Origin of the sequence: Parapedobacter indicus, assembly GCF_900113765.1 — a bacterium.
In the GTDB taxonomy this organism is placed as follows: Bacteria; Bacteroidota; Bacteroidia; order Sphingobacteriales; family Sphingobacteriaceae; genus Parapedobacter; species Parapedobacter indicus.
This window is the reverse complement of sequence record NZ_FOQO01000002.1, coordinates 115,343-346,028: the sequence shown is the minus strand read 5'-3', so window position 1 is coordinate 346,028 and position 230,686 is coordinate 115,343. Positions and strand designations below refer to the sequence as shown.

Annotated in this window: 169 protein-coding genes and 2 tRNA genes (2 of these 171 cut by a window edge); 106 read left to right on the top strand and 65 right to left on the bottom strand. The window is 48.6% G+C overall.

Annotated elements, in window-relative coordinates; all coding sequences use genetic code 11:
- The 5 genes from BMZ56_RS05110 to BMZ56_RS05090 all read left to right on the top strand — a co-directional run.
- On the top strand, positions 1–884 hold the 3' portion of the coding sequence (locus tag BMZ56_RS05110; RefSeq protein ID WP_090625021.1) for a FecR family protein. 307 nt of this gene lie to the left of the window's left edge; only the last 884 of its 1,191 coding nucleotides appear in the window; its start codon lies beyond the left edge, outside the window; its stop codon occupies positions 882–884.
- 233 nt (positions 885–1,117) lie between these two features.
- Entirely contained in the window at positions 1,118–4,396 is a 3,279-nt protein-coding gene (locus BMZ56_RS05105; RefSeq protein WP_090625018.1) for a SusC/RagA family TonB-linked outer membrane protein, read from the top strand.
- Between the two features lie 92 nt (positions 4,397–4,488).
- Positions 4,489–5,970: a RagB/SusD family nutrient uptake outer membrane protein gene (locus tag BMZ56_RS05100; protein WP_090625015.1), complete on the top strand. Its 1,482-nt coding sequence runs from the start codon at positions 4,489–4,491 to the stop codon at positions 5,968–5,970.
- Positions 5,971–6,015: 45 nt separating this feature from the next.
- Entirely contained in the window at positions 6,016–7,926 is a 1,911-nt protein-coding gene (locus tag BMZ56_RS05095) for an FAD-dependent oxidoreductase (protein WP_090625012.1), read from the top strand.
- Positions 7,923–8,984 carry a hypothetical protein gene (locus BMZ56_RS05090; protein WP_104443693.1) on the top strand — a complete coding sequence of 354 codons (1,062 nt, stop codon included), beginning with the start codon at positions 7,923–7,925 and terminating at the stop codon, positions 8,982–8,984. Before BMZ56_RS05095 ends, BMZ56_RS05090 begins: the two co-directional genes overlap by 4 nt.
- 4 nt (positions 8,985–8,988) lie before the next feature.
- On the opposite strand, the gene BMZ56_RS05085 is transcribed toward BMZ56_RS05090, so the two are convergent.
- A complete protein-coding gene (locus BMZ56_RS05085; protein ID WP_090625006.1) occupies positions 8,989–9,567 on the bottom strand; it encodes a DUF937 domain-containing protein in 579 nt (192 codons plus the stop codon).
- Positions 9,568–9,797: 230 nt separating this feature from the next.
- On the opposite strand from BMZ56_RS05085, the gene BMZ56_RS05080 reads away from it, so the two are divergent.
- The 26 genes from BMZ56_RS05080 (at position 9,798) to BMZ56_RS04955 (ending at position 52,486) form a co-directional block, all read left to right on the top strand.
- On the top strand, positions 9,798–10,697 hold the full coding sequence (locus BMZ56_RS05080) for a DnaJ C-terminal domain-containing protein (RefSeq protein WP_090625003.1): 900 nt from the start codon (positions 9,798–9,800) through the stop codon (positions 10,695–10,697).
- Between the two features lie 14 nt (positions 10,698–10,711).
- The gene (locus BMZ56_RS05075; RefSeq protein WP_090625001.1) at positions 10,712–10,996 is read left to right on the top strand and encodes a chaperone modulator CbpM; all 285 of its coding nucleotides are present in this window, start codon (positions 10,712–10,714) and stop codon (positions 10,994–10,996) included.
- A 104-nt stretch (positions 10,997–11,100) separates the two neighbouring features.
- Positions 11,101–11,619 (top strand): RNA polymerase sigma-70 factor, encoded by a 519-nt coding sequence (locus BMZ56_RS05070; RefSeq protein WP_090624998.1) that lies wholly within the window; start codon positions 11,101–11,103, stop codon positions 11,617–11,619.
- A 60-nt stretch (positions 11,620–11,679) separates the two neighbouring features.
- Complete coding sequence (locus tag BMZ56_RS05065) at positions 11,680–12,801, top strand: FecR family protein (RefSeq protein WP_090624996.1); 1,122 nt, start codon at positions 11,680–11,682, stop codon at positions 12,799–12,801.
- A 41-nt stretch (positions 12,802–12,842) separates the two neighbouring features.
- Positions 12,843–16,166 carry a TonB-dependent receptor gene (locus BMZ56_RS05060; RefSeq protein WP_245893084.1) on the top strand — a complete coding sequence of 1,108 codons (3,324 nt, stop codon included), beginning with the start codon at positions 12,843–12,845 and terminating at the stop codon, positions 16,164–16,166.
- Between the two features lie 26 nt (positions 16,167–16,192).
- Positions 16,193–17,884, top strand: coding sequence for a RagB/SusD family nutrient uptake outer membrane protein (locus BMZ56_RS05055; RefSeq protein WP_090625782.1), 1,692 nt, complete (start codon positions 16,193–16,195; stop codon positions 17,882–17,884).
- Between the two features lie 23 nt (positions 17,885–17,907).
- Entirely contained in the window at positions 17,908–20,379 is a 2,472-nt protein-coding gene (locus tag BMZ56_RS05050; RefSeq protein WP_090624990.1) for a hypothetical protein, read from the top strand.
- Positions 20,372–21,325, top strand: coding sequence for a hypothetical protein (locus tag BMZ56_RS05045; protein WP_090624986.1), 954 nt, complete (start codon positions 20,372–20,374; stop codon positions 21,323–21,325). The genes BMZ56_RS05050 and BMZ56_RS05045 overlap by 8 nt, the downstream gene beginning before the upstream one ends.
- Entirely contained in the window at positions 21,322–23,115 is a 1,794-nt protein-coding gene (locus BMZ56_RS05040; RefSeq protein ID WP_090624983.1) for an FAD-dependent oxidoreductase, read from the top strand. Before BMZ56_RS05045 ends, BMZ56_RS05040 begins: the two co-directional genes overlap by 4 nt.
- Before the next feature lie 180 nt (positions 23,116–23,295).
- Positions 23,296–23,877, top strand: a complete 582-nt coding sequence (locus tag BMZ56_RS05035; protein WP_090624981.1) for an RNA polymerase sigma factor — start codon at positions 23,296–23,298, stop codon at positions 23,875–23,877.
- A 102-nt stretch (positions 23,878–23,979) separates the two neighbouring features.
- Entirely contained in the window at positions 23,980–26,199 is a 2,220-nt protein-coding gene (locus BMZ56_RS05030; protein WP_090624978.1) for a beta-galactosidase, read from the top strand.
- 92 nt (positions 26,200–26,291) lie between these two features.
- Positions 26,292–27,479 (top strand): FecR family protein, encoded by a 1,188-nt coding sequence (locus BMZ56_RS05025; RefSeq protein WP_090624975.1) that lies wholly within the window; start codon positions 26,292–26,294, stop codon positions 27,477–27,479.
- Between the two features lie 121 nt (positions 27,480–27,600).
- Positions 27,601–31,218 carry a TonB-dependent receptor gene (locus tag BMZ56_RS05020; protein WP_090624972.1) on the top strand — a complete coding sequence of 1,206 codons (3,618 nt, stop codon included), beginning with the start codon at positions 27,601–27,603 and terminating at the stop codon, positions 31,216–31,218.
- A 41-nt stretch (positions 31,219–31,259) separates the two neighbouring features.
- Positions 31,260–32,834 (top strand): RagB/SusD family nutrient uptake outer membrane protein, encoded by a 1,575-nt coding sequence (locus BMZ56_RS05015; RefSeq protein ID WP_090624969.1) that lies wholly within the window; start codon positions 31,260–31,262, stop codon positions 32,832–32,834.
- 14 nt (positions 32,835–32,848) lie between these two features.
- Positions 32,849–34,183: a DUF1593 domain-containing protein gene (locus BMZ56_RS05010; RefSeq protein WP_090624966.1), complete on the top strand. Its 1,335-nt coding sequence runs from the start codon at positions 32,849–32,851 to the stop codon at positions 34,181–34,183.
- Positions 34,184–34,190: 7 nt separating this feature from the next.
- Positions 34,191–35,786 carry a ChbG/HpnK family deacetylase gene (locus BMZ56_RS05005; protein WP_177195034.1) on the top strand — a complete coding sequence of 532 codons (1,596 nt, stop codon included), beginning with the start codon at positions 34,191–34,193 and terminating at the stop codon, positions 35,784–35,786.
- Between the two features lie 85 nt (positions 35,787–35,871).
- Entirely contained in the window at positions 35,872–38,679 is a 2,808-nt protein-coding gene (locus BMZ56_RS05000) for a family 78 glycoside hydrolase catalytic domain (RefSeq protein WP_245893083.1), read from the top strand.
- A gap of 178 nt (positions 38,680–38,857) precedes the next feature.
- Positions 38,858–39,421 (top strand): RNA polymerase sigma factor, encoded by a 564-nt coding sequence (locus BMZ56_RS04995; RefSeq protein WP_090624960.1) that lies wholly within the window; start codon positions 38,858–38,860, stop codon positions 39,419–39,421.
- Positions 39,422–39,481: 60 nt separating this feature from the next.
- Positions 39,482–40,708: a FecR family protein gene (locus BMZ56_RS04990; protein WP_090624957.1), complete on the top strand. Its 1,227-nt coding sequence runs from the start codon at positions 39,482–39,484 to the stop codon at positions 40,706–40,708.
- A gap of 189 nt (positions 40,709–40,897) precedes the next feature.
- Entirely contained in the window at positions 40,898–44,233 is a 3,336-nt protein-coding gene (locus tag BMZ56_RS04985; protein ID WP_177195033.1) for a TonB-dependent receptor, read from the top strand.
- A gap of 26 nt (positions 44,234–44,259) precedes the next feature.
- Positions 44,260–45,744, top strand: a complete 1,485-nt coding sequence (locus BMZ56_RS04980; RefSeq protein ID WP_090624949.1) for a RagB/SusD family nutrient uptake outer membrane protein — start codon at positions 44,260–44,262, stop codon at positions 45,742–45,744.
- Between the two features lie 25 nt (positions 45,745–45,769).
- Complete coding sequence (locus BMZ56_RS04975; RefSeq protein WP_143072853.1) at positions 45,770–46,336, top strand: hypothetical protein; 567 nt, start codon at positions 45,770–45,772, stop codon at positions 46,334–46,336.
- Positions 46,337–46,696: 360 nt separating this feature from the next.
- Positions 46,697–49,378 carry a c-type cytochrome gene (locus tag BMZ56_RS04970; protein ID WP_245893081.1) on the top strand — a complete coding sequence of 894 codons (2,682 nt, stop codon included), beginning with the start codon at positions 46,697–46,699 and terminating at the stop codon, positions 49,376–49,378.
- A 9-nt stretch (positions 49,379–49,387) separates the two neighbouring features.
- Complete coding sequence (locus BMZ56_RS04965) at positions 49,388–50,452, top strand: aldose 1-epimerase family protein (protein WP_090624938.1); 1,065 nt, start codon at positions 49,388–49,390, stop codon at positions 50,450–50,452.
- Between the two features lie 120 nt (positions 50,453–50,572).
- Positions 50,573–51,610: a ThuA domain-containing protein gene (locus tag BMZ56_RS04960; protein ID WP_090624936.1), complete on the top strand. Its 1,038-nt coding sequence runs from the start codon at positions 50,573–50,575 to the stop codon at positions 51,608–51,610.
- 24 nt (positions 51,611–51,634) lie between these two features.
- Complete coding sequence (locus BMZ56_RS04955; protein ID WP_090624933.1) at positions 51,635–52,486, top strand: sugar phosphate isomerase/epimerase family protein; 852 nt, start codon at positions 51,635–51,637, stop codon at positions 52,484–52,486.
- A 71-nt stretch (positions 52,487–52,557) separates the two neighbouring features.
- On the opposite strand, the gene BMZ56_RS04950 is transcribed toward BMZ56_RS04955, so the two are convergent.
- Positions 52,558–55,743 (bottom strand): PVC-type heme-binding CxxCH protein, encoded by a 3,186-nt coding sequence (locus BMZ56_RS04950; protein ID WP_090624930.1) that lies wholly within the window; start codon positions 55,741–55,743, stop codon positions 52,558–52,560.
- A gap of 419 nt (positions 55,744–56,162) precedes the next feature.
- On the opposite strand from BMZ56_RS04950, the gene BMZ56_RS04945 reads away from it, so the two are divergent.
- The 17 genes from BMZ56_RS04945 (at position 56,163) to BMZ56_RS04865 (ending at position 79,281) form a co-directional block, all read left to right on the top strand.
- Positions 56,163–57,422, top strand: coding sequence for an MFS transporter (locus tag BMZ56_RS04945; RefSeq protein ID WP_090624928.1), 1,260 nt, complete (start codon positions 56,163–56,165; stop codon positions 57,420–57,422).
- Between the two features lie 190 nt (positions 57,423–57,612).
- Entirely contained in the window at positions 57,613–60,762 is a 3,150-nt protein-coding gene (locus BMZ56_RS04940) for a SusC/RagA family TonB-linked outer membrane protein (RefSeq protein WP_090624926.1), read from the top strand.
- Between the two features lie 31 nt (positions 60,763–60,793).
- Positions 60,794–62,296: a RagB/SusD family nutrient uptake outer membrane protein gene (locus BMZ56_RS04935; RefSeq protein WP_090624923.1), complete on the top strand. Its 1,503-nt coding sequence runs from the start codon at positions 60,794–60,796 to the stop codon at positions 62,294–62,296.
- 66 nt (positions 62,297–62,362) lie between these two features.
- Positions 62,363–63,580, top strand: coding sequence for a cupin domain-containing protein (locus BMZ56_RS04930; RefSeq protein WP_090624921.1), 1,218 nt, complete (start codon positions 62,363–62,365; stop codon positions 63,578–63,580).
- 31 nt (positions 63,581–63,611) lie between these two features.
- Positions 63,612–64,646 (top strand): sugar phosphate isomerase/epimerase family protein, encoded by a 1,035-nt coding sequence (locus BMZ56_RS04925; RefSeq protein ID WP_090624918.1) that lies wholly within the window; start codon positions 63,612–63,614, stop codon positions 64,644–64,646.
- 47 nt (positions 64,647–64,693) lie between these two features.
- Positions 64,694–65,848 carry a Gfo/Idh/MocA family protein gene (locus BMZ56_RS04920; protein WP_090624915.1) on the top strand — a complete coding sequence of 385 codons (1,155 nt, stop codon included), beginning with the start codon at positions 64,694–64,696 and terminating at the stop codon, positions 65,846–65,848.
- Between the two features lie 29 nt (positions 65,849–65,877).
- A complete protein-coding gene (locus BMZ56_RS04915) occupies positions 65,878–66,672 on the top strand; it encodes a 3-keto-disaccharide hydrolase (RefSeq protein ID WP_090624912.1) in 795 nt (264 codons plus the stop codon).
- Positions 66,673–66,686: 14 nt separating this feature from the next.
- On the top strand, positions 66,687–67,595 hold the full coding sequence (locus BMZ56_RS04910; RefSeq protein ID WP_090624909.1) for an EboA domain-containing protein: 909 nt from the start codon (positions 66,687–66,689) through the stop codon (positions 67,593–67,595).
- Between the two features lie 3 nt (positions 67,596–67,598).
- Entirely contained in the window at positions 67,599–68,579 is a 981-nt protein-coding gene (locus tag BMZ56_RS04905; RefSeq protein WP_090624905.1) for a TatD family hydrolase, read from the top strand.
- 6 nt (positions 68,580–68,585) lie between these two features.
- Positions 68,586–69,473 carry a UbiA-like protein EboC gene (gene eboC, locus BMZ56_RS04900; protein WP_090624903.1) on the top strand — a complete coding sequence of 296 codons (888 nt, stop codon included), beginning with the start codon at positions 68,586–68,588 and terminating at the stop codon, positions 69,471–69,473.
- 8 nt (positions 69,474–69,481) lie between these two features.
- Positions 69,482–70,642 carry a 3-dehydroquinate synthase gene (locus tag BMZ56_RS04895; protein WP_090624901.1) on the top strand — a complete coding sequence of 387 codons (1,161 nt, stop codon included), beginning with the start codon at positions 69,482–69,484 and terminating at the stop codon, positions 70,640–70,642.
- 1 nt (position 70,643) lies between these two features.
- A complete protein-coding gene (eboE, locus tag BMZ56_RS04890) occupies positions 70,644–71,864 on the top strand; it encodes a metabolite traffic protein EboE (protein WP_090624899.1) in 1,221 nt (406 codons plus the stop codon).
- A complete protein-coding gene (locus BMZ56_RS04885; protein WP_090624897.1) occupies positions 71,861–73,213 on the top strand; it encodes an alkaline phosphatase family protein in 1,353 nt (450 codons plus the stop codon). The genes eboE and BMZ56_RS04885 overlap by 4 nt, the downstream gene beginning before the upstream one ends.
- A gap of 53 nt (positions 73,214–73,266) precedes the next feature.
- A complete protein-coding gene (locus BMZ56_RS04880) occupies positions 73,267–74,121 on the top strand; it encodes an alpha/beta hydrolase (RefSeq protein WP_218146465.1) in 855 nt (284 codons plus the stop codon).
- A 14-nt stretch (positions 74,122–74,135) separates the two neighbouring features.
- Entirely contained in the window at positions 74,136–75,560 is a 1,425-nt protein-coding gene (locus tag BMZ56_RS04875; RefSeq protein WP_218146464.1) for a sulfatase, read from the top strand.
- A 7-nt stretch (positions 75,561–75,567) separates the two neighbouring features.
- Positions 75,568–77,193 carry a sulfatase gene (locus BMZ56_RS04870; RefSeq protein WP_090624893.1) on the top strand — a complete coding sequence of 542 codons (1,626 nt, stop codon included), beginning with the start codon at positions 75,568–75,570 and terminating at the stop codon, positions 77,191–77,193.
- Entirely contained in the window at positions 77,194–79,281 is a 2,088-nt protein-coding gene (locus BMZ56_RS04865; RefSeq protein WP_090624891.1) for a sulfatase-like hydrolase/transferase, read from the top strand.
- Here BMZ56_RS04865 and BMZ56_RS04860 read toward each other — a convergent pair.
- The 3 genes from BMZ56_RS04860 to BMZ56_RS04850 all read right to left on the bottom strand — a co-directional run bounded on the left by BMZ56_RS04860 (position 79,256) and on the right by BMZ56_RS04850 (position 80,842).
- On the bottom strand, positions 79,256–79,624 hold the full coding sequence (locus BMZ56_RS04860; RefSeq protein ID WP_090624889.1) for a type II toxin-antitoxin system VapC family toxin: 369 nt from the start codon (positions 79,622–79,624) through the stop codon (positions 79,256–79,258). The genes BMZ56_RS04865 and BMZ56_RS04860 overlap by 26 nt on opposite strands.
- A 3-nt stretch (positions 79,625–79,627) precedes the next feature.
- The gene (locus BMZ56_RS04855) at positions 79,628–79,870 is read right to left on the bottom strand and encodes a hypothetical protein (RefSeq protein WP_090624887.1); all 243 of its coding nucleotides are present in this window, start codon (positions 79,868–79,870) and stop codon (positions 79,628–79,630) included.
- 96 nt (positions 79,871–79,966) lie between these two features.
- Positions 79,967–80,842 carry a helix-turn-helix transcriptional regulator gene (locus BMZ56_RS04850; RefSeq protein WP_090624885.1) on the bottom strand — a complete coding sequence of 292 codons (876 nt, stop codon included), beginning with the start codon at positions 80,840–80,842 and terminating at the stop codon, positions 79,967–79,969.
- A gap of 282 nt (positions 80,843–81,124) precedes the next feature.
- Here BMZ56_RS04850 and BMZ56_RS04845 point away from each other — a divergent pair, with 282 nt between their 5' ends.
- From BMZ56_RS04845 to BMZ56_RS04810, 8 genes are all read left to right on the top strand, one after another.
- Positions 81,125–81,940 carry a phytanoyl-CoA dioxygenase family protein gene (locus BMZ56_RS04845; RefSeq protein ID WP_090624882.1) on the top strand — a complete coding sequence of 272 codons (816 nt, stop codon included), beginning with the start codon at positions 81,125–81,127 and terminating at the stop codon, positions 81,938–81,940.
- Positions 81,940–82,782 (top strand): hypothetical protein, encoded by an 843-nt coding sequence (locus BMZ56_RS04840; RefSeq protein ID WP_090624879.1) that lies wholly within the window; start codon positions 81,940–81,942, stop codon positions 82,780–82,782. The genes BMZ56_RS04845 and BMZ56_RS04840 overlap by 1 nt, the downstream gene beginning before the upstream one ends.
- Before the next feature lie 187 nt (positions 82,783–82,969).
- Positions 82,970–86,131 (top strand): SusC/RagA family TonB-linked outer membrane protein, encoded by a 3,162-nt coding sequence (locus BMZ56_RS04835; RefSeq protein ID WP_090624877.1) that lies wholly within the window; start codon positions 82,970–82,972, stop codon positions 86,129–86,131.
- Positions 86,132–86,150: 19 nt separating this feature from the next.
- A complete protein-coding gene (locus BMZ56_RS04830) occupies positions 86,151–87,878 on the top strand; it encodes a RagB/SusD family nutrient uptake outer membrane protein (protein WP_090624875.1) in 1,728 nt (575 codons plus the stop codon).
- 36 nt (positions 87,879–87,914) lie between these two features.
- Positions 87,915–90,206 (top strand): alpha-L-rhamnosidase-related protein, encoded by a 2,292-nt coding sequence (locus BMZ56_RS04825; RefSeq protein WP_090624872.1) that lies wholly within the window; start codon positions 87,915–87,917, stop codon positions 90,204–90,206.
- A gap of 62 nt (positions 90,207–90,268) precedes the next feature.
- Positions 90,269–91,987 carry an alpha-L-rhamnosidase-related protein gene (locus BMZ56_RS04820; protein ID WP_090624870.1) on the top strand — a complete coding sequence of 573 codons (1,719 nt, stop codon included), beginning with the start codon at positions 90,269–90,271 and terminating at the stop codon, positions 91,985–91,987.
- Positions 91,988–91,991: 4 nt separating this feature from the next.
- Positions 91,992–92,312, top strand: coding sequence for an L-rhamnose mutarotase (rhaM, locus tag BMZ56_RS04815; RefSeq protein WP_245893079.1), 321 nt, complete (start codon positions 91,992–91,994; stop codon positions 92,310–92,312).
- A gap of 47 nt (positions 92,313–92,359) precedes the next feature.
- Positions 92,360–93,391: a GntR family transcriptional regulator gene (locus BMZ56_RS04810; RefSeq protein ID WP_090624866.1), complete on the top strand. Its 1,032-nt coding sequence runs from the start codon at positions 92,360–92,362 to the stop codon at positions 93,389–93,391.
- Here the strand turns inward: BMZ56_RS04810 and BMZ56_RS04805 are convergent.
- Positions 93,384–93,962, bottom strand: a complete 579-nt coding sequence (locus tag BMZ56_RS04805) for a DUF4136 domain-containing protein (protein ID WP_090624864.1) — start codon at positions 93,960–93,962, stop codon at positions 93,384–93,386. The two genes, BMZ56_RS04810 and BMZ56_RS04805, sit on opposite strands and share 8 nt — an antisense overlap.
- Before the next feature lie 122 nt (positions 93,963–94,084).
- On the opposite strand from BMZ56_RS04805, the gene BMZ56_RS04800 reads away from it, so the two are divergent.
- Entirely contained in the window at positions 94,085–94,285 is a 201-nt protein-coding gene (locus BMZ56_RS04800) for a hypothetical protein (RefSeq protein WP_090624862.1), read from the top strand.
- A 54-nt stretch (positions 94,286–94,339) separates the two neighbouring features.
- The gene (locus BMZ56_RS26130) at positions 94,340–94,585 is read left to right on the top strand and encodes a type II toxin-antitoxin system YafQ family toxin (RefSeq protein WP_090624860.1); all 246 of its coding nucleotides are present in this window, start codon (positions 94,340–94,342) and stop codon (positions 94,583–94,585) included.
- Between the two features lie 5 nt (positions 94,586–94,590).
- Here the strand turns inward: BMZ56_RS26130 and BMZ56_RS04790 are convergent, their stop codons facing one another.
- A complete protein-coding gene (locus BMZ56_RS04790; protein ID WP_090624855.1) occupies positions 94,591–96,237 on the bottom strand; it encodes an NAD+ synthase in 1,647 nt (548 codons plus the stop codon).
- A 25-nt stretch (positions 96,238–96,262) separates the two neighbouring features.
- Positions 96,263–97,060 (bottom strand): outer membrane beta-barrel protein, encoded by a 798-nt coding sequence (locus BMZ56_RS04785; RefSeq protein WP_143072852.1) that lies wholly within the window; start codon positions 97,058–97,060, stop codon positions 96,263–96,265.
- Here BMZ56_RS04785 and gldB point away from each other — a divergent pair.
- Positions 97,050–98,084, top strand: coding sequence for a gliding motility lipoprotein GldB (gldB, locus tag BMZ56_RS04780; protein ID WP_317048178.1), 1,035 nt, complete (start codon positions 97,050–97,052; stop codon positions 98,082–98,084). The genes BMZ56_RS04785 and gldB overlap by 11 nt on opposite strands.
- Before the next feature lie 56 nt (positions 98,085–98,140).
- Here gldB and BMZ56_RS04775 read toward each other — a convergent pair whose 3' ends face one another.
- From BMZ56_RS04775 to panC, 8 genes are all read right to left on the bottom strand, one after another.
- Positions 98,141–99,067 carry an FKBP-type peptidyl-prolyl cis-trans isomerase gene (locus BMZ56_RS04775; RefSeq protein WP_090624849.1) on the bottom strand — a complete coding sequence of 309 codons (927 nt, stop codon included), beginning with the start codon at positions 99,065–99,067 and terminating at the stop codon, positions 98,141–98,143.
- Between the two features lie 15 nt (positions 99,068–99,082).
- The gene (locus tag BMZ56_RS04770; RefSeq protein ID WP_090624847.1) at positions 99,083–99,697 is read right to left on the bottom strand and encodes an FKBP-type peptidyl-prolyl cis-trans isomerase; all 615 of its coding nucleotides are present in this window, start codon (positions 99,695–99,697) and stop codon (positions 99,083–99,085) included.
- Positions 99,698–99,821: 124 nt separating this feature from the next.
- Complete coding sequence (locus BMZ56_RS04765; RefSeq protein WP_090624845.1) at positions 99,822–100,400, bottom strand: CAP domain-containing protein; 579 nt, start codon at positions 100,398–100,400, stop codon at positions 99,822–99,824.
- Between the two features lie 85 nt (positions 100,401–100,485).
- The gene (locus BMZ56_RS04760) at positions 100,486–100,974 is read right to left on the bottom strand and encodes a thioredoxin family protein (protein WP_090624843.1); all 489 of its coding nucleotides are present in this window, start codon (positions 100,972–100,974) and stop codon (positions 100,486–100,488) included.
- 14 nt (positions 100,975–100,988) lie between these two features.
- Positions 100,989–103,292, bottom strand: a complete 2,304-nt coding sequence (locus BMZ56_RS04755) for a TonB-dependent receptor (RefSeq protein WP_090624841.1) — start codon at positions 103,290–103,292, stop codon at positions 100,989–100,991.
- A gap of 117 nt (positions 103,293–103,409) precedes the next feature.
- The gene (locus BMZ56_RS04750; protein WP_090624840.1) at positions 103,410–103,772 is read right to left on the bottom strand and encodes a DUF8478 family putative metalloprotein; all 363 of its coding nucleotides are present in this window, start codon (positions 103,770–103,772) and stop codon (positions 103,410–103,412) included.
- A gap of 108 nt (positions 103,773–103,880) precedes the next feature.
- The gene (gene panD, locus BMZ56_RS04745) at positions 103,881–104,228 is read right to left on the bottom strand and encodes an aspartate 1-decarboxylase (protein WP_090624839.1); all 348 of its coding nucleotides are present in this window, start codon (positions 104,226–104,228) and stop codon (positions 103,881–103,883) included.
- A gap of 517 nt (positions 104,229–104,745) precedes the next feature.
- Positions 104,746–105,588: a pantoate--beta-alanine ligase gene (gene panC, locus BMZ56_RS04740; RefSeq protein ID WP_090624837.1), complete on the bottom strand. Its 843-nt coding sequence runs from the start codon at positions 105,586–105,588 to the stop codon at positions 104,746–104,748.
- A 152-nt stretch (positions 105,589–105,740) separates the two neighbouring features.
- On the opposite strand from panC, the gene BMZ56_RS04735 reads away from it, so the two are divergent.
- Both BMZ56_RS04735 and BMZ56_RS04730 read left to right on the top strand, forming a co-directional pair.
- Positions 105,741–106,571, top strand: coding sequence for a glycogen/starch synthase (locus BMZ56_RS04735; RefSeq protein WP_090624835.1), 831 nt, complete (start codon positions 105,741–105,743; stop codon positions 106,569–106,571).
- A 25-nt stretch (positions 106,572–106,596) separates the two neighbouring features.
- Positions 106,597–108,075 (top strand): DUF4270 family protein, encoded by a 1,479-nt coding sequence (locus tag BMZ56_RS04730; RefSeq protein ID WP_090624833.1) that lies wholly within the window; start codon positions 106,597–106,599, stop codon positions 108,073–108,075.
- A gap of 140 nt (positions 108,076–108,215) precedes the next feature.
- Here the strand turns inward: BMZ56_RS04730 and BMZ56_RS04725 are convergent, their stop codons facing one another.
- Positions 108,216–109,772, bottom strand: coding sequence for an SUMF1/EgtB/PvdO family nonheme iron enzyme (locus BMZ56_RS04725; RefSeq protein WP_090625779.1), 1,557 nt, complete (start codon positions 109,770–109,772; stop codon positions 108,216–108,218).
- A gap of 200 nt (positions 109,773–109,972) precedes the next feature.
- Between BMZ56_RS04725 and ispF the strand changes: the two genes are divergently transcribed.
- Positions 109,973–110,452, top strand: a complete 480-nt coding sequence (gene ispF, locus BMZ56_RS04720) for a 2-C-methyl-D-erythritol 2,4-cyclodiphosphate synthase (RefSeq protein ID WP_090624831.1) — start codon at positions 109,973–109,975, stop codon at positions 110,450–110,452.
- Positions 110,453–110,462: 10 nt separating this feature from the next.
- Here the strand turns inward: ispF and BMZ56_RS04715 are convergent, their stop codons facing one another.
- From BMZ56_RS04715 to BMZ56_RS04685, 7 genes are all read right to left on the bottom strand, one after another.
- Positions 110,463–111,479 (bottom strand): endonuclease/exonuclease/phosphatase family protein, encoded by a 1,017-nt coding sequence (locus BMZ56_RS04715; protein ID WP_143072851.1) that lies wholly within the window; start codon positions 111,477–111,479, stop codon positions 110,463–110,465.
- A gap of 95 nt (positions 111,480–111,574) precedes the next feature.
- Complete coding sequence (locus BMZ56_RS04710) at positions 111,575–113,326, bottom strand: RagB/SusD family nutrient uptake outer membrane protein (RefSeq protein ID WP_090624827.1); 1,752 nt, start codon at positions 113,324–113,326, stop codon at positions 111,575–111,577.
- 21 nt (positions 113,327–113,347) lie between these two features.
- The gene (locus BMZ56_RS04705) at positions 113,348–116,878 is read right to left on the bottom strand and encodes a TonB-dependent receptor (protein WP_177195032.1); all 3,531 of its coding nucleotides are present in this window, start codon (positions 116,876–116,878) and stop codon (positions 113,348–113,350) included.
- Between the two features lie 232 nt (positions 116,879–117,110).
- Complete coding sequence (locus BMZ56_RS04700; RefSeq protein ID WP_090624823.1) at positions 117,111–118,268, bottom strand: FecR family protein; 1,158 nt, start codon at positions 118,266–118,268, stop codon at positions 117,111–117,113.
- A gap of 79 nt (positions 118,269–118,347) precedes the next feature.
- A complete protein-coding gene (locus BMZ56_RS04695) occupies positions 118,348–118,902 on the bottom strand; it encodes an RNA polymerase sigma factor (protein WP_177195031.1) in 555 nt (184 codons plus the stop codon).
- 238 nt (positions 118,903–119,140) lie between these two features.
- Positions 119,141–120,355 carry a porin family protein gene (locus BMZ56_RS04690; RefSeq protein WP_090624819.1) on the bottom strand — a complete coding sequence of 405 codons (1,215 nt, stop codon included), beginning with the start codon at positions 120,353–120,355 and terminating at the stop codon, positions 119,141–119,143.
- Between the two features lie 2 nt (positions 120,356–120,357).
- Positions 120,358–120,936 carry an RNA polymerase sigma factor gene (locus BMZ56_RS04685; RefSeq protein WP_218146463.1) on the bottom strand — a complete coding sequence of 193 codons (579 nt, stop codon included), beginning with the start codon at positions 120,934–120,936 and terminating at the stop codon, positions 120,358–120,360.
- Between the two features lie 152 nt (positions 120,937–121,088).
- Between BMZ56_RS04685 and BMZ56_RS04680 the strand changes: the two genes are divergently transcribed.
- The 4 genes from BMZ56_RS04680 to BMZ56_RS04665 are packed head-to-tail and all read left to right on the top strand — an operon-like array spanning position 121,089 to position 123,852.
- On the top strand, positions 121,089–121,943 hold the full coding sequence (locus BMZ56_RS04680; RefSeq protein ID WP_245893078.1) for a hypothetical protein: 855 nt from the start codon (positions 121,089–121,091) through the stop codon (positions 121,941–121,943).
- Between the two features lie 33 nt (positions 121,944–121,976).
- Entirely contained in the window at positions 121,977–122,339 is a 363-nt protein-coding gene (locus tag BMZ56_RS04675; RefSeq protein ID WP_090624815.1) for a hypothetical protein, read from the top strand.
- Entirely contained in the window at positions 122,336–122,878 is a 543-nt protein-coding gene (locus tag BMZ56_RS04670) for a YceI family protein (RefSeq protein ID WP_090624812.1), read from the top strand. Before BMZ56_RS04675 ends, BMZ56_RS04670 begins: the two co-directional genes overlap by 4 nt.
- Positions 122,879–122,889: 11 nt before the next feature.
- On the top strand, positions 122,890–123,852 hold the full coding sequence (locus BMZ56_RS04665) for a DUF5777 family beta-barrel protein (RefSeq protein ID WP_219822835.1): 963 nt from the start codon (positions 122,890–122,892) through the stop codon (positions 123,850–123,852).
- 3 nt (positions 123,853–123,855) lie between these two features.
- Here BMZ56_RS04665 and BMZ56_RS04660 read toward each other — a convergent pair whose 3' ends face one another.
- The 3 genes from BMZ56_RS04660 to BMZ56_RS04650 are packed head-to-tail and all read right to left on the bottom strand — an operon-like array spanning position 123,856 to position 125,403.
- Positions 123,856–124,080, bottom strand: a complete 225-nt coding sequence (locus tag BMZ56_RS04660; RefSeq protein WP_090624810.1) for an AtpZ/AtpI family protein — start codon at positions 124,078–124,080, stop codon at positions 123,856–123,858.
- A complete protein-coding gene (locus BMZ56_RS04655; RefSeq protein WP_090624808.1) occupies positions 124,052–124,483 on the bottom strand; it encodes a bactofilin family protein in 432 nt (143 codons plus the stop codon). Before BMZ56_RS04655 ends, BMZ56_RS04660 begins: the two co-directional genes overlap by 29 nt.
- Before the next feature lie 35 nt (positions 124,484–124,518).
- Positions 124,519–125,403, bottom strand: a complete 885-nt coding sequence (locus tag BMZ56_RS04650) for a M23 family metallopeptidase (RefSeq protein WP_090624806.1) — start codon at positions 125,401–125,403, stop codon at positions 124,519–124,521.
- A 140-nt stretch (positions 125,404–125,543) separates the two neighbouring features.
- On the opposite strand from BMZ56_RS04650, the gene porW reads away from it, so the two are divergent.
- From porW to uvrC, 3 genes are read left to right on the top strand one after another with little or no spacing between them, the layout of a single operon-like run.
- A complete protein-coding gene (gene porW / locus BMZ56_RS04645) occupies positions 125,544–128,402 on the top strand; it encodes a type IX secretion system periplasmic lipoprotein PorW/SprE (protein ID WP_143072849.1) in 2,859 nt (952 codons plus the stop codon).
- Positions 128,403–128,425: 23 nt separating this feature from the next.
- Entirely contained in the window at positions 128,426–130,669 is a 2,244-nt protein-coding gene (locus BMZ56_RS04640; protein WP_090624802.1) for a transglycosylase domain-containing protein, read from the top strand.
- A gap of 24 nt (positions 130,670–130,693) precedes the next feature.
- Positions 130,694–132,499, top strand: a complete 1,806-nt coding sequence (gene uvrC, locus BMZ56_RS04635; RefSeq protein WP_090624800.1) for an excinuclease ABC subunit UvrC — start codon at positions 130,694–130,696, stop codon at positions 132,497–132,499.
- Here the strand turns inward: uvrC and BMZ56_RS04630 are convergent.
- The 9 genes from BMZ56_RS04630 to BMZ56_RS04590 form a co-directional block, all read right to left on the bottom strand.
- The gene (locus BMZ56_RS04630) at positions 132,488–134,260 is read right to left on the bottom strand and encodes a DUF4091 domain-containing protein (RefSeq protein WP_090624798.1); all 1,773 of its coding nucleotides are present in this window, start codon (positions 134,258–134,260) and stop codon (positions 132,488–132,490) included. The genes uvrC and BMZ56_RS04630 overlap by 12 nt on opposite strands.
- A gap of 88 nt (positions 134,261–134,348) precedes the next feature.
- Entirely contained in the window at positions 134,349–137,177 is a 2,829-nt protein-coding gene (locus BMZ56_RS04625; protein ID WP_090624796.1) for a hypothetical protein, read from the bottom strand.
- 21 nt (positions 137,178–137,198) lie between these two features.
- On the bottom strand, positions 137,199–139,358 hold the full coding sequence (locus BMZ56_RS04620) for a glycoside hydrolase family 31 protein (protein ID WP_090624794.1): 2,160 nt from the start codon (positions 139,356–139,358) through the stop codon (positions 137,199–137,201).
- An 8-nt stretch (positions 139,359–139,366) separates the two neighbouring features.
- Positions 139,367–141,808 carry a hypothetical protein gene (locus tag BMZ56_RS04615; RefSeq protein WP_090624792.1) on the bottom strand — a complete coding sequence of 814 codons (2,442 nt, stop codon included), beginning with the start codon at positions 141,806–141,808 and terminating at the stop codon, positions 139,367–139,369.
- 76 nt (positions 141,809–141,884) lie between these two features.
- A complete protein-coding gene (locus BMZ56_RS04610) occupies positions 141,885–143,540 on the bottom strand; it encodes a RagB/SusD family nutrient uptake outer membrane protein (protein WP_218146462.1) in 1,656 nt (551 codons plus the stop codon).
- Between the two features lie 118 nt (positions 143,541–143,658).
- Positions 143,659–147,120 carry a SusC/RagA family TonB-linked outer membrane protein gene (locus BMZ56_RS04605; protein WP_090624787.1) on the bottom strand — a complete coding sequence of 1,154 codons (3,462 nt, stop codon included), beginning with the start codon at positions 147,118–147,120 and terminating at the stop codon, positions 143,659–143,661.
- A gap of 167 nt (positions 147,121–147,287) precedes the next feature.
- On the bottom strand, positions 147,288–148,376 hold the full coding sequence (locus tag BMZ56_RS04600) for a FecR family protein (RefSeq protein ID WP_090624785.1): 1,089 nt from the start codon (positions 148,374–148,376) through the stop codon (positions 147,288–147,290).
- Between the two features lie 114 nt (positions 148,377–148,490).
- Entirely contained in the window at positions 148,491–149,087 is a 597-nt protein-coding gene (locus BMZ56_RS04595) for an RNA polymerase sigma factor (RefSeq protein WP_090624782.1), read from the bottom strand.
- Between the two features lie 143 nt (positions 149,088–149,230).
- Positions 149,231–149,590 (bottom strand): DUF4260 domain-containing protein, encoded by a 360-nt coding sequence (locus BMZ56_RS04590; protein ID WP_090624780.1) that lies wholly within the window; start codon positions 149,588–149,590, stop codon positions 149,231–149,233.
- 180 nt (positions 149,591–149,770) lie between these two features.
- Between BMZ56_RS04590 and BMZ56_RS04585 the strand changes: the two genes are divergently transcribed.
- Positions 149,771–151,201, top strand: a complete 1,431-nt coding sequence (locus tag BMZ56_RS04585) for a Gfo/Idh/MocA family protein (protein ID WP_177195030.1) — start codon at positions 149,771–149,773, stop codon at positions 151,199–151,201.
- 65 nt (positions 151,202–151,266) lie between these two features.
- Here BMZ56_RS04585 and BMZ56_RS04580 read toward each other — a convergent pair whose 3' ends face one another.
- The 5 genes from BMZ56_RS04580 to BMZ56_RS04560 form a co-directional block, all read right to left on the bottom strand.
- Positions 151,267–152,817 carry a RagB/SusD family nutrient uptake outer membrane protein gene (locus BMZ56_RS04580; protein ID WP_090624776.1) on the bottom strand — a complete coding sequence of 517 codons (1,551 nt, stop codon included), beginning with the start codon at positions 152,815–152,817 and terminating at the stop codon, positions 151,267–151,269.
- 11 nt (positions 152,818–152,828) lie between these two features.
- On the bottom strand, positions 152,829–156,152 hold the full coding sequence (locus tag BMZ56_RS04575) for a SusC/RagA family TonB-linked outer membrane protein (RefSeq protein ID WP_256213787.1): 3,324 nt from the start codon (positions 156,150–156,152) through the stop codon (positions 152,829–152,831).
- A 193-nt stretch (positions 156,153–156,345) separates the two neighbouring features.
- Positions 156,346–157,521 (bottom strand): FecR family protein, encoded by a 1,176-nt coding sequence (locus tag BMZ56_RS04570; protein WP_090624774.1) that lies wholly within the window; start codon positions 157,519–157,521, stop codon positions 156,346–156,348.
- Between the two features lie 113 nt (positions 157,522–157,634).
- A complete protein-coding gene (locus tag BMZ56_RS04565; RefSeq protein ID WP_090624772.1) occupies positions 157,635–158,231 on the bottom strand; it encodes an RNA polymerase sigma factor in 597 nt (198 codons plus the stop codon).
- Positions 158,232–158,444: 213 nt separating this feature from the next.
- Positions 158,445–159,938 carry an NAD(P)H-hydrate dehydratase gene (locus BMZ56_RS04560; RefSeq protein ID WP_090624770.1) on the bottom strand — a complete coding sequence of 498 codons (1,494 nt, stop codon included), beginning with the start codon at positions 159,936–159,938 and terminating at the stop codon, positions 158,445–158,447.
- Between the two features lie 259 nt (positions 159,939–160,197).
- Between BMZ56_RS04560 and BMZ56_RS04555 the strand changes: the two genes are divergently transcribed.
- The gene (locus tag BMZ56_RS04555) at positions 160,198–160,518 is read left to right on the top strand and encodes an iron-sulfur cluster assembly protein (protein ID WP_177195029.1); all 321 of its coding nucleotides are present in this window, start codon (positions 160,198–160,200) and stop codon (positions 160,516–160,518) included.
- 11 nt (positions 160,519–160,529) lie between these two features.
- Here BMZ56_RS04555 and BMZ56_RS04550 read toward each other — a convergent pair whose 3' ends face one another.
- Together BMZ56_RS04550 and BMZ56_RS04545 are read right to left on the bottom strand one after the other, a co-directional pair.
- On the bottom strand, positions 160,530–161,771 hold the full coding sequence (locus tag BMZ56_RS04550) for a cation:proton antiporter (RefSeq protein WP_090624766.1): 1,242 nt from the start codon (positions 161,769–161,771) through the stop codon (positions 160,530–160,532).
- A 24-nt stretch (positions 161,772–161,795) separates the two neighbouring features.
- Complete coding sequence (locus BMZ56_RS04545; protein WP_090624764.1) at positions 161,796–162,272, bottom strand: cation:proton antiporter regulatory subunit; 477 nt, start codon at positions 162,270–162,272, stop codon at positions 161,796–161,798.
- 193 nt (positions 162,273–162,465) lie between these two features.
- On the opposite strand from BMZ56_RS04545, the gene BMZ56_RS25560 reads away from it, so the two are divergent.
- Entirely contained in the window at positions 162,466–162,642 is a 177-nt protein-coding gene (locus tag BMZ56_RS25560; RefSeq protein ID WP_177195028.1) for a DUF6496 domain-containing protein, read from the top strand.
- Between the two features lie 16 nt (positions 162,643–162,658).
- Here the strand turns inward: BMZ56_RS25560 and BMZ56_RS04540 are convergent, their stop codons facing one another.
- From BMZ56_RS04540 to BMZ56_RS04520, 5 genes are all read right to left on the bottom strand, one after another.
- A complete protein-coding gene (locus BMZ56_RS04540; RefSeq protein ID WP_090624762.1) occupies positions 162,659–164,497 on the bottom strand; it encodes a carbon starvation CstA family protein in 1,839 nt (612 codons plus the stop codon).
- A 209-nt stretch (positions 164,498–164,706) separates the two neighbouring features.
- A complete protein-coding gene (locus tag BMZ56_RS04535) occupies positions 164,707–165,957 on the bottom strand; it encodes an RNA polymerase sigma factor (protein ID WP_090624760.1) in 1,251 nt (416 codons plus the stop codon).
- Positions 165,957–166,307, bottom strand: coding sequence for a YciI family protein (locus tag BMZ56_RS04530; RefSeq protein WP_090624757.1), 351 nt, complete (start codon positions 166,305–166,307; stop codon positions 165,957–165,959). The genes BMZ56_RS04535 and BMZ56_RS04530 overlap by 1 nt, the downstream gene beginning before the upstream one ends.
- Positions 166,308–166,319: 12 nt before the next feature.
- Positions 166,320–166,790 carry a carboxymuconolactone decarboxylase family protein gene (locus BMZ56_RS04525; protein WP_090624754.1) on the bottom strand — a complete coding sequence of 157 codons (471 nt, stop codon included), beginning with the start codon at positions 166,788–166,790 and terminating at the stop codon, positions 166,320–166,322.
- A gap of 83 nt (positions 166,791–166,873) precedes the next feature.
- Positions 166,874–167,653 carry an MBL fold metallo-hydrolase gene (locus tag BMZ56_RS04520; protein ID WP_090624752.1) on the bottom strand — a complete coding sequence of 260 codons (780 nt, stop codon included), beginning with the start codon at positions 167,651–167,653 and terminating at the stop codon, positions 166,874–166,876.
- Positions 167,654–167,688: 35 nt separating this feature from the next.
- Here BMZ56_RS04520 and recJ point away from each other — a divergent pair, with 35 nt between their 5' ends.
- From recJ to BMZ56_RS04445, 15 genes are all read left to right on the top strand, one after another.
- Positions 167,689–169,389 (top strand): single-stranded-DNA-specific exonuclease RecJ, encoded by a 1,701-nt coding sequence (gene recJ / locus BMZ56_RS04515; RefSeq protein WP_090624750.1) that lies wholly within the window; start codon positions 167,689–167,691, stop codon positions 169,387–169,389.
- 76 nt (positions 169,390–169,465) lie between these two features.
- A complete protein-coding gene (lptB, locus tag BMZ56_RS04510) occupies positions 169,466–170,200 on the top strand; it encodes an LPS export ABC transporter ATP-binding protein (RefSeq protein ID WP_090624748.1) in 735 nt (244 codons plus the stop codon).
- An 86-nt stretch (positions 170,201–170,286) separates the two neighbouring features.
- Complete coding sequence (locus tag BMZ56_RS04505) at positions 170,287–171,798, top strand: GH3 auxin-responsive promoter family protein (RefSeq protein WP_090624746.1); 1,512 nt, start codon at positions 170,287–170,289, stop codon at positions 171,796–171,798.
- Positions 171,799–171,927: 129 nt separating this feature from the next.
- Positions 171,928–172,476, top strand: a complete 549-nt coding sequence (locus BMZ56_RS04500) for an RNA polymerase sigma factor (protein ID WP_090624744.1) — start codon at positions 171,928–171,930, stop codon at positions 172,474–172,476.
- Between the two features lie 117 nt (positions 172,477–172,593).
- Positions 172,594–173,661, top strand: a complete 1,068-nt coding sequence (locus tag BMZ56_RS04495) for a FecR family protein (protein ID WP_090624742.1) — start codon at positions 172,594–172,596, stop codon at positions 173,659–173,661.
- A 232-nt stretch (positions 173,662–173,893) separates the two neighbouring features.
- Positions 173,894–177,325, top strand: a complete 3,432-nt coding sequence (locus BMZ56_RS04490; protein WP_177195027.1) for a SusC/RagA family TonB-linked outer membrane protein — start codon at positions 173,894–173,896, stop codon at positions 177,323–177,325.
- Between the two features lie 36 nt (positions 177,326–177,361).
- On the top strand, positions 177,362–179,143 hold the full coding sequence (locus tag BMZ56_RS04485) for a RagB/SusD family nutrient uptake outer membrane protein (RefSeq protein WP_218146461.1): 1,782 nt from the start codon (positions 177,362–177,364) through the stop codon (positions 179,141–179,143).
- Positions 179,144–179,182: 39 nt separating this feature from the next.
- Complete coding sequence (locus BMZ56_RS04480; RefSeq protein WP_218146460.1) at positions 179,183–180,616, top strand: arylsulfatase; 1,434 nt, start codon at positions 179,183–179,185, stop codon at positions 180,614–180,616.
- A gap of 121 nt (positions 180,617–180,737) precedes the next feature.
- On the top strand, positions 180,738–181,349 hold the full coding sequence (locus BMZ56_RS04475; RefSeq protein WP_090624735.1) for an RNA polymerase sigma factor: 612 nt from the start codon (positions 180,738–180,740) through the stop codon (positions 181,347–181,349).
- Positions 181,350–181,412: 63 nt separating this feature from the next.
- Complete coding sequence (locus BMZ56_RS04470; RefSeq protein ID WP_090624733.1) at positions 181,413–182,627, top strand: FecR family protein; 1,215 nt, start codon at positions 181,413–181,415, stop codon at positions 182,625–182,627.
- Between the two features lie 217 nt (positions 182,628–182,844).
- Entirely contained in the window at positions 182,845–186,333 is a 3,489-nt protein-coding gene (locus BMZ56_RS04465; protein WP_177195026.1) for a TonB-dependent receptor, read from the top strand.
- 21 nt (positions 186,334–186,354) lie between these two features.
- Entirely contained in the window at positions 186,355–188,070 is a 1,716-nt protein-coding gene (locus BMZ56_RS04460) for a RagB/SusD family nutrient uptake outer membrane protein (RefSeq protein ID WP_090624729.1), read from the top strand.
- A gap of 21 nt (positions 188,071–188,091) precedes the next feature.
- Entirely contained in the window at positions 188,092–189,771 is a 1,680-nt protein-coding gene (locus BMZ56_RS04455; RefSeq protein WP_177195025.1) for an FAD-dependent oxidoreductase, read from the top strand.
- Between the two features lie 107 nt (positions 189,772–189,878).
- Positions 189,879–191,255, top strand: coding sequence for a sulfatase (locus BMZ56_RS04450; protein WP_218146459.1), 1,377 nt, complete (start codon positions 189,879–189,881; stop codon positions 191,253–191,255).
- Entirely contained in the window at positions 191,252–192,823 is a 1,572-nt protein-coding gene (locus tag BMZ56_RS04445; protein WP_090624724.1) for a sulfatase family protein, read from the top strand. Before BMZ56_RS04450 ends, BMZ56_RS04445 begins: the two co-directional genes overlap by 4 nt.
- Here the strand turns inward: BMZ56_RS04445 and BMZ56_RS04440 are convergent.
- A complete protein-coding gene (locus BMZ56_RS04440) occupies positions 192,817–195,492 on the bottom strand; it encodes a PQQ-binding-like beta-propeller repeat protein (protein WP_090624723.1) in 2,676 nt (891 codons plus the stop codon). The two genes, BMZ56_RS04445 and BMZ56_RS04440, sit on opposite strands and share 7 nt — an antisense overlap.
- 789 nt (positions 195,493–196,281) lie before the next feature.
- Between BMZ56_RS04440 and mgtE the strand changes: the two genes are divergently transcribed.
- The 6 genes from mgtE (at position 196,282) to BMZ56_RS04410 (ending at position 200,945) form a co-directional block, all read left to right on the top strand.
- Positions 196,282–197,658 (top strand): magnesium transporter, encoded by a 1,377-nt coding sequence (gene mgtE / locus BMZ56_RS04435; RefSeq protein WP_090624720.1) that lies wholly within the window; start codon positions 196,282–196,284, stop codon positions 197,656–197,658.
- Positions 197,655–198,299 carry a hypothetical protein gene (locus BMZ56_RS04430; RefSeq protein WP_090624718.1) on the top strand — a complete coding sequence of 215 codons (645 nt, stop codon included), beginning with the start codon at positions 197,655–197,657 and terminating at the stop codon, positions 198,297–198,299. The genes mgtE and BMZ56_RS04430 overlap by 4 nt, the downstream gene beginning before the upstream one ends.
- Complete coding sequence (locus BMZ56_RS04425) at positions 198,296–199,384, top strand: WD40/YVTN/BNR-like repeat-containing protein (protein WP_090624716.1); 1,089 nt, start codon at positions 198,296–198,298, stop codon at positions 199,382–199,384. The genes BMZ56_RS04430 and BMZ56_RS04425 overlap by 4 nt, the downstream gene beginning before the upstream one ends.
- Before the next feature lie 126 nt (positions 199,385–199,510).
- Positions 199,511–199,584 (top strand) — tRNA-Asn (locus BMZ56_RS04420).
- Positions 199,585–199,714: 130 nt separating this feature from the next.
- On the top strand, positions 199,715–200,611 hold the full coding sequence (locus BMZ56_RS04415) for an NAD(P)-dependent alcohol dehydrogenase (RefSeq protein ID WP_090624713.1): 897 nt from the start codon (positions 199,715–199,717) through the stop codon (positions 200,609–200,611).
- Positions 200,612–200,696: 85 nt separating this feature from the next.
- Positions 200,697–200,945 (top strand): TFIIB-type zinc ribbon-containing protein, encoded by a 249-nt coding sequence (locus BMZ56_RS04410; protein WP_245893073.1) that lies wholly within the window; start codon positions 200,697–200,699, stop codon positions 200,943–200,945.
- A gap of 1 nt (position 200,946) precedes the next feature.
- Here the strand turns inward: BMZ56_RS04410 and BMZ56_RS04405 are convergent, their stop codons facing one another.
- From BMZ56_RS04405 to BMZ56_RS04375, 7 genes are all read right to left on the bottom strand, one after another.
- A complete protein-coding gene (locus BMZ56_RS04405; protein WP_090624707.1) occupies positions 200,947–201,573 on the bottom strand; it encodes a response regulator transcription factor in 627 nt (208 codons plus the stop codon).
- Positions 201,574–203,595, bottom strand: coding sequence for a tetratricopeptide repeat-containing sensor histidine kinase (locus BMZ56_RS04400; RefSeq protein WP_090624705.1), 2,022 nt, complete (start codon positions 203,593–203,595; stop codon positions 201,574–201,576).
- A 41-nt stretch (positions 203,596–203,636) separates the two neighbouring features.
- Positions 203,637–204,635, bottom strand: a complete 999-nt coding sequence (locus BMZ56_RS04395) for a PD40 domain-containing protein (RefSeq protein ID WP_090624703.1) — start codon at positions 204,633–204,635, stop codon at positions 203,637–203,639.
- A 24-nt stretch (positions 204,636–204,659) separates the two neighbouring features.
- On the bottom strand, positions 204,660–205,607 hold the full coding sequence (locus BMZ56_RS04390; RefSeq protein WP_090624701.1) for a TolB family protein: 948 nt from the start codon (positions 205,605–205,607) through the stop codon (positions 204,660–204,662).
- A gap of 103 nt (positions 205,608–205,710) precedes the next feature.
- Positions 205,711–207,033 carry a sialidase family protein gene (locus BMZ56_RS04385; RefSeq protein WP_090624699.1) on the bottom strand — a complete coding sequence of 441 codons (1,323 nt, stop codon included), beginning with the start codon at positions 207,031–207,033 and terminating at the stop codon, positions 205,711–205,713.
- A gap of 10 nt (positions 207,034–207,043) precedes the next feature.
- Positions 207,044–209,350 carry a TonB-dependent receptor gene (locus BMZ56_RS04380; RefSeq protein WP_090624697.1) on the bottom strand — a complete coding sequence of 769 codons (2,307 nt, stop codon included), beginning with the start codon at positions 209,348–209,350 and terminating at the stop codon, positions 207,044–207,046.
- Positions 209,351–209,456: 106 nt separating this feature from the next.
- Complete coding sequence (locus tag BMZ56_RS04375) at positions 209,457–209,825, bottom strand: hypothetical protein (protein ID WP_090624695.1); 369 nt, start codon at positions 209,823–209,825, stop codon at positions 209,457–209,459.
- Positions 209,826–209,911: 86 nt separating this feature from the next.
- On the opposite strand from BMZ56_RS04375, the gene BMZ56_RS04370 reads away from it, so the two are divergent.
- Positions 209,912–210,832, top strand: a complete 921-nt coding sequence (locus tag BMZ56_RS04370) for a PfkB family carbohydrate kinase (RefSeq protein WP_090625773.1) — start codon at positions 209,912–209,914, stop codon at positions 210,830–210,832.
- A gap of 7 nt (positions 210,833–210,839) precedes the next feature.
- Here BMZ56_RS04370 and BMZ56_RS04365 read toward each other — a convergent pair whose 3' ends face one another.
- The 3 genes from BMZ56_RS04365 to murB form a co-directional block, all read right to left on the bottom strand.
- On the bottom strand, positions 210,840–211,106 hold the full coding sequence (locus tag BMZ56_RS04365; protein WP_090624693.1) for a cytochrome b5 domain-containing protein: 267 nt from the start codon (positions 211,104–211,106) through the stop codon (positions 210,840–210,842).
- Entirely contained in the window at positions 211,093–211,608 is a 516-nt protein-coding gene (locus tag BMZ56_RS04360) for an RNA polymerase sigma factor (protein ID WP_090624690.1), read from the bottom strand. The genes BMZ56_RS04365 and BMZ56_RS04360 overlap by 14 nt, the downstream gene beginning before the upstream one ends.
- A gap of 205 nt (positions 211,609–211,813) precedes the next feature.
- Complete coding sequence (gene murB, locus BMZ56_RS04355) at positions 211,814–212,842, bottom strand: UDP-N-acetylmuramate dehydrogenase (RefSeq protein ID WP_090624687.1); 1,029 nt, start codon at positions 212,840–212,842, stop codon at positions 211,814–211,816.
- Positions 212,843–212,955: 113 nt separating this feature from the next.
- Here murB and BMZ56_RS04350 point away from each other — a divergent pair, with 113 nt between their 5' ends.
- Positions 212,956–213,570, top strand: a complete 615-nt coding sequence (locus BMZ56_RS04350; protein ID WP_090624685.1) for a TetR/AcrR family transcriptional regulator — start codon at positions 212,956–212,958, stop codon at positions 213,568–213,570.
- Here BMZ56_RS04350 and BMZ56_RS04345 read toward each other — a convergent pair.
- Together BMZ56_RS04345 and BMZ56_RS04340 are read right to left on the bottom strand one after the other, a co-directional pair.
- Positions 213,567–214,556, bottom strand: coding sequence for a YpdA family putative bacillithiol disulfide reductase (locus BMZ56_RS04345; protein WP_090624683.1), 990 nt, complete (start codon positions 214,554–214,556; stop codon positions 213,567–213,569). The two genes, BMZ56_RS04350 and BMZ56_RS04345, sit on opposite strands and share 4 nt — an antisense overlap.
- Positions 214,557–214,596: 40 nt before the next feature.
- Positions 214,597–216,759: an FUSC family protein gene (locus tag BMZ56_RS04340; protein ID WP_090624681.1), complete on the bottom strand. Its 2,163-nt coding sequence runs from the start codon at positions 216,757–216,759 to the stop codon at positions 214,597–214,599.
- A gap of 122 nt (positions 216,760–216,881) precedes the next feature.
- On the opposite strand from BMZ56_RS04340, the gene BMZ56_RS04335 reads away from it, so the two are divergent.
- The 11 genes from BMZ56_RS04335 to BMZ56_RS04285 all read left to right on the top strand — a co-directional run bounded on the left by BMZ56_RS04335 (position 216,882) and on the right by BMZ56_RS04285 (position 227,767).
- Positions 216,882–217,565 (top strand): hypothetical protein, encoded by a 684-nt coding sequence (locus tag BMZ56_RS04335; RefSeq protein WP_090624678.1) that lies wholly within the window; start codon positions 216,882–216,884, stop codon positions 217,563–217,565.
- 32 nt (positions 217,566–217,597) lie between these two features.
- The gene (locus BMZ56_RS04330; protein WP_090624675.1) at positions 217,598–218,305 is read left to right on the top strand and encodes a hypothetical protein; all 708 of its coding nucleotides are present in this window, start codon (positions 217,598–217,600) and stop codon (positions 218,303–218,305) included.
- 23 nt (positions 218,306–218,328) lie between these two features.
- Positions 218,329–218,511, top strand: coding sequence for a hypothetical protein (locus BMZ56_RS04325; protein WP_090624673.1), 183 nt, complete (start codon positions 218,329–218,331; stop codon positions 218,509–218,511).
- A gap of 152 nt (positions 218,512–218,663) precedes the next feature.
- A complete protein-coding gene (locus tag BMZ56_RS04320) occupies positions 218,664–219,470 on the top strand; it encodes a hypothetical protein (RefSeq protein ID WP_090624671.1) in 807 nt (268 codons plus the stop codon).
- A 317-nt stretch (positions 219,471–219,787) separates the two neighbouring features.
- Complete coding sequence (locus tag BMZ56_RS04315) at positions 219,788–222,364, top strand: phosphoenolpyruvate carboxylase (protein ID WP_090624668.1); 2,577 nt, start codon at positions 219,788–219,790, stop codon at positions 222,362–222,364.
- Between the two features lie 71 nt (positions 222,365–222,435).
- Positions 222,436–222,990 (top strand): hypothetical protein, encoded by a 555-nt coding sequence (locus BMZ56_RS04310; protein ID WP_143072848.1) that lies wholly within the window; start codon positions 222,436–222,438, stop codon positions 222,988–222,990.
- Positions 222,991–223,007: 17 nt separating this feature from the next.
- Complete coding sequence (locus BMZ56_RS04305; protein ID WP_090624664.1) at positions 223,008–224,042, top strand: Gfo/Idh/MocA family oxidoreductase; 1,035 nt, start codon at positions 223,008–223,010, stop codon at positions 224,040–224,042.
- 105 nt (positions 224,043–224,147) lie between these two features.
- Positions 224,148–226,214 carry a polyphosphate kinase 1 gene (ppk1, locus tag BMZ56_RS04300; RefSeq protein WP_177195024.1) on the top strand — a complete coding sequence of 689 codons (2,067 nt, stop codon included), beginning with the start codon at positions 224,148–224,150 and terminating at the stop codon, positions 226,212–226,214.
- A 6-nt stretch (positions 226,215–226,220) separates the two neighbouring features.
- Positions 226,221–227,114: a Ppx/GppA phosphatase family protein gene (locus tag BMZ56_RS04295; protein WP_090624662.1), complete on the top strand. Its 894-nt coding sequence runs from the start codon at positions 226,221–226,223 to the stop codon at positions 227,112–227,114.
- Positions 227,115–227,291: 177 nt separating this feature from the next.
- A tRNA-Leu gene (locus tag BMZ56_RS04290) sits at positions 227,292–227,374 on the top strand.
- Between the two features lie 93 nt (positions 227,375–227,467).
- Positions 227,468–227,767, top strand: a complete 300-nt coding sequence (locus tag BMZ56_RS04285) for a hypothetical protein (RefSeq protein WP_143072847.1) — start codon at positions 227,468–227,470, stop codon at positions 227,765–227,767.
- An 8-nt stretch (positions 227,768–227,775) separates the two neighbouring features.
- Here BMZ56_RS04285 and BMZ56_RS04280 read toward each other — a convergent pair whose 3' ends face one another.
- The 4 genes from BMZ56_RS04280 to BMZ56_RS04265 all read right to left on the bottom strand — a co-directional run.
- Positions 227,776–228,324 (bottom strand): CinA family protein, encoded by a 549-nt coding sequence (locus tag BMZ56_RS04280; RefSeq protein WP_245893071.1) that lies wholly within the window; start codon positions 228,322–228,324, stop codon positions 227,776–227,778.
- 18 nt (positions 228,325–228,342) lie between these two features.
- Complete coding sequence (locus tag BMZ56_RS04275) at positions 228,343–228,867, bottom strand: ferritin-like domain-containing protein (RefSeq protein ID WP_090624658.1); 525 nt, start codon at positions 228,865–228,867, stop codon at positions 228,343–228,345.
- 119 nt (positions 228,868–228,986) lie between these two features.
- Positions 228,987–230,474: an acyl-CoA dehydrogenase family protein gene (locus BMZ56_RS04270; RefSeq protein ID WP_245893070.1), complete on the bottom strand. Its 1,488-nt coding sequence runs from the start codon at positions 230,472–230,474 to the stop codon at positions 228,987–228,989.
- Between the two features lie 132 nt (positions 230,475–230,606).
- Positions 230,607–230,686: the 3' portion of a cold shock domain-containing protein gene (locus BMZ56_RS04265; RefSeq protein ID WP_090624653.1), read on the bottom strand. 370 nt of this gene lie beyond the right edge of the window; 80 of the gene's 450 nt are visible here — the last part of the coding sequence; its start codon lies off the right edge, out of view; the stop codon is at positions 230,607–230,609.

Genomic DNA, 230,686 nt, shown 5'->3' with positions numbered 1-230,686 from the left:
CGGGTTGGTGGTTCTGGCGCCAAGTGTCAATACCTACTAAGGAAGAAGCCAATCTTGCACAGCAGGTGATCACACCTGGTGGCAATAAAGCGACCCTTGTACTTTCCGATGGCCGGTCCGTTGACCTCAGCACCGCAAAGGACGGCATTGTCATGGGGCTTACCGGGCAGGTAGCTTATGGGGATGGCAGCCTGGTGTCTTTAAATGAGCAACCGTCTGCAAAGGACCAAGCCGTCATCAACCACTATACATTGTCGGTACCAAAAGGAGGCCAATACCAACTTACGTTATCGGATGGAACGCGGGTATGGCTCAACTCGGCTTCAACGCTCCGTTATCCGCCAAAATTTAACGACAATTTTCGTGAGGTTGAGCTTGAAGGAGAGGCCTATTTTGAGGTCAGCCATAGCCATAACCAGCCTTTCGTGGTGAAATCCGCCCACCAGTCGACAACGGTATTGGGCACTACTTTCAATATCATGGCATATGCCGATGAGTTGGAAATGACGACTACACTCGTTTCGGGCGCCGTCAGGGTTGATTATATAGGTGAAGCGGCTAACACGGTGACCTCCGCTGTCTTAGCTCCGGGTGAAGCAACCCTGCTCGTTCCGGATGGAACATTACGGAAACAACGAGTGGATATAGCGGCAGCTACCGCATGGAAAGATGGAAAATTCTATTTTAGAAAAACTCCTTTCGCCCAAATGATGAGGCAATTGGCACGGTGGTATGATATTGAAGTTGCTTATCGCGGTGCTATTCCCAACGAAACGTTCAGCGGCGAACTGAACAGAGACATGCCGCTGGAGACGGTATTGGACTTTCTGATCGGATCGGATATCCGCTTCGCTACGCAGGGTCGTACCCTCGTATTTAACTAATTAACTGATTATATAACAACGAAACGAACTGCTTATGAAAACATAACTTACAGTAAACCAAAAACAGAAACAGGGATTGCTGCAAACAATCCCTGCCATGTTCGGACGTATTCACCACCGGGGTCAGAACCGGATTTTTACACATATCCAAACAGACAAAAGTAATGAAAAAATGCGAATCGGGCTGCTACGCATCCTACAGGCAGCCATTTATAGATCAATTATACTTAATTATGAGGATAACAACCCTGCTGTTATTGGTTGGGAGCCTGCATCTCAGTGCCTCCTCTTTATCGCAGACCGTAAGCCTCCAGGCTTATAGGAAGCCACTACGGGACGTATTGGACGAGGTGAAAAAGCAAACCGGTTACTCGGTTGTATACAACGACCGGCTGGTTGAGCGGGCAGAACGCATTACTATACAAGCCGATCATATGCCGCTGAATGAGTTCCTCAATAGCGTACTAACCCCAAGCTCGCTCATCTACCAGCTCAATGCCCAAACCATCTTAATTAAGATAGACCCCACATCACGGGGCAACAACGTGACTACAGAAGAAATCCCTCCCCAGCAACCGGTAAGCGGCATCGTTACCGATGCGGACGGACAACCACTTGCTGGTGTCAGTGTAAAGCTCGCAGGAACAAACACAGGTACGGTAACTGACGCCGATGGCCGGTATCAACTGGAAGTTCCGGGTGGCAAAGGAACGTTGGTATTCACGTACATCGGTTTCGTTCCACGAAAAGTATCGGTAGATGGTTCCGGCAAAACCGTCTCCATCAGCATGCAGGAGGAACAGTCGTCGCTTAACGAGGTCGTCATCGTCGGATACGGTACCCAGCGTAAGATCGAGACAACCGGATCCATTGCCTCCGTAAGTAGCAGCGAGATCAACCAAACTCCGGTCGCTAACCTGGCACAGGGTATGCAGGCGCGTGTCCCCGGTGTGCAGATCACCCAAAATTCAGGTGCTCCAGGTGGGAATATCAGCGTTCGGATACGGGGCACTAACTCCATACAGGGGACATCAGAACCTCTCTATATCGTGGATGGCGTGCAGATTTCTAACGGTGGAGGTATCAAGGCTGTCAGTCCTTTATCCACCATTAACCCGGGCGATATCGAGTCAATAGAGGTATTAAAAGACGCCTCCTCTACAGCTATTTATGGAGCGCGGGCAGCGAACGGAGTGGTCTTGATTACTACCAAGCGCGGGAAGTCAGGTCCCACCCGTGTCGTATTTGACAGTTATTACGGCTCGCAGCGAGTCACTAAGATGCTCCCTGTACTGAACGCGCAGCAATTTGCCGAACTGGAAAACGAAACGTTTAAAAATAACTTTTATCCCGATCCCGCCTCCTTAGGCGAAGGTGTGAACTGGCAGCGTCTGATCTTTCGGGATGCACCCATACAAAATCACCAGCTGTCCATTAGCGGTGGCTCTGAAAAGACCCTTTTTGCACTTTCTGCCAACTATTTCGATCAGGATGGCATCATCATCAAATCCAATTTCAAACGCTATGCTGTCCGCCTTAATCTGGACCACACCATCAATCCGTCGATTAAGATCGGTGCCAACATTTTGGCCAGCAACAACATCAATCGCGGTATTCAAACCGGCGGTACTACGGAATCGGTGACTGCCAATATCCTCGGAGCGGCTATCAGTGCTCCGCCGACAATGGAACCCTACCGCGAAGATGGCACGCTTTACCCGTTTGGCGAGCAGGCGCAGGGCCGGTACCGGGAAGTCTTTAACCCACTTGGCTTGGCTGAGATCCTGGAGCGTAACACCATCAACCGGACGCTTGGCAACTTTTACGGCGAAGCAACGATTTTGGAAGGTCTGACGTACAAAGCCTCTTTCATTGTAGACATTGGCCATGATTTACGCGACTACTATTCACCGCTTTCTATCATCAGTATCGCCGACCGGGATGACCGCTCGGGATCCGGTGAAAAAACCAATGTGCATAATACGACGTTGCTGCATGAAAGTGTTGTCACTTATAACACGTCTTTCGCCGACCAGCATCGACTGAAATTTACCGGCCTTTATGCCGCCCAAGTAGAAATGATGAATAGGGCTTTCAGTAAAGGCTTTGGTTTTCCTAATGATGCCACGCTGAACGAGGCCCTGCAACTCGCGCAGAACTTTGATGCTAGCAGCGATCGCTCCAAAGCGCAACTTGTTTCGTATATGGGCCGGATCAATTACGGTTACGGCGACCGCTTTTTTCTGGATGTCACGGCGCGTATCGATGGTTCGAGCAAGTTCGGTAAGAACAACAAATATGGATTCTTTCCTGCGGTATCGGGTGCATGGCGGTTAATTGAGGAGGATTTTTTAAAGAACAGTACCGTTTTTTCCGACCTTAAGCTGCGTGCAAGTTACGGCGTCACCGGTAACGCGGGAGCCATTGGTGCATACCAGTCGCTTAATACCGTCGCAGCAGGGGGAGGGTATGTAATCACCCATATTTTCAACAACGGGATCAAGCCGTCGGGTATCGCTAATCCTGATCTCCGCTGGGAACGATCCACCCAAAGCAACATCGGCATGGACATCGGCCTGGGCCAAGGACGTTATAACTTTACCTTCGATGTGTATCACAAACGAACCGATGACCTGTTGTACGTTAAAGCCCTGCCGCTTTCGTCGGGTTATCCCAACATTACCGGTAATTTTGCGTCGCTTGAGAACAAGGGAATTGAATTGGCCGGGAATGCCATTCTCTTCGACGGTGATTTCAAATGGGATATGTCGGCCAACCTCTCCATTAACAAGAACAAGGTGCTGAGTCTGGATGGAGGAATTACCACCGAACGTTTTGTAAATACCTATAGCATCTTAAAAGAAGGGGAGCCACTGGGATCTTTTAAAACGTACGTATTTGACGGTATCAATCAGCCGGGTGACGAGATTTTGCCGGGCTATGACGGCCGCGTAGGTGGACACAAGATACGCGATATGAATCAGGATGGTCAGATCAATTCCGCCGATCAGGTAATTACCGGGAATCCGAATCCGAAATTCATCTTCGGATTCTCAACCAACCTGTCGTACAAGCATTTCGACTTCAGTGCTTTCCTATCCGGTGTCCAGGGGAATGACCTCTTTAACTTCAGTCGGTATCGTTTTGAAAATCCCTTTGGCCTGCAGAACTTGCTAAAAGTGATGGAAGACCGGTGGACACCCACCAACCCGTCCAATCAATATGCCAGTGCGCTTCAGGGTGGGCGTCTTCCCGTCAGCGACACATTTATTGAAGATGGATCATTTATCCGCTGCAAGAACGTTACGCTGGGATATACGCTTACTGAACTAGGTAAAATCAGTAGCCTACGTGTTTATCTTAGTGCCAATAACCTGTTTACCATCACCGGATACAGTGGATACGATCCCGAAGTCAATTCGTATGCCGGAGACAATAGGATTATCGGCGTTGACAATACAGTATATCCGCAGGCACGTTCGTTCCTCGCCGGAATTCAGTTGTCTTTTTAATCAGCATTCATTGATACCGAGAGACATTCATTGATACCGAGAGACATTCATTGATACCGAAAAAAATAGACAAAAAATTAATAATTATTCAAATGAAGAAACTAATTATTACCCTGACCCTATCCGTCCTGATGGCTTCCTGCCAGAAAATGGATGAAACCGTCTATTCGTCCATATATACGGAAAACTTTTATCAAAACGCATCCGATGCGGAAAAAGCACTGTTTGCGGCATATGCATCGGTTGCTGACCTAAGCGGCGTACCCGTTATGCTGCTCGTTCCGGAATCAAGCGCCGATCAGCTTTATCCCCGGGCGGTAGTTGGACGTAATACCCTTACCCAGTTTTCCTATGACGCGAACTATACGGCGTTAAAAACCGCTGGCCGTGTAACCGAGTCGCCGCAGTCGATTTGGGAATTCTGCTATAAGGGCATTGAAAGCTGTAATTGGGTGATCGAAAAAGTGCCGGGTGCCACCATGGAGGAGGTACGGAAAGGCCAGATCATCGGTGAAGCGCGCTTCTTGCGCGCCTTTTATCACTGGATGCTGACAAAAAATTTCGGCGATATTCCGGTAAAGACCAAGCCCAGTATTACCGAGCAGGATGCTATTGTTGGCAATAGTCCCAAAGCCGATGTTTACCAGCAAATTTACCAGGATCTGGAGGAAGCCGCCAAGGCGGGATTCCCGTCTTTTCCGCAGGTAGAGGCAGGGCGGCCTTCACGCGAAGCGGTCGATGCGCTCTATGCAAAAGCCGCACTGTATAATGAAGATTGGCAGGTAGCTCTTGCCAAAGCCGAAGCGGTTATACAATCGGGGGCTTACGCACTCATGCCCGACGTAACCAAGGTCTTTACCATCGCAGATGAGGAAGCAGCCCGGATTGAAAACATCTGGGCCTTTGAAGGCGATTACCTGGCTCCCGGACGTGCCACAAGCTTTCCGAGTTTACTCGGTCCTCCCGGCAGTTCCGCACCTGAATATGCCAAAACCACCTTCGGATCCGTCTTTGCCTATCAGGCTTTTTTTGATTCCTTCGATGCTAGGGATAACCGGCGGAAATTGCTCGATACCAATTACGTCGACAAAGAAGGAAAAGTGGTTGCTCAAAAAAACATCACACCCGTTACTCCGAAGGCCGTTTTAGTTAAAAAATATCAAGACCCCTTGCAAAACGGTCCAAGTTGCAACATTCCCATCCTGCGGCTAGCCGACATTTATCTGATTGCAGCCGAAGCCGCCTTTCGATTGGAAAATACATCGAAAGCGTTGCAATACCTCAATGTGGTTCGTAGACGTGCATTTGGTGTAGCCCTAGATGTACCATCGGCTTTCGATCTGGCCGTTGTGGATGAAGACATCATTCTTCGGGAGCGGTCCTGGGAGTTGTACGGAGAAGGAGATCGTTGGTATGATCTTACTCGTACCGGTAAATTCATGTCTGTAATCCCCGGTGCCGTGAATGACGTGTACCCGTCCCGCCCCGTCGAACAGAAGCACCAATACTTTCCGATTCCGCAGGACGAGATCAATGCCAATCCATTGATTACCCAGAATCCTTTGTGGGATTAACCGGATACAATTATTTTTGAATAAATCGTTAATAAAAATAGACAGATGAAGAACAACAGGCGTAAATTTCTTAAGCATGTAGGACTGGGATCAGGGTTGCTGGTTACGAATCCCGGTTTTGCCTTTACCTCCGGAGAGGTCGATCTCCAGGATATTAAACGCAATGCAGATGTATTTGCAAAGCGTTTATTAAAAACCGATATCCTTATTGCTGGCGGAGGAATGTCCGGCGTATGTGCAGCCCTCGCGGCTGCAAGGAATGGAGCAAAAGTGATTCTCATACAAAACCGCTCACGTCTTGGCGGCAATGCCAGTAGCGAGATCCGGATGCACATTTCCGGTGCAAGTACACTGCAACAGGTTTGGCGTGAAACGGGCATCCTTGAAGAACTGGTGCTCACCGAGGCCGTCACTAATCCGCAGGTTTGCTACGAAATGTTTGACTATGTTCTGTACGATAAAGTACATTCCGAAAAAAACATCACCTTGCTGCTAGATACGATGCTGTTTGATGTGGAGAGCCAGGATGACCAAATCCAGTTGATCAGGGCGTACTGCTCGCAAACGGAAGAATTGTATGAGATCTCAGCCAGCTATTTTGCTGACTGCACCGGCGATGCAACACTGGCTGCCTTGGCTGGTGCAGAATTCATGCGTGGGCGGGAAGCTAAATCGCAGTGGAACGAATCACTTGGGCAGGATCAAGCCGATGAGGTCAATATGGGCAGCAGTTTGATGTTTCAGGCCCGTAAGCACGATCGCCCTATGCCATTCGTTGCGCCCTCATGGGCGAGGAAATACACATTCAAAGATTTCATGCATCGTCGCATCGATGCCTACGATTATGGATATTGGTGGCTAGAGCTGGGTGGCAAAGTGGATATTGTTAAAGATATTCTGAACGATGGTCAGCGTCTTCGTGACGAACTGATGGCCGTCATGTTCGGCGTATGGGATTATATCAAGAACTCAGGCGACCACCCCGATTCGGCCAATTGGTCTCTTTCTTGGTTTGGTATGATACCCGGGAAACGAGAAAGCCGGCGGATCGTAGGCGACTACATCATGATCCAGCGGGACATCCAGTCGCCCCAGCCGTTTGAAGACCGTGTCGCATACGGTGGATGGCCGCTTGATGACCACCTGCCCGACGGCATGGACGACACTTCCAAAAAACCCAATACAGCGATCCGGCTGAAGGGGCCGTATTCCATCCCGCTTCGTTCACTGCATAGCAAGAGTTTTTCCAACCTGTTTATGGCCGGTCGCAACGTCAGCGTTTCTCACGTCGCGTTATCATCCACCCGCGTGATGGCTACCTGTGCCACCATGGGCCAGGCAATTGGTACAGCCATGGCCTACTGTATTTCCGCAGGCATCGGCCCTGCATCCCTCAGTGGAGACAAAAGCCACATGCAGCGCCTTCAGCAACAACTGCTGCGGCAGGACCAAGCGATACTGGACGTCGTCAATACCGACGAAAAGGATCTGGCGCGGAAAGCTTCTGTGCGCGCCTCTGCAGAAACAGCAGAGGGAAAAGCGGCCTACGTCATCGATGGGTATAATCGGCTGGTGGCCGACGGAAAAACCCATCATTGGCAGGCAGAAATGACCGGTGAGCCTTGGATTGAGCTTCATTGGGATACCGAGCAAACCCTCGGTACCATCGAATGTACCTTTGATACTGGCTTACATCGGTATCTGCGCATTTCGCCATCGCAAGCTGTATTGGATATGAACCAGGTACGTGGGCCGCAGCCGGAGACCGTTTCAGGCTATACCATTACAGTACAACGGGACGGACAAACCGTACATGAGGAATACATCGACGGCAACTATCTCCGCAAAAGAGTCCATACGTTTTCACCTGTTACGTGCGACACCGTGCGTATCAGCGTCCGGCAGACACATGGAGATCAATTGGCACGTATCTTTGAAATCAGATGCTATTCATGAAAACCAGCTGCTTTTTAGGCTTTTTGCTGCTAGGATACCTGTTTGTCCCGGTATCGTATGGTCAGGAGCCAGCCGTAGACGCTAATTTCTTATACAAAGCGAACGATTCGACCGTAGTGACCGTACACCTGCTGAAGGATACAGCAGGTGTACCGGCTTGTTATGCGGCACACCTGATCACCGGCGTATGTGCAGATGGATTATGTAGGCCGGTTGATATCCATATTTATTGGGATCTGCTTGGTCAATTTCAGGATTATAAAATGTCACGGGGTCATCCGATCACCAAATTTGATCATCAGCCGCTAACAACGGATGACCACATAAAGCTGCGTCGCCTTTTGGCTGACACCAGTTCGCTGCTTCGGGACTATGCCGTGGCTGACATGATCGACACCACCCTAAAGGTACGATCGGGTGTGTTGGATGCGGTAACGGGAGCAACCAATCCTACATTTGCATCCATCACGGTCGAAGGGGCGATGTACACGGTATATACGCTGTGGCATTTCGTAAATGGTACGGTTCGTCAGCAGATTCGCCGGTACACGGAAGCACGGTTGACCGATGCACTGATTATAGCAATGCTTCGATCTGATCGGCTGGATTATCAGCAATTCGTCTACGAACGCCTCACCAATGAGCAACACCGGCAATTTGCTCCCATCATACTCACCTTGATCGGTAGTAACGACCCTTATATTCCACACTTTGCCATCGATCAATTGACTCCGGAACTCTTGGCTGACTCTGTCCTGCAAATGCGTGCCGTCGGGTTTATCGAAACCGCCGCAACGCCTGTTCAGAATTCGCTGTTATCCAAGTTTAGAAACCTGCCGCTCCACGACAAAAGTATGGAGTTACTGCTGAAAGCGGTTCCATCTTTTTCTGCCGGCCAATTGACCAACGTTTTTGCTGTTTTGGAAGGCAACATCCCATCCATTAAGGGACGGGCACTGCATACATTAATTGAACTGTCCCAACACAAGGGAAAACCGTATAGCCAATATATGGCAAAGTTGATTCAGCGGATTCCGAAAGTTAACAGCGTAAATTAACCAGTCATTTTTTTCCGAAAAAGCCGCCCAGCAAACCGCCGACATCATCCATGCCTAGTTTTCCGTCGCCATTTTGATCCAAAAGACCGCCTAATACGTTACTGCCGGATTGTCCGCCGAGCAGACCTCCCAATAAATCATTCAACCCATTTCCGTCACTTACGTTATTGCTGCGGCTTTGCTTTCCTAAGTATCCCATTACGATAGGAGCCAACATAGCTAATATCTTGGATACTGTACCGGAAGATACTCCGGTTTTTTTGGCTATGCCCAGCTCCAACGCGCCTTGCTTATTACCCAATACGTGTTTTAATATCCCGTTCCCATCCGACGTGTCGTTACTCCCCAAAAAGCCGGAAATATTTTCCAGGATACTTCCGTCATGTTTGGAGCCGATGGCCTGCAAGATACCTTGGGCGCCCTGGCTGTTGCTTGCATTGTTTTGCAACGCACCCAATAGCGCAGGCAAGGCCGTTGATACCACCGACTGGGTTTCCGCTTCGGAAGCCCCGGTTTGTTTGGAAATCCCAGCCGTAAGCTGTTGGCCAAGATTGCCATTTAAAAGACTCAATAGTTGTTCCATGATGATCTGTTTATAATAGACTAAGGTAGCAACTCTGATTGAAGATCCATGCCAATTGCCGAACTTTTATGGATTGATGATCGTCTCTCGGAGCGAATATATACGTTATAAAGGTACATAAAGGGTACGGAATAGGTGTATATACCGTGCGGAAGGGGTGCAGAAAAGGGGGATCTGTCTTGTCGATATAAGCAGAATTAGCTAAGTTTGAATGATTACTGTAAAGACTTATGGCATTTGTTGACTACTATAACGTATTGGGGGTGGATAAAAAAGCCAGCACCGATGACATTAAGAAGGCATACCGCAAATTGGCGCGGAAATACCATCCGGATGTAAACCCGAACGATGAACAGGCGAAACAGCGCTTTCAGGAAGTCAATGAAGCGAACGAGGTATTGTCTGATCCCGAAAAACGCAAGAAATATGACCAATATGGAGAACATTGGCAACATGGTGAACAGTTTGAGCAAGCCCAAAGACAACAGGGACGTACGCGCAGCCGAAATGCATCAGGTGGACAATCCCAATATGAGTATACCGGAAATTTTGATGAAGGCGAATTTTCGGATTTCTTCGAATCCCTTTTCGGTACACGCGCCGGCGGGGGCAGACGTACTGTATTCAAGGGGCAGGACTATCATGCAGAACTGGAATTGTCTCTGGAAGAGGCCTACTATACACACCAGCGGACATTTACGGTAAATGGCAAAAATGTACGGATTACGGTTCAGGCCGGTATTGCCGACGGGCAGACCATTAAATTGGCTGGATGGGGTAGTCCCGGTATGAATGGAGGGCCTAATGGTGATCTGTATATTAAATTCAATATTGCACCCGATCCGGTATGGAAACGGCAGGGAAATGATTTATATCGCACCATGGACATCGATTTATACACAGCTATATTGGGAGGCGAGCTTCAGATCGATACAATGGCAGGCCCTGTTAAAATGAAAATCAAGCCGGAAACCCAAAATGGCACAAAGGTACGATTGAAAGGCAAAGGATTTCCGGTATACAAAAAAGAAGGACACTTCGGCGATCTTTATATCACCCTAGCTGTGAAAATTCCAACCAACCTGACCGCCAAACAGAAAGAGCTATTCAGCCAATTGGCCCAATTGTAAAGGAGGATAAAAGCATGAAAAAGGACGTCATCACTGTAAAGGAATATTGCCATATCCATCAAATTGAAGTAACGTTCATCGATTATCTGGAAGAGAGTGGTCTGGTGCAGCTTACATCGGTAAACAGGCAGCGTTGCATCCCACATGACGCGCTCGGTGCGGTGGAGCGCTTGGTCAATTGGCATATGGAGCTCGAAGTAAACCCACAGGGATTAGAGGTCGCCAATACACTGTATCAGCGCGTATTGGAATTGCAGGAGGAAATTGTCCGTTTGCGTTCGGCCCTGAAAAATAGCTAAGCGCTTCGAGTATCGGTAATACTGCATTTGCGTTATGTAAGTCAGAAATAATCGTTAATATTGCCTCAACTGATTCAATCATTTTATAAACGTGCCCAAAAATTATGGATATCGAAGGGGTATTTCGTGCATACTACCGTCGTCTCTGTCACTTTGCATGGCAACTGATACAGGATGAGTCCGTGGTTGAGGACATCGTTCAAGATGTCTTTGTATACCTATGGGATCATCCTACTTCGATAAAAGGAGGCGAGCAAGCCTTGCAATCATTCCTATATTCAGCGGTTAGGCACAGTTGCTACAATCATGTCCGCCATCAAAAGGTACATTTAAGATACATGCATTTGTCAGCAGCCTCGATTTCCGAAGAATCTTCATATCTCGATAAGATTATTCGTGCAGAGGCAGTCGGTGAATTGGTCGCCGCGATCGAACAACTGCCGCAGGCATGCAAAGAGGTGGTCCACTTGGGATACTTTGAAGGGCTATCAAATGCCGAGATTGCGGAGCGCCTGAATATCAGCATCAACACCGTAAAAACCCAAAAGCAGCGAGCACTTAAGACATTGAAGAAATTAGTCACTCCCGAGATGTATCTCCTGCTTTGTTATCTTCTTTCTTAAAAAATCATCTTTTTTGTCACCCCTTTTTGCAGTGAGCGTTCCTTAATCCCAAATTGAGGAATGAAAACCAACCGTTTTAACATCGGCGTATTAATCGCAAAAGCAATAGAAAACCGTTTGACGGAGGAGGAAGCCGCACGGTTGAACGATTGGTTAAACCAAAATGAAGCAAACCGGAAGCTGATGGAAAGCATCCGGTCTTCCGAAACACTGCCCGCAGAGGTCGAATACGTCCGGCGGCTGGACTTGGACGGTGCTTGGGATGCCATTCGCCGTAAACGGAACGTCAAGCGCTTCGGCGCCCGATGGAAATGGCTGTCGGCTGCGGCTGCGATGTTGGTAATTGGAATGTTGTCTTTTTGGACAATGGGTGGTGGTGGAATTAACGATCAACCGATTAGCCAACTGGTGAGTCGGTGGGGAGAAGATCTGTTGCCAGCGAGCAGCCGGGCAACATTGGTATTGCCTGATGGCGGACGAATTAACCTAAGCGATAGTACACAAATTGTCTGGGCAAGCCATGATACACAAATCGACCGTCATGAGGAGGAACGATATAATACGCTCATTGTTCCAAAAGCGGGCATGTTTCAATTCACGTTGCCCGATTCCTCACGTGTATGGTTGAATTCGGATAGTAAATTACGATTTCCCGTTTCATTTTCTAAATCAGAACGGCGTGTCTTTTTGGAAGGCGAAGCTTTTTTCGAAGTAACCGGAGATGCGAGCCACCCATTTGTAGTGGATTTACAGGGAACCGAAATCACGGTGCTGGGAACAGCCTTCAATGTGAATACATTCTCAAACGTTGCAACTACGTTGGTTGAAGGTGCTGTGCGGATGACAACGGGTTCGGATGCGTTGATCCTGCAGCCGGGGCAATTGGCACAGGTAACTGAAGATAAAATAGCTGTGGGGCCTGCAGATTTCCAACAGGCATTGGCATGGAAAAATGGCGAATTTTATTTCAGGCAGGGAAAAATTGTCAACATCCTTGACGAACTATCGCGGTGGTACGGGTTTGACGTACAGTATGAAGGCGAAATCCCAGATAAACAATATACAGGGGGCATAGCAAGAAATGTTCGACTGTCAGAATTGTTGGAGATGCTTGCTTATGTGTTTCGTGCGGATTTCAGGATTGAAGGAAAGTCGGTGAGTGTACATTTCAAATCAGAATAAAACAAGAATAAACCAATTTTTTAAACTAAAAAGTAATGCAAATGAGGAAACTTCTATTATTTGTTTGGGTGGTATTGGTAGTTTCCGCCAAGGCGGAGACACGTGCCCAGCCACTGTCAGTTTCGTACAAGGGCACGACAGTAGCCCACATACTTGCTGATTTAAAAAAGCAAACCGGTCTTAAGTTCTTCTACGAAGAAGAACTCATCGCACGGTGTGGAAAGATGGACATTGAATTACAGGATAAGTCCATCAAAGAGATTTTAGATGCCGTGCTGATTCCGAACCGGTTGGAATACCGCATTATCGGAGGAACGGTTAATATTATTGCAGCACGACGGGGGGTATCTTCTAAAGCGCCCACGAAACAGCAGCGTGTCATCCCAGGCATCGTACATGACGATACTGGAGCGCCGTTGGAGGGAGCAAGTGTGTCGGTTAAAGGAGCCAGTCACATCGGTACGACGACCGGAGATGATGGTCGCTTCACATTGGAAATTCCATCAGCGGACGCTGTTTTGATCGTGTCCTATTTAGGGTTTGTTTCGCAGGAAGTGAGTACATCAGGCGCCCAACCACTGTCGATTGTACTCCAGCCGGATAAGTCGGATTTACAAGAAGTGGTGGTCGTTGGGTATGGTACGATGCAGAAAAAGGACCTCACAGGAGCAGTTTCTTCTGTGCAGGGACAGGAGATCGCGGCGCGTAAGACCACCCAAGTATCCACTGCCTTGCAGGGTGCGGTGCCGGGTTTGATGGTTACGCGCAGTGGTAATGCTCCGGGCGCCTCGGCAACTATACGTGTACGGGGTATAACAACTCTTACAGACGCAGGATCTAACCCGTTGATTATTCTTGATGGTGTGCCTATAGACGATATTAATTCTATTAACCCCAACGACATCGATAATATTTCCGTGTTAAAGGATGCTGCTTCTGCTTCGATATATGGCTCGCGGGCTGCTTCTGGAGTTATATTGGTTACCACAAAACGGGCAAAAGCAGGCCAATCTGGTATCGAATACAATTTTGAGCAAGGTTGGGAAACACCAACAGCAACGCCTGAATATGTCGACGCTGTGCGATTTATGCAACTGGTCAATGAACTCCGATGGAACGACAATGGTAATAACGATAATGAATATCCAAACTATCCAAAGGATGTAATAGATAATTACGTTTCCCTGAATCAGGAACGACCAGACGAATTCCCGGATACGGATTGGCAGGGTCTTATCATGAAGAATGCTGCACCCCGACAAAGTCATATACTGAGTATCTATGGTGCCGGAGAAACGATTCGCTCACGAGCCTCGCTAGCTTATGACCGGATTGACGCGTTACACAATCACCGCTCCTACGAACGACTGACAGGCCGAATCAATACAGATGCTACGATTGGTGATCGGATTTCGGCATCGATGGATATTAACTTTAAACGAACGATATCGAAACAGCCTATTATGGATCCGCTATATAAAATGGGTATCGTGCCACCAATTTATGCCGCTATTTGGTCCGATGGTAGGATCGGCGCTGGTAAGGATGGAGCTAATATTTATGCCCGCTTGAACCACGGGGGGTTCAATAATGCGTGGTATAATCAACTGGGTGGCAAGATAAACATAGATTATAAACCTTTAGACGGATTAAAGCTGTCGGGTATTTTTTCTCCCTTTCTTAATATGAATAAGGGAAAGATTTTTAACAAGCAGATACCCTATACAACTTGGTCTAGTCCAGATCAAGTTGCGGGTTATATTGAAGGTGCAACGAATACGAATTTATCAGAAAGCAGGAATGATGATTATCGTTATACGGTGCAATTCTTAGCCAATTACGACAAAAAATTTGGTGACCACCAATTGGGATTGTTGGCAGGTTATGAATATTTCAAAGCGTTCAATGAAAATCTGGGGGCCTCGCGTGATCAATACGATTTGGATAATTATCCGTATCTAAACCTTGGACCACTTGCTTTTCGTGATAATAATGGGAATGCTTACGAAAATGCATATCGGTCGTGGTTTGGTCGAGTCAGCTACAACTATAAAAGCAGGTACCTTCTGCAGGGTAACCTACGTTATGATGCCTCTTCCCGGTTTGCTCCTGGCTACCGTTGGGGGGCATTCCCATCGATTTCTGCTGGCTGGGTTGTGACAGAAGAGCCATTTTTTAATAAAAACGGCATATTGTCATTTCTGAAGATCCGTGGATCGTGGGGAACTTTAGGCAATGAACGTATTGGAAACTATCCTTACCAAGCTATTTTACGCTTTGAAAACAATTCCTTGTTTTATAACGGAAATAACGTGGTGTCCGCGCAGTCGGCCGCACAATGGCAATATGCTATCCGTGATATTACTTGGGAAACCACGCATTCTTATGATATCGGTGTAGATGCAAATCTTCTGGATAATCGCCTAAGTGTGGTGTTTGATTATTATCAGAAAACAACGAAGGATATACTTCTCGAATTGGAGATACCGGATTTTGTCGGGTTTGATAATCCCTATCAGAATACCGGAAATATGTATACACGGGGGTGGGAAGCACAAGTGGGATGGAGAGAACGGTTTGACAATTGGCATTACAACGCATCTTTCAATGTGTCTGATTTCCGTTCGCGTATGGGAAACTTAGGCGGAACCGAATTTTTAGGTGACCAGATCAAAGTAGAAGGAAGCGAATTCAACGAATGGTACGGGTATATTTCCGATGGTCTTTACCAAACGCAGGAAGAAGTGGATAACTCGGCTACACTCAATGCGAATGTTGCACCCGGGGATGTGCGATATCGGGATATCAGCGGCCCCGAGGGAACTCCCGATGGGAAGATATCGCCCGAGTACGACCGAGTATTTCTCGGAGGCTCGTTGCCAAGGTATATGTTCGGGGGAAATGTGAATGTGGGTTATCGTCAATGGGATTTCGGTATTGTAATTGAAGGGGTAGGTAAAAGAAATTCACGTTTATCTACACACATTGTTAGGCCTCTGCTAGAAAACTATGGAAACTTCCCGATTATTTTGGATGGCAATTCATGGAGCCATTACAATACAGAAGAGGTAAATAGGTCGGCTCTGTATCCCAGGTATTCGAATACATCGGCTGGAAACAATTACGCCATGTCTGACTATTGGCTGATCAACGGAGGATATCTGCGGTTGAAGAATATTTCAGTGGGATACAATTTACCGGCGGCATTGCTGGAGCGGGTTGGTATAGGCAGTATACGTCTTTACGGAACCGTAAATGATGTATTCGTAAAACACAATTTTCCTAAAGGATGGGATCCAGAAAATACATCATTGGGATATCCTATTACGAGAACATATTTAATCGGCGCGGCAATACGGTTTTAAGGATGATAATGGAAAGGGAAATAAAAATGAAAAGACTACGGTATTTATTAATAGTAAGTGGAATCGTCCTTTGGACAGCATGCGGCAAACTTGACTTAAATCCACTATCCGATGGTTCCAGCGAGACCTGGAACTCGACGGCAGATGAAATCGAAATGTCCTTAAACGGCTTTTACAAGCATGTCTTTTGGCCGGAAGACAATGACGAATGGACGGACGACTGGATCTATCGCGATGCCACCACACCGATTACTGGAGCGACCCTAAATGGGGAGACAGGTTTTGTCAAAGACCGTTGGACGAACGCTTATAAATGCATCGCCCGTGCCAATAATGTCGTTCAAAGCGTGGAACGGGCAGCTGACGTGTTGTCCGAGGAGGAAATTGAGCGCTACGCCGCCGAAGCCCGATTTGTGCGCGCAGCCCAATATGCGTACCTGTTATCCCATTACGGGAACATCGTATACAGCGACAAAATGCTGGATATCGATGAAGCATTGGAACTTGGGCAGAGCGAGCCGGCTTTCGTACTGGAAAAAATATACGAGGATTTTGACTACGCCGCGGAACACCTGAAAGCAGAATTCGGAAGCGGTGAATTAAAGCGTGCCACGAAAGGTGCAGCGTACGCATTGAAAGCTCGCATTGCGGCTTATATGGGTGATTGGATAACGGCAAGGGACGCAGCGAAAGATTGCATTGACTTGGGAGTTTATACGTTGCATCCAAATTTTGCCGAACTTTTCCTGTCGAAGACCAAAAATTCGCCTGAGGTGGTATTTGGTTTCCCCCGGTCTATCGAATTGAAAGTGACGAAGGGAGATGCCCAGAATTATGTAACCCGGAATGCGGGGGGATGGGCAGCCAAGGATCCGTCGTGGGACTTATTCTGCGCGTTTCTGTGTACAGATGGCAAGCCGATAGACGAATCCGATGTGTTTAATCCAAGGGAACCGTTCGCTAACCGCGACCCGCGTTGTGCAGCCACCATCGTTCCTTTTGGAGCCGAACACCTCGGCTATATCTACGAACCACATCCCGATACACTCAAAGTGCGTCAAGTATCAACCGGACAGTTGGTTGAAAACCGCGATACGCGTTCCGTTGCCGAGTATGCCTCATTCAACGGCCTCGTATGGAAAAAGGGAATCGACGGCGATTGGCTGTTGAACTCTTGGCAAACAGAACCCGACAAGATCGTTATCCGGTTTGCAGATGTATTGTTACTATATGCAGAAGCAAAAATCGAGCTGAATGAGATCGATGAGTCCGTGATAAACGCAATCAATCAAGTACGCGCCCGGGCATATGGCGTCGATCCTGCAACCACGGATGCGTATCCGGCAGTAACGTTGGCCGATCAAGCTTCTTTGCGTCAACAGGTGCGGATCGAGCGACGCATGGAGTTCGCATTGGAAGGAATCCGTTACATGGACCTGATTCGTTGGCAACTTGCTGAGAAGGCACTGAATAAGCCTAATTATGGCCTACTTGACCCAGCTGACCTCCGCGCAAAGGTAACCAGCAAAGATCTGTGGTTCTTTCCGGAAACCCCTGAAATAGATGAAGACGGAGTGGCCGACTTTTCGGCATTGGCAGGAGCGGGGTTGATCAAACAATTGGCAGTGCGTAAATTTGACGCGACCCGCCAGTACCTTTGGCCGATCCCTTCCACAGAGGTGTTAACCAGCGGACTGACACAGAATCCGAATTATTAACTTAATTTATGATAACGAAGAGGATGATATTACATAGAATTAGCCGTTTACTCGTTGCGGGGCTCCTGCTTCCGGTAGTTGGCTGGGGGCAGCAACCTGCAGGTATTAAATCGGTTAGCGGTATCTATCCGCACTTGGCGATGTATAACAACGAAGGTGAATGCGGCACCGGAGCGGTCGTACCCTGGGCGGGCAGGTTGTGGGCGATTACCTATGGTCCGCACCTACCCCACGGCTCATCGGATAAATTGTATGAAATCACGCCCGACCTCAAACGGGTTGTCCGTGAGGAAAGCATCGGCGGCACGCCGGCAAACCGGATGATTCACCCCGAAAGCAACCAACTGTTCATCGGTCCATACGCCATTGATGCGGCCGGAAATGTCCGTGTGATCCCTTATAGCGATATGCCCGGTCGGCATACGGGCAATGCGAGGCACCTAACCGACCCTGCCAACCGTATTTACTACGGCACCATGGAAGAAGGATTTTACGACGTCGATGTACATACGCTCAAGCCCACCTGGATCGCCTCGGATGAGAACCTCAAAGATGCAGATACGCGTGGCGTGCCGCGCGCAGAGCTTGTCGGTTGGCATGGCAAAGGGATGTATTCCGGTCAAGGAGTGGTCGTGTATAGCAACAACGGCGAACGGGGAAAACGGGCGCAGGAGGAATTTGATGCACCGTCGGGCGGGTTAAGCGAATGGGATGGTAAATCCTGGAAACTGATCCGCCGGATGCAATTTACCGAAGTTACCGGGCCGGGTGGCATTCGGGGGAATCAACATCCCGAGTCGGACCCCATCTGGACCATCGGATGGGATCACCGGTCGTTGGTGTTGGGAGTGCGCGATCATGAATCGTGGCATTTTTACCGATTACCCAAAGCCAGTCACAGTTACGATGGCGCCCACGGATGGAATACGGAGTGGCCTAGGATACGGAATATAGGGACAGCGTCGGAACCCGATTACCTCATGACCATGCACGGCATGTTTTGGAGGTTCCCAGGTGCATTCAGTTCTGTCAGCAGTGCAGGCATCCGGCCACGGTCGGCTTACCTGAAGGTGGTTGGCGATTTTACCCGTTGGGGGGGTGGTTTAGTCTTCGGGTGCGACGACTCGGCACAGCGGGAGTTCCTCAACAAACGGAAAGCAAAAGGAGATATTGAGGGGCCGGGGCAATCCAATTCCAATTTATGGTTCACTTCATACACACTGCCCGATGAATTGGGACCCACAACTGCTGAAGGGGCTATTTGGATGGCGGAAGAGGTAACACCCGATACACCATCTGAACCGTTTCTTTTTGCGGGATGGGCCAAACGCATGGCCTGGATACAGAATGAGAGCGACAACAATGTGAAGGTAACGTTTGAGGTGGACACCAAAGGTGCCGGAAAGTGGACCACACTCCATACGATAAACGTGCCGGCAAAAAGTGGTATTTCCCATCTGTTCTCGGGTCGCGATCAAGGAGAGTGGATTCGTGCACGGGTGGACGTACCTGCAAAGCTATCGATCCAATTCAGTTATACTGCTATGGAGGATCGGGATAACAATCCAGATGGCATCTTTACGGGGCTGCGCTCCATCTCCCAATCCGCGTACACCGGCGGATTGCTGTATGGGCTGGGAAATGATCGTCGTGCATTGGGACTGGCGGCAACGACCGTGACCGAGGGGACATCGCGTCCTACAGGTTACTACGAACTGGATGAACACTTGAAATTGGTGAAGAAAACAGACGACACGACGGAATCTTTCATCCGCGAACGCTTTGCCATTCCGAAACAAGTGGTAACGATTGATGAAGCTTCGGTATTAGTGGTTGATGACAAAGGACGGCGCTGGAGACTACCTTTTGGTCCCGCATCCTATTCGGCTGCTACCAACGCGGGTGAACTACGGATCTGCCGCGAAGTGGCAACCGAGCGCGACTTGTTTTCGTGCCACGGTACTTTTTACGAACTTCCTGCAGAAAATGCAGATGGGTACGCGAAAATCAGACCGGTTGCTTCTCATCCCTACGGCATCCAGGATTACGCTTCTTACCGGGGCATGCTCGTCATGACGGGCATTAACCCCGAACGCATAAAGGCGCGTAGCAGTGAGCACATCGTTGTAGCCAATGACGGCAAAGCTGCCGTTTGGGTAGGGGCAATCGATGATTTGTGGAAACTTGGAAAGCCCACTGGACACGGCGGTCCTTGGAATCGTACCCAAATTAGGGCAAATGTACCTTCGGACCCTTATTTAATCGCGTTTTACGACAAACGTAACCTGCATCTTTTGCATGATTCCGAAAAAGAAGTTACTTTTACCCTGCAGGCCGACCCTACGGGGCAAGGCATGTGGGTAGATTATAAGCACTGGAACGTGGCTCCCGGACAAAACGTGGATTACGTATTTCCGGAGGCTTTCCAAGCCCGGTGGATCCGCTTGGTTAGCAATACGGACTGCCAGGCTACGGCGATATTAAATTATGAATAAAGCATTACTGGTTTGTTGGTTGATCGGGGCCGCCTATGCGGCTGAGGCACGGGAGGCGTCTTTTTATGCAGACTCGGTAGCCCGTACCGTCGATGAATACAACGGCGTCAGTTATACCGTACAGTTGCAGAAAGACAGCGCTGGGAATCCGGCATACTACCACGCATATGTCTTTACACCGGTTTGCGAGGACGACCTCTGCAAGCCGGTGTATATCGACCTATACTGGGATCTGCTGGGCAATTACCTGCGTTATGAAGTGCCGTTGAACCAACCATTAACCAAGTTGGACCACGTAGTGTTTACACCGGAAGAATACGGAAGGCTTCATGACATGCTGCTGGACGCCGAGTCGCTGCTCAAAGAGTATGAAATTGAAGAACTCGTTGAATCGACTACGAATGCCCGTCCAGGGGGAGACGTGGACGCCGTGACTGGAGCGACGGCCAAATCCCTGCAGGCTGTCGTCATCCCGGGTGCCCTTTATACGTGCTATACACTCTGGCACATCGTTCACGGCCGCGTGCGGGATACGATTGCCTCGGTTACCGATTCATTGGCCTCACCGGCGCTGCTATCGCATTTCCTGCGTAGCGGCAACTACCGTTACCAGCATTATGCGCTAGACCGACTAATGGACGAACAGGGTAAGGTAGCATCCGAATTTGAACAGGATGTAGTCAACCTGATCGGCAGCCCAAATGTTTTTTTGGCGCAACGGGTATTGAAAGCGATCGATTCCGGTTACCTGCAAAGTGCCGAGCGCCAACGGTGGCTGGGCCAATTGTTTATCGGTGCCAATTACCGGCTTCAGCTCGCGCTGCTTGCGAAAATGGGAGAGATACCCTTAAAAAGGGAACTGAAAAATACCCTGGAAATGCATAGGCGCGACTTTAATGAAGAGATAGCTACTAAAATTGAACAGTTACTAACTAAAAGATCATGAACAAACGGTTAAGAAAATACGTTGCTTCCCTGTCCTTGTTACTCGGCTTATTCCATCTTGGTTTGGCACAGAGTCAGGTACTGATAGAGGCAGAGTCGTTCGACGAGACAGGGGGTTGGGTAGTCGATCAGCAGTCATTTCCGGTGATTCATTCTTCTTACCTGATGGCACATGGAATGGGACGCCCCGTGGCGGACGCGGTGACCCATGTGCGTTTTGCAGAAAAAGGCACATACCACTTTTGGGTACGCACGAAAGACTGGGCACCTTTTCCCAAGGGACCGGGGAAGTTTGAGGTGTGGATTGATGGCAAGCCGGTAGGCGGAGTATTCGGCGAAAGCGGAAAGGTCGATTGGATGTGGTACAACGGGGGGAAAGTTACGATCGACCGGGATAGCGTCGAAATCCGGTTGAAAGATTTGACAGGTTTTAACGGCCGCTGCGATGCGCTGCTGTTTACGCGGTCGGCGGCGGAACCTCCGCAGGATTCGGTCGGTATGGCCTCTCTCCGGAAAGAATTGCTTAACCTGGATGATACACGTAAAGAGGCCGGACACTTTGACCTGGTTGTGGTGGGCGGTGGTATTGCAGGTACCTGTGCAGCGATTTCTGCGGCACGCCTTGGGCTGACGGTTGCGCTGATCCAGGATCGCCCGGTATTGGGAGGAAATAACAGCTCCGAAGTGCGGGTGCACCTGATGGGCGATGTGGATAAAAATCACTATCCGAAGCTGGGACGCATTGTCAGGGAATTGGATAACGGCGACCCCGGGAACGGTAATCCGGACGCAAAAGAGTATGGCGATAAGCGGAAGACCGATATCATCAAGTACGAAAAAAATATCAGCCTGTTCCTCAATACGCACGTGTATCAGGTGGAAATGAACGGCGACCGCATTGCGGCGGTAATTGGAAGGGATATACGGACCAATCAGGAAACCCGTTTTACGGGAACTTATTTTTCGGACTGCACGGGCGACGGAACGATAGGGTTCCTGGCCGGTGCCGATTACCGCATGGGCAGGGAAAGCCGCGCAGAAACGGGCGAATCGTTTGCTCCCGAAAAATCGGATAATTTTACGCTCGGAACGTCCAATCTTTGGGCCTCGCTGCCCGTGGACTCGGTAACGGCATTCCCTGAAACTCCATGGGCACTTCCGTTTTCGGATGAATACCACATCGATGAGACGAAGTCAGACTGGCAATGGGAAACAGGTTTCGGCAACATGAATACGATTACGGAGGCAGAGAAAATCCGAGACCATAACCTGCGGGCGGTATACGGCAACTGGTCGTACCTGAAAAATAATAAACCCGAGAAATATGGAAAAAGGGAACTGGCGTGGGTGGCATACATCGGTGGTAAACGGGAATCTAGGCGTCTGATGGGCGACCACGTCCTTAACCAAATGGATGTGCAGGAAGGCAAGATGTACCCCGATGCTACGGTAACCGCGACGTGGACAATCGACCTGCATTTCCCGCAAGAGAAGAACAGCCTGTATTTCCCGGGTGAAGAATTTTTCGCCGGTACGAAGCATATCCGCGTAGCACCCTATACCATTCCGTATCGGTGCCTTTACAGTCGCAATGTGCCGAACCTGTTTATGGCCGGCCGCAACATCAGTACCACACACGTTGCCTTCGGAAGTACACGGGTGATGCGTACCTGTGGAATGATGGGTGAAGTGGTTGGTATGGCGGCATCCATTGCGCACAAGCACGAAACCAGTCCACGGGGAGTGTACGAGCAACACCTGGATGAATTGATCGGAATGATTAAAGACTAAGCGAACTTCGTTCGCACCGGCGCATCGCAACTGGCGGTGCGCTGTTTTTCAATCGGCTCGGTAAACAAATATTTTGTAATTAATTGTTACATTTGCTCTGCCGATTTTTATTTTCTGCTGTTGAACGACAGGTTTCGTTGCGGTAAAGAAGAATGGAAGTGGGCTAACCAATTGATTTGAATGACAGTTAAGCACCTTCCCGAACCTGATTTTTGCCGACGACTGTTGGATGGGGATGAGCTTGCTTTCCGTGAGTTATTTGATCGCTTTCATGGAAAGATTTATCAATTTGCTTTTAACTTCCTGAAAAATAAAGAGCAGAGTGAGGAAATTGTACAGCATACATTTCTTAATTTTTGGCTTAATAGATCTAAGTTAGATCCGGACCGACCAATTGCCCCTTATCTTTTTACAATTGCCCGCCGGACGCTGACCGATGCGTGGCGCAAAGCAGCGGCTTCATCACGTTTCAGGGAATACATTCAGCAACGCACGGAATTGGTTACCAACGAAACAGAGGAGCGCATCCTGTCGGATGATTTAGCGAATATTACTCGAGACGCGTTGGATAAACTTAGTGAGCAACAGCATCAGGTGTTCACGTTGAGTCGGCAAGAAGGATTGTCCTATGAAGAAATTGCCGAACGGCTTCACATTTCAAAGCATACCGTCAAATACCATTTAATCAACGCGCTGAAAATCATAAAGGCCCATTTCCATAAACACGATATTATCTTTTTTTTACTTTTATTATTCAGGTAAAGAGATAAATTTTCAGGGGTTGCCTACCCGTATCCGTTTCCGATTCGTACTACTATCAAAAAGGCTCAATGGAATGAACCGTTGAGGTCAGTACAAAATATAATGAAACAGAAACGGTGGCTTTTTATTTTCTCTTTCAGTTTATTGGTTACACAGGTACTCGCGCAACAGCCGGATGCAAATCGGCTGCGCTGGTTTCCATTTACGCCCGCCAACACCGTTGAGTCCGGCGTAATCGGAATGCAATCTTGGCTGGATGCCCCGGCCGGACGACACGGGTTTGTGCAGATGGAAGGCGATAAACTTGTTTTTGAAGATGGAAAAACGGTCAAGTTTTGGGGGACTAACATCTGTAGCCAGCTCCCATTCATCGATGGAGAACGCGTTGACAGTTTTGTAAATTTCGTTGCCAAATATGGAGTGAATGCGGTAAGGTTCCATAAATTTTCATGGTATGCTTACCACAATAATAGATCTACTGAGCTTGACCCGAAAAAATTCAAGCGGTTCGACTATTTTCAGGCCCAGCTACGCAGTAAAGGCATTTATTACGGCTGGTCACATATATATGGACATCGGGTGTTATCCCAGGACAGTTCACGTTTACTTGCCTATTCCGAAATTAAAAACCTAACCTATCCATGGTCGCATCTGAATGGGTCGACATCAAGTTTAGTTAATTTTGCTCCTGATTTGCAGCAATTGAGTATTGATCTTACGGTGAACATGCTTAACCATGTGAATCCCTACACGGGGTTGCGATATGCGGACGATCCCGCCTTGGCATTCATCGAATTTCAGAACGAAGATAATATCTTTTGGAGCGCCATCGGACAATCGTTGAAACAGGCGCCTACCTATCGGAAGTTGCTTTGCTCCCAATTCTCACAATGGTTGAAAAATAAGTATGGCAGTCAAGAGAAGTTCGAAACGGCATGGGGTAAGGATCATATTCCGGCAGAGGAAACACTTCAGCATAGGAATATTTTCCCCGACCCTAACCACAATTTGTTCAGTGTCGAATACGAAACCGCGATGAAAGAGGGGAGGCAGATGGCTACACACGTGCTTGATAAAATGCGGTTTCTCTATGAGAAGCAGGTGGAGTTTTACAAAAAGTTTGAAGCGGCCGTACGTGCTACGGGATACAAAGGCGTGCTGGTGGGATCGTGCTGGCAGGCCGGATCCGGGATCTCGCACGTATATAACCTGCATGCTGACTATCAAGTTGGCATGATCGATCGGCATAACTACTTTGGCGGAGGTGCAGGAGGCCACCGTATCCAGGAAGGGGAAGTGAAAAATGTGTCACAGCTTTCCCAGCCGGTGTCCGGCCTGCTAAGTGCTGGATTACAAGACGTCATCAACCGGCCATTTTCGTTTTCCGAATGGATGAGCTTGGTACCTAACGAATGGACTGCGGAGGCAGCGCCGCTTATCGCAATCTACGGAATGGGACTGCAGGGTTGGGATGCATCGTTTTCGTTCGCTACGGATATGCCCCGGTTTTCAACGGTTCTACAGTCAGAGGCACACGGCGTATATAATGCTACCAGCCCCCTGCATATGGGATTGTACCCGGCGCTTGCGCGTATGGTTTATCGCGGTGATGTCAGGGAAGGGCCGGTGATGGCTACCCGCAAGGTACATGTCCCTTCAATGGCGGAAGGGAAGTTAGGTTTTACCGAATGGGTGGAACAGGGGTACGACGATAAGCGTTTTTCGGGTACTATCCCTCCTGAAATGCTTGCCATCGGGCGTTTTCCGATTCAGTTTGCAAACGAGTTTTCAACTACTGAGCCGATCGATATGTCGGATTACTGGCACAGGAATTCACAAGCTATCACCTCGGCCACCGGAGAACTGCAGTGGAATTACGGTACCAAGAAATACGTTACCATAAATACGAGCGGTACGAAAGGTGTTGTCGGTTTTGCAAAGAACGAATCCGTAACCTTGGATGATTGGCAGGTACGCACGGAAAACCCCTTTGCAATCGTGTTGATTACCGATGTTTCTCACCAAGGAAACCTGCAACGGACCGATAGTATATTGGTTACAACCGTGGCGCGGGCCCGCAATACCGGCATGGAATATACGTATGCCAATGACTCGACGGCATTGAAGTCGATTGGCGAAGCGCAGCTGCTTTTGGAGCCGGTAAAAGCGACGATAACTGCCAACCAGAAAAAAGATTTCGAGGTAATCGTACTCGACCATGATGGGCGGCCAACTTCATCGAAAGTTCCCGTTAAGGAAGGACAGTTCCAACTCGATGGTGAAAAATATCAAACCATGTACTACCTGGTAGTCCGTAAATAAAAATAATTTTTGACTACCCGCACACATAGGTTGAGCGTATTACCTATATAAAGCGGACTGCAGCGCGCTTGAGCGATTTTTTGAAAAGACTAATGGAGAAAGACAGGTTACAGAAACTGGTTGTGAAATATACGTCAGGACACATCGATACTTCTGAGCTGACAGAGTTGTTTGAATACGTGGTTGCCAACGGCGATAGTCCTGACATGCAGTCTTTGTTGTCGGAACTGTTGGAAACGACCGTTGCGGACGATCGCTTGCGACTGGACGCCGACTCGTTGTACCAACGTATCACCCATGCATACGAGGCAGCTCATCGGCGGAAGTCACTCCATCGGCTTCAATGGTGGTATGGCGCTGCTGCGGTTTTATTGGTTGCGGCCGGTGTATGGATTTTCGGCAGCAACATGCTGTCTGACGGCGATACTTCCGACGCGATGGAAATCCGGACGGTAACAACGGCACCGACGGACAAACCGTTGCTTCGTTTGGCAGATGGGCGAACAATTTACCTAGACAGCGTGATTAATGGTGTATTGGCGTCTGAAGACGGCATGCAGATCAGCTTTCACAACGATGCAATTTATTATACCGATACATCAACTGCCCCTAGCAGCCAACGATTGGAGAATACAATTGTTACCCCCAAGGGACGGCAATATCAGGTGGTATTGCCAGACGGAAGTAGGTTGTGGCTCAATGCGGCTTCGACGGTAACCTATCCGGTCCGTTTCAATCGCGATCAACGGGAAATCACCATTAGGGGGGAAGTTTATTTGGAAGTTGAGCGTGCGGCAGATTGGCCCTTTGTGGTGCATACGGAAACGCAACGAATTGAAGTGTTGGGAACCAAATTTAACGTGTCTGCCTATCCCGACGATCTAACGACCCTAACAACATTGGTCGAAGGCCGGGTGAAGGTGTCAATGACGGGCACCGTAAACGCAAATTCCCAAAACAGTTTGGTATTGAAGCCGGGTCAGCAGGTAGTCAGTTCCGAAAACGATGCGCTCCTTCGAATGAACCGGGTTGATCCGGAAGAAATCATATCATGGAAAGACAACCTCTTTGTTTTTTCAAATGAAGAGATCAGCGATGTAATGAAAAAAGTAAGCCGTTGGTACGACGTAGAGGTAGAATATAAGGACGGTATGGCCGGAAAGCGGATCGGCGGTGATATTCCCCGATTCGATCGGGTGGAGGAATTGATGGAAGCGCTGGAGTACACGGGACTTTTGCGCTATGAACAGAAAGGAGGTGTGATCGTTATTATGAAATAACCTTACGAGCTTGTTAATGATGGCGACAAGTGTTCCAGCACCTGCCGCCATGAAGTGCCCGACGTGGTCGGCGCTCGACGTTCAATAATCGTTTTCCAATAAATTATTAAACCTAGTACAAATGTATAAAAAATTTGCAGCTAACCAGCGTATGGGTGGGCTATGCCCGATACGCATTAAACCCTTGCTCATGCGATTGTTTACAGTTGTTCTTACTATCTGCATGCACATCAGCGTTTTCGCGTTTGGTCAAAAAGTATCCATCAGTCGAAAGGATGTATCGTTGTCGACAGTCATTAAGGAAATCAAACGGCAAAGTGGATATAATTTTCTATATGATGCGGGAGCATTGTTCAATACGCCGAAGATCAGTGTAGAAGCGAAGAATGCGGAAGTGGCAGAAGTCCTTGATCAATGTCTTGACGGGCTCGCCCTTAACTACTTTATTCGTGACAAGTACGTTGTCATCTCAAAAAAGGTGCTGACCATAGAAAGCCAGTCCGTTTTGCAACAACGTATCGTAACCGGTCGTGTAGTTGACGAAAAACGCGAACCGCTTGAAGGAGTAACCGTCCGAGTGGCGCAATCGGCGGCTGTTACAACGACGGATGCGCGTGGCGATTTTCGACTTCAGATCCCGTCATCTCAGGTTACCCTTGCGTTTTCACTGTTGGGATTTCAACCTCAGGAAGTTTCGGTTGGGGCCGATCAACAATTGCTTAATATCGTGATGGTTCCAACTATCAGTAATCTGGACGAAGTTGTGGTAGTCGGTTTCGGGGAACGACGGAAGGGAGATTTGACCGGTTCCATTTCCACGGTAACGGCAGCCGATATCGGTAGGATACCCCAGGCATCGCCTCAGTTTGCGCTTCAGGGACATACGACGGGTGTACGGGTGGCTCCGGTGAGTGGTAACCCGAATGAAGCCCCTCAAATTTTTGTTCGTGGCGTAGGTACGTGGAACGGTACGTCGCAACCGCTGTATGTGGTCGATGGGCAGATCTTTGAACCACCCAGAGATGTAAATGAAGACGTGATCAGCTCTGGATCGCTCCGTACACCACCGAATATTTTCAATCTGATCAATGCAAATGATATTGAATCGATTTCGGTGCTTAAAGATGCATCCGCGGCAGCTATCTACGGAAGTAGAGCGGCCAATGGCGTAGTGCTGATTACCACGAAGCGGGGGAAGTCGGAACGGCCAGTTATTGAATTCGACGCCAATATGGCTGTTCAGAATACGCCGAAGTTGAATATGCTCAATACCGATCAGTATGTTAGTTTAGTAAGCGAAATGTACGAAAACAGCCTGAATCCGGACGTCAGTATTGAAAGAAACCTGTATGGTCGAGAGGAGGCGCAGGAATTTGTGAAGCTGACTTCGTATAATCCCCAGTTTGATCCGCAAAGTCCCTATTATATTTCGGATCGGACCACCTATAACTGGCAGGACGAGTTGGTGGAAAAAAATGCATTGAATCAGAATTATTCGCTGCGGGTATCCGGCGCTACGTCACGGGTAGACTACTACGTTTCGGGGGGATACTTTGATCAGTATGGAGGCATCAATCAAAATCATTTGAAACGGTATACAGGGGCTATCAACCTGAATGTTAAAGCAACGGACTGGGCAAAAGTGGGCGTGAATTATAAATACACCAATCAGACGTCTACCAACTATGGCGGCGATCTGGAAGCTTTGGCTTATGCACCGCCATGGCAACCGATCTACAATCCGAATCATCCAACCGGATTTGAGACGGTAATTGATCCGTATTTATTAGGCGATACATGGCAGGGGCTGAAAAAATATGGGCAGGGAACGATCCAGAATTACGCGGCTCTGGCGGAGTTTAATACCCCGTATTTCGATTTGAGTCGGAATTTTGGGCAGTTCTTCGTGGAGTTAACACCCTTGAAGGGTCTTGTCTTACGCGGAAGCTTGAACCTGGACTACACCAAGCAGGACAGGTGGGGTCTGGATCAAATGGTCATTACCAGTTATTTTTCGCCGACCGGTCAGAATCCGCGGACACAATATCCTAACGCTCCGAACAGCGTAGCCCGGTTAGAACACCGGATTAACAACTCCTTCAATTATCAAAGTGATTTCACAGCAAACTATACAAAAACGTTTGTCGAAAAGCACAACCTGAATGTGGTCGTAGGCGTACAGGACCAACGTCATCGTCGGGAAACGGTGAACCTAAACACCGATAACCTTAGTAATCTCCCAGAAAATCCCAGATACACGGGATGGGGTGGCGATTTGGCGAATAACAACTCTTTTTACAGTTGGAACCATCGTTTCTGGTTCGGTATGGTGGGAAGGGCGAGTTATAACTATGACTCGAAATATTACCTGGATGCATCCATGCGTAGAGACGCTAGTAATGGGTTTGCCCGCGAGTTTAGATGGGGGAACTTTTACGCCTTTGCGGGCGCGTGGCGGATCAGCAGTGAGCCATTTTTCGATGTTGAATTTGTTAATGATCTGAAGCTGCACGGTGGCTGGGGTGAAGCAGGAAACGACGAAGCGGCAGTGGGTAGATACGCGTTCCTTTCGCGGGTGAATACGGGCTTGACCACATACCGCTGGGGATCCGGGAATGGGGATCCGATAGGCGTACTAAACAATGGAGCGACCGTCGCCGATTTCCCGAATCCATCGCTGTCATGGGAAGTAGCTAAGACGCTCAATATCGGTGTAGATGCGACGCTGTTCAGAAACCGATTAAGCGTGAGTGCGGAGTGGTACAGAAGAATTACCAGCGGTATCCTTCAAACCGTTTCCCTGCCATTTTCCGTCGGTACAAGCAATCCGTTATTTAACATCGGCGAGCTGGAAAATAAAGGCGTTGATCTCATGATCGGATTCAAAGATAGAGCGGGTGCATTCAATTATGGCGTCTCCGGTAACATCAGTTTCGTCACGAATAAGGTAACCAAACTGTACAATGACCAGCCCTTATTGATTGCCGGTCTTCACAGAAGACATGCAGACAATGTGGTGCGCATTGAAGAGGGAAGGTCTATCGGAACAATTTGGGGTTACAAGACGGGCGGAATCTTCCAATCGCGTGAAGAAATTGAGGCATATTATGCAGCTAACCCCGATAATAACGTAACCAATACCGATCTCGTTGCTCCAGGAGATATGTATTTTCTGGATGTGCAGGGTAACCCCACCGACGAGGAGCCTTTTTATAGCAAAACACCGGATGGCCAGATAAACGACTTTGATCGCACGGAAATCGGAAATGTGCTGCCGGGGTATACGTATGGATTGAACCTGAATGTAGGATGGAAGGGTTTCGACTTAGTGGCAAATTTCTACGGCGAAGGGGACGTGGATCGGGTAAATTCGACAAGACGCCGTTTCGAGAGCATGGTCGGTGTGCACAACCACCTGACAACGACACTTGATCGGTGGACACCCTCCCATACGAATACCAGTGTTCCCAGGGCAGTGGTAGGCGATCCGGCAGGAAACAACCGCATCTCCGACAGATGGGTTGAGGATGCTTCCTTCTTCCGGTTAAACACGTGGCAATTGGGATATTCCCTCCAGAATTCAGCATTAGCGAGTCTCAAAAATACCGTTAGCTCGTTGCGGATTTATATTGGTGGGAATAATAATATCTACCTTCACAGGTGGAGTACGGTGGATCCCGTGAATGACCAGTTTCCGTTGCCGAAGACATTTACGGTAGGACTGAATGCGAGATTTTAATCAGTGGTAGTTCATGTGTTAGATACATAAAATTGACTGTAATGAAAAAATATGTTTTTCTGATTTTGTGCTCAATTGGAAGCATCCTGAGCAGCTGTGATCCCTCCTTGGTTGATCAGGCTCCGTTTTCTCCGACCGAGTTGAGCTATTTTTCTTCCGTCAGGGATTTTCGTGGACCGTTGGTAGCGGTGTATGCGACCATTTACGACGATTACCATTTTTCTGCAGTGGGATACAACGGCTGGATTTCTGGTATCTGGCTGCTTCCGGGAGATGACTTAACCGAAAGCCGGGGCGCGAACACGTTCTTTGAGCTTTTCGACGGGTCGCTTAACCCAAATAATTCCCGGTTGCAGTTTGCTTTCAGCTCGGCTTACAAAGGAATTGCGAGAGCGAATGTGGTGATAGACAGAGTTAATAATGTCGACTACTCTGGATTTGATGGGGCTGAAGAAATCGCGATGATGGAAGGTGAGGCGTTGTTTTTCCGAGCTTATCAATACTTTAAGTTGTTTAACATTTTCGGATCTGTTCCTCTGGTAACGAAGCGGTTACAAACTGGAGAGACCAATACGCCTAAAAGTGAATCTTTGGACGTGCTGACCCAAGCAATCACAGACTTGCAAAATGCACTCCCGAAAGTTCCCGAAAATTGGTCGGTGGAAAATAGGGGAAGGATTACTAAAAACGCTGTACGCGGGTTGTTAGCAAAAGCATTGGTCTTCCGGGGTAACTACAGCAACAGCACAGCTGACTATCAAGAAGCGCTCACGGCCGCTAATGCGGTCACGGCCTCGCTGGTGCCTGATTTTCTTCACAATTTTATGGCAACCACCGAAAACAACGATGAATCGTTGTATGAACTTCAGGCGGCCATGCCGAGCAGTGGTAACAACAACCTGAACCTTGCACACGACGGCGCTTGGCGCGGCGTGGAAAATATGAGTGTGTTCAGGGGACATTCCATGGAAGTTCGGGGTGCGGGGGATTTTAACGATGCTACCAATACCAAATACCTGATCACGGAGAAACTCTTAAATGCATACGGTACGGATCCCCGGATTAGTGTGTTCTTGAATCCGTCGGACGGGTTGTCAGGCCGAATTTTCCAAAAGTATAACAAACCGGATGGATCGAACGACCTAAGGGGCGGATCCGGAGGATCGGCTAACAACGAGCGCATTCTTCGATACGCCGATGTTAAGCTGCTGGCTGCCGAGGCGGCATTGAAAACGGGTGACCCAAGCGCGGCAATCGGTCATATCAACGACGTCCGTGCCCGTGCGCGAGCGTGGGCTCAAGCTGCCGGATTTGGTGACGGGAGTATGCCCGCGGCCTATCCCACCAGCGAAACCAGTACAGGTACGATCATGCAGTGGATCATGGACGAGCGGCTAGTTGAGCTCGCAGGTGAAGGCCACCGTTGGTGGGACCTGAAGCGGTGGCATGTGGCCGGCGATATCAGTTTGGCAGGTTGGACAGGTGATATCAGCGGCTTCAGCACCTACCTTTCCTCGCCCGTACAATTTGATGTGAACAAGCATTTGTTGTTCCCGCTGCCTCAAGCCGAAATCGAACGGAATAGTGCCATTACGGAAAATAACCCGGGCTATTAATAGATGGGCTGTTTATGAGAGGGTGGTTTTTATGGGTATTCGCTTTGGGCGTGTGTGTCTCACACGCCCAAGAGCGGCCCAGTGTGCTGGTGTTGACGGATATCGGTGGCGATCCGGACGACCAGCAAAGTTTAGTGCGGCTGCTCTTGTATTCCGATGTGTTAAATATTACCGGTATTGTTGCTACAAGTACCATGGGGCATGGGTTGAAGACCCATCCAAATATCGTACAAGAAGCCATCTCCCGGTATGAACAGGTATATCCCGCGCTCCAGTTCTATGCACCTAGTTACCCGGAACCGGGGTTTTTGCACAGCATTGTCAAGTCCGGATTGCCGGATTACCAATCCGTTGGCCGGGGATGGGAGTCCGAAGGCGCAAACCATATTAACGAAATCGTAAGGCACGCCAATACACCGGTTTATGTCGTTGTCTGGGGTGGTCACCGCGAGTTGGCGCAGGCGCTATGGGAAGCCAGAGAAAGCAGTTCTGCCGATGAATTTCGCCTTTTTTGCTCGAAAATCCGTGTATACGGAATCGGCGATCAAGATGGGCATAGGGATTCGATTCTCCGTGCGTATCCCGATCTGCTGTACGTGGCCAGTGGCTATTACTTCCCGGGTAAGTCGGGCGAGCCGATGACATCGGTGTTCCGCGGCATGTATCAAACCGGTCAGACAGACTGTCCGGACAGGGATTGGGTGCGCACACACGTTCACGGACACGGGGCACTTGCCGATTTTTATCCACTGGATGGACATGGTACGGCCGGTATGAAGGAAGGCGACACGCCGTCGTTCCTGGCACTGATTCCCAACGGACTTAACGTTGCAGATAGGCCGGAATGGGGCGGATGGGGCGGTAGGTTCCGTAAGCTCCGTAACCAGTTGTTCATTGATGCACCCGACTTTCTTGACGGTACGCTTAATGAGCGCCATACGGTATCCAGGTGGCGATCCGCATTTCAATCGGATTTCATGGCCCGGCTGGACCGTTGTATCCGGCCGACAGGCGGCGCCAACCGGGCGCCGGTAGCGGTACTGAATGGTGAGTCGGGGGTGGGGCCGATAAAAAAAAAGGCGAAACCCGGCGAAGTGATCGAGCTGGTAGCGACGGGATCATTTGATCCAGATGGCGACTCACTAACGTTTCAATGGTTTAACTATTGGGAAGCAGGGACCTGTCCGGGAAGCATACCCGTGGAGCACCATACAGATAACAAAGCATTGTTCAAGGTACCCGAGGATGCAGAAGTCGGCACTGAATTCCACCTCATTCTGGAGGTGCACGACCGGGGACTGCCTTCACTGGTTTCGTACAGAAGGTTGTTACTCGAAGTTACACAATAAGGGAATTATGAAAAAACAGCATCTTTTAATCTTACTTTTTTTGATGGGGTTCGGGGCAATGGCCCAGGAAGCACCCATCAATCTATTGGTTCGGGCTGATGACATGGGCGCTGCCCGATCGGTGAATTTTGCGGCCATCGAATCCTACGAAAAAGGAATTGTCAGATCCGTGGAAGTTATCGTTCCCGGTCCGTGGTTTGAAGAAGCAGCAGTGCTCCTGCGCGACCGTCCCGATTTGGATGTCGGCATTCACCTGACCCTGACCAGCGAATGGTCCGGGATAAAATGGCGTCCAATTACCCACTGTCCGAGCATCACGGATGCCGATGGCTACTTTTTTCCGTTTGTTTGGAAAAACGACAAGTCGCCGGAGTCGCCGTATATCACCGGTGCTTCGTGGGATATCGGAGAAATAGAGCGAGAGCTGCGTGCACAGATCGAGCTTGGCATGAAGCGAATTCCACAGGTGACACACCTCTCGGAACATATGGGATGCTTGGGTTTTTCGGAGGAGGCTAAGCAACTGTTAGATAAACTGGCGGCCGAATATAACCTTTCGGTAGACCTTTCTCGGGTGTCTCGGTTTCCGCGATGGAGTGGAAGTGAAATGACAGCCTCCATGAAAGTTGAAAATTTACGTGCCCAACTCGAGCAACTTCCCGCCGGCGACTATCTGTTGGTGGAACACCCGGCGTATGACGACCTGGAAACGCAGGGCTTGGGGCATGTGGGGTATGAGAACGTTGCGGAAGATCGCACCGGTGTTTTACAGGCGTTTACGGACCCAAAGGTAAAGGATATCATCGCCAAGCGGGGTATCCATCTGAAGTCGTATCGCGATTTCGCAAAGAGATCACAGGCCAATGCGCGCCCGCCGGTGTCGTGGATGAATCCCGGTATTCCGAAAATGGATGGACTTAGCCATCATGTTTTACACAGCAAGGCAATGGGACACGATGTTGGATTTGTTGTCTGGACGCCTACCGCGTATAAAAAAGGGACGGACCAGCGGTTTCCGGTCGTTTATTTTCTGCACGGCATGGGAGGAACTGAAATTTCAGACGCCGCAGGCTTTTCTTCACGGGTAGCGCAGGCGATCGAACGGGGAGACATCCCGCCGGTAATTTGTGTTTTCCCCAACGGAGGACGCAGCGGCTACCGCGGAAATGTAGAACAGATGATCGTGAGCGAACTAATCCCGCACATCGATGCAGAATACCGCACCATTTCGGACGCGGAATCTCGGGCGCTGGTGGGGTTCTCGATGGGGGGCGCCGGGGCGGTTTATTTGGCGACGGTATATCCGGAACGGTTTAAGGTGGCGGCCAGTTTAGGTGGTGGTATCCGATTGGAGAATGGGGAATTGAAAGACCGGGTTGAAACGGCATTGCCTGTATGGAAACAACGCGGCTTCGGCTTTTACCTGGTAAACGGAGATAAAGACCGTCCCGAAGCCTTCCGTGAGTTTGCGAAGATGTTAGCGTCGGCTGGCGTAGACCATCGGGTTCGTCTCTTGGACGATACCGGCCACAACCTGGGGCATTATTTCGACCGTTCCCTGGCGGAACTATTAGTTTTTGTCGGCGGTCACCTCGATTTCTGAATTGCGAAGCCGGATCGTGACGGTGCAGGATGATCCGACAGTTGAAAACCTATATTTTAGTCCTTTCATACCAATCATACGCTTTATGTTGAAACGCAGTCACTTTTTTTCTTTCGTCACAATGGTTACCATTTTCCTGTCTTTCCATGGAACGGCTGCGGGGGCGAGTGTTTTCCCCCAGCGGCTCGTCGTCGAATACCGCGAAAATCCGTTGGGCGTCGACAGTAAAAAGCCACGCTTTGGTTGGATATTGGAAGCAACGGACAAAGGAGGTTTCGGTCAACGGCAAACGGCCTTCCGGATCCTTGTGGCCTCCACAAGCCGTTTGTTGGCTGGCAACAAGGGTGACGTTTGGGATAGTGGGTGGATTTCTTCAGATGAAAGTCAGCATATCGTATATAAAGGAAGGGAACTTATTTCGGATCGGACTTATCACTGGAAAGTGCAAGTGAAAGACGAAAGTGGATCGCTGTCTGCGTGGAGTGACCCCGCGAGGTGGTCAACCGGATGGTTTAGTTCCGATGAATGGAAAGGTAAATGGATTGGCAGTGACGAAATCTACGACCGTTCAGCACGTGAAAATAATATTATGGATCCCTGGTTCAGAAAAACGGTGAACTTGGACCAGCAGCCGAAGAAGGCAACGATTTACGTAGCTTCCGTTGGTTACCATGAACTATACGTCAATGGCGAACGTATCGGAAGCGAAGTATTGGCGCCTGCGGTGAGTGATCATACAAAGCGCGCCCGATACGTGACCTATGAGGTTGCGGATAAGCTTAAACGCGGTGCCAATGTGATCGCCCTTTGGTTGGGTACCTCGTGGTCGATTTTCCCGGGGTATATCCTCAACGAAGACCGACCCTTAACACCGATTGTAACCGCTCAGGTTGCTATATACGGTGAGGAATCACCTGCGGATGATGCCGCGCCCCTAGCCGTGGTGGTTACTGACGACAGCTGGAAAACGCACCCCAGCCCCAACAGACTACTGGGAAAATGGGATTTTCGGAATATGGGGGGCGAGCTGTGGGATGCACGCCGTGAGATACCGGATTGGAATCGGGCATCCGCCGATGAAACCAACTGGAAGGTTGCAACAGAATATCCTACACGGCTTGCTCTTTCAGCACAGTTGGTAGAAGGCAACCGATTGTTTGAACGAATTCGTCCGGTTCGTGTCGAAGCCCGGCCGGATGGCTCATACCGGGTGGATATGGGTGTAAACTTCGCAGGTTGGACTGAAGTGAACGTACGGGGGCAGGAAGGTGACACCATCCGGTTTTCATATTCTGAGCGCGAACAGGACGACATGACATTTAACCTTCATAGTGCCTACGTAATTGGAAAAAAGGGGAAAGGTACCTTCCGGAATCGGTTCAACTATAGCGCTGGTCGTTGGATTATCATTCAAGGATTACGGAAGGCTCCGGATATAAGCGACATCAGTGGTTGGATGGTCAGAACGGACTACGCCAACGCCACTGAATTTGAGTCTTCGGATACGTTGCAGAATTGGATTTACGATCGGGTACGTTGGACGTTTGAAAACCTTTCACTGGGAGGTTTCATCGTGGATTGCCCGCAACGCGAGCGTATGGGGTACGGTGGCGACGCGCACGCCACTAGCGAGACGGGAATGTTCAACTATCAGCTGGGCGCATTTTATACCAAATGGATGCAGGATTGGCGCGATGTGCAGGGCACCGAACCCATGGTTGGCAACATGCTCGATCCGAATCATGCCCGGAAGGCAATGACCAGCGGCCGCATCTTGAACAATGGTATTCTTCCGCATACCGCTCCTACCTATTGGGGTGGCGGCGGTCCGGCTTGGGGCGGGATTGTGGTTACCCTCCCGTGGTTTATGTACCAACACTACGGCGACAAGCAAGTACTGGAAGCTAATTTTCACCTTATTACCGGATGGCTTGATTTTTTGCAATCCCACACAAAAGACGGTTTGTTGCAACGGTTCGGCGGTCAATGGGACTTTCTGGGTGATTGGCTGTGGCCAAACGCAACCGCTGAGGGAATGAACAACGACCAGCCCGAAACGCTATGTCTCAACAATGCGTATTACGTGTTTAACTTGCGGACGGCTGCCAAAATTGCCCGGGTGATGGGCCGAGCAGCCGAAGCACGTCAATGGGAGCAACAGGCAAATGCATCCGCAAAGGCGATTCATGCCCGGTTTTTCAACGCAGGAGACGATAGCTACGCAGATGGTTCCATGGCCAACCTTGCCGCGGCATTACTGGCAGAAATACCTCCCGCCACCTTGCGTGCGCAGGTCATGCAGCGCCTCGAACGGGAAATCCTGCAGGTCCGGAATGGGCATATCCATGCAGGCATTACCGGTGGGGCATTGCTCTTTAAATTGCTTCGTGAAGAGGGAAGAAATGACCTGATTTATCGCATGGTGTCCCAAACCACCTACCCCAGCTGGGGTTATATGAAAGAAAATGGGGCAACCACCATTTGGGAGATGTGGGAAAAGGATCTGCCGGGGCATTCGTTGCTGCATAGCTCCTATCTCTATCCAGGCGCGTGGTACATAGATGGTTTGGCTGGAATCAAACGGGATCCACAGGCGCCGGGCTTCCGTCGGTTTATCATTCGGCCGCCATCGCCAAACGCGACCGATGTAAAATGGGCTAGGGCTGCTTTCGATTCACCCCAGGGTCTCATCAAGTCACATTGGTCGCGGGAAAATGGCGGACTGGCCTTGGAAATTACCGTGCCTCCTAATAGCGTAGCCACATTAGAATTACTTCCCCAAGAACGTCTAGATATCGCGCAGTATGATAACATTACAGCGCTCGAGGAGCAAGAAGGATTTTTACGGTATGAACTCCAACCGGGGCACTATCGGCTAAGGGCCGATCCGTAAATACCACGAGTGCCCAACGGAGCTTGCAGCGGAAAGCAACCTTGGTGCGTCAGTAATGCGAGCGTTTCCGTTGCGTTTCGCATCAAAGTGACCAATCACAGGACAGCACAGGTTGCCTTTTTCTCCAAAAGGTAGTAGTATTGCAGTATACCAGTTATCAGAATACCAGCCTCCAATTATGGCGCTGAACAAACTATATAACGAAACAGATATATTAAATAAGGTCGCATACGGTGATGAGAAGGCGTTTGCTAAATTGTTTTATGCCTACTATAACCAAATAGGCGAGTTTGTGCAAGGGCTGACACAAGATCATGAAGTTACGGCGGAGATTGTGCAAGAGGTGTTTACCAAAATATGGATGGATAGACACGCGCTTCGGCAGGTAAAGCGGTTTGATGCCTACCTGTTTATCCTATCCAGAAATCATACACTGAACCACATTCGCCAGATCGTGGCCGAACGGAATAAAAAAGAAGCGTACCTGTCGGAAATCGAATTGATACAACCCGTTGTGGAAACTAAAAGCACGAGCGATCGATATGAGCTGATTGATCAGGCAGTCAAATTATTACCCCCCCAGCAACAACAGGTATTTACCCTCAGAAGACAAGGATTGAAAAATCCCGAAATCTCTGAACGGATGAATCTGTCTATCGAATCTGTGAAAAAATACCAGCACCTGGCTGTAAAATTTATCAGCGAGTTTGTAAAAAATCAAATTTCTATATCCACTTTTTGAAAATCTGGTGTCTTTATCATGTAAAGCCAATTAGAACGTGCTGTTCTGCTATTGAAAAACATGGATAACGCTAGACTTCTGCTATTGATTGACCGGGCGCTCGAAGGTACCCTCAGCACCCGGGAGCGGGATGAACTGCAGGAGCTACTGGCCGACTTGTCTAACGAAGGCGCCGTTATGCAGGCCCTTGAAAATAAGTGGGAGTTGTTTGAATCCAAAAAGGCCGTTTTTTCGAACGAACAGGGGCAGGAGGTTTTGCAGCGGATCCTGGAAGGTAACGGCGATACAGACGATTCCCAGTCATCGGATAAAAAACTACGCGCACTCTTTCCATGGTTTAAAGTCGTTGCGGTGGTTTTGCTTATAGCAGCTACCTGGAAAGTAATCGATTTTTATTCTAATAGCTGTGATACATATGGCTGTGATACAAAAAAAATGACAATTGAACAGGCAGTTGCGCAGTCCGGAATAAAACCTGGAAGTGATAAGGCAACAATTGTCTTGGCCGATGGAAAATCAGTACCATTGAATGAATCCAATACAGGGTTATTGAGCAAAAAAGGGAAGGTGTATGTGTGCAATTCGGCCAATGGCCAGATCGTATACGAGGTTCAATCGGATGAAGTCGGCATTAGTGGGTATCATACCGTGAATGTACCCAAAGGAGGTCATTATCGTGTTGCATTGGAAGATGGTACGAAGATTCACTTAAATGCAGGATCGTCTTTACGTTTTCCGATCCGGTTTGCCGATGGAGTACGTGAGGTAGAAATGACGGGGGAAGGTTTTTTTGAAGTGGCTGCTGATGCAAAAAGCCCCTTTTTAGTAAAGACACCGTTGCAAACGGTTCGCGTATTAGGTACCACGTTTAATATTCATGCATATCCTGACTTGGGCAAAATGAAAACGACGTTGGTGGAAGGCGTCGTGGAGGTGCTGCAACAGGATCATGCTGCTACACTCAAGCCGGGAGAAACAGCTATAAGTAAACTTGGGCAGCGTGATATTCACATACAAAAAGGCGATATCGACAAAGATCTGGCATGGCATAACGATTATTTTATTTTTGAGAACGAGGAGATTACCAGCATCATGGAGCGGGTGGCAAGATGGTACAATATCGAAGTAAGCTTTCAAGGCAAATTAGAAAACGTCCGATTGGGAGGGATGTTTAGACGCTCCAAAAGCATCGTCCAGTTGTTGGAAAGTTTCGAGGCAACTGGTTTAGTAGCATTCAATATTGAAGGAAGGAGGATTACGGTAATAGGAAAAACAGCGACTAGATAACATTGGTTACAAAGAAACCGAGGCGTTGGCCCGCACTCGGTTCGCGTCTTACTAGTTAGACGAAAAAGTGACCACAAATTGATTAAGCAACCAAATTATTAATCACAAATTGAGCTTCAAATGTATAAAAAAAAATATGTTTGGCATTGCCACAAACCATTTTTCAAACCGGTTAACGTTTTAGTCTTGATGAAGATTATCATTTTTATGACCGTGGTATTTGTGCAATTTGCTATGGCAAGTCATGGGCAGAATGTCAACATTCGCGTGAAAAACACACCCATAGCAAATGTGCTATACCAGCTATCTCAACAGAGTGGCTACGATTTTATTTATGACGCCAGCTTACTCGTTAAGTTAGAACCGATATCGCTGAACGTCGAAAACCAGCCGTTGGGAAAAGTGCTGGAACAATGTTTTGCCGATCAATCCGTCGAGTTTGTCTTCAATGAAGACAAGACGGTGATCATTAGACCCCGTCCATCGCTGACAGCCCTCACCCAGGAGCAAATCGTGGGTACGGTGAAAGACGCCGCAGGCAATCCCTTGGAAGGGGTCTCCGTTTTGGTGCAGGGCACATCGCGGGGAGCCGCCACCGATGCAAGTGGCCGTTTTCAGATTGATGCCAAAAGCGGAGAGACCGTGGTTTTCAGGAATGTGGGCTATGTGTCTCAAGAAATCACGATTGGCAATCAAAAAACCCTTGAGGTGGTTCTGGTGGCAGAAACGGAAGACCTGCAGGAGGTGGTCGTAGTAGGATATGGCAGCCAACAGAAAAAGGATGTTACCGGTTCCATCGCGTCGGTGAGCATGACGAATGTACGGGGACAATCCATCGCCAGTCTTGATCAGGGCCTGTCCGGTCAGGTAGCAGGTGTAAATGTGAGTACGTCGAACGGTACACCCGGCGGCGGACCTAAAATCCAGGTTCGGGGCATCGGGGCAATCGGAGCGGGCAGCGATCCGCTGTATGTCATTGACGGTTTCCCGGTACCTTCTTCCTCTGGGCAGCAATCCAATCCCATGAGTGCGATCAATCCGCAGGATATTGAGTCGATGACCGTATTGAAAGACGCTTCGGCAACGGCAATCTATGGATCCAGAGGTGCGAATGGGGTGGTCATGATCACCACCAAGCGTGGCGCCAGCGGCGAACCCCGGATTCAGGTTAACATAAGCTCGGGCTTACAACAGGTGCCTCAAAAAGGTCGGCCCGATCTGATGAACGGACAGGAGTTCGCGCAGTTTATGAAAGAATCCGTCGAAGATCGCATCCGCTCGGAAGAAGGACGCGAACCTACCTTGGCCGATATCCCCGAAGAATATCGGAATCCGGAAGCCATTGGCGAGGGAACGGACTGGTACGATGCCGTCACCCGTGTGGCACCCATGTCGGATATCGGTTTGAGCGTAAGTGGCGGTACCGAGAAAATCCGCACATTTGTCTCTGCCGGTTACTTCAATCAGGGTGGGGTCATGATGAATACCAAGTTTGACCGGTTTTCACTGCGTGCGAACATGGATGCAGACATTACCGACCGGTTGAAAGTCGGTGTCAACGTGGCACCTTCGATGACGTTTCTGAGAGGGGGCGTGCGTGGGCAGGGACGTGACGAGTTTTTCGAGATTGCTAATCCCATTCCGCCCGCCTACAACCCAGATGGTAGCTACAACGAGTACATCCAAACAACGGGCACATTCGGTAATCCGAATCCCATCATGGTACTCAACCAAATCACCAACAAGGCCAGCCGGACCAAGATTCTGATGAATACCTTCGCTGAACTTGAAATCATCAAGAACTTGAAGCTACGGTCGTCGTTCAATGTGGACTTTGAAGATGGCGATTCCGAATATTTCCGGCCTTCGACGCTAGCGAATCAGAATGCCCCGGGCATTTCGGTTCCTTCGGGCAACTATGGAAATGTAAAATATCTCAACTGGTTGAATGAGAATACGTTGACGTATGACTACAATTCTGAGTCGGGACATTCCATTTCGGCATTGGCGGGATATACCATACAATCCAATAAGTTTTATGCCGCTCGGTTCGATGGCCAGCAGTTCCCGGACGACGATATAGAGTCGTTGAACGCAGCGGCCAGGGTAATCGTGGGTAATATGGATATCAGTGACTGGGCGCTGATTTCCTATTTGGCGCGTGCGAATTATTCATATGCCGGTAAATACCTGGTGACTGCTACCATCCGGTCGGATGGTTCTTCCCGCTTCGGCCCGAACAACCGTTGGGGGGCATTTCCTTCCTTCGCATTGGGTTGGCGGTTGTCGGAAGAGAATTTCCTGAAGAATAGCTCCTGGATCGATGAATTGAAACTCCGTGCTTCCTATGGCTTCACAGGCAACTTTAACATCGGAAACTATCCGTACATGAGCAACATCGGTACGAGAGATTATGTATTTAACGGTACCTTAGGCAGTGGTCGGGTGATGACGTCTCTCGCCAATCCCAATCTGGGCTGGGAACGGATGCGCGAACTCAATTTGGGTATCGACTTCAACTTCCTCAACAACCGGATTAATCTGACAGCCGATTTCTACAACCGGAACACCCAAGATCTGCTGCTGAACGTTGAAATCCCGCAGTCATCCGGTTTCGGTACGGTTACTGAAAACAGGGGCGATGTGCGCAACCGCGGGGTCGAATTGGGCATTCTTTCACATAACATCGTATCCGACAATTTCGATTGGTCGACCAATTTCAACATTTCCTTCAACCGTAACAAGGTGCTTGCTTTGGGAAGAAGCGAAGACCCGATCTATTCTGGACAAAGCAGCGAAGGCAACCCGACAAACATTACCGAAATCGGTCAACCGGTGGGAATGATCATCGGGTATGTATACGAAGGGATCTACCAAAACGAGGCAGACCTGGCAAACTATCCGGCATTTCCCGGAGCGGTTCCCGGAAATATGCGTTTCAGGGACGTGGACGGCAACGGCGAAATTACTCCTTTCCAGGATTTTGACGTGATCGGCAATCCGTATCCCGATTTCACTTGGGGAATGACGAATACGCTGCGGTACAAAGCCTTTGACTTCCGGGTGATGGTAGTGGGAGCCATGGGGGCTCAGATGCTGCGCGCTACTAATTTCTATACCGGAAATATCGACGGCGTATTCAACGTAAACCGGAGTGTGAAGGATCGGTGGCGCTCGCCCGAACAGCCGGGGAGTGGCAAAGTACCCACCACCACCGGAACAGGTAGAGGAAGGGTAATGTATCGGGATACGCACAGCCTGTGGGTTGAAAAGACCGACTATGCGTGGATCAAGAACATCACATTGGGTTATAACCTGCCGGCCGGCTTGGTCGAGAATCGGTGGATAAGCAGCCTGCGGGTATACGGTACCGTCCAAAACCCATTGCTGTTCACCGGGTATAGCGGTAATCCGGAAGGGACCAACTACAACCGCGGTGATACCGGGGCTCTTGTACCGGGTATAGACTACTCCGGTTATCCTGTGCCACGTATCTATACCCTGGGCGTTAATGTTAGTTTTTAGTCACTCAATTTAAAAGGAAGAAATCGATGAAACACCATAAATATTCGATCCTATTGTTGTCATTGTTCACATTGGGATCCTGTCATAACATGTTGGATGTCGAGCCGCATACCTTTTCAAGCGGGGAGAATTACTACGAGAATGAAGGGCAGTTTTTGCGGGCCGTCAACGGTGCATACGGCTCCTTGCAGGAACTTTATACCGTTGATCATTTTTTTCCCATGACGGAGATGGTGGCCGACAACACCAATTATCAATTCGATGCATCTGACCGGGGCGCACAACAGCGCGAAGAAATCGACGAGTTTTTGATTACGCCGACCAATAACTATGTGACTAGAACCTGGGACATGCTCTATCGGAACATCCAGCAGGTGAACGTCATCATTGACCGCATCGAACCAGTGGAGTTTTCCGACGAATCATTAAAGGCCAGGTACAGGGGCGAAGCGCAGTTTTTGCGTGCTATGCAGTATTTCCATTTGGTACGTCTGTTTGGCGGGGTTCCGCTCGTGGTGCATGAGGTTGAAGATCCGGAAGGTGCATTTTCGGAAGGCCGGGCTAGCGTAGAGGCTGTTTACGAACAAATCTTAGCCGATGTGAACGCGGCGATAGCCAGCCTGCCCGAATCGTATTCAGGAGGAGACATTGGCCGGGCAACCAAAGGTGCCGCATTGACGTTGCTGGGCGAAGTACACATGACTTTGCACAATTACGGCGATGCGGCAGATGCATTTGAGCAGGTGCTGAATTTGGGCTACGATTTGTTACCCAATTACGCAGACAATTTCGATCCGGCGTTCAAAAACAATGCAGAATCTATATTCGCTATCCAATTCGATGCAGGACTGCAAACTGAGGCGAGTAATTTTATCTTCATGTTTGGCCCACGGAACGCGAAAGACGAGCTCATCGGCTTTTCGGGTAACCTGGGAGGCAGCAATATTCCGACACCCAGCATTTACCGCGCCTATGAAGACGGTGATGTCCGCCGGGATGCTTCGATTACGATGTTCAGTGATGCATCCAATGCCGACTTTGAGGAATCCAAAGCGTTTGACGGTGACATTCCTTTTATCGGGAAATATTACCATCCACCCTTTTTGGAAGATGGGCGCGCCGATGAAAATTGGCCGGTATACCGGTATTCCCACGTGTTGCTGATGCTGGCAGAGGCCTTGAATGAAACCGGCGGCGATCCGTATCCTTATATCAATGCCGTTCGGGAACGTGCTGGTTTGGATCCATTGTCGGGCCTTGGCGAGGATGCATTCCGCGAAGCGGTTGCCCACGAACAACGGGTTGAATTGGCTTTTGAAAATCACCGGTGGTACCAATTGCTGAGAACCGGCAAGGCGGTCGAGGTAATGACCGAGCATGGAATTGAGGAAAAAGAACGGTTGAATAGACTGAGCAGTGCTTCCTATATGATAGATCCACATAAGTTACTGTTCCCCATTCCGGCACGCGAAATCCGGCTGAATGGATTTGAACAGAATCCCGGTTGGTGAGTGTCCTGAATAAATGTATAGTTCTATGAATTTAACATTTAATGCTGAACAGAAGATGAGGGTAGGCCCCTCGGATAGGGTGTACAGGCACCGTTTCCAAACCACCCCTATGCTGCTGCGGTTAAAAGCTGTGGTAGTGAGCGATAGCGGGAAAAGGCATCAAAGAAGGTGTCAGGTAAGTGTTAGGAAGGTGAACGCGAGTGAACCGTCGATGAGGCGTCGAAAGGATGAAGTGATGTCAGAACCAATGTCCACCAACGTCATTGGGAATAGCATGGAGGTGACCTGTCTACTGTCCATGCGGCATCCGGCGTATAGGCGGCACGAGCTTAACACAGGCTTTTGTTTGGAACAGGAGAACCTGTCGTGGCGATGCGAAGGGAAAACCCCAAGCGGCGGACACCGCAAGGGGGAAAGTACCGATGCGCTGCACGGGGGCGGAACGCTTCGTAGTAGTGATGAAGTCCCTGTAATGAGGATGGAGCGAAGGGGGCGTATTATCAGGCCTACGAGTCTCAGCGAGAAACCGTTCAAGCGGGAGGTATCAAGGGAGTTAGGCAAACGGCTGGAACAAGGACAGTTTCGGACGTAATTGGTAATAAGAGCCGTATGATGCGAGAGTATCACGTACGGTTCTATGAGGGACTCGGGGTGAAATTCCCCGGGTCTACTCGACAACATACGGACTAGGAGAGAATGCAGGTCTCCAACGAAACTTTGTATGCGAAAAGCAACCTTGGGACGTGAGCAACGCGAGCGTTCCAGTTGCGTTTCGCATGCAAAGTGACCAATTACAGGACAGCACAGGTTGCCTTTTTCTCCAAAAGGCAGTAGTATTGCGGTAAACTGATGAAATACCGGTTTCCCAATTATGAGTACTGATTAAACTTTATTATAATCGAAAACCTTAATTTCGCACAGACATCGTACTAATCACTATATGCAAACTTTCATGAAAAAAAGCCCCGGTTTAGCGGCAGCGCTCGCAGCGTTGTTGCTGGCTTCAGCGTGCCAAACCGAAGACAAAGAAACAGAACAGGTAAAATTGAAGCCCAAGGTGGAGAAGATCAACGTCGCTCCCGACTTTGTGGTGGAACATCTCTATAGCCCCTCCGAAAATAAAAAGGGGTCGTGGGTAGCGATGACGTTTGACGACAAGGGCCGGATGATTACATCGGATCAGTATGGGTCGTTATACCGGATCGATATTCCCGAAATCGGTGCAGACACCTTGGCGGCGGAGCCTGAACGGTTGGCACTTCCGGGTGATGAGTGGAAGAACGATACGACACAGACCAAAGTCGGAATGGGGTATGCACAGGGATTGCTCTGGGCATTTAACAGTCTGTATGTGATGGTGAATCACCGAGGAGATGAAAAGTTTGAAAAAAGTAGTGGTTTATATCGGCTGAAGGATACCGATAACGACGATCAATTTGATGAAATAAAGTTGTTGAAGTCGTTCGAAGGACAGGGTGAACACGGCCCGCATAGCATTATCCTTGCACCGGATGGGCAGTCGATCTACCTTGTATGCGGCAACCATACCGATGTGCCCGAGATGGACAGTTATTTATTACCCGCTAATTGGGATGAAGACAACGTTTTCCAGTTAATCAAGGATCCACGGGGTCACGCAAACGACCGCATGGCGCCTGGAGGATGGATTGCCCATACCGACTCATTGGGACAACATTGGCAGTTGGTTGCGGCGGGGTTCCGGAATACGTTCGACATTGCATTTAATGACGATGAAGAGCTGTTTGCCTATGATTCGGATATGGAATGGGATTTCGGGATGCCCTGGTACCGGCCGACGCGACTTTTACACGTGACAAAAGGGGCGGAATTTGGTTGGCGCACAGGCAATAGCAAATGGCCTACCTATTATCCCGACGAGCTTCCTTCTTTACTCAATATCGGTCAGGGATCGCCCACGAATTTAGTGTATACAGGCAATGCTAAGTTTCCTGATAAATACCGCAATAGCCTGCTCGCATTTGATTGGAGCTTCGGTATTGTCTATGCCGTACAACTGGAGCGTGACGGAGCGACCTACCGCGCAAAGGCAGAAGAATTTCTTTCTGGAACACCTTTGCCATTAACCGACGGGGAAATCGGGCCGGATGGAGCCCTTTATTTCCTTACCGGTGGGCGGCGGTTGGAATCCGACCTGTACAGGGTTTCTTATAAAGCGTATGACAAAGTAAAAGAAAAGGCGCAAGGAGAAGCTGACCTCACCGAGGAAATGGCGCTCCGCAAACGGATTGAAGGGTATTTTGAACATGCGCCCGATTCCAATATTGTCAACGAAATTTGGCCATACCTGAATCATGAAGATCGGCATATCCGTTATGCCGCAACCGTCGCGTTGAGGCATCAACCCCTCAAATTATGGGGAAAAAGAGCATTCCGCGAGCGGAATATCCGGACGGTAACGAATGCGATGATTGCCATGGCAAAGACGGGACATCCCGAGTTGCAGTCTGTCGTTTTGCGTAAATTGATGACCATCGATATCAATCGGATATCACGTGAAAATAAAATAGGCGTATTGCGGGCAGTGGAACTTGCCCTCTATCGCATGGGAGATCTCCAACCCGACATTGCGAAACGGTTGGCGGATTATTTTGATGATGCATATCCCACCACAGACAACGCCCTTAACCGGGAGTTTAGTAAGGTGTTGATCCAAATCGGCGCTCCTTATGCAGTAGAAAGGACACTGTCATTGCTGGATAGTGCCCAAGACGATTCGACTACGATGATGGCTACGTTAACCAACTCCTCCGATTTGATCTTGCGGAATCCGCAATATGGAATGGATATCGCTGGCATGTTGGCTAAGACGCCTCCGGCCCAACAGATTTATCTTGCCACAGCGCTAAGTAAAGCGTCAACGGGATGGACACCCGAACTGCATGAACATTACTTCAAATGGTTCTACGATGCGTTCGGTTATAAAGGAGGCAATAGCTATATTGGTTTTATCGACGCTGCGCGTAAACTAGCGCTTGAAAAAGTACCCAAAGATCAATTTGCACATTATAATACCATATCCGGCGATTCGCTTGTGGCGGAATCGGGAAATAAATTGGCGGAAAATATAGTGCCGCCAAAAGGACCGGGTCGAAACTGGAAAATTGACGAGGCGGTAAAGACCGTTGAAGGAGATAAAGGTGAGCGGAACTTCGAACAGGGGAAATCACTTTTTGGGGCCGTACGGTGCGCGTCGTGCCACATGATGCAGGGAGAAGGCGGCGCGATCGGCCCGGATCTTACGCAGTTGGGAACACGTTTCTCCGTTCATGACATGCTGGAATCCATTATTGAGCCCAACAAGGTCATTTCGGATCAATACGAATCTAAAGTGCTGGTCTTGAAAGATGGATCTTCTGTATTGGGTAGATTGATCTCCCAAGAGGGAGACGTGTATTCGGTGTCACAGAATCCGTACGCGCCGCAGGTGTTGAAGGAGATACCCAAGAGCGACGTAACGGAGATCAAAGTGGCCAAGGTTTCTACCATGCCCCCGGGAACGCTCAATGTGCTGAATGAAGAGGAATTGAAAGATTTGATGGCCTACTTGATGGCAGGCGGAAATGAAAATAACCCGATCTATAAGGGTGAATAAACGGGTGCAATGACCGACTGGAAAACGAAAGTGTCGAACCCTATGCAGGTTGGCGGCATTGAGACAGCGATCTTGGATAATGGCCCGGGCAAGGGAACACGTATTGCTTGGGTGAACACGGGAACCGGCCTTCGGTACAAAGTGGTCATTGATCGGGGCCTGGATATTGCTGATGCGTTTTACAATGCACACAGCCTTGCGTGGATCAGTCACTTGGGCGTCGTTGTCGCGCCTAGCCCCACAGGATACCGGGGAATCGAGTGGCTCAACGGATTTGGGGGCGGCTTGCTAACCACGTGTGGTTTGGACCATGTTGGTGGACCTGAATCGGATGCGCACGGTGAGCGCGGACTTCACAGCCAGTTCAGCGGCTTGCCCGCTACCATCGAATCCATTATCCAGCCGGATCCGCTTGCGGGCCGGCTGGATATGCAGATTACCGGAATCATTAAACAATCCAGGCCGTTGGGGGTACAGCTCGTATTGAGGCGTACCATTTCGGGTAAGCTGGGCGAGCCTACCATCCGAATCCGCGATGAGGTAGTTAACCACGGAAATACGCCAGCACCTCACATGCTGCTCTATCACATGAACTTAGGATGGCCGCTGGTTGATGAAGGCGCGGATATCTGCTGGCGTGGCCCTTGGGAATCGCGTGAGGGCGCGGACAAGGCGAAAATTTTTCAAGCGGGGCAACCTTTCCGGAAGGGGAGTCCGCCGTTGGAAGATCATGTGGGAGGTGGCGAAGAAGCGGCGTTTATCGATGTAGAAGCTGACGATGACGGTACGTGTTGTTGTGGAATCCACAATCCGAATATCGGCATTGCGTTATCGATTGAATTCAAAAAAAACCAGTTGCCCTGGCTGACCAATTGGCAGCATTGGGGACCGGGGGAGTGCGTGGTGGGGCTGGAACCCGGTACCCATCCACCGATTGGCCAGGCAAAAGCCCGGCAGAACGGTTCGCTTATTCTGCTGGAACCGCAAGAGCGCAGGGAATACGAAGTGGTGGTTCGGATTATGGATCAGCCGACAGACATCGCTGATTTTTTGCAGCGTACCGCAGGTAGGTAATTTTGGGTACAAGACAAAATTCCGGTTTGCTAGCCGAGAAAAGCCACTTCACAGCTTTGCTCCTTAGCAAGAATTCGTTATCTTAGAGCCCTTGTAATAACCCTGTTATCAATTATATTCATGAAAAAACGAACGAAAATAATGTCCATCCTTTTGCTGGTCACCGTGTGTGGTTTCGCGGCTTGTTCAGGCACGACCGCTACGCAGGAACAGCAAGCGCAGGAACCCGAAGCAGAACAATGGGTGACGTACCGTGGTGGGGAAGGCCCCGGAAAGGGTAAGAAGATTGTTTTAATCAGCGGCGACGAAGAATACCGATCGGAGGAAGCCTTGCCTATGCTGGCCCAGATACTGGCTGAGCGCTATGGCTTTACCTGTACGGTGTTGTTTTCGGTGGATTCGTTGACCGGAGAAATCGACGCGAATGAATCCTCCAACATCCCGGGTCTTGCCAATTTGGAGTCGGCCGATCTGATGGTGATCTTTACACGTTTCCGTGAATTGCCCCCCGATCAAATGGGTTACATTGACGCGTATTTAAAAGCAGGGAAACCCGTTATCGGTCTACGCACCGCTACACACGCCTTTCACTACGCAAAGAATCCTAACGATCCGTATGCGAAGTACGACTTCCAGAGTACCGTGCCGGGTTGGGAGCAGGGATTTGGCAAGATCGTCTTGGGAGAAACCTGGGTAAGCCACCATGGCGACCACGGCAAAGAAGGGACACGGGGCCTGAATAACGAGGCAGCAGCGGATAATCCCATATTGAACGGGGTTGCCGATATCTGGGTGCCCACAGATGTCTATACCGTCGGATCGCTGGAAGGGGCTGACGTGTTGGTGTATGGACAATCGACCAGTGGGATGACCGCCGATGCGCCCATCAACAAAGATAAAGAGGCGTTGCCGGTTGCCTGGACCAGGATGTACCAGCTCGAAGGGGGAAAGGAAGGAAAGGCTTTTACGACCACCATGGGGGCTTCGGTAGACCTGGTTAATGAGGATTTACGGAGATTGCTGGTAAATGCTTGTTTTTGGGCAGTTGGTCAACCGGTTCCCGAAAAGGCAGATGTTGCATTCGTTTCTCCGTATCAACCGACAATGTTTGGCTTTGACAGTTTCAAAAAAGGAAAGTCTCCCGCGGATTACAAATAAATTATACCACCTAATTGAGATAATATGTTAACAATTGGCGTCAATACATTTTTGCTTACTTCTCCTTTTACGAATGAAAGTGTCGATATCATCCGACAGTTTAAGGATTGGGGATGCGATGCGATCGAAATTGCACTGGAGGATGCTTCCCATATCGATCCCCATCTGATCAAACGGGCGCTGGACGATAATGGGCTGCGTTGCTCCTCAATCTGTGCTGCAATGGGGCCGGGTCGCGATTTGCGGGGCACCAACGAGGAACAGCAGAATTCAATTGACTATATCAGTCAAGTACTGGATGTGATGGCGATATTGGACTGCCCAGTGATGGTAGGGCCGCTTTATTCCACAGTAGGCCGGGCGGAGCGAACGGCGGAAGACGACTACAAAGCGCAGTGGGACATTGTCGTCAAACAATTGAAAACACTGGCATCCCGTGCCGGTGATTTGGGAAAGAAACTGGCAATTGAACCCTTGAACCGGTATGAAACTGATTTTATCAATACCTGTGAACAAGCCCTGAAACTGGTGAACGCCGTGGATCATCCCGCAGTGGGGCTACTGTTGGATACGTACCACATGAATATCGAAGAAAAGAATTCCGCAGCGGCAATCCGGAAAGCCGGGAAACACCTGTTTCACGTACATGCGTGCGGTTGTGACCGGGGAGCACCGGGGAATGATCACATCGATTGGGTAGGAATCCGGGATGCGTTGAAAGAGGTCAACTACTCGGGTAGTTTAGTCATTGAATCTTTTACGCCCGCGGTTGAAGTAGTTGCCAAAGCAGCGTCTATCTGGCGGAACTTTGAACCTTCTCGCGAGGCCATAGCCGTCCAAGGGATTTCCTTTTTGCGGTCGCACTTTGGTGCATAGTATCGCTAAAAAAAAGCCGGGGTGACGATTACGTTGCCCCGGCTTTTTTTATTGCCTTATTTTTCTTTCAATCAGTTCGATAATGGATGCTCTTTGAGCAATTCTTCCGGGTGGTAGAAGCCTTTTTTGTCGGCAATGGCAGCTCGGATAGCTTTTACTTTTTCCGGATTTACAGGTGTTCCTGTATTGCCAAATGAATTTTTTACATACGTAAGCACGGCCGCTACTTCCTCGTCGTTCAGCAGGCCTCCAAACGGCGTCATAGGCACCTGCCCGGGGTATTTGTGACCGAGGAGTTCCATGGGGCCTTGCATGCCTTTCAAGGTGAGTTTGATTAAGCGGTCATCGCTGTCCAGCCAGGGGCTGCCGGCCAGGGGTGGGAAGCCGGAACTGGGAAGCCCCTTTCCATCTGCCTGGTGACAAGTCTCGCAGAATCCATCCTGTGCATAAAGCAATTGTCCTTTTTTAAACAATTCCAGGTCTTTTCCTTTTAGATCTGTTTTCGCGGTTCGTTCCGCTTTCTTCTTTTGGATGACATCCCCATTCAAACGGGCAAATGCGGCTCCGTAGGCATCTGCCATCCAATCATCAAGTGGTTTTTTCGCGGCCTCTTCCAGGATAGCGAGCCCCGGCTCTTTGTCCAGCCAGGAAGCGGCTACCAGCGCTTCCAAACGGACACGCCCGTGTTCATCACCAGCAGCTTCCTTCAACAATTGTGCCTGATCGGCTACCTGATGACCGGTGTAACGCACCACGCGAACAGCCGCGGCGCGAACCCGGAAATCGTTTGCGTGCAGCAGCTGGCGGAGCAGTTGCTGGTCCACGCGATTCAGTCCCCAGCTTACCCATAGCCCTTCCAATAGATGATGTTCGTAGCGGGGGTCGTTTTTATCGAGGTTCTTCACCCACGTTTTAAGATGCGCTAATACTTCGGATGAGTCACGCCCACGGAGCTCACGGCGAGTACGGTAGCGAGACCGGTACTCGGGCAGCTTCAGGTTGTCGAGCAAGGTGTCGATGGGAGCGTCGGCGATGTATGCGGGTTTTACCAACGGCCTGGATGGATAGGTAACGCGGTAGATCCGTCCATGGGTATGATCCCGCAGGGGATCGCGCTGGTTATGTTGCATGTGCCCGATCAATACGTTATGCCAGTCGATGACATACAGCGAACCATCGGGTGCAAACTCGAGGTCTACCGGCCGGAAATTGGGATCTTCCGATCGCAGGAGGTCCTGTCTGTGGTGGCTTTTATACCCTGTTCCGTCGTCTTCCAGCGTATGTTCTTTTGTGCCCAAAAAGCCGATGGTGTTGTTGATGAGGTAGTCGCCCTGGACGTCATCGGGAAAGTGGCGGCTTGAAATGAATTCCAGTCCCGAAGTCGGGCGCACCTGGTGGGCCGCTTCGACAAGGTTTCTTGATTTGGGGGTAAATATACCATAGATCGGCTTGACGGTGCCGGGCATCATCCAGCTTACGGCCGGCCCCGATGTCTCCGCATAGAAATTCTGTCCCCAATCATCAAATGTGATACCCCATGGGTTTGGAATGGAGAGCTGGGCAAATTCCAGTTTGCGCCGGTTGGGATCATACCGGAAAAAGCCGCCATTGGTAGTGCGGACGGTGCCATACGGTGTTTCGATGTCACTGATGAGGAACACACCCGTTCCCATATAGATGGCGCCCGATGGGTCGGTGGTATACGCATGGTGCGCATGATGCGTATCGTGATCGTCGAAACCACTCAACAGTACTTCTTTCTTGTCAGCTTTACCGTCGCCATCCGTGTCGGTAAGTAATACGAAATTGGTGCCCTGTGAAACATAAACGCCTTCCGGAGCGATTTCAAATCCGACCGGCAGGTGCAGGCTATCAGCAAAAACCGTTTGTTTATCGGCCTTACCGTCGTTGTCCGTGTCTTCAAAAATGAGGATTTTGTCATTGGGTTTGGGATCCCCCGGCTTCCAATGTGGGTAGGTTGGCATGATAGCTACCCAAAGCCGCCCTTGATTATCAAAGGACATCTGCATGGGTTTTTCGAGCTCGGGGAACTCTTCCTCGGACGCAAAAAGTTCTATTTTGTAGCCCGGTGCCATCCGGAATTTGCTGAGGGCTTCCTCGCCATATAGGTATCTTGGAACACCGTTCTTACCACTCGGTACATAGTTTGTTTTCACTTCAGGGAGTTTGGTTGTCAGCGCATCGGCGCTGTCCAGATTGAACCGTTCCCCTTTAACCGCCTTCCAGATAGCTTCATCACGGATGGCCGTCATTTCCCGGATTTTAGCAATTTCCGCCGGATAGTTATCCGGCCCGAACGGGTCGTAGCGACGGCCATAAGCCTGGACACCGTTGGGCATCTTAAAATCTTTATGCCACATCCAATTTTTTTCCATAACCGCTGCATGGACAGATTTGCGAAGGGCGTCATCTTTCACCTTTTCGTTGCCGAAGACGGCGTCAGCTAAGAGCAAGGAAAATTTTTTGTATCCTTCGTCATTGAGCTGCAGGCCGTCAATTGTCCATTGCTGATCGCCTTTATCGAAAAGCTTCTTAAATGGTGTGTACATATCCACGAAAAGCACCTGGTTGCTGTCTGCCACCTCTTTCATCGCTTGCGTGTATAACGACAGGTGTTCGTTTTCGGTTTTGCCGTCGGGTAGGTCATATTTCGCCGAAAGGTCTTCGAAGGCGATGGGCGATACGAGCGCCAGTTGAGGTGCTGACACTCCGTTGTAGCGCTGTTGTAACGTATATTTGACGAAAGCGTCGAGCTCGTCTTTGTAACGTTGTACGCCCGCTTCACCGTCGAAAGATGCGACCGAACCAAAAAACGCAACGATAATGTCTGCTTTATGTCGAGTGAGCCATTCGTCAGGCATCTCAAAATGGCCCTGCGTATTGGGGTCGTTCGCAAGTTCAGTTTGGAATTTTTCGGCACCCGGAAACGCCCAGGGCGAGGGGTGGCCTGAATGGGGCCGGAATCCGGGGGTGTTACCCCCGTCACTCATATTGCGTATATACAGCGTGCTATCCGGATACCGGAGCTGCATTTCCGTTTCGAAATAGCCGTAGTCCATCATCCTGGACCCAAGGTTGTTGCCGATCAAGATGATGTGTGCGTCTTTCTTGATTTTCAGCGCGTTTTCGTTGCGGTTGGTGCATTGAAATAAGCACGCCGAGAGGATAAGGAATCCAATGGCGGCCCATAGTTTTGTAACATTACTTCTCAATTTAATGTAAGAGGAGCTATCCATAATTGTTTATTAGAAAAAATAAAGGTCTGCGACCGATTTTTTAGTTTATAATGACATCAGTAGCGTTCTTAACTTACCGACAATACGAATGTATATTTTTTTTTGTTAGTAACTGTCATGGTCTATCCTTTAATTGGATTTTTAACGGAATGATAGTCGGTAAGCAGGAAAGCTCAGGACAGAAGTATAAGATCGGAAGATTACCTTTGGATTAAAGATGCCCCTGCTTGGCAGTTATAGACTTACGAGAGGCGATATATTTTCTTTGAACTGTGAAAGCTGATCAAACTGCTGTGGTTTTTACCGATTAAATAGGTATCTTTCGTGCAGATTTTGTGTCAGTATCCGGTTGTATTTGTTGGCCGGTTAAAACGTGTAAAGAAAAAATAATAGTAACCAATTAAAAAACTCACAAAAAAATGAACGAAAACGTTAACAAAAGTGCCTTATTCAATGGATCTTGTTTTGCGCTCATTACGACGGCATTCACCTTTGCTATCCGAGCGGGTATTCTCCCTCAATTAGGCGAACAATTCAACCTGTCGGCTGAGCAGCTTGGGTTTATTAATTCCATGTGGTTCTTGGGATTTCCGATTTCCATGATCATTGGTGGATTGGTTTACCATTCATTCGGAGCCAGAAACATTATGCGGGTGGCTTTTGTCGCGCATACATTGGGAATCTTGCTGACCATTTATTCGGGCGGGTATACAGGTTTGTTGATCTCCACGCTGTTCATTGGATTTGGCAACGGCTGTACGGAGGCTGCCTGTAATCCGATGATTGCCGATATGTATTCGGACAATCATATTAAAATGAATAAGATGTTGAGTAGGTTTCACATGTGGTTTCCAGGGGGTATCCTGCTCGGCGCACTGATTTCAAAATTCATGACTGAAGCGGGCGGATTTTTGCAGCAATGGCAAACCCAGATGTGGGTGTTGATGATTCCTACGCTCATTTATGTGGTGCTATTTTATGGAAAAACGTTTCCCAAAGCTAAAGTGGAGGGCGCGACTTCCCTGGCTCAGAATTTTAAAGCAATGTTCTCGCCTACCTTCCTCTTTTTGTTTTTCTGCATGGCGCTTACCGCAATCAGCGAATTTGGTCCTCAGCAATGGGTATCCATCATCATGAGCCACAGTGGGGCTGACAGTATGTTGATCTTAGCGTTAACCACGGGGCTGATGGCAGTAGGTAGATTTTTTGCAGGTCCGGTAGTGCGTGCGTTGGGACAAACAGGTGTGCTGTTGGGAGGCGCTATTTTTGCGACCATTGGTATTTACCTGTTTAGCGTAGTAACGGGACCGATCGCCTATTTGGCTGCGGTGGTGTTTGCGATAGGGGTCTGCTTCTTTTGGCCAGTGATGGTCGGATCGGTTGCGCAACGGGTTCCGCTGAGTGGCGCATTGGGGATGTCCGTAATCGGAGGAATCGGGATGTTTTCAACGGCTATTTTCCAGCCTATTATTGGAGGGTGGATAGACGGAGCCCGTGAAACGAACGCAGCTGCCGGATTGACCGGCTCTACACTGGAGCTCGCTACCGGCCAGGATGCGTTGAGTAAAATGGTTTCGTTTCCCGCTATTTTAATCGTCTTATTTATTATTTTCTTCTTTTGGCAAAAGTCGCTGAAAGATAAAGCCGTTCAGGCCGCCGCTCCGCAAGCATCGCATTAGCGGCGGCACGTATCGTATTAGTTGATAATCCGCGATAGCGTCAGTATATCAGCCGGCATCGGACAACCCGATGCCGGATAGGGGTGGGTATGTGCAAAATTTGGCCAATAGGTGATTGAAAGTTTTAGTCTTCTCATCGAAGTTCTCAAGATAACAATTGATCGAGGTGTTCATTTAAAACCAACTAATTATGACCAAATGCAAAGCAGAACAAATCAGTAACAACGGCTGTTTCACAAAGAGGCAGCTACGTTGGCAAGACTGTATGGCCTACATGCTCATGTTGCTGTTAACAGGCCTGGTTCAAATCGGATGGGCCGAATCAGACCACCCTCAACAAACGATTACTGGAAAAGTAACCGATGCTTCACAGCAACCCATCAGCGGGGTTACCATTACCGAGCGCGGAACCAACAATAGTACGAGCACCAACAATCAAGGGGTATATACCCTCACCCTGCAGGATACGGATGGAGCGGTTTTGGTAGTCAGTGCGCTGGGCTACACAACGCAGGAAGTTCCCGTTAGTGGAGCTACCTTGAACATTACCCTGCAGTCAAGCCAAACGGATCTGGACGAAGTGGTTGTGGTTGGTTATGGTACGCAGCGCAAATCCGATCTCACCGGTGCGGTGGGAACCGTGCGGGCCGATGCGCTGCAGGAGCGACCGGCCTCGTCACTCAACCAGAGCTTGGCCGGCCGCGTAACCGGAGTCGCCATATCGTCAAACTCCGGCCGACCGGGTGGACGCACCAACGTCCGGATACGTGGAGCCAGTTCCATCAGTGTATCCAACAATCCGCTGTATGTGATCGATGGCGTTATTTTGACCACCGCGGGGCTTCAAAATGGCAGTACACCCATCGATTACATCAATGCGAACGACATTGAATCTATCGAAGTACTTAAAGACGCTTCCTCTACGGCTATATACGGCGCACGGGGTGCCAACGGGGTTATCCTGGTTACCACGAAGCGGGGTACGTCGGGTGGTGGTGGAGTAACCTACGATTCAGACTTCAGTATCGGCGTGGCTCCCAAGCTCCTGCCCGTGTTAAGTTCAGAAGAGTTTTTGCGAGTGGAAGAAATCGCCTATGAAAACGCAGAGAAATTCGATCCTGTGGGCTGGGCAACGGGTACCAAGTACGACGATCCGCGTACCAAACGGACCAATCCACTGCTGTTTGATGGACAGGGAAATCCCTTGTATAACACCAACTGGCAGGAAGTCGCATTCCAGGAAGCCTTTTCGCAAAATCATCAACTGGGATTTACCAACGGAAATGAAAAAGGAAGTTATGGCGCATTCCTGAATTACCGTAATGAAAATGGAATCATATACGGTTCGTGGCAGAAACGGTATGCCGGACGGTTTGTGTTTGATACGGAGATCAAAGATTGGCTGAAGGTAGGCGGGACATTGGGGTACAACGATCAGAACGAGAAGCAGATCGATCAATTGGATGGGGGCGGTATTACCATGGTGCGGCAGATACTCGAAGCCCTGCCGATCATCCCGGCACGGTATCCGGATGGCTCCTGGGCCAGTAATCGCGACTACCCGGGTATGGAAGGGGGCGACAACCCGCTTCGCGTGGCCGAAGACCGGTTGTTTTTCCTGCGCACGCAAACCATGCTGGGAAACATGTATGCCAATATCCAATTGGCTGAAAACCTGGAGCTTCGATCTACCTTGGGTACGAACGTCATCAACCAGCGCCGGGATTATTTTGCCGCGGCGGGAATGCAATACATTTCCACCAATGGCAACGCGTCGGTCATCAACAACCGATTCAATTCCTGGCAGTTTGAAAATTACCTGACTTACAAGAAAGATTTTGGTGACGTCCATTCGTTGAATGCCATGCTGGGACTTTCCTGGCAGCACGTGGGGCGTTTTGAAAGCGAAGCCAGTGCCGAGGGATTTACGGATAGTTACTTCCAGTTTAACAACCTGGGCGCCGGGGCAACGGCGTTGGCGCCGCGGTCTGTGGCGGAAGGATACGGTCTCAATTCGTATTTTACCCGGTTGAACTATGCGTTGCAAGGTAAATACTTAGTGACATTTACCGGGCGGATGGACGGGTCGTCTAAATTCGGTGAGGAAAACCAATATGCGTTTTTCCCGTCGGCTGCCGTCGCGTGGCGTGTCAGTGATGAATCTTTCATGCAGGATCTACCGGCTATTTCCAACCTGAAGATCCGTGCGAGCTACGGGGCGACAGGCAACTCCGAGATTCCGGCTTACCGCGCGTTAGCGGGCATGAATAACTATTCGGTTATTTTCGGCGGATCGCGTGAAATCGGCACGGGTGTGGGGCGTATGCCCAACCGGGGCTTGCGGTGGGAAAAAACCCACCAGGTAGACGTAGGTTTGGAATTGGGCCTTTTCACTAACCGGGTGAATCTCGAGGTGGATCTTTATCGCCGGAAGGTCGCAGATATGCTGTTGGATGCACCCTTGCCACAAACCAGTGGGTATTCGAGCATTTTCACGAACATCGGTAGCATGGAAAACAAGGGAATAGAAGTCGGGCTAAATACCACCAATATTGAGTCGGATAACTTCTCCTGGAATACCACCTTCAACATTTCCATCAACCAAAATAAAGTGCTGGAACTTTCGGGCGGCAGTGATATTTTCCCGGGGGCCGCAACCATCGTTCGGGTCGGCGAGCCGGTGGGTTCGTTCTTCGGGCGGGTGCATTTGGGCACATGGTCTACGGCGGAAGCCGAAGAAGCGGCAGTCTACAATGCGCTGCCGGGCGATGTGAAGTTTCTGGACCTGAATAACGATGGCGCTGTCAACGATAACGACCGCACCATTATCGGAAAAGGTGTCCCGGATGGATTCGGAACCTTCCTCAATACGTTCCGCTACAAAGCATGGTCGTTGACCGTGGATCTGCAGTTTATGTATGGCAACGATGTGCTGGATCGAAGTATCCACTCCATTGAAGACAGACAGGGCATTGCTAACAGCTATAAAACAGTGTTGAATGCCTGGACAGAAGAGAATCAAAATACGCCCATTGCACAGATACGGCCCATCCCAGCCGGATACGATACGTATGACGACAGCCACAAGGTGAGAGATGCCTCTTTCATCCGGGGCAGAAACCTGCTCCTCGGGTACGTGGTACCCGCCGAATTTGCTTCCCGCTTGAAGCTGCAACGACTGCGGATCTATGGATCCGTTCAGAACTTCTTTGTTGCTACCAAATACAGTGGTTTTGATCCGGAGGTGTCTAACTCCAGTTCCGCCTTTGGGCAGGGATATGGATTGTATGATTACCCACGACCTCGGGTATTCATGCTCGGTTTAAATATTGGTTTGTAAACAGCTTGGGTAACATCAAAACGAAGAAGCGATGAAGACAATTGCATTAAGATATATAGCCGTGGCGCTCGGAGCAGGGTCATTGGCATTGGGAGGCTGTTCCGAATTCTTGAATGAAGCGGATCCCACTAATTTCACGGTTGAACAATATTTCACGAAGCCGGAGCATGCACGGAGTTCCGTGAACGCCATCTATGCGAACATGCGCGATCCACTAAGCAGTGGCTTTAACGGAGCAGCCTGGATGATGACTGAGTTTGCTACCGGGTTGGGTGCAACGGACCTGGGGCAGGCGGCAAATAGCTATTTTATTAAAGATCTGAATAACACATCAGATAACGGATATGGAGCAACCTATTGGCAGAGCTATTACCGGGGGATTGCCAATGCCAACCTATCAATCGCGAAAATTCCAGAAATCACGATGGATGAAGCCGAGGCGACGCGGTTATTGGGCGAGGCGCATTTTTTAAGGGCGTGGTATTATTTTGATCTCATTCGGATGTTTGGGCACATCCCGTTGGTTACGGAACCTGTGGACCTCGCGTCTGAACAGCTGCGTCCGTCGCAGGCCGATCCGGAAGCGGTGTACGAGCTGATCGTGCAAGACCTTACTACGGCGGAGGCTTCGGGACTACCCTGGACAGATGCTTCGGGCCGGGTAAGTTTGGGAGCTGTCAAATCCTTGTTGGCGGAAGTATACCTAACCATGGCCGGATATCCCTTGCAGAAAGGCGAAACCCATTACAGCCTCGCAGCCGAAAAAGCGAAAGAAGTTATTGATTCGAAAGAATTTGAACTGTTTGATAGCTACGATGACCTGCACGATCCTGATATGAAAAATATCGAGGAGAATATTTTCATGATTCAGTTTGCAACCCAGTTGATCCCGGGAAACTGGCAGGTCGCCATCATTCCTTATAACAAGAATATTTCGCAATATTCCGACGAAACAGGAGGTATCTATGCCACGGCAGATTTTGTCAATTCCTATGAACCGGGCGACCTCCGTGCGGAGGAAAAGCAGTTTTTCTATACTACGTTTACCCACGAGTCTAATCGGAACCAGGTGGTAGAGCTGGGGGCTAATTTCATCTGGAAGCATTTTGATGAAGTGGCTCAGACCAGTTCGGCAAACAGCGACCTGAACTGGCCCGTAATACGCTATGCGAACGTGTTGTTGACGTATGCGGAGGCATCTAACGAAGTAAGTGGACCCACCGCAGCTGCCTATGAGGCGGTAAATGCCATCCGGTCGCGCGCCGAACTGGAAGACCTGGAAGGTTTATCAAAGGAGCAACTGCGGGAAGCGATCTGGAAAGAGCGTTGGTATGAATTGTGTTTTGAAAACAAAACATGGTTCGATATGGTTCGGTTGCGGAAAGCATTCAACGTGGGAACCAAGCAATTTGACGATTACGTAGGACATAAATTTTCATATGGACCGGTGCTGAAAGAGCGCGAATTGTTATTTCCCATACCAACAGGTGAAGTGCGAAATAATACAAATTTGATACAAAACAAAGGGTATTGACGGGCAATAAGACCCTGTTTGCAACGTATAATAAATAGATTTAAACATAAATTATCAAATCATTACATGGAAACAAGTAAGTTAGCAAAGAGTTCATTGGAACAGGGAGAGGGAATACTGCGCTTGGCTCCGACGTGGGTGCCTCGGTCATTCTGCGTACCGGGCCGTCGGATCAAACTTCATCCCGACGATTACTATGTTCTCGGGGGAGCACGTGGAGGTATAGACGAGCGTTGGTTTTCATCCACAACCCCAGCGAAAAATGGTCCGTTGACGGGAGAAAACGAGGGACTGAGCCCGGTGGTTTACGAAGAGGGGGGACGTACGCAGCAATTCCTGCTGAAGGATGCCGTCGACGAACTGAAAGGTGAACTGATTGGTTCCCGCCTTTGGGATGAATACCAAAGCTGGCCAATTTATTCGAAATTCTTTGATAACATGGGGCCGCTTCCCCATCACGTACACCATAACGACGAAAAGGCGGCACTCATCGGACAAAAGGGGAAGCCCGAAGCATATTACTTCCCGCCGCAGCTGAATAACCACGGCGGCGACTATCCATACACCTTTATCGGTTTGGCACCGGGTACGACAAAAGACCAGATCCGCGAGTGTCTTGTCAACTTTACCAAGGGCGACAATAAGATTACAAATTATTCGCAGGCATACCGCCTGGAGCCGGGCACGGGATGGGACGTTCCTCCAGGGCTGCTGCACGCACCGGGAAGCTTGTGTACCTACGAGCCGCAGAAGGCTTCGGATGTGTTTGCCATGTACCAGTCGCTGGTGAATGAGGCCATCATCCCTGAAGAATTGCTGTGGAATGGAACACCGAAAGACCGAATCGGCGACTTTGATGAATTGATCGATGTGCTGGACTGGGAGTTGAATCTCGATCCAAATACCATGCAAAACCGGTTTATGGCGCCTCTTTCGGTACGGAACGAAGACGAGATGCGCGATGCGGGTTATGTTGAAAAATGGATATGTTACAAGTCGGATGCCTTCAGCGCGAAGGAGCTGACGGTATTACCGGGAGCAACGGTGACGATCCGGGATGCTGCAGCGTATGGGATGATCATGATGCAGGGACATGGAACCATGGGCGTATGGGACATCGAAACACCGGCACTGATCCGTTACGGCCAGCTGACGTACGATGAATATTTCGTGAGCGAACGCGCGGCACAGGCTGGGGTGAAGATTGTGAACCTATCGAAAACAGATCCGATCGTCATGCTAAAGCATTTCGGTCCGGGCAATCCAGACCTGGTGTTGGCTTAAATTTTAGTTAAAGAGATAAAGAAAAAGAGATATGGATACAAAAAACAATTTTCCGAAGCTTCACAATGCGACGTGGCCGGGAATCGTAGGTAAGGGCGAAGGTTCCGAACCCGTGATTCCGTTTGATGATCTGTTGGCCTACACGGCGGCAGCGGAGGTGAATGGAGTGAAATTTGACGGTGTGGATATTGGATTGTTGGAACCACACGTAAACATCAATGGCGGAAAAGAAGAAGTGGAGCGACTGGCGGAGAAAGTCGCTGGTCATGGCCTGAAGATCGGTTCCCTGGTGGCGCCTATCTGGGCAGGGTCCGCCATGGGAAGTAAAGAAAGCCGTACCGTATTTGTTGACATGGTGCGTAAGGCCTGTGAATTCGGTCAACAGTTGCGTGAGATGGGCATCCGGCCCTATGGTGTAGTTCGTATCGACTCCTCGAGTTCACCGGCAGATTGGGCCAAAGATCCGGCTGGAAATACCAAAATAATTGCCGAAACATTCCGCGAGGCGTGCGACGTGGCGGCAGACTATGGCGAAAAGCTGGCCGCCGAAGGAGAAATCTGCTGGGGAGGCATGCACAGCTGGCGGACCATGCTGAATACATTGGAAGCGGTTGACCGACCCAACATGGGCTTCCAGGCGGATATGTCGCACACGTTCCTGTATTTGCTGGGGTATAATCAGCCCGAAGACCGGATTCTGCCCGTAGATTTTGAGTGGAGTGACCGCCAGGCCCTGGAAGAGGGACTGCAAACGCTTACCAAGGCGTTACGTCCTTGGACGATTGATTTCCACGTAGCTCAGAACGATGGGACGGTTTTCGGGTCAGGTTCACACGACAAGACAGGGCGCCACTGTTTGCCCAACGACCCGAATGGGAAGTTGAACATCGCACACGACGCCGGGTATTGGTTGCGAGACGAGAAGGGCGAGTTAACGAAAGCATTTAAGCACATCTGTTGGGACGGATGTATGTTCCCCAACGAGGTGTTGCATAAACAACAGACATGGAATGATATCCTGGCAGCGTTGATCAGCGTCCGTGAGGCGCATGGCTGGCAGGAATAAGACAGAAGAAACAAAACGGAACATAACTAGCTAATTTCCAGAAAAAAATGAGTAAAAAAGAGTTAAGAATCGGATTAATTGGTTGTGGATTCATGGGCAGAACCCATTCCAATGGGTATAACCGCGTACCCAATTTTTTTCCTGACCTGGAATATCAGCCGGTATTACAGGCTGTGTGTTCGCGCCGGGAAGAAAAAGTAAAAGCATTTGCTGAACAATGGGGATTTGCATCGTACGAAACCGACTGGCGGAAGTTGATTGCACGCGACGACATCGATGCCGTGGATATCTGCACCCCGAACCACCTGCATGCGGAGATTGCCATTGCCGCCGCAGAAGCGGGCAAGATGGTGCTGACGGAAAAGCCGTTAGCCCGAAACCTGGAAGAGTCCAAAAAAATGGTGGATGCCGTGGAAAAGGCCGGAGTTGCGAACACCGTATGGTATAATTACCGGCGGCTGCCTGCGGTTACGCTGGCAAAGAAAATCATTGCTTCAGGCAAACTGGGTAAGATTTTCCACTACCGCGCCAATTTCCTTCAGGATTGGACCATCAATGCCGATCTTCCCCAAGGGGGGGACGCGGCCTGGCGGATGGATGTGGACGTGGCAGGGTCGGGAGTTACCGGCGACTTGCTGGCGCATTGCATAGACACCGCAATGTGGCTCAATGGTGGGATTACGGAAGTTTCTGCAATGACGGAAACGTTTGTGAAGGAACGCGTACACAACGATACCGGCAAGCTGGAACCGGTCGGAATAGACGATGCCTGTATTTTCCACTGCCGGTTTTCAAACGGGGCATTGGGGCTGTTCGAGTCTACCCGGTATGCCCGCGGGCACAAAGCGTTGTATACCTTCGAAATCAACGGTGAACATGCATCGATCCGCTGGGATCTGCACGACCTGAATCGGTTGGAGTATTTCGACAACGGCGTTGATTCGGATGTGAAAGGCTGGAGTTCGATCCATGTCACAAATGGCGATCATCCTTATATGGATAAGTGGTGGGTGCCGGGATTGGGAATCGGTTATGAGCATAGTTTCGTGCATCAGGTGGCCGATTTCATGAAAAGCCTCGAGACTGGCGAACCTTGTCAGCCGAATTTCCAAAATGCATACGAAACGCAAAAAGTATGCGAAGCAGTGATCGATTCCGCTAAGTCGCGCAGTTGGAAGACGACAGACGTGACGCTTGACTGAAACGTTATTTATTTTTAATTCAATCAGATATGTTGAAACCAAAAAATATCCTCCGGGCCCTGAAGGGCATCGGAGGATTTGTTTTATTAGCTGCATTCCTCGTAAACTGTACCTCTGGGGGCAGTCAGGAAAATAAGCAGGCCGAATCCGAATCACAACCGGAGTTTATTGATCTATTTGACGGTAAAACGCTTTCTGGATGGCGGGGCGACACTTCGCTGTGGCACGTGGAGGATGGGGCGATTGTAGGCGAAATCAAATCTGGTAAGGAACTGGAGCGGAACTCGTTTATCATTTGGGAGGGCGGACGCCCCGGAGATTTTGAATTGATTACGGAATACAAACTGACGGGAAAGGGCAACAGTGGCTTTAACTACCGCAGTGAGGAGCTGCCGGATCTTCCGCATGCCTTGCGTGGATACCAGGCAGATATTGACGCGGCGAATACGTACACCGGACAGAATTACGAAGAACGCGGCCGTACCATTCTGGCGTTTCCCGGCCAGCAAATGCGCCTCCCGCCTGTGGATGGTGAGATCAGCGACTACGCGAAGGGAAATATCTGGACGGCCGGAGAAGAGACCGGTTCGCTGGGCGATCGGGATTCCCTGAAGGCACACATTAAAACGGAAGATTGGAACGAACTGCGCGTCGTAGCCAAAGGAAATCACCTGCAACATTATGTCAACGGTATATTAATGAGTGATGTGACAGATGATGACGAGAAAAATCGTAAATTTGAAGGCTTGATGGGATTTCAGGTGCACGTGGGTCCACCGATGAAGATCGCCTACAAGAACATACGGTTTAAAAATCTTGAATAGGAGTTGCTTGTTTGATGAAGGATGAAGTTGATTTAACTAATAAACGTGATACGGATGCCGAACGATTAGCCAATCAGATCGTTCGGCACGTATCCGACGAAGAATGGGGTGTTTTAACAGATCAAATCAACCAGCTAGCCAACGATCCACAACCGAATACGTTGGCAAGGGTTTTTACCGCTATTCCGCGTACGATACGATCGGCCGACAAAGATTTGCGAATTACGTTTGACGAAACGGCGCCCGTCAACTCCGATCAATTGCCGCTTCTGGTAAAAGACTGGTCGCTGGCGAGATTGGTGCGGGTTTGGGTGCTCATGAACCTTCCGGCGCTGGAGCAGCAGGCTTACGTTTCGTTGATCGATCGACTGTTTAAATACGGTGAAATGGAAGAATTGGTAGCGCTCTATTCAGCACTGCCTATTTATCATGATCCCGCGGCATGGAAACCTCGCTGCACAGAAGGCATCCGAAGCAACATGGCACCCGTGCGGCAGGCCATTATCCTTAATAACCACTACCCGAGTCGGTTTTTGGATGAGGGTGCTTGGAATCAGCTGGTATTGAAAGCGTTTTTTACGGATGAAGATATCCCGCAAATTATCGGGTTAAAAACGCGTAACAACGCGGCACTGGCGGGCGCGCTGGTAGATTATGCGTACGAACTTCATGCAGCTAAAAGGAACATCAATCCGTTCCTGTGGGTATTGGTCGCGCCATTTTTGGACGACCGTGCGTACCGGCTCATGGAGCAGCTGATACAAGAAAGCGAGCATCGGTCTACACGTAAAGCAGTTGCATACGCATTCAGCGCAAGCAGCTTTGCGCCAGCAGCCGATTTTATCAAAGAAAATAGCGAATTAACGGATTTATTGGATACAGCCGATACACCATGGGACGGCTGGTTGGATCAAACGGATTAAGACATGTGTAATTACAGTGAGCGCGATCGGGCATCGATGGGAGAGCGGGTGGCCCTGGATTTGGATTTGGTAAAAGGGTTCCGTTTTTTTGACCCGCATATTCACATGGTGTCGCGAACGACCGACGATTACCAGGCCATGGCGGATGCCGGTGTGGTAGCGGTCATCGAACCTGCCTTTTGGGTAGGACAACCCCGTACCGGGATTGATACGTTCAGAGACTATTATAGCAGCTTGATTGGGTGGGAACGTTTCCGGGCCTCGCAGTTCGGGATCAAACATTTCTGTACCATCGGGCTGAATTCCCGGGAAGCAAACAACGAAGCCCTGGCCGAAGCGGTCATGGAACTGCTGCCCTTTTTTATTTACAAAGAAGGGGTGGTCGGTGTTGGCGAAATCGGTTTTGACGACCAGACGGCGGCCGAAGAGAAATATTACCGGCTACAGCTGGAACTTGCCAAAGACGCCGGGCTTCCTGTACAGGTACATACCCCGCACCGTGACAAAACCAAGGGGACATCGCGAAGCATGGACATTGCGCTGGAACACGGGCTGGACCCAGGTAAAGTTATCATTGATCACAATACCGAAGAAACCGTTAAAGAAGTGTTGGAGAGGGGCTTTTGGGCGGCCTTTACCATCTATCCGTTTACCAAGATGGGCAACGAGCGGATGGTCGAAATTGTCAAGCAATACGGTCCGGAACGGATCTTGGTTAATTCTGCGGCCGATTGGGGAATCAGTGATCCATTGGCAGTACCCAAAACTGCTGCGTTGATGGTTAAAAGCGGAATTCCCAAGGAAGTGATTGAGCAGGTGTGTTTCAAAAATGCCGTTGCGGCTTTTGGGCAAAGCGGACAGCTGGATGAATCAATGCTGACTGAAAGTATGGTGATTGATCAGGGGCAGAAATTTGAGGGGAATTCCATCTTGCGCGGCGGACAGCAGCCGCGGAGAGATGCGGGGTCGATCATTATATCGTAGTCACAGATGGGAAAACTAAAACCGTATCTGCAATTGATGCGGCCGGCAAATATTGTAACGGCTATTTCGGATGTGTTGGCCGGTGTGGCCATTGCGTTGCTGTTTGTGCCCGATGGATCGACGCTGGATGGACTGGTTTTGATGGCACTGATCATCGCTACCGTCGGGCTTTATGGCGGCGGCGTCGTGTTCAATGATGTGTTTGATGCCCAACTGGATGCGCGCGAGCGGCCCGAGCGGCCCATTCCCAGCGGTAGGGTTTCTGTACGCGGTGCGGCAACATTAGGAATCGTTCTGTTTCTCATCGGCGTTGCCGCCGCCAGCACGGTGGGCATGTTGCCGTCGATGATTGCATTCGCCATTGTGGGGATGTGCTTAGTTTACGACAAGTGGGGTAAGCACCAAGCGGTCGCAGGTCCATTGACCATGGGTTTATGTCGTGGACTCAATCTGCTGCTGGGTATAAGCTATTCAGGGCTGGCGCTGGAACAGGTCTGGTTCCTGGCGTGTGTACCCGTTATTTACATCGCGGCCGTGACAACGATCAGCCGGGGTGAAGTACACGGTGGGCAGCGCACACCTTTACTGGTTTCGGCCCTGTTGTATGGGGTTGTCGTTGCATGTATTGTGGCATTTGGTTTGCATTACCAAGGCGGTATACTGGCCATCGGAATGGTGCTGCCGTTTCTCTTATTTGTATTCCCGCCGTTGGCCAAAGCCCTCCGGACGCTCGAAGCAAGCGATGTCCGGAAATCTGTTAAGCACGGCGTGATCGGGTTGATTTTTATGAACGCCGCTTGGACGGCAGCCGCGGGGATGTGGGGGTTGACGTTTGCCGTCCTGTTGTTGTTTCCGGTATCCATTTGGCTGGCTAAGCTATTTGCCGTTACTTAATTTGTGTTATGAAGTCCATTATTAAACAGAAATTTTCGGTTTCTTACCAATACGATATTCATTTTACTTCGGGGTTATTTACACCCGAAAACAGGTTGCTCAGCGATTTTTTTATCGCACAGGCGGATGGAGCTGTTCCCAAACTGTTGGTGGTGATCGACGAAGGAGTCGTCACCCATCATCCGGCACTCGTAGAACGGATACGGGATTATTTTGGCTCCGAATCTGCGGTGCAGTTGATCGCGGATGTGCTGCTGGTTCCCGGTGGGGAAGCGGTTAAAAACCAATGGGAACCTGTCGATCGCATCATTGAATCGGTAAACCGATATGGCATTGATCGGCATTCATACATCATGGCCATCGGGGGTGGGGCAGTACTTGACGCGGTGGGATACGCGGCAACCGTTGCGCATCGGGGAATCCGTCATCTTCGGGTACCGACAACTGTCCTCTCTCAGAATGACTCGGGAATGGGTGTGAAAAACGGTATTAACTACCGGGGCAAGAAAAATTTTATCGGCACGTTTAGTCCGCCGGTGGCCGTATTCAACGATAACCTGTTTTTGTTGACATTGAATGACCGGGCGTGGGTGTCGGGTATTTCCGAGGCGGTAAAAGTCGCATTAATCAAGGATGCTGCTTTCTTTGACTGGATTGAAAACCATGCCGCAAGCCTTCGCCGCCGCGATAGTGAAGCAATGGATTACCTCATCTTCCGTTGTGCGGAGCTGCATCTCCAGCATATTGCCGGTGCAGATCCATTTGAATTCGGTTCTTCCAGGCCCTTGGATTTCGGTCATTGGAGCGCACATAAGCTGGAACAGCTTTCTAATTTCGAGGTGCTGCATGGCGAGGCGGTGGCCATTGGCATTGCCCTGGATACGGTATATTCGGCCATCATCGATATGCTTCCTCCTAGCGATGCACAGCGGGTACTTACCGTCTTACAGGAACTGGGGTTGCCGATTTTTCACCCGCTGTTGGAAAGTGCCGGCGGGGGGCATCCCTTGCTGGCCGGTTTGGAAGAGTTCCGCGAGCACCTGGGAGGGCGCCTTACGATCATGCTGCTCAAGGCAATCGGTCGTGGTGTGGAAGTACATGAGCTGGATAAAGAGAATGTATTGCGGGCGGCTGCGGCCTTGCAAGAGGGCGTTAATTTAGTGAGTTGATATGATTACGGCGTACGGACAGTTAACCTATTGTACCAATATCCATGGAGGCGAAGCATGGGATCAGCATTTTGAGTCGTTGAAGATGCATTTCCCGAAGATCAAGCAGGCGGTGTCTCCCGCACAGCCGATGGGCATCGGGTTGCGGGTAGCTAATCTGGCCAGCACCCTACTGATCCAACCGGAACGGTTGGATGAATTTAAAAATTGGCTGACGCAGGTAGGTGGTTATGTATTCACCCTAAATGGGTTCCCTTTCGGGGCTTTTCACGATACCAGGGTCAAGGCGGAGGTCCATACACCCGATTGGACAACGGCCGAACGACTTCAATACACTAAGCGGTTATTTGCCATCCTCACCCAACTGCTGCCCGAAGGGATGGATGGCGGTATCTCCACCTCGCCACTGGGGTACCGGCATTTGTACAACCACGATGAGACAGTGTGGCGGGACATGCGGAAACGGGCGACGGTACATATGATCGATGTGGCGGCTTACTTGCATCGAATCCGGGAGGAGCAAGGCAAAGAACTTCATTTGGATATCGAGCCGGAACCAGATGGTGTATTGGAAACGGGGCCGGAATTTATTGAATGGTTCACCCAGGAACTGGTACCCACGGGAGTGAAGCATTTCTCGGAACAATTGGGGATGGCACCGGAAGAGGCAGAGAAGGCATTGAAACGGCATGTACGTGTTTGTTACGACGTTTGCCATTTTGCGTTGGGCTATGAACGCCATCGCATGGTCGTTAATGACCTCGACCGGCACGGAATAAAAATAGGTAAATTCCAGATCAGCGCAGCCCTTAAAGTGCATTTGCCGGAAAAAGGGGCAGACCGTGCGGCAATTGGTGCCGCATTTCAGGCGTTCGACGAGCCTACTTACCTGCATCAGGTCCTTGCCAGACAGAAAAATGGAGAAGTGCGCCGTTATAAAGATTTACCCGATGCACAGGATGCATTACAGGATCCGGACACCGAGGAATGGCGGTCGCATTTCCACGTGCCGGTATTTCTGGAAGATCTAGGGTTGTTGCAATCGACACAATCGGATATTCAGGAAGTATTGGCCATCCAGCGGGAACACCCGGTAACCCGTCATCTGGAAGTGGAAACGTATACCTGGGGTGTATTGCCCCACGAACTGCAACTGCCTATCGCAGACTCTATTTCGCGTGAACTGCGTTGGGTGCTCCAAGAAATGGAAACAAGATCATGAATAAGACCGTTGTTTTGGACGTCGTAGGCTTATCGTCTGCGTTGGTCGGCGATCACACGCCCTTTTTGACAGCCTACCTAAAAAGAAATCAGTTAGCGAAAATTAAGCCGATGCTACCCGCGGTAACCACGGCCGTGCAAACCACGTACGTGACGGGCCGCTGGCCAGCCGAACACGGTATTGTGGGCAACGGATGGTACGATCGTACGGACAGCGAAATAAAATTCTGGAAGCAGTCCAATAAACTCGTGGAGTCCGAGTCTATCTGGAATACCGCTAAGCGTATGGACCCTGCTTTTACCTGTGCGCAGCTTTTTTGGTGGTACAATATGTACTGCGGAGCGGATTATTCGGTAACCCCGCGCCCCAACTACCTAGCCGATGGGAGGAAGATGCCTGACTGCTATGCGTATCCCGCGTCATTGCGGGATGAACTGCAGGCGAAATTCGGCCAGTTTCCGCTGTTCAGTTTCTGGGGGCCGGGAGCAAATATTGCGTCGTCTCAATGGATTGCAAATGCGGCCATGTATGTTGAAGAAAAATACAGCCCAACGCTGAGCCTGGTTTATTTGCCACACCTGGATTACTGCCAGCAGAAGTTCGGTCCGGATCTGTCAAAAATAAGCAGGGAAGTGGCGGAGATCGATGCATTGCTGGAGCGCCTGATCGGATTTTATGAGCAGCGGGGAGCCAATGTGATTGTATTATCGGAGTACGGCATTGTACCTGTATCGCGCCCGATACACATCAACCGGATCTTGCGCGAGGCCGGCTTGCTGGGTATCCGCGTGGAGCGCGGATTGGAATTGCTGGATGCCGGGGCTTCCCGGGCGTTTGCCGTGTCCGATCATCAGGTAGCCCATATCTACACGGAAAGCGAAGAAGTGAAGCAGCAGGTCAGGCAGCTGTTGGAAAATGTACCGGGGATTGAGCAGCTATTGGACGGCACGGGTAAAAAAGAGGAACACATCGACCACGAGCGGGCAGGTGATTTAGTCGCCGTAGCGAAGCCCGATAGCTGGTTTACGTATTACTTCTGGCTGGATGATAAAGTCGCTCCGGATTATGCACGCGTGGTGGATATTCACAAAAAGCCGGGGTACGATCCCGTGGAAATGTTTATGACGTCCAAAGCGCGTGCCGCCTACAAATTGCTGCGCAAGAAGCTCGGCTTCCGGTATGTGCTTGATGTCATCCCGTTGGACGCTACCTTGGTAAAAGGTTCGCACGGGGCTGTCCGCGTTTCGGAAGATTACTATCCGGTGTTAATCACCCGAAAAAGCCAGGAAGCGGCCGTAGTGGAACCGATTGAAATTAAAGAGATCATCCTGAACAGTATTTTCGCATAACAGGGCGTCTTTGTCTTGTCTGCTTTTGCTTGCACCCTTCATTGATGATCCCTATGAGCATTAAACGATTCCTTATCTTTTTCGTGATCGGTATTCCGTTTTTTGCGTTTCCGCAAGACAGTGTGCGGGTGCTTTATAAACAGGCCGATACCGCATTGCTATATATGGATGTCCACTACCCATCCGGCTACCAAGAGGCCGCTGGGCTTCCCGCCATGGTGTTTTTTTTCGGCGGAGGTTGGAACTCCGGGTCGATCCAGCAATTCAGACCACATGCTGAACATTTCACGAAACGGGGGATGGTGTGTTTCCTGGTCGACTACCGGGTACTGAAGCGCCACGGTACTACACCGTTTGATGCGCTGACCGATGCCAAGTCGGCCATGCGGTACCTTCGTAGCCATGCGGCCGACTTCCACATCCATCCGGACCGCATCGTGGGGGCCGGTGGATCGGCAGGAGGGCATCTCGCCGCTGCCACGGCCCTAATCGATGGTCATAATGATCCCGGCGACGACCTTTCGGTCAGCTGTAAGCCCAATGCCCTCGTGCTGTTCAATCCGGTGATCGACAACGGTCCCGACGGATATGGATATGAGCGGATCGGTGATGCGTATACCGGTTTTTCGCCCATGCATGCGATACAGCGTGGAGCGCCACCTACGTTGTTCATGGTGGGCACGCAAGACCGTCTGATTCCCGTGGCTACGGCCCAGCGTTACCAGCAGCTCATGGAGGACGTAGGTAGCCGTTGCGACCTGAAACTGTACGAGGGGGCCACCCACGGCTTTTTTAATTTCAACAAAGGACAACGGTATTATGCGCAGACATTACGTGCCGCAGACGACTTTCTGGTTTCCCTGGGGGTATTGAAACCGGATGAAAAAAGCTCGCTGGACCTTCACTAGCCAACGTGATAGCCATGATATACTACAAAAAGCCACCCTTCCAACTTCACTGCCGCAGTCTTTGGCTCGCAATGCTTCTCTGGATCATCCTTCCGGCACACGCTGCCCAGGCCCAAGATGAAAAGCCCAATATTGTGCTCATCCTGATCGACGACATGGGATGGAAAGATGCCGGTTTTATGGGGTCGGATTTTTATGAGACACCTCATATTGATCAGCTAGCCAAGGAAGGCAAAGTGTTCACCAACGCATATGCCGCCGCGGGCAACTGCGCACCCAGCCGGGCGTGCCTTTTATCGGGGCAGTATACGCCAAGGCATGGTGTATATGCGGTTAATTCAACAGATAGAGGACCTAAAGAAAAAATGCGCCTGACACCCACGCCGAACAGCACGGTTCTTCCCGCTGAAAATTTTACCGTTGCCGAGGCTCTCAAGGCCAATGGATATGCCACCGCGATGTTCGGGAAATGGCACTTAGGGGGCGGCGCCGGCACGCGCCCTTCGGATCAGGGGTTCGATGTAGGTGCCGAGATGAAGGTGCCAAAAGAAAAGGAGTTTAAGGAAACGAACGATCCGAAAGGCATTTACCGGATCACAGAAGACGCCTGTGCGTTTATGGAAGCCCATAAAGACGGCCCATTTTTCCTCTATGTAGCCCATCATGCCACCCACATGGCCATCCAGGCCCGGGAAGAATGGTATGACCACTTCGGAAAGAAACCGAAGGGGACTTTGCACGGTGATGATCGGTTTGCGGCGATGAATGCCCAGATGGACGATGGCGTGGGGCAGCTGCTGGAAAAGATCAACGCATTGGGAATCGCGGATCGCACGCTCGTCATCTTCATGTCTGACAACGGCGGCCTGCCCCGTTCCTCCCAGCACCCCCTCCGGGCGTTTAAGGGTGCATACTACGAGGGCGGTATCCGGGTTCCGCTCATTGCCCGTTGGCCGGGAAAGATCAAAGCGGGGTCAACTACCGATATACCGGTGTTAAATACCGATCTTTATCCTACTTTTGTAGAACTGGCAGGGGGTAAGCTGCCGACAGATAAGGTGCTGGATGGCGAAAGCCTGGTGGAGATATTTGCGGGAACCGGTTCTTCCGTGAGAAAACCAAAATTCTGGTTCTTTCCCGGTTACCTGGACAAGGCAGATCCGGGAGCAAGGGATACCGATTTCAGGACCCGGCCGGTTACCGTGGTACGGAAGGGCGACTGGAAACTACTGCTTTACCACGAGGAATGGTTGCTGGATGGGGGTAGGGACCGCTTGTCGACAAACCGGGCCGTTGAACTGTATAATCTTCGTAACGATATAAGTGAACAGCATAACCTCGCTAACGACGCGATTGAAAAACGTGATGAGCTGTTAACGGATATCCTGGCCTGGCATGAGCAGGTGGATGCAAAACTTCCCTTAACCGTTAAAAAGTAGGTACAAGATGAAACATACGATTTACTATCTGTTGGTTACCATGATGATCGGCCTGGACGCTTTTCCACTGGACGTTCGGGCACAGGAAAAATCGTTGCGGCCTAATGTCGTTTTCATCCTCGCGGATGACTTGGGTTACCGTGATCTGAGCTGCACCGGAAGTACTTATTATGAAACACCCCACATTGACCGCATTGCCGCGGAAGGCGCGGTATTTAACGCCGGATACTCCGCATGCCAGGTTTGCAGCCCCTCCCGGGCCAGTATCATGAGCGGGAAATCGCCCGTTCGACATGGGATTACCGACTATATCGGTGCCCGGCATGGAACCGATTGGAGAAAACAAGGACGTTACAGTAAACTGTTGCCGGCAGCTTATGGCACGGCCTTGCAGCACGACTTTGTAACGCTCCCCGAGGCGCTGAAAGCCGCCGGATATAAAACCTTCTTTGCAGGCAAATGGCACTTGGGAAGCAAAGGGTCGTGGCCGGAAGATCACGGCTTCGAGATCAACAAAGGGGGCTGGGATAGCGGCAGTCCAAAGGGCGGTTACTTTTCCCCCTGGGAAAACCCAAATTTGGAAAACAAAGTACCTGGAGAAAACCTCACCATGCGCTTGGCAGAAGAAACAGCTACGTTTCTGCGGGCGAATAATCCCCGCCAAACCGGGCAGCCGGTATTTGCATTCTTATCGTTCTATGCTGTGCATGGTCCGATACAGACCACTCGGGAGAAATGGAACAAATATAGACAGAAAGCCCAGGATCAGGGGATTGCTCCAAAGGGATTCGAAATGGGGAAATACCTTCCGATGCGGCAAGTGCAAGACAATCCGGTATATGCCGGACTGGTTGAAACGATGGATGACGCAGTGGGTGTGGTGTTAGCGGCACTGGATGAGGCTGGAATGGCGGAAAACACGATTGTAATATTTACTTCGGATAACGGCGGGGTATCGGCCGGGGATGCGTTCGCTACGTCCAATCTGCCACTTAGGGGCGGCAAAGGATACCAGTTTGAGGGTGGTATCCGTGTTCCCTATTTTATCAAAGCTCCCGGGCTGACCGAAGGTGGCAAGTACTTCGCCACGCCGGTTACCGGCATGGATTTTTATCCGACGATACTGGATTTGGCAGGGTTGGCGTTGCATCCCGAAGCACATACGGATGGCGTGAGTTTGCGGCCGTTGCTGGAGGGAAAGCCCGCGGCCGAGCGATCACTCATCTGGCACTATCCGCACTATGGTAACCAAGGCGGGGAACCGTCCTCCATCATTCGAAAAGGCGATTGGAAACTTATTCATTATTATGAAGATGGTCGGGACGAACTCTATAACCTGGCGACGGACCCCGGGGAGTTGCAGGAGGTGTCATCCGCGCATAAAGAGCAGGTAACGGCACTTGCTGATGAACTGCAGGCCTATTTGCAGACACATGGGGCCAGCTATCCGATTCCCGACCCGGAATACGACGCAGCCAGGGAACGTGATTACCTGAAGGGGGTGGCAAATAAGCGGCTTCTGCAGTTGGAGCGGCAACGGATGGAATTTTTGTCGCCGGATTTTGACCCCGGTGATGATTGGTGGGACAGCGAACGGACAACTTATAGTGAAAAACCAATTAACTTACCCTAAATGAATAGCGAAAAAATACATTTTTTGATCGTTACGGGGATGCTAGTCGGGCTGATCAGCACGGTAGACCCCGTTATTGGACAGCAACTGACGCAAAAACCCAACATCATTTTTATCCTGACCGACGATCTCGGCAGCGGCGACATCGGCGTTTTCTTTCAAAATCAGCGGAAGGATGGACAGCCCCGCTTATACACGCCATCACTCGACCGGATGGCTGCTGAAGGAGCGATGCTTACCCAACACTATTGTGCCGCACCCGTTTGTGCACCCTCCCGTGCGTCTATCCTGTTGGGTAAAACACAGGGGCATGCCAATGTACGCGATAATCAGTTTGACAAAGCGCTGGAAGACAACTATACCATGGCCAGCGTGTTAAAGGAAGCTGGGTATGCAACGGCTGCCATTGGCAAATGGGGGTTGCAGGGCAAAGGCAAGGGACCGGACTGGCCTGCACATCCATTGAAAAGGGGATTTGATTATTATTACGGATACATCCGGCATAGCGATGGGCACGAACATTATCCCAAAGAAGGGCCGCACAAAGGCCCTAAAGAAGTGTGGGAAAACAATACCGAGGTAAGTGCAGGGTTAGATAAATGTTATACCGGAGATCTCTTTACAGCGGCTGCAAAAAAATACATCAAGGATCACCAAAATGGCCCCGATTCCGATAAGCCTTTCTTCATGTACTTAGCATACGATACGCCACATGCCAAGTTGCAGCTGCCTACACAGGCCTATCCGGCCGGGGGTGGACTGCGTGGCGGGATGCAATGGGTGGGTAAACCGGGACACATGATCAACACGGCTTCGGGCGAGATCGATTCATTCATGGATCCGCAATATGCAGATGCTACGTATGATGATGATGGTAACCCAGCGACCCCCGAAGTGCCCTGGCCGGATACCTATAAGCGGTTTGCGTGTGTGAATAAGCGGATTGACCAACAGGTTGGTGACCTGCTGCAACTCCTGGAAGACCTGCATATCGACGAAAATACGCTGGTGGTCTTTACCTCTGACAACGGTCCTTCGCAGGAAAGCTACCTGCCGAAAGAGGAATTTGTGACCTATGAGGCAGACTTTTTTGATAGCTTTGCGCAATTTGATGGTATCAAGCGGGACCTGTACGAGGGAGGCATACGCACATCCACGATTGTCCGGTGGCCGGGAATGATTCCCGCCGGTAAAATCATCGACCTTCCGAGTGCATCGTACGATTGGTTGCCTACGTTTGTGGATATGGCTGACTTGTCGGCTCCGGTGGGTGTAGATGGCGTGTCATTAGTCCCCACACTTACCGGTAGGGGCAAACAGGCACAGCCGTTAATTTATTCGGAATATTTCCATCCATCACGCGTACCTGCGTATCCCGATTTTGTTCCGGAACACCGGGGAAAACGGCGGGGGCAAATGCAGCTCATCCGGTTAATGGATTATGTAGGCGTGCGTTATGACGTGCAGGATGCAGACGACGATTTTGAGATCTATGACATCCGAAAGGATCCGCAGCAAACAACCAATAAAGCCGATGATCTGCCGGAACTCCAAGAACAGATGAAAGCGCGCGTATTGCAGGTACGTAAGTCTGATACCAGTGCCGCCCGCCCATATGACAATGCGCCGGTACCCGCCGTAACGATAACGGGATTAACGCCCGGGCTAACGTTGTACGTGGAAAAAAGCCGTACTCCTTGGATACCGCAGGCATCCGACACAGTGCCAGCTCATCATGTAACAGGACTGACAGGTCAAACTCCGGAGTCTTATCAACCAGATGACGTTTTGCTTTACAAAGGATATATCCGGATTCCGGTGGAAGGAGCATATACGTTTTCCCAGGATTCCGAAGGACAATCTTTTCTGAAAATACACCAGATTCAGGTAATCGACAAAGATTTTAATCCAATGGCAAAGAGCGGTTCTGTAGTATTAGCTGCGGGGCTGCATCCCATCGAATGGTATGTAAAGCGGTCTGCCGGGGCAGACCCTCAAAATACAGGGCTGATATGGCAGGGACCGGATGGAACCAAACAACAGGTGCCGCAGGAGTGCTTTTTTACATCAACTGGATACCGGGAATAAAATTAAAGTCCTTGGTATTGTAGGTATAAAGCGGAATTTGATGGATGACTGCGGAGGCCCCGATAATGGCATCCGGTATTTGCAGTCCGTGGCTTAGTTTAAATTTTTCTATCAATTCTGTTGCCAGAACTGAAATAACGTTGTCGATCTCCACGACATCATAATACTTGATTTTCCTTTTTATTTGTGCCAACTCTGTCTTATTGCCCATGCCTTGGTAGAGCTCCATCACAGTGATAGCTGAAAGCACTATCTGTTCCAACCCGATTAACTGTAGCCGGTCTATGGTTTCCTGCCTGCCATTGAAGGCATGGATAAATATATTCGTGTCACATAAAACCATGGCTTATTTAACGGACGGATTTCTTTGCCAGGCAACCTCGCGGATATTTTCCAATGTTCTCGGTCTACCGGCCCAGATGCCAAACAATGCATTAGGGTTAATTTTCTTATTTCCCTTGCTTATTTTGGCAGCGGCATCCAAACCAATGGAAGGAATCACATTAACCGTATTTATCTTAAATGTCTTAAATAAAGCTGATAGCTTTTCCAAGTCATTCTTATTGTCTATTTCAATGGTGATTCTCATGATAAACCTTATTTATACTCACTAATCGAGACACTACAAAGTTACTATATTAACCCGAACTTGTAAAATATCCCCGTGTCGAAACCTGTGCGCCGGTTACACAGAAGAGCCGCGTAGCGTTTTAGGCGAAATCCCAAACTTCTTTTTAAATAGCCGTGAAAAATAAAACGGTGAATCAAAGCCCGTATGGTAACCGATTTCCGTAACCGTGAGATGCGTGGTTTTTAGGAGTTCTTCGGCCTTATCTAAACGAAGATCGAGGTGGTATTGATTGGGAGATTTACCGGTAAGCCGTTTAAAGGACTTTCTGAATTTTGAATAGCTGATTGGAAATTCTGCGGCTAGATCTTCCATGCGAATGGGGTTCGCAAGTTCACTCTGAAGGGTAAGTATGGCTTTGGATACCCAGATAGATTCCGGATCGTTGTCTGTTTTCTCGGTGAGGTTGATCCGATTGAGCAGCCCGATAATTTGCAACGTGGTGCCCGCGATGATTTGCTGGTAACCCATTTGAGCCTGTGAAACCGTACCCAATAACTGGGTAAACGCAGCCATGATATCTTTGCTCAATCCTGTCTTGATGAACGGAGACCGGGGGTCGAAGAGGCGGTTCATGACATGTTGCGGATAATTGCCATTAAAGCCGACCCAATATTCTTCCCATCCGAATGCGGGATCGGGCTTGTACCGGTGCCAAATACCGGGGAATAAGAGGAAGCACATGCCCGACTCGATAACCTGGGGCGCTGTGTTAGCCGATTCAAATACGCCACGTCCGCTGGTGATAAAGACGATGTAATACCCATCCAGGATGCGTCCTTTATTCCAGGAAAAGACATGATCCTCCGGGTGCTGGCTCACGTCTGGATATTGGGTATGCTTGTCTATTTTATTGTAACCAACCGTGGTAACATAGAAGCCCAAATCGCGGTCGATGTCTCGTATATGTAGGTATTTGTGGTAATTATTCATCGTTGGTTTGTTCAATCAGCGTATCAAACTTAGATAAAATACTTTTATATGCAACATAACTATATTGCATATAAAAGTATTTTATCGATCTCTCCTTTGCCTTTGGAAGACGACTTTTAAAAAGGAAACATACCAAATCAATTGCTATTTATCAATATTAACGCGTAAGTAGGAGGATAACCGGAAATGTCAAAAAGTGCAAAGAAACGTTAGAATCTGTCATTTGATCTATCCAGTATAAAGCGATATTTGTGACGTAGATTTACCAATTGTAAGAAGATTATGAATACCGACTTGAGCAAAGAGCAGCTAGATTTTTATCGCGAAAACGGCTACGTGATTGTGGAGGATTTTTTGAATGCCGAGGAATTGGAGCATTGGCGCCAAGTGGTTACTCAGGCTATCAAAGAGCGTAACGGCCTGAAAATGCCGGGTAAAGAAGTGCGCCTCGGCGATGATGATGGCATCAATGAAGACGCGGCTTACTTCAATAACGTATTTGACCAATTATTGAACCTGTGGCAGACCAGTGAAGAAATGAAACAGTTGATGGTCGATGAGCGGATCGGTAAGATGGCGGCTGATTTGGCCGGGGTGGATGGTATTCGCATCTGGCACGACCAGGCGTTGATCAAGCGTCCTTGGGCTAACCCGACCTCTTGGCACCTGGATACGCCGTTCTGGTCGTTTTCCGATCGGCAGGCGTTGTCAATCTGGGTCGCATTAGACGATGCAACGTTGGAGAATGGATGTTTGTTCTTCATTCCGGGGTCACATAAAACAACGACGTTTGAGAACGCAGGTATCGGGAAGAACATGGGCGGTATTTTTGAAGTTTACCCCGAATTTAAGCAGACAAAATCTCATCCAGCGCCTATGAAAGCCGGTAGCTGCTCCTTCCATAATGGATTAACCATTCACGGCGCGCACGCCAATATGACCCCCGGATTCCGACGGGCAATGACCTGCGCGTTTATGCCGGATGGAAACACTTACAACGGGATACCCAATATTCTGCCCGACGAATACGTGGAGACCCTCAAGGTAGGCGATCTATTGAACAATGACGAACAAAATCCGCTCATTTACAAACGCTAATGCAAATCGATTTTTATTGTCCGCGTTGGGGCTCGGAGCAGATCGGATGGCCGCAATTTGGGGCGCAGGTGAAGCAGGAAGGCTTTGTAGGCGTGGAGGTTTTCCCATTGGGCGATAAGCCCAACAATACGGATATGGTTAAAGTCCTTGGCGATGCAGGCCTGTCTTATATTCTGCTTCATGCCGAGCTTCAAGAAGGGAAGGATTTCAACCGCTATATCCATGCATTGGAGCGCAACCTCTACGCGTTGTTGGAATATCAAAACCAGGATGCAAAGCCCGAGTTCATTGTTACTCAAACCGGACGGGAATATTACAGCAGGGAACAGATGGAAGCTTGTTTTGCGATCTGCGACCGGATTAGCCGCGAGTCTTCCATTAAAATTATTCAGGAGACACACCGCAACAAATGGTCGTTTGCGGCGCATGTTGTCAAAGATTACCTGATGGAATTCCCCTCCCTGGAGCTTGCGCTTGATTTTTCGCATTGGGTTTGCGTTTCGGAAAGCTACCTGGAAGATCAGGAAGAAGCAGTTAAGTTGGCCATCCGGCATGGCCGGCATCTGCATGCCCGAGTAGGCTTTCTGGAGGGCCCCCAGGTTACCGATCCGCGTGCACCCGAAAATGAGGAAGCGTTGAAGCATCATCTCGCATGGTGGGATCAATGGATAACCCATTTAACGGAAATCGGTGCCGATCGTGCCACCATTACGCCTGAGTTTGGCCCTTATCCGTATATGCAATACCGCCCCTTTACAAAGCAAACCCTTGCCAGTCAATGGGAAATCAATTGTTGGATGCGACAGATGCTGAACGAACGGTACCAAACACATACAGGATAGTGTAGACGGCAGTTTTTGGGAGAAATACTTTTATTGTGAACTCGACAGTTAAAATGAGGGAAACCGAAAGGAGGATTTTGAATAGCTAAATTAAGACTTACCAAAACATCGCCCGATGGCGTTAATTCTCGGAGCCTTTGTGGGTGACGATGGAGACCAAGTTATAAAACGATAATCAAGAATTTTTATGTGTAAAGTATTTACTACAACCGGTTCTGAAAAACCGGGTATTTATTCACTGCCTTACCTGGTGGTGATAACGACGTTAATGTTGTTGGCGCCTGCATTTACCCGCATGGCCGTGGCATTGCCTGTTACGATCAGTCAAGAGCCGATTGCCGGCATTGTGCGCGATTCGATAGGCAACCCATTGGAAGGGGTGTCTGTGCTGGTGCGTGGAACGTCACGCGGCACGGCTACGGATGCCAGCGGACAATTTCAGATGCAGGCATCGGCGGGAGAAGTATTGATCTTCCGTACCATTGGCTATTTGTCACAGGAACTCACGTTAGGAAATCAGCGCACGGTAAACGTAGTCCTTCAAATGGAATCATCCGATCTGGACGAAGTAGTCGTGGTTGGATACGGTACCACGAAACGGAAAGATTTTACCGGTTCGGTCGGATCGATGAACCTCGAAAACTCGCCCGTTGCCCTCGCGCCGAATATAAACGTACTCGAATCGCTGAAAGGAAGCATCAGCGGATTGAATATCGGTGCGACGAACTCGGCAGGTGGACAGCCTGCCATGCAGATACGCGGACAGAACTCCATCAATGGAGAAAATTCGCCGTTGATTGTACTGGACGGGGTGATCTTCATGGGCAACCTCAGTGACATCAATCCGAACGACATTGCCACGATCGACGTGCTCAAGGACGCCACATCGGCTGCGGCGTATGGGTCACGGTCGGCCAACGGCGTCATCGCGGTTACCACCAAGCGGGGCCGCATTGGCAAACCCGTCATCAGTTTTAACTCCTCGGTAGGTTTTCAGGAATGGCAAAATCGTCCCGAAATGTTACGGGCTGAGGAATGGATCGAGATGGTGAATGCGCGCAATCAATATACACCGGGCTCTACCAATTGGCTGAAAAACGGCGAACTGGCTAATCGGGAAGCAGGGCGCGAAACCGTGTGGCTGGATGAAATATCCCGCACGGGCGTGATGCAGAATTATCAAGCTGCTATCTCGGGTGCGTCCGAAAACATTAACTACTATTTGTCGACGTCTTTTGATGACAATAAAAGCATTATCGTGGGCGATCAGTTTAATCGCATTGCGCTGATGGGAAAAATCAAAGCGGATGTTACCAAATGGCTGGAAGTGGGGGTCGATGCCGGTTTTTCCAAGCGGGATTATTCGGGGGTGGCCGCCAATATCAACGAAGCGCAGACGATGTCGCCCTACGGCGTGATGTTCCGCGACGACCAGGGCAATCTCGAAAAATACCCATATACCCAATCGGGGGTCAATCCGCTGTGGGGTGTGAACAACGGCACCCGGGACAACGAGGATTTTCTGTATAACTATCGTTTGAATACGCACGCGGTGGTGAAAGTACCTTGGGTAGAAGGATTAAGCTACCGGGTGAACTATTTGATCAATCAGGATGAAACACATTATGGCAATTTTTACTACGAAGATCACTATGTGCAGGAAGGCGAATCGCCCGACCGGTATTCGCCTGCGACCCTTCAGAATTTGTTGACCAACGCCAACGGTACGATTGAAAAGCGGAAAGGCAATAGTTACGTATGGGACAACATCTTGAATTTCAACCGGACGTTTGACCGGCATTCACTGGATGTTACTTTGGTGGCTACTCGCGACCACATGAAATATGAGCGCTATGTGATGACTGGACGGGATTTTGCGGCGAATGGAAATACCGCACTCGGCTTGCAGGGGTTGCACAAGGCGACGGTGCAACGCATTGATTACGATGGAACGAATGCTGACGATCTAGCGACCCGCAACTACGAACGGTCCAACATCGGATACCTCGGCCGTGTTAACTATTCCTTCGACGATACCTATTATTTCACAGGATCGTACCGCCGAGACGGAGCCTCTGTTTTTGGTGCCGATAACAAATGGGCTGATTTCTTCGGTGCGGGGTTCTCCTGGCGGGTAACCAACGAAGCCTTCATGGAACCTGTTGAGATCTTGAACGACTTAAAACTGAAAGTATCGTGGGGGCAAAACGGAAACCAGGGTTTAAATCCGTACGGTACGCTGTCTACCGTGGAAAACGCCGCCAGTGGTGGTGCCCGGTATGAATTTTCGAACACCCCGGGGCGGATCTATTACGGATTGTATCAAGGTAAATTAGGGAATACCTCGCTCGGCTGGGAGAAAACTTCTTCCTGGAATGCCGGATTTGAATCGGCTTGGTTGGGTAATCGCATTTTTGCCGATCTGGACCTGTATTTTGCTAAAACCACCGACCAGATATTCTTGCGCAACATTCCGGTGATGACGGGCTTTAAACAGATGATGACGTCCATGGGCCAGGTGAACAACACCGGTATCGAGGCGACCGTTCGCACGATAAACGTGCAGAAATCGGACCTGACCTGGAGTACGACGCTTACGTTCTGGAAGAACTTCAACAAGTTGGTTTCCCTCTATGGAGACGATTTGGACGGCGACGGCCGGGAGGACGATGATCTTGCAAACGGCTTGTTCATCGGAAAATCACTGGGCGCTATCTACGGTTATGAACAGATCGGTATCGTACAGGAGGATGATACGGAATACATCGAATTGACCGGGGCGGCACCGGGCGCACCGAAGTACCGCGATCTGGACGGACAGCCGGGTATCACGGCGGCCGACCGGAAAATACTGGGGTATGAGAAGGAGAACTTCCGCCTGAATTTCAGCAGCAACCTCTCGTATAAGAATTTTGGACTTTATGTGATGGTTACGGGAACCTTCGGTGGCAACAACATGTACGTAAAGTCTAACCCATCGGCTTACTTAGTTAATGGAACCGGACGGTTCAACGACAACCTGCACTATATTCCGTATTGGACGTCTGAAAACCGGAGTAACGTATACCCCTCGGCATTGTTCGCCGGTGACGGTCGTTTCCAGGGATTGCAGAGCCGCGGATTTGTGCGCATCCAAGACATCTCCCTGTCTTATACCTTTAATCAGCCGTGGTTGTCTGCCGCACACATCGGATCGTTAAAAGTATTTGCCACAGCGAAGAACCTGGCTACGTTTGCCGATTGGTTCGGGGGCGATCCGGAAACAGGAGCCCGGATCCGGGAATCGGAGTCGGCATTGCGCTTGCCGGTGGCTTCGACCTACTCGTTGGGTGTAAACTTGAGTTTTTAATTAGTATCACAAGAGAGACATGAAAAGGATTTATCAATATGGTTTCGGTGCAATCATGGGGTTGGCGCTGAGTGTGGTGGGGTGTAAATCAGACAAGGATTTCCTGACGGAAGTTCCACCCACGTTTTACACGGTTGACAATGCGTTCAGCACCTCCGCACAGATCGATCAGGCGGTGGTGGCTATTTATTCACAACTTCGCGATCTGTGGGCCAACCCCACCGAGCAAGGTTGGATTTTTGTCCTGCGCGGCAACGGCACGGACATGTTTGATGTGGCTAGTATCCGGCGGGGATCTTCCTTCAATAATTACGGCAATATCAATCCGGATCATACAACGTTTTACAATGTATACCATGTTTGGTATGAAATCATCGCCAAGGCGAATCTGGCTATCTATTCTGCAGAATTGGAGCATATCGCATGGTCTAGTCCCGAAGAGAAAGCCAATGTGTTGGCACAGGCGCGGTTTTTCAGGGCTTTTGCCTACTTGAATCTCGGGGAACTGTTCGGTGGTGTACCCATTGTCACGGAAATCACCACGAAGCCGAAGTATGATTTTTCACGTACGACAAGGGTCGAGACTTATCAGTTTGCGATCGATGAACTGCTGGCGGTTGAAAATGATCTGCCGCCGACAACTTCAGAAGGAGGACGCTTGGTTCGGGGTGCAGCACAGCACATGCTGGCGAGGGCATATCTTGCACAGGGTACACAATTGGCGGCCGATGGCGATGCTTCGGCGGCACAATCCGCCTTTAACCAATCGGTAGCGAATGCCGATAAGGTGATTAATGGGGGAACATTCTCCTTAATGAAATCCCGTTTCGGTTCACGTCAGGATGAAGAGCAGGGGAACGTCTATTGGGATTTGTTCCAAGAAGATAATGTCAACTACCAAGATGGAAACACCGAGTGTATCTGGGCGCTGCAGATCGACTATGCTTCCTACCGGGCAGAGGATAGCAAATCGAAACTCCCTTATTCCCGTACGTACGGACCGGTTTTTCGCGACGGTGCGAAAGACCATTTGACGGGTACAAATGAGGATGTAGGTGGTAGGGGGATTTCACAGATCATCCCAACCCTATACACACGAGACGAAATCTACGCAGATAAATGGGGCGATGACATGCGGAATTCGGATATTGTTTTCCGCCGGAATTTCATCGGAAATGTCGCTACATCTCCCTATTTCGGACAGCCAGTTCCGTGGGAAGTCATTTACAACGGCAGCAACGATGCCAACACCAACAAGGCGAATCAGAGTTTATGTTATCCTGTTTCGTGTAAAATCGCAACCGATCGCTATACTGGATTAGCCGATGGAGAAAATAAAAGCAATTTATTCCGCGACGATTATTTCATCCGTCTGCCCGAAACGATCTTGTTGCGGGCAGAGGCCAAACAAAGGCTGGGTGACAAAGCAGGAGCCGCTACGGATATCAACCTGCTGCGCGAGCGTGCGCAATGCGGGTATATGGTTACGGCAAGCGATGTCGACGATCGGTTCAATTTGATTTTAGATGAACGTGCACGCGAACTGGTCTACGAAGAGAGCCGGTGGAATACACTGCTGCGCATGGGCGGCACGATTGCGGTAGACCGCATCCGTGAATACGCATTTTGGCCGGAAGCGGAGGCTACCTTGACATTTGATTACAACTTGTGGCCAATTCCCAATACGGTCATTGATACCAACAAGGATGTGCCATTGGCACAAAACGAAGGATGGCAAAATAGATAATACATTAGATAGGTTGTGTGGGGTAAAACAAAAGGAATGAGTAAGCTAAGAATATTCTGCTGGTTATGGATGTTGGTAGGTATGGCCCAGGCGGCTACTTCGGATACGCTCGAAGCACCTACCGGATTGATGACGAACCTGCTGACCAAGCCCGAAAAATCGGTCATTACGACCTTGGCGCCAGCGTTTAGCTGGATTGTGCCGATGGAGGAAGATAACGACTATCAGACGGCTTATCAAGTGTTGGTGGCATCGTCTCCAGTCGCGCTGGAACGGAACAGCCCCGACGTTTGGGACAGCGGCAAAATTAAAGACAGAAACGCCTTACACGTTGCTTACGCGGGCGATCCGCTTAAACCCCATACAACCTACTATTGGAAAGTACGTGTGTGGAACCGTAGCGGTTGGATTTCTGAATACAGCGAAATTCAGCAATTCAACATCGGCGATGCCACACGAAGCAAACAATGGCCAGGCGAAAGCCGTTGGGTACGGTTGGATACGGCGCAAGGAGAGGGGATGTGGACGTTTGAAGACCGTCCTCCGATCCAGTATCACCCCGCCTATCCCGTACGTGTAAGTCGCAAGTCGAACGGTAACTGGTTTGTCGCATTCGAGCGAGCTGGATTTGCCAATGTGGCGCTTACGTTAAGCTGGAAGACGGCGCCAGGTGATCGGAAAGACACGACGTTGGTGGTCCGCATCGGTGAAAAAAATATCGGCGATTCCATCGACTCGAAACCCGGCGGGGGAGTGATTTACCAAGAATATCCCTTGTCGATTAAAGCAGGTACGCACACCTATTATTTGGATATTCCGCGCTTCAAGGCACGTTATCCCCACAGCCAGGTCATGCCGGAACACATGATGGAAGTGATTCCGTTCCGGTTCCTGGAAGTTGCCGGTTCCGGTCTCGACCTTTCCGTGGTCTCGGCCGAACAATTGAGCTTGCATGTGCCATTTGATGAATATGCATCCTATTTTGTCAGTAGCGATACGCTGCTGAATCAGGTTTACGACCTGTGCCGTTATTCGATTATCGCCAATACATTCAACGGCGATTACGCGGCCAGCCAACGCGAACGGATGATGTATGAGGCCGATGCATACATTCACCAAATGGGGCATTATGCGGTAGATCGTGAGTTCGCAACGGCACGGTATAGTTTGGAAAATATGATTTATCATGCTACCTGGCCTACGGAGTGGATATCGCATTCGATCATGATGGTTTGGATGGACTTCCTGCATACGGGCGATACCAGCGTGATCCGGAAAAATTACGACGTCCTCCGGCCCAAGATGATGAACGCCTTGACCATGCCCAATGGATTGATTTCGACGACCACAGGTTTGGTAACCGAAGAGTTCAAGAAATCCATTTTTTTTAATGGGAAGACCTTACAGGATATCGTCGATTGGTCGCACAGTTCGGAAGCCCTGCCTGAAGGTGGAGAAACGGACGGCTATGTCTTCACGGACTATAACACCGTGGTCAATGCCTTTCACTACCACACGTTGAGATTAATGGAAGAGATGGCCCGGATCGCCGGTAAAAGGCGAGAGGCCGAGCAACTCCGGAAAAGGCATACGAAACTTTATACAATCTTCCAGCGCCAGTTCTTCGACCGCGAACGCGGAATTTATACCGACGGGATTGGAACCGATCACGCGTCGATCCACGCGAATCTGTATCCCCTGGTATTTGGTCTGGTGCCTGAGAAGGAGAAAAGCCGGGTGTTGGATTACATCAAAACAAAAGATATGGCATGCGGTGTTTACAGCGCCAATTATCTGTTGGAAGGATTGTTCGATGCAGGTGAAGGGGAATATGCCCTGTCGCTGTTGACATCAAAAAGTGATCGGAGTTGGTACAACATGCTACGTGTTGGTGCTACGATGACCACCGAAGCGTGGGATAACAAATACAAAAATAATAACGGCTGGAGCCACGCATGGAGCTCTTCACCGGCCCATATCCTGCCCCGGAAACTGATGGGTATCACACCAACTGCTCCTGGATTCAGGCGGGTATGCATCCAACCGCGGCCGGCGGGGCTGGCTTGGGCGAAAACGAAACTGCCGACCATAAGCGGACCGATTGAGGTAGGTTTTGATCAACAACAGGCTGATTTCATATTGACCGTTTCCTTGCCTGCGAATGTTGAAGCGGATGTCTATCTGCCCATTCCGGAAAATGCGAAAGAGTTTACGCTGTCGCAAAACGGAACCGTAAAAAAAGAGGCAGCGAAAGTAGGAAATTATGTGTTGTTGAAAAACGTCGGGGCTGGGAAACATGCATTTAAACTAAGCATACCGCCCATGTAAGCACAGGATACCCGCTTACGTTATTCTCCCTAACTTGCGCATGTTGTAAACCTCTTTTAAACATGAGCAAGTTATTATTTTATAGTGGGGTGTCTTTTTTGTGGCTAGTTGTTTTTGTACAATCCCAGGTGATTGGCCAGCCAAGTGAATTGACCCGCGAATTTATTTCACCGGTACGTGTTCTTTGGCAATCGGGCAACATCGCCAATACCGAGCAACTGCTCAAGCCCGGAAATGGGCAAGCAGATCTGACCAATGCGAGCATCTGTGTGCTGAAAAATGAAGGCGAAGCAAGGAGCAGTATCCTGCTGGATTTCGGTAAGGAATTGCAGGGTGGACTGGAAATCGTTACAGGCATGTGGTCGCCCGGAAATACCCCACGCACGATACGGGTCCGCTTTGGCGAATCGGCCAGCGAAGCCATGGCTGAAATAGGAGAGAAAGGGGCTACCAATGATCACGCCATTCGCGATCTCCATTTACAATTGCCCTGGCTGGGAAAGGCTCAGGTGGGGGAAAGCGGGTTCCGTTTCGTACGTATCGACCTGCTGGACGCCGATGCAGAATTACACCTGAAAGAGGTGCGTGCGATTTTTACCTACCGGGATATTCCTTACCTAGGTTCTTTCAACAGCAGTGACGAGCGGCTCAATAAAATTTGGCAGACCGGAGCCTACACGGTACATCTCAATATGCAGGAATACTTATGGGATGGCATCAAACGGGATCGCTTGGTGTGGGTGGGCGACCTCCATCCCGAGGTGTCGACAGTGAATACCGTTTTCGGATACAACGAGGTGGTACCTAAAAGTCTGGACCTGGCGAGGGATGTAACACCCCTGCCGGGATGGATGAGCGGCATCAGCACGTACTCCATGTGGTGGATTATCTTACATCACGATTGGTATATGCATCATGCAGACTTAGCCTATTTGAAGGAGCAACAGCCCTATCTTTCTGCGTTGGTTAAGCAAATCGTTTCCAAAATCGGACCGGATGGCAAAGAAATGATGGATGGCAATCGTTTCCTCGACTGGCCCTCCAGCGAAGATCCCGCGGCTATTCACGCCGGATTGCAGGCGATGACGATCTGGTCGTTGTCAACAGCTGCCAAGCTGGCGGTGATTTTGAATGACGACGAAACGCGGCGGACTGCGGAAGAAGCGGTGAGCCGATTGAAAAAATATACGCCGGATATGGGTCAGTCCAAACAAGCAGCCGCACTGATGTCACTGACCGATTTGGTGCCCGCGTCGGATGCGAATACGGTACTTGCCGCAGGGGGTGCAAAGAACTTTTCCACTTTTTACGGATATTATATGCTGCAAGCGATGGCCAAAGCCGGAAATTACCAAGGAGCGCTGGATGTGATCCGTAACTATTGGGGAGCGATGCTGGATCTGGGGGCAACTACGTTTTGGGAAGACTTTAACCTCGATTGGTTGCCCAATGCAGGTCGCATAGATGAATTGGTGCCCGCCGGGAAAAAAGATATCCATGGGGACTACGGCGATTATTGCTACGTCGGTTTCCGTCACAGCTTCTGCCATGGATGGGCTTCGGGTCCCACTTCTTGGCTTACCGAACATGTGCTGGGTATCCGGGTCACCAAACCGGGATGCCGGGAAATTTCGATCACGCCTCATCTGGGGGATTTGGAGTATGCCGAAGGGACGTTCCCTACTCCTTATGGCGTGGTAAAGGTTAAGCATACGAAGCAAGCCAACGGGCAGATCAAATCCGAGGTCGACGGACCAAAGGAAGTCAAAATTATCAGGTAGCTCCATGATGAATAAGATAGCATTCAAGATGAAGTTGATGCCGAATTGCCGCGAAGAGTATAAAAGGCGTCACGACAACATCTGGCCGGAAATAGTCGCTTTATTAAAAGAGCACGGAGTAAGTGACTACACCATATTTCTTGATGAAGAATCGGATATACTTTTTGCCGTGCAGCAGCGATCGGAAAATGGAGCATCCTCACAGGATATGGGCAGTCATCCGGTAATGCAACGGTGGTGGAAGTACATGGCAGACATCATGGAAACAAACTCCGATTTTTCACCTGTCAGCAGACCATTGAAACTGGTGTTTCATTTGGATTGATCGATTTTACCCCGTAATTTTAGCGCTCGAAAAGCGTTAGAAACGGTATGAAGACGGTACCCATGTTTGAGCATATTCACATCAATGAATATTCCGCCACGCCCAAATACCTGCAGTTGGCGAATGCGGTGATTAACGCCATAGAAGCCGGAAAAATCCAGAAGGATGACATGCTTCCTTCGATCAATGAGCTGAGTTATGTGCTGGAAATATCGCGGGATACAGCCGAGAAAGGGTACAAGCACCTAAAGCATTTGGGCGTGCTGGGTTCCGTTCCCGGAAAAGGCTACTACATTGCCAATGCTGATTTTAAACAGAAGCTTCAGATTGTGCTGTTTTTCAATAAGCTGAGCGCGCACAAAAAGATTGTTTACGATGCCTTTGTTCAAGCTGTTGGTACCGACGCTGCGGTCGATTTCTATGTGTACAATAATGATCTTTCCCTATTCAGGAAATTACTCCAAAATCTGAGAAAGGAATATACCCATTATGTGATCATTCCGCACTTTATTGAAGGGCGCGACAAGGCTGCCGAGATTATCAATACCATTCCAAAAGATAGGCTGGTGCTATTGGATAAGCTGATATCGGAGGTGGATGGCGAATATGCTGCGGTATATGAAAACTTTGAAAAAGACATCTACAACGCGTTGGAGCAAGCAAAAGAATCGCTCAGTAAATATCATACCCTAAAACTCATCTTTCCGGATAAAAGTTATTTTCCCAAAGGTATTATCAAAGGCTTTTATCGCTTCTGTCAGCAATATGCCTTCAATCACTTGTTGGTGAGTGATATCGAAGAAGAGCCGATATCATCAGGGGAGGTGTACATCAACCTGATGGAAGACGATTTGGTGAAGTTGCTCGACAAGGTGATTTCATTGAAGCTAAAGATCGGAAAAGAAGTAGGTATCATTTCATACAACGAGACACCGTTGAAAAAATTCATCCTCAACGGTATCACCACCATTTCGACCGATTTTAAAGAGATGGGAGAGACGGCGGCACGACTCGTACTGGAAAATTCAAAACAGCATAAAGAAGTACGGTTTTATTTAACGCTTCGACCTTCTATTTAGCAGCAGGTAACGGAAATTGTTCCATCACTCCCGTCACGATTTCCGGTAATTTGTTAATAGCCTGTTCAGGGTTCCTCACTTCGCCGCTACCACGGGCTTGCCAGATCACCGTATTGGATCGCCGATCTTTTGCCTCGATGATGATGTGGCCCGCACGATATCGCTCTTTACCAACCGGTCCATTCCAGGCGCCCCAGCCCCAAGCACCCCAACCCGGGCCCCACATCCAGGGATTGTATCCCCACATGCCCCATGGGCCGTACCGAGATCCGCCATATACAGGGCGACTTTTGTTATTTACAATAGCAATGTATCGGAAAAGCAGGTCCGGATTGTCTTTGGAATACGTCAGCCCCCGGGCTTCCAGCTCGCGGTTCGCGGTCTCCAGAATGTTCGCATTGGCAATATCGTTATCAAAATACGATTTAGATAGCGAATCGGAGGGCGGAAGCCAAGCGTATGTGTGGTATTGAGAAAAGTCGGTGCTTTGTACTTTGGTTGTATGGTATTTATAGGCCGAACAAGATGCCAATACCAACAAAGGAATGCAATATATTATTAACCGTTTCATTGTTGAAACCTCCTATTATAATCCGTGTAACGAGTTAGACTAGGGGGAGGAGAAATGGTTTAATCTGATCTGCCATTGTGTATGAATCCTGAAATGATTATTTTTGTATAAATATTTAGAATATGCAGACTTTGGAAATTAAAGTGCCCGATGAGAAGACTTCCTTGGTAAAAGCATTATTAAAGGAATTGGGTGTTGCAGTGAAGGTAAAAAGCGGGACGCCAAAAGAACCGAATAAAGAGACTGTTGCTGCAATGAAAGAATTGAAGCAGGGGAAAGGTAAACGATTTGACAGCGTAGATGCATTGTTTAATAGTATTTGATCTATTTGATGTCTCCCTATCAACTGACAACCTCCACGAAATTCCTAAAAAGATCTGAAACGCCTTAAAAAGCGCTCGCAGACTGATTTTGACTTATTACATCAACTTGTTTCCGTGTTAGTCGAGCAGGGACATAGAGGGATAGCCACTAAATATCGTCCACATAAATTGAAAGGCGATTATAGCGGTTACTGGGAATGCCATGTGAAACCTGATTTGCTTTTGATATGGGATGAAAATGACAAAATTCGGTCACTCGAATTAGTGCGAACGGGTACGTATTCGGATTTATTTGGTTAATTTTATTAACCCATCGGATACGTAGCCACCAATGGCATGGCTCTTCCTGAACCAAAGGCTTTGCTGCTGACCCGCAGAATCGGCGGAGACTGAAACCGTTTAAATTCAGCCCGGTTTACCAAATTCAATACCCGCTGTACCAGCGCTTCGTCGAATCCCAGTGCAACGATCTGTGCCGCACTCTTTTCGTTTTCGATGTATTGAAAGAGTACAGAATCCAGCAATTCATACTCGGGTAGCGAATCGCTGTCCTTTTGGCCGGGCCGCAATTCAGCCGATGGCGGTTTAACGATCGTATGCTGCGGAATAATTTCCCGGTGGCGATTCATATAGGCAGCCAGCTTGTATACCTGTGTCTTGTAAACGTCGCCGATGACACCCAATGCACCCGCCATATCACCGTACAACGTGCCATAGCCTACGGCCGCCTCGCTCTTGTTGGACGTGTTGAGTAAAATGTAGCCCATTTTATTGGAAAAAGCCATCAATAGCGTGCCCCGGATACGGGCTTGGATGTTCTCTTCCGTTACATCGGGCATTAATCCACTAAAAGCCTGGCTGAGGCTTTGATCGAACGCATCCGCCATGGGTTGTATGGGAATAACCTCGTGCCGGCAACCCGTGTTCCGAACCAGATCGAGGGCATCGGTGATGGAATGATCGCTGGAATAGACGGACGGCATCAGCACGGCCATCACATTTTCCGGACCGAGCGCCTCACAGGCGAGCGCGGCAACGAGCGCTGAATCAATTCCGCCGGACAATCCAACAACGGCTTTTTTGAAACCGGATTTATGAAAATAGTCACGGATGCCTGCGCATAGCGCTTGGTGGATTAACGGGGTATCCAGCGGGGGTTGCACCTCAGCGGTATCCTGCAACGCAGTCAGGGTTTTTTCGTGAAGTTCGTAATATTTAAGGTCTTCGTTGAAGGAAGCCATCATATCAATCCGTTCACCCGTGGGCGACAGGACAAGGGATCGTCCGTCAAAAATAATGTCTGCATGGGCACCTACTTGGTTTACGTATACAAGCGGTGCCACCGTTTCTCTCGCGTGCGATTGCAAGACCTCCATCCGCTCCCGCAAGTGGTTGTACGAAAAGGGAGAGGCAGCGATGTTGATGATGAGGTCCGGTTTTTCCCCCCGCAATACGTCCATGGGGTTTCGCCGGTAGAGTTTCGGTGAAGCAATATTCCACAGATCTTCACAGATTGTGAGTGCGATCTTCTGATGTTGGTACGTGATGCACTGAAAGGAGTCGGCCGGTTGGAAATAGCGGTATTCATCAAATACGTCGTAGTCGGGTAAAAGCCCTTTGTGAACGATCTGTTGTACTGCACCGTCTGCGATCAGCAATGCAGCATTATATAGGGGTTTACCTTTGCCGCTGTCGTTGCGGATCGGTGCGCCGATGATGCAGGCGATTCCATGACAAAGTGCGGCAATTTCCGTGATGGCCGCTTCGCAGCGATCCAGAAAGGCGGGCGACCGCAGCAGATCCTTGGCCGGATAACCACCGATGGCCAGTTCAGCAAACACCACAAGGTTGGCTCCCCGGTCTTTTGCTTGCTGAATAGCCCGTGTGATGGCGGTATGGTTCCCTTCGAAATTGCCGATGTGATAGTTGAGTTGAGCTAATGCGATGATCATACCACGTTTCACTAGGAAATTAACATTAGAAAAAGATGCCGAAATTAAAGGCTACATACGAGTTTCGGGGCTCACCTTGCTTGATGACCCGGGTGAATCCATTGTTAAAGCTTAGGCCAGTCATCATCACCATATTATGGTCAAGCTGCCATTCCACACCACCCCCGATCTGGAGTGCCAGTCGGAAGAAATCGGCATCATTGCCCAAAGAAGTGCGGGAAGAGGCACCATCGGCCTTCTCTTTCGCATTGAGTTTAATGCCGCCGGTAAAACCAAATTGCCCATAATAGCTTCGGAAATACCGCATGGTACTTTTCAGCTTGAGGGATATGGGAATTTCGGCGTATTGGAGCCTATATTCATTGGAAACCAGCGAGACCGCTACGCTGGACGTGGGGTCGGCGACCGGGCTTGGGTATTCCGCTTCATTATTCAGTGTATTGACCAATAACCCCGTAGAAAAATAGTAGTTTTCGGTAAAGGCGAAATCAGCCAGCAGCCCGTAAGCAAATCCGAATTTCGGGGTGCTTTTATGACCCTCTGTGTCTCCATAGCGCATCCATCCCATATTCGGTGCAAACGTGATACCGAATGACATCGGCTTGTACTGGTACGTTGAGCTATAATAATCCTGGGCCATGCCCTGTTGGGGGAAAGTAATGAACGATGAGAGTACTATGAAAAGAAAAAATCGTAAGGTGTTGTTCTGCATACTATCGAGTATATCCGTGTAAATCCGTTTTATGTATGTCATCCGCGTTCCATCATCCTCACTAAAATCCGTACCTTCGTTGCCAAGTTGATAAACAAAAATGATGCTCAAAATCAATTTACCGCAAATCTATGGCTTTTTTTTGATTATCATGCTGTTTTCGTGCAGCGGTGAAACCCGTGTAGATGTGAGCCATATCGATGTCGATATCAAGATCGAACGTTTTGACAGGGCGCTGGATAGTCTGCAGCCGGATAATGTGCTTGCAAAGAACCGCGAATGGCTCCAGCGATATGGATATTTCTATGCCGATTACATGCAGTACATGCTGGAAGCGGGCAATCCGTTGGATAGTATCCGACTGGCCCCTGTTTTGACAGCGGTAATCGAAACGGATGATTTCAACGCCTTGAAGGCCAGTGTATTTGAAGTTTATCCCGATATGGCAGCACAAGAAGCCGGACTGACCGACGCTTTCAAGTATTTCAAGTATTATTTTCCGGATATTCCGATTCCTCGGTTCATTGCTTTTTTTTCGGGATTTGCGGTGCAATCCCCTGTCGGCGAAGATTACTTGGGGATCGGGCTGGACATGTTTTTGGGAGCGGATTCAAAATTTTATCCCGCATTGAGGGAGAGTATACCTAATTATCTATCCCGTCGGTTTACCCCGGAAAATATTGTGCCGCGGACGGTGGAGAGCTACATCCGTGAGGAACTGTATCCGCAGAACGACCTGGATGTCACGTTGCTTCAGCACATGGTCTATCAGGGAAAGGTGCTGTATGTGATGGACCGGGTAATGCCCGATGTGGCCGACACGCTGAAAATAGGCTATACCACACAGCAGTGGGAATGGGCACAACGTTATGAACGCGACATTTGGGCTTGGTTCCTGCAGGAAAACCTGTTATACGAAGCAGATTACAACCGTGTGCAAAAGTATCTCAGCGAAGCTCCGTTTACACCGGAATTAGGCGAACATAACGAATCGGCTCCGAAACTGGGCGTGTTTATAGGGTGGCGATTGGTTCAAGCTTACATGGAACGCTATCCCGAAACTACGTTGCCTGAACTGCTGGGGATTTCGGAGGCGCAGGTTATTCTCGACGGTTCGAAGTATCGGGGGAAATAAATGAAAAAGCCCGCGATCAGATGTCGCGGGCTTTTATGTGATTTGAGTTTTCCTGATTATTCATCCTTCACTTCAACGTCAAAGTCCAGCGAGAGAAATTGCGGTCGAGTGTAATTTCCGTACTGGTCGGTAACCCCCGCAATCCCATATGCCTTTGGACTAGGAACAAAGAAGCGGATTTTTCCACCTTTGTTAATTAGCGATAGGATTTCTCCCCAAACAGGTATCGTGCCGCTTGCTAAATTGAACTCTGAATTGGTGTCGGAATCGCGTTCACTACCATCGGGGTTTTTTACCGTATAGTTTACCGTTACCGTAGAGTCAGCGGTGATAGGATCTCCTGTACCTTGTTCATCGATACGGTAGTAAATGTTGTCTTCCGTTTTTGTGAAGTCTTCAATGTTCAGCCCGGCATTAGCGATCATTTTCTGGATTACTCCATCTTCGTAGTCCGTGAAATTATCATGCACGGTTACCACATAATCCAATGAGGCATTGGGAGGAATGCCCCGTTCGGGCACACCGTTTCTTCCGTACATTAGTCGGGAAGGCACGATAATGCGAATTTTACCGTTTGTTTTTTGCAGGATTTCGCGGATTACTTCCTTAAAATCACCTTCACGTTCCACGGTTGGGGAGCCTGCAGCACCTGATCCAAAGGGAAAGTAGCCAAAGTAATCCGCATAACGATTACTGGAACTCAGCGTATCTCCCGAATTGTAAACGCCGTCCAGGCTTTTTACCGTATATACAATCGGATAGGTTTTTTTGTAATCAATCGGATTACCGGTTCCTTCCTCCAGTACTTCGTAAAACAAGTCCGTGTCCTTGTATTGGCTTACCTTGAGGTTATTCTTTTGAATATATGCGCGAATATTGGCGTTATCCAATTCTTCAAATGATTGGTATTCTTTTTTGGAACAACCAAAAAATAAGCAGACTGCTACGAAAGCAATACCGAAAAGCGGCTTAACACTATACATTAATAAAGCGAAAAATTAATTGGTACTATTATAGTCTTCGAGTTCCGAAACAGAAATCTCAAAGTACAACGGTGAATTAGCCGGAATACTACCTCTGGCTGAGTTTTGATACGCCCAATAAGAAGGGGTGACAATGCGGATTACCGATCCGGCTTTCAATCCTTCTTCCGTTAATCCGCCAAAATCGATAGGTTCGTCAAGTAATTCTCCGTCTGCATCATAACGGAACTTGTTCGGAAAAAACGCCAATTGCCAGGCTGGAATTATACTATTGAGTGAGATAACAAACTCTTGATCTTCTTTAGACTCAAATACGGTATTGTTATTCACTAATCGACCTTCATAGGAAACAATTGCCGTTGCAGGAACGAGCACTTGCTGGCCTGAGTTTTCGTCGACTTTATATTGGTATGATTCCGGATCTCCGGGCTCCAACACTTCGAACCAAACACGCACTCCTTGGATGTCTTTATAGTCTGGATTATCTAGATGTTCCATTGCGTAGGCCTCAACAATAGGCTTTTCCAATTGGTACTGGGCATTGGCATCAAACGACTCACCATCTTTAATACACGAAGCTGCGGCTATAGCCACCACACAACCCAACACAAGTACATTTAATTTTTTCATTTTGTTTTGTCTTTTCAACCTTGCGAGCCGCAAAGTTATTTAAATAATCCGATTAATTAATCCCTTAACACAATTTAACATATGAACGGTAACGGGAGTGGGTAGCGGTTTGCTACATTGCGATTTATTTTCTTTTGGCGCCAAAAACCTGCACCCAGTAGTTGCCGTCGTGTGCGATGGCAATTTCTTGGTACGTGTCTCGCATCATATTTGCGCAGTGGCTCGGACTTTCCAGCCATTTTTGGACGGCTGTGTTTAGATCGAAATCACCGAAGGCGATATTTTCTCCATAGGTAAGGACATCACCTGCAGCTGAAATATAACCTGAGGCAACAAGACGGTGGTACACATTTTCGCCCGAAGGGCTGGTATGGCTAAAATAATTCTGCGCATGCATATCCTTCGCATGATGCAACGCAGCCTCAAAAAGCCGGGCATTCCAAACGAGCTTACCGGTGGCTGGGTAAGGTTCCGTTCCGCAATTACAGCCGGCTTGCCGCAGTTTGTTTACGGCAGCTAACGCTGCGACAATTGCGGTATCGGTTTCACTCGGTGGATCAGCCGGGGCGTCGTTGTCATTGCCCGCCAAACTACCTGTAGATTCGGTAGGCACAATCGGCTCCAGCGATTCGCTCACATTTGGCTCACACGCAGATAGCAACGCGAGCAAGCAGGAAACCGCTGGTAGCAACTGTTTTAACATAGGTAGTTGTTAAATTTCGTGCAATAAAGGAAATTTTTCCGTTTATTCCAAATATTTTCCCTTCGTTTAAATCTTGGTTTAAATATTATTGTGTTTCAGCGGGTTGCTGAGATAGATAGGTTACTAATTTAGTCAACGTCGGCTTGTCAAGTACACCGGGATACGTAAATAAAACAGTAAAATTCTCGTCGATAAGTACCCAGGTAGGGAAGGCCAACTGACCATCGATGTTTCCGAGTGCATAGGCCAATTCGTGCGTTCCGATATCGACGCCGGTACGCTGGAATGCATAGGTGGCATCGTTGAAAATAATATTTTCCTTGGTTTCCGCGTCGAGCTCCGAAAAATAGAAATGAGTTGAGGCGGTTTGAAAGTCGGTGTTCCTTTTGAGTTGTGCTTTTTGCATCCGACAATACATGCACCAACTGGTCGAAATCAGAACGAGACTGGGTTTGGGACGGAGGCGTATGCTGTCTGTCAGCTCACCGATGGGAATGGCATGGATTTGACCCCATGCTTGGTGCGCCAATGCCAGGAGCGTCAGTGACAGACACAGTTTTCTGAGTAACAACATACGCCTCCGTATTTTTAATAAAAACTGTAACGAATTCCTATAAACCCTCTTGCCCCTTGGTTGGGCGCATATACGTAAGATGGGTCAAACGTAAGGGCATACGGATTTTCGGCGGTCGCTACCGGCTGGCCGTTTGCGCCCCAATCCACTCCTTTGTCGAACGGGTCGTGCGACCTCGCAATCAGAAAGGGAACGCCCTTGTTCGGAGTCCAATTCAGTAAATTTTTGATGCCGCCGTAAATTTCCATCCCATTGCCGAATGCTTTGCTCACCTGGATATTCTGGATACTCCACCAGGGCGATCGGTCCGGACGCGGATCGTCGTCGCTGAGCAGGGGCAAACGCATGGGACCGTACAGGTTGCCGGTATAATCCAAGGTAAGCCCAAGGTGCCGGATGGTGTAGCTGGCGTTCCATACACCGGTAAATTTCTCAGTAAACAGCTGTTGTGTCTTTTCTCCGTTTTCTACGCTGTACACATCCATTGCTGTAGCACCGGCATTCAGTTTGAGGCCGTTCATTAGCGCGAGGTCAACATTCAGCGAAACACCCTGCGAAATGGCATGACCGTCTAGGTTGCCGAAGAATATTTTAGTAGCATCGCTGTCGTAATCGGCGATGATTTTATTGTTGAAGTAGGTGTAAAAGACCGTAGCATCGAAGCCGATAATCCCCCCACTGGTAAAGGGGATTTTTTTCACGAGATTCACGTTCCCGTTCCACGAGGTTTCCGGTTTCAGTTCATCCTCAAACAGTACTTCACGTGCACCCGTCAGCGCCGAATGGTCCTCCGTGAACACATTGGCCACGCGGTAACCATTGCCAAAACTCAATCGGATCACATTATTTTTATCTGTGGAATTCCACTTGTAATTCACGCGTGGGGTGAGGATGCTACCATGGATGGAATTGTAGTCATACCGGGCACCTAACAATACTTTGTGTTGGCCATTTAGGGCGATTTCGTCTTGAAGAAAAATACCGGGAAGTTTAGTGAGGGAAGGATTGTTAACATCCGGGTTATTGGAATCGGCTGTCACTACCGTGTTGTCGTCGTAATAGGTGTACCGATAGGTTAATCCTGCCAACAGATCGTGGCTACCTACGGCTTTATTCCACGTCAGCTGACTAAAGCCGATGTACTGGTCGGCCAAAAATGGGGTGTTACCATACGCGCTGTTCTGATCGTGGCCATTAGCGCTGAACATAAACAGGATGTGTTCTTTTACCGGGAGCTGGTAGGTGCCAAACAGTTCCCACCGGCTGGTGTAAATGCTTTCGCCGTATACCTGGTCGCCGCTCCGGTATTGGGGCGCCCAATTCATCTCGCCGCCCCAGCGGTCTTCGTAGATGTACCGTGCTGCGAAGGAAAACACGCGGTTTTCTTTGCGTTCGAAGTTCCACTTGTTGAATAGCGATATGCGGTGTTGCAGGGTAACGTCGGTAAAATGGTCGTTGTTGTTGTCAATCGGGTTCTGGTAGTTGAAGTAATTGGCGCCGAGCAGCGATTGCACATTGTTGCTGACAGTTAGTTTGACGGCGACATCGGCATTGACTTCGCCCCAGCCGGTGCCAAAGGCGTCTACAGCAAGAAGAGGCGTCGTTTTTGGATTTTTGGTGATGATGTTAATGAGGCCACCTACCGCTTCGCTCCCATAAAGTGTAGAGGCGGGCCCCTTTACGATTTCAACACGGTCGATCAACGATTGGGGGATGCCGCTCAGGCCATATACCGTGGACAGGCCACTCACAATGGGCATGCCATCAATCAATACCATGGTATAAGGGCCTTCCAGTCCGTTGATGTGGATGTCTCCGGTGTTGCAAATGTTACAGTTGAGCTGCGGTCGTACGCCATTGATGTTCTGCAGCGCATCAAATACCGAAGGTGCAGGATTGGCCTTGAAAAATTTTGCCGTATATACCTCAACGGGCACCGGGCTATCCAGTTTGGAAACCTCTTTCATCGTGCCGGACACCACTACCTCGTCCAGTGAGGCGCTTTCACCCATGAGGGTGATGTCCTTCACTGCCGGTGTGGTGCCATTGGTATGTATTTTCGTACGATAGGGTTGGTAGCCTACATATTTTACCTCCAGTTCCCAGTTGCCGGATGGGACACCGGTTAATACATATATCCCGGTACTGTCTGCTGTGGTGCCGATTTTCAGGGTAGGAATGGAGACCGTTGTCCAAGGTACAGCATCTCCATTTTTATCGGTTATGGAACCTCTAATGGAAGAAGTAACCTGTCCGTTGACGGCAAGCGAAATGACGATAAGCGCTACGGCGATCCCTGCAGCATAGTTCGTATTCATGGTTTTAAATAATCTACAGTGTGTGATGTTCGCGATGGTCGTCAATAGCTATGCGGTAATCAACTGCATCGCAATAAGTTCGTTAAAAGCAATGGAAAAATAACGGTGGGGGATGGTTTAGCAGCTGGGAGGGCCTCTTAGGTAAATGGAATGGAAGAAATCCGTCTGCAGACGGGAAGTCTGGAACGGAGTGTAAGCAACGCAGATCGGTGTTAGGATGGGTTGCTCATAATACAGAAAATGAGGTTGAAGGAAACTACCCTGAAAAACAACATCCAGCAGGTGGATTTCCGTATCCGAATGGTGGTGCTTCGTAGCGTCAGGATCTTTTTTGAGGTTATAAGGGTGTGTATGGATAACAATCCGTCCGTCGGCCGTCTTATGCTTGTGCATGAAGATTGTGCCACTTGCCGTAATCAAGCAAAATAAAATCGCTTGAAATAGCGCCAGTTTAGCACGGATGTGATTGCTTCTTCCCATGAGGCCGTAACCCTTTAGATACAATGCACAAAGATACTGAAAAGAAGTTTGATTAATCTAACAAATGATTAATTAAATATTAACTATTTGTAAATAAGTGGATTTGTATCAAATCAGGCGGTTGTTTTCGTCTGGGAATACCAGTATGGGATTGTATTTTTTCGCTTCTTCAAAATCCATGAGTGCGTAAGAAATAATGATAACGATGTCGCCTACTTGGACAAGGCGCGCGGCAGCGCCATTCAGGCACACCGTGCCGGACCCGCGTTCGCCCTTAATCACGTAGGTCTCGAAACGTGCGCCGTTGTTGTTGTTCACGATCTGCACCTTTTCATTGGCAAGGATGTTTGCCGCATCCATCAGGTCTTCATCGATCGTGATACTGCCCACATAGTTTAATTCTGCCTGCGTAACACGTACGCGATGGATTTTTGATTTTAATACCTCAATAACCATGGTACAAAGATACGGAAAATAAAAATTAGTTGTATTTTAGCGTTCCCTAAGCAATCGTTTCCAACTTTTTAAAGTTGTCCCTATGATCGGTTAACCACTGGTCCGTACCAGCGTAATACCTGCTTCGCTATGAACCTAAAATGAATACACAGTGAGTCTGGAGTGAGTCCATGTTTTTTGCGTAAAAACCCGGACTCACCTCGGACTTATGTCGGACTCACCTTGGACTCACTCCGAAGAGGGTATTAAGAAGGTTCCTACTTGGTATATAGTAGCTAGGAATGTTTAGTCAACTAACAGGGGGAAGGTCAATGATTTCAAATTTACCTCATTAAATCGAATGATCCAAATAAAATGGAATGTTAACAGGGATTTCGCTTTTAACAAATGGCCGAGATTTCCGAAGTAGTTTCGATATGCGTAAGCAACCTTGTGGCGTGAGCAAAGCGAGCGCTACAGTTGCGTTACGTATCGAAAACTACGTAACAGCGAAATTCCCTACTAACGATTAAAAAAATTATTGCAGCAAAAGATTGTCAATCAGCCGTACTCCGTCTACCCAAGCGGCTACCAGAGCGACGAGGGGTCGATTGGATGTTTTTTCTTGAGCCTCGTCGAATGTGTCCACGTTGTAAACGGCAAAATATTCCAATTGAACGCCCGGACTGTTCTGTAAGGCTGCAATCGCCTCTTTCCGAAGTATATCGAGGTCTTTTTTTTCCAGGCCAGCTTTCGTTTGTTGTAGTGTGCGGTAGAGCGCCAATGCCTGTTGCCGCCCTTGTGGTGTTAACCGGACGTTACGCGAACTTAGTGCTAGGCCATCTGTTTCCCGAACGGTAGGGCACATTTTCAACGTCACCGGCAGTTGCAAGGTATGGACCATGTGTTCAACCACCTTGTATTGCTGGAAATCTTTTTGGCCAAAACAAGCGATATCAGGCTGTACGGCATCCAATAATTTCTTTACAATCTGGGTAACTCCCTGAAAGTGGCCCGGTCGGTGCAATCCTTCGAGTACTTGATCCAGGTTGCCTAAATCTAAGTGCCACGGTTCATTCGGTCCATACATCTCATTTACTTCCGGGTGGAAGAGGATGTCGCAGGCTACATCCTGCAGCATACGGATATCCTGTTCGATAGGCCGTGGGTATTTTTCCAGATCTTTCGGATCATTGAACTGCGTCGGATTGACGAAAATACTGCAGACGACAACATCGGCAAGCACCTGTGCCTGACGAATGAGTGCCAGATGGCCTTGATGCAGTGCCCCCATGGTGGGGACGAAGGCAATGCGCATTCCCCGGTTGCGGTGCGGTTGCAGCGTGGCCTGCAAGGATGCTTTGGTTTTAACAGTTTCCAACAGTTAAACGGTTTTTTTGTTTGGCAAAAATGGTAAATTTTTGGCTTATCTAGTCTACCATGCGGTTAACTAATTGGTATATTGCTAAAAAATGATTATCTTTGCAAACCGGTTTTACTTTGCTAATAAAATTAATACACAAATAATTGGAGATGGCAAAAACGAAGATTCTGTTTGTTACCCACGAGATGTCGCCTTTCCTCGAACTAAGTAAAATTTCTGAAATTACCCGTCAGTTGCCCCAGGCCATGCAGGAAAAAGGATATGAAATCCGGATTCTGATGCCGCGCTTTGGAAACATCAATGAGCGTCGGAACCGCTTACACGAGGTAATCAGGCTGTCTGGGATGAACATTGTCGTAGATAATAACGACAACCCGTTGATTATTAAAGTTGCTTCCATTCCGGCAGCACGCATGCAGGTATATTTCCTGGACAACGAGGAATATTTTCAGCGTAAGCACGTGTTTTGCGATGAATGCGGGAAATTTTTTGAAGACAACAACGAACGAACCGTGTTCTTCTGCAAAGGGGCGCTTGAGACGGTAAAGAAATTGGGGTGGGCGCCGGATGTCGTCCATTGCCACGGTTGGATGAGTACGTTGATTCCGGCATACCTGAAAACTGCCTACAAAGACGATCCTACCTTTAAAGATGCAAAAGTGATTTATTCCTTGTACAAGGAAGATTTCAACCATTCATTGGGAGAAAATTTTGCAGAAATTGCACTTACCGGCAATATGACGGCCGACGATGTCGCTCCCTATGGTGCCGGTGACTATGCCGGGCTATACGAAGGGGCATTGGCCTATTCCGATGCCGTAGTTCTGACGGGCGATGAGGTGGATGAACAACTGTTAAATATTGTTAAAAAGACCGATATTCTATCATTTGAAGTGGAGGATAACCAGGAATTCGAAAATTATTGCAACCTTTACGAACAATTTTCGAGCGTAGAACTTGAAACGGAAGTGGAAGCATAGTTTTGGAATTAATTTCTTTTTACGAATGAGAAATCATACCAAAGACTTATTAACGCTGTTGATAAGTCTTTTTGTTTTGGGCGGTTGCACAAATCCCTCGGGGATCGGATTGGATGTGGATCCCGGTGATGAAATATCGGGGAATTTAACTACCCTGACTCTGGAAGGGGCGACTATATTGGACGACAGTACCCGTTCGTCTTCTTTTAACCAGACCGCATTCGGCTGGTTCAATGACCCAGTTATCGGGAAGACGGCTATAGACCTCGCCTTGGCGATCGGTAAGCCTTCTTCGGTGCCGCGCATCCGTCCGGATGCCGAAATCGATTCCGTGATTCTGGTGCTTCCCTACGGAATTGATGAGTACTTCGGCGATACGATCAATCCGACTTTTCCGTTACAGGTACGCCAATTAAAAGAAGCGTACACCGATGGTAACTATTCGACCAAACAATGGGCGGTTGAAGAAGAGGTAATTGGTGCTAAAACCTTGTCTCGGTTTGCGTATAAGAAGAGTGATAGTGTACGCGTTACGAAATACATCGACGACAAGGATTCGGTGGTGCGTGACGTGCCACAGCTGCGCATGTCTTTGTCGGCCGGGTTTTTTAAGGAATTGTTGAGCAATACAGTCGACTCGGCAACGCTTTCCACCGAAGCTGGTTTCAATAGCCATGTCAAAGGGCTTTACCTCAGTGTAGATGAAAGTGCAATGTCGGGCATTGGCGGAATAGTTACGTTCCAAGGCCTGTCCGGCACTACCGGAATTGAGCTTACCTACCGCCAGCCTAACGGAAAGGAAGGAGACGACGCGGGTATGGACACGATCCGTACGTTCTTGCCAACAGCGGTGTCGACACAAGATGCTTATGGTAGCGGTACTACGTATCGACGGCTTACTTCAAGCATCCGGCGTACCTATACGGCTGACGTGCAAACCCAGTTGGAAAATCCCGAAGGCAGTTTTGATAAATTGTATATACAGGCACCTGCGGGACTTCGGACCCGGCTTCGGATTCCTGCCATCGACGAGCTGAAAGGGCGTAATATTGCCGTAAACAAAGCTGAATTGGTGGTGTATGTAGATGAGGAAGCAGAAGGAGCGGAGTGGGATATGCAGGCACCGCGGCTTACGTTGTATCGCGAAGACATCGCCGGGCAACGGCAACCGGTGCCGGATGGCGATTCGCGGACAAGCGGCGGCAATTTCATTGGCGACGCGCGCTCTTTTTGGGATCGATATACTGGCGATTGGGGGAGATTTGGCGGTGCGTTGGATGGTACTAGACGCCGTTACGTATTTCATTTGACGTCGTATATACAAGACATCCTACTTGGAAAAATAAATAGCAGCGATTTTTATATCGCTCCGGCCACACCATCTGAACGCAGCATACCTTATTATCCCGTACTAAACACAGGTAGCCGGGCTATTTTGGAAAACGGAGAGATGGTAGATACCAAAATCAAATTAAACATTTACTATACGCAGGTCGAAGATTAAAAGATTCTCTGATGGCTGGCCTGAGGTAAGCTAGCCAAGGAATGCAGACAAGACGCGTATACATGTTAAAGCCTGAGTTGGAACAGCTTCCACTCAGGCTTTAACATGTGAAGTTACCCGCGAATGTTGATCGCGCTTAACTAGAATATACCTAATACTTTTTTATTGGCTTGACCCCGTTTCCGATTGGCCGGAAAACTGGGTTTCGTTTTCGTGTTCACTTCCGGGGAGCCTACCAATGTCATGGCACAACGGAAGCCGATCATCGCATTGGATTCATCCTGCTGCATAAAGCGACGGGTAGCTGGGTTGAGCCAATAGGCACGGTCATTCCACGAGCCACCTTTGTATACCCTTGACTTATCGTTAACCAGCGTGGTAACACCATAGAGCTCGTCGTTGGTCTCGTCTGCATATCCCCGTACATCGTTGTCAAATGTAACATTCGCAGAATCGGAAACCGATGCTTGCAGTTCTTCCCATGTCTGTTTGCGGGGAGCTTTGGCGGGTACGCGGATGGGGCGGCCATATTTATCTTTTGCCAATGTGCCTTCGGCATCTTCGTATTGCTTATCCATGTATACGTTGCCACGGAAAGGATTAAAGTCTTCGAAGTCTTCGTACGAAAGCTGGCGATACACATCCCTTACCCATTCGTTTACATTACCCGCCATGTTGTACAGGCCGTAATCGTTGGGAAGGTAGCTGGTAACCGATACGGTTATATCACCGCCATCGTTGAGGTATCCGGCCACGCCCATATTGTCTCCACTGGTAGGCTTGAAATTGGCCATCATTAATCCCTGGGTGCGTCGTTTTCCCGAACGAACGCCCAACCCGTTCCACGGATACACTTTGCTACTTTCGATATTTCCATATTCCGTATTTCCGACAAGCCCGAGGGCTGCGTATTCCCATTCCGCTTCTGTAGGTAAGCGGTAAGGTTGTTTGAGAACACCGTCTTCCATGCGGACAGGCCTACGGGCACCGTCTTCTGCACCCGGTCGGTTGTCTTTGGGCATCCGCTCACCATCGATACCTTCACCGCGGTACTGGCCGTTGAGATAAATATCGGTATTGAAAGGGTCTTCGGGACTTGATTGAGATTCTGCCAATTCCCGGTAATCTACCAATGCACCTTTTTCACGAAGAATGTGTTCGTTTACGCGATCCGTACGCCAAATGCAATAATCGTTGGCTTGCTCCCAAGTTACGCCTACCACGGGATAATCCTGGTATGCTGGATGGCGAAGGTAGAGGTCAACGTAGGGTTCGTTATAAGAGAGTTGTTGACGCCACACCAACGTGTCTGGAAGCGCGTTGTAATAAAGTTCTTTGTCTTCTGGAAAGTTCTGATTGAGCCAGTGAAGGTATTCCAGCCAGTCGGCATTAGACACCTCGGTCTCATCCATATAGAAAGATGCCACCGTTACCCGGCGTTTAAGATTATCGTGTGCATAGGTAAGGTCTTCATTTAAGCTACCTCCCATTACAAAAGTGCCACCCTCGATGACAATTAATCCAGGTCCCGGGCCCTCCTTCACTTTTCTGTTTATCTGTAAGCCGCCATTGTACGGATCGTTGTAGGCAACACCTGTTTTAGGTGATACACCACTTCGGTTTTTACAGGCAGTAATGAATATTCCACAAACTAACAATAAAAGGAAAGGTGTAAAATATGTATTTTTTGTTTTCATTCGGTACATCAGAAAGCACTTTCTTTTCTAGAAACCAAAATTAAATAAATTTATTGAAGTTAATCGCATCGGTGCGACTCAAATTTCATACCGTTTGAGTTTGTCCCCTGATTTGTCTATGTTTGGTCGGCTATCGAAGGTTGGCAGTCAGCTATTGAAGGTCCGCAGCTTCATTGCCTTTAAAAAAACAATTTATTCGAATGAAAATAAAAGTAGGGTTTGGTTTTGACGTGCATCAACTGAAGGAAGGGCATCCGTTTGTATTGGGAGGTGTGCAACTGGAACATCATTCCGGTGCGTTTGGGCATTCCGACGCTGACGTGTTGGTTCATGCGATATGCGATGCGATCTTAGGGGCGGCCAATCTGGAGGACATTGGGTACCACTTTCCCAATACCGATGAACGGTGGCGGGGTATCCGTAGTTTGGTTTTATTGACGGAATGTGTGCGATTGCTGGCTGAAAAAGGGTGGATATTGGGTAATATAGATGCCATGCTGTGTTTAGAAGCTCCTAAAATAAAGCCCTATATCCCTCAAATGAAACAACACATCGCCGAAGCGGCAGGCCTGTCGGTCGACGATGTGTCAATCAAAGCAACTACCAATGAAACCATGGGGTTCATTGGTAGGCAGGAAGGTGTAGTGGCGTATGCCGTCTGTCTGATCGAACAGAAGTGACAGCGAACGATCACACTGTATCCAACCAAAAATCCGCAAGTACAGGAAGGTGGTCACTTAGCGCAAACCCGTTTGGATCTTCATTATTCATTCGAAAGCTTCCTTCGTACAACGTTCGGCATTCTTTTATCTGCCCGGAAAGCGTTCCTGCACAATAAATGTAGTCGATCCGTTTGGCTGGTTTGATCGCATTTGCCGTATAGCCGTCGCCGTCGCCAGCAGCTTTAAATGCGTCTACTAGTCGACCACTATTTAAGCGTTCATATTCAAGCGTATCTGGCGTATGATTCAAGTCGCCTTGGAGAAGGATAGAATCAGCATCACCGGCAGCATCGTGTTCGATGGCCGCCTGCATCGCTGAGATCTCTTCCAATCGGATCCGGGTATCGTTTTCCTCTTTTGCAAAAGGCCATAAGTGAGCGGAATGGACAACGATAGATTTCCCGTTTGGCAGGCGTAGTGTAGCTTTCCCCCAATGCCTTGTGAATAGTTCCTCCAGATCACCGTTCTTGTTTGCAAACGGCCTGGTTTCGGAATTCAGGATCTCAAAATTGGTGAGAATGGCTCCAGGGAATTTTCCCTTTCTATTTTTGCCGCCGGGGAAAAAAGCATAATTCATGCCGAGTATCTTCGCCATTTCTGCTATTGTTTCTTCACCGGGCGATTCGGAAAAATTGATGATATTGGGTCGGTACAAAGCCAATTCCTGCATAATCCGAATGGGAATTTGTCCTAACTCTCTTGCCGTTTTAACTAAGGTGCTCTGCTCGCCAGGAGGTAAATCACGACCATTAATACCCTTATAGCCTATGCAGCCATTAAAGATGTTATAGGAGATCGACCTGATTGTTTTTGCGTTGCTCCCGACGTTGCTTTCGGGTACTATCACATTTTGGGCCTGACCGAGTCCCTGCGCAGTTTTCCAGGAGGGTAACATCGTTAAACCGAGGAGTGATAAAGCAGATTGCTTTAAAAATGACTTCCTTGTTGTTAAGGAATCGAGTTCTGTTTTGAGGTTTTTTTTCATAATGGTATTGTGCCTATTTAAATTGATCGTCGAAGGTGGTTTTTAATTCCGAAAAGATTGCCATGAACAAAAGCATGGCAATCCGTGTGTTTTCGTCAGCTGCCGGTATCTTCCCATCCCGGATTCTGCTGCAGATTCGTATTAAGCTGTAGCTCTTGCGTAGGAATGGGGTAGAAGTAATCTTTATCCTCATCCCAGCGTTTGATGATGTCGGGCATATTGACGATGCGTCCTCCGTTTTCACCGTTTTCCAGAACCAGTTCGCCCAACCGCTGGTACTGTCTTCCGGGAACGGCTGCGGGGGCTTGTCCCTGGTAAATAACAAGGTCGATGGTACCATCATGATCCAGGTCATATTCACCGGCGCCGGGGAAATACATACCATAAAACGGTTTTGCCAGTCGGGCGCCTTCTTTCCAACGCATTAGGTCGCGGTAGCGATGGCCTTCTTTAACCAACTCAATGCGGCGCTCGCGACGGATTTCCAGCAATACCCCGGTATTGGTGCCTGTTTCTACGTGCGGGTATTCTTGCAACAAATACGGATCGGGGTTGGCGTTGACAGCCGCTACATCCAGGTTGGGCATGCCCACGCGGTCGCGCAGCAACTTGATGCTTTTGTCGATGTCGGTTTGGGTGATCGTACCTAATTCCGCTTTGGCCTCCGCAAAATTGAGCAGCACCTCGGCATACCGGAAGATGGGCATATCATTGGTGGATTGACCGGAGTCAAACGCCGGCGCCAAAACATACTTCACGTATTGGTAGCCCGTTACGCTGGTGGCAAAGTCGGGAACAGAAACCTCATTGCGTCCGATGCGTTTGTATCCCGGCGTGCGGATAGTCTGGGCCATTCGCGGATCACGGTTTTGGGTTTCTTCGAAGAATTGCATGGTTCCGTACCCCGGAATGTCGGTAAAGCGGCTTCCATCCTTCATCAAGTAACTGTTCACGACTGATTTCTGCAATCCGGGGCGACCGTATGAGGCCGACAGGATATAGAAGTTGGCCGAGTGGACGAAGGGTACGGATGCATCGTATTGCCGCGCAAGAATCATCTCGCTGGTAATTGCATCTTCGGCGATAAACAGTTCCTGATAAGCGGTATTTGGGTCACTCGTATAAATAGTGTAGGTTCCCGAATTGATGAGCGCTTCTGATGCAGCAACACATTGCTGTAAGATTTCCTCTGCGTCACCCAAACCGTGGTACTTGCGGAAGGTGCCTTCAAACAGGCACATACGCGATTTGAGTGCCAGCGCTGTCCATTTTGTAATCAATTGACCGCTTTTTGGTTCTTGGCAGTTGGCAATGGCGAAGTCGATGTCTTCCAGCATGTTGGCAAAGACCACTTTGCGTGAGTCGCGTGCTTTGGTGAGGCCCTCGTCGTCAATCTCCAGTACGGAGTCGTACCAAGGCACGTCTCCGAAGCGGACCAGCTTATCAAAATAGAAATACGCGCGGAAAAACCGAGCAATACCATCGTATTGAAGTCTGGCTGCTTCATCCGCGCAATTATGTGAATTCTCCAAGTAGAAGTTGATACGCCGCAGTTCCGCCCAATCCCAACCTCCTCCACTGGACGGCGTTTCGCGGGTACCTTGTATTTCGGCTGCCAGTGTATTCCGGGCCTCGTCATCTGCTTGGTTGGGGTTGTTGTAGTGGATGGCCAATGCATCTGGCAACCTGTTATAGAACGCATTGGTGTAATTCTGTAATTCCGCCGCGGAGCGGAAATAATTTTCCGGGGCAAGCTCGGCAATGGGATAACGCTCGAGGTATTCATTGTTGCACGATAGCAACGCAGCTGCCAGCATTCCGAAAATATAGCTATGTTTAATTTTCATGTCGTTTTCTGAGGATCGTTATTAAAAAGAAATCTGTGCGCCAAATGAAATGACCCGCCCCATGGGGTAGCTCCGTCCGGTATTATCGGTCATCACCTGCTCGGGATCGATGTAATCTGATTTGAGCTTGGTCCACGTGTGCAGGTTGTCGCCTGTTGCAAATAACCGTACATGGCTCAACTTCACCCGATTGATCCAGTTCGTCGGCAGGCTGTAACCGATGGTGAAGTTGCGCAGTTTGATATACGCAAGGTCTTGCAGGTACATGTCGTTTGCCGTGGAAAGTTCCGAGTTTTGGGCGGTATAGCCACGCAGAAATGGAAAATACGAGTCGGGGTTTTCGGGCGACCAGATCTTATCGGGGAAGTCTGACGGGATAAACGAGTCGTATGGACGGGCATAAACAGACCAGAAGGCCTGGCTTTCTAAGTTAGGATACCAGTGTTGGCGACCGATCCCCTGGAAGAATACCGACACGTCGATGCCGTTCCAGCTGCCCCCTAAGGTAAGACCGAAGGAATAACGCGGCTGGCTGTTGCCGATGATGCGCCGATCGCCCGGATCGTCAACGGTATTCAATCCCTGATTGATGATGCCATCGCCGTTCAGATCGAGGATCTTAATGTCGCCCGCCTGGAGCATGCGTAGGTCCGCTGTAGGAGCCTGCACGCGGCGGCGGTTGATCTGATCTTGGTTTACCTGTGCGGCCCATGCCTGTGCCTCTTCGGTAGTTTTGAAGAAACCTGCATAATGATACCCCCAGATTTCACCCAGCTGCTGACCTACGTAGTAATTGCCGGGGTTGAGTAAACGTGCAGGATTGCTAAAACGCGTGATTTTGGAGGTATAATCGGACAGGATGCCCTTAATCGTATAGGTAAAGGGTTTGCCAGCCACTTGAAACTGGTCTTGCCAGCTTGCCATCAGGTCAAATCCTTTCGTGCGCAAATCGGCAGCGTTTTCCAACGGCTCCGGAGCACCGAATACCTCGGGTAACGTACGGCTAAGGCTCAACATGCCACGTGTGTTGCGAACGTAATAGTCGGCCTCTAAGGCAAATCGGTTCTTGAAGAGGTTGACATCCAACCCGATGTTGCTGGTCGTGATGCTTTCCCATGTAAGGGTGGGCGACACGGGTAGAGGCTGGTTGGTTACATTCAAACGTTGTCCGTTTACGAGGTAGTTGATCTGGTCGGTATTCATGGAAGCAATATAGGCGTAATTGCCGATTTCATCATTTGCCTCCTGGTTGCCGAGTGAGCCGTAAGAATAGCGGATTTTCAAGTTATTCACGGTATTCTTCAAGGGTTCAAAAAAGGCCTCTTCGCTGATGCGCCATCCTGCGGAGAACGAGGGGAAAAAGCCGAATCGGCTACGTTTCGGAAAGCGTGACGTACCGTCGTAGCGGCCGCTGGTTTCGAACAGGTACTTGCCTGCATAGTCGTAGTTGAGTCGGTAAAATCCACCCCGTACCGCCCATTCATCCGCTCCGCCGAGGAATTGCTTTTCGCCGATCACAAGGTTGAGGTCGTTCAGCGATTCAGACAGCAACTCTTGCCCAACGCCGCCCACGCGTTTGTAGGTGCGGTCTTCCTGGTTGAAACCGGCCATCGCTGTGAGGTTGTGCTGGCCAAATTGAGTTTGGTACGTACCAAATACGTTGATGAAATGCCAGTAGTATTTGCTCATGGTTTCGGTTAACTTATCCTGGTTGAGTGCCCCCAGATTGGATAGTTCCATGACGCCCGGATATTTGGAATAGTACTGGCGGGTTTGCCGATAAGAGTAATCCGACCGATATTCGCGATACGTATAGTTTCCGGTAACGGTAAGGCCTTTGGCAAGTTTGAATACCGCTTCGGTAATGTTGGTCAATTCCGTACCCTTGTTATAGCCGTGCATGGTTCCACTTTCCAGGGCATTGTGCAGGCCGTAGCCAATCGGATAACTGTTGATGCCCGAGTAACCGGTGAGCGTGCCGTCGGGGTTGCGCGGCACATACATGGCATGGTAGTGGTACGTAGCGCTGTTGCTGACGTTATTGTCTACGTCGTTAAAGTTGGTCGAAAACCCGTTCCAATCGTAGGATGACTTAAAGAAGTGTGTGTTGTTACTCACGGTAAGCCATTTACGGATATCGGTAGCCACCTTTGCACGCAGGTTTTGCCGGTGAAATTCATCCGGTCGGATATTGAAAATTCCCTGTTCTTTGGATAGTGCGCCCGAAAGTGAATAACTGGTATTCCCACTTCTGCCCGAGAGTGTCAGGTTGTGGTCCTGTTTTGGCCTACTGTCGTTGTATAGGTAGTTAAACCAGTCGAAGTTGGCGTAATAACGGTAGATGTCCTGACCGCTCGCATCCTGTTTAATGACCACCCACGGCCGCTCGGGATTCTCGGTCTTATCATTTACCCGTGCCAGCAGTTCTTCGTAATCTTCGTCCGTGTACCGCGTAGTGCGGTAACCTAGGGCGTTGTACATCGCGTCGTCGTTGATTTTGGCATTCCAGTAGCCCGACGTGATGAAGTCTGTTTTTGTGGCGTGTGTGGTATAGCCGATGTTCGTAGAATAGGTGATGTCGGTGCTTCCGCTTTTGCTGCCCGTTTTGGTCGTAACCAAGATCACACCGAATGCTCCTCGTGCACCGTATACCGCGGCGGCCGAAGCATCCTTCAATACCGTAACCGATTCAACATCGTTTACATTGACGCGGTCGAGCGTACCCAGTACCCCATCAATGAGAATCAGCGGTCCGCCGCCGTTAATAGACGTGTTGCCGCGTATATTAACGCTTCCGCTGGTGCCCGGTTGTCCCGATCCGAATACCACATTCAGATTCGGTACGTTGCCCTGAAGGGCTTTGGTGAGTTCGGTGACGGGACGTTCCTCAAATTCTTTGCCCGAGATCGTGCTGACAGCTCCGGTGAGGTTAACTTTCTTTTGTTCGCCATATCCCACCACGACCACTTCGTCCAAATCGCTGATCGACGGCATGAGCTGTATTTGCAGGTTGGTTGATTGCCCCACCTCCGTTTCATACCGTTGATAGCCGATGATGGTAAAGGTAAGCCGCTGTTCTCCGTTGTTGAGCTGTACCCTGAAATTCCCTTCTGCATCACTTACGCCCACGGTGCGGCCCGCGTTTGTCTGTATGGTGACACCTTCCAGTGGTTCGTTGGTCTCGGAATGTATTATACCGGTGATGGTCCGTTGTTGGAGGGCCGGAGCTTCGATCACAGGAGCTGCTGCAGGTGTTGTTTTATGCCGAATGAAGATGTTGTTGGCGACAATCTTAAATGAATAGGGTTGCCCCTTTAACGATGCAGCGAGGGCTTCTTCGACGGAGGCGTTGGTAACCTGCACATCCACGCGGATGGAGGCCAGTTCGGGGTTATTGTGGACAACTGCATAGCCGGTTTGTTTCTTGATCGACTGGAAGACCGACGAAAGTTGGGTGTTGTGGGCGTGCAGGGTAACGCGTTGTGCCAGACTTGCAAGCGAAGTCTGCATGAACATCCAAGTGAGAACTGCAATCGTTAACGAAAATCGCATGATGATTGTTGTAGTGCGCCAATTGCAACCGGATAACCGCCAGGATAGCGCGGTTGTTGCATACCAATTAAATTTCATTACTTTTGTAATGTTTGAGTGAATACTATTATTATTATCAGCTTAATTACTAATGGGTTGACTCAACGTCTTTCGCGTCTTCTGATTGCCGTCAGAAGACGCGTTTCCCTTCTCATGAACAGTCAAAAAATAATCGTCATCGGACCTCCTTACGTTAGTGGTTAGTTATTATGATCCGCGTCTTACCATCGATGGAAGAGACACGGTGTTTAAAATTAAAAAATGACAGTAATTCCAGCGGTGTGTCGGCCGTGGTATTTCGATTCACCTCGCCATACAGCTTGTCTTTGGGAAGCTTGCCGTCGAAGACGACTTCGACATCGTACCAGCGGGCAAGCTGGCGCATCACTTCGTCGATGGTATTCCCGTTAAATCGAAATAATCCATTTATCCAGGCGATGGCTTGGTCCGTCTCCACGCGCCTGACCGTCGGAGGCAGCCCCGACCCGTCAACAAGCGACTCCTGCCCAGGCGAGAGCCGGATGGCATGTGCCGCCTTATTAACGGTGATATCCACGCCCCCTTCAATCAATGTTGTCTTAGTGCCCAGCTCGTCGGGGTAACTATTGATATTAAATTTTGTCCCCAGCACGGTTACGGTCTGCCTGTCTGTAATCACACGGAAGGGTTTGCGGGAATCGGATTCGACTTCGAAATAAGCTTCTCCTGTTAAGGTTACGGTGCGATCCCGCTCAAAATGGTTGGTAGCATATTTCAGTGAAGAAGCTGAATTGAGCCAAACGCGGCTGCCATCGGGCAGGGTAAGTTTATATTGACCACCTTTGGGTATATTCATCGTATGGTAGTTGGGCTCGGCGGAGCGTTCGGTTGATTTGGCTGACCGTTTGTAAAATAAGCTGCCTTCGCTATCCTTGACAAGTTGATCTCCTGCTTCCTGTCTCAATGTTCCCACAGTCATTTCATCGAGCGAAATGACACGTCCATCTGGAAGGGTTAGGGTAGCCTTGTCTGACCCCGGTAAAATGTGCTTTGCTTCCAAGGGAACCTCTTCTTTTGTGTGACTGAATGGCGGTACGGGTCCAGAGAGCTTCAGGGTGATGCCGATGGCTACGGCGAGCACCGCAGCAGCTGAAAAGTAATGAAACCAGCGAAGCGTACGGCGGGTTGGACGGGGGACCACCTGCGTACGTATGGCGCGAAGGTCTTCGCGCATCTCGTTATGGATGGAACTGCCCATATGAGGATTGTCAATCGCTTCGTACCATTGGTCGACGATCTCCCGCTCGGCATCGGTACATTTCCCCGCCAGATAATTTTTCAATAGTTGGCGTATTTTCTCGTCTTCCGTCATGATACCGGTATGCTGTTGGTGCACACGGAATCATAGTCAGTTGAGCCGCGGTATGGGAGTAGGGAAAAAGGCGATTTTTTTAAAATAAATTGTAAAGTGTTGTGAGCAAACCAATTATTATGGTGCCGATTTTGGGTTTTAGGATTTTTAAGGCGTTGGCGACCTGTTTTTTTACCGTAGTTTCAGATAGGTTGAGATTTTTAGCAATTTCCTTATGGGTGAGCTGATCTTGTCGGCTCATTCGGAAGATTACCTGCATTTTATCTGGAAGATCAGACACAGCTGTTTCGATTACAGCTGATAAGTCGCGTTCACGCACAAGATGGTCGGTAGTTGAGACACCTACGTGAAGGCGTTCGGATAAGTCTTGGAGAACGTTTTTGCTGACCGTTTGATGCGCAATATAATTAATAGCCCGATATTTTGCGGCGGTAAACAAATAGGCCGAGAGGCAGGTGTCTGCTGGTAATGTTGGGTGTTTTTGCCAGAGCGAGGCAAATAGTTCCTGGACAATGTCTCTGGCATCTTCACGGCAATCGATTTTTTTCCGGAGCAGCAGGTAGATTGGCTCCGCGTACCGCCGATATATCTCGGAAAAGGCTTTGCTGTTGCCGCTGCGAAGGTCGGCAACCAACTTGGTATCCGTTATTGTACGATCAGAAGGCATTACATTATGCATGTTTGAATATCCGCACTGCAATCACAAAGTCACCTGGCATTGTTCAAAGATATCGAGACAAAACCAATCATACATTATCAAAATGTTAACTATTTGTTTATCAATAATTGGCCATAGGTTATTGTTAACCTGCTACCAAAAGTAAGGAACATGAGTGAGAAATAAAAATGATCTAGTCATCTATCCCTGCATGTCACCGATCACGCCGAGTCAGGTCAATATCGGCAGAGATGGCTACACCTGTGGAGTAAAGCTTGATGTTACCGTTGCCGATTCCGGTTAGCGGCACCTTCACAAACGGTTGTACCGTAAGGGAAAGTGACGCGTTCAGCTGCCGTCGGTATCCGATGGACAGATTGCCGACGCCTAATAGATGCCGATTCCGGTTATGAAGCGTATAGGGTTTTTGCAGGTAGCCGTATTCATGGGGTGGGTAAATGTAATTATAGGTTTCCCGGAGCATGAAGTAACTGGATATTCCCCCCGATACAAAGAAGGATGATTGATCATATTGTTTGAGGGTTATATTTGCCAGGATGGGAATGTCCAATACGCCACAGTTGGCCTCAACAAGATCGGGAATAGCGGCACGATCGCCCCAACTAATGGTTGGCCGGTAATCGGCGAAATCAGCCCGATACAATTTTTTTGCATAAAGTGCGCCGCCACTGATACTTAACCAATGATTAAAACGATAGGTAGCGATGAGCCCCACATTTCCACTGAGCTTTCCGCTCAAGGGCTGTGTGCCGGACAAATCGGGAGCGGCGATTACGCTCAGTGCCCAGCTTCGTTGGGAGGTATTGGATCGCTCTCCATTTGCGCGACGAGGGGTAGTTTCGTCGGACACGATGGTAGCTGGAATGGTGCGCGCGACGGCCGGTATTTCGTTCCCATTACTAGAAAGGTGGGTGACGGTATATGCGACTATCGGTTTGTGATTTTGTACCGGTGAAAACAGCGGTGGAGGCAAAGTTGCTGGACTCCCGGGATACAGAGGTGCAGCATCGATGGGCTTTTCGCTGATTGCTGCCCCGTCAGTTGGTGTGTTTAAAGCCAGTTTTTCTGTTTCAGCCCCCTTGCCGCGTATCGATGTCGGTGCATTGGGGGGTACGGTGTTTGGGGCGCCGGATGTATCCCGGGAGTCGGGCGTGTTCCGCTGGACCGGACCTGAGGCGTTTTCTTGGATATCTTTCATAGAAGCGTGCCGATCAGTAGGCCACAAGATAGCAGCGAGTACCAAAGCAGCGGCCACCCCGCTGGTCATCCAGATAAGCAACGGCATGTTCCGTTTCTTACGTGGACGCATCTTATTTGCCAGCATTTCCCAATCTTTTTGATCAAAAGGAAGATCTGGGGCGTGCAAGCCGTCCTTGAAAAGTTTATCGATAGGGTGTTTGTCTTTCATCTTCAATCCTTGTTATCCTCCCAGTTGTCTACCGCTGTCCGCGTACGTTGATCCAATAACTCCTGAAGTCTTCTACGCGCTTTGTGCAGGTTTGACTTCGAAGTGTTTACGGTGATACCCAGCATCTCTGCAATTTCGTTGTGACTATAACCGTCAATTGCATAGAGATTAAATACAGTTTGATAGGCTGGGCTCAGTGATTGAATCATGACCAGTAGCTCGTCATAAGCCAATTTTCCATACACGCTTGCTTCACTTCCAAGGTTTTCATATGCTGCTACATCATCTTGTTGTACAAATTTAAGACTCGCCCGATAGTAGTCAATGGCCGTGTTCGTGATGATTTTACCCATCCACGACTTAAAAGGTTTCGATTCGTCAAAGCGGTCAATGTGGCTGAATATTTTCAGGAAACTTTCGCTCAGGATATCCGATGCTTCGTCCGAGTTGTGGGCATACCGCCTGCATATCCCCATGGCATAGCTATGGAAATGCTTGAACAAAGCATATTGGCTCTCCTGATTGTGCTTTCGGCAACCGGCAATATACTCTTGTACTACCTCTTCATTAATTGTCGGCAAGCTTTTTTCTCAGTTTTTAGCAATAATACGTTGAATTTCAGCAAAAGGTTGCCTCCGTGAAAATATTTTTTTTATTCCACGATGACAGGCAACCAATCCTCCGTTTTTGCCGTATTGAGGAATAATGAACAACCCATAAAATTGATGAGATCATGGTAACGACGAAATTCTACTCACTTCGATTTGCATGGATGGCGGCCGCAACGGCTTGCTTATTGAATGTTTCCTGCAATGACGACGATCAACCCGAACCGGAACCCGAGCAAACCGGAATTTTGGTGAAAACCGATGCTTCGTTCGGTTCGATCCTTACAGACAGTGTAGGGCAGGTATTGTATGTGTTTTCAAAGGATGCAGATGGGAATTCGGCATGCGCAGGTAATTGCTTGTCGTTATGGCCTAAATACTACAGCAGCCATGCGGCGTCGAGTGAGGGAATCGAAAGCGATGACATCGGTACCGTCGTTTTAGCAGATGGTTCGTTGCAAACTACGTATAAAGGCTGGCCCCTATATTATTATGCCAACGACGAAGCACCGGGCGATGTACAGGGAGACGGTGTGGGTGGTAATTGGTTTGTGGCCAAACCGGATTATTCGGTGTTATTGGTTCAAAATCAATTGGTGGGCGGAGATGGTACGGCTTACAAGGCTGATTTGACACCCGGCGAGGGCATGACATACTATTTGGTGGATGCCTATGGCAGGACTTTATACGGTTTTGTCAACGACCGGTACAATACCAATAATTTTACCAAACCCGATTTTAGCAACGACGCGGTTTGGCCCATCTACGAATCGGCTGCCCTGTCAGTACCTTCTACCCTTAACGCCGAAGATTTTGCAGAAATCACCGTCCATGGACGGATGCAATTGACTTACAAAGGGTGGCCGCTCTATTATTTCGGGAGCGACGCCGCTCGGGGCGAGACCAAGGGCATTGATTTTCCGAAGCTGGGCATTTGGCCCGTGTTGAATGCGGAATCGCCGGAGGCTACGGCCCCTTAAAGCACTTTCTGAGAGAAACTAGTAGTAAAGAAGATGAAACGACTAATTAAAAGTGCCCTATGGGTGGCACTGGTGGCAGCTTGCCTGGCAGGATGTGGGAAGGATGATCCTACTCCGGAAACCCCACCCGGAAAAGAAGATGGCGTAACGGTTGAAAATGTGACCTACAAAAACTTTGTGGGTGGACTGTTCGAATCGCGGTGTGCCAAATGCCACGCGGGATCCGGACCCGGTACGGTAAAATGGGTTTTTTCAGGATACGAATCGGTGCGTGATAACCTTTCGCGGATCAACGATATGGTGATTGTGCGGAAACTCATGCCCCAGGACGGAAGTCTGACCAATAATCAACTGACATTGCTAAAAGCGTGGATTGAAAAAGATGCACCCCAATGAGAAAACTTGTTGCCTGGTTTTTCGTAATGTTCCTGTGCCGCTTTGCGGCGGCACAGGATATTTTAATCGACAAAAATAGCCGCATATCGTTTTTTTCCGAAGCACCATTGGAAAATATCGAAGCGGTCACCTCGAAAGCGGCTGCTGCACTGGATATAAAGGCCAACGAAGTCGCGTTTAAGGTGCCGGTCTCTTCGTTCGAGTTTCGCAAGCAATTGATGCGGGAACATTTCAATGAGAATTACTTGGAAAGTGAGAAATTTCCGTATGCCACATTCAAAGGTAAGATCAATGAGGCAGTCGATTGGAACGTGGACGGTACCTATCCGGTAACCGTGGTGGGCATGTTGGACATCCATGGCATAAAAAAGCGCTATGAAACCCAAGCGACTGTTGAAGTGAAAGGCAGCGTAATCAATGCACAGGCAACCTTTGTGGTGAAAGTCGCGGATCATGAAATCGAAATTCCCCGTATCGTCATTAAAAACATCGCAGAACAAGTCGACGTGAAGGTGTCGTCCACTTTCCACAAACAATAACGAAACACGTTATGAAGCACATCACTATTTGCACACGCATCACACTACTCTTCTTCATCGCATTGCAGGCGGTTTGCCTGCCCCTTTCGGCACAGACTGATCTGGAGGATGCCCTGGCCGATGATACCCTGGCCGCAGCCCCCCGCGAAGTGGAAGCAACGTTTAAAACCACCCGGATCATCAATAGCCAGTCGCCCGAAACCATCCACAAGCACGAACTTGATTTCAAGGTTGATCACCGGTTTGGCGACATTGCCGGAGCCAATGGCGGTGCCCGGAATTTTTTCGGATTGGACAACTCCATGGATATCAAAATCGGCTTTGAATACGGTATTACCGATCGGTTCAACGTAGGGATTGCGCGCGCCAAGGGGGCTACTCAGGTATCCCAGCTATACGAAGCAAACCTGAAATACCGATTGCTGCGGCAGACGGTCGACGGAAAAATGCCACTTTCATTGACCGTTTATACCACGATGACCATTCCGGGCGTGCGTGCAGACGAGCAGGATGCAGCGGCAGCCACCGCTTACCGACAATTTTCAGATCGGCTCAATTTTGTGGGGCAGCTGATCATTGCCCGGAAGTTTGGTACGAATTTCTCATTGGCACTTCATCCTACCTACATTCGCCGCAATACCGTTGCCAGTTACGATGGAGCCAATGACTTATTTGCCATGGGGATAGGAGGACGATTGAAAGTGAGTAGGCGTATGGCGCTGGTGATGGATTATTTTCTTCCCTTTCGTTCAACGGCAAGCAAAGAAAGGTATGAAGATGCCATCGCCGCGCTATATAATCCATTGGGTATCGGACTGGAAATCGAAACCGGTGGCCATGTATTCAACCTCAATTTTACCAATGCAACAGCGATTCAGGAAATGCAATACATACCGGAAACCACCTCGTCGTGGACCAACGGGCAATTCCGATGGGGATTTACGATATCCAGGCGATTTTCCCTGGGTGATTGAGCGTTATTTCCTTCGGGTGACTGCCCGTATGACCGTATAAATGCTGATACACACGCCGACCAGGGCAAACAACGCCGTCCAAATCGGTCTTTCTGCATTACGGGATTGATCGATACGATATCCGATATACGTAAACAGGCCGATAATGGCAAGCATCTGGAAACCTACTCCCGTAAAATAGGCGTATTTTCCCAACGCATTATTCAGCGATCGCTTTGGGTTTTTCATAGGCAATGAGCTTCACATCGGGTAGGTGACTAGGCAGACCCAGACTTTTACTCGTCGTGCACCGCCCCTTAATGGAAGCACCATCTTCGACAATGAAGCGCGTGGCCTCAATATCACCTTGTATCGACGCCGAGCGATTCAATTGAAGGACTTCCTTCGCGACAATCTGCCCCTTAACCGCACCTGAAATTTCACCGGAATGGCAATCGATGTTGCCCAAAATTTTCCCTTCTTCTCCGATGACTAGCTTGGCTGTGCAGGAGACGTTTCCCTGTATTTGGCCATCGATACGCAGATCGCCAGTGGTATTAACATCGCCGGTAATTTCCGTGCCTTGTGCAATCAGGTTGAAACTACTTCCCCGTGGTTCCTGTGGTTTTTCGTTTTTCTTGTTTATAAACATGCTGATGATGTTTAAATAACTATGATAGATGTTTTTTAAAAAGCAATGTAATCGGTGGGGTTTACCGGATTGCCATTGTACCACAACTCGAAATGCAGGTGTGGACCGGTACTCAGCTCTCCTGTATCACCTGCAAAGGCGATTACTTCCCCACCACGTACAAAACTACCAACTTTTTTGATAATCGAAGCGCAATGTTTATAAAGTGATAGCAAATTATTGCCATGCTGGATAATGGCGACGTAACCTGTTTCAGGTGTGTAAGAAGCAAACACCACATGCCCGCTTAAGGTAGCACGTACCGGTTCATTCAGTTTAACAGCAATATCTACCGCGTAGTGTTGCTCTTTAGCGCTGAAACTGGAGCTGATTATACCCTTGATCGGGTTGTAAAAGGTATAAGAAGAAATGCCGGTGCGGGCATTGGTATGATTTTCAGGGAGATCGTACGGTGCGCCGGATTCGACCAATTCACGCAATGCCAACTCATCTTCCGAGAGCCCTTTTTCAGGGATTGTCGGAGCGGCCGCCTTGGTTTTGCTTCGTTCGGTAGCTTGTTGGTTACTTTCTTCCAGGGTTTCTCCAGCCGTTCCGCCAAGCACGTTCCGGAGATTGGTGAGGTAAATGTCGTTTGCGTGGGCCACCTGCTCCATGGAATCGATACGGGCATAAGCAGCAATGAGTCTGCCACGATCGTAGGCGTTCAGCGACGAGCCGATGATGTATTCGCGCAAGGGCGTAGACCGGATGAGAACAACGGTGAAGATAATCAATAGGGCAGCAGCTGAGATGGTACCGGTAAGCCAATACCATAATTTGCCGGTAAAAGTCGCTTTTTCTTCAAAGGTTTCTTCTTGGAGAACTACTAACTTATAGCGCGAATTGAGCGCTTTAGCAAGCTTACTTTTTTGTTTAGCCAATGATGCCTCTTTTTATGCGGTTTCGCAAAATCGCAGTTTCGCTGTTTCGCACGAAGTCTCAAAATAAATTGATACTTTTGCGTGTGTATTCCCGGCAAAGATATTCAATTTTACGGCACATCGGCTAAGAAATAGTGGCATTGAAAGGTAATAAATATTTTCTTCGTGTAATGGCGTTGGCGCTGTTATCGTGTATGGCTGTGGCCTGTTCGCTAAAAAAAGACGCCGGTGGGCAGGAGTACGATCTTATGCAAAATCTCACTGCCCGGTACAACATTGTGTATCACGGACGCAAGATTATCGACGACGTGGAACGGGAGAATTTTGCTTCCTATCGTGACAACTATCAGCAGTTGCTTCCGGTATTGATTGAGCCTACTGACGCGACAGCCTCCGCTAATACGCCGCTCATGGATTCAGTGATCGGTAAAGCATTGGATATCATTAACAGAAAAGAAAAAAGTAAGTATATTAACGAAGCTTATTTACTCACCGGAAAGGCCAATTACCTGAAAGAGAACTATTACAACGCCGTGGAGTTTTTCTCCTATGTAGCCAATACATTTGCTGATATGCCCGAATACCGGCAAGCGGCACTGGTTTGGAAAGCGCGTTCTTTCATGCAGTTGGGAAATCTTACAGCGGCGGGGCTGGTATTGGATACTGTATTTGCGGGTTTGGAGACGGAGAAAAAATCGGTTGGCCTTGCGTTTGCCACGCAAGCAAAATACTACCTATTGACCCACGATGAAGCATCGGCGATTACGATGTTGCAGCAGGCGCTGGACCATACCAGGCATAAACCGACCAAACTCCGTTGGCATTTCCTATTGGGACAGTTACTCCAGAAGCATGACCGTAGGGAAGAGGCATATGGTCATTACAGCCGGGTGGTGAAAAGCAATGCGCCCTATGAAATGTCTTTTCACGCAGGGCTGAACCGTGTTTTTTTGGTTACCGCTGAAAATGCTTCGCCGGATGAGCGCGTACGTTTGCTGCGACGTATGCTGCGGGACGGAAAAAATACAGCATTTAGGGATCAGATATACTACCAGATTGGCGAAGTTTTCTACGCAGATAGCAATTTGTCGGAAGCCCTCGTTAACTACGAAAGGGCTTTAAGGGAATCTACTGACAACCGCTATCAAACCGCCCGGACTTATCTCAGGTTGGCAGATCACCATTTTGAACGAGCGGATTATCAAATCGCAAAGCTGTATTACGACAGTGTGGGAATGTCGCTGCCCACGGACTTTCCGGATGCGGGAGCGGTTCAACGCAAAATCGCCAATTTAGATGAGTTGATCGGACAGCTCCGCATCATTGCCTATCAAGACAGCCTTCAATACCTGGCTGGGCTGGACGACGGGCAGCGCCAGGTGGCAATGGACAGTATCGTCGCGCGGGCTTATGCACAGATCCGGGCGAAAGAAGAAGTAAAGCAGGCTGCGAACGTACGATCGGACCGGCGTTCCCCCTTTGATGACCTCCGCGGTATGACGGCCTCCTATACCGACAACCGGTTCTATTTCAATAATCCCGATGCGATGGGAATGGGACAAGCTGAATTCCGGCGGAAGTGGGGCAACCGCGAGCTTCGGGATAACTGGCGCTTCAGTGATATGGCCGGCAGTGGTGCACAGGTGAATGCCAGCAACCCAGCGGGCAGGGAAGAGCAGGCTGCTGCATTGCCAGATACGGCGGTGGTTGACAGCGCCGCATGGGCGGCTCAGCTTCGCGAGCACTACTTGCTTGCCCTGCCGGATACGGAAGAGGAAATGACGTTGTCAAACAGCCAGATACACGATGCCCTCCTTCGTGTGGGTACTATTTATCGGGATGATTTGCGGGACAATAAGGCGGCGGCGGAAGTTTATGAATCATTGCTGGAACGCTATCCCGATACGAAGGAAGCGGCGCTTCTCTATTATAATTTGTATCGGTTGTACACAGATGTGAATGAACAGCGGGCAACGGAATATCGGGAAAAACTGTTGGCCGAATTTCCTCAGTCTTTGTACAGCAACCTGGTGCGAGATCCCCTGTATCTGACCAAGCTTGAACAGCAAAAGCGGGTACTGGATCAAGCCTATGAAGAAATCTACACCCGCTACACCGAACAGCGGTACACAGACGTGGTAGAAGAAGTGACTGATATTCTGGAACAGGGGCAGGGAAGGGAACAGATACGCAGCCAACTGGCTTATCTCCGCGCACTGGCTGTGGGGAGGATAGCTGGTTTGGATACGTTTGAAAATGCGTTGTTGCAACTGGTGAGAGAATTTCCAGAAGACAGTTTGGTTACTCCTTTAGCTACACAACATCTGGCATTTATCGAAGCTAACCGGGATACATTGTCGAGCAGGGTGTATGCATTGCAGGGTATCGAAGCGGCTAGGGATCGGTTTGTGGACGAACCAACCGTTACGTTGTGGCCGCAGTTGGTGATCCGTCGGGGACCGGACCGGCCAAGGCCACGTCGGGAATTGGCGGTTGGTGCGGCGATTCAAACCGGTATACGGACAAGCGGAACGTTGGAAAGTGGCGGCGGCATTACACGGCAGCAGCTGGCCCGGACGGCTGACGTTGGCGAGATCGGCCCCAATACGTACCGAAACCTGGAATTGTTGCCAGATTCGGCTACCTATTATTTTGTTATTAATGTGACGAGCGAGCGTATTAACCTGGCGCCTTCCCGCTTTGGCCTTGGCCAATTCAACCGTGCGCGATATTCGGGAGCGGCAATCAGTCACCAACTCAAAGTGGTGAACGGTGAAAATCAATTGGTTTACATAGGCCCCTTCAATACCTATGAACAAGCCAGTCTTTATGAGCGCCGTATTTTGCCCGTGTTGCCAGACATTATGAAAATTCCAGCAGACTATTATAACACATTTGTGATTACTGAAAGCAATTTTGGCACGTTATCTGATTTTGATAAAATCGATGATTACCATGCTATTTATTGGGAGCAAGAGAACGAAGGAACGAGTGAGTAAGTACTTAGTATTAACGACATAGAATGAGTAAACAAGTAAAGAAAAAGAATACGTTAACGACAGAAGACACTAAACGCTATACCCGCACGTTCTGGAAGGTGCTTATTGGATTGATCTTATTGGGCTTTTTATTTATTTTCAGCGTAGGTGTTGGACTATTTGGTAAGCTACCCACTTTTCGTGATCTGGAAAACCCCAAAAGTAACCTCGCATCCGAAGTCATCTCAGACGATGGGGTGGTGTTGGGTACCTATTTTGTACAGAATCGCTCGAATGTGCGCTATAACGAGTTGTCGCCGAACCTGGTACAAGCACTTATTGCCACGGAAGATAAGCGGTTTTATCGCCATTCAGGCATTGACTATCGTCGTACGTTTACCATTATTTTCTATAATCTGATCGGGAAACGTCAGGGTGCCAGTACGATTACGCAACAGCTTGCCCTTAATCTCTTTTCTGAAGGACGTGCGCGAAGCACGGGCAAACGCATTATCCAAAAGTTTCAGGAGTGGATTACTGCGGTACGCCTTGAACGTAATTATACCAAAGAAGAGATTATCACGATGTACTTCAATACGGTGGATTTCGGCGCTTACAACACGTATGGTATCAAATCGGCAGCCCGTACCTATTTCAATACAACTCCAGATAAATTGGATGTCAAACAAGCGGCCATTTTGGTGGGTATGTTGAAGGGACCAGGTATTTACTCGCCTGTGCGATACCCACAGAATGCGATCCGTAGACGTAATGTGGTGATTGAAAACATGCGTAGTGAGGGTTTTATTACACGCGAAGAATCGCTGAAACTACAAAAAGAACCGCTGGTGCTAGATATGCGCATTTCAAAGTATGGCGGCGGACCTGCTCCCTATTTCAGGGCCGTGCTGAAACGTGAAATCCAGCGTCAGTTTAATGAGCTATCCATCACGAAGGCCGACGGAACCCCTTGGGACTTGGATCGGGATGGGCTGAAGATTTATACAACCATTAACTCGAAAATGCAGTCTTATGCGGAAGAAGCACAGAAAGAGTGGATGAAGACCGTACAGGCTTCGTTTGACAGGCAGTGGAAAACCCGGGATCCGTTCCGAGGCGATAAAGCGAAATTGCTGGAGATGGGTATGAAGCGGTCCGATCGTTACCGGATGCTGAAGCAAGCCGGTAAATCAGATGCGGAGATTAAAAAAGATTTTGACACACCGGTGCCGATGACGATTTTTACATGGGATGGGGATAAAGATACCACCATGACACCGATGGATTCGATCCGATACAATAAACTGATTCTTAGGAATTCCTTCATGTCGATGGAACCGCAGACCGGATACGTCCGTGCATGGGTAGGGGGTGTCAATTTCGAGCATTACAAGTACGACCAAGTAAAGATGGGAACTCGCCAGGTGGGATCTACGGCCAAGCCTTTCACGTACGCAGTAGCTATCGATAACGGGTTTTCGCCCTGCTTTCAAGTTCCCAACGTGCCATTGACCATCGGTAGTGGTCCGTATGCGTGGACGCCCCGCGGCGAATCTGTAGGAAGCCCAATTACCCTTCGCCGGGCGCTGGCAAATTCGCAGAATTTCGCGACTGCTTACATGGTTAATGAAGTGGGCGCGAGAGCGGTGGCTACGCTGACAAAACGGATGGGGATTACCTCGGATGTGCCCGAATACCCGTCTATTTCATTGGGTGCATACGAGGCGTCCGTGTACGATATGGTAGGAGCCTATTCAGCATTTGTGAATCATGGCGTGTGGGTAGAGCCTACCTACGTCTTACGAGTCGAGGATAAAAATGGAATGCCGATTTATGAGAAGACACCCCGCGTTTCCAAGGTGTTGAACAGTGAAAGTGCATACATCATGGTGGATATGTTGAAAAGCGTCGTGGATGGCGGATCCGGTGGTAGGTTGCGTTGGCGCTATAACCTGACGGCTCCCATGGGCGGAAAGACAGGTACAACGAATGATAATGCGGACGCTTGGTTTATTGGCATCACACCCGAGTTGGTGAGTGGCGTATGGACGGGCGCCGAAGACCGAGGCATCAGCTTTGCGTCAATGGCTGAAGGTCAGGGAGCGCAAGCTGCCCTACCTGTATTTGCCTTGTACATGCAAAAAGTGTACGCCGATACCACGCTTCATTATACCAAAGACGATTTTCCGTTGCCAGAAGGAGGGCTTACCCGCGAATTGGATTGCAGCAAATATCAGCAATTCTTCGGCGAGGAAGAGGAACAACTGGACGATCGGCTCGGATTCTGATTTGAAGATGTGCTGAAAGCTGACATGACCAAATTTGACTACCGCAAGGCGCTTGAAGAAATACCACATCGACCGGGCATCTACCAATACTGGGATGCGAACGGAGATCTTATCTATGTTGGCAAGGCCAAGGATCTCCGAAACCGGGTGAGTTCTTATTTCATCAAAAACAGTCAACTCAATGGAAAAACCCGGGTGCTGGTACGTAAGATCAATCGCATTACCTTCACCATTGTCGATACGGAAATCGATGCCTGGCTACTTGAAAACAGCCTGATCAAAAAACACCAGCCGCGGTATAATGTCATGCTCAAGGATGACAAGACATACCCTTGGATTGTTATCAAAAATGAGCGTTTTCCCCGTGTTTTCCCCACGCGTAAATATATCAAGGACGGATCGCGGTATTTTGGTCCGTATGCTTCTGTTGGAATGATGCACGCCATCATGGATACCATTCGGGAGCTGTATCCGCTGCGTACCTGCAACCTGGCCCTTACACCGGAGAACATCAGCAGGGGTAAGTTCAAAGTTTGCCTGGAATATCAGATCGGTAACTGCAAAGGGCCTTGCGAGGCGTATCAAACGGAAGCCGACTATGAAGAAAGTCTCGCCGATATCCGTGATATCCTAAACGGCAAGATTGGCGTGGTCATCCGGCGGTTGAAAACTCAATTGGATAAAGCGGTGGCCGAATTGAATTTTGAATACGCACACCACCTGAAGAATAAACTGGACCTGTTGGATCGGTACCAGAGTAAATCCACCGTGGTTAACTCCTCCATTACCAACGTGGATGTGTTCAGTATCGCGTCAGACCAAAGCTATGCGTTTGTCAACTACCTGAAGGTTATGAATGGCGTTATTATCCAAACGCAGACCGTCGAACTGAAAAAGCGGCTCGATGAAAACGACGCCGAGCTGCTGAGTTTGGCTATCCCGGAAATCCGCAGCCGCTTCAACAGCACTTCGAAGGAGATCATTGTTCCGTTTGCGCTTGATATTGAAACGGACAACCTTCGGTTTACCGTTCCAAAACAGGGCGAGAAAAAGAACCTGTTGGATTTGTCGTTTAAAAACGCCCTGTATTTCAAGAAGGAGCGGCTCAATCAGTATGAGAAGCTGAATCCTGAGTTGAAAACGGAGCGCATCTTGACCCAGATGCAGAAAGACCTACGACTGAACGTGCTGCCCCGTCATATCGAGTGCTTTGATAATTCCAATTTCCAGGGAAAATATCCCGTATCGGCCATTGTGGTGTTTAGGGATGCCAAGCCTTCGAAGAAAGACTATCGGCATTTCAATGTAAAAACCGTTGAGGGGCCTAACGATTTTGCCACCATGGAGGAGGCGGTGCATAGGCGCTACAGACGGCTGATTGATGAAGGGCAGACCTTACCCCAACTGATCATCATCGACGGCGGGAAAGGCCAGCTGTCTTCCGCGTTGAAGAGCCTGAAGCTACTGGGCATTGATAAGCAGGTCACTGTCATCGGTATTGCTAAGCGGCTGGAGGAGTTGTATTATCCCGGTGATCAGTATCCGCTGTACCTCGATAAGAAGTCCGAAACGTTGAAAGTGATCCAACACCTCCGCGATGAGGCTCACCGGTTTGGGATTACCTTCCACCGGAAGCAGCGGAGCCTGAAGACCTTCCGCACGGAGCTCGAAAATATTCCCGGCATTGGCCGTACGACCGCAGAGAAATTGTTGAAGGCTTTTAAGTCGGTGAAAAAGATACAGGAAGCACCCCCCGAGCAGCTCCGGGAGGTGCTTAATGAGAAACAGGTGGGTGCCCTAACCGATTATTTTGCGCGACTATCGACTTAATTCCTCCAGTATTTTCTTTCCATGGTTAACCAATGCGGCAGTAGTCGAATCAGGTGCTTTTTTGATCGAGAACTTGGTTACCTCGTTTTCCAGTGTCTTTAGTTTTTCCGTTTCAGTCGCCGCTGTAAATTGCTCACGTAAAATCCGTATTTTTTCCGCATCCTGGATGCCTTCCTTCATCCGTTCAAACCGGATGGAACTTCGGCCTTCCGGATAAATGAGGTACGTATCCCCTGCGGGCCAGGTGCGGAATCGCGAGTCGACGAGCGGATTTTCCGTCCAGGAATTATAGGACCAATGCAGGTAACCATCAAGCCCTGTAGCCCGCGTATACCAGCCCATGAAAACGGCTTCGGACGGGTCTGAAAACGTAAAAACGTTGGGGAATTCGTCTGCACAACATACGTAATAAGTACTGATCAAGCCGTGTTGTTTCCGGAAGGCCAGATCGGTTTTATCGAAATCGGCACTAACCGCCACACAGATATCCTTCAGCATCGGGTATTTTTGATAGCTTTTATGGTTATCGGCAAGGGCTACACCTAAGTCGGGAACCACTTTTTCCAACAAGGCCAATGCGATTTCCATCTCTTCGGGCGAGCGCTCGTCCATGGCAATGTTGGTCAATTCCAGCCAGCCCTTTGTCTTTAGGTGGTCGCGGAAAGCGGTCAGGAATGGTGTCCAAAGATCCCTGAATTCGCTGCTGCCGGGCTTTGCACTGACGTTAATCGTATCTCCTGAAGCCTCATCGAGGTAGTGGATTTCATGATTCCAGGGAAGTAGCGAATAGCAGTTGATGAGCTCGTCGATTCCTAAATCCATCATGAAATTGACCCATCGATCAAAGATGGCATAGTCGTACGCCCAAGTACCATCTGTTTTTTTGGTCCAACGGATCATATCTTCGTAGGGATCGAAACATTGGTTGTTCCAAGGGTCTTTATTGACATTGACGGTGATCACTTTTTGCCCGGCATCGGCCAGCATCTTCATCGGGACTTTCATCAGTTCCCAGTGTTCTTCCGACCAGACTTTTACGCCGTGTATCCGTGCGATGGCCGATGGATGTTGCCACAGATCGAGATGGAACGCCCAATCGCTTGGAGGCGGAAGGGTTTGCGGAAGTACTTCAATGGAGATATTGAGTTTTTTCGTGCCTGCATTTTGCGTATGCATCTGTAATGTGCTCGTGTAGATGCCTGGAGAGGCATCTGATGGGATGACAAAACTCAGCCATACGGGCTGTGTAGTGTTGGCTGCCATGTCAAAACAGGTTACGTTGTCCAGGGCGTCCGCGGATAACGATACCGGGAAGTCTTCGGGTTTGCGGTGGCCGCAGCCGGATGCAAAAATATCGGTTAGTACATACCTGACGAACCGCGCTTGGCCAATAGCGGCATCCATCGTTGATCCGTTGTCGCTTTTGAATGGCGAAAACTCAAATTCGATCTGATCAACTAGTTGATCAGACCACAATACAAGTTGTGCGGAAATGGTCTCACCCCGCCAGCCGCTCCCGCTCCATTCGGTCGTTTGCGTAACGTCGGGGACAGCGGATTTTGCATACCGTTTATCAATTGTACCGAATGCGTAATGTAGGCCGTTTACTTCCGACCAATCAACCTGTGTGGTATCGGGATCGTCGGCTTCGGCGTATGTATCACAGGATTTTACGGGACGCGATTGGTTGCAAGCAGAGAGCCACAGGGTTGTGCTTAAAAAAAATATGATAAGTAGCTGATACTTTTGTTTCTGTTTCATGGCTAATCGAAAAACCAATGATACATAATGACGACGAGTTTTGCAACCGGCATGCTCATGCAATCGATTGTGCAATTTGCCTATTTCTTTATTTCAATACATACCAAGCCTGTCCATTGGCTGGAACGGTTACGGGCAGTTGCAACGTGGTACCGTTCAAGGGCACTACTTCACTGGCACCATCGTTTGTGCTAACCGTAGCCTTATCACGTAGCCCCGTATAGTAGAGGTCTACCGTAAGCGTCCGTTCGATTGGCGTGTCCAGCGGATTATAGATCATGAGTAAACCTTTTTCCTCTCCTGTCGGATCAACGTGCAGGATCGCATCGTAGTTCCTTCCATCGGGACGTCGCAGGTGGATGATGTCGCTGTCGAGTATCCGGCGGTGGCGTTTGTAGAAATCCACCCACTTTTTTACAAGTGTCTTAGTTTCCGGTGTATCGTAAAGTTGCGGCCCCCGGTAGCAAGCCTGTACACCCGCACCAAACAGATTGGCGAGACGCTGTTCATAATGAGGGAGGTGCTCATGGAGCGGTTCGATGGTAGCGGCTGGGCCGCCTCCGTGGTATTCGACCAATGGGACAAACATCCAGCCCATGGAAGGAGTTTTCTCCCAGGTACCATCGTAGATATTCTGCCGTTCGATGATTTCCTGGTATTCGCGAGGCAGCGACCAATTGGTTTCCCGGTACCCCATTGCAATTTTGGTACTTCCCTGCAGGAAATACCAGTCGGGTACATTGAGGTAAATTCCCTTCGACCGGCACCACCGATAGAAATCGCGTATCCGGACGAATTGTTTCCATTGCGAATCTTCGAGACCGCGGTGGCCGGGATGGTGATGCGATGCGCATACATCGCCCGGGTAGGATCCATCGTGTTCGAGGATGTCCATGCCTGTTTTTTCATAGAAATCATAGAGCGTGTTAAAATACCGATCGCCCCATTCACTCAACAGGCAGGGGGAACGGCCAAATGTAGGTTTCATCCCCGGCGGCATTACCACGTCGTTATTGGCATCGATGGATCGGCTGGCTAGCAGCGAATAGCCACCCAGAGCGACTCCTTTGCTACGTGCATAGTCGCGTAATGACTTCATCCGTTGGATGTTGGCTTCGGTGGTGTCTTCCAGGTTGAATCCGCTACCGAACGTCATGATCACCATTTCGAAACCTACCTCCGCACTTTGGTCGATCGCTTTTTTAACAGACGCATCGTCGGCGCTCCGCACGTGCATAATGATGGGGTTCTCCTGTGTCCACGGGGCGATCGTTCGGTACATCCTCCGTTGTGCCAGCCCCCTCCGCTCACGGTCGGAACTGTCATAGAGCAATTCCCATAAGCGCATACTTTCAAAGGGCTTTCCCGGAGATATTTCCTGCCCGACACCGTGTTTCGGCTCACAGACCAATACGGTAGGCGTTCTGAGCGCGTAATTGACCTGTGTGGTATACGTAGAATCTTCGCGCCACTCCACGCCGGCATTTTCCGATGCATTTGGCGACATCGAGCCAAATGCAAAATCACTTTGAGCGAAAATCGGTGGAAGCTCCCAGCGTTGCTTGTGTTCGACAGCGCTTTCGGCCTCAGTTACAGCCAAGTGCTCGGTACGGATGTTGTTGACAATTACTTCATCCTTGCCGTCATACGCGACGGTTACCCACTTGCCGAGCATAGGAACGCCATCGTATAGTTCATACTGTACATGGACCGTGAGATCACGGAGAAAATCCATATCGCGGGAAGGGGCTATGGGCTCGCCAAGCAGTACAAGGCTTTCCACATGGCTTCTTCCGATGTTTCCGGTTCTCGGACCGGGATCAGCTCCTCCGGTAGGGTCGGTTTTTCCGATCCTGATTTTTTCGGGCGCCGCTGTTGTTTCGACAACAGCCAACGTTTGGTATTCCTTGCCGTTTACAGAAACGGCACAGCGGACTTTTCCTTCTTCCAGTTGCAGCCGTAAAAAATGAGATGCCGAAGGATCCATCCCTCTAACATATCGGATGGTACCCCTATGGAGCAATCCATAACTCCGGTTTCCGGGCGAGAGAAACAGCTTAAGGTTATCATTACCGGGGTAGGTCAATGTCACGCCCGGGCCGTATTCGGTAGATCGGTCGGTACCGGCATTGATTCGTGCGACGACTACCCGGGTGCTCGCCGGTAGCGGCTGCTCGGCGAAAACAGGGTGATTTTCCGGTCCCATCATTTCGCCGGGTTTCCCTTCATTGATAAAGGATGCACTCCGATCATCGTTTGCCGAAACCAACTTCCAGGCGGGGGATAGCCTCCTGAATGGATCGTCCACTAGTTTCTGCCGTTGATCGTCGCTTGTAAGGCGCAGGATATGCTGTTGAATGGTGGCCTCGTCTGCTTTATATGAAAACTGTAGCATCATGCCTTCCGCCGCTTCGGCTGGTTTCGATAGCCATTCGGTACGGGGTGCCCACGCAAAGCGGTTTTCAAGGGGTTGACGATCCCATGACACCAATTTAAGGCTCAGGGGATCGGCCTCAAGTTGCGGTATCCATGTAGGATCGAGGTAATTTTGAACCGGCTGTCCGATCAGCCCACCCACCCTGATTTCGTGACCATTGACCCATAAGATAGCTTCGGGTGAGATGGATCGGAGCAATGCTTCTCCGGTGATCAGGTTGTCCAGACCGATGGTGGCCCCACCTGGGGTTACCGAAAATGTACGGGTAATGAGGCCGTTGCTCAGCGCAAGGTGGTTGTCTGCGGTCTGGAAAACCGCTGCTTTTTGGGAGACAGAATGGATTAGCCAGTCTTCGTGCACGGTGGGTTGGTCGGCATAGTTCGGGAGATCGGTGATATCGCCGGTTTGAGCCAATGACGGGGTATTGGATAGCCCAGAAAAGGCCGCGATGACAGCAGCTATTCGGATGAGATGATGCATATTGAGAATCGTTATCGGTTTCTATTTTGTCATAAATTTCCATGAAAAATCCCGGTAGCCGGAAGGATAATCGGCTTTAACGGTTGATTGGCTCCCTTTCAATTTGCCGCCCTCATGGGTGACGCTCAATTTAAACAGGCTGTAGGTGCCGTTTTCATAGTTGAACGTGGTTCCGTCATCGTCATATAGGTACGTCGAATTTTCGGCTTTGCCGTAGTGCCTTACGGTGAGCCCGACCTTTTCGCCGTTTTCAGGCACATGGAGCATAGGAGGCATCATCGGGATGATTCCACCGTCGCGTACAAAAAGTGGGGTGTAGTTCAACGTGGTCGGCACTTCAATGATTTCGCCATCGCCTACATAATCGCCGGTATAGAAGTCGTACCACTTACCTTTGGGCAAAACGACCTTTCTGGTGGTGTCTCCGGCGAACAAGGGTGCCACCAGCAGGTAGTCGCCCAGCATGAACTGGTCTTTTACCTCGGGTACGACGGTTGTGGTATACGGGTTGTCTGAGGAATGCAATTGCGTTTTTTCGGCGTTGGCCGAATAGTTAAAACCTTCAACCAGGGGCATCGCCCGCACAGGCGGTTTACCTTCCAAGTGATACTGAGCGAAGGTGGTATACAGGTAGGGGAGCAGCTGCATGCGCAAGAGCATGACATCCTTTACCTGTTTTTCGACTTCGGGGAACGACCACGGTTTGGTGCCGTCGGCCCAGGCGTTGAGCATGGCCATGGGCGAAAAACACACGGCCTGCATCCGTCGGAGCCATTCTTCTGCGGTTTTTGATGAACGGGCTTCCGGCGTCCAGAGCACACCGATGAAGCTGCTGTTACAAAGTGCGGTGATGAAGTCGCGATGGTTGTAATAGTCGTTATAAAGCACATAAGGAAGGGAAGCGGCTCCCGCGTTAGAAGCGCGCACGAGGCCGTAGGTACGCTGGTTTTTTTCCCGGAACCAGTCGGCTGTCATTTTCTGGAATTGAAGTCCATATACCTGCCGCATCTGTTCGGCGCTGGTTTCAGAAGGAAATTTGGCTACATCGGGCCATAGCCAATTGTCGTAACCATCCACTTCATCCACTTTAAAACCCGACACGCCGATGTCAAGGTGTTGTGTGGTGAAGAGCTGTTTATAGAGCTTACGCGCTTGGGGCATAAAAAAATCCGGCACTTCTCCCACCCATACGGTATGCGAGCCAGTGTAAGGTGTAATTTTTTTATAGATGGGTGAATAGCTGGATACATACGGATTTATCCACAGGTTAACACGGATGTGCCGTTTCAGCAATTCGTTGACAAAATAGTTTGGACGGGGAAACCGGGTGCTATCCCAAACAAACGTATTGGGGTATGATCGGGATTGCCAGCCAGGCTCCAAGCCTACAAAGCTCAGTGGATATCCCTTCGCATTAAACTGTTCGACTTCGTTCATCACCTCTTGGTCGCTGTACAGCGTGGGCGTTCGGTGGGTAAACCCTAAACCCCACTTCGGAGGCAATATACCGCCACCGCAGTACAGGTTGTAGCGTTGGACCACTTCCATCATATTCTTTCCCGCAAACACGTAGATTTCGGTGCCTGATGCGGGGATGGCGATTTCCACCGCATCCGAATAGGGCTGTGGGTTCCAGTCGCGTTGGGAGTTCCGGTTCATTTCAGGTGGCGGATCATTGCTGTCTTTCCGTACCCCCGTCCCGGCATAAACGGTGAGGTATCTTGCCGTGTTTATGAGCACTCCATAGCCGTTGTCGGTGACATAGAAAGGAACAGGCGCGTGGGTGCGGCCATTGTCGGTACCTCCATAATGGTCGACCCGCAGTTGCTTGATGGTACCGCGCTGTTTGACCGATTTGAATTGCAGCCCCAGTCCATAGATCTCTTCGCCGCGGCGAAGCGGAAAGCGGAGACTGGTGAGGTGATTGTGTACTTCGGCGACCCCTTCGTTGAGCTGGGCTGGAAAAGGTAGGTTTCCCAGCGAGGTCAATGCTTCGATGCGAGGTTTAATTTCGGCCACGGACAGCGGAGAGATCTGATCGGGTGTGCCGACAATCCCTTTCCATACACCGGGGGCTACCTGTTGCCAGGGGATGTTCGTGGCGATACTTGGTTCCCGCCTGCAATACCCCGGGTAGGTATGAAAGACGATTAAAAAGCTTATTAAGGTTCGCTTTATCATAGTGGTTATTAGGGTGCTGTTACCTCTTCTCCTTTTCCTGCGGTTTTAATCTCCAGGTGAAGCTTCGGCAGGCCTTCTCCGGTGAACACTGCATCGATTGACAGGTTATTCATTCCGCTGGCCACCTTTGGAAAAGGGTTTGGTAAGTTAACCGTTTCCAACAATTTCCAGTTGCGGTCAAATACCTGGACCTGTTTTTCATTGACCAGTTTTAGCCGCTGGAAGGATGCCATCTTTACGGGGATTTTTACCACATCGTGATTGCTTACCGCGATGGACAGCTCTTCAATGGCTGCATCGCCGCCATTCGGATCGGCAATGAAATTAACGATAATAATCGGAACTTGCGCTTCGAACGGATTTTTGAATTCAAATTCACTGTTTACCGGTTCTCCCGGCTGGCGGATTTTACGTTGGTATTCGTGCCGTTGTACCGAGTAGGGGTAGAGAAGCCATTTTCCCGGACTTACCGGTTGCAGGTGAAATTCATTGTTGATGTCCTTCATGCGCAATTTCTGTGCAGGATTGAAGGCACCGGCCATGCGTGCCGATTCCCAGTGTTTGATGGTGTGGAAAATAGTGTCGGCTTGTCCATTTTTCGTCACTGCGTCGAAATTGACACTAAATGCAAAACCAGCATCAAATCCCGCTGCCCTCGCCAACAACCATTCCGTATCTTCAATACTGGTTTGGGTAGACATGCTAAACCATCCGAGCATGGCAGGCAATAGGTTGCGGCGATAAAAATCCTGGTTCATCAATCGATATTGCGTTTGGCTTTCCCGAAAACCTGCATACCAGGGCTCGCCCCAGTTGTATCGGGTATTCATGTGCCAATTAAAGTGGCTTGGGTTGCTAGCATCGTTGATGACGTTTCCTTTTAATGTCGGATTGAGGTGGTCGTACCATGTTTCTGTAAAAAGGGCCCGGGCATATTGCCCCATCCCGGTAGACCAAACCCCTTCAAGCCCGTCAAAGGAAATTTGCTTTAATCCCGTCTCATTGAAGAGATCCGCAAGGTTTGTAGCAATCTCTTCGGCAAGTGCCGCATTGGGTAAGAACACCTTATACGGATGATCCATTAATTTGGCGATGGCTGCGCTTTTTTTATGCGACACAGCTTGTGTGCCATATGCGCCCCGAACACAACCGATCAATTTCCAGGGTGCTTCGGATGACACTGCTTGATATCTGATGATCTCATTGTCGATTACGGCCGCTTTCAACGTATTGTTTTTTAGTTGGTTGAAAAACAAAGGGGATTCGATCGGTATTTCTTCCGAATCAGCAGTAATTTCCGAAGTCAATGCACTTTGCCCTACCTTGGCCAATCGGGCATCCGGTACGGGGGTAACATACCGGTCGTTTGTCGTGATAAACCCCGACAGCGTATGGACCCCTAATGCAACACCTTGTGCTTCGGCCCGGCTGACGTAGTTTTTAAGACTTTTATGTTGTTGCGGAAACGCCTTTTCTTTTAACCGGAAATGCCCCCAGGTCTCGAACGGATCACCATGATATAGATATCGTAAACCTGCTTTTTTTGTAAGTTTGATTGCATTGTCCAGGTTGTTTCCATCGAAATTCAGAATAAGGTAGGAAGCAGTTGCTTGCGGACTGATTTTGGCCCATACGCCATCAATCAGCGGGTGGGGCAACCCTTCGGCGAGTTCGATTTTGCCGATGGTTGAAAGTGCATCTTCCGGTGGACCGCCGAATAGCGCGATTGCCGAACCGATGACGCCGCCGTCTTCATAACTAGGTGCGATGTAATGCGAGTGATCCCAATTGTTGATTTCCCGTGTTCTGGCTCTGTTGCGTGTATAAGCTTGTAAAATGCTACCGAAATCTGTTGCTTTTGCTGTCTGTCCGCGGTATTGTTTCTTTGTTCTCGCTTCTTCGCTGATATCTTCCAGACTGCCTGTTTGGAAAATATCGAACGACGGTTCTATATCGCTCTCTTCACTGGGATACCCTCCCAGTGTTTTAACGTTGAGCGCTTGGATACCTACCGCGAAATGTGGGTCTTTTACTACTCCTACGCTTTCCCCGATGGATTCATGGATCGTGGTTGGAAACGGCCCCCAGACGACGAGTTCAATTTCTTCCGGATATTCCACTGTTTTAAGTTCAAACCGGATGTAGTCGGCCTTTGCCTCAGCTTGTATATCGGCCGTTCCATTTTTTCCGAAAGAAAGTTTTAACCCATTCCCATTTTGGGCGACTCCGGTGGGATTGATGTATTGTCCGTTTGCGCGTATCGCCAACAAAGGAGCCGTGAGGTCACGAGGAATGTATTCCTTTTGATTGGATTTGTCATACAAACTGACTACGAATCCGCTGGCATCGACGGTTAATCGAAAATCGGTTGTATTGAAATGAATCTCCTGGGCTTCGACCGCGAGGTATGCAAGGGTTATTACCAAAAGTAATGCATATTTTTTTATCATATACCTATCAATTTAGGATCGTTAGTTGGTAAAGGGCGCAAGCTAGCTTGCGCCCTTTGAAGCTAATTGAGTTAATTTAAAGTTCCGGGTTAAAATTACCGCCCCAGCCTACGTTTTGTTCCAAATTGGAGTTTTGATTAATATGTGTAAGTTGGATCGGGAAAAAATAATAGCTTTCGGGCATGACCATTTCTTTGGGACCGTTTGTAATCAACTCTACGACCTCATAGGTGAAGTCTTCCGGCAAAAGTTCGAATGCGTTGCCTTTTGCAATGTCATCCGCTGTCAGGTTTTGCGGTGTGCGGCCGTTGACGGCTGTTGCCATGATTCCATATTTGTGCATGCCATCCAACAGGTGTAACATCCGGTGCCTTCTTAAATCCCAGAAACGTTGGCCTTCAAATGCAAACTCGATGCGCTTTTCGTCTAAAATAGCTTGGCGCATCTCTGCACGTGACATGTTGGCTTTTAGTCCAAATAATCCATCTGCTCCTTCGGTGATACCCGCGCGCCGCCGTATTGCTTTCAATACTTCCAGAGATTCATCGGATCTGCCGGTTTCATTGGCCGCTTCGGCATAGTTAAAGAGCACTTCTGCATACCGGATTTCGGGCCAGTCCACGTCATTCAGTTCTGCCTGGGCGGATGGCAACGCTTCCTGAATGCCTTTCCGGGTAAATAATCCCGTACGGTAAGCGGTTTCTCCCTGGATGGAAAAGCCGAAAACATCCATGGATTTGGCGATTACATTCATGGTGTATTGCCGGCGACCGGCTATCCCACTTAATTCATAGGTGGCACCGTTCCATACCATGATGGCATCAAACCGCGGGTCACGGTTCTCCCAGAAACGCTGAATGCTGTAGGTATATTCGGAAGTCGGATCTCCAGGTTTCTTTCCGTCCTTCATGGGGAATGCTTCCGCAAATGCCCAAATGGGTTGGTCTCCGCCGGTTGCATTCTTAGATTCAGACAGCGGGCGTACGGCATGTTCCTGACGTCCGTTTGTTTTGGCCGGTTCTTCGAAAATCACGGAAAGTATATTTTCCCGATGCCCTTCGGTCTCAAACACCTGGGTGTAATCGTCCAACAGTCCGTACCCATGTTGGTCCAAGAAGTCTTTGGCCGCTTTGTTGGCATTGTAGGCATCTGACCAATAGGCATTGTCATAAGGATTTGCCGAATTGAATTGGGGTGACGCTTTATATAGCAAGACCCGACCCTTGAACGCATAGGTAGACGCCTGATCGATCCTTCCCCGATCAGCTCCGTCGTATTTGGGTGGTAATAGCGCAGCGGCTTCATCCAGTTCTTTTAGGATGAAATCAAAACATTCAGCCGTGGAATTCCGCTTGACCAAGAGATCGTCCGTCACCTCTTGAGGAACTTCAATGATGGGAACACCTCCGTGGTAGTATACCATTTTAAAATAGAGAAAGGCACGCAGAAATTTGGCCTGCCCGATAATGGGATCTTTTTTGTCCGCCGGAATGGGGCTATTCGGTAGTTCTTTCAGCAAAATATTGATTTTCCGGATGGCATCGTACGGCCAGAATTTCATCGCAGTATTTTCGGTAGTAATCCAGCCCTCTCCGTTAATACCCCCGCTTTCATCGGCATTATTTCCTGAATTAACGGGCCATCCATTTAATGTGCTGTAATACAGATTGCTTAGGTAGGCATTTGTGGTTGCTGCGTCGTCAAATGTACCCGTTGCGGGATAGCTGCTCAAATTTTCCACATCATTCAGTACATTTCCGCACCCAGTAAATATAACGAGCGACAAACAAAAAACAACTAGTTTGCTCGCGTTCAAGTTACAATATGTTAACGTATTCATATCCTTCGTGTTAAAAATTAATATTCAAGCCGCCCGTAAATGTTCGCATTAAGGGATAGGAATCCAGCGTATTCTGTTCGGGGTCGTGTTCAGCTAAACCGGAAATACTGAATAAGTTTGTTGCGTTGACAAAAAATTGTACACGTTGTACACCTAGACGGGAAAACCATTGTTGGGGTAATGCATAACCGAGGTCAATATTTTTTAATCGGAAGTAAGCACCGTTCCGGAGCCAGAAAGTGGATGCAGCCCCGCCGACATCGGCTGTATTCCACTCGCCGGTTACCCTGGGGTAAGTAGCGTTGGGATTTTCAGGTGTCCAGTAATCGCTCGCCCACACATTGAAATAGGGACGGTCGACTTGAAATACCCCGCCGCCGTTTCGCGTGCTTACCATGCGGTCGTAGGCCCCAACGCCCTGGAAATGTGCATTGACAGCCAGTCCTTTCCATTGCAGGCGGAATCCGACGCCGTAATTGATTCGCGGGGCGCCGTTGTCGGAAAGATAAGTGAAGTCGTTGTCATCAATTTTTCCATCGGGTCCTTCCGTGTAATTGGCGCCGCGGATATCTTCAAACAGTAAGTAACCTAATTTAGGATCCCGCCCGAACTGCGTGAAGCCTTCGGGTATTGCGTCAAGTTGTTCCTGCGTGCGGATAATTCCTTTTGAAATCAAGCCATAGATACGGTTTGCGGGCTTTCCGATAACACTTCTCCAATTGTCTTTATAAGTACCATCGGTAAGTGCCTGTGCCTGATCAAATAGATCCCATTGATCTATGGCGTATCCCAGATTGCCATAAACGGTGTAGTTGAGTTCGCCAATGCGGTTGTTCCAGTCTGCATTGAATTCTACTCCTTTCCACGATCGTTTGGCATAGTTGACATTGGGTAGTGTAGCACCCAGCGTAGACGGTGTAGATGCCAAACGAGCGCCTAGGATGTCCCGTTCTTCGCGTTCAAAATAATCAATTGCTCCTGTGAGGCGGTTGTTTAGTATACCGAAGTCCGCCCCTACATTCCACATGGCAGATGTCGACCAGGTAATTAATGGATTGGGCATGGCCCCCGGCGCTAGGCCATCAGACAATGTATTGCCAAAGATGAATCCCGTACTTTTGGCGTATGTCTGGCTCCACTGGAATGCAGGGATGGGATCACCATTTGGATAGGTGTCGTTGCCGGTTGTTCCATATGAGCCTCTTAGCTTGAGTTCGTTAAGCCATCGGACATCTTGAAGGAAACGCTCTTCGGATAAACGCCATGCTGCTGAGCCGGAGGGAAAAAATCCCCATCGGTGGCTTGGGGCAAATTTGTAATTTCCATCATAGCGGAAGGAGAATTCAGCAATGTATTTACTGTTAAAGGTATAGTTCAGACGCCCGATATAAGATTCCCTTGCAGCTTGGGTTTCATTTCCACTAAACCACCTTTTCGTGTTGTCAGAAGATGCGTTGTAAATCTGATCAATGGAAGTAGTAAGTAAATCATCCGCTCGGCCGTTTAGGTATTTTCCATTGTCCTTGGCTTGTTCGTATACGGCAAGTGCCGAGATGTCATGAAGACCGAAGTTTTTGTCATAACGTAGGTACCAGTTGAACTGATAGGAATTGTAAAAACCGGCGTCTTCGGCGATGTTTGGATAAGTAGCACTTAGGTTGTGGATGTTTACTTTGGTGGGATCTATCGGTCCGGGCACAAAACGGTTTGTGGTACTGGCTGGCTGGAAGATGTATGAGCGGTTGTGGATAACGAACGATTTCATATTGCGATCATAGGCATTGTAATGGCCTTGTAGGCTGGTGCTTAATCCATCTACATAGTCGCTTAGATCGAGATCAAAACGAAGTATTCCATCAAGATTCCGATATTTCAGGTCGCGATATCCGCCGCTGTTTACCATCAATTCGACCGGATGCCAGGCTCCCGGCACGACAGGGAAATCATCTGTTGACGTACTCGGATTGCCATTGGCATCGACATAAAACGGATAGAGCCGTGTCCAATTGAAGGTTGCCCGAAAGAAGTCACCGACATTAAAGTCTTCAGCGCCGTCATATGGCCAATACCAGCGATGGTAGTTGCGTTGATTGCCGCTGAGGTTTAGATTGATCTTGAAATTCTTGGAAATATTGGCCGTTACATCGGAACGGAAGTTATACCGGTCAAAGTTCAGGTTTTTATAAGAGCCCTTTTCATTGTGTGTGCCCAAAGACAGATTATACAGCAATATTTCCGATCCACCCCGTACACCCAGATTGTGTTGTTGGACCGTCGGGGTTTGCCAGATGTAATCGTTGATGCGATAACTTTTGTCCTTGAAATAATCATATATTTCCTGTCCGTAGGGCTTGGGTTGTCCCATAGAAACCGCCATTTGATTCACGTATTCGATTTCCTGCGTAGCGGAGAAATCCTGAATGGGCTGTGTGGGATTAGAAAACGAATAAGATCCTTTGTACTCAAAAGATGGTTTTTGCACAATACCCTGCTTGGTGGTTACTAGGACTACCCCATTTCCAGCTTTTGATCCGTATACAGCAGCACTTGCGGCATCTTTTAGAAAATTAATACTTTCCACTTCATTTACATCCAAGGCGTCAAAATCAGCTTTCCCTTTGATCACTCCGTTGATGACGTACAGCGGTTCTTGAAAACTACCCCGGATGCGGATACTTGATGAGGCTCCGGCTAACCCCGAGGTACCTACAACAGTGGCACCTGGAATACGGCCGGCCAGCGTGTTGGATAGGTTCGCAGCAGGTATATTGCCAATATCATCTGTTTTAACAGAGGTGATGGCACCCGTCAGGTTCACGCGTTTCTGAGTTCCGTAACCTACCACGACCACTTCATCCAAGTTGGTCTGATCTTCTTCAAGTACCACCGTCAGGTTGTCTGACTGGGCAGGGATTTCTTTTGCGAAATAGCCGACATACGAAAATACAAGTATTGCATTGACATCAGCCACCGTGATTGAAAATGAGCCGTTTTCACCCGTGGTTGCACCATTTTCCGTGCCCTTTTCACGAATAGATACACCTACAAGCGGGATGCCTCCGGCATCCAATACACGGCCGCGTATCACGGTTTGCCTGGATTGTACGTTTCTTGGTTGATCGGCCTTGTTCAGCACAATGTTCTTTTTTCCGTATACTTCATAGGAAATGTGCAGGGGCGTTAAGAGTTCTTTCAATACCGAGGACAACGTATGTTCCTTGGAAGAAATCCGACCGGTTTGTTCCGCTTGGATCAATTCTGGACTGTAAATAAAATTAACGCCATAAACCTGACCGATGCGTTCGAGCAATGTTTCCACGGTCTGGTTCTTTCCTTCAATTGAGGCTGTCTTCTTCAATATACTCTGCGCACGACTGTCGTTGGCAAAGCTCGAAACGGCTAACATCAAAGAAAAGAACAATTGTAAGGTGCTTACCCTCATAATGAATAACAGTATTGGGTTTTTTTTCATAATTTTGATTGTTAGATTTTGTAAAAAGATTTAACAAAAAGTCCTAAATCGCTGTAGCGAACGGCCAATTCAAGTAGGCGATTAGGATTACTTTTTTCCGTCGTCAACGCTTTGCATTGGCGACGGCTTATTGGGTTTATATTTTATATCACCATAGGCATCGGATTTTAGTTGTCACGAGAAAGTTGAGTGAACACAATTCTCCCATCCACAATACGGTAAGTTATTTCAGCTGCTCTGCTGATCAGGTCTAATTTTTCAAACAGGTGCATTTCCCGCAATGAGGCTGTAATGGTTCTTGTTTCGAGAACGGAGTCGGCCACGGAAATGTCGACATGGTATTGGTCGCTCAATGCCTTTAAAACGGTCTTTAAAGGGGTTGACTTGAAATGCTCATCAAAGGTTGGCGAGGGAACATCGTTTGGGGTTAGCGGGCTTGACGGCTGCTGTAGCTCCGATTTAGAATAAATGATTTCTTGATTGGCGGTTAAATAAACCGGCATTTCAGTTTCTGTTGTCGAGTCAGTTTCCGTTTTTTTACGCACTTCCACCATACCACTTTGAACGGTCACCTTACTTTTTGCCAATGTTTCCGCAGCTTTTACCCGAAAACTTGTGCCGAGCACGGTGGTTGTCAGGTAATCGGTCTTCACGCGGAAAGGGTGATCTTTTTCGCTGACCACCTCAAAGAATGCTTCGCCTCGCAAATAGATTTCCCTGTTTTCAGTAAAAGTTTGTTCATTATAGACGATGTAAGCATTGGCTTCCAAAATAACCGTGGAGGTGTCCGGTAGTAAAACCAAAAGTGGTTTATCGGCGGTATTGGTTATTTTCGTTTCTTTTGCAGTGGCTACCTCTGCGCGTTCAATAATCAGCTTACCGGTTGTCGGGTGGGATGGGGTACGGTAAAAGAAAAATGCAGTGGCGCAACAAGCCAAAACGCATGCGGTTGCCAAATAGCGCTTCCACGAGCGAATAAAATGATTTCTCTTACTTGCAGCTACGGTTTCGTCTGCATTCGCGTGTAAATGTGCCACGATCTGTCTGCGCATATCGGCGGGCATCGTCTTTCCGGGCCTTATCCGTAAGGCTGAGATAATTTTTTTGGCTTCATCTGCTTTGGATTCGCACGCAGGATAGAGGATGAACACCGCTTTCCAATATTCGTTCGAAGTTTCAGACGGGGCAAGTATCCAATCGAGAAAGTGTTCATCCGTGAGAAAGTCTTCCGTACCGTAGGTGCTGTATTTTTCCATTATATTTCAAGCATGATTCTACCTAACTAAAGGCGGTGGAATCTAAAATCTACTCGGTATCTGGAAAAAAAAGTTAATTGTTATAGATGTTGCTGTCTTTTAGACGCTTATATTTTAGGGTGTTGCCGATATCAAGAGGCAAAGTGCAAGGATGCAATCCCGTATTGACGGATAGTTCATTAGTTTTTTAAGCGCGAGTAAGGCACTGTATTGAAGGTTATACACCGACTGAGGGTTGAGCCCCATCAGTTCTGCAACTTCTTCTTGTTTAAGATTTTCATAAAAACGCAAGTAAATAATTTCGCGTTGGCGGGGACTAAGTTTATTGATATATGCTTTTAAGGCGGTGTTAACAGGTTCCATTAACCCCGGGTGATCCTCCAGTTCAATGACAAAGCGCGCTTCATTCATTGGAATGTCGTCTAAAGAAGACATTCGTTGCCATTTACCCGATTCCCTGACAATCCGTTGTCTAAGTGCTTTCATCAAATAAAATTTGATGCAGGTTGTTTCGCTGAGGTGTTCTCTGCGGTGCCACAGGGTGAGAAATATATCCTGAATGCAGTCTTTGATTAACTCGTCATCGGCCGAAAAACGTTTGCCATACCCATAAAGTATATCGCTATACTGATTGACAAGTTTGGTGAAAGCATCTTTATCTCCCCGTTGAAATCGCTTCCACAAGAATAAATCAGTCCATTGCGTTCCCATATCATCTCCTTGTTAGTATAGTCCATCGACAACACGCAGGCAAATTGGTATTGCATATTTACTTTAAAGAGCGCATAAGCTATTCATTTTTATTACCCTAACTATCTATCAGGTTAGCGAAGATACGCAATCGTTTGTGTTTGTTAATCGACGTTTTTACCAATTTTCCCCAGATGCGTATCCTGAAAGCTGGAGGCATATTTCAGTCCATAGCCGAGCATACGATCCATTGCGCTGTGCCCAAGTAAGACGAGGCCGGCCAGCAGTACCGTTTGCTGCCCGGTATACCACCCGATCCCTATCAACAAAACAGCGATACCCTGATGGTGGAAGATATTATAGAGCACGGCACCCCACTTGTTATTGATGACATAGCCTACCATGCTAATATCTGGGAGTAATAGCAGTGCAAAGAAAAGCCACCAGGCGTGACCAAGGGCAAGTGTGGCGACGTAACACGCTAGCAATATTCCAACGGATTCCAGTTTAAGCAGTAGGTTCATTTGTATATAATTTTAATCATGTCGGGTTTATCCGGTTTACTTTATCCGGATGAAAGTACGTTATAATAGCCAAAAAAAAGCAGATTTTTTGCAGATCAACAGAAATTTCTTTAAAATTGATTTGGAATAGTAGACTAAATCCGTCGAGATTTAAAAACGATAATAGATCAATATGCAATTATGAACAAACGCGAATTCTTAAAAAACAGCACCTTGGGTGCATTGGGGCTGATGTTGGCGCCGTCGTTATTGAAAGCTTCCCTAACCAATACCCGGTTACGAACCGCTCATATCGGCGTGGGCGGCATGGGAGCGTCAGATCTACAGGCCATTTCATCGCATCCGGCCGTTGACGTGGTGGCGCTTTGCGATGTGGACGCCATTAACTTGTCGGCGGCCCACAAGCTCCATCCCAAGGCACGTGTGTTTTTTGATTACCGGGTCATGCTGAACGAACTCGGACGTGAGATTGACGCTGTCATTGTATCCACTCCGGATCACACGCACGCGCCGGCTTCCCTCTTGGCTATGCAGATGAATAAGCCCGTCTATTGCCAGAAGCCGTTGAGTCATTACGTATCCGAGTCGCGAACCATGAAGAAAATGGCCGCCGAAAAGAATTTGGTGACCCAAATGGGGATTCAGGTGCATTCTTTTTACGACTATAAACTGGCCACGCTGCTGATTCAGTCCGGTATCATTGGAAAGGTACATACGGTCTATGCCTGGTCGCCGAAAAACTGGGGGTACGACGGCGCTCCCCCAACGGGTGAAGACCCGGTTCCGCCGCAACTGGACTGGAACCTTTGGTTGGGTACATCATCGAAGAGACCTTATAAAAGCGAAGTGTACCACCCGGGGAATTGGCGGAAATTAATGGATTACGGTTGCGGCACCCTGGGCGACATGGGCGTACATATTTTTGATACTCCCTATAACGCCCTGCAATTGGATGTGCCGAGAACCATTACGACCGAATGCAGAGCCCCGAACGGATTCGGTTATCCTGAACACAATGCAGTAACCTATGAGTTTCCGGGTACCAAATACACGACAAAGTCGTTAAAATGGGTTTGGTATGATGGTGCGGGTACCCCACCTATCCATGAAGATCTTGTGCTACCTGGTATGGATGCAAAGGCGGATAAATCACAACCAAGCAAGGACGGCAGCATGGCAGAAAAAATATCCCTTGATGCTGGGGTAGCCGGCGAGCATGAATTGCCAGAACAGGGAGCCATGTTTGTAGGAAAGAAAGGGCGGTTGTTGCTGCCACACTTTATGCAACTGCCCCGAAAAATCGTCAGAGGGAAATACGTGGATATTTCTGAAGAGATTGCCAAGCTTTCTAGGGAGTATAATCTAGGAGAACCCATTCGCGATTATGAAACGGAGGGTGCCAAGCATTATCACCAGTTTGTTGACGCCTGCTTGGGCAAGGCAACCTGTTCGGCGCCCTTTGAATATGGCGCACGATTGACAGAGACCATTCTTTTGGGGACTATTGCGGGCCGTTTCCCGGGTGAAACTTTGCATTGGGATGCAGAAACCGCTAAATTCAAAGAAGAAAAAGCCAATGCGTTTTTGACCGGAGCGTACAGGGAGTTTTAAGGTTTAATTAGGAAGCCGCCTCATCGGTAATGTGGCGGCTTCCTGAATATAAAGGAACATCGGTATTAATAACCCGGATTCTGTTCCAAGTTGGGGTTGACCGCAATTTGCTGGCTCGGGATGGGGTATACGAGTGTATGTGGTCCTGGATCCGCAGCTTTTTCCTGCCAAGGCTCCAGGAATTTCCCAAATCGGATTAAATCTTGCCTCCGCCATCCTTCCCAATACAGTTCACGTCCACGTTCGTCTAGCAATTCATCCAACGTAAGCGCTCCGAGTGCAGCAACGCCTCGATTGGTACGAATGCTATTCACCAGCGCCATTGCGTTGACAGGCGTACCCGTTCCGCCGCGCAGGATCGCCTCTGCTTTCATCAACAAGACATCGGCGTATCGGAATACCACCCAGTCGTTGTTGCGTTGGCCGGAAGGCACACTGTAATCGAATGCATATTTCATCGGTCTGATGCCAGCGGTTTCCAGTGTGGCACCCGAAGTCCGGATCGTAACCTCACGTGTAAATGAGAGTGGCTGGCTGGCAGGATTCCTTGCCATTAACGGTTGGTCATTTTCAAGATTATATTGCTGACCGATCAAAAAGCCAACGTTGCGCCGATGACCGGGATTGTTCATGGTATCGGCCGGATATTCATAGGCAATTCCCAGCCGTTCGTCACCCTCCTCAAATAGGTCATAATAGTCTGATAGGGTACACCAGCCATTCCAGCCGCCGGGAGTCATGTTATAGTGCGCGATGGTGTTCCATGTCCGGTCGATGTTGCCCCCCCGTACACCGAATTCGTTATACAAGGTAAAGATGTTTTCGGTTGAAACGGCGTCGTTGTGGGGTGCAAAATTATCGAAGTACTTACCCGGAGGGGAAATTTCATACTGGCCGCTGGCTGTTATCTCATCCGCCAGGGTGATTACCTGATTCATATCGGCGGGATCGAATGTCGGACTTTCTCGATTGAGAAATGACCCTTTGTTCAAATAAAGCTTCATGAGTAGTGTCTTTGCGGCATTTTGACTGGCTACATAGGCTTCGCCGCTGGCGGGCAGATCTCCCAGGATTGCATTGAGTTCACTGGTGATAAAATCAATGGCTTCCGTAGGTTGAAGCGTAATGGGCGGTTCCCTGAAATTATCGAGGTCTTCACGGTAGGGCACCATTCCCCACAGGTTCAATACGTCGTACATGCTAAGCGCGCGAATGAAGCGAGCTTCTGCGGCTTGCTGTGGTGTGGGGTTATTGCGCAGCACGTTGGACGCTTGAAACTGTGCGGTCAGTAACGTTCTGAACGTGTTGTTCATATAGGAATTATCGGCATTCCATGTGTGTTGGTGAATCGCCCGGTGCATGCCGTTGTCATCCCAGTCGCCGCCGCGGGTGGGTGCCATGGCCGCATCGGTTGAGATCTCTTCGAGTACCCACCGTTGCTCCTGTTGATAAGGTTCGTTAAGCGCACTGTACGCTCCGATTAACAAGTCAGAGGGATTGACGTTGGTTGACCCCTCCTCCAATTCGCTTCTCAGTCTTTCGTCCAAGTCGGTGCAGGAAAAGGACAGTCCTGCGAGTAGTAGACAGGCTATGCTATATAGTTTAAAAGTATTCATGATGCGAATGTTTATAATGAGAAATTGAGACCCAAAAGGAACGTTCTTGCAGGCGGATACGGCAAATACTCGATACCGAGTGAAGGTATGCCATCCTGTGTGCCATCGGTATTGACTTCGGGGTCAAATCCGGTATAGCCCGTAAAGACCAAGAGATTTTGTCCGGTAATGGATATATTCAGATTTCGGATGGCCTTTCCGATGTTGCCTATATTATAACTTAGCGAGGCATTGGAAAGTTTCAGGAAATCCCCTTTTTCGAGGTACCGCGTAGAGGGTGCAGCAGAATTCGAGGTCGATTCGCCGGCTTGCGTGTCGAATACTTCTTCGGAAATATTGCGGTTGGAGAGGTTGTTTACGCCCAATACGGTGGCCATGGTATTGTTGAATAGGTAATGGCCGAACGCGCCGTGCATATTGACGGTCAGTGTAAACCTCTTATACGCAACATCCGTAGAGATGCCCAGGAGGTAATCGGGATTGGGGCTGTTTACATAAAACTTGTTCAACGCCGGGTCTACGGAGGTGCCTATCGTGCCGTCGAGTCCGCGATACATACTGGTTCCGGTTTCTGGATCGATTCCTTCGAATATAGCTAGGTACCACACGTTGAGCGGTTGACCACTGACCATGCGCTGACCCAACACACCGGAGAAACCCTGACCGCGTAGGGCCGCAGTTTCGTAGTAACCCAGCAGTCCGTTTACGTTATTTTTCAGGAAGGTTGCATTGGCGCCGATATTCCAATTCCAGTTGTCGTTTTGAACGATATTTCCGTTTAACGCCAATTCGACACCTTCGTTGATAATTTCGCCATCGAGATTTACCCACAACCGGCCACCCGGCGCAGGCTGGGCCAGCGTTTGTTCAAACAGGGCGTCTGTGGTGGTTTTGCGGAAGTAGTCGATCGAACCGGAAAGCCGGTTACGGAAAAACCCGAAATCAAGGCCCGCATTAATGGTAGATGAACTTTCCCATCTCAGGTCGGGATTGCCAAAATTCGCTTGTGTGATGCTTTGCGCCGAGAAAACAAACCGATCTTTTGACGCACCAGAGGGAAATTCCTGGTTGCCTGTCATGCCCCAGCCCAGGCGCAGTTTGAGGTTGCTGATGTGTTCGCTATCCCGGAGGAACGATTCGTTGTAGAGGTTCCACGCAAAGGCGATGGAGGGGAAGTTGGCGTATTTGTTGTTTTCGCCAAATTTAGTAGATCCGTCTCGCCGGATCGTTCCCGTAAACAGGTATCGGTCTGCAAAATTCAGGGAAACCCGCGCGAAAAATGACTGGAGTTCGTTTGTGGGACTCCGATACGAATCGACCGACCGATTGCTGGCAATCGCATAATCCAGGTAGTCGTAATAATCAAGCCCGCCTAGGTTTGAAAATCCACTTCCGCTTTCCGCATTCCAGCGGGTGTCGAAGCTCAGGTATTCGTAGCCGACTACCGCATTCAGATTCAATGAGGTAGCAATTTCTTTATTGAACGATAGCGTATGGGTAAGCTGATGGTTCATTTCCGTATTGTTGTGGATATAGGCGGAACCGTTGTTGATGTTGTTGGGATTGATCATGCCCGCGATATACCTACCTGTGCGCCGGCCTGTCTGACTGGTGAGGCTATACATCAATCTATATTCCAGTTCATCCGTAATCTTATACGACGGGGAAATGCTGGTCAATAAGGTGTTTACCGTCGACCGGTCTTTGTAGGCTGCCAATGAAGTGAGCGGATTAATGAGGGTAGGCGATTGATAAGCCAATTCACCTTCGTTGTCGTGCAGCGGCAGTGTAGGATTCCATTGCAGGGCTTGAGAGATGATATTCCCCTCAAAACCTACGCCCACATTAATCGGAGCGATATTTTCACTGTTTTGCGCCGCCAATATATTGATGTCCAGTCCCAGTTTCTTGCTTTCGAGAAATTTAAAATTACCACTCAGATTAGTTGTGAATTTCCGCAGACGGTCGGTTTCGATAATCCCGTTTTGGTTCAGGTAACCGGCTGAGAGTCGGTATTTGGCAGACTCGTTACCACCGGATACGTCCAGTGCGTAATTCTGAGTAATGGCTGTGCGGGTGATGGCGTCAAAGGCATTGACGGATCCCCCATGGTCGGCGGCTTCATCATCCGGCGTATAGAATGCAAGCGCTTGCCGAAACTGCTCCGCGCTGAGTACCTGTGGCCGGTTCAACAGGTTGGAAAAACCGGTCGAAGCCATCACATTCATCGTAGGCGTGCCGGATTGGCCGCGTTTGGTGGTAATGATGATAACGCCGTTGGCACCCCTTGAACCATAGATAGCCGTAGCAGAAGCATCCTTTAGGATGTCCATGCTGGCAATGTCGTTGGGGTTGAGGTAGGACAGTGGATTTCCATCATCCGAACCATAGCCACCGCCACCATCGCCGGGGCGGGCCGAAGTGCCTGATAGTGGAATGCCGTCTACAACAAACAAGGGGTTATTCCCTGCGCGGATGGAAGAGTTACCCCGTATCCGTACGGTGGTGGATCCCCCTGGCTGGCCGGTGTTGTTGATCACCATCACGCCCGAGGCACGTCCTTGTATCAGCTGATCGGGCGAGACGACTGTGCCCTTGTTGAAGTCTTTCGGTTGCAAAGATGCCACCGAGCCGGTCAAGTCTTTCTTTTGCGCGGTACCGTAGCCTACCACCACGACTTCTTCGAGGCTAGCCAGATCTTGCTGCATCGTGATTTCCAGCGGGCTGTTTGTCCCGGCGGTTACCTCCTGGCTTACGTATCCGATGTAGGTAAGTACCAACACGGCTGGTGTGCTAGCCACCTGCAGTGAAAACTGGCCATCATCATTTGTCAGCGTGGCATTGGTGGTTCCCTTTTCGGTGATACTCACGCCAGCAAGCGGTTCGCTGTTGGCGGTGATGACCTTTCCAGACACACGCTGTTGCTTTACCGATTCACCAGGTAAATTTGATGAAGGTTGTATTGCTTTTTTGTCTAATACGATGATTGTTTTATTGTCTACCAAATAATCCACAGGCTGGCCCTGAAAAATTTGTTCCAGGACCTTGTCGAGCGGTTGCTTGGTAACGTTTATGGTCACCGGATTGGACTGCTGTAGTTGTGCGGTTTTGACAATGAAATCCACGTCGCTCTGTTTACGGATTTCCCTGAGTATTTTCTGCAGCGAAACGTTTTGTTCCGAAAGGGTTATCTGTTGGGCAAGCGCAGACGCGGAAACCTGCATGCACGTTATGAAGATAATAAAGAGTACCAGCTTCATGAATAAAATGAACTTCAGGATGAGTGATGGAAATGCGATGCGAATGCATCCATTTCTGCAAAGAATAAAAAACATATCTTTGTGAACTTTGGGTGAATAATTGATTTGATATCAGCAAGAATTGGATTGATGATTTCCCAATGTAGTTGCCGGGGATGCTGGCGGGCATTCCCGGTTTTTAGTTGCTGCGTCGGCTATGTGTATCCTTGGTTTCTCATAATCTGTGTGTGTTTTGTGTGAAATAATCGGTTATCTGTGGTTCCTGTAGCTATTTTGGAGATGAAAGAAACAGGATGTCATTTTCGATTTTAAAAGTCAACCCCTTGGACAATTCCAATATATGCAACACTTCAGATAGATTTTTGTTGCGTGAAATCTGAGCGTTATACATGTCGTCAGACAATTCATCTTGATAGACGACCTTTACTCCATACCACCTGGCTATTTTTCGCATGATGCTTTTCAAGTTCTCATCGGCAAATATGAAATCGCCATTTTTCCAATCGATAGCAGTTTCTACATCGACATCGGCTACACGTATCCCTCGTGTATCTGCTCGGGATTGTTGGCCCGGCTTCAGCAGTGTTGCAGTTTGTGCAGTTAAGACTCGCACGGCTCCTTCGACTAACGTGGTATTCGTGGTGCGTTCATCAGCATACGCGTTTATGTTGAAATGCGTGCCCAGGACTTCTACGGTTTGGAGGTTGCTTATGACCTTAAACGGTGTTTTTTGCCCCTTTGCTTTCTTACTTACCTGGTTACTCACTTCAAAATAGGCTTCCCCATTAAGCTCCACCACCCGTTCTTCCCCCTCAAATCGGGACGGATATTTCAAGGTAGAAGCGGAATTGAGCCACACGTTGGTTCCGTCTGGAAGCGTGATTTGGTAGGTGCCTCCTTGAGGAGTAGTGAGCGTGTAAACTTGTGAACTTGTTCGTACGTTCGCTTGTTTATCCAGTACGGAGCTTCCATCAAGGTATTTAATTCCATCCCCCATGACAATGCCGCTTTGTTGGGTATTTAGATCAATTGCCTGGCCATCGGCTAACGTGAGGGTTGCTCGGTTGCCGCCTGGAGAGGCATCGTTTTTGACCACCGTCAGTTCTTTTTCTTGGTTTTGGGAATAATAGTATGCTCCCGTAATTCCCGCGACCAGCAATAGGACCGCTGCGGCTTTTAGATAAAAAAACAGTGATTTTCGGTGTTTGTTCGGTTGATTGTCGCCAAGGTTCAATTTTTTAAAAATGCGGGTTAAGGCGGCTTCGTCTGCAAGGACATCTGGATTTGTGCTACCTTGCTGCAAATACTTATCGATCAGTTGTTCAACGTACCTTTGCTCCTTGCCCGATTGGAGCATTTGCATAAAATGGGTGGCCTCTTCCGGTGTGCAGGAATTATTGAGGTATTTCTTAAGCAGCTGATGAATGTCTTGATAATCGCTCATTTACCGTTTTACCTATACTATATATACGTAGAAACAGCAGGTGTCCTCTGCTTACCGAAGAAATTTTTTAAAAAAATAGGAGGCCGAGTGTGTTTATCGGACACGACAGTTAGCTAAAATAGGCAAATCATAAGGGCAAAGATGCACGCTTGTTCCGACAGATAGTATGATTTGAGTGATTTTGTGGCTTTCACAATGTGGTCGCTGATTGTAGAGGTGGATATCCCGAGAATACGGCTGACGTCTTCATAACTTTTTCCTTCAATTTTGCACAACATATACACCAATCTTCGTTGGGGAGGAAGCTGACGGATACCCTTGGTGATAATGGCGTTGGTCTCCTTGAAAGCAATCTCATCGTCGATATGGCGGTAAGAAGATGTTGATTTTTCAATCAAATAGGCTTCCATACCGCGCTGCTTGACCTGTAAATGCAGGAAATCGTAAACTAGATGTTTGGCAATCGTGAAGAGGTATGATTTGAAAGATTTGGTTGCATCGATGCTTTCACGTTTTTCCCATACGCGCTGAAATAATTCCTGCAAGATCTCTTCTGCAATATCGGTCGATTTTACCATTTTTAAGATATTGCCGTAAAGTTTTCTGCTGTAGAAGAAGTATAATTGCTCGAAAGCTTTTATATCTCCTTTTTGCAATGAAATTAATAACCTAGATTCATCAAACTGATTATTAACCCCCATATTAGTCATCGATTTTTGTGATATCTACTTACATCTCGGAAACGCCTGTTCAACTCCGTTGTTTCTTGTGTTGTTTCATATAGCCTAAGTAAAACCAAGGAGCACAGATGCCAGTAATTGGTTATGTTTCTCCATGTAATCGCTACGGAGGAACACTCAAAGCTACGCATAAAAAAATAAGTTCACAATGTATTTGCTATAATTCCGCTTAAGGTAGATGGATTAGTGTGGAGGGAACAAATTTCCGAAGGTAGATGGTATTGCCTGAATAAGTTGCCTGGCTGGAACGACGGCCATGCCGGAATCGGTAGCCAGCCGGTCGCCGGCGGCTCCGTGCAGGTAACAGGCCAAAATAGCAGCATCGCGTGGAGGGTATCCCTGCGCAAGAAAAGCCGTCAGCATACCGGTTAATACGTCGCCCATTCCCCCGCTGGCCATCGCCGGATTGCCCGTGGGATTAATTAGCACGTTGCCATCCGGTAAGGCGATAAACGTATATTGGTTTTTTAGAAGGATAATCAGTTGAAGCGCCATAGCCTGTTCCCTGGCCGTCTGCACGCGGTCCCACCAGCTGTCGTGCGCTCCAAAGAGGCGGTCAAACTCCTTCATGTGTGGGGTAAGAATGCTATGTTTGGGCAGTCCGTCTACCAATCCTTTGTTTTGCGAAAGAAATGTAAGTGCATCGGCATCAACGACCATGGGTTTATGGGTGTGGGCCATACAATCTTCCAGCAGGGATATCCGCTGACCTAAGCCGGGTCCGATACCGATGGCATCAAACCGATCCCACATTGTCAGCAACTCCTCCTCTGTGCAATACATCACTTCAGGTAGATGCGCGTTCAACGCGGTAAGACCCGTTGGAGGAATACAGGCACTGGTAAGTCCGGCTCCGCTGTACAGACAGGCACCGCAAGCCAAAAGCGCCGCGCCAAGCGTATTTGTATCTCCCGCAATGATGAGTGCGTGGCCATAGGTACCTTTGTGGCTAAACGGCTTCCGGTTGCGATAAATCTGTTGGATATCCGATGATTCGATCAACTTGAAATCACTGGGCAGCTTTTCAATAAACGGCTCGTTCAGTCCGATATCCACTACGTGGAAGCGCTCGACAGCGTTGGCAGACTCGGGAAAGAAAAAACTGAGTTTCGGCCGTTGAAAGGAGATGACATGGTGTGCCTGTATGGTAGGTTCCTCTTGGGGCAGCATACCATCCGCGCGCAGGCCGGTGGGGATGTCTACGGCCACAATTGGTTTGCCCGCTTGATTGATGTGTTCCACCATCCGTAGCCAATCTCCCTGCAGCGGTTTGTTCAGACCTGACCCTAATAACGCATCAATTACGACGCGTTGACGAATGGCAGGCAACTCGTCGCCGGTGAAGAATTCAGTAATCGGAATGGGGGTGTTATAGAGCCGGGCAACGTTGGTGGCAAACTCATCACTTTCTCTTTCGCTAAAACGGGCAATCCATACGGCAACCCCGTCGTAGCTGTGCTCCTGCAAGAGCCGTGCGATTGCTAACCCGTCGCCTCCGTTGTTCCCCGTGCCGCAGCAAATCAATACCTGCGTGTTTTTGTCGGGATAGAGCTGCATGAAAACAGTAACAAAAGCCAACGATGCGTTTTCCATTAGATCGATGGACGCGATCGGGGTGGTTTCGATCGTATACCTATCGGCTTCCCGTGTTTGCGCTGCAGTGAGGATGGTTTTCATCTGTAAATAATTTTAATCCATCGGTCAGATGGAGCTTACCATGTTTAAAATTTACATTCCCCTGTGTGATAAAAATGAAATTTTAAACATGGACGATTCATTTCAATAGTTTCAGTTTAATGGTAATTAAAGGTACGGTATTGCAGGTATAATGTCAATATGGCGAAGGCGTAAAATTGCGAAGCCGCACTACCGTAATTTTGCATCTTCGTGAAATAGCAGCTATCTTTGTGCGTATTATCATCGACGGAGGATTCCCATGATTATTAACGATCCATTAAATCTTGCACCTGCCATCACCGAAGTGCTCGAAACGGTATTTGATCCGGAAATCCCGGTCAACATCGTTGAGTTGGGGTTGGTCTACGAAGTGATTACGAAAGCAGACGGTATTGCCAAAGTTGTGATGACGCTTACCGCTCCGGGTTGCCCGGTAGCCGGTGACATTATTGACGAAGTGCAGCGGAAGGTAGGGGAAGTAGCAGGCGTGAAGCAAGCCCTGGTGGAGCTTACCTTTGATCCACCGTGGGAGAAGAGCATGATGAGTGACGTTGCTCGGCTGGAGCTTGGGTTTATGTAGCTGCCGTTGGTTTATTTGCGGGCCTGTCTTTCCAAATCAGCTAGCGTTTTTACCGGTTTCTTCTCTACGTTGTCTTTTCCAAAAATCGCATTCCAGATGTTACGCGATTCTTTGGTGAGGAGTGGTGCTACAATGGATAAGATCAATACGTATACCACGACAAACGATTGGATAACTGGAAGGAGCTTGCCGGCCTTGCCGATGTTAGCCATGATGATGGAAAACTCACCCCGAGCAGCCAGCGTGAAACCGATGTCGACCGAGTTCCGTTTTTTCAAGCCGGAGAATCGAGCCGCAAAATAGCCAGAGGCTACGTTGCACAAGATGGTTACCAGCGCTGCAACGGAAGCCCACATAACTGCTCCGGTCAGCGACATTGGGTCGATAGAAAGCCCAAAACTGAAGAAAAACATCGCACCGAAAAAATCTTTGAAAGGCAATACCATCTGTTCGATACGCTTGATGTATTGGGAGTCTGCCAGCACCAAACCGGCCATCAAGGCACCAATGGCTTCTGCTACATGGATGGTTTCGGAGAAACCGGCGACAATAAAAAGGAGGGCAAATATGACGAGTATAAACAGTTCGGAGGTTTTTTCTTGGAGTATGCGGTCGATGGCCGGAACAAGCTTCCGGCCCAAAATGAGAAAAGCCAATATGAATCCTAGGGCGAGTAAGGAAGTGCCCGCCACGGTCCAAAACGAACTGCTACCTGTCAAGATAAGCCCGGATAGGAAGGATATGTGCATGGCGATAAATAAGTCGTCAAACATGATCATTCCCATGATTACTTCGGTCTCCGGATTGGCCGTGCGTTTGAGGTCGGTCAATACTTTGGCTACGATGGCTGTCGACGAACTTGTCATCATGCCGCACACGACCATCGTTTCTTTAAAGGGCAATCCCATCAACCAACCTATCAGTAATCCCGAACAGAAATTGAGGGCTACATAGAATGTGCCTCCTGTGACGATGGATTTTCCTGATTTGATTAATCTACCCACCGAAAATTCCAATCCCAGGTAAAACAATAGGAATAGCACCCCTAGCCTACCCATAAAGTCGATAAAAGGTTTGCTCTCGGTGAATGTAAGATCGATATTCCCGAATTGGGGTGCATGCTGTCCCAGGACCATCCCGATAAGGATGAAAAAAGGAATCACGGAAAAGCGCAATCTATTGGATATTAATCCAACAAGTGCCACCAGCCCTACGGCGATTCCAATTTCCAATATCAGGGTGTGTGACAGCATACGCTTTTGGTTTGTTGGATACTATTAGAGTATTTCTTTCAATAACTTGATGTGGCTCCTTTTTCCGGCCACGACCAGCGTGGTATCGGCTGAGATGACATAATCGGGTCCTGGATTGATGATGCTATCGCCTTCCTTTATGGCGGCAATAATGGATGCACCTGTCCGTTTGCGTACTTCCAGATCGCCGATGGATTTGCCGATGCTGGATGCACCGCTTTCCACCTTATACCATTCAATAATCAAGTCGTCCAGCGCCACTTCGATGGTTTCCAGTGCTTTGGGCTTGTAGGACAAACCACCGATGATGCCAGCCACCTGTCTGGATTCCTCGTCAGACAACGTCATCACGCACTTGGATTCGCTTTCTTCTTGGTCGTATCGGTATAGTTCCCTTCGACCGTCGTCATGAATCACCACCACCATGTTGTCGCCAGCGTCGGTTTCGATTTGATATTTTTTGCCAATACCAATCAGGTCCGATTCTCTTACAATTGACATAATAGTCTCTCCCTAAATTTAAAATTCCACAAAGATACGACTTTATTTAACAAGCGAAATCACTGAATCGCTAAGTCGCGATTTCGCGAGGTACAGTTTCGCGATTTGCAGAAAAACAATTTCTAACTTGATTTGTCAAGTTTACGGCGACTATCCAGTGCGATCAGGATAGCGCAGGCAAAACAAGTTAGACATGGCAAAGTATTCAGAAAAGGTCGGGGAAAAGGTCGAGAAATCCGTCAAGGAAATGAAAGAAGGGAAGTTAAAATCCGGTTCGGGCAAAAAAGTCACTTCCCGCAAGCAGGCAGTCGCAATCGGACTTTCCGAAGCGCGGAAAGCCGGTGCGAAGGTGCCGAAAAAGAAAGGGTAACGGAATAGTAATTAGCTTAGCGAACCACTTCTCTTACGCGTTCACCGTAGCTATCCGTTTGTTCAGCGGGAATCCCCAGAAGCTGGTACCACTTGCGGAAGGCCCCGACAAAAACAAAGGCCATTAACAGCATGGCTAAAATAGCCAGACTGGCCAATAGGTATTGCCCATTGGGCAAATAAATGTCGACTACCTGAAGGTACCCAGCCCAGAAGGTAATGGCGGCCATAAATATCCCTGGTATGGCCGAAACCAGCGCGTATTTACCGCGGTTTAGCCGAATGAGCATGGTTGTACATACGATTAGACCGCATGCCGCTAATAGCTGATTACTGATTCCAAATAGCGGCCAAATGCTGCTTACGTTGCCGGTATAAACCAGGTATCCCCAACAGAATGTGAAAATCACGCTACTGATAATCATACCGGGTACCCAATTTTTGTCGCCAAATTTGGGGATGACCGTTCCCAGCATCTCCTGTAGGAAGAAGCGTCCCACGCGTGTACCCGCGTCAATGGCGGTGAGGATAAACACCGCCTCAAACATGATGGCAAAGTTGTACCAATAGGCCATCACTTCATCCATAAACGGAATGCGGTTGAAAATATGCGCCATACCGACGGCGAGCGATACGGCTCCTCCGGTACGACCTTGAAGTTCCACACCGATTTTTTCCACGAAATGCGGTAAATCCACCTGGTGGAGGGCTGGGTTAGCTGCTAGGAAGCCTTCATAGGCCTGCGTGGGCGTATTAATGGCAAAATAGTCGCCCGGCATAAGCGTACAGGCGGCGATCAACGCCATTAATGCAACAAAGCCCTCTACCAGCATCGCTCCATAGCCAACAAATAAAATATCTTTTTCGTTCCCGAGCATTTTCGGAGTGGTGCCGGTGGCGATGATGGCATGGAAACCGGAGATGGCACCGCAGGCAATGACGATGAAAATGAATGGCAGCACCGGCCCGCCGATGATGGGGCCGCCACCTGCGGCGAATTCGGTGATGGCCGGCATTTCCAGTGTAGGATGTACGAATATAATGCCCACAGCCAGCATCAGAATGGTGCCGATTTTCAAGTAGGTAGAAAGGTAATCACGCGGTACCAGCAACAGCCATATGGGCAATATGGAGGCCAATAGGCCATAGACGGCAATGGCAATGGAAATTGTCTGGATATTCCAATGAAAGAGATTGCTGATGGTTTCGTATTGCATCAGGCCGTGGCCACCAATGATACCGATGAGGAGGAGGACGCCTCCCAGTATACTGGCAAAGGTAACGCTGTTTTGCCGGTATCGCATAATCAGGCCCATGATGATCGCTATTGGCATGGTAATCAGTACGGTGAACAACGACCAAGAGGCTTCGTGCATGGCACTGATGCATGCAAGTGACAGCCCTGCCAGTGTGAGGACCAATATAAATAGTACGGCCACTCCGGCAACCATGCCGGTAGTTGTGCCGATTTCCTTTGATGCAATGGTGGCCAGACTTTGTCCCTTGTGCCGTACGGAGGCAAAAAGTACCACCATATCATGTACCCCGCCCCCCAGTACACAGCCGATCAGGATCCATAATGCTCCGGGGAGATAGCCGAACTGTGCGGCGAGCACCGGCCCCACCAATGGCCCTGCCGCAGCGATAGCCGCAAAATGGTGGCCGAACAGTACGTTCCGGTTGGTGGCTACGTAGTCCCGTCCGTCGGCAAGTGATACCGCTGGCGTCAAATTGTTTCCATTGAGGCGCAATACCCGGTGGGCCATGAAGATGCCGTAAAACCGATAAGCGATGGCCAGAATCAAAAGTGCTACAAATACTAAGGTTAGGGCATTAACCCCATCTAAAAATTCCATGTATAGAATCAATCAATTGGTATTCGGCAAATATATCATTTATCGGTAAAAACGCGACGATAAAACTGCCTAATCGTTGGTCTGCTCAAAAAAAAAGATTTTTTCGGTAAGTTACTATTTTTCCCTACCTTTGTCTTAGGTTTAGGTTGATAGCCCCTAACCCCATTGGGGCGGAGCCCCGTTTCCTTTCATGGAACGGGGTTCTTTTTTTACGCTTTAGATAGCCGATCGATGCGTTCGTGGATCAACTGCTGCTCCGGTATTGTTCTAGCCTGTTCAAGAGCACGCTTTAGGTAAATAATAGCTTCCTGTGGATGGGTATGCTGTAGCAATTCGGCTAATAATACCCAATAAAAATGATTGGTTTCTAATTGGAGTTTGCGTGCTTCCGGCAACGCTTTTGCTGCACCGCGGGCGCGGTAAAGTGCGTAAGTCCGATTCAAAGCCAATGCCGGGCTGTATTGCAACATCAGCAACTGGTTATGCAGCTGAAGGATTTTTTCCCATTTATCGGGGCCGTCGCCCGGGAGGCAGTGCAACTGGGCAATACGGGCTTCCAAGTGATAGGAACTTAGTCTGTTACCCCGTGCGGAACGGTCAAGGTATTGGATGCCCTGTGCGATGAGGTCGGCATCCCATTTACGCCTATCCTGTTGGCCATATAATACGATGCCGCCGTCGGCGGTCTGCCGTGCATCAAAACGGGAGGCATGAAAACACATCAGTGCCAGCAATGCCTGCGTTTCAGGACGGTTGGTGAGTTCGCTTTCCGTAAGGAAAAGAGCCAATCGCATCGCTTCCAAACAAAGCTCCCTGCGGATTACCTCATCTTGGGTACGTGAATAATATCCTTCGTTAAAAAGCAGGTAAATGATGTGTAATACACGATTGAGGCGGTCGGCAATTTCCGGCTCGGGCGGAAGTTCCATACGAACACCTTCCGTACGTAGCTTCGCCTTGGCACGGACCAACCGCTTATTGATCGTCTCTTTATTGGTGAGGAAGGCCATGGCGATTTCGTCGATGCCAAATCCACACAATACGCGGAGTGCGAGGGCGATTTGGGCTTCGCCAGCGATCAATGGCGTACAGATTGCGAAAAACAGCTTCAATTGGCTATCCCGGATATATTGAGGCGAAAAATCGATCTCTGGAGACGATGTAGCCAATTCCGCGGATGCGGTGAGTGCGGGCGCCACCTTCTTGGCATAGATGTTCTCACGGCGGAAATGGGCCAGTGTTTTTTGCTTTGCTACCGCGTACAACCAAGCCGTTGGGTTAGGAGGTAAGCCATCCGTTGTCCAATGCTCGGTTGCTGATAGGAACGTATCGGACACCAGGTCCTCGGCAATCTCCACATGCGCCAATCCGTATCGGCTGCTGATGACGGCGACAATCTTCGAAAATTCCTGCTGAAACAATTGTTTCAGCAGGAACTGGGTATCCGGTGATGTCGGCACTAGGCAGGCGATTCTTGATAAATCGGCCTTATTTCTACGCTTCCGCCGGTTTCCAATACTGGGCAGCCGTGTGCTAAGGTTACCGCCTCATCGTAGTCTGCGGCACGTACAACCATAAAACCACCCAAGATTTCACGTAGCTCGGCAAACGGACCGTCGGTAACCACGCCGCTGGATTTCAACACCCGGCCATCGTACGCCAGACGGATGCCCTGACTGGCCAATTTCCCTTGGGCAGCGATTCCGCCCGTCCAATCGGCCCATTTTTTCTCCAGTGCTTCCATGGCTTCGGGTAGGGGTTTCTGATAACTGCCGGTAGGTTGCCTGAATAGAATAACGAACTCTTTCATCTTCGTTTAAATTTAGTGCGCTGTGGCAAACTGGCCAGGTACATAGCTGCCAGCTTCTCCCGGCAACGCAACATTCAGCCGGTTATAACTGTTGATGGCAATGATGCCAATTGTCAAATCGATAAACTCCGCTTCCGAAAAATGAGCAAGGGCTTCGCCATATACGTCGTCGCTCAGGGGATTTGCTGCGATGCGCGTGAGTGCTTCGGCATACCCCAGGGCTGCTTTTTCCCTTGCGGAGTATTGCGGGGCATCGCGCCATGCGGCAATCATATGCAAACGTTGTTCGCTTTCGCCGGCAACTCGTAGATCCTTGGAATGCATATCGAGGCAGAAAGCACAGCCATTTAGTTGTGAAACGCGGAAATATACGAGATGCAGCAGGTTGCTGTCAAGGGTTGATTTGCCTAGATACATCGCAAATCCGCCTAGTGCTTTGATTGCGTGCTGGGCTTTTTGCCAGCCATTGATTCGTTGTGTCATTTTTTTTCGTGTTTTATTAGTGAACAAATACACCGATATAATGCACGGGCAAAAAGAAATAGGACAGCAACGATTAAATTTTTTTATTCGGTGGCGTCCACCAGCCGGTATCCGCCGCTTTCCTTTGGTTGGGGCCGTCCAATTGCGATATTGGTGGAATGATACATCAGGAAAATCCAGCCTTCGACACTTCCCTGATCCCAGTATTGCTGGCGCAAGGCCATTGAACGGCGTCCATCGTAATCGTATTTAGCAGCAAATTGCCGAAAAAATTGCTCAGGTTCGGGCGCTTCGTCGCCACCGTAGAAGTAATGTTCGCCCCCGACGTGAATATGGAAAACCTGGTGATGGGGCGTGTGCCCCCCCGAAACTTCGTAGCTGATTTCGTTATTCAGCGTGCCATCACCGTCGACCAGTACCAGATTACCACTTCGCTGCAATACGTCAAAGATTTCTGTTTTGTAGGAATCCGATTTGCCGCTGTAGGCATCTTCCCATTCGCCCTGCTGCACCACATATTCGGCATCTGGGAAGGCCAATCGGAAATTTCCCTCTTTCTCCACGACCATGCCGCTTGCGTGATCTTTATGTAGATGAGATAGGAGAACATACCGAACGTCACCAGGGTCGAAGCCGACTTTCTGGATGTTGTCATGCAGTTGTAATCCGCCTTCGGGATTGGTGTGCCCAATGCCTGTATCGAGCAGGAGCAACCCGTTTGCCGATTCGATCAGAAACGGGTGTACGTGGATAAATATCGAACCCGGGCGATCCTTTTTGCTGTCTTTGCTGGCATCAAATGGAATGAATTTTTTGGAAGCGTCTACGGAAAATGAACCTTCGAATAAGGAATATGCTTGCATGTTTTTATCTTTACCCCTTCGTAGTGAGCAAAGATATGCAAAAAAGATGGGCAATCGCTTCATGTTCTGACCGGATGGCGTCACAAAGGCTTCGCAAGGAGCTCGGTATCCATAAGATATTGGCAGACTTGCTGATAAATAGAGGAGTGGGTACGTTTGAAGACGCCCGGCGGTTTTTCCGTCCGGATTTGTCCGCATTACATGACCCATTTTTGATGCGGGATATGGACAAGGCTATTGCCCGCATTGAGCAAGCTATAGGTAATAAAGAAGGAGTGCTGATTTACGGCGATTATGATGTAGATGGTACGACTGCCGTAGCGGTGGTGTATAATTTTTTCCGCCAGTTCCATTCCCGTCTGGAGTTTTATCTTCCCGACCGGTACGCTGAAGGATATGGTATCTCTACGCAAGGCATCGATTATGCGGCTGAAAATGGTTTCTCGCTCATTATTGCACTGGATTGCGGTATCAAAGCGCTGGACAAGATAACCTATGCCCGTGAACGGGGCATTGATTTTATCATCGGAGATCACCATCTGCCGGGAGATCAGCTGCCTGCGGCCGTTGCGGTGCTCGACCCCAAGCGCACGGATTGTCCGTACCCCTATAAGGAACTGCCTGGGTGCGGTATTGGTTTCAAGATTATCCAGGCGTTTATCCAGAAAAACAACATGGATATTCAGCAGTGTTACCAGTACCTGGATTTAGTAGCGGTGGGCATTGCTTCGGATATCGTGCCCATTACGGGAGAAAACCGTGTGCTTGCCCATTTTGGATTGCAAAAACTAAATACAAACCCTTGTTGCGGGTTGCAATCGTTAATTGATCTGTCGACCCATAAAAGCAGTCATTTTACGGTTAATGACATTATTTTCCAGATCGGACCGCGTATTAATGCCGCCGGGCGAATCGATCATGCGAAGGATGCTGTCAAACTGTTGGTTTCTAAATCGATGCAGGAAGCTTTCGTGTACAGCAGCAGCATTGATCTGCAAAACTCACAACGGAAGGATTTTGATATTCGTATTACCGAGGAGGCGCTGGCGATCATCGACGGAGACGACATCCTGAAGCAACGTAAAACGACCGTGGTTTTTAAGCCGGATTGGCACAAAGGGGTCATCGGTATTGTGGCTACGCGCCTCACGGAAAAATACTACCGCCCGACCGTAGTACTTACCCAGGCCAACGGACATGTATCGGGATCTGCCCGGTCGGTAGTGGGCTTCGATTTGTATCAAGCGCTTAATTCATGTGCCGATTTGCTTGACCAGTTTGGGGGCCACAAATACGCGGCGGGACTGACCATGAAACCGGAGAATATTGCGTTGTTTGAGCAACGTTTTGAAGAAGTAGTGTCTGCCAGTATTTTACCCGATATGCTGCAGCGCGAAATTGGGATTGATGCCGTGTTGCAACTGTCGGATATCAACGCCAAATTTTTCCGTATTTTGCGGCAATTCGAACCGTTTGGTCCGCAGAACGAAGCACCCTTGTTTCTCAGTAATCAGGTGAATGCTGTTGGGAATGCAATGGTGGTAGGCGGAAGTCACCTAAAAATGACCGTGATGCAATTGGGATCGGCAACTTTTGAGTGTATCGGATTTGGATTGGGTGAATATGCAAAAGCGATCAACAGGGGTGTGCCCTTTGATATCTGCTATACCATCGAGGAAAATGTATGGCGGGATAAACGGAGTATCCAATTGAATGTGAAGGATATTAGGTTTTAAGTGTGTGCTGAATAGAACTAGGAGGTTGAGCGGATAGTAGGTGGCTGGCAGCTGATATCCGAAAGCTGATATAAAAATGATTTTAAAAGCAGAACATCTGATCAAAAAATACAGGCAACGCGTCGTTGTGAACGACGTGTCGTTTGAGGTGTCTCAAGGGGAAATCGTGGGTTTACTGGGCCCGAATGGGGCAGGGAAAACGACGTCTTTTTATATGATTGTAGGGCTCATTAAACCCAATGAGGGTCATGTATACCTGGACGGTCAAGAGATCACCGAAGATCCCATGTACCGCCGGGCGCAAAAAGGCATCGGTTACCTGGCGCAGGAAGCATCGGTATTCCGGAAACTTTCTGTAGAAAACAACATCATGGCGGTGTTGGAAATTCACTATAAGGACAAAGCGTTGCGACAGGAGAAGTTGGAGGAATTGCTGGCGGAATTCAGCCTGAATCGCGTGCGGAAAAATCGGGGCGACCTGCTGTCGGGTGGAGAACGCCGGCGTACGGAAATCGCCCGCGCCTTGGCTGCCAATCCGCATTTCATTCTATTAGACGAACCGTTTGCGGGAGTGGACCCCATTGCCGTGGAAGAAATCCAAACCATTGTTTCCAAGCTCAAACATCGGAATATCGGTATCCTGATTACAGACCATAACGTGCAGGAGACCCTATCGATCACTGACCGGGCTTATCTCTTAACCGAAGGTAAAATCATGTTAGCAGGCACGCCGGAGGAAATAGCCGACAATGAAATGGCCCGGAAATTCTATCTAGGTCGTAATTTTGAACTACGTCGAAAGAAACTTTAACTAGCCTTCGGTAATCAACTTCGGCGATCCGCATTCAGCTAAAGCCGAAAGCTTGATCGCCGATCGCCTAAAGCTGATATATAACAATGGCCATCATCAATTCGATATTCACATGGATCATGAAAAAGCGCATCCACCAGATTGAGCTATTCATGAAATACCCGCATGAAGTGCAGGAGGAGTGGTTTCAAAGTCTTATTTCTACAGCTGAAGCAACTGAATGGGGCAAGAAATACGATTACAATTCCATCCTTACACCGGAGACGTATAAAGAACGTGTGCCGCTGCAAGATTACAATAGCTTGAAGCCTTATATCGACCGGATGATTAAAGGCGAGCAAAATATCCTTTGGCCATCTGATATTAAATGGTTCGCCAAATCGTCCGGTACTACCGCAGACCGCAGCAAGTTTATTCCCGTAAGTGAGGAGGCGCTGGAAGACTGCCACTTTCAGGGCGGGAAAGATATGCTGACCGTATATTGCCACAATCGCCCCAATACCAAAATCTTAACGGGAAAATCGGTGGTATTGGGGGGAAGCTCCCAAATTAACAGTTTCAACTCTGATTCCTATTATGGAGACCTTTCCTCCATCATCATCCGGAACCTTCCTTTTTGGGCGGAATTTCATCGGACTCCGGATGTCGAAACGACCCTCAATCCAAATTTTGAGGAAAAAATCGAAAATGTGGCGCAACTTACGATCCACGAAAACGTAACAAACCTCTCCGGAGTGCCGACGTGGAACGTGGTGCTGTCCAAGCGTATTCTGGAGATTACAGGTAAAGATCATCTGTTGGAGGTGTGGCCCAATCTTGAATTTTATAGTCATGGTGGTGTCAGCTTTAAACCCTACCGCGAACAATTCCGGAAACTCATCCCTTCGGATCGGATGTACTATTTAGAAAACTACAATGCTTCAGAGGGATATTTTGCACTTCAGGACCAGTCGGATGCTGACGATCTATTGCTTATGCTTGATTATGGTATCTATTACGAGTTTCTGCCGATCGAGAATTTGCATGACGCGCACCCTAAGACGCTGGGATTGCATGAGGTGGAATTGGGTAAAAACTATGCGCTTGTCATTTCCACCAATGCAGGGCTTTGGCGATACCTGATTGGGGATACTGTCAAGTTTGTTAATTTGCACCCGTATCGCATTCAGATCACCGGTCGCACCAAACAATTTATCAATACGTTTGGTGAGGAAGTAATCGTAGACAATGCGGATGAAGCCTTGAAGCAGGCATGTGCCGAAACCGGGGCTTCTGTCCGCGACTATACGGCAGGCCCCGTGTATTTCAACGACGGAGAAGCCGGAGCACATGAGTGGATTATTGAGTTTGAAGAGCAGCCTGTCGACGTTGATAAATTCTGTAAGATACTGGACGCTACGCTACGCGAAATCAACTCGGATTATGATGCAAAGCGGTTTAATAATCTGGCTTTGCGGTTTCCGATCGTCCATATTGCTCCTGAGGGTACGTTTTACCGTTGGATGAAATCGCGAGGTAAGCTGGGGGGGCAAAATAAAGTGCCCAGACTGGCCAATGATCGAACGTATCTGGAAGATGTTTTGAAATTGATCGGCTGATTAGAAGACCGGGGTGTTTTTATACGGAAATTGGGTGAAAAGTAGAGAAGGTTAGTAATAAAGAAAGCTGGGTTTTTAATTGTATTTTTGCATTCGAGCAGCCAATTTTTAAACGTTTATTACAACGGAATGAAATTGTTAGGGGATAAAGAGCTGGTAGCATTGCAACGGCGTGTCGCTTATTATCGAGACACCACAGCTTATCGCCGTATCTTCCTGTACTTCTATCCGAAAGCACTCCATTTCTGCCTTAACTACCTTAAGAATCGACAGCTGGCAGAAGAGGCGGTCTCTGACGTCATGATGAATTTGTGGTTGTTAGGGAAAAAGCTAGCCAACGTAAAGAACCTGAACGTCTATCTTTTTTCGGCCTTGCGGAATAAGGCATTGGATTACCTTGAGCGAGATAAAAAATACCGTTTTCAGTCAGAACTGACGCCTGACATTGTCTCTGATCTTAAATCGCCCGAAGAAGCGATGATTGCTACAGAGACAGTCGGAGCGATTGTTGCTGCGATAGACTCACTCCCTCCTAAATGCAAAGCGGTATTCACGTTGGTACGTGAACTGCGTTGCAGTTATCGCGAAGCTGGCGAAATCCTCGGTATATCAGAAAACACCGTAAACCGGCATATTCAACTAGCGATTGGTCATCTCAATAAGGTGTTAAAAGTATAAATTTTTCTTGTTGTCACTCAGTGGTTTGCGAGGAATTTTATTTTTTTTGAGCATCACATTGGCGAATTTGTGGAGCAAAGCCGTCTTTGCAAGAGCGTCTCACGACAACACGATATCATGAACCCAGATATAAATCGTTTTGAATGGCTGCTGAATAAGCAGATGGAGGGAATGGCTTCGAAAAGCGAAAAAGCAGAATTGGAACAATTAATCGAAGGCGACGAGCAGAAGCGCTTAGTCTATCGCGCGTGTCTGGAAGATACGTATCGCAATGAATCACAGGCCGACGCCGCCTTTCATCGACATTGGGCGCAGATGCGTGAAATGGGATATGCAGACAACGTTGCGCCCGCATTTCGAAGGCAAGTGGCGATCCGTAGCATGGTACAGGTGGGAGCTGCCGCTTTGGTGATTTTTTGTTTGGGCTGGCTGCTTTGGCTGACCGTTTACCGCGATGGGATGAAAGAGATTACCACCGAGTATGGGCAGCGAAAGCGTGTGGAATTGCCGGATGGCTCTGTTGTGTGGCTAAATGGGGGAAGCAAGCTAATGTATGGAGTTACGTTTAACGTCGAAGACCGGAAAGTCACGTTTCATGGAGAAGGATATTTCGAAATTAAGAAAGATCCGAGCCGCCCTTTTGTGATTGATGCCGGAGACGCTACCGTCAAAGTACTGGGGACTATTTTTAACTTACGAGCATACAAAGAAGAGGAGCGGGTGGAGACCTCGCTCATTGAGGGACAGGTAGAACTCACGGTGACGTCATCTTCGAGCGCTCCGATTTTACTTACCCCCGGAAAAAAGCTGTCGGTTTTTAAGGATGAAAGAAATCTTCCCGAACTACCCGATAAGTTGCAGGAAATTGCGCTGGAGAATAGAGAGGTGGCTGTCTTGACCGAGATTCGGACCGCCGACGGCGAAACTGAGGTGAATGACGTGCTCTGGAAAGAGAATAAATTGGTCTTTGATGGCGATAACCTCGATTTGATCGCGTCAAAGCTCCAAAAGTGGTACAGCGTAGAGGTTTCTGTTGCCGACACGGCGTTGCGCAAATTGAAGTTCAGTGGCATCTTTGAAGATATGAGTCTGGATGCCGTTTTGCAGGCGCTGACACGCACGGGAACGCTTCAGTATCGGATCAGCGACGACACCGTATTGTTCTTGCCAAACGAAGCCAATTAGCCATTATGATTTTAAACCCTTAAAAAGTATATGCCAATGATTTGAATGAAGACTTAAAAGCGGAAAGAAGTGGAACGACTTGTTCCACTTCTCGGATGAATTGTTAACCCCTTAGCACAGCGCCCTGAGAAAGTGAAGTGCTAACGATTTTACAACCAATTTGAACAAAAATATGAATTTTCTCATACTTCGTATGGGATGGCGGTATCACGCGATCCTAAAACTACTATTCATGACAAAATTGACGCTCTTTTTCCTGGCCATGTTGACCTTCCAGACACAGGCGTTTGAAAGTTTTGCGCAGGCAAAAGTGTCGATCAAGATGCGCAATGTCACCGTCAAAGATCTGATCAAGGAAATCGAGCGGCAAACCGATCTCCATTTTGTGTATAACGACGATGCGATCAGTGGACACATTGTTAAAGATATTGCGGCGAACAATCTTGAGTGGAGCCATCTGCTGGCACCTGTGCTGCAGCAAGGCGGATTATCTTTTGAAAAATTAGAGGGAAACATGGTAGTGATCAAAACCGAAGATAAGCCAATACGTAAAGTACAGCACGTAATTAAAGGGAGTGTAGTGACCGCAACCGGCCAGCCCTTGTCCGGCGTGAGCATCGTAGAGAAAGGGACAACCAACGGAATTTCCACCGATGAGGGCGGGGCATTTACGCTTTCGGTTTCTGATGCCAATGCTACGCTTGTATTTTCGATCATCGGCTATGTGACCCAAGAACTTATTCCCTCATCCAGTGCCGTGCGGATTGTGATGGAAGAAGACCTTTCTGCCTTGGAAGAAGTAGTGGTCGTAGGTTATGGTACACGGCGCAAGGCCAACTTGACGGGTGCGGTGAGCGTAGTCAATATGGACGAGGTACTGGCCGACCGGCCGGTCAGCAACACGGCGCAAGCCCTACAGGGTGCGATTCCCGGATTGCAGATTACCACCGATTCCGGGCAACCAGGCACCGGGTCTGGCATCAACATCCGGGGCTTTACATCCATTAATGGTGGAGACCCGCTGGTCTTGGTAGACAACGTGCCGATGAACATGAACGACGTTAATCCCAAAGATATAGCTACGGTGAATGTGCTGAAGGATGCATCTGCGGCATCCATTTATGGAGCGAGAGCTGCTTTCGGTGTGATCCTCATCACCACCAAACGGGGTGCACGCAACCAGCCACTGAAGTTCGATTATTCGGTAAATCTGACAAAGACAGGACCAAGTACGCTGCCCGAAAAGACGACACCGCTGCAATTTGTGCAGGCATTGAGTGACTTTGGCACGACATCCTATTGGGCGGGTCAGGATGTACCTACATGGTTGGATCTTATGCAGCACTACCAGCAAAATCCCACTTCCTTTCCTACGGGAATGGAAAATGTGGATGGAACCAATTATCCACTGGCGCAGTCGGATATCTACGGTGAACTTTTTACCGGTGGAGGCGAACAGTTGCATAACCTTTCGGTGAGCGGAGGCTCCGAAAAATCGAATTTCCGGATTTCGCTGGGATATGCCGATGAAGATGGTATCATGGCGACCAACGCTGATGCGCTGAAGCGTTATAACCTGAATACCTACATCAATACCTCGCTGTCTTCCAAACTTACAGCGGGCGTAAATGTGTTTTATAACAACCAAACACGGCACGTGCCGGTGGATTATGAAGGGCTCTTTTACAATGCCATCACTTTTGGTCCGTATGCTAATACGGGTTATGGTGAAGCCCCCGATGGCAGTATTTTGCCTTATTACACACCGAATAACATGATCCGTATCGAACCGTATCGGGTAGAGGCGGGTGATAATCTGCGGCTGTTCGGGCAACTGGAGTACAATGTAATCGAGGGGTTAAAAATCACGGGTGAATATACATTCGATAAAAAGAACGTCAACAACACCACGCAGTTGAATGTAAACCGCTACATCAATCCGCTGAATTTCTCAATCGGGTACGAAAACACGAATTCACAGTATCAACGTGTACGTGGCTCTACGGATTACCATGCGCTTAATCTCTATGCACAGTATACAAAATCGCTGGGCGGTGATCACCACGTCGAATTGATGGTAGGTACGAACCAAGAGTCGAGTAAACAAAACAGCATTGAAGTAAGCCGCTATGATATCATCAGTCCTGGCGTACCGTCTATATCGGGTAGTACAGGTGTGCTGAATGGGGGCGATGCATTCAACGAATTTGCGGTATCCGGATATTTCGGCCGGTTCAACTACAATTATAAAGACCGCTATCTTTTTGAGGCCACCGGCCGTTTTGACGGGTCATCGCGCTTTGCCGAGGGCGATCGGTTTGGATTTTTTCCATCCTTTTCAGCGGGCTGGAACATCAGCGAAGAAGCGTTTATGAACGACCTGCGCAGTCGGATCAATCTATTGAAACTCCGCGGATCCTATGGACAGATCGGTAATCAGGTGGTGCTTATCCGAGGTACGAATGATCAGGATTATTATCCGTATCTACCCGGTTCCCGACCGCAAAACGGCCCTTGGATTGACCCGGTTACCAACATCCGGTACGTCACGCTGCCTGCGCCAGGATTGGTAAGCGCGAGTTTTACCTGGGAGCGCGTCAAAACACTTAATGTTGGATTAGATGTGGGGCTGCTGCAGGGACGGCTAAATGGGTCGGTAGATTGGTTCCGGCGGAGTACGCTGGCTATGCTTGCCGATGCCGCCGAGCTGCCTGCCGTGCTGGGCGCACCGGCCCCGCTGCAAAACGTGGCCGACCTGAAATCCGAAGGTTGGGAGCTGGAACTCGCCTGGAAAGACCAGTTTCGGGATTTCAATTATTCGCTGGGATTTAACATTTCCGATAACAATGCGTATATCACACGTTTCAACAACGAGGGAGGGCTTTTATCCATCGGTGGAAATGGCCAACTGACCAATTACTACGAAGGTCAGCGGATCAACGACATCTGGGGTTACGTGACCCAAGGCTATTTTACCGTGGATGACTTTGAACCGGGTACCTTAAATGATAATTTACAGGGTGGTACACTGAAACCAGGCATCGCCCCCTATCGTGGGGTGCCGCAGAATCCGGGAGATATCCGGTATGAGGACCTTGACGGAGATGGAACGATATTCACCGGTGTAAATACACTGGAAAACCCGGGCGACCGTAAAGTAATCGGCAATTCAACCCGGCGGTACCAATATGGTATCAATGGAAACGCATCTTACAAAGGATTCGATCTTTCGTTCTTCTTGGTTGGGGTCGGCAAACGGGATTTATGGATCAGCAATCAGGTGTTCTGGCCGTATATGAGCCAGTTCGCAGGTATATTCGTTCACCAGCTGGATTATTGGACGCCCGATCGTACCAATGCTTATTACCCGCGGTCGTATGCGAATGCGTCTGGTAACACCGGCACCAGCCGTAATGTGCAGACCAAATATCTGTCAAGCGGGGCTTATCTTCGGCTGAAAAATATCAGCCTTGGTTATTCCCTTCCAACGCGGTGGATGGACCGTATCGGCATCGGCAAGGCACGTGTATTTGTGACCGGCGAAAACCTATTCACCTGGGATGACCTTCCCGACGGGTTGGATGCCGAAGCCCGGAATTTAGGCACGGGTGGTATTTATCCGTTTCTTAGAAAGTACAGCATCGGCCTAAATGCATCGTTTTAGTAGCGGAGGGATTCTTATAACGTTAATTTGAAAATCATGAACAAATATATGGCATCATTCTCCTTGATAGTCTTCCTGTGGATGTTTGGGGGGTGCGTGAAACTTGAAGTATTACCGAAGGATCAATTGATCGAGGAAAGCATTTTTGGGAGCTACGATGGATTTAAAACCTATGCTTGGCAGTTTTACGAAGTATTTACCGGTTACAATAATACGAGTAAGTTGGATCGGGATGTGCACAGCGACTTGTTTCTGGAAGCCAACCCCAATGCTGAATCCACGTGGATCTGGCAACGGCGGGTTGTGCCCACTGCGTCAGACGATTATACCAAACCTTATGAGCGAATCCGGGAAGTAAATATGTTGATTGCCAATGTGGATAACGGCATACTGAGTGAAGCCGAAGCGAGTCACTGGCGGAGCGTGGGGTATTTTTTCCGAGCCTGCAATTATGCTGAATTGCTCAACCGTTACGGCGGGGTACCATACATCGACCGCGTACTCACGGATGCCGATACGGAAGCGCTGATGGCGCCGCGGAACACACGGGATGAGGTGGCTCAGCACATACTGGAAGATTTGCAGTTTGCTGAAGCGAATATCAATCCGGAAGGCGATGGAGCTAATACCGTTAATGTGCACGTAGTCCGGGCGCAAATTTCACGGTTCGGACTGATGGAAGGAACTTGGCGGAAGTATCACGGCCTGGCGAATGCAGAGACCTATCTAGAGGCAAGCCTAGCTGCCTCCGCACGGTTAGCAACGGATTTTCCGGTGCTCAACAGCAACTATGACCTGGATTTCAACAGTGAATCTTTGGCGGGTGTACCGGGCATATTGCTTTACAAGCAGTACGTGTTGAACCAGATCACGCATAACTTATCTACCCGTAACCGTAACTCTTCGGGTCGGCACGACCTAACTAAAAAGGCGGTCGACCTGTTTCTGATGACCGATGGCAAAACCCGATTCACAAGCGACCTGTTCGAAGGTGACAAATCTCCGTACGACGAATTCAGGAACCGCGACCGGCGGCTGTATTACGTTGTGCCACCACCGTATTTTGTGAACACCAATGCTCCAAGTTTAGATTTTACATATACGGACAATCCGCAGGATACCTCCTATTTTGGGTTGATGACATCTATTTCAGATGGCCAACACAAAGCCTTGCCTTCCCGAAACTGGAACCGTTTTGTCGTGCGAGGAGAGCCCCACTATGTGGATTACAACCTCGGACAGCCGTACAACGTGACTTATACAGGCTATCGGTTTTATAAGTATTACAATCAGCAAGTCACCGATGCGCAGGGTCAGGATATTTCCGATGCGCCCATCTTCCGGATGGGGGAGGTATTGGCCAACTATGCGGAGGCGGCTTACGAATTAGGCCGGTTTGACCAAAACATCGCCGATATCACGATGAATAAACTCCGCGAACGCGGTGGTGTGCTGGCACTAGACGTGATGGATATACCTGACGACCCGACCCGTGATCCAACCGTTACCCCATTGCTTTGGGAGATCCGGCGGGAGCGGGCTGTGGAACTCATCGGTGAAGGATTCCGGTTGGACGACCTGCGCAGGTGGAAGAAGTTGGATTATACAGTAGCGCGCAAGCTAGGCAGGTGGTTGCGGAAAGGTGTCGATGTGCCAGTCAGCGCAACTATCCCGATTTTGGATGGAGCCACAGAAGGCTACATCGCTTATGAAGGGGTGCCACCAACTCCTTATCTTGACTATTATTATTTGGACCCCATTCCATCCAATCAGCTCGTGTTAAATCCGAACATCGAACAGAATGAGGGGTGGGAATAATTTTGTAAGTTTGATATGATTATAAATTGATTTGATTCGATGATGAAGAAACGACTATTCCTGAATGCAGTGGCATTATTGGCATTTCTGTCGGTTGCCGCGCAGACAGTACCCCCGAAACCCAATATCGTATTTATCCTCGCCGATGACCTTGGCTATGGCGATGTGGGATGCTATGGACAGGAGAAAATAGAAACACCCCATATTGACCGTTTAGCTGGCGAAGGGATGCGGTTTATGCAGTTTTATGCAGGTACTACCGTATGTGCCCCGTCACGATCGTCGCTGCTTACGGGTCAGCATACCGGCCATACCTTCATCCGCGGCAACAAGGAAATCCAGCCCGAGGGTCAGTACCCACTTGCCGATTCAGTGCAGACATTCGCCCAATTGTTACAGCGAGGCGGATACCGTACCGGAGCCTTTGGAAAGTGGGGATTGGGCATGGTGGGCACGTCCGGTGCGCCGGACAAGAAGGGGTTTGATCGGTTTTTCGGTTACAATTGCCAGCGGCAGTCGCACCGCTACTATCCGACGCATCTGTGGGACAATGATCGCAGGGTCGTACTGGAAGGGAACGGGCTTCTTCATAAAGCGGTTTATGCGCCGCAGCTGATTCAGCAGCAGGCGCTGAAGTTTATCGAGAAAAACAAAGACCGAGCTTTCTTTGCCTTTATACCGGTTGTGTTGCCGCATGCCGAATTGCAGGGACCGGATGACCAATATTACAAGGAGTATGCGGGGCGCTTTGAAGAACACCCGCACAAGGGGCAGGATTACGGCCGGGACGCTAGTGTCGGCGGATATGCCTCGGTTGAAGATCCACGAGCTACATTTGCTGGTATGGTAAGCCGGTTGGATGCATATGTGGGCGAAGTGTTGGCCAAGCTGGATGAGTTGGGTTTATCTGAAAATACGCTCGTCATCTTCAGCAGTGACAACGGTCCTCACAAGGAGGGTGGAGCAGATCCCGACTTTTTCAATAGTGGCGGTGGCTTTAGGGGATACAAGCGGGATCTCTATGAGGGCGGAATCCGGGTGCCGTTTATCGTCCGCTGGCCCGGAAAGGTGACCGCCGGTTCGCAGTCCGATTTTAACGGTGCCTTTTGGGACATCATGCCTACTTTGGTGGATGTTGCAGGATTGGATCGCCCGCATTATACCGATGGGTTGTCTTTTTTGCCTACGTTATTGGGAAATGCAAACCAGCAGGTACAGCATCCGTATCTGTATTGGGAGTTTCATGAATTGGGAGGTAGGCAGGCCATTCGGTCAGGTAAGTGGAAGGCTATCCGGCTCAATGCATTGACTGCCGATCCGTCTACCGAACTATACGACCTGGAAAAAGACCCCGGAGAGACCACAGATTTAGCAACCCAGCATCCGGATGTAGTCGCTCAATTGGAAGGGTACATGGATCGTTCGCATCGGGAAAGTGAGGTATTTCCCTTTAAAGACCGTGTGACGGACTAAGTGAACGGGCACCGAGTGTATAGACAAACGAATCGGTGCCCGCTTCTTTGGAAATTGAACATACCTGTTTTCATCAATTGTTTAAAAGAAAAAAGCTATTTTTGGATGGAAGCTTTTAATTATGTCTCCATCGCATCAGCCATACAATGAACAGGACTTACTTCTTAAGCTACGCGAGGGGGATGAGCTGGCCTTTGAGGCAATCTATCAGAAACATAGCCTCGCAATCTATGCTAACATTTTGCGTATGGTACGCGATGAAGCTGCGGCAAGTGACTTACTCCAAGAGGTGTTTCTGAAAATTTGGGAAAACCGGCAACAAATTGATCCAGCTAAATCGTTCAAAGGCTACTTATTTACCTGTTCAAGGTTTCTCGTATTGAATTTTCTGCGTCATGTCTCGATTGAAAAGCAGGTGGAAAACTACCTTTCCCACACGCGATCGGAGGCTTATGAGCATATTGAAGAAGGCGTTTTCAATAAGGAGACGGAGGGGTTTCTTTATAAGACCATCGCGCAACTGCCTCCGCAACGGCAGAAGGTATACACACTATGCAAGATCGACGGAATGAGCTACGAGCAGGTAGCGGTGTTGTTAGGAATCTCTACGACCACGGTTCAAGACCACATTGTCAAAGCAAACCGGTTTATTAAAGATCGCATGTCTGGCACGCAAACCGCGATCTTAGTGGCGATGATTGGCGCTCAATTGCTATACGGGAAATTTTTCTGATTTTTTTTTCATAGACAACCCACCTTGCGATTGCCTGAAGGTTATTTATAAGAAAAGGCAATCTTGGAAAAACGGGAAGAGATTTTTAGACTTATCCAGCGCTATCGGCAGGGAATCGCGACCGAAGAGGAAGTGCGGCATTTGTTACATCAGATCCAGTCTGGGGTAAATTCCGACGTTATTGAAACGGCCATTTCAGCAGGATTGTTGGATGAGCCTTCCGATTGGATGAAGCAATCTGCGGATACGCGTCAGAAGTTAGATGTACTTTTTGAACAAATGATGCAGCGTCGCGTTGCCGATGTCAAAACTTTATCCAGTCCTCGCGCGATTGTACATGCTATTCGTAAGTGGCTCCCGATATCTGCGGCAGCTGTGGCCCTCATTGCGTTAACCATCGGTTGGATTTATTTTATGAATCAATCTCAACCAATTCCCAAAGATATCGAACCGGGTGGCAACCGGGCCACCCTTACACTTGGAGATGGTCAAATTATTGAATTAAGCGAAGCGCAGGAGGGGATTGTTGTTGGAGAAGAAGTTAGGTATTTGGACGGCACTAACGTATCTGCGACCCGATATGCGGCGCAAGAAAGTGGGCCGAATGAATACCCCATGTCGCTGTCCACTCCTCAGCGGGGCACTTACCAGATCACCCTGCCAGATGGTACAAGGGTATGGCTCAATGCGGCATCCACTTTGAGATATCCCGTTCGATTTAACAGCCAAGAACGAGTAGTGGAGCTGGCAGGTGAAGCCTATTTCGAAGTACGGAATAGCGAAGCGTGGCCGTTTAAGGTTGTAAGCGAAAGTCAAACTATCGAGGTACTCGGAACCTCTTTCAATGTAAACGCCTATCCCGATGAAAAAGCGATGGCCACGACCTTGGTCAGTGGGTCATTGCGCGTCACATTGGAGGGCTTATCGGACTCCCAAACGACTTCGGTTGTCCTTAAACCCGGCGAGGTAGCGATACATGCGGCGGGGCAACTAGAAAAGCGTTCGGGTGACCTGGCTGCGTCAACGGCTTGGAAGGAAGGGTATTTTGTATTTAACAACGCGACGATGGAAACCATCGCCGCCCAAATTGGACGCTGGTATGGTATTGAAGTGGATTGCATAGACTTGCCGCATCAGACATTCTCAGCTGAAATACCCCGCAGCGTGAAATTATCAACCTTGTTGAAATTGATTGAGTCGACGAGCGATCTCCATTGCGAACTAATTTATAATCCCGATAATCCAAACGAAGAAAGGAGGCTAATGATTACCAAATAAACCTGATTTAATGCGCTAGTTGTACAGAAAAGCGGGAAGTGCCGCAAACACTCCCCGAGAATGCCAAGTGCAGCTGGATGAAAGGAATAACTCATCTTTTTTTTACACTTAACCCTTCAAAGTTATGAATTCAATTTGTATTCATCAACTATGCGATTTCGTGCGGCTTATTCAAGTCACGACCCAACGAGTTTTAACAAAAAAGACCGTTTTAATTATGAAATTAGCATACTTTTTCGTTGCTATGATCGTGTTGCAGACACATGCCACATCGTACGGGCAGACGGTCAGCATCTCCGTTGTCAACGTGCCACTTAAGACCGCGTTGCAACAGGTAAAAGCACAAAGCGGATATGCATTTTTTTTCAATGATGAATTACTAAAAAAGACCAAACCGGTATCACTGCATGTTTCGGATGTACCGGTCAAGGAAGTGCTTGATCAGCTGTTTGCGGGGCAACCCGTGGATTACCAACTGATCGATAACATCATCAGCGTGCTGCCAAAAAGAGAGCTATCGAAACTAAAAACAGATGCAATGATAGGGCAACTGTACGTTTCGGGAACCGTTCGAGATGAGCGTGACAGTGCGCTTGCAGGAGTCAGTATTCATGTATTCGGTGGGAGCGGCGGTACTATTACCGATGGCGACGGTCAATTTAAACTAGAAGTACCTGATTTGATGGCAACCCTTATTTTTTCATTTGTTGGTTACCAAACACAAGAAGTAAACCTAGTAGGCCGAATGCAGCTGTCAATCCATATGGTACCCGAGGAAAACCAATTGGATGAAGTGGTGGTAGGCTATGCGGTACAGAAAAGAGAAAACGTTACAGGCGCGGTAGATGTTATTTCCAATAAGCAACTTCAAAACCGGCAATCGCCGACGGTTTCACAGTTACTTCAGGGACAATCTCCAGGCCTTTCGTTTTCAGCCAGCAACAGTGGCTTTAATCCCGGCGCGGAGTTGAGTATAGATATCCGCGGTGTCGGCTCATTGAATGGCGGAGCTCCGTTGGTCGTGATCGACGGTATCCCGGGTGATATGAATCGGCTCAATCCACAGGATATTGAATCCATATCGGTATTGAAAGATGCGGCCGCATCCGCCATCTACGGGGCTAGGGCACCTTATGGCGTGATTCTCATCACCACGAAATCGGGTGCAAAAGATGAAACCATCAGCATTTCTTATTCGGGTAACGTGACACACGCTACTCCTCAGCGGTTACCGGAAATGCTTGACTCGTACACATATGCGCGGGTCATGAATGAAGCTGGCGTAAACGGCGGTGGCAGAGTTCATACCAACGCCGTTGTAGATCGAATTATTGCTTTTCAAAGGGGCGATATAGACTACATCAAACAATTTACGATTCCTGAAGCCACCTTTTTTGAAACGGTTCCGTTGACCAATGGAACGTGGGGGTTCAATCAAAATTCCAATGCAGATTACGATTGGTTTGACGAATATTATGGAAACAGCCTCAATCAACAACATAATATTTCGGTTCAAGGAGGTTCCAAGTCAACTTCCTATTACTTTTCGGCCGGACGATTTGATCAAGGCAGTGTATTGAATTATGGCACCGATACCTATAACCGGACAAACCTTATGGGAAAAATAAGCACATCACTGACGAAGTGGTGGGATTTTACGTACCAACCCCGATTTATGAAGAGCATCCGGATGGCTCCGAATGTACAGGGCGGAGAAGACTACTCGATCATTTTTCACCAGATTGCTAGAACGAGGCCTAATTCGGCTAAGTACGATGGATACGGTAATCTGATGGTTACTTCCTCAAAAATTCCCTGGGTGAATGATGCCGGAACGAATAGCAATGAGATCACGGAAAATATCCACAATTTTGCGACCGTTATACGACCGCTCCGTGGTTGGGACATCAATATGGACTTTGCATATCGGGCGGTTGACGTATTTGGAACGAGGCGCAGTCTTACTGTTTATGAACACGATGTCAACAACATGCCCTATGCAGATGCGCAGACAACGCCAAACTGGATCCAGCAAAACCACCAAAGTGCCAATTATTGGACGTACAATCTGTATACCTCGTATCGTTTCACGCTCGACAACAGACATAATTTTACGATACTAGGTGGATACCAAGCAGAATTAAATAGACAAAAATCATTAACTGTCAGGAAAAGCAACCTGCTGGTTCAAGATGTTCTATCGCTGGAAACCGCTATCGGGGATCCTACAGCTACAGAAAGTCTTACGCATTGGGCTACTGAGGGATATTTTGGTAGGCTTACTTATAATTTTGAGGGGAAGTATTTGGCGGAATTCAACGTAAGGTATGATGGGACGTCCAGGTTCCGTTTTGCTAACCGATGGGGCACATTCCCTTCCTTGGCTGTCGGATGGAATATTCATAAAGAGTCTTTTTGGACGGGAGTGGATAACGTAATCAATTCTTTCAAATTGAGAGGCTCATGGGGCGCCTTAGGTAATCAGAATGTTTCTCCTTATCAGGACCTCAATCTCATCCCTTTGCAATCCACTCCGCTCAATTGGATTTTCGGTTATGGGCAAAGCAGACCTATCGGCTACGCAGCTACCCCTTTATTGGTGAGCCCTGATTTGAGGTGGGAGACCGCAACTACCCGGAACATCGGAGCGGATATTTCTTTTCTGTCTGATAGACTTCAGGGGACGTTTGACTGGTTTGACCGTGTGACAACGGATATGATAGGGCCTGCGGAAGCACAACCGGGAGTGTTGGGTGCAGCGCTGCCGCAAGCCAATAACTCGACCTTAAAAACAAAAGGATGGGAATTGTCCGTCCGTTGGAATCATCAGGTGAATGAACGGTTCTCGTATTTCGCCAATGCCACCTTGTACGATAGTCGTATGTTTGTTACCAAATATCTCAATCCTACCGGATTGTTATCCACTTGGTATAACGGCAAAGAACAAGGTGAAATATGGGGTTACACTGCTTACGACCTGTTCCGTACAAACGCGGAGGCCGAGAGCTACGCCGCGAATGCGGATCTCGACCGGATTTGGGGAGGAGCATGGCGTGCCGGTGATCTCAAATATGAAGATTTAAACGGCGATGGCGCGGTAAATAACGGTGCTAATACACTGGCCGATCACGGCGACTACCGGATTATCGGAAATTCGACACCGCGATATCAATTTGGCCTTTCAGCAGGCGCCACTTTTGGGGGATTTGACTTTTCAATTCTATTGAAAGGAACTGCCAAACGCGACTTGTTTTTTGGTGCCGATGAGAATGTTTTTTGGGGATTTGTCCAAAATGCTACGCAATCTTCTCCTTTTATTAATCACCTAGACTATTTCAGGGGTGAAGAGGGGGATGTGTATACGGGGTTGAATGAAGGCGTAACAAACATCAATACAGACGCATACTGGCCGCGCCCTTACCTCAATGCCGAGGGAGCAAAAAATAAGGCTCCTTCCACGCGATATCTTCAAAGTGGTGCTTATCTGCGGATACAGAACGTGCAATTTGGATATCACCTGCCGAGTAGAATTGCGTCGAAACTTCACCTGCAAACTGTGAGAATGTATTTGTCGGGTGAAAATCTCTTTACGTTTACCAACCTAAGTCCGGCAATCGACCCCGTTGCTTTAGATGGCAATTGGGGAGCTGGTAAGACCTATGGTGCAGATCGTATGCTGTCTTTTGGGCTTACGATAACCTATTAACATACCTGTAAATGAACTGTCATGAAGAAGTTTAATCTGTTGATAATCGCATTTTTCGCGGTGTTTTCTTATTCCTGCGATAATTTTCTGGATCGTCCGCCGTTGGATGCTATCTCCACGGATAGTTATTGGAATTCATCAAGCGACTTAGAGAAATATGTTTTACAATATTATCCGTTGCTACCCCAACATGGAAACGGAATGCCATTTGAGGATGCTAATTCGGACAATATGATCCGTTTGACACCCAACAACGTCATGAATGGAGTCCGGGGTATCGTGGCCGGTAATTGGATAAGTCAATGGTCAAATATTCGTAGTATCAATGTGTTTTTCGATAATTACACGAAGGTAAAGGATGGATTTGAGACATACCGGCATGTCCTCGGTGAAGCGCATTTTTTTAAAGCATGGTTTTATTTTGATCTCTTAAAGCGTTATGGAGACCTTCCTTGGTACAACCATGCATTGGAACCTGGCTCGCCTGAATTGCTTAATCCGCGTGATCCCAGAACGTTGATTGCTGATTCTATTTTGGCGCAATTGGACAAAGCAATTGCCTACTTAAACCCCCGTTCATCGGCGGGAAATTTCAGGCTGAATAAAGAAGCCGCACTTGCATTCAAGACGCGTGTAGCGCTATACGAAGGTACTTGGCAAAAGTATCACGCTGGCACTCCTTTTGGAACGGTTGGCAGCCAGCCAGAAAAATACTTCCAACAATGCGTCGATGCCGCCGAGGAGCTTATGCAGGGTGATTACACACGTGGCCTCTATAACACGGGAAACCCGGAGAGCGACTACTTTACCCTTTTTGGAATGGATAATATGTCTTCAGTGGACGAAGTCTTGCTCTACAGGGTCGCCAACTCCAGTGAATCAATGGGAAGCGGAGTACAGTTTTATACTACGGCTAGTACCTATGGGATGGGGGTAACCTGGTCGCTGGTGTCTTCCTATTTGAGTAAGAATGGGACGCCGTTGGACTACCTGAGCTTTGCGGATGAAAACAAGGGAAATGATTTTCTGAACGTGCTGAAAGAACAGGCCGATAATCGTCTGCATGCGACGGTGTGGTTTCCGGGTGATCTGCGCGTAGCGGCTACTGCGGAGTTGTTTGACAAGCCGTGGATAGATCGTGGTGGCAATGAACTTTGTCCGACGGGATTTCAGGTGAAAAAATGTGCTAATCCTTACTCTTCTGCAGCGGGCTTGACCGATGGCGGCAACAATAACAGTGAAACGGGTTATATCATATTCCGGTATGGAGAAGTGCTGCTTAACTATGCTGAGGCCTCCTATGAACTGGACAAAACGATCCAATATGATGCATTGAATTTATTGCGGCACCGGGCGGGTATGCCTGATTTCAGGTCCATAACCCAAATGGATGATCCGAACCGCCAGGATTACGGTTATGCGATTGACAATGCATTGTATGAAATCAGAAGGGAGCGGCGGGTGGAATTGGCGTTGGAAGGATACCGTGCGGACGACTACATGCGGTGGGCGGCGCATACATTATTTCGAGGAACGAGACCGTTAGGATACCCGTTTAATGCTGCGGAATTTCCGGCGCTTCCGGTGCCTAGACTAAATCAAGATGGGCTCATTGACTATTTTCGCGATCAGATACCCGATGGATTCGGATTCAGGGAAGATCAGGATTACTTAAACCCCATTCCTCAGGATGAGTTGACAAATAACCCCAACCTCGTTCAGAATCCGGGTTGGTAATCACATAAAAACGTAATGACAATGGAAAAGAAAATAATAGATTCGAGAAGGGATTTTATAAAAAAAGTAACAATTGCAGCGTCGAGTATGGCCGGTATATCTGCAACCGCAGGTGCAGCCGTTAACACTGCGGAACGAGGTGCGGCCGATACGAAAGGACATCGTTACGACCTACTGGTTTACGGAGGAACTTCGGGTGGCATCATTGCAGCTTATACCGCTAAGAAATATGGGTTGAGCGTCTTGCTTATCGAGCCAGGGAGACATTTAGGAGGATTATCTTCCGGTGGTTTGGGGGCAACTGATACAGGAGGAAAGGAACATGTTATCGTTGGGTTAGCGGATGATTTTTACCAACGGGTTGGTCGATACTATGGAAAGGAAGAACCTGTTTACCGCTTCGAACCTCATGTTGCAGAATCCATCTTCAATAGCTACGTGAATGAAGCAGAGTTGGACGTTCTATACTCGCGCCGGGTAAAAAGAGTGCATGTTAATGGCACAAAGATCGAAAGGGTAGAACTAGAAAGTTCCTCCAATCCTTCCGAAGTTCAATCCATCCTGGCGACGCACTTTATTGATGCTTCGTATGAAGGCGATCTGATGGCCAAAGCCGGTGTTACGTACACAGTAGGTCGGGAGAGTAACGAAATCTATAATGAAAAATATAATGGTATTGTGCTTTCCCGTCTTGCTGGTTCTTACAACGGTCCCGTAAAAAGAACAAGCGAGTGGCCTGTCGCGGTAGACCCCTATATGATTCCGGGTAAACCTTCCAGCGGCCTGTTGCCTGAAATCAATGACATTGCCCATCGACCGGACGGACAAGGTGACAAAAGCGTGCAATCTTACTGTTTCCGGTTATGTATGACACAACAGAAGGAAAATCAACTACCGATTGCGGAACCAACTAATTATTCGCCGGATCGGTACGAACTGCTTGTCAGATTGCTAAGGAAAAGACCATGGAAACAGTTGGGTAAGGGCAATGGATTTATTATTAGTCCGATGCCTAACGGAAAGACAGATTGGAATAATTACGGGCTGGCCGGATTTTCATCCAATTACACAGGCAAAAGTCATGACTATCCCGATGCCAACTACGATGAACGCAAAAGAATATGGAACGACCATATCGATTATCAAAAAGGATTGCTATGGTTCATTGCGTCGGATAGTCGCGTGCCAGCACATTTGCGTGAAGAAATGAAAACCTGGGGATACTGTAGAGATGAGTTTTTGGATACCGACGGTTGGCCACACCAGTTATACATTCGCGAAGCCCGCCGGATGGTCGGCGAGTTTGTGATGACGGAGCATGAATGTGTAGGCCATCGTCCCGTGGCCGATGGCGTTGTGTATGGCGCATATGCATTAGACGGCCATACCTGCAACCGCATCGTCGTTGACGGACGGGTTGAAAATGAAGGGAATTACTACATCACGGGTTTTGAACCCTATCTGATTTCCTATCGATCGTTATTGCCCAAGCGTGGGGAAATCACCAACCTATTGGTTCCCGTTTGCCTATCAGCTTCCCATGCCTCTTTTGGTTCGATCCGGATGGAACCCGTTTTTATGGGGCTGGGGCAAGCAGCGGGTATTGCGGTCTTCCTTGCCGAAAAAAGCCAGCAGGCACTCCATGACCTGGATGCAGCGGCGATAAGGAGTGAGTTATCTGAAAAATCATTTGTCAAATGATAGGAAATTGTAATTTTACGGATATGTATGGTAGATGCCTAGTTCTAGCTTTTTTTCTTTTGCCGTGTTTGCTGGCGGCTGCCCAAGATACGCGAAAGCCCAACGTGTTGTTCATCATATCCGACGACCTCACTACAACGGCCCTTTCTTGCTATGAAAATCAGGCTGGACACACGCCCCATATCGACCAGCTGGCTGCTGAAGGGATCCGCTTTACACGGGGATACACCCAGTTCCCGGTGTGCGGACCCTCACGGGCGTCGCTTCTGTTTGGGTATTATCCCCATGCCACCGAAACATTCGGGTATGTGAGTGGTCGGGAAAAGGTGGGGGCCACACGCAAATCGTGGCCCCAATTGTTCAAAGATAACGGCTATTATACGGCGCGGGTCAGCAAAATTTATCACATGGGCATTCCCGGAGACATCGAGAAAGGGTCGGATGGTACAGACGATCCAGCTTCGTGGACGGAATCGTTTAATAGTCAGGCTGCGGAATGGCGAGCTCCGGGTGAGGCTGAACTGGTGCAGAATAACCCGTACGGCGCCATCGAGCGGAAAGGTGGAAATGTGATGACCCTTGTCAAAGCCGATGGCGATGACCTGGTGCACGCCGACGGCAAGACCGCAGAAAAGGCAAGCGAACTCATCCGGAAGCATAAACATGAGCCTTTTTTTCTCGCAGTGGGGTTTGTGAGGCCTCATGTTCCATTTGTAGCACCCAAAGCCTATTTCAAACCCTATCCGCACGATCAAATGGTGCTGCCACCACAGGTGGCCAACGATTGGGACGACATCCCCGAGCCGGGCATTAACTATGTCAACAGCCTGAACGCCCAAATGTCACAGGAGCAGGAAAAAAAGGCGATAGCCGGTTATTACGCCGCCGTTTCTTTTATGGATGCGCAGGTAGGCAAGGTGCTCCAAACACTGCGGGAAGAAGGGCTTGAAGAAAACACGATTGTAATTTTTACATCCGACCACGGTTTTCACCTCGGCGAGCACCGCTTCTGGATGAAGGTAAGCCTTAAAGAAGAATCGGCGAGAGTGCCTTTGATCATCAAAGTGCCCGGAAAAAAGCCAGCAGTGTGCAACTCGTTGGTAGAATTGCTGGATCTGTACCCTACGGTGGCTGAATTGGCCGGGTTGACAGCTTCGCCGAATTTACAAGGGAAAAGTTTGGTCGATATACTGGATCACCCACAACTGGAGGTGCGCCCTTACGCATTTTCGGTTTCGAAATGGAGAAATACGTTTTCATTTCTGATCCGATCGCATAAGTGGGCCTTTATTCAATACGGCGAAGACGGATCGGATGGAGTGGAACTATTCGATATGGAATACGATGAAAAGCAGTTTAACAATCTCGCGCTGAATCCCCGTTATGAGCCTGTTGTCAGACGGTTCCAGGCTATGCTGGGTGAGAAACTGAAGGATGTACGCGCAAATGACTTAGGTATCGAATATAAAAATAAAGACGAATGAAGGTAAGACAGTTTTGGCTATTGCTGCAAGGTCTGTTACTCGGATGTGTTGGATCAACCGCTGTGGCGCAGCATCGAGAAGGAGATCGGCCCAACATCATTTTTATCATGAGCGATGATCATGCCTTTCAGGCGATCAGTGCATACGGCGGCGGATTGAATCAGACGCCGAATATCGATCGGCTTGCGAAGGAAGGTGCCATTTTTACGCGCGGCTTCGTAACCAACTCGATCTGTGCCCCGAGCCGGGCGGTGATGTTGACTGGCAAACATAGTTTTGTCAATGGGAAGGTAGACAACCGCATGCGCTTCGACTGGAATCAGGACAATTTTCCGAAGCAACTCCAACGCAACGGATACCAGACCGCTATGATCGGGAAAATCCACCTGGATGGACTGCCGCAAGGATTCGACTACTCGATGGTACTTCCTGGTCAGGGCTTTTACTATAATCCTGATTTCCTCATCAACGGCGAGCGTAAACGTATTGAGGGGTATTGCACAGAGATCATCACCGATGCGGCGTTGGATTGGTTGCAGGACCAACGGGACCCAACGAAACCGTTTTGTTTATTTTATCACCAAAAGGCACCGCATCGCAATTGGCAGCCTGCACCCCGGTATTTAACGCTGTATGACGATACCACGTTTGCACCGCCAGCCACCTATTTTGACGATTATGCAGGTAGGGGCACAGCCGCCAAGGAACAGGAGATGGAAGTAGCTGGACATGCCCGGTGGGGACACGATTTCAAATTGCTCGTGGACCCCGATGGGAAACCAACCGGTTTTGATAAACAGCTTGCACGCATGACTGAAGAGCAACGGAAGCAGTGGATGAATGCATACGAGCCCAAAAATCAGGCATTTTTAAAGGCAAAGCTGACCGGAAAAGACCTTGCCGAGTGGAAGTATAATCGGTACATCAAGGATTACCTGCGGACCGTCCGCTCGGTAGACGACGGTGTAGGTGAGTTGCTGGACTACCTCGACAAGACAGGCCTTTCGGAAAATACCATTGTGATCTATACCTCGGATCAAGGGTTTTACCTGGGTGAACATGGATGGTTTGATAAGCGGTTTATGTACGAGGAATCGTTTCGGACACCGTTATTGATGCGGTACCCGAACGAAATCAAGCCAGGCACGCGGATTGACGAATTGGTGCAGAACCTGGACTTTGCGCCCACACTATTGGACTATGCCGGCGTACGGATCCCGGGGGACATGCAAGGTGAGTCATTCCGGGATCTGGCGAGCGGAAGGTCACACCGTTGGCGGGATGCGATTTATTACACTTATTACGAGTATCCAGCGGAACATGCGGTGAAACGGCACTACGGCATACGTACAGAACGGTACAAACTCATTCATTTTTATTACGATATCGATGAGTGGGAATTGTATGACCTGATGAAGGATCCACAAGAAATGCATAATGTGTACAACGATCCTGCTTATCAATCGGTTAAAAAGAAGATGCACCGCAAACTGACTCGTATACGGAAGAAATATGGTGATTCGGATGAAAATGACCAACGGTTTCTTCACGCATATCTGAATCAATAACTATATCCAATTCCATACGTGGCGAAAACACGTCGCGCGGCGTTCGCCTCATTCGCGTAAACCAGTTTGATGCCGATATCGAAATTGGGCAGGTAGAAACGTAACAAGTTCATATCAGACCGTAGTTCAAGGCCAAACGTACGGGGTCGGAATGCATTTCCGGCACGTACATTTTGGAAGTCAGCAAAAAAGCCGCCCTTGAATCGTTTGACGTAAGCCAACGGTCCGAGGGCCCAATCGGGGTAAGCGATGGGGAACCGATAGCTGAAAAGCAGTGTATTATCTACCGGGACGGGCCGGAGTTGGTCATATCCGCTTACGAGTGGAATATCATTTGCCTGGGCATACGTGCCGCTGCGCTGCTGGTAGTTGAAGCGCGCAAGAAATGAATGGTTGCGCCAAACGCCGGGAAAATAGAATGCCGTACGTAGCGACAGGTGTTTGCCCGCTATCCGGCCATCGAATGGGAAATGTCGATAGGTGACGCTGAAATTCTGACCCCAACGAGGCCCCAGATCGAGCGAGCTTTGCCGCACATTGTGGTTAAAATAGATTTGATAGTGCAGGGGAAATTGAATACGGTCGATAAACCGATCCTGAAACTTCGGCTCGTTGAGTCCATAACGCCGCGTGTAGGAAGTCGCGGCACTGATCCCGGTGGTAAAGACGTGATTGAGCTGGTAGAATACGAGGGGAATATCCATCTTCAGCGTGGTTGCATGTTCCCGCCACCGTAGTCCGATTAGGCTTTCCATTCCCTGGTCGGTTATCCGGGCTGCACTCACCTGCCCACGGTTACGGTACTCCAATGATAACTTGGGGAATAGCTGCTGATAGGAAATCGATGCAAGGTATTCGCTACTGTGCACATCGCCGTCGTACGTGTAGCCTAAGCGGAGCTGTGTGGTGTTCAGGAGGTCATCCGATAACCAATAGATTCCGGGATTGATATTGCCCAGATTGTCAAAATTTCCATTGTCTACGGATAAACTGTGGAAGTTGATCAGATTTTTTAGTCGTTTATAAGGTTTTGACGGCCATATTTTCCCTTCGGACGTATCTGAAGTCATCAATATGTTTTTTTTGCTGAGAGGGGGGTTAAAATGGCTTATCGGCAAATCGCTGGATTTCAGGTGGCTGATCCGGTATCCGTTGATCTGGTATTCGTTGAACCAGATTTGTCCGGTTTTACGATCAAACCACGGGTTAAACGCACCGTACCGAACGTTGGTGCGTTGTCGAATAATACCCTTCGCAGTGTCCAATGAATAGATATTGTCAATGCCGTTGTAATGTGCCTTGAATAAAATGTGACCATTGGCATACATGGGACGTTCGATTTGTTGCGCTTGTCCGCTCAGTAGGGTGCGGTATATGCCTGTTGAAAGGTTTAATTCGATCAGGGCAGCACCCTGATTGGAAATGCCTGTAGCGATGACTTTATCGCCTGTATCGTCAAACGCGGGTGTCTGCAACAGGATGTTTCCGGGCGTTGGGAAACGGGTAATCAACGCGCCGGTTTCGGTATCCAACAGATCGAGGCTTATTTGGCCGGCTTCGTCAATTGCGACCGCAACAACCTGTGATTGGTTGGGGCGCAATATGGGGGAGAAATAGCGGCTTTTGTGTGAAAGTTGACGATAGGTGTGTGTGCGCATATCATATAGATTGATGACATTGTACACCCGCTTCCCGTAGCGGGAATCACGCCGTATTTCATCCCATGCGAGCACCCCCCGTGCATAGGAAAAATTAGGCTCGGTTTGGCGACCGGTTTTTACGACTTCGGTCTGCTTGCCGAGCGAGTCTATGACAACGATCGCGGGCACGTTTCGGACACTTTGATGCAAGGCCAAAAGCTGTCCGTCGGGAAGGGTGCGGGGCAGTAGCCAACTCTCCGGTTTGCCGGATTTCGGGGTGGGGAAAAGCGGGTAATCTAAGGGGTTGTTTTTGGCCAATTGTTCCTGCCATTTCTGGGTCAAATCCGTGCGGATTTTTTCATGCCATTCACGGGTATTATAGCCGGTGAATTTCTTCAGTGAATTACTGAAATTGTAAGGGCGGACGGGGAGCTTGGCCATGCGTGTCATCAGGCTGTCGACGATGGTTTCACCATACGCTTTTTCGAGCCCGGAAGTGAGGAAATATCCAAGTTCATAAAAGCCTGGGGTAACGTCTTTGAGCGACCCCAGGTAGTCCTTCTGATAACCGTATGTTTTTCCGTGAAGCAGGTTGGTGCGGAAAGGCATTTCCCACGAAGGCAGACGTCCGCGACCGGCAGCGGAGAGTGCGGTTTCGGAGACGACAGCATCGCCCTCAAAAAACCAGGAGGGAAGGGTAACGCCGTAGATGGCCAATGCCAGTTGTTCAAAAAATGGAGCCCGCAAGTATCCTGTCAATTTGTCAAACTGGACCACGTGCCTGAGCTCATGGATGGCAAGGTTATCCATCCATTCCTGGAAATCGCCCTGCTGTGGAGGGGTTGTATAAAACTCCGAACGGCGGGGGGCTAGTTGTACGTTTCCGTTGGATTCGACCGTTTGGTTCTGCAGAATGATGGAAATTTTGCGGGGCTCTTTGCTGAGTGTTTGACTGACGCGCTCGCGGAATATTTCCAGTCGGTTGGCCAATTTCTGAGCGCCATCTTCAAACGAAGCCGGGTAAATCAACTGAAAATTTTCGGTGTTGATTTGTCTCCATTTTACACTTGGGGGGTAGGGGTCGCCATTGAAAAACTGAGAAAATACCGTTGATGAACTTATGCATAATATTATTGATAATAAATATCTGATTATGAATTTGTAATATGTAAATTTATATCGATTCACGGTGGATTACTAATTTTTTTGGTAAAAAAGCAATTTCTAAAAATGGTTTATATTAATTTTTAATTTCACATAAAATATATTTACTATTGATTTACAGTTAGTAATATTTTTCATACTGAATCAATAATTGCGAATTTTTTATGTATATTTATTCAATTAGGTGACCCGATAGCTGAAAATTACAAATCGGAGAAAAGTAAATGAATATGGCTGCTAATGTACACTATCTTTTTGATTTTATCGGGCGAACTTTGTTCGCTTGCTTGCAGGTCGTATGCCCGGTCGCTGCCATGTTGGACCTTAAAGGAGTATCGTTCGATCGGCTAGCTCCTATCTACAATCGACTTGCTCTTGTCTGCAACGAGTGCGTAATGAATAAATAGATAACGCATGTCTGAGGTACCGTAGCAATGCATTGATTCGCTCGTTGGCGGATGTCCTGGAAGGATTAATGGTCGGGAATGAGTTGCTGACATTTTGTCTATTATCTCTTGATGGCAAGCCGAAAAAGCGGTGCGTTCTTTCCTCTTTTTTTAACAGGTAGTTATTCATTCTTTGATTTAAAAAACCGACTTTTGCAAGCAAACTCATTCACCGATGTAGGAGATCACTAACGAGATAGGAGGGCTCATGGACGAACTGGATACGCTAGTAGAACAAACCGAATTGCTGTTGGCTGAAGGCAGCGAACAACAGCTGAAGGAATACCTTGATGAGCTCAATATTTCAGATGTGGAAGCGCTGATTGACGAGCTGCCGGAGTACGGCGCAACCTTCATCGAAACGCTTAGCGTCAACCGTGCTGTGAACGTTTTTCGTATCCTTGATTTTCCCACACAGGAGCGTATTCTCAAACGACTCTCCGGCCCTAAGATTTCCGAGATTATTAACGAGATGCCACCCGATGATCGGACGGCTTTTTTTAGTGAATTGAAGGGCGATGTGGTGAAGCAATTAATCATCTTACTTCCACCTGCAGATCGCAAAGAAGCACTGGCTTTATTGGGGTATCCGGAGGACAGTGTGGGTCGGCTCATGACCCCGGATTATATTACGGTGAAACAGCACTGGGACATCACCCGTGTGCTCCAGCATATCCGTCGGTATGGCAAGGCTTCGGAGACGATTGACGTGCTCTATGTGATCGATAAAGATGGGCAATTATTGGACGATATCCGCATCAAGGATATCCTCTTAGCCGACCCTGAAACAAAGGTAAAAGACCTAATCGATAACCGGCTGATAGCACTCAATGCAAACGACCCGCAGGAAGAGGCCATCAATGTATTCCGGATGAACAATCGCGTGGCATTGCCCGTGGTGGATGCGCAGGGAATTATGCTGGGTATTGTGACGGTGGATGATATCCTTTGGGTCGCCAACGAGGAATACACCGAAGACATGCAGCGGATAGGGGGTACCGAAGCATTGGATGAGCCGTATCTGGATGTGTCTATTCCGCATCTGGTAAGAAAACGGGCGGGGTGGCTGATTGTGCTGTTCCTGGGACAACTGATTACTGCTACCGTATTGGAGCATTATGAAAGCCAACTGGCCAGTGCCATCTTGATCCTGTTTATGCCGTTAATTCTTTCCAGTGGGGGAAATAGCGGTTCACAGGCTTCCACGCTGATTATCCAAGCGATGGCCCTTGGTGAAGTAACGCTTGCAGATTGGTGGCACGTCATGCGGCGAGAGATTCTGTCGGGGCTATTGTTGGGGCTAATTCTGGGGGCTCTTGGGTTTTTGCGCATCTGTACGTGGCAGGCCTTTGCTCATGCGTATGGCGACTATTGGCTGTTGGTAGGTGCGGTGGTGAGTCTTTCATTGGTTGGCGTGGTGCTGTGGGGGTCGGTAGTGGGATCGATGCTGCCTTTTATTCTACGTCGACTGGGGGCCGATCCGGCCTCTTCATCGGCACCATTTGTATCGACGCTGGTAGACGTAACCGGGCTGATTATTTACTTTAGCATTTCTACCATGATTCTTACCGGCGTACTGCTATGATGGCGCCGGTGTTGCGGAAGTCAGGATGGATGGGTGTGTTGCTATTGGCTGCGTTGGAGTTGCATGCGCAACGATCCCTGCCGGTTTACCTGGAAGGTGAATTCGGTGTTGAACGCTTTGGGGATGCCTCCGTGCGGTCAGTGTTTCCGACGGGTGCTGCACTTCGGCTGGGTGCCGCATTTGCGTTGGCAGACCAGGGACGGCTGCGACTGCGACCGCAAGGAGGCGTAACGTTCTACGGAAACAAAATAAATGAAGAAGTAACGGAACAGCTGTTGTTCGTCAAAGGCGGCATGCAGGTGAGCTATGATGCGTTCTTCTTGGGGCGGATGACATTTTTTCCGTATCTTGGTATTGATTACAATTGGGTGTCCAATTTCGATATGGAAAGCTACGACGGGGAGGAGGCAACTTATTCAGAAAATTACTTACATGGTACAGGAATCTCGCAGGAAATCGGTTTGCGTGTACAGATCAGCGAGTGGTATGTTAAGGCAGGATATGGGCTATTCAGATCCCAGCTGCGGGTGCGTAGGTCGATTCTAGACAACGATCTGACCTCGGGTTATGTTACGCCTCCATCCCATTCTTTTCAGTTCGACACCATCAATATTTCAGTAGGTTTTTCGATTCGACCATGAATCCTATTTACAAAAAAACAACGATAGTACTGCTGCTGATTGGCTCACTGGCGGGATGCGACGGGGAGGGGACGCTTTTGGAGCTGTATCCATGGCAGCCGATTGTAAATCCGGAGATACGTACCCTAATACAGGATAATCGGATTATTCATGCGCAATTCGTCGGGCGGAATCACATCAGCGGGATTACGGCTAACGGAAATTTTGAAACTCCGGATCAATTTAAATCTTTTGACTTCGAGCCTTTTGCCTGGCAGGAAGAAGGGGTGCTGGAATTCGGTGCTGATCTGATTGTGCGAGCCGTGCCGGATAAATCCTCCATTTCGTTGCTTTACTCGAGAGATAACGGTAAGACCTGGAATCGATACGGACATCCTATTGTGGACGAAGGGGGGCTTGCGCTTGGGAAGATATCACCGGTGAAGTTAGTTGTCGGGGCGGAACGCTTGATGTGGCTGTTATGCCAGCAGGGGACAGGTGCTGAAAGCCGGCTGCTGCTTTACCGGGTGAACCTAGCCGGAGGAACGCATGAAACCCTATTAAGAAGGCGGAATGCGCTTGCGGTTACAGCGGCTGCTTTTGATGGTCAAAGGGGATGGGTGCTTTGGAAAAATCCTTTGATCGATTCGGACAGCGTACACTTGCTAAAAACTATCGACGGTGGCAGTACCTGGTCTGAGGGAGCTACGTTGGAAAACATCAGTGATCCCCTGTTCTGCGTGATCGATGATGGCGATCTATTGGTGTTCGGACAAGCGGGAGCTGCTTTCCATTCTGCGGATGGTGGAGCGACCTTTCAATCTGTTGTTACGGGAATGGGGCCCATACAGCGATGCCAGGCTGCGACGGCTGATGTGATCTATGTGCTTTCTGTGGACGGGCGCCTGGGCAAAAGCGTCGATGGCGGCTTCACATGGGATGTTTTGGGAGCACAAGCTGGGAACGTTCGGGTTTCCGGTAGTGAGATGTATTTTCAGAATGAACAGCGCGGGATTGTTTACGACATTGATCGGATGTTTATTACCGAAGACGGAGGAGAACATTGGGAAGTGTTGATCTATCCATACAACTACGTTTTCGAGTAATGGCAGCTTATCATATTCGGTTATTGGTAATAAGCGACTTACAGTTTTTTTTAAAAATCTTTTGTTTATTCGGCGGAAAGTTCCGAATATTGCAATCCCGAAAACGGGGTATACCAGCAGAAACACTCCTGAATAGCTCAGCTGGTTAGAGCATCTGACTGTTAATCAGAGGGTCGCTGGTTCGAGCCCAGCTTCAGGAGCACCGAAAGAGCCGATTTCTAACGAGATCGGCTTTTTTTATTATAACGGAGCTGTCGCTGTTCAGCTATTGGATAGATATACCTAACTTTGTTTAAGCCTGCGAATTTACGAATCAAGGCTAACAACACGATGAAAGCAGTAGTTTACGAACGGTATGGGACCCCAGAAGTGCTCGAATTGCGAGAAAAGCCAAAGCCGACCCCGAAAATCAATGAAGTCCTAATCCGTGTACATGCCACAACGGTCACCGCAGGTGATTGGCGGATGCGGAGCGCTAACCCATTCTTAGCCCGTTTGTTTAACGGGCTGTTTAAACCTAAAAAGGTAAAAATACTTGGGTTTGAATTGTCGGGCGTAATTGAACAGGTGGGTAGCGATGTGAAAACATTGGCGAGAGGAGACGAAGTTTTTGCCTTTTGCGGGCTCGGATTTGGCGGCTACGCGGAATACCGGTGTTTATCCGAAGCGGGTGTGATCACTAAAAAGCCAACGAACATGACGTTCTTGCAGGCCGCTACTGTGCCCATCGGCAGTCTAACAGCTCTGCTTTTATTACGGAAAGGAGGTATCGAAGACAGACAGAAGGTTCTGATTTATGGTGCTTCTGGGAGTGTTGGAACTTTTGCTATCCAACTGGCGAAGCATTTCGGAGCCCATGTTACGGCGGTATGCAGCGGGAGAAATTCGGAATTGGTGAGGTCCATCGGGGCTGATGAAACCCTTGACTATACCAAAGCGGATTTTACCACATTGAATACCCGGTTCGACCTTATTTTCGATGCAGTAGGAAAAATAAAAAAGTCGCGTCGCAAAAAGTTGTTGGCATCTGGCGGGAAGTATGTGTCGGTAAAGGGAACGACAAAGCCCCGGAAAACAGATTTGCAGTTCGTCAAGGAGCTGATTGAGTCGAGCAGGTTGACAACCGTGATAGACAGGACGTACGATTTGGAGACGATCCAAGAGGCCCACCGCTATGTAGAACGGTTTCGCAAACGGGGGAATGTTGCTGTGAAGGTGATGGGGTAAATAATCTTTTTTTATGTATATTTGTGTCAATGTAGCACCAATTTTAGGAATAATGAAGTGTCCCAATTGCAACGAAACTCTTTTAATGTCTGTACGTAATCAAGTAGAGATCGATTACTGTCCCCAATGCCGTGGTATCTGGTTAGACCGTGGTGAACTGGATAAGATTATCGAGCAATCTGAGAAAGCCTATCCCCAGTCGTCGGATAGCCGATCGGGATATGCTAGTCCTAAGGATCAGTACCGAGAAAGAAGGGACTACCGAAATGAACACCATGAGGGATACCGTAAGAAGAAGAAATCCTTCCTTGGTGATTTTTTTGACTTTGATTGACCTAGATATATTTCATTTCCGTGGCTTTGTGGATGAGTGCGGCCACATTGGTTACCTTGAATTTTTGAAGCAGGTTGCGTCGGTGGCTTTCCACGGTAAGCGGACTGATGAAAATCCTTTCACCAATTTCTATCGAACTCAGTCCTGCGGCCAGCAGCGCAAGCACTTCTTTTTCCCGGCGGGTTACAATGGGCAGATCACCGGTTTTATGGCCGTTTAGAATATCCTGAATGCCCTTGCTGAAGGCCATTTCGCCCTCCATAGTTTTTCGGATCCCCCCGACAACTTCATCGGCGGATGCATTTTTTAAGAAGTAACCATTGGCACCAGCCGTGAGCATACGTTGAACAATGCTGTATTCGTTGATGTTGCTGATGGCGATGATCCGCATATCCGCATGGAGTTGTCGGATTGCTGCACATACGTCGATCCCATTCCTATCCGGCAGGTTAATATCAAGTAATACAACATCAACTGCGTTATGTTGCAGATAGCCCAGCGCCGTTGCAGCATCCGCAAATTTGCCGGTAAATAGGATATCTTTAACATCTTGTAGCATGTATTCGAATCCCTGTAATACTACCGGATGGTCATCCACGATAATTACTTTAATCGGTTTCTTCTCCATTTATAAGGGAATCTGAATGTTAACAGTGGTCCCTTCGCCGGGCTGGGAGACCGTTTCGATGTGGCCGTTTAGCAGTGATACCCGGTTCTGGATATTGGTAAGTCCAAGTCCTTCTGACAGATCATTTTTTGCCAATTCCATTCCTTTTCCATTGTCTTCCACGGTAAGGAATAGCCAACGGTCAAGTTCGCTGCACTGCAAAATAATCTCATCGGCATCGGCATGTTTGACCGCATTGGCAAGCAGCTCCTGAACAACGCGATATACCGTGATGCGTAACTGCTCAGGATAGTGATCTTTTATCCCGAGATCCTGGAAGGTCACCTGAACCTGAGGAGTATGCATGTATCGGCACAGATCGGATAGGGCAGACGCAAGACCACCATGACGCAGTGATTCGGGCATCATATTATGCGCAATCCGTCGCAGTTCATCCACCGAATAGTCCAATTGATGGATGACGTCATCAACTGCACCGTTTCTGCCAGGAGCGCCTTTGTCTACCTTGGCTACAATCGACGATAACTTCAATTTGACGCCGGCCAAAAGCCCTCCCAGTCCATCGTGTAGGTCTTTTGCCAGACGGTTTCGTTCGGCTTCCTGTCCCTGAAGCATGGCATCGTATTGTCGCAAACGCTCCTGTTGACGGATCGAGCGTAGTTCTTCTTGGTGCAGCAGTGCATTTTGTGTCAATAGCTTTTTGTTTTTCTTTCCGATTTTCCAGGAAAAATAAGTGACGCACAATGCCAGTAACAGCCCACAGCCCAAACTCAGTGCCCACCACCGTGTTTTGGAAATTTTTAGTTCCTGTTGCCGGTTTTCGGCCTCCAAGCGGAGGATGCGGTTCTCTTTTTCCGCAGTTTTATATTGTTGCTCGAAATTTAAAACCTTGGTAGTTACGTCTTTTTGGTAAATGGAATCCAATAGGCTGGATAGGGTGTCCATTTGGTGATAGGCCGACCGGTAGTTGCCTAAATGACGCTCCAAATGTGCCATCTCATGGTGGTATAAGGCTTGATTTTTTACATTGCTGAAATGTTTATACTGGTGTGACAAGGCGAGGAACGTTTTTGCCCTTTGATACTCGCCCAGGTCTCTGTATAAGGCATAAAGTTCAAAATTGAGATCCATTAATAGGTAATCATCGCTCAATTTCTCGGCAGCTGAAACTCCTTTTTGATAGCTTTGCAGTGCTTTATCTTTTTTTCCGGTATGACGGAAATAGGTTAACTCCGTTCTGTAAAACGTAGGGACGGAAGTGGAATGTGGGAGAAGCTGTACATAATGTCTTGCACTATCCAAATAGCTCTTTGCCTGATCAAGATCTTTCATCAGCAAGACATTCTTTGCGGCATTGACAAATATATATAGTTTGTTTTCTTCCTTGTTTGGCAAGTAACGTATCGTTTGGAGCGCTTGTTTGTAGTAACCAGCGGCTTTTTTGTAGTCTAGCACATTACTCAACAGCATTCCCATATTTTGTAGTTGATAGCCAACCTGGGCGCTGTCGCCGGCTAATCGCGCATACGGCAGGGTTTTGTCGATAATGATCTCCATAAAGTCTGCACTCTTATCTTCCCTTTGCAGAACGACACCGTAGTTGTTCCATAGCTTTGCCCGATAACGGTAGCTCTTTTGGGATGAGTCACCAGCCAATAGACTATCGGCAACAGAAAATTCAGCTTTTGCTCGCTGCGGTTCGTAGTCCATCAGAATATTAGCATGATAAAGATGGTACAACCCTTTCTGGAAATCGGTGGGTGATTTCCCCATCTTCCCGCGGGCTTCAGCTAGGTATAGATAAGCCTTTGCCGTATCGTGGTCGATCCAGAAGATGCTGACGTCAAGCAGCCCTTCAATCTTTCGTGCGGTGGTGGGCGCCTGCCGGGCGTTTTCCAAAAGGCTGTCCGCATACCGCGCGACCGCATCCTGTGCAGAAAGGGACGAGCACATGCACAAACCAAGTATCACTGCGATAATTAGCCGTTTGAAATCGCTTTTATGGCAACCGGTATTTTTCATGGTTTGACCAATATAAGAAAATTGATGTGCTTTGTACGGTGTTAAATCCAGACATAAGGTTCCGATCCACAAGCGTGGATGCTCTTTTCTTTCGTGTCTATGGGTTGCAACGGGTCGACCGGTTCATTATTTGCGCGATCTTCTGGGATAAGGATTGGGTTTTGAGGATTAGCGGGTATGATTCTTATTTCGCCACAATCCAACGACGGATCCGGCGTATTTCCGGTAAAAATAATATATTTCCCATCTTTACTCCATGCGGCATCCACTTCGCGAAACCGCGATTGGGTAATCTGTTTGGGCGTAGCATGCTCCTGAATATACACTGTATAAAGGTGGTCCAAATGGGTAAAGACAATTTGTTGACCATTGGACGATACCGAGATATCAGTGGGTAATTGAGTATAATCCGGGTATTGATGAATGAGCATGCTTTCTTGACCGTTTTCTGATTGGAAGTTTTTAATAACAGCCAAAGCAAACCCATTGGCTTCGCCCTGTGCATCCAATACTTCCGCTGATATCACCAAATCATGGCCGTTGGGCAACACAGCAAAGTCCTTAACATGAGGAATACGTCCAACGATTTGGTTGTTATCACTGTTGAATAACATCAAATCTTCCCGCTTGATTGTTCCGTCTGCAGCGCGGACCAGCGCTGCATAGAAGTTGCTAGTCCCCGGAATAAATTGAGGCGTACGTTCCAATGTGGATGGTATCGTAACCAATTCATAATCAGAAGGAGTTGACAGATCGTGAATCTGAACGTGCGCAGTGCCATCACTGAAATTATTTTTATACCATATAAATTGTTTGGCATCTGGCGATATCCGGTAGTGATCGCCTTCCGAAAATAGGGTGATTTCCTCTTTAGACTGAAAGTCGTAACGAATTAATTCATCTGCTGCGGTATAATATAAAACCCCTTGTTTAATGGCGCGATTATCCGCTGGGCGGTGACTCTCTCTCTTGCTACATCCCATGTTAGCAATTGACGATAGGACTGCCATGAGCGATAAATAGAAGCCTATTCTTTTCATTTCTTTATTTTTTCTTTCATAACCTCACAGCCACACCATGCGACCATCTCCCGCTTCGATGTTATTTTTTCCAGCAGGTATGATCGGGATCACCCCTTCGCTCTCCGCTCCATCGTCAACCTGATATTGACGACCGTCTGCTGGAATTACTTTGAGATAAAAAAGGCTTCCAAAGGGACCGGTAATGTGATAATCTGTGCCAATTAATAAATAGTTGCCATCCGGTGAGAACTGCGGATTAGTTTCCGCGGCGTTACTTGTTGTTACCTGTTTCATCGCGCTGCCATCAGCATTCATCAACCAAATGTGCTTAGATGCTACAAAAGCTATTTTGCTGCCGTCTCTGCTTACTGCAGGCTGCCCCCAATCGTTGAATTCAAATTCCTTTATCAAATCTACGCGGGTAAATTCTCTGTTTGTCTTGAGCAGGTATTGGTTGTGTGCGAATAACAGGGTATTGTCTGGCATCCAAATGGGCGTTTCGTCGATCTTTTCATTAGCTACACTATAAATATCCGCTAGGATGTTGCCACCTAGGTCCGTTATCACAATACCGTCGTGAAAGGTAGGGCTGATCGCGACCCGTTGGCCATCCGGTGAAAGTCTGCCTGTTGCAATATCGCCACCGGTAGCATAATACGTAAATTGCTTCACAAGGGTACCATCAGCTATTTTAGAAACCGTAAACTGGCTGGCTTGATAGTCGCCTGCTACATCAGCACATTCCAATACGGCCTGATTGTCCCAACTGATATCCCAGTTGTTTCTTCGAATGTTATCCGGTAACAGTAAACTTCGGCTGGCCGTTTTCGGATCTAATTTGAAAATGCCTTCGTCTGCCCATTTATAATAAATCGTGCCCGGTAGTTTCTTTATTTCTCCAATGATTGGATTTTCGGGATCTATCGCGTCTTTGCGACAGGCTGCCGAAAGAAGGGATAGGCAAGACCACCAAATGAGTAACTTCTTCATTTTTTGCTTTCATTCGTGTTACGTATCAAAGGTACGCTGTTCGATTGCGTAGAACAATCCCCGAAAACAAGGGTTTTTAACTATGAAAATTCAATCCTAATATCTATTTGATTTCTCCAAGTTTTACTTGCTTGTAAACGATTGCCGTTGAATTATTTTCCTCACATACCCACGCGATCAATCCACCCTCATTCACTTTTGTCATCACCGGATGATGGTTATAGGCATCGTTAGATGAAATGGCGATGGGTGCCGCAGGATACCCATTGATAATGGGGTGTATCAGGATGTGCGACCTCATGCCAATGTCAGGCGCGTTTTCGTGATGATCATGACCATGCAAATCCCTATGCGTTCCTCCATGACCAGTAGAATGGGTAGCAGGCGGCATGGGGCGATCTTCGTAGGCTACGAGGACGGTGTCTGTGCCCAGTGCCAACGACTGTGGGTGGCTGCCGGTTGTGGTGAGCAACTGGCGTTCGTTGAATCGGTTGCCGCCAGATGCGTTATGCGTGTAGTAAAGTCCGGGTGTTCCGCCGGCTGTAAACCATACGGTGTGGATGCGCCCATTTTCTGAAGCCAGCGTAGGGCCGGTATGCGGACAGGCCCGGATTGCCCAATTGTCGGCACTGATGGTTGCCTCGGGGCTGAACGTTCGGCCGTTGTCTTCTGAATGTATATAAGCCATATCCCGTGCCTGTTCGCCAAATAAAGCAGAGGGATACATCAGGCTTCGGTAGGCCACATGGATGGAGCCATCCCTGTCTACGAGTAAGTCGGTGCGGCAGCATTCGCACGTGCCGCGATGGAGTGCGGTTTCACTAACAAACCCGCTGTCGGGTGCAGTGGTGGCAAAATACAGCGTTGAACCTTCGATGGATTTGTCGCGCCCATCTAACCATACGGCACCTATTTCACCGTTGTTTAGGCGGGCGATGTCAAAAAAATTACGTCCGTAGTGGTGAGCGGTGTCCGAATGCAGGAAGTCGGGAGGCGACCACGAAACCCCTTGGTCTGAAGAAATGCTGTAATAAATAGCCCCCGCGAAGGGGCTTTTTTCGCGTAAAAAGGGTTTGGCAAAGACGGCAACGATGGTGCCATCGTCTTTAAAGGCTATTTTGCCCATACTCTCGGGAGAGGTGCTTATACCCTCGGAGCCGGTTACGGTAATGGGAGTGCCGAAGTCACCGGACGCTGTATCATATTTGGCAAAAGCGAGTTGGTAAGTGCCATCGGTGTCAATCTTTTCCGTCCAGCAAAGCACGGGATTCCCCTCGTTATCGCAGGTGAAATACGGGGCAGTTGCTGAATGCCCCTGCGTGATGGCCAGTGTTTTCGGGGATTCTTCATTCGGTGGTGGTTGAGAACTGCAGGCGCCAAGCGCACCTGCTAGTACCACCACAAATATCCAGGGATTTCTATTCATGTTTTTTGAATTAAAAAAGGAAACTTACGTTGAGACCGCCGTAGCCACTGCGATCGGGTGAGGGGTTATAGAAAGCCGGTTGCCCGCCACCATAAGCCACTGCATTCAATGCAACGAATGAACTGTATCGTTGATTTAGCAGGTTGTCCACGCCACCATAGATTTCGGCTTTGAAACGTTTACGGATTACCCGTGCATAACCTATTTTGGTGTTTAACAGGTGATAGGCCGGGTGGTGGACGGTATTTGCGTCGTTCAGCGGCAAGTGGTCGTTGTAGAGGTAATTGCAGTTTACATAAAGGCCCATCTTGGTGTTGAAATCAATTCCAGCATTGATCACCCAAGGAGCAATTCCTGTCAGGCGATTGCCGTCAAACACGTCGGTAACCCGATCATCTGCGTCGTGGATTTTGTAGTCGATAAACGTAAAATCGGAATACGTGATCGCGGCAAACGGACGCAGCCGCTGGATCCATCGGCTGTCTGCTTCGTCGACCGCCAGCCACGAAAGTGCCAGTTCTGCGCCGCGGTGGCCGGTTTTGCCCGCATTATGGTAAATGGTGATGCCCTGCTGTACGGCTTGGGCGATTAGTTCGCCGCTCATGTCCATACGAAAGATGGCTAAATCATAGCTGAGCCGTGATCGGAGTAATCCGCCTTTTGCGTTGAGCTCGTAATTGACGGCTTTCTCTGCCTGCAATAAAGGGTTGATGGACCCATCTACAGTTTTGATCTCTGATCCGGTGGGCGGGGTAAAGCCCGTGCTGACACTGGCATGCAGGCTCAAGGCTTCATGGAACGTGTGGCTCAACGCAATCCGGGGTGTTGCCTGCGGGTCGAACCGCTTAACGCCGCTTTGCCCCGGAGCGAGGTAATCACGTACGCGGTATTGTAAACTATTGACTCCCAAGCCGAGTGTGAGCAGTGTCTTGGGGCCCAGTGCCGTCTCCGACTGGTAAAAGAGTGAATAGAAGGTGTTCTGATTGTCAATGTTGGCATTGATGGCACCTTCTAAACCATGTTCGTTGACGTATTGGCTGCCTTTTGTAAGCCCCTGGTTGAATTCTGCACCGACGGTAAAAACTGTAGTGAACATGTTGAACCCGGGATCGTAGGTGAAACGTGTGCGCCCACCGTAGCTCTGATAGTAGTTACGGATGTACGCGTATGCCAGGGGGTGATTCAGGTCATAAAAATAGCTGAATAGGCTGGTGCTGTTGGTGAGCTTGTCGCTGAGCCGATATTGCTGACCGATTCCCACACGCGTCCAGTTTTGGTATCTTCCTGCCTGTTTATCGACGTTGGTCACATTGGCCTGCAAGGGGTTTTCCGATACCTGCGTCTGCGTGAGGGCGCCAGGTATCTGTGAATGTTGCGTCGTGCGGCTGACTAGCACCGTGATAATCTGCTTATCGTTTGGGAAAAACTGAAAGTTGCCGGTGATAAATCGCCGCATGTCATTGCTGTGCAAGCGGTAACCGTTGTACTCCTGCCAACCGTAAGCTACATAGCTGTTTACTTTGTCGCCACCTGACCGAAAGGTAGTGGCAGTCCGGTTGAGGCCATAACTGCCGGTGAGCCCGGATACTTCCAGGCTACGCTCCCCATAGGGCGCCCGTTGCAGTTGGAAATTGATCACACCGGCGGTGCCCGCCCCATAGATGCTGGATGCAGGTCCCTTAATTACCTCCACGCGGCCAATGTTGTTGACATCCAACGCCTCGATGCGTGTCGTTCCATCGGTTTCCGTTACGGGGATATCGTTTATGTAAACTTTGATGGCGCGGCTGCCCCACGGAGAACGGACACCGTTTCCCCGTATGGAAATCCGCGAATCGGAAAGCGTGCTTTGATCCATACGAACACCCGGAACGGTGTTGAGTGCAGATTGCAAAGACATACCGCTGCCGCGTTGAATATCATCAGCAGTTAACAGGGCGATTGATCCGGGGGTTGCCCGGTTGACGCGACTGTTGAGCCCTACGCGTACTTCATCGAGTTGAACCGGATCGGTCTCCAACTGGATGTTAATATCTCGGTGTTCGGCGGCGATAGTAATATGTTGTGTTTTATAACCCATCAACGCCACGTCGATGGCGGTTGTTGCTTGCGCTTGGCTCAGTCGAAAAAATCCGTCTTTGTCTGACTGCGCGACGACCTGTCCGCTGTTGTTGCGGATGGTAGCGCCGGCCAATGGCTGACGGGTTTGGGTATCATAGATGTGACCGGTTAAAAAAAGGTTCTGCGCATTTGCCTGCCACATCCACGCAGCAAAACACAGGAGGAAAGTAGTCCTCAGAATAGGGTATACGTTCATTCGAAATAGTTCAGAAGGGCTGAATTAATACCAGCAATGCCACATAATAAAACGGTAACCCAGTTGATTCGGGATACAGTTATTAACGTCCTATATAAAGCGGAGGCTAAACACGTGGCGGATGGAAAATCTTAGCAGGTCGTGAAGGCAAAACAAAAGTGAGTTCGGCCGGTTCGTGTTTTTCCATCGGGGAAACCGGAACGGTCAATACTGTTTTTTCGGTAATGAATGCAAGTTGGTAACTGACTTTCAGTGATTCCTTCTCGGATTTTTTTTCTTTTTCTTCAGCTTCCTTGAGTTTTCTTGCCAAATAACATTTCCCATCGCAATGCAGCATGGGTTTGTCTTTATTGATACAGAAATACTCGGTAATATAGGGTTGATTGAGCTCAAATGCAGCGGTGATGAGCAATCGCGAAATATTTTCCGCAAAAAGCGAGCAAATGAGCAATATGGCGAGAAGCCGATGAACCATGGTGCGACAAACTTACAGCGAAAGTGGGACATTTGCAATAAAAAATGGCTAAAAAGGCCTACCTTTGCGCACAAAAATCGAATTATATGAGTTTAGTTATCGTCGGCAGCATCGCGTACGATGCGATCGAAACACCTTTCGGAAAAACAGACAAGATCGTAGGAGGGGCAGCAACCTTTGCGGGCCTAGCCGCGGCTTATTTATATCGAGATGTAAAATTAGTGGGTGTGGTTGGCGAGGACTTCGGTGAAGATAACCTGAATATATTGAAATCGAAAGGTATTGATCTGGAGGGAGTACAGATAAAAGACGGACAGAAGTCTTTTTTTTGGTCGGGAAAATACCACAACGACATGAATAGCCGGGATACGTTGGTTACCGAACTGAATGTGCTGGCCGATTTTGATCCGGTGATTCCGGATAGTTACCAAGATTGTCAATACCTACTTTTGGGCAATCTTACCCCTCAAGTACAATTGACCACGTTGGATCGACTGAAACATAAACCGAAACTAGTGGCATTGGATACCATGAATTTTTGGATGGATATTGCTTTGGATGATCTGATGAACGTGTTAAAGCGTGTGGATGTACTTACCATCAACGATGCCGAAGCACGGCAACTTTCGGGCGAATACGCATTGGTCAAAGCCGCGGAGAAGATCCTGCAGTTGGGCCCGAAATACCTGATCATCAAAAAAGGCGAACACGGAGCCCTGTTGTTTGGCGAGGGTCGGATTTTCTCGGCACCGGCGCTTCCGCTTGCCGATGTGTATGATCCTACAGGAGCCGGAGATACATTTGCCGGTGGATTCATCGGTTATTTGGCTAAAGTTGGAACCATCAATTTCCATAACATGAAAAACGCCGTGATTTTTGGTTCGGCACTTGCCTCTTTCTGCGTCGAAAAATTTGGTACCGAGCGATTGAGGGAACTGGATACCGATCTTATTGCCCAACGGATTACCCGGTTTACGGAACTCAGTAAGTTTGATATCGACGGCTAATGGTTGGCTAGGGATTTGTCGTGGCCAACTTGCCAATGATCTCGAAGCGTAAGAATACTTCTTCCGTATGCGGGGCATCCGCCAGTTCGTCAGTCAAATCCTGCCCGGCCCAATGTTCATAGTGCATCCCTCTGAACCAAAGGCGACTCTTTGATACATCATAAATATAACCGCGGTAGGCTATCCAGATAGCTGGATGGTCTTGTCCGTTTTTTAGTGCCAATTGAGACCTTGTATATAGGGGTAAGTCAGGAATCGCCCTAAGATCGCTCATATTTGTATGCGCCTAAGGCCTTTTTCATGGTTCGCCGCGCTACGTGAATGCGGGTTTTAACAGTACCAATCGGAATCTGTAAGTGCTCGGAAATTTCGTGGTATTTATATCCCTCAAAATACATGGTAAACGGAATATAATATTCATCGGACAGCTCAGCCATAGCGCCCTTGATATCTTCCATCACAAATTTATTCTCTCCAGCATTCTTTGTAGCGCTATAAGCCAGGTGTGCACTGGAAATTTCTTCAGATTGCGAGACAAAGCTGTTTGTTTTTACAAATCGCCGGTAGTGATTGATGAAGGTATTTTTCATGATAGTATACAACCACCCCTTGAGGTTGGTACCTTCCCTGAATTTGCCGTGATACGTTACTGCTTTTAGCATGGTATCTTGAACGAGGTCATTTGCATCCTCGTCATCGCGGGTGAAGTGCAGTGCATACCCTCTTAGGGATTCTGTGTGCTGCACCACTAATGTGTTAAACTCAAATCTCGTCATCTTTTTTACGGTTTAAGGGATTCCAAGTTAGGGCTTGGATTCCGGGTTAAACAATTTTATGATACAAAATAAGCGGTCGCAAATGCTTATTTAAGAAACTGACGTTTTAGTCTAATTAGTGTCGCGAAGTATACTGCAAGTATCGTGCTAAAGAAGAATGGATCGTTTAATTATCCAGCTAATATACGTTATATTTTTATTACTATTATATAATATTTACTTCTCGCTCTAGGGTGATGTTAAACTTTTCTTCCACATCGCGAATGATGCGTTCGGATAGGTTGTAAATATCTGATCCAGAAGCATTTTTATGGTTTACCAGTACGAGCGCTTGGTTTTTCCAGGTGCCGGCATCTCCGATACGTTTTCCCTTCCATCCGCATTGTTCAATGAGCCATCCGGCAGCGAGTTTTACATGGCTTTCGTCAACGGGGTAATACACAAAATTCATGTCCTGGAAAGTGAACTGTAGCTGTTTTAAATGTTGTACGGTTATAATGGGGTTTTTGAAAAAGCTGCCTGAATTGCCGATGGTTGAGGGGTCGGGCAGTTTGTCGGTGCGTATGGCGGATACCACTTCGGCAATGTCCTTGATGGTGGGGTGCGTGATATTTCGCTTTGCCAATTCGGAATGGATGGCCCCATAAGAGGTATTGATAGATGGGGTTAACGACAGCTCAAGCGTCACTTGCGTGATGATGTAGCGGCCTTTGGCCTGTTTTTTAAACAGGCTGTCGCGGTACGAAAATTGACAATCGTCTTTATAGAATGTGGAAATTTCCCCACTTTTTGTGTCAAATACACGACAACTGATAAAAACATCTTTCAGTTCTGTGCCGTAGGCGCCAATGTTTTGAACGGGAGCAGCACCTACGGTGCCCGGAATCAACGCCATGTTTTCAATGCCTGCAAAATTGCGATCAACGCAATACCACACCAGATCGTTCCATATCACACCCGCTCCAGCGGTAACCAATATCTTGGTGTCTGATATCCGGTGGCTGATTCCCGGTATACCAATGTGGATAACCAAACCGGTGAAATCTTTCGTAAATAAGATATTGCTCCCGCCTCCCAAGATGAGAAAGGGCTGCTTCGTTTGGTTCTTCCGGTTGTAAAAAAGATGTACGAGTGCCTCCTCGGAATCAATTTCAATGAATTGCGCAGCAAATGCCGCAATGCCAAATGTGTTGTATGGTTTGAGTGAAAAATGTTTTTTGACCGAAAACTCCATTCAATTTTGACTAATTTTTTCAATAATTCAAATATATGTGTATCTTTAACATATTAACTTTAATGGCCAAAGATAAGCGATTGACCTGATAGCACAATAGGTGACGGTATTGTATGATAAACGCAGATAAAAAGCGCACACAGATTTTGGAAGCGGCAACGCGCCGATTTGCACATTTTGGATTGGCAAAAACCACAATGTCTGAAATTGCACAAGATCTTTCATTTTCCAAAGCACTCCTGTATTATTACTTTCCGGATAAGAATGCATTATATGCAGCAGTGTTGGAACATGTCATGGCACGATCGTTTGAAGAGTTGGAGAAGGAGTTGGATTCCATTGCAGATTGTCAGACGGCCATGATGTTTATATTGGATAAACGAATCGCATTTATCACAAAATACTATACCTTGCTTGAACATTCTGTATCTGCGGTGCAACAAATGCCCGATGAGATGGCGCACGTAATGGAGGATTCGAAAGATAAAGAGGTGGCGTTAATCCGCGGAATCCTTCAAAAAGGAGTGAATACAGGCCAGCTGGCCATTGAAGAGCTCCAGGAAACTGCGGAAATCATCCTGTTTGCGCTGGTAGGTATGCGGTTCAGTATATTGAAAGACCTGAAGGGCATATTGTTCCCTACCAAAGACGAATTTGATCGCATCTTACAACTTCAAAAGAAAATGGCGACGGTATTTTTAAAAGGGCTGGCAGCTCCTTCGCGTTAGTCCTTTGCCAGTTTTATTTCCGAAATTCGCTTCACGATCTGCGTAGCGTGTACGCGTGAATTTTCAATAAACCATAGATGTGTGTTCATTCCTCCGCAAACCACGCCAGCGAGAAAAAGGCCGGGAATATTGGTTTCCATCGTGTCGGGATTATGGAGGGGTTGACGCGAAGCGTCATCGGAGAGTTTGATGCCTATCTTTTCTAAAAAGGTAAAGTTGGGTTGGTATCCGGTTAATGCCAATACAAAGTCATTTTCCAGGGTTATCAGACCATCGGGCGTCAAAATGTCGACCTCTGTAGGCCTGATTTCGGTCAGTCTGCTGTTGAACAATGCCCGTACTTCGCTATTTGCGATGCGGTTTTCCATGTCGGGGCGCACCCAATATTTTACGCGGGGGCCAATGCTTTCGCCCCTTACCACCAGTGTCACGTCAGCGCCTTTTCGGTAGGTCTCTAGCGCGGCATCCACCGATGAATTGCTAGCACCTACTACCACGACCTTTTGCCCTGCATAATAATGCGGATCATTGTAATAATGGCTTACCTTGGGCAGGTCCTCTCCTTGGATGTTCAGCAGGCACGGAATGTCATAGAAACCCGTAGCCACCACTACGTACGATGCAGTATATGCAGATTTACTTGTGGTAATATGAAAGGTACCATCTTGTTTTGATGCGGAGGTCACTTCCTCAAATAAACGGATGTTTAAGCCAAATTTTTGTTGGATACGGCGGTAATATTCCAGTGCTTCCGCCCGCTTGGGCTTGGGATTAATGGAAACGAAAGGAACGTCGCCGATTTCTAGTCTTTCTGACGTAGAAAAGAAAGTCATATTTTGCGGATAGCGATACAGCGAATTGACCAAACATCCCTTTTCAACAATGAGGTATGTTAATCCGGCTTCCTGGGCTGCGATACCGCATGCCAGTCCGATGGGGCCACCGCCAATGATAAGCAGCTCGTAGTGTGCCGATGAGGTTTCCATGTGCTGCAAAGGTACGTGTCAACGAGATGAATACCAAAACTTACTCCACAGCCTGCTGTTTGATTAATTGATCGCAGGTTTTGTTCAGATCAATCACAATCCGGTTTATAAAATTGATCTGTTCGGTGATCAATCGGGATTCTTCTGAATCGATATTGTTTGTATCCAAATCGGGTGGTGTGTCTACTTCTACTTCCGTAAATTCTTCTTCTCCTTCTTCCGACTCAAAGAGTTTGATGGTTTGCGCAAGTAAGAACAACGTTTTGCGGATAACCCGGACGTGCTCGCCCGTTAGCGATGCGTTGTCTGCGTCCGTGACATTATTGAGCAACGTGACCGAGTAGGACGAAAGAATGTGGTTAAACACTACAAACTTGTTTATTTCCTTGGCGTCTCTCTGTTTGCTTTTGGGTTCAGTAATCATGCGCTGGAATGCTGAGGCCATATTCGCGGTGGTGACATATACTTCTTTTCGGGACAACTTATAATCTGTTATACTCAATGGCTGACCAGCGATGATTTTTAGTGCTTGTGCGATATAACGATAATTGGCAACAAGTAATTTGCGCATGGTCGCTTGCACCTGAGTGCTTTCCCAATTGGGTAAAATGACGTAACTGGAAAGAAATGCTAAACCCGATCCTATTAATGTATCAATGATGCGTTCCCTGAGTATGGTCAGCGTATTCATATCAAGGAAGCTGAACATGATTAGTATATAGGGTGTCATGAACATCACACTGACAATGTAATTGACACGGATCAGGCTATAGGTGGCCACCATAAATAATAGCAATAAGACGAATAGGGAAGTTTGGTCTTTAACAAGCATTAAAATCAGCGCTCCGGCGATGCCGCCAATAACGGTTCCAATCAATCGTTGGAAATTCCGTTGCTTTGTGAGGCTGAATCCGGGTTTTAGTATGACCATGATGGTCAATAAAATCCAGTAACTATGATTGCCTACGTTAATAGCCAACGAAAGGATGTAACCGATTCCCATTACGATTCCCATTCGCGCAGCATGTCTGAATAATGTCGATTTAAGCGTCAGGTTTTCTCGGAATTGCTTAAAATCAATGTCCTTGTGCTCAATAAACTGACTGAGATCTGTATCTTCTCTGCGGAAAGAGTTTTTGGGATCCTTATCAAAATATCCGTATATATTGTTAATACGCTGGATGAGGTTGCGTATATTGATCAAGATCTTTTTCAGCGGCAGGGTATTAATCTGGTAGTCTTTGTCTACTTTTTCGATTGCCGCCCATATGCGATCCAGATCGTTTTTAAAATTGTATAACGCTTTGGGTCTCCGATTGGCATTAATCTGATAAGAAAAATGTTCCAGTTCGTTACCAATTCTTCGGATCGTTAGGTTAAAATGCTGCAATACTCCGGTTTGCCTAAATTGTTCGCGGATTGCATCGTAGTCATAGTGCGTGGCCATACTCTGTTCGAACAAATCAATGATGTCCGTAAAAATCAGAATCAGCAGCCGTCCGATTTTTGTGGTATCCCGTATGGTTTTCTTACTTCGGAATAACTGGTCACGAACGTTGTCTTGGTGTTGACTTACAATGATTTGCTGTTCGATTAATTCTCGGTAGTTTCGTTCAATGTCCGATTTGGCATCGTAGAAATTTGCTTTAATTCGGATGTAGTCGGCAACATTCTGTATAGATTCCGCCAGTTCCTGTTGCGCTTGGCGGTATGGCCGTACTTGATGAAGCGATAAACTCAGTAGCATATACCACACGCAACCCAGGAGAATATAGGCTATGTGTGTAGTCACATCCCAAAAGGTATTATCAGCTCCGTCGATATTGAGTATCATGACAAGAATAGCCAATGTTCCAACCGACGAAGCGCGGGCACCATAGACTGCAAACATGGAGAACAGAAAACTTATCCCTACAATGGTCACGGTGAGCAATGCAGGAATATCGTTGACTAAGTTGGTAACCAGCGCCGAAATGAGTACCGCGGCAGTACATAACAACATGCCATTTCTGCGATGATTCAACGGCCCGGGAGTGTCAGAAAGTCCAACGACCATTGCACCTAACGAGATGGTAATGCCAACCTGAAGATTTCCAAACCAAGAAAAAATAAGCGCGGGGGTCAGTGCTCCGAACGTGATACGAAGGCCATCGGCAAAATACTGGCTGTAAAAAAAATTCTGGATTTCTTTTGCCCTATTCATGCATAGACGGATGGTGCATACAAAGATACATAAAAGGATAACTAAAAATACTCAATAGTGGGTATTTCAGATAGCCGTTTTGGTGTTTAGTTTTGCTCACACTTATTAATTCAATCAATAACATGGAAATTAAAAATCTACTCACAACGATTGCGCTGGTAACGAGTGGCCTGCTGGTCATGGCCCTGCCGGGTTTTGGACAGAAAGCAAAAGACCGTACCATGACGATTAGTACGGAGGCCGGTTCGAGCATGCATGTGGACGGCAACCAGGTAACCTCGCCTGTCAAAATTAAAATCCCAAAGTATGCTACTGTCAACGTCCGTGTGGAGAAGGTAGGGTTCGTAACTGAAATACGCAACTACGAAAACAATGGAATTAATATTATTCCCAAAACCGACTTTATCCAGTTGACAAAAGATGAGGCCTACGAAAACTCATTTGTAACCAATTTGGCTAATCAAGACATCGATATCAGGCCATCCCGAAATGCAGATGAAGCGTGGATTCTGCTGAATCGCATTGTAACAGGATCATTTGATGTCATTGCGATCATGGACAAGTCTACGGGCTACATGGCTACAGCATGGTCTGCAAAATCCTTTAACTCGGGTGTTGTACGCACTCGTTTGATCGTAAAAACCAGTAATACGGAACCGCTGGAATACAAGGCCAAATTAGTCTCTGAGATAGCGCCTCCCGGCACCAGCATCAACGCTGATGAATCATTTCGCCGCTGGGATCGGATACTTCGCACGTATGAAAACGTTATTCCCGATTTGCAAAGCCGCTTAGGAATCAATTAATCGATCAACGCTTCCACCAACACTTTATAACGATGAACATCACCAAATTATCAGCGATGCTGTGCATTGCTTTCGGAACCTTGTTTTTTGCCCAGGCTCAACAAGCAACGGTTGTAGGCCAACGACAGTATAGCGAGCCCGATTTCGGGAAATTTTATTTGCGTTTTGGCGCAAGTTTCCTGAATAACGATTTCCTTAAACAGTTAAACGATGGCGAACTCGACGACGCCTATTCCGCGCCGACGGGGTTGAACTTCGAACTAGGAAAATATTTTTTCATGCATTCGGAACCTATTGCTGGCCTTTTTAAGGTTGGACTTGATGCCTCCTTTCTCTCTCTTGGCTATAATCCCGTAACGTGGAATGATCCGGATGATCCAGACTATACTGAAAAGACCGATTTAACAACCGTGGGAGTCAAGCTTGGCCCCGTTATTTCTTTCAATCCGTTGGAGAATTTTTATGCCGACGCATTTGTGAAACTAGCGCCTACCATTTTGACTTCAATGAGTGAAATGGAAGACCTAGAAGAAGTGTTATTTGGTTTGAAAAGTGATGTGGGAATTAATTTACGGTATAAGAAGGTGACCTTGACGGCGGGATACGAATCCGGGGCGTTCAAATATGATTCCTATAACAGTGAATATAATGAGGAAACCGGAGAGTATATCGAACATACAACAAAAGAGAAATTCCCGATGGGTATGTTTCAGATTAAATTGGGACTTCAGTTCTATTAATCGTATCAATCAAGTGAATCGTTATGACGCATCAATGGGATCAATTGGCGGTTATGTTTGCCTGTTTAGGGGAAGCAGATATGCTTGTACATGCCCCTCGTGAAGTTAGGGCAAATAAGCGGCAGCACGTTGCTGCCAAGAAGGCGGAGAAACCGACCATACCTGAATACGATAGTATACCATTATCGCTGCCTGAACTTGTTTGAAAAGGTAAAGCGCATAGGCCATGCGCTGCCTTTTTTTATGAAGGAATTTGTTCGTCGTCGTTTGTATTGAAGGTGCTTATTTTCAATATATTTGAAAAGTTGAAGAAGCGACCATCCACCCCTGGCTCCTTTATTTTTATAAGATACCGCATATGAAATTGTTAGCTAGTTGGAAATCCTTTATTGCAGTGGCGTTGGCGGTTATAGTGGCCCAAAACCTAGTCGCGCAGCAAATACAGTCTTACTCGATGCCAGCCGACGATTACGACGCGAACATTGTGAAACTAAATGCGCTTGCTCTGCCTTTTCGAAACATTTCGCTACAGTACGAGCGATTGGTATCCCGGAAAATTTCCGTAGCCGTCGGACTGCGGATGATTCCAAAAGGCAACTTTCCGATGCTTGACGCTTTTGAATCATATATCGATGATGCGGAAACATTTGATGAGTTGCAAAATATTCGTGTCAGCAATCAGGCTATTACCATCGAGCCAAGGTTTTATTTTGGACGACATGACGGACCTCGGGGCTTCTATATTGCACCGTATGGGCGTTATAGTACATATGGACTTGGCTTCCGTCAATTTGAATATACGGTGGAAGAGGAAGATGAAGCAGGTTACTACCAAGCGGAAACGCACACCATGGCGCTGGAGGGACGGATCAGCGGAATAACCGGCGGTTTATTATTCGGTTCGCAATGGCGTATCGGACGCTGGGTTTACTTGGATTGGTGGATATTGGGGCCTGCCTATGGAGCTGCTAACGGCAAATTAAGTGGTAGCAGCTCGATGCCATTGGATCCGAAAGCACAGACTGCTTTGGAAGAGGAGCTTGAAAACTTGGAAATTCCCATGCTTGATACGGAAGCTCATGTGGACAGTAAGGGAGCTAAATTAGACATGAAAGGGCCGTGGGCGGGAATCCGTACCGGATTAGCCGTAGGAATCCGCTTTTAAATCGAGCTCATCGATACAAGCGGCTAAAAATCCGATTGGACAATTCAACGATCCCGGTGCCGATTTGCAATGGCATGGGACTATCTAAGAACAACAGGGTTCTGAATGAATTGTTTTATTTTTAATTTTATCTATCTATTTTTGCTATCATTTCAATAAACCAAATATTTCTTGGTAAAATATTTATATATTTGACGGTTTGATTACTTATTGTGCAATGTTTGCCAATGTTGCAGAGCTGTATTAATCAACAAACCCCTATCTTAGTTTCATAAAGATAGTCAACGATTTTATTCATTAAAGCGTTTAACGAGCAGATGAACTTAAGTAAAAAACAAGCGGTCTTTGAAGACGAGGTATTGACGCGTTTCGAGCTGTTTAACAGCTTATTCATGACTTTGCCATTTTATCAAGTAAAACACACGGGTACACTTCTGCCTTTTTTTACGTCACACTGCGAGCGCGGTGTCGCTGCAAAGCATGATCCTGAAGCGATTATAGAGAGTTTTTTCGGACAATATGAACAATATGTCCGAGAGGCCGACCGCATTGACCTGCTTTTCCGTATCATTCAGTATATAGAGCGGCAGGTGGTCCTATTTGATGCTGTAGAAGACGCTGCCTTCCGGAAAACCGGTCGGTCGGATGAAGCGGGATTATTGGATTCTGTCTTCAAGCAAACGGAAAACAATAAGGATTTACGCAATAAATTGGTAAGCAAACTGCGTGATTTCTCCTTGCGGCTGGTGTTGACGGCCCACCCCACGCAGTTTTATCCGGGGCCAGTTTTGGCGATCATCACGGATTTGACGGAAGCCTTGAAAAAGAATGACATCAATAACATCCATTTATTGTTGCAACAGCTGGGCAAAACACCGTTTATGATGAAAAACAAGCCCACGCCGGTAGATGAGGCAATTAGCTTGGCGTGGTTTCTCGAAAAGGTGTTTTATCCCGTGGCATCGGCTATTCAGTCAAAAATCGATGATGAGTTTGATCTGCCAGTCGATGAAAACCGGCAACTGGTGGAATTAGGCTTTTGGCCGGGAGGCGACCGCGATGGGAATCCAAATGTGACGGTTGAGGGCACAAAGCGCGTCGCCCTGCTGCTGCGTACTATTTTGTTCCGTTGTTATTACCGTGATTTTCGGGTACTCAAGAGACGCATCACATTCAAAGGTGTCGAAAAGTATATGGATATCCTGCAGAATAGGTTTCATGAGAACAGCTTTAATCCTTCGGAAAGCCCGGAAAATGAAAAATCGGTTATTATACATAATCTGAAAGAGATCAAGCGCGTCTTAACTGACTACCACGACGGTTTATTTGTCGAATTGGTGGATGACCTGATTCGCAAAGTAAGAACGTTCGGCTGTTTCTTTGCAACATTGGATATCCGTCAGGATAGTAGCGTAATCCGGCAGACGCATGCATATATACGCGAAAAATATGTAGAGGAAACACGTATTAGAGGCGATTTTGAACGGCTAGATGAGGTTGCTAAACAACAAGCATTTAAATTCGAGGCTTGCGACTTGTCTTATGAAGATGATGCGGCCCCCTTGGTGGCTGACACGTTAAGTGTTATCCGGTTGATTAAGGATATTCAACGATCGGGCGGCGAGCGCGCGGCACAGCGGTTTATCATCAGCAACTGCCAACAAGCTTCTGATATTCTTGAACTTATGGAATTGTTTTTATGGAGTGATTGGCATACTGAATCGCTTTGTATCGACTTCGTCCCCCTGTTTGAGACCGTTGATGACCTCAAACGCGCGGCAGCAGTAATGGAGGCGCTGTATACGCATCCTCATTACACGGCGCACCTTGCGCGGCGGGACAATAAGCAGACGATTATGCTCGGGTTTTCAGACAGCACGAAAGATGGTGGCTATTTGATGGCTAATTGGTCGATTTATAAGGCCAAAGTGGAGCTTACCGCCATGGCTCGGCAATACGATGTCGACTTGGTATTTTTCGATGGAAGGGGAGGTCCTCCTGCTCGAGGCGGCGGAAAAACACAACGCTTTTATGCTTCGATGGGCAAAGAGATTGCGAACGATCATATCCAGTTAACGATACAGGGCCAAACGATTAGTAGCCAATATGGTTCGTGGGATACGGCTTATTATAATATCGAACAACTTCTTCACGCCGGACTCACTTCTCACATTGGGCAAAAGGACGGAGATACCCTGTCGGCGGAAAAAAAGCAATTGATTGATGAGATGGCGCACGTTAGTCATGAACAGTTTCTGTCGTTGCGACACAACCCGCTATTTCTTAAATATCTTGAGAAATTCAGTCCGCTCAAATTCCTCTCTCAAATCAATATCAGTAGCCGGCCTGTTAAACGAAATTCGGATAAAGAGTTACGTCTTGAAGACTTGAGGGCCATTAGCTTCGTTACCTCTTGGAGCCAATTGAAACAAAATATACCCGGTTTTTTCGGCGTAGGATCGGCGCTTCAGCGGGCTGAGGAACAAGGCAAATGGGAGGAAGTACAGGAGCTTTATGAGACATCCGGTATGTTCAAAACCATCATCGACAATTGTATGATGTCAATGTCTAAGTCAAATTTTGACCTGACTTCCTACATCCAAGCAGACGAAACGTTTGGCGATTTTTGGGTGAAAATGCGCGATGAGTATGAACGCACCAAACATTACGTGCTGAAACTTAGCGGAAGCAAGGTGTTAATGGAAAATTACCCTGTGGAGCGGGAATCTATTGCCATACGGGAAAAAATCGTACTTCCGCTGTTAATCATTCAGCATTATGCCATCAAAAAATTGCAAAAGGGCGAGTTGAATGAAAAGGACCGTGAAGTGTTCTCAAAGCTGGTAACCCGCACCCTTTACGGCGTGGTAAATGCAGGTAGGAATCTTGCCTGATCACCAGTCGTCTGAAAACTGTTGATAAGCACGACATTTTTAGCTAAGTTTGTTGCATTAATTGAGTTTTTATGAAATTTAGAAATATTTGTTTGATGGCGCTGCCCTTGGCTGTGGCAGTAAGTTCTTGTACGCAGCATGCCGGCGAACCGGTGAAGAGGTCGTTGCTATTTAACAACGAGACAGGTGTCGATACAGATGGTTATCTATTTTTTAAGCTGACACATGAAAAAGCTGTATATGAAGTACAATTGGCGGAATATATACAGTCAACGACAGCGTCAGAAGCGACTAAAAAAATAGCCTCAAAGATCAGCGATGTGTATAAAGGGATGATTCCGGAGTTGGAGAGCCTCGCGGCAACCTTTCAAGTTATTTTGCCTGACCCCGGTCTTCCCGGTTTTGCTGTACCGCACCATTTTGCTCCTGACAGCCTAGCCAGTTTCAGTAACGAAGCTTATCTTGCTCATGTTCAGCATGAGCAGGGTGTAATCTTGGAACATTTTAACCGGATTGACCGGAATACTTCTAAGGCGTTGAAAGATTACGCAAAAGAGAAGCTTCCGGCCGTGAAGGAGGTTTTTGCATTAGCGGGTGGCCATGAAGAGCATGGCGCACATCACTGATTAATTTCCGTACCGCCATGTCAAAAAAAAGCGTTGTCACAGGAATCTTATCGTACGGAATGTCGGGGCGGGTATTCCACGCGCCATTTATACACCAGAAAAGTCGGTTTGAGCTACGGGCTGTTGTAGAAAGGCACGAAAAACGCGCCCAACGACGATATCCGGATGTAATTAGTTATGATTCGGTGGATGAATTGCTGAACGATGATAAGATAGAATTTGTCATTGTGAACACGCCGAATGATACACACGTAGACTACGCTACCAAAGCACTGAAGGCGGGGAAACATATATTAGTCGAAAAGCCCTTCGCGCCGAACGCCGAGGATGCCAGGAAATTGTTCGAGTTGGGGAAAGCCGTAAATCGGTACGTAATGGTGTTCCAGAACCGTCGTTGGGATAGTGATTTCAAGCTGCTCAAACGCGTGGTTGAACGCGAGACGCTCGGTGAGCTGATCGAATTGCACGTACGGTTTGACCGCTACCGAATGGAGAAGAGCCCGAAGATATTTAAAGAACGGAAGATTCCTGGAAGCGGCGTGTTATATGACCTTGGTCCACACTTGCTCGATCAGGTTATCAGTTTATTCGGCAAGCCGGAGAAAAGTTTAAAAATCTTGGCTACCCACCGACCGGGATCTGAGGTCGACGACTTTTCGACATTGGTGCTGAGTTATCCAAAAGGGTTTACGGTCTTCATCCACGCAAGCCTCTTGGTTGCTAATCCGCTACCGGCTTATGTGTTACATGGGGTTAGAGGGTCTTTCCACAAAGTAAGGGCTGATGTTCAGGAGGATCAGCTGCAGGCTGGGCTTTCGCCGAAAGACCCGCAGTATGGCATTGAACCGGTGGGCAAGGAGGGACTGATTACACTCGTAAAACCAAATGGCGACCGAGAACTTCGATACAGGGAGGCGCTTAAGGGAGATTATAACGATTTATTCAACGCCGTATATGCACAGATACGGAAGGAAGAGCCTTTTCCGGTTAAGTCTGAGGAAATTCTGTGGCAACTGGAAATACTTGAGCAGCCTACCTGGAATGGAATTTAAGATTTTCTGACTGATACGATGTTTGGTTATAGTGAATTAATAGATAATTAACACTAACGAAACTTTACATTGTTATTATTGGCCGGAAGAACTCAAGACGGCCGTATGTTAACAGTTGTGAAGCACAAATACCCACTTATAAACCGCGAATTAAGCTGGTTGTATTTCAACGAGCGCGTGCTGCAAGAAGCTGCAGACAAGACGGTACCGCTGATCGAGCGTCTACGATTTTTAGCGATATTTTCTTCCAATTTAGACGAATTTTATCGTGTGCGAGTGGCCACGCTCAACCGACTTGTTGATATCAATACCAAAACCAAGAACATGCTGGGTTTTAACCCAAAAAAAATCCTGAATGAAATCAAGAATATCGTTGTCAAACTTGAAAAACGGTTTGACTTTCTATATGAGCAGGAAATTATCAAAGAATTGGAGGCTAAGAAGATCTTTATCATCAATGAGCAGCAATTGAATGTAGCCCGGGGTGAATATGTACGTGGCTATTTCCGGCGCCAGGTATTGCCTACACTGGTTCCCATTATGCTCGAAAGCGAAGATTTCGGCAAACCGTTCCCTGAGCTGAGAGACCGTCATATTTATTTCATCGTCAAGCTTACCTTTCGCAAAAAGGTGAAGTATGCACTGGTCGAGATTCCTACGGCAATCCTATCGAGATTTCTGATCTTACCGGAAAATAAGGGGCTGAAATTTATTATTTTGTTGGACGATATCATCCGGTATTGTTTGGACGATCTGTTTTTTATTTTTGAATACGATACTGTGGAGGCGTATAGCATTCAGCTCACGCGCGATGCGGAATTGGACATCGATGCCAATGTTAGCGAACGGTTTGTCGAAGCGCTGATGCGCAGCTTGCAGCGTAGGGATAAGGGGAGACCCATGCGGTTGTTGTACGACAATGACATTCCTCTTGATACGCTTAATTACTTAGTCGCCTGTATGCAATTGGATTCGGAGGCACTCATCCCCGGGGGGAGGTATCACAATTTCAAAGACTTTATCGACTTTCCCAATGTGGGTGGACCATCACTGGAATACACTCCGATGCCTCAGCTTCGGGTTAGTAATTTGGATTTAAGCCGCAGTATATTCAGCCAAATGGCGCAACGGGATTACCTGATAAGTTTACCCTATCAATCATTTGACTATATTGTTCATTTCCTGCGAGAGGCGGCGATGGATCCCAAAGTCAAAGAAATCAACATCTGCCTGTATCGTTTAGCCGAAAATTCCAGTGTAATCAATGCCCTCATCAATGCCGCTCAAAATGGTAAAAAAGTGAATTGCCTGCTTGAGCTGAAAGCGCGGTTCGATGAGGAAGCCAACATCTATTGGCGTAATCAATTGGAGGAAGGTGGGGTAAATGTGAATATTGGTGTTGTACAATATAAAGTACATGCGAAAATCTGTTTGATCGCACGGCGGGAGAAACGGGGGTTAGTCTATTACGCAAACCTAGCCACTGGAAACTTCAATGAAAAGACAGCCAAACTCTATGGCGACCACAGTCTCTTTACAGTTAACCCGTTAATTACAAAAGACCTTAAACGCCTGTTCAGAGGGTTAGAAAAGCAAACATTCCATCGCGGTTACAAGGCAATCATCGCATCTCCGCTGGAAACCCGTCAGCGATTTTATCAATTGATCAAGAATGAAATCGACGCGGTGAAAGCGGGAAAAACAGGGTACATGGTGCTAAAGATGAACAGCCTGTCGGACGACGAGGTGATCGAAAAACTGTACGAAGCAAACAATGCGGGGGTAACCATTCAACTGATTATCCGAGGCATGTGCTGTCTTGTACCTGGTCAGGCCGGATTCAGCGAACGTATTACGGTTAGGAGTATCATCGATCGCTATCTGGAACATGCGCGAGTGTGGATTTTTGGGAATGGGGGCAATGAATTGATTTACTTGTCGTCTGCCGACTTGATGACGCGCAACATCGATCGGCGGGTAGAAGTGGCTTTTCCGATCGTTGACCAACGTATTCAACGGGAAATCCGTGATATCATTGATATTCAATTGCGCGATAACACGAAAGCGCGCGAAATCAACCAATTAAATAACAACCGATATATCGGTAGCAAAAACAGAATCAGGCATCGTGCACAGGAAGACATTTACAATTATCTGAAATATAAATCCTAATTAAACGTGAGGTACGCAGCAATAGATATCGGGTCGAATGCAGTAAGGCTATTGATCGCCGATATTATCCAAAATAACGGCACAGTATCATTCAAGAAAAATACCTTAGTTCGAGTTCCCCTTCGGCTGGGAGATGATGCATTTATCGATCGCCACATTTCCGAATCCAAAGCCACGGATTTAGTGAAAACGATGGTGGCTTTCCGGAACCTAATGGATGTATACAAGGTCAGTGAATATATGGCCTGTGCTACATCAGCTATGCGGGAAGCGGAAAACAGCGAATTTTTAGTGAGCGAAATTAAGGATGCGGGGATAAACCTGCAGATTATTAACGGCGGAGAGGAGGCCGAGATTATCTATAACAGTCATATCGAGCAACACCTTGGCAGTAAAAAGGCGTATTTATACATCGATGTGGGAGGAGGAAGTACCGAATTATCGGTATTTGCCGATACAAAATTGGTAGCATCGGCTTCGTTTAACATCGGCACGATTCGCATATTGGATAACCAGGATAAAGAAGAAACCTGGGAGGAAATGAAGACATGGGTTAAAAGTCATACCCGGATGTTTAAAACGATCTATGGAATTGGTACCGGCGGAAATATCAATAAGTTGTCGAGACTTGCCAATGACAAGGATGATAAACCTATTTCCTATACCAAATTGAAATCGTTGTATGAATACCTCAATTCGTTTTCATTAAAGGACCGGATCAATGTGCTGGGATTAAATAACGATCGTGCTGACGTAATTATTCCCGCATGCGAAATTTTTCTGACGTTAATGAAGTATGGCAGGCTCCGTCAAGTTATCGTCCCACGTGTTGGCTTGGTAGACGGTATTATACAGACATTAATTGATCGGAATCTACTGTCAACTTTAGGTGAAACCTGAATAAATTGCCTTTAACAAAAAGTGAAAATAATTTATGAAAGTTTCATCGCCATTAAAACCACCGAAGGCAGCGTGAATGCCTAAAAAAAATAAGCTAATAATGAACAAACAAATTATGCAGATGAAAAAAATCTTGAATAAAGGAAAAATTACGTTACTTTTGCGCCACTAACTCCTGCGGAAGTGGCGAAATTGGTAGACGCACCATCTTGAGGGGGTGGCGCCCTAAGGGCGTGGCAGTTCGAATCTGCTCTTCCGCACAACAAAAAACGCCCTTGCGAAAGCAGGGCGTTTTTTGTGAAATGATGCATTCCTTCGAGCCAACAATTTGGCTGGTCAGTTGTTTTTTTAACATGGAACAAATGAAAGTGGCTGAAGAACGAGTGGTTCAGCTCAATTACGAAGATACACATCTCTCAATCAATGTTAGGGAACTTAGGCCAGTGGTTTTTGAAAGTAAGGAGGGATACTTTTGTGTATTAGGACCCGATATACAAACAGGCATTGTGGGCAGCGGTAACACCATCAGGGAGGCGCTGGCTAGTTGGGAGACCGCATTGGAAAGACGTACGAAAAAAAGCCCTTCCGAAGAAGATGAAGTGGCGTTGTACGTCAGGGACGTATTGCAGGCATCAAATAATGATGTCTGGTAGATTTTTCGCTAGACAATCTGGGTAATGGTTTGTGCAATCTGTTCGATGGCATGCTGAACAATCGCTTCTGGCGATCCGGTCGAAAAAGTACGCCTTTCATGTACCGTGCCGCCATACAAAATGGCGTAGAAGATCGTGCCCACAGGCTTTTCCGGGGTTTCACTGCCTCCCGGCTTGGTTAGGCCGGTCACCGAAACGGATAGATCCGCCTGGATAACGTTCCGCAAGTGCAGTGCCATTTCCCGGGTGACTTCCGAAGATTCGGGTGAAAATTTTTCGATCAGTTCGGAAGGGACAGAAAGAATATCTTCCTTCAGGCACGCATCGTAGCAGATGATTCCCCCCTTTAAAACGGTTCCGGCGTATTCGGTTTGCGAGAATGCATAGGCGAGTTTTCCCGCAGTAGCGCTCTCGGCAAAGCAGATAGTAAGCTGTTTTTCAGCTAATAGCTGTGCACAGTCTTCAACGACTAACAAGGAGGTTTGCATGCTTCGGTTTTGATGGATGATTATAAACATAAGCGCTCCCGACGGACGAAGGCGCTTATGTTCAATCATGTGTTTATCCCAATTGCTTCATGCAGCTTGGCCGGCATTCGATTCCTTCATGGCAATGTCGGTCAGCAGAGTGTCCGTTTCCTTTTCTTCAGCGAGCGTTGTGCCGAGCAGCTCTGCCGCTTTTTGATGTTCCATGAGTTTGGCGTACGTTACCAGACAGCCGTAGCTGGCAATCTCATAGTGCTCTACTTTTTGTGCGGCAGCAATCAGCGCTGCATCCAGCAGATTCGTTTGGTCTGTGAAGCTCTCCATGATTTCCTCAGCTTCTTCCAACAAGCCTTCCATTGCCTTGCATTTTTTTCCGCGTGCAGACATACCCACAGATTCGAAGACCTGTTTCAATCGCTCAATCTGGCCTTCGGTTTGTGTGTAGTGTGTTTCGAACGCTTTGGTAAGCGAGTCGCTGATGGCAGCGGAGGCCATTTTTTTCAAGCCTTTCAACAATTGCCGCTCCGCGCCAAGTATGTCACGCAGTTCATCTACAAATAATTCATGAAGGTGCTCGTTGGGCATGTTTTGTGATTTTTCCATTGTGTTTGCCATGGTTTTTAATTTTATAAATTGAACATGTTATGCCGGATAATTGTCCGCTTGTTGAGAAGGCCAACAACAATGGATGGGAAAAGTTTTGGAATGATGAAGAGAGCGGTAAGACCGCTGCGCTATTTATGGAAAGCGGTGTCGGATGCGAAATCCGTCCAGTCACTTTTCGCCTCGTATTCGGCAATAAGATCGGCGCGGCCGTTGAGGGAAAAGTTCGATGCGAGGTGGGCAATGTCCATCTTCATGTTGAACAGACAACTTTCCACAAGGTCTTTCCTGAACCCCTTTCCAGCAACTTCAAGCACATACTCTACGCAGATTACACGGGCCACGATCTTCCCGAGATCAACCAGTTTCCGTTGTGGGATGATGGCCCCCGGTTCGAATCCAAGGTATTCTTTGAAGCGGGGAGCGGATTGCTGGGTGCGGTCAAAGCCGGAAAAGAATGTGTAAAGATTTGTTTCTTTTTGCCTTTTCATTTGCTTCAGTACCATCTCGGCGATCTGTGTATAAAGCATCTCGTTGGAACCTTCAAAGATCTGGAATGGCCGGCTGTCTACAATCCCCCGTCCTGCGATGTGGCTGATCCGGTATCCGTTGGCACCAGATACCTGCAGGCATAATTGAGCAGATTCCTGCATCAGGTCTGTAACCAGTGCCTTCATGCTGTTGGCTTCCAGCCCCTCCATCGCAAGATTATTTGCAATGCCGCTTATTTCACTACTTCTGGCACACATCCCTGAGCACAGGGTATAAGCCGTCTGTATTCTTGACAATTGAAACTGGACGGAATCCAGCATCAGGAGGTTTCCAGCACCAACAACCCGATTTGTGCAGTGGAACAGTGCCTCGTCAAGCATACGCTTGATGAAGCCCATGCCCATTCCCGGGAATTGCATCCGGCTGCGGTGCAGGATATCCAGCATCATTTTTATGCCGGTGCTTTCGGGTTGTAGCTTATGGTTACCCGGTACCTCGACGTCGATTTTGTTCAGTCCATACGGAATCATATACAGCCCCAGGTTGCTATAAATTGATTCTACCTCGATGTGCTGTTGCCGTATCGAATTGTCGGTCATGAAAAAGTCTACATCCCGGGCGAGCTCGCCGTTGCCCAGATCCTTCCTTGCGGCGACCAGCCAATAGTTTGCCTGGCCGGTCAATCCCTGCCAATGCTTATGTCCCTTTATCGAATAACCGTCTTCCGTAATCCGATAGACGGTTTTCATGTTCAGCGCATCGCTGCCAAATTCCGGTTCGGTGATCATCAGTCCACCCATGTGGTGTCCGATGGTGAAGGTGGGAAGGACTTTCTCCTTCAGCGATGTATCGCCATACTTCGCCACCGGCTCAAGAAACAAGGCGATATTGATGCCGAAGGTGAGTGATAGGGGTAACGATTCGTAGGAAGCCGCCGATAGCAGGCTCAGACATTCCTTCACCACAGCGCCCCTTCCGCCAAATTCCTGAGGGATCGCTACAGACAGCGGCGATGCCTGCATGATGACCTTCCATACTTCCGGAGGAAGGCCCCGCACGAGGCTCAATTCATTGATGTCGTGCTGTTCATGGAATGCCTTTTTCAGTGCAGATTTAACTCTGCTCATAAAGGTGTTAAAATCGTCGTGTCTGTTCATTCTCTCCTCAACCAGCTTTGAAAAAGTAATTTCCAAATTTATCGAATACCGCGAACAGTGCCAAATGATTTTGTAAGCTTCGGCTCGGACTGGGAGTCTATTTTAGCGCTTCATTACGGATATCGCCTGCATTCCACGATCACTCCGTGTGGCCGTGTACGACACTTTATCGCCCATGTTTA

Bases quoted from the DNA above. Each gene is read 5' to 3' on its own strand.
- BMZ56_RS05105 (WP_090625018.1), top strand. From the start codon at position 1,118: ATGAGGATAACAACCCTGCTGTTATTGGTTGGGAGCCTGCATCTCAGT.
- BMZ56_RS05100 (WP_090625015.1), top strand. From the start codon at position 4,489: ATGAAGAAACTAATTATTACCCTGACCCTATCCGTCCTGATGGCTTCC.
- BMZ56_RS05095 (WP_090625012.1), top strand. From the start codon at position 6,016: ATGAAGAACAACAGGCGTAAATTTCTTAAGCATGTAGGACTGGGATCA.
- BMZ56_RS05090 (WP_104443693.1), top strand. From the start codon at position 7,923: ATGAAAACCAGCTGCTTTTTAGGCTTTTTGCTGCTAGGATACCTGTTT.
- BMZ56_RS05085 (WP_090625006.1), bottom strand. From the start codon at position 9,567: ATGGAACAACTATTGAGTCTTTTAAATGGCAATCTTGGCCAACAGCTT.
- BMZ56_RS05080 (WP_090625003.1), top strand. From the start codon at position 9,798: ATGGCATTTGTTGACTACTATAACGTATTGGGGGTGGATAAAAAAGCC.
- BMZ56_RS05075 (WP_090625001.1), top strand. From the start codon at position 10,712: ATGAAAAAGGACGTCATCACTGTAAAGGAATATTGCCATATCCATCAA.
- BMZ56_RS05070 (WP_090624998.1), top strand. From the start codon at position 11,101: ATGGATATCGAAGGGGTATTTCGTGCATACTACCGTCGTCTCTGTCAC.
- BMZ56_RS05065 (WP_090624996.1), top strand. From the start codon at position 11,680: ATGAAAACCAACCGTTTTAACATCGGCGTATTAATCGCAAAAGCAATA.
- BMZ56_RS05060 (WP_245893084.1), top strand. From the start codon at position 12,843: ATGAGGAAACTTCTATTATTTGTTTGGGTGGTATTGGTAGTTTCCGCC.
- BMZ56_RS05055 (WP_090625782.1), top strand. From the start codon at position 16,193: ATGAAAAGACTACGGTATTTATTAATAGTAAGTGGAATCGTCCTTTGG.
- BMZ56_RS05050 (WP_090624990.1), top strand. From the start codon at position 17,908: ATGATATTACATAGAATTAGCCGTTTACTCGTTGCGGGGCTCCTGCTT.
- BMZ56_RS05045 (WP_090624986.1), top strand. From the start codon at position 20,372: ATGAATAAAGCATTACTGGTTTGTTGGTTGATCGGGGCCGCCTATGCG.
- BMZ56_RS05040 (WP_090624983.1), top strand. From the start codon at position 21,322: ATGAACAAACGGTTAAGAAAATACGTTGCTTCCCTGTCCTTGTTACTC.
- BMZ56_RS05035 (WP_090624981.1), top strand. From the start codon at position 23,296: ATGACAGTTAAGCACCTTCCCGAACCTGATTTTTGCCGACGACTGTTG.
- BMZ56_RS05030 (WP_090624978.1), top strand. From the start codon at position 23,980: ATGAAACAGAAACGGTGGCTTTTTATTTTCTCTTTCAGTTTATTGGTT.
- BMZ56_RS05025 (WP_090624975.1), top strand. From the start codon at position 26,292: ATGGAGAAAGACAGGTTACAGAAACTGGTTGTGAAATATACGTCAGGA.
- BMZ56_RS05020 (WP_090624972.1), top strand. From the start codon at position 27,601: ATGTATAAAAAATTTGCAGCTAACCAGCGTATGGGTGGGCTATGCCCG.
- BMZ56_RS05015 (WP_090624969.1), top strand. From the start codon at position 31,260: ATGAAAAAATATGTTTTTCTGATTTTGTGCTCAATTGGAAGCATCCTG.
- BMZ56_RS05010 (WP_090624966.1), top strand. From the start codon at position 32,849: ATGAGAGGGTGGTTTTTATGGGTATTCGCTTTGGGCGTGTGTGTCTCA.
- BMZ56_RS05005 (WP_177195034.1), top strand. From the start codon at position 34,191: ATGAAAAAACAGCATCTTTTAATCTTACTTTTTTTGATGGGGTTCGGG.
- BMZ56_RS05000 (WP_245893083.1), top strand. From the start codon at position 35,872: ATGTTGAAACGCAGTCACTTTTTTTCTTTCGTCACAATGGTTACCATT.
- BMZ56_RS04995 (WP_090624960.1), top strand. From the start codon at position 38,858: ATGGCGCTGAACAAACTATATAACGAAACAGATATATTAAATAAGGTC.
- BMZ56_RS04990 (WP_090624957.1), top strand. From the start codon at position 39,482: ATGGATAACGCTAGACTTCTGCTATTGATTGACCGGGCGCTCGAAGGT.
- BMZ56_RS04985 (WP_177195033.1), top strand. From the start codon at position 40,898: ATGAAGATTATCATTTTTATGACCGTGGTATTTGTGCAATTTGCTATG.
- BMZ56_RS04980 (WP_090624949.1), top strand. From the start codon at position 44,260: ATGAAACACCATAAATATTCGATCCTATTGTTGTCATTGTTCACATTG.
- BMZ56_RS04975 (WP_143072853.1), top strand. From the start codon at position 45,770: ATGAATTTAACATTTAATGCTGAACAGAAGATGAGGGTAGGCCCCTCG.
- BMZ56_RS04970 (WP_245893081.1), top strand. From the start codon at position 46,697: ATGAAAAAAAGCCCCGGTTTAGCGGCAGCGCTCGCAGCGTTGTTGCTG.
- BMZ56_RS04965 (WP_090624938.1), top strand. From the start codon at position 49,388: ATGACCGACTGGAAAACGAAAGTGTCGAACCCTATGCAGGTTGGCGGC.
- BMZ56_RS04960 (WP_090624936.1), top strand. From the start codon at position 50,573: ATGAAAAAACGAACGAAAATAATGTCCATCCTTTTGCTGGTCACCGTG.
- BMZ56_RS04955 (WP_090624933.1), top strand. From the start codon at position 51,635: ATGTTAACAATTGGCGTCAATACATTTTTGCTTACTTCTCCTTTTACG.
- BMZ56_RS04950 (WP_090624930.1), bottom strand. From the start codon at position 55,743: ATGGATAGCTCCTCTTACATTAAATTGAGAAGTAATGTTACAAAACTA.
- BMZ56_RS04945 (WP_090624928.1), top strand. From the start codon at position 56,163: ATGAACGAAAACGTTAACAAAAGTGCCTTATTCAATGGATCTTGTTTT.
- BMZ56_RS04940 (WP_090624926.1), top strand. From the start codon at position 57,613: ATGACCAAATGCAAAGCAGAACAAATCAGTAACAACGGCTGTTTCACA.
- BMZ56_RS04935 (WP_090624923.1), top strand. From the start codon at position 60,794: ATGAAGACAATTGCATTAAGATATATAGCCGTGGCGCTCGGAGCAGGG.
- BMZ56_RS04930 (WP_090624921.1), top strand. From the start codon at position 62,363: ATGGAAACAAGTAAGTTAGCAAAGAGTTCATTGGAACAGGGAGAGGGA.
- BMZ56_RS04925 (WP_090624918.1), top strand. From the start codon at position 63,612: ATGGATACAAAAAACAATTTTCCGAAGCTTCACAATGCGACGTGGCCG.
- BMZ56_RS04920 (WP_090624915.1), top strand. From the start codon at position 64,694: ATGAGTAAAAAAGAGTTAAGAATCGGATTAATTGGTTGTGGATTCATG.
- BMZ56_RS04915 (WP_090624912.1), top strand. From the start codon at position 65,878: ATGTTGAAACCAAAAAATATCCTCCGGGCCCTGAAGGGCATCGGAGGA.
- BMZ56_RS04910 (WP_090624909.1), top strand. From the start codon at position 66,687: ATGAAGGATGAAGTTGATTTAACTAATAAACGTGATACGGATGCCGAA.
- BMZ56_RS04905 (WP_090624905.1), top strand. From the start codon at position 67,599: ATGTGTAATTACAGTGAGCGCGATCGGGCATCGATGGGAGAGCGGGTG.
- eboC (WP_090624903.1), top strand. From the start codon at position 68,586: ATGGGAAAACTAAAACCGTATCTGCAATTGATGCGGCCGGCAAATATT.
- BMZ56_RS04895 (WP_090624901.1), top strand. From the start codon at position 69,482: ATGAAGTCCATTATTAAACAGAAATTTTCGGTTTCTTACCAATACGAT.
- eboE (WP_090624899.1), top strand. From the start codon at position 70,644: ATGATTACGGCGTACGGACAGTTAACCTATTGTACCAATATCCATGGA.
- BMZ56_RS04885 (WP_090624897.1), top strand. From the start codon at position 71,861: ATGAATAAGACCGTTGTTTTGGACGTCGTAGGCTTATCGTCTGCGTTG.
- BMZ56_RS04880 (WP_218146465.1), top strand. From the start codon at position 73,267: ATGAGCATTAAACGATTCCTTATCTTTTTCGTGATCGGTATTCCGTTT.
- BMZ56_RS04875 (WP_218146464.1), top strand. From the start codon at position 74,136: ATGATATACTACAAAAAGCCACCCTTCCAACTTCACTGCCGCAGTCTT.
- BMZ56_RS04870 (WP_090624893.1), top strand. From the start codon at position 75,568: ATGAAACATACGATTTACTATCTGTTGGTTACCATGATGATCGGCCTG.
- BMZ56_RS04865 (WP_090624891.1), top strand. From the start codon at position 77,194: ATGAATAGCGAAAAAATACATTTTTTGATCGTTACGGGGATGCTAGTC.
- BMZ56_RS04860 (WP_090624889.1), bottom strand. From the start codon at position 79,624: ATGGTTTTATGTGACACGAATATATTTATCCATGCCTTCAATGGCAGG.
- BMZ56_RS04855 (WP_090624887.1), bottom strand. From the start codon at position 79,870: ATGAGAATCACCATTGAAATAGACAATAAGAATGACTTGGAAAAGCTA.
- BMZ56_RS04850 (WP_090624885.1), bottom strand. From the start codon at position 80,842: ATGAATAATTACCACAAATACCTACATATACGAGACATCGACCGCGAT.
- BMZ56_RS04845 (WP_090624882.1), top strand. From the start codon at position 81,125: ATGAATACCGACTTGAGCAAAGAGCAGCTAGATTTTTATCGCGAAAAC.
- BMZ56_RS04840 (WP_090624879.1), top strand. From the start codon at position 81,940: ATGCAAATCGATTTTTATTGTCCGCGTTGGGGCTCGGAGCAGATCGGA.
- BMZ56_RS04835 (WP_090624877.1), top strand. From the start codon at position 82,970: ATGTGTAAAGTATTTACTACAACCGGTTCTGAAAAACCGGGTATTTAT.
- BMZ56_RS04830 (WP_090624875.1), top strand. From the start codon at position 86,151: ATGAAAAGGATTTATCAATATGGTTTCGGTGCAATCATGGGGTTGGCG.
- BMZ56_RS04825 (WP_090624872.1), top strand. From the start codon at position 87,915: ATGAGTAAGCTAAGAATATTCTGCTGGTTATGGATGTTGGTAGGTATG.
- BMZ56_RS04820 (WP_090624870.1), top strand. From the start codon at position 90,269: ATGAGCAAGTTATTATTTTATAGTGGGGTGTCTTTTTTGTGGCTAGTT.
- rhaM (WP_245893079.1), top strand. From the start codon at position 91,992: ATGATGAATAAGATAGCATTCAAGATGAAGTTGATGCCGAATTGCCGC.
- BMZ56_RS04810 (WP_090624866.1), top strand. From the start codon at position 92,360: ATGAAGACGGTACCCATGTTTGAGCATATTCACATCAATGAATATTCC.
- BMZ56_RS04805 (WP_090624864.1), bottom strand. From the start codon at position 93,962: ATGAAACGGTTAATAATATATTGCATTCCTTTGTTGGTATTGGCATCT.
- BMZ56_RS04800 (WP_090624862.1), top strand. From the start codon at position 94,085: ATGCAGACTTTGGAAATTAAAGTGCCCGATGAGAAGACTTCCTTGGTA.
- BMZ56_RS04790 (WP_090624855.1), bottom strand. From the start codon at position 96,237: ATGATCATCGCATTAGCTCAACTCAACTATCACATCGGCAATTTCGAA.
- gldB (WP_317048178.1), top strand. From the start codon at position 97,050: ATGATGCTCAAAATCAATTTACCGCAAATCTATGGCTTTTTTTTGATT.
- BMZ56_RS04775 (WP_090624849.1), bottom strand. From the start codon at position 99,067: ATGTATAGTGTTAAGCCGCTTTTCGGTATTGCTTTCGTAGCAGTCTGC.
- BMZ56_RS04770 (WP_090624847.1), bottom strand. From the start codon at position 99,697: ATGAAAAAATTAAATGTACTTGTGTTGGGTTGTGTGGTGGCTATAGCC.
- BMZ56_RS04765 (WP_090624845.1), bottom strand. From the start codon at position 100,400: ATGTTAAAACAGTTGCTACCAGCGGTTTCCTGCTTGCTCGCGTTGCTA.
- BMZ56_RS04760 (WP_090624843.1), bottom strand. From the start codon at position 100,974: ATGTTGTTACTCAGAAAACTGTGTCTGTCACTGACGCTCCTGGCATTG.
- BMZ56_RS04755 (WP_090624841.1), bottom strand. From the start codon at position 103,292: ATGAATACGAACTATGCTGCAGGGATCGCCGTAGCGCTTATCGTCATT.
- BMZ56_RS04750 (WP_090624840.1), bottom strand. From the start codon at position 103,772: ATGGGAAGAAGCAATCACATCCGTGCTAAACTGGCGCTATTTCAAGCG.
- panD (WP_090624839.1), bottom strand. From the start codon at position 104,228: ATGGTTATTGAGGTATTAAAATCAAAAATCCATCGCGTACGTGTTACG.
- BMZ56_RS04735 (WP_090624835.1), top strand. From the start codon at position 105,741: ATGGCAAAAACGAAGATTCTGTTTGTTACCCACGAGATGTCGCCTTTC.
- BMZ56_RS04730 (WP_090624833.1), top strand. From the start codon at position 106,597: ATGAGAAATCATACCAAAGACTTATTAACGCTGTTGATAAGTCTTTTT.
- BMZ56_RS04725 (WP_090625779.1), bottom strand. From the start codon at position 109,772: ATGAAAACAAAAAATACATATTTTACACCTTTCCTTTTATTGTTAGTT.
- ispF (WP_090624831.1), top strand. From the start codon at position 109,973: ATGAAAATAAAAGTAGGGTTTGGTTTTGACGTGCATCAACTGAAGGAA.
- BMZ56_RS04715 (WP_143072851.1), bottom strand. From the start codon at position 111,479: ATGAAAAAAAACCTCAAAACAGAACTCGATTCCTTAACAACAAGGAAG.
- BMZ56_RS04710 (WP_090624827.1), bottom strand. From the start codon at position 113,326: ATGAAAATTAAACATAGCTATATTTTCGGAATGCTGGCAGCTGCGTTG.
- BMZ56_RS04705 (WP_177195032.1), bottom strand. From the start codon at position 116,878: ATGCGATTTTCGTTAACGATTGCAGTTCTCACTTGGATGTTCATGCAG.
- BMZ56_RS04700 (WP_090624823.1), bottom strand. From the start codon at position 118,268: ATGACGGAAGACGAGAAAATACGCCAACTATTGAAAAATTATCTGGCG.
- BMZ56_RS04690 (WP_090624819.1), bottom strand. From the start codon at position 120,355: ATGAAAGACAAACACCCTATCGATAAACTTTTCAAGGACGGCTTGCAC.
- BMZ56_RS04680 (WP_245893078.1), top strand. From the start codon at position 121,089: ATGGTAACGACGAAATTCTACTCACTTCGATTTGCATGGATGGCGGCC.
- BMZ56_RS04675 (WP_090624815.1), top strand. From the start codon at position 121,977: ATGAAACGACTAATTAAAAGTGCCCTATGGGTGGCACTGGTGGCAGCT.
- BMZ56_RS04670 (WP_090624812.1), top strand. From the start codon at position 122,336: ATGAGAAAACTTGTTGCCTGGTTTTTCGTAATGTTCCTGTGCCGCTTT.
- BMZ56_RS04665 (WP_219822835.1), top strand. From the start codon at position 122,890: ATGAAGCACATCACTATTTGCACACGCATCACACTACTCTTCTTCATC.
- BMZ56_RS04660 (WP_090624810.1), bottom strand. From the start codon at position 124,080: ATGAAAAACCCAAAGCGATCGCTGAATAATGCGTTGGGAAAATACGCC.
- BMZ56_RS04655 (WP_090624808.1), bottom strand. From the start codon at position 124,483: ATGTTTATAAACAAGAAAAACGAAAAACCACAGGAACCACGGGGAAGT.
- BMZ56_RS04640 (WP_090624802.1), top strand. From the start codon at position 128,426: ATGAGTAAACAAGTAAAGAAAAAGAATACGTTAACGACAGAAGACACT.
- uvrC (WP_090624800.1), top strand. From the start codon at position 130,694: ATGACCAAATTTGACTACCGCAAGGCGCTTGAAGAAATACCACATCGA.
- BMZ56_RS04630 (WP_090624798.1), bottom strand. From the start codon at position 134,260: ATGAAACAGAAACAAAAGTATCAGCTACTTATCATATTTTTTTTAAGC.
- BMZ56_RS04625 (WP_090624796.1), bottom strand. From the start codon at position 137,177: ATGCATCATCTCATCCGAATAGCTGCTGTCATCGCGGCCTTTTCTGGG.
- BMZ56_RS04620 (WP_090624794.1), bottom strand. From the start codon at position 139,358: ATGATAAAGCGAACCTTAATAAGCTTTTTAATCGTCTTTCATACCTAC.
- BMZ56_RS04615 (WP_090624792.1), bottom strand. From the start codon at position 141,808: ATGATAAAAAAATATGCATTACTTTTGGTAATAACCCTTGCATACCTC.
- BMZ56_RS04605 (WP_090624787.1), bottom strand. From the start codon at position 147,120: ATGAAAAAAAACCCAATACTGTTATTCATTATGAGGGTAAGCACCTTA.
- BMZ56_RS04600 (WP_090624785.1), bottom strand. From the start codon at position 148,376: ATGGAAAAATACAGCACCTACGGTACGGAAGACTTTCTCACGGATGAA.
- BMZ56_RS04595 (WP_090624782.1), bottom strand. From the start codon at position 149,087: ATGGGAACGCAATGGACTGATTTATTCTTGTGGAAGCGATTTCAACGG.
- BMZ56_RS04590 (WP_090624780.1), bottom strand. From the start codon at position 149,590: ATGAACCTACTGCTTAAACTGGAATCCGTTGGAATATTGCTAGCGTGT.
- BMZ56_RS04585 (WP_177195030.1), top strand. From the start codon at position 149,771: ATGAACAAACGCGAATTCTTAAAAAACAGCACCTTGGGTGCATTGGGG.
- BMZ56_RS04580 (WP_090624776.1), bottom strand. From the start codon at position 152,817: ATGAATACTTTTAAACTATATAGCATAGCCTGTCTACTACTCGCAGGA.
- BMZ56_RS04575 (WP_256213787.1), bottom strand. From the start codon at position 156,152: ATGTTTTTTATTCTTTGCAGAAATGGATGCATTCGCATCGCATTTCCA.
- BMZ56_RS04570 (WP_090624774.1), bottom strand. From the start codon at position 157,521: ATGAGCGATTATCAAGACATTCATCAGCTGCTTAAGAAATACCTCAAT.
- BMZ56_RS04565 (WP_090624772.1), bottom strand. From the start codon at position 158,231: ATGACTAATATGGGGGTTAATAATCAGTTTGATGAATCTAGGTTATTA.
- BMZ56_RS04560 (WP_090624770.1), bottom strand. From the start codon at position 159,938: ATGAAAACCATCCTCACTGCAGCGCAAACACGGGAAGCCGATAGGTAT.
- BMZ56_RS04555 (WP_177195029.1), top strand. From the start codon at position 160,198: ATGATTATTAACGATCCATTAAATCTTGCACCTGCCATCACCGAAGTG.
- BMZ56_RS04550 (WP_090624766.1), bottom strand. From the start codon at position 161,771: ATGCTGTCACACACCCTGATATTGGAAATTGGAATCGCCGTAGGGCTG.
- BMZ56_RS04545 (WP_090624764.1), bottom strand. From the start codon at position 162,272: ATGTCAATTGTAAGAGAATCGGACCTGATTGGTATTGGCAAAAAATAT.
- BMZ56_RS25560 (WP_177195028.1), top strand. From the start codon at position 162,466: ATGGCAAAGTATTCAGAAAAGGTCGGGGAAAAGGTCGAGAAATCCGTC.
- BMZ56_RS04540 (WP_090624762.1), bottom strand. From the start codon at position 164,497: ATGGAATTTTTAGATGGGGTTAATGCCCTAACCTTAGTATTTGTAGCA.
- BMZ56_RS04530 (WP_090624757.1), bottom strand. From the start codon at position 166,307: ATGAAAGAGTTCGTTATTCTATTCAGGCAACCTACCGGCAGTTATCAG.
- BMZ56_RS04525 (WP_090624754.1), bottom strand. From the start codon at position 166,790: ATGACACAACGAATCAATGGCTGGCAAAAAGCCCAGCACGCAATCAAA.
- BMZ56_RS04520 (WP_090624752.1), bottom strand. From the start codon at position 167,653: ATGCAAGCATATTCCTTATTCGAAGGTTCATTTTCCGTAGACGCTTCC.
- recJ (WP_090624750.1), top strand. From the start codon at position 167,689: ATGCAAAAAAGATGGGCAATCGCTTCATGTTCTGACCGGATGGCGTCA.
- lptB (WP_090624748.1), top strand. From the start codon at position 169,466: ATGATTTTAAAAGCAGAACATCTGATCAAAAAATACAGGCAACGCGTC.
- BMZ56_RS04505 (WP_090624746.1), top strand. From the start codon at position 170,287: ATGGCCATCATCAATTCGATATTCACATGGATCATGAAAAAGCGCATC.
- BMZ56_RS04500 (WP_090624744.1), top strand. From the start codon at position 171,928: ATGAAATTGTTAGGGGATAAAGAGCTGGTAGCATTGCAACGGCGTGTC.
- BMZ56_RS04495 (WP_090624742.1), top strand. From the start codon at position 172,594: ATGAACCCAGATATAAATCGTTTTGAATGGCTGCTGAATAAGCAGATG.
- BMZ56_RS04490 (WP_177195027.1), top strand. From the start codon at position 173,894: ATGACAAAATTGACGCTCTTTTTCCTGGCCATGTTGACCTTCCAGACA.
- BMZ56_RS04485 (WP_218146461.1), top strand. From the start codon at position 177,362: ATGAACAAATATATGGCATCATTCTCCTTGATAGTCTTCCTGTGGATG.
- BMZ56_RS04480 (WP_218146460.1), top strand. From the start codon at position 179,183: ATGATGAAGAAACGACTATTCCTGAATGCAGTGGCATTATTGGCATTT.
- BMZ56_RS04475 (WP_090624735.1), top strand. From the start codon at position 180,738: ATGTCTCCATCGCATCAGCCATACAATGAACAGGACTTACTTCTTAAG.
- BMZ56_RS04465 (WP_177195026.1), top strand. From the start codon at position 182,845: ATGAAATTAGCATACTTTTTCGTTGCTATGATCGTGTTGCAGACACAT.
- BMZ56_RS04460 (WP_090624729.1), top strand. From the start codon at position 186,355: ATGAAGAAGTTTAATCTGTTGATAATCGCATTTTTCGCGGTGTTTTCT.
- BMZ56_RS04455 (WP_177195025.1), top strand. From the start codon at position 188,092: ATGGAAAAGAAAATAATAGATTCGAGAAGGGATTTTATAAAAAAAGTA.
- BMZ56_RS04445 (WP_090624724.1), top strand. From the start codon at position 191,252: ATGAAGGTAAGACAGTTTTGGCTATTGCTGCAAGGTCTGTTACTCGGA.
- mgtE (WP_090624720.1), top strand. From the start codon at position 196,282: ATGGACGAACTGGATACGCTAGTAGAACAAACCGAATTGCTGTTGGCT.
- BMZ56_RS04430 (WP_090624718.1), top strand. From the start codon at position 197,655: ATGATGGCGCCGGTGTTGCGGAAGTCAGGATGGATGGGTGTGTTGCTA.
- BMZ56_RS04425 (WP_090624716.1), top strand. From the start codon at position 198,296: ATGAATCCTATTTACAAAAAAACAACGATAGTACTGCTGCTGATTGGC.
- BMZ56_RS04415 (WP_090624713.1), top strand. From the start codon at position 199,715: ATGAAAGCAGTAGTTTACGAACGGTATGGGACCCCAGAAGTGCTCGAA.
- BMZ56_RS04410 (WP_245893073.1), top strand. From the start codon at position 200,697: ATGTCTGTACGTAATCAAGTAGAGATCGATTACTGTCCCCAATGCCGT.
- BMZ56_RS04405 (WP_090624707.1), bottom strand. From the start codon at position 201,573: ATGGAGAAGAAACCGATTAAAGTAATTATCGTGGATGACCATCCGGTA.
- BMZ56_RS04400 (WP_090624705.1), bottom strand. From the start codon at position 203,595: ATGAAAAATACCGGTTGCCATAAAAGCGATTTCAAACGGCTAATTATC.
- BMZ56_RS04395 (WP_090624703.1), bottom strand. From the start codon at position 204,635: ATGAAAAGAATAGGCTTCTATTTATCGCTCATGGCAGTCCTATCGTCA.
- BMZ56_RS04390 (WP_090624701.1), bottom strand. From the start codon at position 205,607: ATGAAGAAGTTACTCATTTGGTGGTCTTGCCTATCCCTTCTTTCGGCA.
- BMZ56_RS04385 (WP_090624699.1), bottom strand. From the start codon at position 207,033: ATGAATAGAAATCCCTGGATATTTGTGGTGGTACTAGCAGGTGCGCTT.
- BMZ56_RS04380 (WP_090624697.1), bottom strand. From the start codon at position 209,350: ATGAACGTATACCCTATTCTGAGGACTACTTTCCTCCTGTGTTTTGCT.
- BMZ56_RS04375 (WP_090624695.1), bottom strand. From the start codon at position 209,825: ATGGTTCATCGGCTTCTCGCCATATTGCTCATTTGCTCGCTTTTTGCG.
- BMZ56_RS04370 (WP_090625773.1), top strand. From the start codon at position 209,912: ATGAGTTTAGTTATCGTCGGCAGCATCGCGTACGATGCGATCGAAACA.
- BMZ56_RS04365 (WP_090624693.1), bottom strand. From the start codon at position 211,106: ATGAGCGATCTTAGGGCGATTCCTGACTTACCCCTATATACAAGGTCT.
- BMZ56_RS04360 (WP_090624690.1), bottom strand. From the start codon at position 211,608: ATGACGAGATTTGAGTTTAACACATTAGTGGTGCAGCACACAGAATCC.
- murB (WP_090624687.1), bottom strand. From the start codon at position 212,842: ATGGAGTTTTCGGTCAAAAAACATTTTTCACTCAAACCATACAACACA.
- BMZ56_RS04350 (WP_090624685.1), top strand. From the start codon at position 212,956: ATGATAAACGCAGATAAAAAGCGCACACAGATTTTGGAAGCGGCAACG.
- BMZ56_RS04345 (WP_090624683.1), bottom strand. From the start codon at position 214,556: ATGGAAACCTCATCGGCACACTACGAGCTGCTTATCATTGGCGGTGGC.
- BMZ56_RS04340 (WP_090624681.1), bottom strand. From the start codon at position 216,759: ATGAATAGGGCAAAAGAAATCCAGAATTTTTTTTACAGCCAGTATTTT.
- BMZ56_RS04335 (WP_090624678.1), top strand. From the start codon at position 216,882: ATGGAAATTAAAAATCTACTCACAACGATTGCGCTGGTAACGAGTGGC.
- BMZ56_RS04330 (WP_090624675.1), top strand. From the start codon at position 217,598: ATGAACATCACCAAATTATCAGCGATGCTGTGCATTGCTTTCGGAACC.
- BMZ56_RS04325 (WP_090624673.1), top strand. From the start codon at position 218,329: ATGACGCATCAATGGGATCAATTGGCGGTTATGTTTGCCTGTTTAGGG.
- BMZ56_RS04320 (WP_090624671.1), top strand. From the start codon at position 218,664: ATGAAATTGTTAGCTAGTTGGAAATCCTTTATTGCAGTGGCGTTGGCG.
- BMZ56_RS04315 (WP_090624668.1), top strand. From the start codon at position 219,788: ATGAACTTAAGTAAAAAACAAGCGGTCTTTGAAGACGAGGTATTGACG.
- BMZ56_RS04310 (WP_143072848.1), top strand. From the start codon at position 222,436: ATGAAATTTAGAAATATTTGTTTGATGGCGCTGCCCTTGGCTGTGGCA.
- BMZ56_RS04305 (WP_090624664.1), top strand. From the start codon at position 223,008: ATGTCAAAAAAAAGCGTTGTCACAGGAATCTTATCGTACGGAATGTCG.
- ppk1 (WP_177195024.1), top strand. From the start codon at position 224,148: ATGTTAACAGTTGTGAAGCACAAATACCCACTTATAAACCGCGAATTA.
- BMZ56_RS04285 (WP_143072847.1), top strand. From the start codon at position 227,468: ATGGAACAAATGAAAGTGGCTGAAGAACGAGTGGTTCAGCTCAATTAC.
- BMZ56_RS04280 (WP_245893071.1), bottom strand. From the start codon at position 228,324: ATGATTGAACATAAGCGCCTTCGTCCGTCGGGAGCGCTTATGTTTATA.
- BMZ56_RS04275 (WP_090624658.1), bottom strand. From the start codon at position 228,867: ATGGCAAACACAATGGAAAAATCACAAAACATGCCCAACGAGCACCTT.
- BMZ56_RS04270 (WP_245893070.1), bottom strand. From the start codon at position 230,474: ATGAGCAGAGTTAAATCTGCACTGAAAAAGGCATTCCATGAACAGCAC.